At 59.3% G+C, this 230686-nt stretch carries 195 protein-coding genes, 1 tRNA gene and 2 pseudogenes (2 of these 198 cut by a window edge); 90 read left to right on the forward strand and 108 right to left on the reverse strand.

Annotated features, from left to right (window positions below; genetic code table 11):
- Window positions 1-1042 carry the 5' portion of an ABC-F family ATPase gene (locus PDR5_RS14050; RefSeq protein WP_039768209.1) on the reverse strand. The gene continues 545 nt to the left of window position 1, outside the view, so only the first 1042 of its 1587 coding nucleotides appear in the window; its start codon is at window positions 1040-1042; its stop codon lies beyond the left edge, outside the window.
- A gap of 392 nt (window positions 1043-1434) precedes the next feature.
- Here PDR5_RS14050 and lpxO point away from each other — a divergent pair, with 392 nt between their 5' ends.
- Window positions 1435-2334: a lipid A hydroxylase LpxO gene (gene lpxO, locus PDR5_RS14055; RefSeq protein ID WP_039768931.1), complete on the forward strand. Its 900-nt coding sequence runs from the start codon at window positions 1435-1437 to the stop codon at window positions 2332-2334.
- Window positions 2335-2376: 42 nt separating this feature from the next.
- Here the strand turns inward: lpxO and ku are convergent, their stop codons facing one another.
- Window positions 2377-3237 carry a non-homologous end joining protein Ku gene (ku, locus tag PDR5_RS14060; protein WP_064596394.1) on the reverse strand — a complete coding sequence of 287 codons (861 nt, stop codon included), beginning with the start codon at window positions 3235-3237 and terminating at the stop codon, window positions 2377-2379.
- A 191-nt stretch (window positions 3238-3428) separates the two neighbouring features.
- On the opposite strand from ku, the gene PDR5_RS14065 reads away from it, so the two are divergent.
- Together PDR5_RS14065 and PDR5_RS14070 are read left to right on the forward strand one after the other, a co-directional pair.
- On the forward strand, window positions 3429-3770 hold the full coding sequence (locus PDR5_RS14065; protein WP_064596396.1) for a hypothetical protein: 342 nt from the start codon (window positions 3429-3431) through the stop codon (window positions 3768-3770).
- 50 nt (window positions 3771-3820) lie between these two features.
- Window positions 3821-4966, forward strand: coding sequence for a PQQ-dependent sugar dehydrogenase (locus PDR5_RS14070; protein ID WP_064596398.1), 1146 nt, complete (start codon window positions 3821-3823; stop codon window positions 4964-4966).
- Window positions 4967-4971: 5 nt separating this feature from the next.
- Here PDR5_RS14070 and PDR5_RS14075 read toward each other — a convergent pair whose 3' ends face one another.
- Window positions 4972-6075: a GNAT family N-acetyltransferase/peptidase C39 family protein gene (locus PDR5_RS14075; protein WP_064596400.1), complete on the reverse strand. Its 1104-nt coding sequence runs from the start codon at window positions 6073-6075 to the stop codon at window positions 4972-4974.
- A 92-nt stretch (window positions 6076-6167) separates the two neighbouring features.
- Between PDR5_RS14075 and PDR5_RS14080 the strand changes: the two genes are divergently transcribed.
- Both PDR5_RS14080 and PDR5_RS14085 read left to right on the forward strand, forming a co-directional pair.
- The gene (locus tag PDR5_RS14080; RefSeq protein WP_064596402.1) at window positions 6168-7742 is read left to right on the forward strand and encodes a RimK family protein; all 1575 of its coding nucleotides are present in this window, start codon (window positions 6168-6170) and stop codon (window positions 7740-7742) included.
- 7 nt (window positions 7743-7749) lie between these two features.
- Window positions 7750-8673: a magnesium transporter CorA family protein gene (locus tag PDR5_RS14085; RefSeq protein ID WP_064381745.1), complete on the forward strand. Its 924-nt coding sequence runs from the start codon at window positions 7750-7752 to the stop codon at window positions 8671-8673.
- Here the strand turns inward: PDR5_RS14085 and PDR5_RS14090 are convergent.
- Window positions 8654-8992, reverse strand: a complete 339-nt coding sequence (locus PDR5_RS14090) for a DUF2834 domain-containing protein (RefSeq protein WP_064596404.1) — start codon at window positions 8990-8992, stop codon at window positions 8654-8656. The two genes, PDR5_RS14085 and PDR5_RS14090, sit on opposite strands and share 20 nt — an antisense overlap.
- A gap of 251 nt (window positions 8993-9243) precedes the next feature.
- Here PDR5_RS14090 and ilvA point away from each other — a divergent pair.
- Window positions 9244-10233: pseudogene (ilvA, locus tag PDR5_RS14095) on the forward strand (threonine ammonia-lyase, biosynthetic); the annotation flags it as partial.
- Between the two features lie 30 nt (window positions 10234-10263).
- On the opposite strand, the gene PDR5_RS14100 reads toward ilvA, so the two are convergent.
- Both PDR5_RS14100 and eco read right to left on the reverse strand, forming a co-directional pair.
- Window positions 10264-10569: an NIPSNAP family protein gene (locus tag PDR5_RS14100; RefSeq protein ID WP_039768220.1), complete on the reverse strand. Its 306-nt coding sequence runs from the start codon at window positions 10567-10569 to the stop codon at window positions 10264-10266.
- 20 nt (window positions 10570-10589) lie between these two features.
- Entirely contained in the window at window positions 10590-11075 is a 486-nt protein-coding gene (eco, locus tag PDR5_RS14105; protein ID WP_064596407.1) for a serine protease inhibitor ecotin, read from the reverse strand.
- Between the two features lie 371 nt (window positions 11076-11446).
- Between eco and PDR5_RS14110 the strand changes: the two genes are divergently transcribed.
- Complete coding sequence (locus PDR5_RS14110) at window positions 11447-11716, forward strand: DUF1652 domain-containing protein (RefSeq protein ID WP_011334036.1); 270 nt, start codon at window positions 11447-11449, stop codon at window positions 11714-11716.
- Here the strand turns inward: PDR5_RS14110 and PDR5_RS14115 are convergent.
- The gene (locus tag PDR5_RS14115; protein WP_064596409.1) at window positions 11713-12111 is read right to left on the reverse strand and encodes a hypothetical protein; all 399 of its coding nucleotides are present in this window, start codon (window positions 12109-12111) and stop codon (window positions 11713-11715) included. The two genes, PDR5_RS14110 and PDR5_RS14115, sit on opposite strands and share 4 nt — an antisense overlap.
- A gap of 90 nt (window positions 12112-12201) precedes the next feature.
- On the reverse strand, window positions 12202-12462 hold the full coding sequence (locus PDR5_RS14120) for a DUF2790 domain-containing protein (RefSeq protein WP_011334038.1): 261 nt from the start codon (window positions 12460-12462) through the stop codon (window positions 12202-12204).
- On the opposite strand from PDR5_RS14120, the gene PDR5_RS29680 reads away from it, so the two are divergent.
- Window positions 12455-12592 carry a hypothetical protein gene (locus PDR5_RS29680; RefSeq protein ID WP_156669331.1) on the forward strand — a complete coding sequence of 46 codons (138 nt, stop codon included), beginning with the start codon at window positions 12455-12457 and terminating at the stop codon, window positions 12590-12592. The two genes, PDR5_RS14120 and PDR5_RS29680, sit on opposite strands and share 8 nt — an antisense overlap.
- A 355-nt stretch (window positions 12593-12947) precedes the next feature.
- A complete protein-coding gene (locus PDR5_RS14125; protein ID WP_064596411.1) occupies window positions 12948-13244 on the forward strand; it encodes a hypothetical protein in 297 nt (98 codons plus the stop codon).
- A 38-nt stretch (window positions 13245-13282) separates the two neighbouring features.
- Here the strand turns inward: PDR5_RS14125 and PDR5_RS14130 are convergent, their stop codons facing one another.
- The 9 genes from PDR5_RS14130 to tssI form a co-directional block, all read right to left on the reverse strand.
- Window positions 13283-13795 (reverse strand): DUF3304 domain-containing protein, encoded by a 513-nt coding sequence (locus tag PDR5_RS14130; protein WP_082934410.1) that lies wholly within the window; start codon window positions 13793-13795, stop codon window positions 13283-13285.
- A 51-nt stretch (window positions 13796-13846) separates the two neighbouring features.
- Window positions 13847-15673: a phospholipase effector Tle1 domain-containing protein gene (locus tag PDR5_RS14135; protein ID WP_064596413.1), complete on the reverse strand. Its 1827-nt coding sequence runs from the start codon at window positions 15671-15673 to the stop codon at window positions 13847-13849.
- Complete coding sequence (locus tag PDR5_RS14140) at window positions 15670-16161, reverse strand: DUF3304 domain-containing protein (RefSeq protein ID WP_156669332.1); 492 nt, start codon at window positions 16159-16161, stop codon at window positions 15670-15672. Before PDR5_RS14140 ends, PDR5_RS14135 begins: the two co-directional genes overlap by 4 nt.
- Complete coding sequence (locus tag PDR5_RS29965) at window positions 16158-16682, reverse strand: DUF3304 domain-containing protein (protein WP_082934411.1); 525 nt, start codon at window positions 16680-16682, stop codon at window positions 16158-16160. The genes PDR5_RS14140 and PDR5_RS29965 overlap by 4 nt, the downstream gene beginning before the upstream one ends.
- Complete coding sequence (locus PDR5_RS14145; protein ID WP_156669333.1) at window positions 16679-17572, reverse strand: DUF4123 domain-containing protein; 894 nt, start codon at window positions 17570-17572, stop codon at window positions 16679-16681. The genes PDR5_RS29965 and PDR5_RS14145 overlap by 4 nt, the downstream gene beginning before the upstream one ends.
- Window positions 17518-19611: a type VI secretion system Vgr family protein gene (locus PDR5_RS14150; RefSeq protein ID WP_064596417.1), complete on the reverse strand. Its 2094-nt coding sequence runs from the start codon at window positions 19609-19611 to the stop codon at window positions 17518-17520. Before PDR5_RS14150 ends, PDR5_RS14145 begins: the two co-directional genes overlap by 55 nt.
- A 191-nt stretch (window positions 19612-19802) precedes the next feature.
- Window positions 19803-20351 (reverse strand): hypothetical protein, encoded by a 549-nt coding sequence (locus tag PDR5_RS14155; protein WP_064596419.1) that lies wholly within the window; start codon window positions 20349-20351, stop codon window positions 19803-19805.
- Entirely contained in the window at window positions 20348-20923 is a 576-nt protein-coding gene (locus PDR5_RS14160) for a lytic transglycosylase domain-containing protein (RefSeq protein WP_064596421.1), read from the reverse strand. The genes PDR5_RS14155 and PDR5_RS14160 overlap by 4 nt, the downstream gene beginning before the upstream one ends.
- Window position 20924: 1 nt before the next feature.
- Complete coding sequence (gene tssI / locus PDR5_RS14165) at window positions 20925-23120, reverse strand: type VI secretion system Vgr family protein (protein ID WP_064596423.1); 2196 nt, start codon at window positions 23118-23120, stop codon at window positions 20925-20927.
- Window positions 23121-23385: 265 nt separating this feature from the next.
- Between tssI and PDR5_RS14170 the strand changes: the two genes are divergently transcribed.
- Entirely contained in the window at window positions 23386-24687 is a 1302-nt protein-coding gene (locus PDR5_RS14170) for an OprD family porin (RefSeq protein WP_064596424.1), read from the forward strand.
- A 144-nt stretch (window positions 24688-24831) separates the two neighbouring features.
- Here the strand turns inward: PDR5_RS14170 and PDR5_RS14175 are convergent, their stop codons facing one another.
- The 13 genes from PDR5_RS14175 to PDR5_RS14235 all read right to left on the reverse strand — a co-directional run bounded on the left by PDR5_RS14175 (window position 24832) and on the right by PDR5_RS14235 (window position 42294).
- Entirely contained in the window at window positions 24832-25452 is a 621-nt protein-coding gene (locus tag PDR5_RS14175; RefSeq protein ID WP_064596426.1) for a transglycosylase SLT domain-containing protein, read from the reverse strand.
- Window positions 25453-25496: 44 nt separating this feature from the next.
- Window positions 25497-26435: a carbohydrate kinase family protein gene (locus PDR5_RS14180; RefSeq protein WP_064596427.1), complete on the reverse strand. Its 939-nt coding sequence runs from the start codon at window positions 26433-26435 to the stop codon at window positions 25497-25499.
- A 13-nt stretch (window positions 26436-26448) separates the two neighbouring features.
- Window positions 26449-27945, reverse strand: a complete 1497-nt coding sequence (xylB, locus tag PDR5_RS14185; RefSeq protein ID WP_064596429.1) for a xylulokinase — start codon at window positions 27943-27945, stop codon at window positions 26449-26451.
- Between the two features lie 219 nt (window positions 27946-28164).
- The gene (locus PDR5_RS14190) at window positions 28165-29637 is read right to left on the reverse strand and encodes a mannitol dehydrogenase family protein (protein WP_064596431.1); all 1473 of its coding nucleotides are present in this window, start codon (window positions 29635-29637) and stop codon (window positions 28165-28167) included.
- 16 nt (window positions 29638-29653) lie between these two features.
- Window positions 29654-30757, reverse strand: a complete 1104-nt coding sequence (locus PDR5_RS14195) for an ABC transporter ATP-binding protein (protein WP_064596433.1) — start codon at window positions 30755-30757, stop codon at window positions 29654-29656.
- 23 nt (window positions 30758-30780) lie between these two features.
- Complete coding sequence (locus tag PDR5_RS14200; protein WP_007957423.1) at window positions 30781-31611, reverse strand: carbohydrate ABC transporter permease; 831 nt, start codon at window positions 31609-31611, stop codon at window positions 30781-30783.
- Between the two features lie 8 nt (window positions 31612-31619).
- Window positions 31620-32546 carry a carbohydrate ABC transporter permease gene (locus PDR5_RS14205; protein ID WP_039768250.1) on the reverse strand — a complete coding sequence of 309 codons (927 nt, stop codon included), beginning with the start codon at window positions 32544-32546 and terminating at the stop codon, window positions 31620-31622.
- A gap of 169 nt (window positions 32547-32715) precedes the next feature.
- Window positions 32716-34026 carry an ABC transporter substrate-binding protein gene (locus PDR5_RS14210; RefSeq protein WP_064596435.1) on the reverse strand — a complete coding sequence of 437 codons (1311 nt, stop codon included), beginning with the start codon at window positions 34024-34026 and terminating at the stop codon, window positions 32716-32718.
- A 226-nt stretch (window positions 34027-34252) separates the two neighbouring features.
- Window positions 34253-35158: an AraC family transcriptional regulator gene (locus PDR5_RS14215; protein WP_064596437.1), complete on the reverse strand. Its 906-nt coding sequence runs from the start codon at window positions 35156-35158 to the stop codon at window positions 34253-34255.
- Window positions 35159-35274: 116 nt separating this feature from the next.
- Window positions 35275-36126 carry a hypothetical protein gene (locus tag PDR5_RS14220; RefSeq protein ID WP_064596440.1) on the reverse strand — a complete coding sequence of 284 codons (852 nt, stop codon included), beginning with the start codon at window positions 36124-36126 and terminating at the stop codon, window positions 35275-35277.
- A gap of 107 nt (window positions 36127-36233) precedes the next feature.
- Entirely contained in the window at window positions 36234-37526 is a 1293-nt protein-coding gene (locus PDR5_RS14225) for a glycosyltransferase (protein ID WP_064596442.1), read from the reverse strand.
- 77 nt (window positions 37527-37603) lie between these two features.
- Window positions 37604-41497, reverse strand: a complete 3894-nt coding sequence (locus PDR5_RS14230) for a hypothetical protein (RefSeq protein WP_156669334.1) — start codon at window positions 41495-41497, stop codon at window positions 37604-37606.
- Between the two features lie 434 nt (window positions 41498-41931).
- Window positions 41932-42294 carry a response regulator gene (locus PDR5_RS14235; protein WP_064596446.1) on the reverse strand — a complete coding sequence of 121 codons (363 nt, stop codon included), beginning with the start codon at window positions 42292-42294 and terminating at the stop codon, window positions 41932-41934.
- A 264-nt stretch (window positions 42295-42558) separates the two neighbouring features.
- Between PDR5_RS14235 and PDR5_RS14240 the strand changes: the two genes are divergently transcribed.
- From PDR5_RS14240 to PDR5_RS14260, 5 genes are read left to right on the forward strand one after another with little or no spacing between them, the layout of a single operon-like run.
- A complete protein-coding gene (locus tag PDR5_RS14240) occupies window positions 42559-46050 on the forward strand; it encodes a response regulator (protein WP_064596451.1) in 3492 nt (1163 codons plus the stop codon).
- Window positions 46050-46883, forward strand: a complete 834-nt coding sequence (locus tag PDR5_RS14245; protein ID WP_064596454.1) for a CheR family methyltransferase — start codon at window positions 46050-46052, stop codon at window positions 46881-46883. Before PDR5_RS14240 ends, PDR5_RS14245 begins: the two co-directional genes overlap by 1 nt.
- On the forward strand, window positions 46880-47473 hold the full coding sequence (locus PDR5_RS14250) for a chemotaxis protein CheB (protein ID WP_064596456.1): 594 nt from the start codon (window positions 46880-46882) through the stop codon (window positions 47471-47473). Before PDR5_RS14245 ends, PDR5_RS14250 begins: the two co-directional genes overlap by 4 nt.
- Window positions 47467-48681, forward strand: coding sequence for a hybrid sensor histidine kinase/response regulator (locus PDR5_RS14255; protein ID WP_064596458.1), 1215 nt, complete (start codon window positions 47467-47469; stop codon window positions 48679-48681). Before PDR5_RS14250 ends, PDR5_RS14255 begins: the two co-directional genes overlap by 7 nt.
- 44 nt (window positions 48682-48725) lie before the next feature.
- Window positions 48726-49103: a response regulator gene (locus PDR5_RS14260; protein WP_007954537.1), complete on the forward strand. Its 378-nt coding sequence runs from the start codon at window positions 48726-48728 to the stop codon at window positions 49101-49103.
- Between the two features lie 13 nt (window positions 49104-49116).
- On the opposite strand, the gene PDR5_RS14265 is transcribed toward PDR5_RS14260, so the two are convergent.
- The 3 genes from PDR5_RS14265 to PDR5_RS14275 all read right to left on the reverse strand — a co-directional run bounded on the left by PDR5_RS14265 (window position 49117) and on the right by PDR5_RS14275 (window position 53470).
- Window positions 49117-50787, reverse strand: coding sequence for an ATP-binding protein (locus tag PDR5_RS14265; protein WP_064596460.1), 1671 nt, complete (start codon window positions 50785-50787; stop codon window positions 49117-49119).
- Window positions 50784-52286 carry an ATPase domain-containing protein gene (locus PDR5_RS14270; protein ID WP_064596462.1) on the reverse strand — a complete coding sequence of 501 codons (1503 nt, stop codon included), beginning with the start codon at window positions 52284-52286 and terminating at the stop codon, window positions 50784-50786. Before PDR5_RS14270 ends, PDR5_RS14265 begins: the two co-directional genes overlap by 4 nt.
- A gap of 128 nt (window positions 52287-52414) precedes the next feature.
- Window positions 52415-53470 carry a tetratricopeptide repeat protein gene (locus tag PDR5_RS14275; protein WP_064596464.1) on the reverse strand — a complete coding sequence of 352 codons (1056 nt, stop codon included), beginning with the start codon at window positions 53468-53470 and terminating at the stop codon, window positions 52415-52417.
- Between the two features lie 192 nt (window positions 53471-53662).
- On the opposite strand from PDR5_RS14275, the gene PDR5_RS14280 reads away from it, so the two are divergent.
- Genes PDR5_RS14280 through PDR5_RS14290 form a run of 3 tightly spaced genes read left to right on the forward strand, consistent with a single transcriptional unit; the run spans window position 53663 to window position 56973 of the window.
- A complete protein-coding gene (locus PDR5_RS14280) occupies window positions 53663-55798 on the forward strand; it encodes an FUSC family protein (RefSeq protein ID WP_064596466.1) in 2136 nt (711 codons plus the stop codon).
- Entirely contained in the window at window positions 55788-55988 is a 201-nt protein-coding gene (locus PDR5_RS14285) for a DUF1656 domain-containing protein (RefSeq protein ID WP_064596468.1), read from the forward strand. The genes PDR5_RS14280 and PDR5_RS14285 overlap by 11 nt, the downstream gene beginning before the upstream one ends.
- A 4-nt stretch (window positions 55989-55992) precedes the next feature.
- Window positions 55993-56973 carry a biotin/lipoyl-binding protein gene (locus PDR5_RS14290; protein WP_064596470.1) on the forward strand — a complete coding sequence of 327 codons (981 nt, stop codon included), beginning with the start codon at window positions 55993-55995 and terminating at the stop codon, window positions 56971-56973.
- A gap of 59 nt (window positions 56974-57032) precedes the next feature.
- Here the strand turns inward: PDR5_RS14290 and PDR5_RS14295 are convergent, their stop codons facing one another.
- The 3 genes from PDR5_RS14295 to mexE are packed head-to-tail and all read right to left on the reverse strand — an operon-like array spanning window position 57033 to window position 62911.
- Window positions 57033-58454 (reverse strand): efflux transporter outer membrane subunit, encoded by a 1422-nt coding sequence (locus tag PDR5_RS14295; RefSeq protein WP_039768284.1) that lies wholly within the window; start codon window positions 58452-58454, stop codon window positions 57033-57035.
- On the reverse strand, window positions 58451-61642 hold the full coding sequence (locus tag PDR5_RS14300; protein WP_064596472.1) for an efflux RND transporter permease subunit: 3192 nt from the start codon (window positions 61640-61642) through the stop codon (window positions 58451-58453). The genes PDR5_RS14295 and PDR5_RS14300 overlap by 4 nt, the downstream gene beginning before the upstream one ends.
- Before the next feature lie 15 nt (window positions 61643-61657).
- Window positions 61658-62911 (reverse strand): multidrug efflux RND transporter periplasmic adaptor subunit MexE, encoded by a 1254-nt coding sequence (gene mexE / locus PDR5_RS14305; RefSeq protein WP_064596473.1) that lies wholly within the window; start codon window positions 62909-62911, stop codon window positions 61658-61660.
- Between the two features lie 430 nt (window positions 62912-63341).
- Here mexE and gcvA point away from each other — a divergent pair, with 430 nt between their 5' ends.
- The 3 genes from gcvA (at window position 63342) to PDR5_RS14320 (ending at window position 65941) form a co-directional block, all read left to right on the forward strand.
- Window positions 63342-64247 (forward strand): transcriptional regulator GcvA, encoded by a 906-nt coding sequence (gcvA, locus tag PDR5_RS14310; RefSeq protein WP_064596474.1) that lies wholly within the window; start codon window positions 63342-63344, stop codon window positions 64245-64247.
- A 75-nt stretch (window positions 64248-64322) separates the two neighbouring features.
- Complete coding sequence (locus PDR5_RS14315) at window positions 64323-65150, forward strand: EamA family transporter (protein ID WP_064596476.1); 828 nt, start codon at window positions 64323-64325, stop codon at window positions 65148-65150.
- A 29-nt stretch (window positions 65151-65179) separates the two neighbouring features.
- Entirely contained in the window at window positions 65180-65941 is a 762-nt protein-coding gene (locus PDR5_RS14320; protein ID WP_064596477.1) for an SDR family oxidoreductase, read from the forward strand.
- A 37-nt stretch (window positions 65942-65978) separates the two neighbouring features.
- Here PDR5_RS14320 and PDR5_RS14325 read toward each other — a convergent pair whose 3' ends face one another.
- Entirely contained in the window at window positions 65979-66947 is a 969-nt protein-coding gene (locus tag PDR5_RS14325; RefSeq protein ID WP_064596478.1) for an AraC family transcriptional regulator, read from the reverse strand.
- Between the two features lie 101 nt (window positions 66948-67048).
- On the opposite strand from PDR5_RS14325, the gene PDR5_RS14330 reads away from it, so the two are divergent.
- The 6 genes from PDR5_RS14330 to PDR5_RS14360 all read left to right on the forward strand — a co-directional run bounded on the left by PDR5_RS14330 (window position 67049) and on the right by PDR5_RS14360 (window position 74046).
- Window positions 67049-68299 (forward strand): MFS transporter, encoded by a 1251-nt coding sequence (locus PDR5_RS14330; RefSeq protein ID WP_064596480.1) that lies wholly within the window; start codon window positions 67049-67051, stop codon window positions 68297-68299.
- A gap of 606 nt (window positions 68300-68905) precedes the next feature.
- Complete coding sequence (locus tag PDR5_RS14340; protein ID WP_082934412.1) at window positions 68906-70060, forward strand: aldo/keto reductase; 1155 nt, start codon at window positions 68906-68908, stop codon at window positions 70058-70060.
- Between the two features lie 118 nt (window positions 70061-70178).
- Window positions 70179-71312 carry an NADH-dependent flavin oxidoreductase gene (locus PDR5_RS14345; protein WP_064596484.1) on the forward strand — a complete coding sequence of 378 codons (1134 nt, stop codon included), beginning with the start codon at window positions 70179-70181 and terminating at the stop codon, window positions 71310-71312.
- Between the two features lie 277 nt (window positions 71313-71589).
- A complete protein-coding gene (locus PDR5_RS14350) occupies window positions 71590-72336 on the forward strand; it encodes a YkgJ family cysteine cluster protein (RefSeq protein WP_064596486.1) in 747 nt (248 codons plus the stop codon).
- A 398-nt stretch (window positions 72337-72734) separates the two neighbouring features.
- Window positions 72735-73079 (forward strand): hypothetical protein, encoded by a 345-nt coding sequence (locus PDR5_RS14355; protein WP_064596489.1) that lies wholly within the window; start codon window positions 72735-72737, stop codon window positions 73077-73079.
- An 88-nt stretch (window positions 73080-73167) separates the two neighbouring features.
- Window positions 73168-74046: an AraC family transcriptional regulator gene (locus PDR5_RS14360; RefSeq protein ID WP_064600813.1), complete on the forward strand. Its 879-nt coding sequence runs from the start codon at window positions 73168-73170 to the stop codon at window positions 74044-74046.
- Window positions 74047-74150: 104 nt separating this feature from the next.
- On the opposite strand, the gene tatA is transcribed toward PDR5_RS14360, so the two are convergent.
- The 5 genes from tatA to PDR5_RS14385 form a co-directional block, all read right to left on the reverse strand.
- On the reverse strand, window positions 74151-74372 hold the full coding sequence (gene tatA, locus PDR5_RS14365) for a twin-arginine translocase TatA/TatE family subunit (RefSeq protein WP_064596492.1): 222 nt from the start codon (window positions 74370-74372) through the stop codon (window positions 74151-74153).
- Window positions 74373-74471: 99 nt separating this feature from the next.
- Window positions 74472-76712 (reverse strand): xanthine dehydrogenase family protein molybdopterin-binding subunit, encoded by a 2241-nt coding sequence (locus PDR5_RS14370; protein WP_064596495.1) that lies wholly within the window; start codon window positions 76710-76712, stop codon window positions 74472-74474.
- A gap of 12 nt (window positions 76713-76724) precedes the next feature.
- A complete protein-coding gene (locus tag PDR5_RS14375; protein WP_064596497.1) occupies window positions 76725-77198 on the reverse strand; it encodes a (2Fe-2S)-binding protein in 474 nt (157 codons plus the stop codon).
- 105 nt (window positions 77199-77303) lie between these two features.
- The gene (locus PDR5_RS14380; RefSeq protein ID WP_064596500.1) at window positions 77304-77687 is read right to left on the reverse strand and encodes a putative quinol monooxygenase; all 384 of its coding nucleotides are present in this window, start codon (window positions 77685-77687) and stop codon (window positions 77304-77306) included.
- A gap of 154 nt (window positions 77688-77841) precedes the next feature.
- Window positions 77842-78756, reverse strand: coding sequence for a LysR family transcriptional regulator (locus PDR5_RS14385; protein ID WP_039768298.1), 915 nt, complete (start codon window positions 78754-78756; stop codon window positions 77842-77844).
- Between the two features lie 270 nt (window positions 78757-79026).
- Here PDR5_RS14385 and PDR5_RS14390 point away from each other — a divergent pair, with 270 nt between their 5' ends.
- The 4 genes from PDR5_RS14390 to pgm all read left to right on the forward strand — a co-directional run bounded on the left by PDR5_RS14390 (window position 79027) and on the right by pgm (window position 85251).
- Window positions 79027-80049: a zinc-dependent alcohol dehydrogenase family protein gene (locus PDR5_RS14390; RefSeq protein WP_064381679.1), complete on the forward strand. Its 1023-nt coding sequence runs from the start codon at window positions 79027-79029 to the stop codon at window positions 80047-80049.
- A 544-nt stretch (window positions 80050-80593) separates the two neighbouring features.
- A complete protein-coding gene (locus PDR5_RS14395) occupies window positions 80594-82048 on the forward strand; it encodes a hypothetical protein (RefSeq protein WP_064600815.1) in 1455 nt (484 codons plus the stop codon).
- A 49-nt stretch (window positions 82049-82097) separates the two neighbouring features.
- Complete coding sequence (locus PDR5_RS14400; protein ID WP_064596503.1) at window positions 82098-83528, forward strand: aminotransferase-like domain-containing protein; 1431 nt, start codon at window positions 82098-82100, stop codon at window positions 83526-83528.
- A gap of 76 nt (window positions 83529-83604) precedes the next feature.
- On the forward strand, window positions 83605-85251 hold the full coding sequence (gene pgm, locus PDR5_RS14405) for a phosphoglucomutase (alpha-D-glucose-1,6-bisphosphate-dependent) (RefSeq protein ID WP_064596506.1): 1647 nt from the start codon (window positions 83605-83607) through the stop codon (window positions 85249-85251).
- A gap of 61 nt (window positions 85252-85312) precedes the next feature.
- Here the strand turns inward: pgm and PDR5_RS14410 are convergent, their stop codons facing one another.
- Window positions 85313-86008, reverse strand: a complete 696-nt coding sequence (locus PDR5_RS14410; RefSeq protein WP_064596508.1) for a pirin family protein — start codon at window positions 86006-86008, stop codon at window positions 85313-85315.
- 278 nt (window positions 86009-86286) lie between these two features.
- Here PDR5_RS14410 and PDR5_RS14415 point away from each other — a divergent pair, with 278 nt between their 5' ends.
- On the forward strand, window positions 86287-88761 hold the full coding sequence (locus PDR5_RS14415; RefSeq protein WP_064596511.1) for a UvrD-helicase domain-containing protein: 2475 nt from the start codon (window positions 86287-86289) through the stop codon (window positions 88759-88761).
- Between the two features lie 57 nt (window positions 88762-88818).
- Here PDR5_RS14415 and PDR5_RS14420 read toward each other — a convergent pair whose 3' ends face one another.
- Window positions 88819-89091 (reverse strand): DUF1652 domain-containing protein, encoded by a 273-nt coding sequence (locus tag PDR5_RS14420; RefSeq protein ID WP_064600817.1) that lies wholly within the window; start codon window positions 89089-89091, stop codon window positions 88819-88821.
- Between the two features lie 263 nt (window positions 89092-89354).
- On the opposite strand from PDR5_RS14420, the gene PDR5_RS14425 reads away from it, so the two are divergent.
- The 14 genes from PDR5_RS14425 to PDR5_RS14490 all read left to right on the forward strand — a co-directional run bounded on the left by PDR5_RS14425 (window position 89355) and on the right by PDR5_RS14490 (window position 110927).
- Entirely contained in the window at window positions 89355-90170 is an 816-nt protein-coding gene (locus PDR5_RS14425) for a helix-turn-helix domain-containing protein (protein WP_064596514.1), read from the forward strand.
- Between the two features lie 51 nt (window positions 90171-90221).
- Window positions 90222-91628 (forward strand): NAD(P)/FAD-dependent oxidoreductase, encoded by a 1407-nt coding sequence (locus PDR5_RS14430; RefSeq protein ID WP_064596517.1) that lies wholly within the window; start codon window positions 90222-90224, stop codon window positions 91626-91628.
- A gap of 29 nt (window positions 91629-91657) precedes the next feature.
- Complete coding sequence (locus PDR5_RS14435) at window positions 91658-92002, forward strand: cupin domain-containing protein (protein ID WP_064596520.1); 345 nt, start codon at window positions 91658-91660, stop codon at window positions 92000-92002.
- Window positions 92003-92058: 56 nt separating this feature from the next.
- Complete coding sequence (locus tag PDR5_RS14440) at window positions 92059-93144, forward strand: polyamine ABC transporter substrate-binding protein (protein WP_064596523.1); 1086 nt, start codon at window positions 92059-92061, stop codon at window positions 93142-93144.
- A gap of 388 nt (window positions 93145-93532) precedes the next feature.
- Window positions 93533-94999 carry a serralysin family metalloprotease gene (locus PDR5_RS14445; RefSeq protein ID WP_064596527.1) on the forward strand — a complete coding sequence of 489 codons (1467 nt, stop codon included), beginning with the start codon at window positions 93533-93535 and terminating at the stop codon, window positions 94997-94999.
- Between the two features lie 93 nt (window positions 95000-95092).
- A complete protein-coding gene (locus PDR5_RS14450; protein ID WP_156669335.1) occupies window positions 95093-95518 on the forward strand; it encodes an AprI/Inh family metalloprotease inhibitor in 426 nt (141 codons plus the stop codon).
- Window positions 95519-95723: 205 nt separating this feature from the next.
- Window positions 95724-97511, forward strand: a complete 1788-nt coding sequence (locus PDR5_RS14455) for a type I secretion system permease/ATPase (protein WP_064596529.1) — start codon at window positions 95724-95726, stop codon at window positions 97509-97511.
- Complete coding sequence (locus PDR5_RS14460) at window positions 97508-98857, forward strand: HlyD family type I secretion periplasmic adaptor subunit (protein ID WP_039768319.1); 1350 nt, start codon at window positions 97508-97510, stop codon at window positions 98855-98857. The genes PDR5_RS14455 and PDR5_RS14460 overlap by 4 nt, the downstream gene beginning before the upstream one ends.
- A 2-nt stretch (window positions 98858-98859) precedes the next feature.
- The gene (locus PDR5_RS14465) at window positions 98860-100221 is read left to right on the forward strand and encodes a TolC family outer membrane protein (protein ID WP_064596531.1); all 1362 of its coding nucleotides are present in this window, start codon (window positions 98860-98862) and stop codon (window positions 100219-100221) included.
- A gap of 251 nt (window positions 100222-100472) precedes the next feature.
- Window positions 100473-103424, forward strand: coding sequence for an autotransporter serine peptidase EprS (eprS, locus tag PDR5_RS14470; protein ID WP_064596533.1), 2952 nt, complete (start codon window positions 100473-100475; stop codon window positions 103422-103424).
- Window positions 103425-103606: 182 nt separating this feature from the next.
- Entirely contained in the window at window positions 103607-106693 is a 3087-nt protein-coding gene (locus PDR5_RS14475; protein ID WP_064596535.1) for an autotransporter serine protease, read from the forward strand.
- Between the two features lie 57 nt (window positions 106694-106750).
- On the forward strand, window positions 106751-108439 hold the full coding sequence (locus PDR5_RS14480) for a polyurethane esterase (RefSeq protein ID WP_064596537.1): 1689 nt from the start codon (window positions 106751-106753) through the stop codon (window positions 108437-108439).
- Between the two features lie 100 nt (window positions 108440-108539).
- Window positions 108540-110393: a polyurethane esterase gene (locus tag PDR5_RS14485; RefSeq protein ID WP_064596540.1), complete on the forward strand. Its 1854-nt coding sequence runs from the start codon at window positions 108540-108542 to the stop codon at window positions 110391-110393.
- A gap of 159 nt (window positions 110394-110552) precedes the next feature.
- Complete coding sequence (locus PDR5_RS14490; RefSeq protein ID WP_064596542.1) at window positions 110553-110927, forward strand: hypothetical protein; 375 nt, start codon at window positions 110553-110555, stop codon at window positions 110925-110927.
- Window positions 110928-110986: 59 nt separating this feature from the next.
- Here the strand turns inward: PDR5_RS14490 and PDR5_RS14495 are convergent, their stop codons facing one another.
- Window positions 110987-111211, reverse strand: coding sequence for a YgdI/YgdR family lipoprotein (locus tag PDR5_RS14495; RefSeq protein ID WP_039768348.1), 225 nt, complete (start codon window positions 111209-111211; stop codon window positions 110987-110989).
- A gap of 197 nt (window positions 111212-111408) precedes the next feature.
- Between PDR5_RS14495 and PDR5_RS14500 the strand changes: the two genes are divergently transcribed.
- The 4 genes from PDR5_RS14500 to PDR5_RS14515 all read left to right on the forward strand — a co-directional run bounded on the left by PDR5_RS14500 (window position 111409) and on the right by PDR5_RS14515 (window position 117920).
- Window positions 111409-113061 carry a VRR-NUC domain-containing protein gene (locus tag PDR5_RS14500; protein WP_064596544.1) on the forward strand — a complete coding sequence of 551 codons (1653 nt, stop codon included), beginning with the start codon at window positions 111409-111411 and terminating at the stop codon, window positions 113059-113061.
- Window positions 113058-115376, forward strand: coding sequence for an ATP-dependent DNA helicase (locus PDR5_RS14505; RefSeq protein ID WP_064596546.1), 2319 nt, complete (start codon window positions 113058-113060; stop codon window positions 115374-115376). The genes PDR5_RS14500 and PDR5_RS14505 overlap by 4 nt, the downstream gene beginning before the upstream one ends.
- A 10-nt stretch (window positions 115377-115386) precedes the next feature.
- Window positions 115387-117306, forward strand: a complete 1920-nt coding sequence (locus PDR5_RS14510) for a hybrid sensor histidine kinase/response regulator (protein ID WP_064596547.1) — start codon at window positions 115387-115389, stop codon at window positions 117304-117306.
- Window positions 117307-117383: 77 nt separating this feature from the next.
- Window positions 117384-117920: a hypothetical protein gene (locus PDR5_RS14515; RefSeq protein ID WP_064596549.1), complete on the forward strand. Its 537-nt coding sequence runs from the start codon at window positions 117384-117386 to the stop codon at window positions 117918-117920.
- A 14-nt stretch (window positions 117921-117934) separates the two neighbouring features.
- Here the strand turns inward: PDR5_RS14515 and PDR5_RS14520 are convergent, their stop codons facing one another.
- From PDR5_RS14520 to PDR5_RS14535, 4 genes are all read right to left on the reverse strand, one after another.
- Complete coding sequence (locus PDR5_RS14520; protein WP_064596550.1) at window positions 117935-119308, reverse strand: cation:proton antiporter; 1374 nt, start codon at window positions 119306-119308, stop codon at window positions 117935-117937.
- Between the two features lie 48 nt (window positions 119309-119356).
- Window positions 119357-119968, reverse strand: a complete 612-nt coding sequence (locus PDR5_RS14525) for a Yip1 family protein (protein WP_064596552.1) — start codon at window positions 119966-119968, stop codon at window positions 119357-119359.
- Window positions 119969-120058: 90 nt separating this feature from the next.
- On the reverse strand, window positions 120059-120916 hold the full coding sequence (locus PDR5_RS14530) for an SDR family oxidoreductase (RefSeq protein ID WP_039768357.1): 858 nt from the start codon (window positions 120914-120916) through the stop codon (window positions 120059-120061).
- A gap of 95 nt (window positions 120917-121011) precedes the next feature.
- Window positions 121012-122160, reverse strand: coding sequence for a MalY/PatB family protein (locus tag PDR5_RS14535; protein ID WP_064596554.1), 1149 nt, complete (start codon window positions 122158-122160; stop codon window positions 121012-121014).
- Between the two features lie 251 nt (window positions 122161-122411).
- Between PDR5_RS14535 and fdnG the strand changes: the two genes are divergently transcribed.
- From fdnG to PDR5_RS14575, 7 genes are all read left to right on the forward strand, one after another.
- Window positions 122412-125477, forward strand: a complete 3066-nt coding sequence (fdnG, locus tag PDR5_RS14545; protein WP_156669336.1) for a formate dehydrogenase-N subunit alpha — start codon at window positions 122412-122414, stop codon at window positions 125475-125477.
- Between the two features lie 14 nt (window positions 125478-125491).
- Window positions 125492-126427, forward strand: coding sequence for a formate dehydrogenase subunit beta (fdxH, locus tag PDR5_RS14550; protein ID WP_011334112.1), 936 nt, complete (start codon window positions 125492-125494; stop codon window positions 126425-126427).
- Window positions 126424-127077 carry a formate dehydrogenase subunit gamma gene (locus PDR5_RS14555; protein ID WP_011334113.1) on the forward strand — a complete coding sequence of 218 codons (654 nt, stop codon included), beginning with the start codon at window positions 126424-126426 and terminating at the stop codon, window positions 127075-127077. The genes fdxH and PDR5_RS14555 overlap by 4 nt, the downstream gene beginning before the upstream one ends.
- 3 nt (window positions 127078-127080) lie before the next feature.
- Complete coding sequence (gene fdhE, locus PDR5_RS14560; protein ID WP_064596558.1) at window positions 127081-128007, forward strand: formate dehydrogenase accessory protein FdhE; 927 nt, start codon at window positions 127081-127083, stop codon at window positions 128005-128007.
- A 47-nt stretch (window positions 128008-128054) separates the two neighbouring features.
- Window positions 128055-129464, forward strand: a complete 1410-nt coding sequence (selA, locus tag PDR5_RS14565; RefSeq protein WP_064596560.1) for an L-seryl-tRNA(Sec) selenium transferase — start codon at window positions 128055-128057, stop codon at window positions 129462-129464.
- Window positions 129461-131371, forward strand: coding sequence for a selenocysteine-specific translation elongation factor (selB, locus tag PDR5_RS14570; protein WP_064596562.1), 1911 nt, complete (start codon window positions 129461-129463; stop codon window positions 131369-131371). Before selA ends, selB begins: the two co-directional genes overlap by 4 nt.
- A 6-nt stretch (window positions 131372-131377) precedes the next feature.
- Window positions 131378-131473, forward strand: a tRNA-Sec gene (locus PDR5_RS14575).
- Window positions 131474-131479: 6 nt separating this feature from the next.
- On the opposite strand, the gene PDR5_RS14580 is transcribed toward PDR5_RS14575, so the two are convergent.
- A complete protein-coding gene (locus PDR5_RS14580) occupies window positions 131480-132775 on the reverse strand; it encodes an OprD family porin (RefSeq protein ID WP_064596564.1) in 1296 nt (431 codons plus the stop codon).
- A gap of 207 nt (window positions 132776-132982) precedes the next feature.
- Here PDR5_RS14580 and PDR5_RS14585 point away from each other — a divergent pair, with 207 nt between their 5' ends.
- Window positions 132983-135178 carry an OsmC domain/YcaO domain-containing protein gene (locus tag PDR5_RS14585; protein WP_064596566.1) on the forward strand — a complete coding sequence of 732 codons (2196 nt, stop codon included), beginning with the start codon at window positions 132983-132985 and terminating at the stop codon, window positions 135176-135178.
- Window positions 135179-135245: 67 nt separating this feature from the next.
- Here PDR5_RS14585 and PDR5_RS14590 read toward each other — a convergent pair whose 3' ends face one another.
- Entirely contained in the window at window positions 135246-136544 is a 1299-nt protein-coding gene (locus tag PDR5_RS14590) for a carbohydrate porin (RefSeq protein WP_064596568.1), read from the reverse strand.
- A gap of 84 nt (window positions 136545-136628) precedes the next feature.
- A complete protein-coding gene (locus PDR5_RS14595; protein ID WP_064596570.1) occupies window positions 136629-139034 on the reverse strand; it encodes a glucose/quinate/shikimate family membrane-bound PQQ-dependent dehydrogenase in 2406 nt (801 codons plus the stop codon).
- A gap of 284 nt (window positions 139035-139318) precedes the next feature.
- On the opposite strand from PDR5_RS14595, the gene PDR5_RS14600 reads away from it, so the two are divergent.
- Complete coding sequence (locus PDR5_RS14600) at window positions 139319-140290, forward strand: LysR family transcriptional regulator (protein ID WP_172829483.1); 972 nt, start codon at window positions 139319-139321, stop codon at window positions 140288-140290.
- 72 nt (window positions 140291-140362) lie between these two features.
- Here PDR5_RS14600 and PDR5_RS14605 read toward each other — a convergent pair whose 3' ends face one another.
- The 3 genes from PDR5_RS14605 to PDR5_RS14615 form a co-directional block, all read right to left on the reverse strand.
- Entirely contained in the window at window positions 140363-141514 is a 1152-nt protein-coding gene (locus tag PDR5_RS14605) for an L-dopachrome tautomerase-related protein (protein ID WP_156669337.1), read from the reverse strand.
- Window positions 141515-141726: 212 nt separating this feature from the next.
- Complete coding sequence (locus PDR5_RS14610; RefSeq protein ID WP_011334128.1) at window positions 141727-142491, reverse strand: SDR family oxidoreductase; 765 nt, start codon at window positions 142489-142491, stop codon at window positions 141727-141729.
- A 23-nt stretch (window positions 142492-142514) separates the two neighbouring features.
- Window positions 142515-143312: an SDR family NAD(P)-dependent oxidoreductase gene (locus tag PDR5_RS14615; RefSeq protein WP_064381600.1), complete on the reverse strand. Its 798-nt coding sequence runs from the start codon at window positions 143310-143312 to the stop codon at window positions 142515-142517.
- Window positions 143313-143417: 105 nt separating this feature from the next.
- Here PDR5_RS14615 and PDR5_RS14620 point away from each other — a divergent pair, with 105 nt between their 5' ends.
- Entirely contained in the window at window positions 143418-144389 is a 972-nt protein-coding gene (locus PDR5_RS14620) for a GlxA family transcriptional regulator (RefSeq protein ID WP_064596572.1), read from the forward strand.
- A 27-nt stretch (window positions 144390-144416) separates the two neighbouring features.
- Here PDR5_RS14620 and PDR5_RS14625 read toward each other — a convergent pair whose 3' ends face one another.
- From PDR5_RS14625 to PDR5_RS14640, 4 genes are all read right to left on the reverse strand, one after another.
- On the reverse strand, window positions 144417-145439 hold the full coding sequence (locus PDR5_RS14625; protein ID WP_064596574.1) for a transketolase family protein: 1023 nt from the start codon (window positions 145437-145439) through the stop codon (window positions 144417-144419).
- Window positions 145436-146284 carry a transketolase gene (locus PDR5_RS14630; RefSeq protein WP_011334132.1) on the reverse strand — a complete coding sequence of 283 codons (849 nt, stop codon included), beginning with the start codon at window positions 146282-146284 and terminating at the stop codon, window positions 145436-145438. Before PDR5_RS14630 ends, PDR5_RS14625 begins: the two co-directional genes overlap by 4 nt.
- A gap of 18 nt (window positions 146285-146302) precedes the next feature.
- Window positions 146303-147601: an MFS transporter gene (locus tag PDR5_RS14635; RefSeq protein WP_064596576.1), complete on the reverse strand. Its 1299-nt coding sequence runs from the start codon at window positions 147599-147601 to the stop codon at window positions 146303-146305.
- A 97-nt stretch (window positions 147602-147698) separates the two neighbouring features.
- Window positions 147699-148448: an SDR family NAD(P)-dependent oxidoreductase gene (locus tag PDR5_RS14640; RefSeq protein WP_064381592.1), complete on the reverse strand. Its 750-nt coding sequence runs from the start codon at window positions 148446-148448 to the stop codon at window positions 147699-147701.
- A gap of 197 nt (window positions 148449-148645) precedes the next feature.
- Between PDR5_RS14640 and PDR5_RS14645 the strand changes: the two genes are divergently transcribed.
- Complete coding sequence (locus PDR5_RS14645; RefSeq protein ID WP_011334135.1) at window positions 148646-149560, forward strand: LysR substrate-binding domain-containing protein; 915 nt, start codon at window positions 148646-148648, stop codon at window positions 149558-149560.
- Here the strand turns inward: PDR5_RS14645 and PDR5_RS14650 are convergent.
- On the reverse strand, window positions 149554-150354 hold the full coding sequence (locus tag PDR5_RS14650; protein ID WP_064596581.1) for a DUF1206 domain-containing protein: 801 nt from the start codon (window positions 150352-150354) through the stop codon (window positions 149554-149556). The two genes, PDR5_RS14645 and PDR5_RS14650, sit on opposite strands and share 7 nt — an antisense overlap.
- Window positions 150355-150636: 282 nt before the next feature.
- On the opposite strand from PDR5_RS14650, the gene PDR5_RS14655 reads away from it, so the two are divergent.
- Window positions 150637-150867, forward strand: a complete 231-nt coding sequence (locus PDR5_RS14655) for a hypothetical protein (RefSeq protein ID WP_011334137.1) — start codon at window positions 150637-150639, stop codon at window positions 150865-150867.
- 93 nt (window positions 150868-150960) lie between these two features.
- Window positions 150961-151812 carry a LysR family transcriptional regulator gene (locus PDR5_RS14660; protein WP_064600823.1) on the forward strand — a complete coding sequence of 284 codons (852 nt, stop codon included), beginning with the start codon at window positions 150961-150963 and terminating at the stop codon, window positions 151810-151812.
- A 6-nt stretch (window positions 151813-151818) separates the two neighbouring features.
- Here PDR5_RS14660 and PDR5_RS14665 read toward each other — a convergent pair whose 3' ends face one another.
- Entirely contained in the window at window positions 151819-153273 is a 1455-nt protein-coding gene (locus PDR5_RS14665; protein ID WP_064596583.1) for an MFS transporter, read from the reverse strand.
- A 230-nt stretch (window positions 153274-153503) separates the two neighbouring features.
- Between PDR5_RS14665 and PDR5_RS14670 the strand changes: the two genes are divergently transcribed.
- Complete coding sequence (locus tag PDR5_RS14670) at window positions 153504-154262, forward strand: SDR family NAD(P)-dependent oxidoreductase (RefSeq protein ID WP_064596584.1); 759 nt, start codon at window positions 153504-153506, stop codon at window positions 154260-154262.
- A 60-nt stretch (window positions 154263-154322) separates the two neighbouring features.
- Here the strand turns inward: PDR5_RS14670 and PDR5_RS14675 are convergent, their stop codons facing one another.
- Complete coding sequence (locus PDR5_RS14675; protein ID WP_064596585.1) at window positions 154323-155237, reverse strand: LysR family transcriptional regulator; 915 nt, start codon at window positions 155235-155237, stop codon at window positions 154323-154325.
- 213 nt (window positions 155238-155450) lie between these two features.
- Between PDR5_RS14675 and PDR5_RS14680 the strand changes: the two genes are divergently transcribed.
- From PDR5_RS14680 to PDR5_RS14690, 3 genes are all read left to right on the forward strand, one after another.
- A complete protein-coding gene (locus PDR5_RS14680) occupies window positions 155451-156791 on the forward strand; it encodes a nucleobase:cation symporter-2 family protein (protein ID WP_064596586.1) in 1341 nt (446 codons plus the stop codon).
- 30 nt (window positions 156792-156821) lie between these two features.
- Complete coding sequence (locus PDR5_RS14685; RefSeq protein ID WP_064596588.1) at window positions 156822-157331, forward strand: nucleoside deaminase; 510 nt, start codon at window positions 156822-156824, stop codon at window positions 157329-157331.
- A gap of 133 nt (window positions 157332-157464) precedes the next feature.
- Window positions 157465-158124 (forward strand): carbonic anhydrase, encoded by a 660-nt coding sequence (locus tag PDR5_RS14690; protein ID WP_011334144.1) that lies wholly within the window; start codon window positions 157465-157467, stop codon window positions 158122-158124.
- Window positions 158125-158248: 124 nt separating this feature from the next.
- On the opposite strand, the gene PDR5_RS14695 is transcribed toward PDR5_RS14690, so the two are convergent.
- Entirely contained in the window at window positions 158249-159472 is a 1224-nt protein-coding gene (locus PDR5_RS14695) for a zinc-dependent alcohol dehydrogenase (protein ID WP_064596590.1), read from the reverse strand.
- A gap of 264 nt (window positions 159473-159736) precedes the next feature.
- Between PDR5_RS14695 and PDR5_RS14700 the strand changes: the two genes are divergently transcribed.
- Window positions 159737-161527 (forward strand): thiamine pyrophosphate-requiring protein, encoded by a 1791-nt coding sequence (locus PDR5_RS14700; RefSeq protein ID WP_064596592.1) that lies wholly within the window; start codon window positions 159737-159739, stop codon window positions 161525-161527.
- 267 nt (window positions 161528-161794) lie between these two features.
- Here PDR5_RS14700 and PDR5_RS14705 read toward each other — a convergent pair whose 3' ends face one another.
- Together PDR5_RS14705 and PDR5_RS14710 are read right to left on the reverse strand one after the other, a co-directional pair.
- Window positions 161795-162310 carry a cupin domain-containing protein gene (locus PDR5_RS14705; RefSeq protein WP_064600825.1) on the reverse strand — a complete coding sequence of 172 codons (516 nt, stop codon included), beginning with the start codon at window positions 162308-162310 and terminating at the stop codon, window positions 161795-161797.
- A gap of 123 nt (window positions 162311-162433) precedes the next feature.
- Window positions 162434-162904, reverse strand: a complete 471-nt coding sequence (locus tag PDR5_RS14710) for a MarR family winged helix-turn-helix transcriptional regulator (protein WP_064596594.1) — start codon at window positions 162902-162904, stop codon at window positions 162434-162436.
- A 285-nt stretch (window positions 162905-163189) separates the two neighbouring features.
- Between PDR5_RS14710 and PDR5_RS14715 the strand changes: the two genes are divergently transcribed.
- Both PDR5_RS14715 and PDR5_RS14720 read left to right on the forward strand, forming a co-directional pair.
- Window positions 163190-164143, forward strand: coding sequence for a PDR/VanB family oxidoreductase (locus PDR5_RS14715; protein WP_064596596.1), 954 nt, complete (start codon window positions 163190-163192; stop codon window positions 164141-164143).
- 36 nt (window positions 164144-164179) lie between these two features.
- Window positions 164180-165253, forward strand: coding sequence for an aromatic ring-hydroxylating dioxygenase subunit alpha (locus PDR5_RS14720; RefSeq protein WP_064596598.1), 1074 nt, complete (start codon window positions 164180-164182; stop codon window positions 165251-165253).
- Window positions 165254-165348: 95 nt separating this feature from the next.
- Here PDR5_RS14720 and PDR5_RS14725 read toward each other — a convergent pair whose 3' ends face one another.
- From PDR5_RS14725 to PDR5_RS14780, 12 genes are all read right to left on the reverse strand, one after another.
- Window positions 165349-166143 carry a cyclase family protein gene (locus tag PDR5_RS14725; protein ID WP_064596600.1) on the reverse strand — a complete coding sequence of 265 codons (795 nt, stop codon included), beginning with the start codon at window positions 166141-166143 and terminating at the stop codon, window positions 165349-165351.
- Window positions 166121-167122, reverse strand: coding sequence for an NAD-dependent epimerase/dehydratase family protein (locus tag PDR5_RS14730; protein ID WP_064596601.1), 1002 nt, complete (start codon window positions 167120-167122; stop codon window positions 166121-166123). The genes PDR5_RS14725 and PDR5_RS14730 overlap by 23 nt, the downstream gene beginning before the upstream one ends.
- A 9-nt stretch (window positions 167123-167131) precedes the next feature.
- Entirely contained in the window at window positions 167132-168115 is a 984-nt protein-coding gene (locus PDR5_RS14735) for a fumarylacetoacetate hydrolase family protein (protein WP_064596603.1), read from the reverse strand.
- On the reverse strand, window positions 168112-168693 hold the full coding sequence (locus PDR5_RS14740) for a cupin domain-containing protein (RefSeq protein ID WP_064596605.1): 582 nt from the start codon (window positions 168691-168693) through the stop codon (window positions 168112-168114). Before PDR5_RS14740 ends, PDR5_RS14735 begins: the two co-directional genes overlap by 4 nt.
- A 13-nt stretch (window positions 168694-168706) precedes the next feature.
- Window positions 168707-169954: an MFS transporter gene (locus PDR5_RS14745; protein ID WP_064596606.1), complete on the reverse strand. Its 1248-nt coding sequence runs from the start codon at window positions 169952-169954 to the stop codon at window positions 168707-168709.
- Window positions 169944-172418, reverse strand: a complete 2475-nt coding sequence (locus tag PDR5_RS14750) for an efflux RND transporter permease subunit (protein WP_064596608.1) — start codon at window positions 172416-172418, stop codon at window positions 169944-169946. The genes PDR5_RS14745 and PDR5_RS14750 overlap by 11 nt, the downstream gene beginning before the upstream one ends.
- 4 nt (window positions 172419-172422) lie before the next feature.
- Window positions 172423-173526, reverse strand: coding sequence for a WD40/YVTN/BNR-like repeat-containing protein (locus tag PDR5_RS14755; protein WP_064596610.1), 1104 nt, complete (start codon window positions 173524-173526; stop codon window positions 172423-172425).
- Window positions 173527-173586: 60 nt separating this feature from the next.
- Complete coding sequence (locus PDR5_RS14760) at window positions 173587-174975, reverse strand: DUF1329 domain-containing protein (RefSeq protein ID WP_064596613.1); 1389 nt, start codon at window positions 174973-174975, stop codon at window positions 173587-173589.
- A gap of 12 nt (window positions 174976-174987) precedes the next feature.
- Window positions 174988-176685: a DUF1302 domain-containing protein gene (locus PDR5_RS14765; protein WP_064596615.1), complete on the reverse strand. Its 1698-nt coding sequence runs from the start codon at window positions 176683-176685 to the stop codon at window positions 174988-174990.
- A gap of 57 nt (window positions 176686-176742) precedes the next feature.
- Window positions 176743-177879, reverse strand: a complete 1137-nt coding sequence (locus PDR5_RS14770) for an FAD-dependent oxidoreductase (protein WP_064596617.1) — start codon at window positions 177877-177879, stop codon at window positions 176743-176745.
- Between the two features lie 134 nt (window positions 177880-178013).
- Complete coding sequence (locus PDR5_RS14775; RefSeq protein ID WP_064600827.1) at window positions 178014-178376, reverse strand: Rieske (2Fe-2S) protein; 363 nt, start codon at window positions 178374-178376, stop codon at window positions 178014-178016.
- A gap of 14 nt (window positions 178377-178390) precedes the next feature.
- A complete protein-coding gene (locus PDR5_RS14780; RefSeq protein WP_064596619.1) occupies window positions 178391-179332 on the reverse strand; it encodes a VOC family protein in 942 nt (313 codons plus the stop codon).
- A 257-nt stretch (window positions 179333-179589) separates the two neighbouring features.
- Between PDR5_RS14780 and PDR5_RS14785 the strand changes: the two genes are divergently transcribed.
- The 4 genes from PDR5_RS14785 (at window position 179590) to PDR5_RS14800 (ending at window position 183766) form a co-directional block, all read left to right on the forward strand.
- Complete coding sequence (locus PDR5_RS14785; protein WP_064596621.1) at window positions 179590-180552, forward strand: LysR family transcriptional regulator; 963 nt, start codon at window positions 179590-179592, stop codon at window positions 180550-180552.
- A gap of 59 nt (window positions 180553-180611) precedes the next feature.
- The gene (locus PDR5_RS14790) at window positions 180612-181769 is read left to right on the forward strand and encodes an alpha/beta hydrolase family protein (protein ID WP_064596623.1); all 1158 of its coding nucleotides are present in this window, start codon (window positions 180612-180614) and stop codon (window positions 181767-181769) included.
- A 189-nt stretch (window positions 181770-181958) separates the two neighbouring features.
- Window positions 181959-183308 carry a metal-dependent hydrolase family protein gene (locus PDR5_RS14795; RefSeq protein ID WP_064596625.1) on the forward strand — a complete coding sequence of 450 codons (1350 nt, stop codon included), beginning with the start codon at window positions 181959-181961 and terminating at the stop codon, window positions 183306-183308.
- Between the two features lie 11 nt (window positions 183309-183319).
- Window positions 183320-183766: a GlcG/HbpS family heme-binding protein gene (locus PDR5_RS14800; protein WP_064596627.1), complete on the forward strand. Its 447-nt coding sequence runs from the start codon at window positions 183320-183322 to the stop codon at window positions 183764-183766.
- On the opposite strand, the gene PDR5_RS14805 is transcribed toward PDR5_RS14800, so the two are convergent.
- Together PDR5_RS14805 and PDR5_RS14810 are read right to left on the reverse strand one after the other, a co-directional pair.
- On the reverse strand, window positions 183751-184686 hold the full coding sequence (locus tag PDR5_RS14805) for a LysR family transcriptional regulator (RefSeq protein ID WP_064596629.1): 936 nt from the start codon (window positions 184684-184686) through the stop codon (window positions 183751-183753). The genes PDR5_RS14800 and PDR5_RS14805 overlap by 16 nt on opposite strands.
- Before the next feature lie 367 nt (window positions 184687-185053).
- The gene (locus PDR5_RS14810) at window positions 185054-186055 is read right to left on the reverse strand and encodes an AraC family transcriptional regulator (protein WP_082934414.1); all 1002 of its coding nucleotides are present in this window, start codon (window positions 186053-186055) and stop codon (window positions 185054-185056) included.
- A 359-nt stretch (window positions 186056-186414) separates the two neighbouring features.
- Here PDR5_RS14810 and PDR5_RS14815 point away from each other — a divergent pair, with 359 nt between their 5' ends.
- From PDR5_RS14815 to PDR5_RS14825, 3 genes are all read left to right on the forward strand, one after another.
- Entirely contained in the window at window positions 186415-187227 is an 813-nt protein-coding gene (locus PDR5_RS14815) for an SDR family NAD(P)-dependent oxidoreductase (RefSeq protein WP_064596633.1), read from the forward strand.
- A gap of 54 nt (window positions 187228-187281) precedes the next feature.
- On the forward strand, window positions 187282-187578 hold the full coding sequence (locus tag PDR5_RS14820) for a YciI family protein (protein WP_064596635.1): 297 nt from the start codon (window positions 187282-187284) through the stop codon (window positions 187576-187578).
- A gap of 107 nt (window positions 187579-187685) precedes the next feature.
- On the forward strand, window positions 187686-188459 hold the full coding sequence (locus PDR5_RS14825; protein WP_064596637.1) for an SDR family NAD(P)-dependent oxidoreductase: 774 nt from the start codon (window positions 187686-187688) through the stop codon (window positions 188457-188459).
- A gap of 213 nt (window positions 188460-188672) precedes the next feature.
- Here the strand turns inward: PDR5_RS14825 and PDR5_RS14830 are convergent, their stop codons facing one another.
- The 15 genes from PDR5_RS14830 to PDR5_RS14900 all read right to left on the reverse strand — a co-directional run bounded on the left by PDR5_RS14830 (window position 188673) and on the right by PDR5_RS14900 (window position 205450).
- Window positions 188673-189641 carry a DNA-binding protein gene (locus PDR5_RS14830; RefSeq protein WP_442963861.1) on the reverse strand — a complete coding sequence of 323 codons (969 nt, stop codon included), beginning with the start codon at window positions 189639-189641 and terminating at the stop codon, window positions 188673-188675.
- Window positions 189642-189682: 41 nt separating this feature from the next.
- Window positions 189683-190150: a peptide-methionine (S)-S-oxide reductase MsrA gene (gene msrA / locus PDR5_RS14835; protein ID WP_064596639.1), complete on the reverse strand. Its 468-nt coding sequence runs from the start codon at window positions 190148-190150 to the stop codon at window positions 189683-189685.
- On the reverse strand, window positions 190143-191069 hold the full coding sequence (locus PDR5_RS14840) for a homocysteine S-methyltransferase family protein (RefSeq protein WP_064596641.1): 927 nt from the start codon (window positions 191067-191069) through the stop codon (window positions 190143-190145). Before PDR5_RS14840 ends, msrA begins: the two co-directional genes overlap by 8 nt.
- The gene (locus PDR5_RS14845; RefSeq protein WP_237233858.1) at window positions 191066-192043 is read right to left on the reverse strand and encodes an ABC transporter substrate-binding protein; all 978 of its coding nucleotides are present in this window, start codon (window positions 192041-192043) and stop codon (window positions 191066-191068) included. The genes PDR5_RS14840 and PDR5_RS14845 overlap by 4 nt, the downstream gene beginning before the upstream one ends.
- 87 nt (window positions 192044-192130) lie before the next feature.
- Window positions 192131-194185, reverse strand: a complete 2055-nt coding sequence (locus tag PDR5_RS14850) for an ATP-binding cassette domain-containing protein (protein ID WP_064600829.1) — start codon at window positions 194183-194185, stop codon at window positions 192131-192133.
- Between the two features lie 488 nt (window positions 194186-194673).
- Complete coding sequence (metC, locus tag PDR5_RS14855; RefSeq protein WP_064596645.1) at window positions 194674-197442, reverse strand: cystathionine beta-lyase; 2769 nt, start codon at window positions 197440-197442, stop codon at window positions 194674-194676.
- 21 nt (window positions 197443-197463) lie between these two features.
- A complete protein-coding gene (locus PDR5_RS14860; protein ID WP_064596647.1) occupies window positions 197464-198120 on the reverse strand; it encodes a glutathione binding-like protein in 657 nt (218 codons plus the stop codon).
- Window positions 198117-198713 (reverse strand): hypothetical protein, encoded by a 597-nt coding sequence (locus PDR5_RS14865; protein WP_064596649.1) that lies wholly within the window; start codon window positions 198711-198713, stop codon window positions 198117-198119. Before PDR5_RS14865 ends, PDR5_RS14860 begins: the two co-directional genes overlap by 4 nt.
- 16 nt (window positions 198714-198729) lie before the next feature.
- On the reverse strand, window positions 198730-199566 hold the full coding sequence (locus PDR5_RS14870) for an amino acid ABC transporter ATP-binding protein (RefSeq protein ID WP_064596651.1): 837 nt from the start codon (window positions 199564-199566) through the stop codon (window positions 198730-198732).
- A complete protein-coding gene (locus PDR5_RS14875) occupies window positions 199553-200341 on the reverse strand; it encodes an amino acid ABC transporter permease (protein ID WP_064596653.1) in 789 nt (262 codons plus the stop codon). Before PDR5_RS14875 ends, PDR5_RS14870 begins: the two co-directional genes overlap by 14 nt.
- Window positions 200331-201065, reverse strand: a complete 735-nt coding sequence (locus tag PDR5_RS14880) for an amino acid ABC transporter permease (RefSeq protein ID WP_064596656.1) — start codon at window positions 201063-201065, stop codon at window positions 200331-200333. The genes PDR5_RS14875 and PDR5_RS14880 overlap by 11 nt, the downstream gene beginning before the upstream one ends.
- A complete protein-coding gene (locus PDR5_RS14885) occupies window positions 201062-202273 on the reverse strand; it encodes an aminotransferase class I/II-fold pyridoxal phosphate-dependent enzyme (RefSeq protein ID WP_064596658.1) in 1212 nt (403 codons plus the stop codon). Before PDR5_RS14885 ends, PDR5_RS14880 begins: the two co-directional genes overlap by 4 nt.
- Window positions 202270-203694: an FAD-binding oxidoreductase gene (locus tag PDR5_RS14890; RefSeq protein WP_064596660.1), complete on the reverse strand. Its 1425-nt coding sequence runs from the start codon at window positions 203692-203694 to the stop codon at window positions 202270-202272. The genes PDR5_RS14885 and PDR5_RS14890 overlap by 4 nt, the downstream gene beginning before the upstream one ends.
- Window positions 203691-204542 carry a transporter substrate-binding domain-containing protein gene (locus PDR5_RS14895; protein ID WP_064596663.1) on the reverse strand — a complete coding sequence of 284 codons (852 nt, stop codon included), beginning with the start codon at window positions 204540-204542 and terminating at the stop codon, window positions 203691-203693. Before PDR5_RS14895 ends, PDR5_RS14890 begins: the two co-directional genes overlap by 4 nt.
- Before the next feature lie 65 nt (window positions 204543-204607).
- The gene (locus tag PDR5_RS14900) at window positions 204608-205450 is read right to left on the reverse strand and encodes a transporter substrate-binding domain-containing protein (RefSeq protein WP_064596664.1); all 843 of its coding nucleotides are present in this window, start codon (window positions 205448-205450) and stop codon (window positions 204608-204610) included.
- A 241-nt stretch (window positions 205451-205691) separates the two neighbouring features.
- On the opposite strand from PDR5_RS14900, the gene PDR5_RS14905 reads away from it, so the two are divergent.
- Window positions 205692-206543, forward strand: coding sequence for a LysR substrate-binding domain-containing protein (locus PDR5_RS14905; RefSeq protein WP_064596666.1), 852 nt, complete (start codon window positions 205692-205694; stop codon window positions 206541-206543).
- 234 nt (window positions 206544-206777) lie between these two features.
- Here the strand turns inward: PDR5_RS14905 and PDR5_RS14910 are convergent, their stop codons facing one another.
- Entirely contained in the window at window positions 206778-207710 is a 933-nt protein-coding gene (locus PDR5_RS14910; protein ID WP_064596668.1) for a LysR family transcriptional regulator, read from the reverse strand.
- 145 nt (window positions 207711-207855) lie between these two features.
- On the opposite strand from PDR5_RS14910, the gene PDR5_RS14915 reads away from it, so the two are divergent.
- The 3 genes from PDR5_RS14915 to PDR5_RS14925 all read left to right on the forward strand — a co-directional run bounded on the left by PDR5_RS14915 (window position 207856) and on the right by PDR5_RS14925 (window position 211347).
- Window positions 207856-208902 (forward strand): SDR family oxidoreductase, encoded by a 1047-nt coding sequence (locus tag PDR5_RS14915; RefSeq protein WP_064596670.1) that lies wholly within the window; start codon window positions 207856-207858, stop codon window positions 208900-208902.
- A 58-nt stretch (window positions 208903-208960) separates the two neighbouring features.
- Entirely contained in the window at window positions 208961-210271 is a 1311-nt protein-coding gene (locus PDR5_RS14920) for an NTP/NDP exchange transporter (protein ID WP_064596672.1), read from the forward strand.
- Between the two features lie 173 nt (window positions 210272-210444).
- Window positions 210445-211347, forward strand: coding sequence for a bestrophin family protein (locus PDR5_RS14925; protein WP_039768508.1), 903 nt, complete (start codon window positions 210445-210447; stop codon window positions 211345-211347).
- Between the two features lie 107 nt (window positions 211348-211454).
- Here the strand turns inward: PDR5_RS14925 and PDR5_RS30175 are convergent, their stop codons facing one another.
- The 5 genes from PDR5_RS30175 to PDR5_RS14950 all read right to left on the reverse strand — a co-directional run bounded on the left by PDR5_RS30175 (window position 211455) and on the right by PDR5_RS14950 (window position 214801).
- Window positions 211455-211769, reverse strand: coding sequence for an alpha/beta fold hydrolase (locus PDR5_RS30175; protein ID WP_237233711.1), 315 nt, complete (start codon window positions 211767-211769; stop codon window positions 211455-211457).
- A gap of 27 nt (window positions 211770-211796) precedes the next feature.
- The gene (locus PDR5_RS30180; RefSeq protein ID WP_064596674.1) at window positions 211797-212363 is read right to left on the reverse strand and encodes an alpha/beta fold hydrolase; all 567 of its coding nucleotides are present in this window, start codon (window positions 212361-212363) and stop codon (window positions 211797-211799) included.
- Between the two features lie 30 nt (window positions 212364-212393).
- Window positions 212394-213323, reverse strand: coding sequence for a ZIP family metal transporter (locus PDR5_RS14940; RefSeq protein ID WP_064596676.1), 930 nt, complete (start codon window positions 213321-213323; stop codon window positions 212394-212396).
- Between the two features lie 61 nt (window positions 213324-213384).
- Entirely contained in the window at window positions 213385-214269 is an 885-nt protein-coding gene (locus tag PDR5_RS14945) for a manganese catalase family protein (protein WP_064596678.1), read from the reverse strand.
- A gap of 283 nt (window positions 214270-214552) precedes the next feature.
- Window positions 214553-214801, reverse strand: a complete 249-nt coding sequence (locus PDR5_RS14950) for a hypothetical protein (RefSeq protein WP_172829484.1) — start codon at window positions 214799-214801, stop codon at window positions 214553-214555.
- Between the two features lie 150 nt (window positions 214802-214951).
- On the opposite strand from PDR5_RS14950, the gene PDR5_RS29330 reads away from it, so the two are divergent.
- Together PDR5_RS29330 and PDR5_RS14955 are read left to right on the forward strand one after the other, a co-directional pair.
- Entirely contained in the window at window positions 214952-215449 is a 498-nt protein-coding gene (locus PDR5_RS29330) for a short chain dehydrogenase (protein ID WP_082934416.1), read from the forward strand.
- 52 nt (window positions 215450-215501) lie between these two features.
- The gene (locus PDR5_RS14955; protein ID WP_064596680.1) at window positions 215502-215822 is read left to right on the forward strand and encodes a hypothetical protein; all 321 of its coding nucleotides are present in this window, start codon (window positions 215502-215504) and stop codon (window positions 215820-215822) included.
- Window positions 215823-215974: 152 nt separating this feature from the next.
- On the opposite strand, the gene PDR5_RS14960 is transcribed toward PDR5_RS14955, so the two are convergent.
- From PDR5_RS14960 to PDR5_RS14970, 3 genes are all read right to left on the reverse strand, one after another.
- A complete protein-coding gene (locus tag PDR5_RS14960; protein ID WP_064596681.1) occupies window positions 215975-217288 on the reverse strand; it encodes an APC family permease in 1314 nt (437 codons plus the stop codon).
- 236 nt (window positions 217289-217524) lie between these two features.
- Window positions 217525-217890 (reverse strand): histone-like nucleoid-structuring protein, MvaT/MvaU family, encoded by a 366-nt coding sequence (locus tag PDR5_RS14965; RefSeq protein ID WP_064596683.1) that lies wholly within the window; start codon window positions 217888-217890, stop codon window positions 217525-217527.
- Between the two features lie 128 nt (window positions 217891-218018).
- Entirely contained in the window at window positions 218019-218318 is a 300-nt protein-coding gene (locus PDR5_RS14970) for a hypothetical protein (protein ID WP_064596686.1), read from the reverse strand.
- A gap of 348 nt (window positions 218319-218666) precedes the next feature.
- Here PDR5_RS14970 and PDR5_RS30185 point away from each other — a divergent pair.
- The 4 genes and pseudogenes from PDR5_RS30185 to PDR5_RS14985 all read left to right on the forward strand — a co-directional run.
- Window positions 218667-218948 (forward strand): annotated as a pseudogene (locus tag PDR5_RS30185) (TolC family protein); the annotation flags it as partial.
- Between the two features lie 32 nt (window positions 218949-218980).
- Window positions 218981-219523: a redoxin domain-containing protein gene (locus tag PDR5_RS14975; RefSeq protein ID WP_064596688.1), complete on the forward strand. Its 543-nt coding sequence runs from the start codon at window positions 218981-218983 to the stop codon at window positions 219521-219523.
- Between the two features lie 11 nt (window positions 219524-219534).
- A complete protein-coding gene (locus PDR5_RS14980) occupies window positions 219535-220062 on the forward strand; it encodes a DsbA family protein (protein WP_064596690.1) in 528 nt (175 codons plus the stop codon).
- Window positions 220063-220220: 158 nt separating this feature from the next.
- Window positions 220221-221321 (forward strand): low temperature requirement protein A, encoded by a 1101-nt coding sequence (locus tag PDR5_RS14985; protein WP_064596692.1) that lies wholly within the window; start codon window positions 220221-220223, stop codon window positions 221319-221321.
- A gap of 141 nt (window positions 221322-221462) precedes the next feature.
- On the opposite strand, the gene PDR5_RS14990 is transcribed toward PDR5_RS14985, so the two are convergent.
- Window positions 221463-222278, reverse strand: coding sequence for a CmcJ/NvfI family oxidoreductase (locus PDR5_RS14990; protein WP_082934417.1), 816 nt, complete (start codon window positions 222276-222278; stop codon window positions 221463-221465).
- A gap of 264 nt (window positions 222279-222542) precedes the next feature.
- Window positions 222543-223850, reverse strand: a complete 1308-nt coding sequence (locus PDR5_RS15000) for an OprD family porin (RefSeq protein ID WP_064596698.1) — start codon at window positions 223848-223850, stop codon at window positions 222543-222545.
- A 752-nt stretch (window positions 223851-224602) separates the two neighbouring features.
- Between PDR5_RS15000 and PDR5_RS15005 the strand changes: the two genes are divergently transcribed.
- Window positions 224603-225586 (forward strand): LLM class oxidoreductase, encoded by a 984-nt coding sequence (locus PDR5_RS15005; RefSeq protein ID WP_064596700.1) that lies wholly within the window; start codon window positions 224603-224605, stop codon window positions 225584-225586.
- A 162-nt stretch (window positions 225587-225748) separates the two neighbouring features.
- On the opposite strand, the gene PDR5_RS15010 is transcribed toward PDR5_RS15005, so the two are convergent.
- Window positions 225749-226756, reverse strand: coding sequence for a zinc-binding alcohol dehydrogenase family protein (locus tag PDR5_RS15010; protein ID WP_064596702.1), 1008 nt, complete (start codon window positions 226754-226756; stop codon window positions 225749-225751).
- A gap of 109 nt (window positions 226757-226865) precedes the next feature.
- Between PDR5_RS15010 and PDR5_RS15015 the strand changes: the two genes are divergently transcribed.
- Window positions 226866-227774 (forward strand): LysR family transcriptional regulator, encoded by a 909-nt coding sequence (locus tag PDR5_RS15015; RefSeq protein WP_064596704.1) that lies wholly within the window; start codon window positions 226866-226868, stop codon window positions 227772-227774.
- 150 nt (window positions 227775-227924) lie between these two features.
- On the opposite strand, the gene PDR5_RS15020 is transcribed toward PDR5_RS15015, so the two are convergent.
- Together PDR5_RS15020 and PDR5_RS15025 are read right to left on the reverse strand one after the other, a co-directional pair.
- Window positions 227925-228779 carry a helix-turn-helix transcriptional regulator gene (locus PDR5_RS15020; RefSeq protein ID WP_064596706.1) on the reverse strand — a complete coding sequence of 285 codons (855 nt, stop codon included), beginning with the start codon at window positions 228777-228779 and terminating at the stop codon, window positions 227925-227927.
- A 187-nt stretch (window positions 228780-228966) separates the two neighbouring features.
- The gene (locus PDR5_RS15025) at window positions 228967-229938 is read right to left on the reverse strand and encodes an XdhC family protein (protein WP_064596708.1); all 972 of its coding nucleotides are present in this window, start codon (window positions 229936-229938) and stop codon (window positions 228967-228969) included.
- 91 nt (window positions 229939-230029) lie between these two features.
- Between PDR5_RS15025 and PDR5_RS15030 the strand changes: the two genes are divergently transcribed.
- Window positions 230030-230686, forward strand: the 5' portion of a protein-coding gene (locus PDR5_RS15030) for an alpha/beta fold hydrolase (protein WP_064596711.1). The gene runs 129 nt beyond the window's last position; 657 of the gene's 786 nt are visible here — the first part of the coding sequence; the start codon lies at window positions 230030-230032; its stop codon lies off the right edge, out of view.

Here is a 230686-nt window from a genome sequence, read left to right on the forward strand (position 1 = left end):
CGCGCTCGCCGGCTTCAACGGTGAAACTGAAGTTCTTGAACAGGGTCTTGCCGTCGAAGCCCTTGGACATCTGCTCGATGGTCACGGCCTGGCGGTGCAGCTTCTTGGTCTGTTCGAAACGGATGAACGGGCTCACGCGGCTCGATGGCTTGACTTCGGCCAGCTGGATCTTGTCGATCTGCTTGGCGCGGGAAGTGGCCTGCTTGGCTTTCGAGGCGTTGGCCGAGAAGCGGCTGACGAACGTTTGCAGTTCGGCAATCTGGGCTTTCTTCTTGGCGTTGTCCGACAGCAGTTGCTCGCGGGACTGAGTCGCCGCGGTCATGTACTCGTCGTAGTTGCCCGGGAACAGACGCAGCTCGCCGTAGTCCAGGTCGGCCATGTGGGTGCAGACGCTGTTCAGGAAGTGACGGTCGTGGGAAATGATGATCATGGTGCTGTTACGCGCCGTCAAAATCGTTTCCAGCCAGCGGATGGTGTTGATGTCCAGGTGGTTGGTCGGTTCGTCGAGCAGCAGCACTTCCGGATCGGAGAACAGTGCCTGAGCCAACAGAACACGCAGCTTCCAGCCCGGCGCGACTTCGGTCATCGGGCCGAAGTGCTGTTCCAGCGGAATGCCCAGACCCAGCAGCAGTTCACCGGCGCGGGATTCGGCCGTATAGCCGTCCATCTCGGCGAACTCGGTTTCCAGCTCGGCCACGGCCATGCCGTCTTCTTCGCTCATTTCCGGCAGCGAGTAGATGCGATCGCGCTCGGCCTTGACCTTCCACAGCTCTTCGTGACCCATGATCACCGTGTCGATCACGGTGAATTCTTCGTAGGCGAACTGATCCTGGCGCAATTTACCCAGGCGTACATTCGGCTCCAGCATGACCTGGCCGCCGGACGGCTCGAGGTCGCCGCCGAGGATCTTCATGAAGGTCGACTTGCCGCAACCGTTGGCGCCGATCAGGCCGTAGCGGTTGCCGCCGTTGAATTTGACCGAAACGTTTTCAAACAGCGGCTTGGCGCCGAACTGCATGGTGATGTTAGCTGTAGAAATCAAAGGTTTTTCCTGCGAAGCGTGCTGAGTAGCGAGGGTGCAGCCGGAGCGCTTGGCCCGAGTCGAAGTGCGCTGAGGCGGGGCAATCCCGTCATCAACCAAGGGGGGCGCGTAAAGTTTGGCGGCGATTGTACTGGTCTGGCTCTTTAAACGATAGGGCGGTGACATTCCGATTGCCGTTTGGCGCAATCGCGAGACAGTTTTTCACAGATGAAGGTTCACTATTGGTTACAAACTGTGGCTAAAATGCCATCCATTCACCCAATGCCTTGTCCGGCATGGGCTCAAGGATGCGCCACCGGGACGTTTTTTTTGATTTCAGACCACTGCCACAGACCTTGGGCCACAGCCCGAAAGGCGCGCAGTTTGTTCACTTCTGACGTGTGACGATTTCCGTGAAACTCATCATTGCCGCTGTATATGTCATTTCCATTGCGTACGTTCACCTGCGCGGTCGCGTACGCCACAAACTCGGTCGTCAACTGAGCGATCACTCTTCGTTCCTGGCACCGATCAACTGCTTCCTTTATCTGTTCTCGAAAAAGCCCAACACGCCTTACCTTGATCCAAAGGACTTTCCCGATCTGACTCCGTTGCAGACCCACTGGGAAGAAATTCGTGAAGAAGGTCGTAACCTGCTGCGTGCCGGCGAGATCAAGCGCTCGAACCAGTACGACGACGTCGGTTTCAACTCGTTCTTCAAGACTGGCTGGAAGCGTTTCTACCTGAAGTGGTACGGCGACAGCCACCCGTCGGCGCTGCAACTGTGCCCGCGCACCACCGAACTGGTGCAGAGCATCGGCTCGATCAAGGCTGCGATGTTCGCCGAGCTGCCGCCGGGCTCGAAACTGGTGCGTCACCGCGATCCGTACGCCGGTTCGTACCGCTATCACCTTGGCCTGGAAACGCCGAACGACGCCGGTTGCTACATCAACGTCGATGGCGAGAATTATCACTGGCGTGATGGCGAAGCGGTGATGTTCGACGAGACGTTCATTCATTACGCGGAAAACACCACCGACCAGAACCGCATCATCCTGTTCTGTGACATCGAGCGCCCGATGAAGTATCGCTGGGCGGCGGCGTTCAACCGTTGGTTCAGCCGCACCGTGATGTCGGCGGCCGGTGCGCCGAACGATGCGGGTGACCGCACCGGTGGCATCAACCGGTTATTTACCAAAATCTACAAGATTCGCCTGCGCGGAAAAGAGCTGAAAAAGCGCAATCGCAAACTCTACTACATGGAAAAGTGGGCGATCTTCGGCGGTCTGCTGGCGATCTTCATCCTGATCTGACGAATCGGGCGACTGTTGAAAGACAGTCGCCCGATTTCATTTTCATGAGGCCTTTTTGGTTTTCTTCGCCGCTGTTGTCTTGCTGGCGGTCTTCTTCGCCGGTTTGGCCGGAGCTTTTCCGCCCAAGCTGCGCTTGAGCAGTTCGGTCAGGTCGATAACATCTGCGGTTTTGCGCTCTTCTTCTCCAGAGACGGTCTCAACGTCTTCGATCTTGCCTTCATGGGCCTTCTTGTCCACCAGCGCCATGATCTTGTCTTCGAACTCGTCGTTGTAATCCTCGGGCGTCCAGTCCGCTGTCATGTCTTCCACCAGCCGTTTGGCCATGTCCAGCTCGCCCTTGGCCAGTTGCGGCTTGGTCACTTCGCTGCCCAGCTCAAGTTCGTCCAGGCTGCGCACTTCCTGCGGCCAGCGCAACTTCACCAGCACCAGCGCCGACTCCAGAGGCATCAGCGCCGCCAGGTATTGGCGCGTATGTAAAACCACTCGGGCGAGGGCGACCTTCCGGGTTTTGCTCAGGGTTTCACGCAGCAAGGCGTAGACCTTGCCGCCGCGCTTGTCCGGAGCCAGGTAATAGGGCGTGTCGATGTTCTGCAGCGGGATCTGTTCACTGTCGACAAAGGCGAAGATATCGATGGTCTGGGTCGAAACCGGGTGCGCCGAGCGGATCTCTTCTTCGCTGAGCACCACATAGCGGCCTTTTTCGAACTGCACACCTTTGACGATGTGCTCCTTGGTGACTTCCTTGCCGGTGACCTTGTTGACCCGTTTATAGCCGACCGGGTCCATGCTGCGGCTGTCGAGCCAGTCGAAGTCGACGCCTTGGGATGACGTCGCCGAGACCAGCGCCACAGGGATGTGGACCAGACCGAAACTGATTGCGCCTTTCCAGATTGCCCGAGCCATGTGCTGTTCTCCGAGTGATGTTCGGGTGACCCGTGGCCCGGCGTGAAAGTTTCCGTTGTTTACTGGGTGCCGCTAAACGTCAGGTCAAGCCGTGTTACATCTTGTTTAGCGGTGACGGGTTAACAAATGCGAACCCACGGCGTAGCGTGGACTCGAAGGCTCTAGTCCCTGCGCACCGAAAGAGGCCGTTCATGAACCGTTTCCTGCTTGGCATTGCGTTGCTCGCCCTCAGTGGCGGGCTGGTTCACGCCGATGGCGCAATAAGCCATACATCGCTGTTGCTGGCACAAAGTCCGACTGGCAACAGCAACAACCCCTACAACAGCCCGATCCGCCGGGCGAACCCCAACAGCATGCAGGGCACCCAGCCCAGCACTCCGCCCATTCGCGGGCCGAACACCGTTCCCGTGCCGCGTCCGCCGACCCTGGAAAACCGCGGTATCGGCAATGGCCAGCCGCTGCGCTCCGTGCCGAGCACGCCACCCACCTTCATCCCCAACCCTCCAGCCCGTGACAGCGGGAGCAACCGTTGAATGGCAGAACCGCTTCTGTCAGCCCTTCAAACGAACAAAAGGAATCGTGCATGTTGCGTAAAACCCTTCTGGCCGGCCTGTGTGCCAGTGCACTTATCGCCGCTCCGGCGTTCGCCGCCGCTTCCAAAGAGCTGCAAAGCGAGCAGGGCACCCTTGAAGTCACAACGATTACCCAGGGCCTCGAGCACCCATGGGCTCTGGCCTTCCTTCCTGATCGCCAGGGCATGCTGGTGACCGAACGTCCCGGCAACCTGCGCGTGGTGGATGCCGACGGCAAGCTGTCTGCGCCGATCACCGGTGTGCCGGACGTCTGGGCCAAGGGGCAGGGCGGATTGCTCGATGTGGTGCTGTCACCGGATTTCAAACAGGATCGCCTCGTTTACCTGTCGTACGCCGAGGGTGGCGGTGCGGGTGACAAGGCCGGAACGGCGGTGGGGCGCGGGCGCCTGTCGGACGACCTGAAAACCCTGAAGGACTTCAACGTGATTTTCCGTCAGGAACCGAAACTGTCGGTCGGCAATCACTTCGGCTCGCGGCTGGTGTTTGACCGGGACGGTTATCTGTTCATCACTCTGGGCGAAAACAACGACCGCCCGACCGCGCAGGACCTGGACAAGCTGCAAGGCAAGGTCGTGCGGATCTACCCCGACGGCAAGGTGCCCGATGACAATCCCTTTGTCGGCCAGTCCGGCGTGCGTCCGGAGATCTGGTCCTACGGCCACCGCAATCCCCAGGGCGCCGCACTCAATCCATGGACCGGCACCTTATGGGAAAACGAGCACGGCCCGCGCGGCGGCGATGAAGTGAACATCATCGAGCGCGGCAAGAACTACGGCTGGCCGCTGGCAACCCACGGCATCAACTACTCCATGCAACCGATCCCGGAAGCCGAGGGCAAGACAGCCGAAGGCACGGTCGGGCCGCACCATGTCTGGGAAAAATCCCCGGGCGTCACCGGCATGGCTTTTTACGATGCCGATCGCTTCAAGCCGTGGCAGCACAATCTGTTCATCGGTGCGCTGGTGACGCAGGAGCTGATCCGCTTGCAGTTCGACGGCGACAAGGTGGTGCATGAAGAACGCTTGCTGGGCGAACTGAAGCAACGGATTCGTGATGTACGCCAGGGGCCGGATGGTTACCTGTATGTGCTGACCGATGAGTCCGACGGTTCGCTGTACAAGATCGGACTCAAATGAACCCTTCACGCGGGTGAGCGAGCGTAGAGCACCACCGCCGCCCGCAACTTGCCACGACCAAAGCGGCACATTTTCTCGAACTCCCCATGGCTGACCGGCACGTGCTGGCAGTCCATGGGCTGGCGATGCTGGCTGTGGTCGACATCCGGGTCGTGCAGGTAGACGAAGTCTTCGTCGCAGTCGGTGACGATCACCCAGTGCGGCGACTTGGAGCGGGTGAGGCGATAGCTGCTGATCAGCACCAGGGGCTGACCTCCGTTGGCCAGCAGTGCGGGTAAATCCAGCGTTACGCCGATGACCTGATCGACATCGGTGTCGTTCAGTTGCGCCATGAACTCGTCATGGACCAGGCGCATGACGTCTTTTTTATGCGCATCGCGCACGCCGTCGAGAAACAGGGGCCCGGTCATGCTCAGTTGCAATCGCACTCTGAAACCCCGGCGCCAGGCCGCCAGAGCCAGGCCTTGCGGGCTGCAACCGCCATGGCCGGCCGTCATGAACACCGTGGTTGCTTCGCGCCACAACTGCAATTCCTCGCGCCGCTCCAGCAAACGATCGGCCTGCAACGCGCCCATGGCCATCAGCAAGCAGGCCGGGCCGCAGGTGAAATCGGTGGTTTGTCGGTAATAGGGGACTTTGATGTTGCGCGAATCGTGGTGCTGGAGAATGCGTTTCTCCAGACGCAGCGCGTCGGCGTGATCCTCGTAGTAGTCATGGATCAGTGCAAAGCGCCGGTAGCCGTTACGCTCGTACAGGGCGATGGCGGCGGGGTTGTCGGTGCGCACTTCCAGCCGCAGATAGGCGCAGTCGTGCTCGAGCGCGCAGGCCTCGATCCGATGCAGCAATTGCTTGCCCAGACCACCGCCGCGCGCCTCGGGGGTAATCGCAATGGAATACAGACGGGCCAGCGAGGTGCCGCGATGAAACAGCACCAGCGCATAACCGGCCAGTTGACCCTCGCGTTCGGCCACCCACAATTGCCCGTGGGCCCGGGTGATCATCCATTGGAAACTGCGGCGTGTGAGCCGGTCCGTGGTGAAACAGTGCATCTCCAGCGTGAGCAACGCTGGCAAATCATCAACGACCGCCAGGCGAAAAACAGCATTCATATGACCACCGTAAAAGTTGCGTAACGAAACGGGACTTTCGAAAAACTTCGTGCTTAATAGAAAAGGTCTTGTTCTCCAACGGATCAATTTCTATGTCAGCGGTACAGGGTCATTGGCGCGAAGTATCCAGTCAAAGTTTGCCACCGGCAACTTATTTAAAACCGCAGATCAGAACGTCCAGTCAAGTGTTGATCATCGTCGAACGCAAGGAAGACTGGGCCTCGTACTTTCCCAGCGAAGACATCCTGACGGCCCAGGAATATCTCGAACAACCGCCCGACAGCGAGCCGGGAAAACGGGTGCAGGTGATCAATCTGTGCCGCAGCTACAAGTACCTGGGCCACGGCTACTATTGCTCTCTGCTGGCGGAGGCTCGAGGGCACAAGGTGATTCCGTCGGTACGCACCATCAGCGAACTGACGCGAAAATCCCTTTACGGTCTGGCGCTGGATGACCTGGATAAAACCCTGGAAAAAGCCCTCAGCCATCATCTCTACAGCGACACTGAAGGTTTTACGCTGACACTTTATTTCGGCAGAACGCATATAGAGCCGTTGCAGGATCTGGCCCGGCAATTGTTTGAAGTATTCCCGTGTCCGATTCTGTTAGTTGAGTTTCGTCGAACTAACGGCTGGCACATCGAAGGTATAAAGTCTGGCGCCTTGCACAAGTTGCGCGACGATCAGGAAGATCAGTTCGCCAATGCGCTGGACGGCTTCAGTCGCAAGATCTGGCGTGTACCGCGTTCGCCGCAAGTGGCGCGATATGACCTGGCGATCCTGCATGATCCGCAGGAAGCCTTGCCGCCATCCAACGCCCGCGCACTGGAAAACTTCGTGCGGGTCGGCAAAAGCATGGGCATCGATGTCGAGCTGATCGAACGCAAGGACTACGCAAGGCTGGCCGAGTACGACGGCTTGCTGATCCGCGAGACCACCAGCGTCGACAACCACACTTATCGCTTCGCCAAGAAAGCCGAAAGTGAAGGGCTGGTGGTGATGGACGACCCGACGTCGATCCTGCGCTGCACCAACAAGGTCTACCTAACCGACTTGCTCAACAGCCATCAACTGGGCATGCCCGCCACGGAAATTCTCTACAAGGAGCGACCCGAAGACTTCGAACGGGTCGGCGAACGCCTCGGTTTTCCGTTGGTGCTGAAGATCCCGGATGGCTGTTTCTCCCGTGGCGTGATCAAGGTCGAGAGCCAGCAGGCTTTGCTGGAAGCCACCGCCGAGCTATTCGAACACTCGGTGCTGTTGCTGGCCCAGGAATTTTTCTACACCGAGTACGACTGGCGCATCGGCGTGCTCAACCGCAAACCGATCTTTGCCTGCCAGTACTTCATGTCCAAGGGCCATTGGCAGATCTACAACCACAAGGCCAAGGGTCAGGACGTCAACGGTGAATGTCGCACGCTGGCGATCCACGAGGCGCCGCGCGCGGTGGTGGAACTGGCGGTGAAGACCGCCAACCTGATCGGCGACGGCTTGTATGGCGTCGATCTGAAACAGGCCGGCGACAAAGTCGTGGTGATCGAGGTCAACGACAACCCGAACCTCGACGCGGGCATCGAAGACGCCTACCTGCAAGACGATCTGTATTCGCTGGTGCTGGAAGAATTCGTGCGCCGTCTTGAGCTCAAACGCCGCGGCCAGGCTTGGTGACCGGCCGATGATCAACAGCTTTGCACTCAATCACGGCGCCTTGCAGCGGGTCGAGCGGCTGGACGCCGAGGTGATGCTGTTCAGCGACCCGGACGCCGCCGAGCGCGACCTGCTCCACAGTCACTTCAAACTCGATGAACACGCGCTGGCCTCGGCGCTCGACCCGGACGAGGTGTCACGGATCGAGTTTCACCCCGATCACTTGTTCCTGATCTGGAAACGCCCCGAGAACTATTCCGGAGGCGGCAGCCTGGCATTCGAGGTGTCGTCCTGCGGCTTGCTGTTCTCGCCGGGCCAGTTGTTGGTCATCGCAACCGACGACACGCCGCTGCACGGTGTCGGCACCCGCCAGCCATTGAACACGCCGCTGGATGTGTTGCTGGATTTGCTGTTCAACAACATCCATCACTACCTCGGGCATCTGAAGGTGATCAAACTGGTCGCCCGGGAGTTGCAGCAGAAATTCAACGCCTCGATGCAGAACCAGCATCTGGTGCAAATGTTCAACCTCAGCGAAAGCCTGATCTATTACATCAACGCCCTGCACAGCAACGGCGCGGTGCTCACGCGGTTGCGCAATCACGCGGAAAAACAGCACTTCGGCAGCGAAGCCATCGGCCTGATCGACGACCTGATCATCGAAAACAACCAGTGCTACAAGCAGGCGGAAATCTATTCGACGGTGTTCTCCGGGCTGATCGACGCCCGGGGCAACCTGATGAACAACAGCATGAACAACCTGCTGCGCAAACTGACGCTGATCAACGTGGTATTCCTGCCGCTCAACCTGATCGCGAGCATTGGCGGCATGTCGGAATTCAGCATGATGACCGCCGGCACGCCGTGGTGGGTGTCGTACCCGTTGTTTCTGGCAGCGATGCTGTTGGGGGCCGGCGGGATGCTGTTCGGGCTCAGGCGTCTGGCGAAATGACGGCGGCCGGACGTTTGCGATCCTGCAGGCCCCGTACCACCAGGTACAACAACGGCCCGACTGAAATAAACACCGCCGTCAGCAACAGATACGGCACCACCGACCAGCCCGACTGCCCACGCTTGCGCGCGTCCTTGTACATCCAGACGCCCGCCAGGGTTGCCAGCAGATAGAGATCGATCACCACTTGTGCGGTGTCGGGCCGCGACATCAGGCTGATGCCGAAGTCGATCAGCGACTGTTCGGCCTGAAGCATCACGGAAACGGTATAGCCGCCAAAGGCGATTAAAGCGGTGAGGGGCAGGGCGATGGACATCAGGTATTCCTTCCTTGGGCAGATGAGCGAAAGGCCAGCCTACAGACCCGCCACAAAATTCGCCATTGACTTGCCAGCAGCGCCCGGGCTAATTTCGGGGCCATGACTTCCACCGTATTGCGCTGCCAGCCAAGCATTATTACCGCCATTCCTCATTTGGCGGGCTAGCTCACGACTGCAGCACCCAACCCGCCCTAGAGGCGGGTTTTTACTTTCTGTCTCCGGGGTTACGAATCAAACGTCAGGAGACGACCATGCGCTACAGCCCCGCCCAGCAAGCCCTGCTTGAGCAGTACGTGAAAAAGATCCTCGCCGCGCCGGTGTACGAACTGGCGGTGCGCACGCCGCTGCAACCGGCGTCGGCGCTGTCCGAAGCGCTGGGCAGCCGGATCCTGCTCAAGCGCGAAGACCTGCAACCGACGTTCTCCTTCAAGATCCGTGGTGCCTACAACAAACTGGTGCAATTGAGTGATGAGCAGAAGGCGCGCGGGGTGATCACGGCTTCGGCGGGCAATCATGCGCAAGGCGTAGCGCTGGCGGCGCGGGAACTGGGCATTGCCGCGAGCATTGTCATGCCGGCAACCACCCCGGAGCTGAAAGTGCTGGGCGTCAGCAGTCGTGGGGCCGAGGCGCTATTGCATGGCGAAAGCTTTCCGTTTGCCCTGGCTCACGCGCTGCAACTGGCTGAGCAGACTGGGCGAACGTTCGTTTCGCCTTTCGACGATCCAGATGTGATCGCTGGCCAGGGCACGGTTGCGATGGAAATCCTGCGCGAGCATCAGGGCGCACTGGATGCGATCTTCGTCCCGGTGGGCGGTGGCGGGTTGATCGCGGGCATCGCGGCGTATGTGAAATACCTGCGACCTGAAGTACGGATCATCGGCGTCGAGTCGGAGCACTCGGCCTGCCTGAATGCTGCCATGCTAGCGGATGAGCGAGTGGTGCTGCCCAACGTGGGCACATTCGCCGATGGCGTGGCGGTGGCGCAGATCGGCGCCTACGGGTTCGAGGTTTGCCGCTTCTGCGTGGATGAGGTCATCACCGTCAGCAACGACGAACTCTGCGCGGCGATCAAGAATATCTACGACGACACCCGCTCGATCACCGAGCCTTCCGGCGCTTTGGCGGTCGCGGGCATTAAACAGTATGTGGCGCAAACCGGCGCACGGAATCAGACGTTCATCGCCATCGATTCCGGTGCCAATATAAACTTCGACAGCCTGCGTCATGTCGCGGAGCGAGCGGCGGCGTGCGGTGTTTCAGCGTGAAAGGACTCAGGGCAACAACGGGCGCAGAAAGCTGCGCTCGTAGCTGATGATGAACTTCTTTTCGACCAGATCGGCCACCAGCGCCGTGCTTTCGGGGTCGGTCAGTGCGATGTGGCGATAGCTTTCGTAATCCGCCAGCGACGGGAAACTGAACAGGCAATACGCGATATTGCTCGCGCCTTCCGAGGGCAGGAAGTAACCATGATGCGTTCCTCCCAGCCGTTCGACGATGCCGAGCCAGGTCTTGGCGTAGGCTTCGAATGCGTCCAACTGATAGGGATCAATCACGTATCTGACGTGGCAGGTAATCAAGGCTGCGGCTCCTTTGCAGATTATTCGGGTATTGCCACGCCAATCTTGTCCGAAGCCGACCAGATACGGAAACGCACTTCAACGTCCTGCGGTGCGTAAACCACGATCGGCAGCTTGCTGTTGTAGCGCACGGTGAAACCGTCACCGATCACCGGCACGAATACGCGTTTTTTCTGGGTGCCGGGCGGGCAGGCCATCAGCGTGCTCATCGGGCCGCTGACTTTTTCCAGGCGGTAGAACGGATAGCCCCAGCCTTCGAGGTTTTTCTCTTCGAGGGTGCCGCCCAGACGCTGGCGGTTGCAGTCGACTTCGAGGGTCTTGCCGGCGAGGATTTCGACTTTGAAGTTTTCTTCCTGGGCCTGTTGCGGCAGGTGGATCACTTGGCGCGTAAAGCCCGCTTCGGCCTTCGGATAAGGCGCGGTGTCCTCAAGTTTGGCGGCGTGGGTGAGGGTGGACAGGCTGGCGAGCATCAGGCCGGCCGTCGCGCGGACGGTGAAATTTCCCATTGAAGCCTCCTGGCGGGTGTACGTTGGTAGACGGGCATTCTCACTGTCACGGTCGATGAATGCAAACCGCCGACCGCTTGCAAATTGCAGTGCCTGCACGAGCGAATCTTGCATTTTGCAACTGGCCAGTGGCCTGCCTTTTTTCCAAGCCTTTGATTTGCAAGGAGGTGAATGCAACCTGATGAAAGGCACGCTTTATGCGTTGATTTGGTGCAGCGCACCGAGTTCGGGCGCCTACACTCCAATGGGCATTTCGCAGTACAGCCGCTTGTCACAACCCAAGGATTCAGCGGGGACACACCCGTGGGAACCGTGGCAACGGTCGACGTGAATACTTGATTGGCAGTCTCACAGTAAGGAGAGGTTTCGCCATGTTTCTGTCTGCCTTGGAACTCCGCAACATCATTGAAAGCAGCTTTCTACCGAAACGCTGCCAGTGCACGCTGTCCCCGGATCTGTCGATGACCGTCAAAGTGTATGGCGATCACCAGACCGATCAGGTTGAGCTGCAGGTGAGTGGCATCGATGCCAGTCATTTGAACAGCTGTCGCGAAATCAACGGCCTGATCGCCGGGTTGCGCTCGGATCTTGCGCTACAAACGGCAACCCAACATTCAGTGCCGCGATCCCGAGTCGTCTAACCGACTGTTTCACCCAGTTCGACCGTCACGCGCCGGGCCTGCAAGAAGCCAAGGCCCAGCGCGAACTCGACCAGCACCGCGAGCAGAATCCCGGGGCCGGCGTGGCCGTTGAGCCATTCAGCAAACCCCAGCACCGCCAGGCCAAAACAGCCGACGATAAAGCCGTTGCTCAGCGCATTGCGCGCGATCGACACCGGCGCGTTGCGCACCAGATAAAACATCACTCCCAACGCTGCAAACAGCACCGCGCTGCGCCGTGCGACGAATCCGGCTGCCTCCGAATACTCGATGCTCCAGATCGCCAGCAACATCTGTGGAGCCAGACCCCAGGCCAGAGAAAGCAGAAAACACAGACAGAAGGTGAGGGTCGACAACGTGCGAAACGACAACTGCATGGCGAATCCTTGCGGCAGTGAGGAGGGCCCCGAGCATACTCTTCGAGACCTGTGCTCGCCTACCGCAAAGCCGCAAATCAGAGCTTTCTGTCAGTTCTGGAAGCTGCAGGCGTCAGATAATTTCCGGTAACTGATTTCTTCCGGTTTCCCGGTGTTGTCGAGGTACTTCATGTCGGCGGTGATGACCTTGCACTCCTGCGTCTGCGGCTCGGTCAGGGAAACCACTTTGGCGACATGCAGCGGCATGCCGTATTCATAAGGAACAGCCTTGGAGGTGTCATTGGCCTGGGCCAGCCCGGCAAACGCGGTGCAGGCGAGGGCGGTGGTGAGCAGGAACGGACGAATGTTCATGATGGACTCCGGTGCGACGGAAATGGAGTTTGGCGGATTGCCAGCCAAACCTGCCGCACTCGGCGTCAGCCAGGGGCTGAGGGTGTGCGGTTCAGTAGAGTTTTTGACCGCGGCGTTAAGCGATGGTTAACCGGGCTGAACACCGGCTGTCTGGGCGGGGATTGTTTCGCGGGGGAGTCTCGGCGGATTCCTACAAGGGTGGATGCCTTGTCTGCTTTCGGGGGCTGGAGTGGGGCGGTTATGGTTTGGCGTCGCTGCAAAATCAGCGGCTTAGGTTTGGTCACCTGAAAAACTCGACACATCTGTGCCATGATTCGCGCCGCGGACACTCATGTCTTCGGAGTACATTGCTGTGGCGGCTGTGTGCAGGGGCGCCTTCGGGCGAGCTGATCGGGTTTCTCAGTTGACCAAGCCTTGCATACAGTCCGCCTCCCATCGTTTGGTCACGGTGTCGGCGGGTCATTGAAGCCTATCGAGTAATGACAATGCCAATCCTGAAACCAAGCTCCGCTCGCTACCTCCCGCTCAACAGCGGCGTCACCGACAGCGCACCACTGGTCATCGACACCCACGCCAACCCGAAAGACCTCTTCGAAGCCGCCGTGCAACGCATCCGCGCCGCAACCGACCTGCTCGAAACCCTGCACTGTCTGTGCTTCAAACACGCCGACGTCCAAGACATTCCCCACATCACCCATGCGCTGTACCTGCTGACGCAGGATGGCAGTGATTTACTTCAGGTTGCCCAGCAGAAAATGTTGAACTGGCAGGCGCCGGTTTGATGGTTTGAAAAGCGGCCTGGTATTCACGGGCAGAAGCATTATCTGCCCGTAATGCTGTTGGAGGCTTTTGGCTCTTCATCCGGAACTGGATCAAACGGGCTGATCAAGTTGGGGCTCCATTTCAACTCGACAATATTTCCGGGCAAAAATCGAACATGTAGAAAGTCATCACCACGCTCTCGGCGAGGGAGCGGCAAAATCGCCTCATGATTTTCTTTCTGCACTCCATTCCTGAGCTGCTCGCCTGTCCGGCCGAGAATCCACGAGACACGCACCGTCTCTCCCTCAATTCTCTGGCAGCAGATAACACCGCCGCTCCCCATTGCGAACAGATTTCCACCACCCAAATCATTCACCCAAAAAAATGTAATCGGGCGATCGGTGTGATTCTCCGAAGTCAACATCGCGCCGGGCGTGCGGAGCAGACTATAGATTTTCGGGGCAGCGTATGAAAGCACCAAAGCCAACACACCCAGCGCTATTTGTCTCCGCCGCCAGGTCCGTCGGCGGCGCGCATCTGCAGAAACATCTATCAAATCAATGAAATCCATTTCGTATATTGAGATTGTCGGAGTGAGCCCCGCAGTAGATTTATCCTTGCTTCAGGTCGATGCGCCTGACGATTGTGTCGATGGCTTACGCATCGTCTGCTCCAGATAATCCGGTGCCATACCTTTTGTCTTATTCAGACTCGGTATGTCGAAGTCTCGCACGCGAAAATATTTGGGTAGCGGAGGATTCTGGGTCGGTGGCATCTGCTGGATCATGTATCGATCATTAACATAAAACTCAAGCAAGTCCTCGATATCAAAGTTCAAACTTTTTACTTCAGGATTGAACCAATCCTTCAATAAAGTTTTAACGGGCGCTGAAGCAAAAGCGGTGTTCAGTCGCCATGCCTCACGGTCTACATCTTCAAGCCAACCTAGATCATTGCGTAAGGCAGCCTTGTCTTGTTGGTTCTGCTTGATCGCCTGATCTCGCTTGGCGGCCTGGGCGCTTGTTTCATTTCCCATGCCAAAAAATTTAGCCATTGACCCTTGCTTACCAAGGATTGGACGTGCGAGACGGTCTTCCTGTTCGTCATACGCCTTATGCTGTTCGCGATAGATCTCCCACAATCCGCGCAGCCTCTGAATATACAAACGTCGGTGAGCAAGGAATGCTTCGGGGGATACCTTCTGATTGCCTGCAAGACTTAGGTATTTTTTACTAACTTCAATGGCGCTTGCACCGTTGATGTGGTCATTCAATTGGAAGTATTTCGATACCAAGACCGCTTTGTCAGGAAGTGTTTGCATGGGGTAAAGCGGAACGCCTGCACGATAAGCAGCGTTATACATTTCATGCAGACTGACCATGTGGAGTTCACGACTATGAGGAGCATCAGTTTTAGCCAAGCCTCCTCCTACGTCGTAGCTGGTTCCAGGTACGAGGCGCTCTTCCCAGCGAGGTGTCGATGGACCGGTACCAATCAATCGAGATCGGCGAGATTCCTGGCACTCATGTGCTGCAATTAAATGCAATGCGTTTTTTACAGGACCAGGAAGGCATTCACCGTCATCGACTTTGTTCTCGAAAGGCAGCAGATATTCAAAAATAATTGAATCCTCGCCACTACGATCTACCGCATCAAAAAGGCCCATGAACGTAATTTCAAGATTTGTTTTCTTAAATATGGTGGTGGCCGGGTCGCACTCTTCAAAGATTTTATGAGCAAATGCTCTTGCAAGGCTTGCGCCGAAATCGAAGCCAAATATTGACACGGATATTTTTTTAACCGGAGCTTTGCTGTTCTTGTTAGCGTCTTCTAAAGCCTTCTCCAAGGCGCTAACCGCCGCCTCCAATCGCGTATCTACACCTGTTTTGAAAAAGTTCGTTATCAGTTCGTTGTCACGAGTAAAGTCAAACATGTCCAGAGATGCTGGCGCTGCTGCTTTGATTGCTGAGGTAATAATGTTTCCAGGCTTTATATTGTTATAGATGCTTTCCCACCATTTTTTACCGGTAATGACGTCCTTTGCGGAATCAAGTGGGCTATTCGAAATAGTGTCTTCAGGAGACTTTACTATGCTGTCTTTCGCCCTGCTTGCGGCGCCATCAATGCCTGCGCCGCTTACGGTCTCTCCACCTCCGAGTGTTTTATCAAACTCAGTGGCCAAACCCGACAAGTAAAATCGTTTATTTCCCGCAAATGAATCTGATGCATCGGATAGGTCAGCATCCGGGTACGCCATGAAAAGTCTGGCAACATTACTGAGTCGGTCCTCTTGCAAGTCGCTCTTCATGTTTCGGCCAAAACCATCGAAGAAGAATCCAACTCGCAGCGTCGCCTCACAAGGCAGAACAGGATTTTTCTCAGCAGAGGTGCAAGAGTTCGTTTTTGTGCTGATAGCTTCTGCACGATCTAGATGCTGAGGTGTGCTCATGGGATACGTCCTTGTTCAATAGATTTTTGCTTGGCAAAGGGAGATGGGAAAGGTCTTGTGAGGTCGGGACTCCATCCCAGCCTAACCTTGTTGCCCGGTTCGAATTGAACGTGAAGATATTGATCAGTTGGCCCACGCTCGGGCAGTGGAAGTTCAATTTCGTGATGCTCTTCTACCGCTCCACTCAATTGCTGCTGACGGGTCATGTCCAGAATCCATTTTATTTTAATGGTTTTTCCTTCAAATCGGGTGCAGCACATAATCCCGCCGCCTCCCATTGCCATCAAGTTTCCACCCCAAAAGTCATTCGCCCAGAAACTAAATATCGGGCGATCCATATAGTTTGCAGATGTCAACATCGCCCCAGGCGTACGAAACTGGTTGTAAAGGTACGAACCCAGGAAAGGCAGCAGTAAAACAAGCACCCCAATGACCAGGTTGCGGCGACGCCAGATTTTTTGCCGCTTCATGTTCATAGCCACAGTCATACTGCTAGATTCCTTCCTGATGTTGGATATTGCTCAGTCGGAAGTCGCTTTGAGGAACTTCCTTTTTCGTCTTTTACTTGAGAAGAGGCTGCTTCGTTCGGTGCGTGTTTTGTGTCCAGTGTTGTTGAGGACCAAACAAGTTCGATGCTGTTTTCAGGGAGAAAGTAGACGTGCAATGTATCGTCTCCTGCTTTTCGCTCGGGCATGGGCAATAACGCTTCGTGCCGCTCTATCGTCATGCCCTGTTCCTCCTGAGATTTTGACAGGCTCAGGATCCAGACTATTTTTGCCTGGTCACCGGACAGGTCCCAGCAACAAGTCACACCGCCATTTCCGCCCCAGTGATCATTGACCCAGTAGCTGCCGACGGGCCTGTTCATGTAGTTATGGGACGTCAACGCCGCACCTGGCGTTCGGGTGCTGTTGTAAACGAACAAGGCCAGAACAAGGAAGGAAAGAGTCAGGATGCCGATTGCTGAACTTCGATATTTCCCTTTGTGGTTATTAATTTGTCGACTCACTCCGACAACTCCCTCATCACAACCCCAAGCGGCAACTTCTCCCCAACAGCCCGCTCTTTGGCTGTGTTCCACATCGGCCAATTCGCCGGAAACTCGGGATCCATCAATTGCAGGCTGGCAAACAGGCTGACGTCTTCCGGGTCCGACAAGCCTTCTGCGCGACCTGCGTCCAGCGCCTGCTTGACCTGGTTCAACCGGTCGCCATGGCAGCTACTGGTGAATACCTCTGGCGCGTCTTTCTCCAGTTCGGTGGTCAGGTTGTAGGGCAGGGGATCGACCTCCATGTCCTTCCATAACTTTGCGTCCAGGAAAATCGGCTGATACTTGCCCGGCTTTTCCAGGTTAAGCCCTTTGAAGCATTGCCACTCATCATCCGCCGCTGGCACCCACCACTCCTGCAACGGGCCGAAAAGCCAGGCATGCCAGGACAGATCGTCGCGGGCGTGGAGCATCGGCAGTACTTCAGGGGCGTAGCTGCGGATCATCAGGACTTCGCCGGCTTCATTTTTTGCCAGCAAGGCATCGCTCAGGTGCGCCGCGAGTTTGTCGCCGGGGCAGTCGGTGCGGATCCAGCTGGCCATGGCGGTGCAGCCGGTGAAGTATTCGTGGGCGAGAAAGGCCTCGAATTCCATGTCGCTGACGTCCACGAGCCATGGGCCGTAGTTGCGCAATTCGGCGAACTCAGGTTGAAGCATCAAGGGGCGGCGTGACGGATCGGATTTGAGGAATTGCTGTCGAGCCGGCTCGGAGAGCAGGCCCGCTTCAACGATTGCGAATCTCGACTGTGCGTTTTTATGCGCCTCTGCCCAGGCTTTCGCTGCGTCGTCCTTCGTCATCAATTGGCTCCCGATTGCAGGGCCAGTTTTTCCCGCATGGCTTTCTTCAGGCACTCAACGCAGATGCCTTTCGGCGCCTTCAGCTTTGGCACTACGACCAGCGATTCAGCCTCGATCTTTTGATTCAGCCGGGTTTGCATCAAGCGTCCGGCATTGTCGAGGGCTGCCAGGCCAGGAATGAAAGGCACGAGGATCTGAATACCGGAACCCACCCCCGGCGCTCCGCCGGTGTTGGCCTTCACCTCCGCACCGCTGATGGTCACGCCACCCGCATCGACCTTGATGAAACTGCCGCCAGCCTTCGCCGTCAGTTCCATCCCGCCTTCGATCACGACTTTTTCACCAGCGTGGTAGTGAATCTCCGTGCCCGCTTCCACGAACTGCCCGGTGCCGACCTTCACATGCTGTGTCACGCCCACGGTCAGGTGATCGTTGGCGCGCATTTCGCTCTTGCGATCCAGATGGGTGATGCGGTGTTCCTCGACTTTGAATTCACTTAAAACATTGGCCTCGACCGTGTCATGCCGTTCGTTGCCAACCCGAATCTTCTGGTCGTGCTCAATGTTCTCGTCCCAGTCGCGCTGGGCGTGGATGTAGATCTGTTCCGCGCCTTTCTTGTCTTCGATGCGGAATTCGTTGTAGCCCTTGCCGCCCGGTGAACTCAGGGTCTTGAAGGTGCTGCGGGTCTTGTTCGCCGGCAGGTCGTAAGGGACGACGTTTTCCTTGTGGTACAGGCAGCCGGTCACCAGCGGCTGGTCGGGGTCGCCTTCGAGGAAGGTCACCAGCACTTCCATGCCGATGCGTGGGATGGCGATGCCGCCGTACGCTGCGCCGGCCCAGCCGCTGGCGACGCGCAGCCAGCAGGTGGTCTTGTCGTCGGCCTGGCCGTCGCGGTCCCAGTGGAATTGCACTTTCACGCGGCCGTACTGGTCGCAGTGAATTTCTTCGCCAGCGGGGCCGGTGACGATGGCGGTCTGGCTGCCGAGGACTTTCGGTTTCGGGTGTTCGAGGGCAGGGCGGTAGTGGGCGTCCCACGGGGTGGCCACGAAGCTGTTGCGGTAGCCCTGGTGGAAATCGCTCTTGTTGTCGGTGACGTCGCTGGTGACGTTTTCGCCCAGCACTTGCGGCTGTTTGCCTTCGTGAAAGACTTCCAGCAACAGCCACAAATCGTTCCATTCGGCGCGCGGGTGTTCGGCGAGGGTCATGAAGTGGCCGCTGGTCAGGGTCGGTTCGTCACCTTTGCCTTCGGCGAGTTTGTAGTCGCTGCGATGGCGTTCCAGCGCGCGGGTCGAGAGGAACTTGCCGCGCTCGCGCGTGGTGAAGCGGCCGGGGTAGTCGTAGTCTTCCAAGTCCGGCATGAACGCGGACTTGACGGCACTTTCGGGCAGGATCTTCGGTTTCTCGAAATCGTAATCGCGGCGGCTGACGCGGCTGGTACGGGTTTCCAGGCGCAGGTTGAAACGCTTGATCACCGGTTTGTCGGCGGTCATGCCGGAGTCTTGCTGGTAGTTGACCGGTTTCAGTTTGCGGAACACGGTCTGGTCGTCGCCGAACACCAGTTTGTGGCCGCTGCTGCTGTGCTGGAAGTGGAAGTGAATGCCTTCCTCTTCGCACAAGCGCTGGATGAAATGCAGGTCGGATTCGTCGTACTGCACGCAGTAGTCGCGTTCAGGGTATTCCGCGCCAAGCTGGAAGCTGTAGGCGTTGGCCAGGATGCCGCGATCTTCCAGAACGCGGGCGATGATTTTCGGCACCGTCAGTTGCTGGAAGATCTGCTGGTCATGGTTGTGCCGCAGGTAGGCCAGTTGCGGCACCAGGCTCAGGCTGTAACGGGTCAGGGTCTTGCCGGAATCGCCTTGCTCGATGCGATACACCAGACCATGAATCTTGCCCTCGCCAGTGGCGCCGAAGGTCAGGCAGCCAGGCTTGTGCAGGAGTTCTTCAAGGTTGAGGTCGGGACGGGCACTGACCAGTTCGAGGTCGAAACGGAACGGCTCGTTGAGGGCTTCGCGACCGGTGAAGCTGAGGACTTGCAGGTCGGCCGAAGCGCCTTCGAGCGTGAGGGTAATGTGGGTAGCGTTGGCGTCCAGCATGCCTTTATTTCCGTCCATTGAATAAGCAAGGGACGGATGGTGCAGGATTAGCCGGGCTCGTACAACCCGCAAATGCCCTTCAGGGGCGTAGGGTATTCCCTTAGAGCGGGCATTTGACTCAGTGAAATCGGGGCCGTCAGAGTCGACTCACCCATCGGATGAGTCCAGACAGCCCGACTTGTACCGAAGCATCAGGGCTCAAGTTCTGTCAGCGTTTCTCCCTTGGCAGGGTCGGGCACCGGAAGCTCGTCGATTTCCAGAAAAGCGTCATTTCTACCGTAGCTCAAGAACTTGTGAGAGCTTTCGTTCCCCTTGTTCTCGAAAATGACCTGAGGCCCTTGCTGAGTCAGCAGGATCCAGCCGGGCCGATTTCTCTCGGCAAAGTTCAGGCGTTCTACCTGCGCGCTGTCTCCATCGAAGTAAAACAGCGCACCTTGCAGGTAGTTCGAGGTGAACTCTCCCGAAATCAGGAGTGCGTTCACATCTTTTGTCAGATTGACGCATTGCCAATGAACGTTGCTGCCTCTGGAAGCGTCCGAGTCTTCGTACAGATAGTTCGTTTTCTGTGACTGGCGGATCTTGTAAACATGCGAGTCGAGAATGGGATGGCCACTGAGTAGCGAAACCGCACTTTCAGCACTGGAGAGATCGCAGCGGGTTACGGTGGAAAATTTGAGCTCGGCAGCCGACACCTGCAGACTCACCAGTCCGATAATCAAGCCTGTAAGAAGACCCTTCACTTGGCCATATCTCTCAATACCTGCATTGAATTGGGCGCTGCACGCAGCTTGTCTGCACAGGCCTTGATTTTGGTGTAGTACCGGCCGTCAGTCCTGCCGCGATACTTTTTGTACGCTTCAGCAATCGGATCGGCTGCGCCGTTTTTTTTCTGGCGTTGAATCAGCAATTCCAGATATCGGGTGCCAGCACGAATGTTGGTGGCTTCATCCAGAAAACCGGGGCTGTCATGGAATTTGTCGGCCTCAAGATACAGTTTTGTTTCCGGCGAACGCTCTGCTCTGGGCTTGCTCAGATCTTCTATTCTGTACAACTCCCGAACAGCCCCCTTCAATAACTGCATCAGTCCCCGCGCCGTGCTTTCGCTTGATTCGGCTTTGGCATCAAAACGAGACTCCATGTAAATCTGGCAAATGATGGTGTCGTCATCGATCGACGATTGATTGTTCTTGGCGACCAGTGCCCGGATCTCTTTCAGGCGTGCACTGTCGTCCACCGGCAGCGCAGCAGACTTTTGCACGGTCGTGGGCGTCAGCACGGCTTTGCTGGTGGCCAGCGGTTGGTTCTTTGCCACGTCAGGCATCCCAATGTGGATTGAGGGGAGGTACGTCATCGTAGACTTCGATTGTCGCGGTCTCGGCTTCGAGGCTGCTGATCTTGCGCGTCTTGCCATGCTCATCCGTTCGCCCGACGAGGTTCTGACCCGAAGTGGTTTTGATCACATAGGGAAAGTTGCGCAAGGGCAGACCGCTGTTCTGATCCGTGATGATGAAATCCATGTCGTATTCGATGGCTTCCAATACTTCCTTGCGGGCGAGCAGGTTTCCGCTTTTATCGCTGGAGGCCGGTAAAGGAATCAATGGCGCCAGAATCGCAACTCCGGAACCCACACCCGGCGCACCGCCGGTATTGGCCTTCACCTCGGCACCACTGATGGTCACACCACCCGCGTCGACCTTGACGAAACTGCCGCCAGCCTTGGCCGTGAGTTCCATGCCACCCTCGATCACGACTTTTTCACCAGCGTGGTAGTGAATCTCCGTGCCCGCTTCTACGAACTGACCGGTGCCGACCTTCACATGCTGTGTCACGCCCACGGTCAGGTGATCGTTGGCGCGCATTTCGCTCTTGCGGTCCAGGTGGGTGATGCGGTGTTCCTCGACTTTGAATTCACTTAAAACATTGGCTTCAACGGTGTCATGCCGCTCGTTGCCAACCCGAATCTTCTGGTCGTGCTCGATGTTCTCGTCCCAGTCGCGCTGGGCGTGGATATAGATCTGTTCCGCGCCTTTCTTGTCTTCGATGCGAAATTCGTTGTAGCCCTTGCCACCCGGTGAACTCAGGGTCTTGAAGGTGCTGCGGGTCTTGTTCGCCGGCAAGTCGTAAGGGACGACGTTTTCCTTGTGGTACAGGCAACCGGTCACCAGCGGTTGGTCGGGGTCGCCTTCGAGGAAGGTCACCAGTACTTCCATGCCGATGCGCGGGATCGCGATGCCGCCGTAGGCAGCGCCGGCCCAGCCGCTGGCGACGCGCAGCCAGCAGGTGGTCTTGTCGTCGGCCTGGCCGTCGCGGTCCCAGTGGAATTGCACTTTCACGCGGCCGTACTGGTCGCAGTGAATTTCTTCGCCAGCGGGGCCGGTGACAATGGCGGTCTGGCTGCCGAGGACTTTCGGTTTCGGGTGTTCGAGGGCAGGGCGGTAGTGGGCGTCCCATGGGGTGGCCACGAAGCTGTTGCGGTAGCCCTGGTGGAAATCGCTCTTGTTGTCGGTGACGTCGCTGGTGACGTTTTCGCCCAGCACTTGCGGCTGTTTGCCTTCGTGGAAGACTTCCAGCAGCAGCCACAAATCGTTCCACTCGGCGCGCGGGTGTTCGGCCAGGGTCATGAAGTGGCCGCTGGTCAGGGTCGGTTCGTCCCCTTTGCCTTCGGCGAGTTTGTAGTCGCTGCGATGGCGTTCCAGCGCCCGGGTCGAGAGGAACTTGCCGCGCTCACGCGTGGTGAAGCGGCCCGGGTAGTCGTAGTCTTCCAGGTCCGGCATGAACGCGGACTTGACGGCACTTTCGGGCAGGATCTTCGGCTTTTCGAAATCGTAATCGCGGCGGCTGACGCGGCTGGTACGGGTTTCCAGGCGCAGGTTGAAACGCTTGATCACCGGTTTGTCGGCGGTCATGCCGGAGTCTTGCTGGTAGTTGACCGGTTTCAGTTTGCGGAACACGGTCTGGTCGTCGCCGAACACCAGTTTGTGGCCGCTGCTGCTGTGCTGGAAGTGAAAGTGAATGCCTTCCTCTTCGCACAAGCGCTGGATGAAATGCAGGTCGGATTCGTCGTACTGCACGCAGTAGTCGCGTTCCGGGTATTCGGCGCCGAGCTGGAAGCTGTAGGCGTTGGCCAGGATGCCTCGATCTTCCAGAACGCGGGCGATGATCTTCGGCACCGTCAGTTGCTGGAAGATCTGCTGGTCATGGTTGTGCCGCAGGTAGGCCAGTTGCGGCACCAGGCTGAGGCTGTAACGGGTCAGGGTCTTGCCGGAATCGCCTTGCTCGATGCGATACACCAGACCGTGAATCTTGCCCTCGCCAGTAACGCCGAAGGTCAGGCAGCCAGGCTTGTGCAGGAGTTCTTCAAGGTTGAGGTCGGGACGGGCGCTGACCAGTTCGAGGTCGAAACGGAACGGCTCGTTGAGGGCTTCGCGACCGGTGAAGCTGAGGACTTGCAGGTCGGCGGAAGCGCCATCAATGGCAAACCTGATGTGAGTGGCATTGGCGTCCAGCATGCTTTGAATTCCATCCTTGAATAAGCAAGAAACAAATGTAGCGGGATTCACGCATTTCGCACAATCGGAAAATCCTGCGCACGGATGTCAGCGGAACAACCAGTCAGTTTCAGACTAAAGTCGCCTGTAGCACGTCAAAGCCATCTGCCATCATTGCCGTTCACCCCCGCGTGTTCACTGCCTCCCGGTTCTTCACTGGTCCGGGACGGGAGCTATTTCTGGTTGTTTGCGCCTTTGCGCAATCGTTGTTCTGTTGGAGTTTTCAATGCGTCCCCCATTTCCCCTCATCACCCCGCGCCAGTCGCTTGGCTTCGGAGCCTTTGTGCTGTGCGCCGGTTTTACCGCGCAAGTCCAGGCCAGCGGTTTTTTCGAAGACACCACGGCGAAGATCGAATCGCGCACGGTGTACTTCAACCGCGATTTCCGTGACGGGCACACCTCCAGTGATCAGGGCGCGTCCAAGCGCGAAGAGTCGGCGCAGGGCTTTATTCTCAATCTGCAATCGGGCTACACCGAAGGCACCGTCGGTTTTGGTATCGATGCGCTGGGCATGGCGGGTTTCCAGCTCGATTCCAGTCCAGACCGCAGCAACAGCGGCCTGTTGCCGTCCAGCGGCGATAACCCGCGCGGTTCAAAAGGTCAGTACGCAAAAATGGGCCTGACCGCCAAGGTCAAAGTCTCGGATACGGTGCTGAAATACGGCGCACTGCTGCCGGATCTGCCACTGCTCAAATACAACGACGGTCGCCTGCTGCCAACCATGTTCAACGGTGCGATGCTGACCTCCAAAGAGGTGAAGGACCTGACCTTCATGGCCGCGCGGCTGGACAAGTACACCGCCCGGGATTCGACCGATTCGCAAGACATCCGCGTGCATTGCAAGAACAAGCGTTATGCCTGCAACACCACCGCCGATCATTTCGACATGTACGGCTTCGACTACAAGATCAACGATCGCCTGACTGCGCAGTACCACTACGCCGAGCTGGAAGACATCTATCGCCAGCATTTCGTGGGGCTGCTGGCGAATCAGCCGCTGGGTGACGGCGTGCTGAAAGCTGATCTGCGTTTGCTGAAAAGCGCCGACAGCGGCGATGCCAAAGCCGGTTCCATCGATAACCGGGCGCTGAGCGGCATGCTGTCCTACGGCATCAGCGGCCACACCTTCAGCGCCGGTTGGCAACGTATGAACGGTGACAACTCGATGCCGTATCTGGATGGCAGCAACCCGTATCTGGTGAACTACGTGCAGGTCAACGACTTCGCCGCCGCTCAGGAACGCTCCTGGCAGCTGCGTTACGACTATGACTTCAAGGCGATCGGCATCAACGGCTTGAGCTTCCTGACCCGTTACGTGAACGGCGATCACATCAAGGTCCCGGGCAGCGATCAGGAAGGCAAAGAGTGGGAGCGCGACAGCGAGTTGAAATACGTGATTCAGACCGGGACGTTCAAGGATGTCAGCCTGCGTTTGCGTAATGCGACTTATCGCGCCAACTACGAGAAGTTTGCTCGGGATGTGGATGAGACCCGGTTGATTGTGAGTTACAACTTTTCGGTGTTGTAACCCTTGGGCCAGTGGTGTCTGAACTGACGCCTTCGCGGGCAAGCCCGCTCCCACAGGTTTCCCGGGTGCTCACTTAATTGTGGTCACCCTAAATCCCTGTGGGAGCGGGCTTGCCCGCGATGGCGTCCTAAAGGGCACCGAAGGTCAGAGCCAATGCCAGAACCGGCTCCAGAATCCGCGATTCAAATCATCCTTGCACGCCGCGTATTGCTGGCCGTACATGTCCGAGCGGTTCTGCACCTTGCGCGCCACCGGCATCAGCCACGCCTTGCTGGCATAGGTCTTCTGGCGAAAACCGCCCCAGCCTTCGTGGTAGTTGAGGTACTGATTGTAGGCGTCGTACTTGTACACGCCGTTGATCGAGGTGGTTTTGTCCATGTACCAGCCGACGAAGTCGATGGCGTCGTCGAAGTCTTCGCGATCGGCGCCATATCGGCCGGTGCTTTTCTGGTAGTCGGACCAGACTTCATCCTTGGCCTGGGCATAGCCGGAAGCCGTCGAAACCCGGCCCCATGGAATCACCCAAAGCAAGTATTTGCGCGGCGTCTTGGCGTCGTAGCGGTAGCCGGACTCCTGATACATGATCGCGAACGGCACCTGGATCGGTACGCCCCAGCGCTTTTGCGTGACTTGCGCCGCGTCGTACCAATCACTTTTTTCGCGGAAAATCTCGCAGAGGTTTTCCGGCGAACGCGGCGGCGATGTCCCGCAACCGGTCAACATTGCCGCCAATACCAACAGTCCAACCGTGTGCCGCGAATTCAAAAGCCGTCATCCCGTCGTGCAAAAAAGGGCGCCAGTCTACGCGGTCAGGTCAACTGGTGGCGATAAGGCAAATCCGGACCTGTTTTACTGCATGTAAGGGCGGCGGCCTGTACGGCAAACCTGAGCATGCCGTCGATCTGCTCGCGGTTAAGGTGCTGAACACCTTCCACCGAGTCCAGTTCATGTTCGGTCAGCCAGGTGATCAAAGCGGCCTGGAAGGTATCGCCGGCACCGACGGTGTCAGCGATCTTCACCGAAGAGGCCGGCACCGACCATGAGCCGTGAGCGCGGCTGAAGACTGTTGCACCTTCACCGCCACGGGTCAGAAACACCACTTGGCAGCGATGCTGCAGCCAACCTTCGATGACCCGCTGTGGATCCTGCTCGGGGTACAGCAGGTTCAAATCCTCGTCGCTGACTTTGATCAGGTCCACCAACGGCACCAGCGTGGCGATCCGCTCGCGCCACAGGTCGATGTTCGGCTCGGGGTTGAGGCGCACGTTCGGGTCGAGGCTGATCAGGCGTTTACTGCTTTCGCGTTTCACCAGCGCAAGCAAGGTATCGGCAATCGGTTGCACCACCAGCGAGAAGGAACCGAAGTGCAAGCCGCGCACTTCAGGCCCCAACGTTGGCAGGTGCGCCAGGCTCAACTGGCGGTCAGCGCAACCTTCGCCACGGAAGCTGTAGTGCGGCGAGCCATTGGCGCCCACCGCGACCATCGCCAGCGTGGTTGGCGCGGCGAAATCCACCAGATAGTCCGGGCGTACGCCTTCATCCTGCAACACTTGCTGCAAACGCCGGCCGAGGTAATCGGTGGACAGCCCGCCAAACAGCGCCGAATCCACACCCAAACGGCGCAAACCCACCGCCACGTTGAACGGCGAGCCACCGGCAATCGCCTTGAAATTGACTTTCGATGCCTGTCCGCCGGCATCGTCTTCGCTGAAGAAATCGAACAGTGCTTCGCCACACACCAGGTACATAGTTGTTTGCTCTTTATAAGGTTGCGACATGCAGTCGATAGCGTTCATAGGCCTGCTGGAAGGCCGCGACATTCGCGGCAACCGGCAGGGTTTCACTGTTCAGGTCGAGCTTCACGCAGCGCTGGCACAGATCGGCCAGAGTGTCCTCGTGGCCGTTCGACCACGATTTGCACCACGCCGCCTGAATCGCCGCGCCGAGGGCTGCGGCTTCGCTCTGCTCGGTGCAGATCACCGGGGTGTTCATGATGTCGGCGACGATCTGCCGCCACACCGCGCTTTTCGAGCCGCCGCCGATCAGGCAAATGCTGCGGCTTTGTAAACCATTCTGGCGCAACAGATCCAGTCCATAACGCAGGCCGAAGGTGGTGCCTTCGACAGCGGCGCGGCACAGATTGGCCTGGGTCAGGTTATCGATGGTCAGGCCATGCAGGCTGCCGGTGACGTGGGGCAGGGGCGGCACGCGTTCGCCGTTGAGGAAGGGCAACATGCTCACGCCCTCGGCGCCGATCGGAGCCTGGGCCACCAAGGCATTGAACGCGTCGAGATCGAGGTTGAACAGTTCGCGGATCGCACCGGTGGCGTTGGTCAGGTTCATGGTGCAGATCAATGGCAGCCAGCCGCCGCTCGAGGAACAGAAGGTTGCGACCGACGCATCCGGGCTGACCTTCGGTGCCTCGGCGTAGGCGTACACCGTGCCGGAAGAACCGAGGCTCATGGTGATCGCCCCCGGCTGAATATTGCCGGTGCCGATAGCGCCCATCATGTTGTCGCCGCCACCGCTGGACACCACCGCGTTGGGGTTGATGCCCAGCTGTTCGGCAATGGCGGGAAGGATCGTGTCGACCGCTTGATGGGCGTCGATCAGTTCCGGCAGCGCGGCTTGCAGACGACCGCTGGCGTCGATGTCGCGCAGCAGCTGCAAATCCCATTGGCGGGTGCGCACGTTGAAGTAACCGGTGCCGGATGCATCGCCGTATTCGCTGCACGCACGGCCGGTGAGCCAGAAATTCAGGTAGTCATGGGGCAGCAGGATCCGTGCGATGTGGGAGAACACATCCGGATGTTGCTCCTTGGTCCACAACAATTTGGAGACGGTGTAACCCGGCGCGATGACCACGCCGAGGCGTTCCAGCGAACCTTGTTCACCGCCCAGATGATTCAGCAGGCGATCGTTTTCAGGCGTGGTTTCGGTGTCGCACCAGAGCTTGGCCGGGCGCAGGACCTGGCCTTGATCGTCGAGCAACACCAGGCCGTGTTGCTGGCCGGAAACGCCGATGCCCTGGATTGACTGACCGTCGACATTTGCCGCCAACAAAGCGCGACGGGTGGCGAGGGCGAAGGCTTCCAGCCATTGCGCGGTGTCTTGCTCGCGACGGCCGTTGGCGCCGCTGATCATCGTGTGCGCGGCGGCGCCCTGGCCGAGAACCTGACCGCTGACAGCGTCGAGGATGATCGCTTTGGTGCCTTGGGTGCCGCAGTCGATGCCGAGGAATAGTTGTTGTTTGTGCATGGTGTGAACCTGTTGGTTTTTTGGCGACTTCTAAAGCCACCCCTCACCCCAACCCTCCCGAAACGTCGGACCGCCCCAAAGGGGAGAGGGGGAAAGGGAGCAGATTTGTGTAGGTTTCAATTCCTGAGTTCGGCTCCGGACTTTCAGGTCGATGTACCTCGGATAAACACCTCGGTCGGCTCCCTCTCCCTCCGGGAGAGGGCTAGGGTGAGGGGCTTTTCAGGCTAGAACCCGTTCCAAAGTCCGCGTCACGCCTTCTTCTCGCAAGCTGTTCAGGCACCACTCAAACGCTGCCACAAACTCCTTCGAACGCGGTATCGCCGTACCGAAGATTTCTTCAACCCCCAACAACCGCTCAGTGATCAAAGCATCCTCCGCCACCAACCCCTGACAGAACGCCGCCCGAGGATCCGGAATCGAGTAAGTGTCGCCATTCTCGTCCACGCCCTTCAAGTAAAGTGCCCAAGCCGCCACCACCAAAGCCGCGCGTTTGGTCTCGCGTCCATCGGCAATCAACCGATTGATCGTCGGAATGGTGAACTTGGGAAACTTCGACGAACCATCCGAGCAAACCCGCTCCAACTGATCGGCAATCGCCTGATTGGAAAACCGCGCCACCAGCGTGTCCTTGTACTCGGTCAGGTCGATGCCCGGCACCGGCGCCAGTTGCGGGGTTACGTCCAGGTCCATGTAGGCGCGCATGTAGCGCACGAACAACGGGTCGTTCATGGTTTCGTGAACGAAGCGGTAGCCCTTCAAAAAACCCAGGTAAGTCAGCGCCAGATGGCTACCGTTGAGCAGTTTGATCTTCATCTCTTCGTAGGGGGAAACATCGTCGGTGAACTGCACGCCGACCTTTTCCCACGCCGGGCGGCCGTTGACGAACTTGTCCTCCAGCACCCATTGCACGAAGGGTTCGCAGACCACCGGACAGGCGTCGTCGACGGCGTGTTTGTCCGCCAGTTGCAGGCGATGCGCGGTGCTGGTCATCGGCGTGATGCGGTCGACCATGGCATTGGGGAAACTGACGTTGGCGTCGATCCAGCCACGCAGGTCCGGATCGAGCAGCGCGGCGAAGGCCAGCAGCGCCTTGCGGGTCACCGCGCCGTTGTGCGGCAGGTTATCGCAGGACATCACGGTGAATGCCGGAATGCCCGCCGCACGGCGTCTGGCGAGCGCCGCACAGAGGAAACCGAACACGGTTTTCGGCTGTTGCGGGTTCGTCAGATCGTGCTGAATCTGCGGCAGGTGCGCCATGAATTCGCCGTTGCTGTCGTCGATGCAGTAACCGCCCTCGGTGATGGTCAGCGAGACGATGCGGATCTGCGGATCGGCGAGTTTGTCGATCAGCGCCTGGGCGCTGTCCTCGGCCAGCAGCATGTCGCGGATCGCGCCGATGACCCGGACTTCGGTGTCGTCGCTGTCGCCCAGTTCGAACAGGGTGAACAGGTAGTCCTGTTCCTTGAGGTCATCGCGGGCGCGGCGGTCTTCGGCGCGCAGGCCGACGCCGCAGATCGCCCAGTCCAGCGCTTCGCCGGTGTTCATCAGCGCGTCGGTGTAATACGCCTGATGCGCGCGATGGAAACCGCCGACGCCAATGTGGGCGATGCCTTGGCGGGTGTCGCTGAGGCTGTAGGCCGGCAGTTTCACTTCGGCGGCCAGGCGGTTGAGGTTTTGCTTGTTCAGTTTCATCGGGTCAGTCTCGAAATCAGGCGGCCGCGCGCAACGGGCGGGTCAGCGCCACGCCGTCGGCATCGAACAGATGGCAGTGGGAAGCGTCCAGGTGCAGGTTCAGTTGTTCGCCGTAACGGCTCGCCAGATCACCGCGCACACGCATGGTCAGGGCTTCGCCGGCGTTGGTCTTGACGTGGCAGAAGGTGTCGCTGCCCAGCCGCTCGCTGACGTCGGCGATGACTTGCAGGGTGCAGTCGCCCGCTTGTGCCAGCTCCAGATGTTCCGGGCGGATGCCCAGGGTCACGGGGCTGCCGACACTCAGGTTCGCCGCGTTGAACGGCAGGGTGATGCGGGTGCCGGCGTCCAGCGACACTTCGCAGCTCGCGCCGTCGATACGCGCTATCTGGCCTTTGAGAAAGCCCATTTTCGGTGTGCCGAGGAAACCGGCGACGAACAGGTTGGCGGGGTTGTGATACAGCTCCAGCGGCGAGCCGACCTGTTCGATTTTGCCGCCATTGAGCACCACGACCTTGTCGGCCATGGTCATGGCTTCGACCTGATCGTGGGTCACGTAGATCATCGTGGCTTTGAGGTCCTTGTGCAGGCGCAGCAGTTCCAGGCGCATCTGCACCCGCAGGGCGGCGTCGAGGTTGGACAGCGGCTCGTCGAACAGGAAGATTTTCGGGTTGCGCACGATCGCCCGGCCGATGGCCACGCGCTGACGCTGGCCGCCGGACAGTTGTTTCGGCTTGCGTTCCAGCATCGGGCCCAGTTCCAGAATGCGCGCCGCTTCTCCGACTTTCTTCTCGACTTCGGCTTTCGGTACGCCGGCCAGGTCGAGGGCGAACGACATGTTCTTTTTCACGGTCATGTGCGGGTACAGCGCATAGGTCTGAAACACCATCGCCAGATCGCGCTTGGCCGGGCTGACTTCGGTGATGTCGCGCCCATCCAGTTCGATGGTGCCGCCACTGACTTCTTCAAGGCCGGCGATCAGGCGCAGCAGGGTGGATTTGCCGCAGCCCGACGGGCCGACGAACACCACGAATTCCTTGTCGTTCACCTCAAGGTCGATGCCCTTGATGATGGAAAAACCTTCGAAGCCTTTTTGCAGATTCTTGATTTTCAGGTTGGCCATTGTGGCGCTCCTCATGCGAATTCTTATTTCACGGCACCGAACGACAGGCCGCGCACCAGTTGTTTCTGGCTGATCCAGCCGAAGATCAGGATCGGCGCGCAGGCCAGCGTCGAGACGGCCGACAACTTGGCCCAGAACAAGCCTTCGGGGCTTGAGTAGGAAGCGATCAACGCGGTCAGCGGCGCGGCTTTGGACGAGGTCAGGTTCAGCGACCAGAACGCCTCGTTCCAGCACAGGATCAGCGACAGCAGCACGGTCGACGCGAGGCCGCCCTTGGCGATCGGCAGCAGCACGCGGAGCATTTCCTGAGCCAGGGTGGCACCGTCGAGGCGGGCGGCTTCGAGGATGTCTTTGGGGATGTCCTTGAAGTAGGTGTAAACCATCCACACCACGATCGGCAGGTTGATCAGCGTGTAGATCACGATCAGCGCGATGCGCGTGTCGAGCAGGCCGAAACTCTTGGCCAGCAGGTAGATCGGCATCAGCACGCCCACCGGCGGCAGCATCTTGGTGGAGAGCATCCACAGCAGCGTGCCCTTGGTGCGCTGGGTTTCGTAGAACGCCATCGAGTAGGCCGCCGGCACCGCGATCAACAGGCACAGGGCGGTGGCGCTGAAGGAAATCACCACCGAGTTCCAGGCGAAACTGAAGTAGTCGCTGCGCTCGTTGATGTGCAGGTAGTTCTCCAGCGTCGGCGTGAAGATGAACTGCGGCGGCGTGGCGAAAGCGTCGATTTCGGTCTTGAAACTGGTCAGCACCATCCAGAAGATCGGGAAGAAAATGATGATCGCGATGGCCCAGGCCAGCGTGCCGAGCAGCAGGCTTTGCAGCCGGCGGGATTGTTGAAGAGTCATGGCAGGCCTCAGGCTTTGTCAGTCAGGTTTTTGCCGATCATCCGCACCAGAATGATCGCGGCGATGTTGGCGATGACCACGGCGATCAGGCCGCCGGCCGAGGCCATGCCGACGTCGAACTGCACCAGCGCCTGGTTGTAGATCAGGTAGGCGAGGTTGGTCGACGCGTAGCCGGGGCCGCCGTTGGTGGTGGTGAAGATTTCGGCGAACACTGACAGCAGAAAGATGGTTTCAATCATCACGACTACCGCAATCGGCCGTGCCAGGTGCGGCAAAGTCAGGTGCCAGAAAATCGCGATCGGGCCGGCGCCGTCGAGGCGGGCGGCTTCCTTCTGTTCCTGGTCGAGGGACTGCATGGCGGTCATCAGGATCAGGATCGCGAAGGGCAGCCATTGCCACGACACAATGATGATGATCGACAGCAGCGGGTAGTGGGCGAGCCAGTCCACCGGTTGCGCGCCGAACAACTTCCAGATGTAGGCGAGGATCCCGGACACCGGATGGAAAATCAGGTTCTTCCAGATCAGCGCACCGACCGTGGGCATGATGAAGAACGGCGAAATCAACATCACCCGCACGATGCCGCGGCCGAAGAACTCGCTGGCCTCCAGCAGCGCACTGATCAACACGCCGAACACTACGCTGATCAGCAGCACGCTGCCCACCAGCAGCAACGTGTTGGTGGCGCCAGGCATGAAGCCGGAGTCGGTCAGGAAGTAGGTGAAGTTTTCCAGCCCGACGAATTCGTTGGTGCCCGGATCGAGCAGGTTGTAGCGGATCATCGAGAAATAGACGGTCATGCCCAGCGGCACGATCATCCACAGCAGCAACAGGGCCACCGAAGGGCTGACCAGAAACCAGCCGGGATTGGCCACGCGGCTTTTGCGCCGGGGCTGCGACAGGTCGATGTGGGCTTTGGCAGTTGAAGTATTCATGGCGTTTACAACCGAGTCATACAGACCTATGGAGATCCCATGTGGGAGCGACGGTGCGATGATTCGACTTGCTCGCGAAGGCGTGGTGTCAGACAACAAATGTTTCACTGATACACCGCTTTCGCGAGCAAGCCCGCTCCCACAGAAGGCAGGAGAGGCTTTCGCAGGATTACTTCGGATAACCCGCGCGCTTCATCTCGCGTTCGGTGGTTTGCTGCGCGGCGGTCAGTGCCTGGTCGACCGTGGTCTGGCCGATCAGCGCCGCCGAGAACAGCTTGCCGACCTGGGTGCCTACACCCTGGAATTCAGGAATGGTCACCAGCTGGATGCCGATGTACGGCACAGGCTTGAGGGTCGGTTTGCTCGGGTCGGCCGCTTTCAGCGATTCCAGCGTGACCTTGGCAAACGGCGCGGCGCTCATGTAAGCGTCACTGTAGGTCGAGGCGCGAGTGCCCGGCGGGACGTTGGCGATGCCGTCGGTCTTGGCGACCAGTGCGCCGTACTCTTTTGAGGTGGCCCAGGCGCTGAATTCCTTGGCGGCATCCTTGGCCTTGGAGCTGGTAGGGATCGCCAGCGCCCACGAGTACAGCCACGCCGAGCCTTTGTCGGTGGCCTGATGCGGCGCGTAGGTAAAGCCGACGTGATCGGCGACCTTGCTTTGAGTCTTGTCGGTAACGAACGAACCGGCGACGCTGGCATCGACCCACATCGCGCATTTGCCGCTGTTGAACAGGGCGAGGTTCTCGTTGAAGCCGTTGCTGGAGGCGCCCGGCGGGCCGGACTTCTTCATGGTGTCGACGTAGAAGTTCAGCGCGTTTTTCCACTCCGGACCGCTGAATTCGGGTTTCCACTGCTCATCGAACCAGCGTGCGCCGTAGGCGTTGGCGACGGTGGTGATCAACGCGATGTTTTCACCCCAGCCGGCCTTGCCGCGCAGGCAGATGCCGTACTGTTCCTTGTCCTTGTGGGTGAGTTTTTCGGCGAAGCCGGCGATCTGTTCCCAGGTCGGACGCTCGGGCATGGTCAGGCCGGCGTCCTTGAACAGGTCGGTGCGGTAGTAGGTGATCGAGCTTTCGGCGTAGAACGGCAGGGCGTACAGCGAACCTTTGACTGACAGGCCTTCGCGCACCGACGGGAACACATCGTCGAGGGCGTAGCTGGCCGGCAGATCCTTCATCGGTTCAAGCCAACCCTTGGCGCCCCAGAGTGCAGCTTCGTACATACCGATGGTCAATACGTCGAACTGCCCGCCCTGAGTGGCGATGTCGGTGGTCAGGCGCTGACGCAGGACGTTTTCTTCCAGCACCACCCAATTGAGCTTGATGTCCGGATGCTCGGTCTCGAAGGTTTTCGAGAGCTTTTGCATGCGGATCATGTCGCTGTTATTGACGGTGGCGATGGTCAGGGTCTGGGCGCCAAGGCTGACGCTGCTGAGGGTCATGCAGGTGAGGGCCAGCAGAGCTTTTGCAGTGGGTTGCATCGTGCACTCCTTTTCTGCACCCGGCGGGGGCAGAAGGACAGTTATTGTTTTTGTGTTCTTCCAGCGGGGGAAGAATGTGCACTGATTACAGCCTTCTGACGCAGGGCTGACAAATCATCCCTAGCACTTGAATCGATACTTTTTTGCACTCGGGATTGGTGCGGCAAACGCAGGGAAGGGCGTTTCAGAACGGCGGCAGGCATGAAACCGTACAGGTTTTGCGCGCTCAACTGTGATTTTGCTCGGTCAGGCGCTGCACCACCAGCCGCCGATAATGCGAAGGCGTCATGCCTTTGAGCTGCTGAAAGCGCCGATTGAAATTGGAAATGTTGTTGAAACCCGACTCGAAACACACCTCGGTCACCGGTTTGTCGCCGTCTGCCAGCAGTTCGCAGGACTTGCTGATGCGCAGGCGATTGACGAATTCGATGAAGTTGCGCCCGGTGGCCTGCTTGAACACCCGGCTGAAATAGGTGGGTTTCATGCCCAGGTGCTCGGCGACTACCTCCAGCGGCAACTCGCGGGCGTAGTGGGCGAAGATGTAATCCACTGCGCGGTTGGTGCGGTCGATGTTGTGCTCGTCGGCCAGTTGCGGGGTGGTCGCGCCGGACAGCAACTGGTAGTCGTCGCAGGCCGCCAACAACTCCATCAGGATGAAAAAGTGCCCGAGACGGGTGATGCCGTTCGAATCGGCGATACGTTGCATCAGGGTCATGGCCTGACGGATTGTCTGCGGGGAGCGGAATTCGATGCCGTATTGCGCACGCTCGAGCAGCGGCGCCAGGGTCTTGAGTTCGGCGAACACCTGATGACCGCTTTCGAACAACTCATCGGTGAAGTTGACCAGCATGTCACGTTTCTCGACCACTTCGTCTTCGGCCACCTGGCTGATCCAGTTGTGCGGCAGATTGGGGCCGGTGAGAAACAGGGTCTGCGGGTAGAAGTTGCCGATGTAATCGCCGATGAAGACCTTGCCCGAACTGGCGACGATCAGGTGCAGCTCGTATTCCTTGTGGAAATGCCAGCGCACCAGCGGGCAGGGGAAGCCGTGCTGACGATAGATGATGGACAACCCGTTATGGTCATCCATCAGTTCGTAGGAGGGGTCGGTTACGCGGGCGCTTCGGTTCATGGTGGCTGCACTTTTTCATTATTGCCGCTCAATCATGCCTCTTTCCGGGCATACTCGACCAGAGTGCAATGACGGCGGCGTGGCAAGGCCGTGATTCGCCGCGCCGCAGCGCTCCCTTATTGTCGTATTTTTTTCAAGTTGGCCGCCCGACAGTAAGCCACGATTTTTGAATCTTCAATAAAGTCGACATTGATGATATTCGACTTCTCGGCCCAGTCACTTTTCTCTGGGTCAAACCACTCATCAAGTTCCTTGTGCAGGCGAACAGGACCCAATAGCAAAGTCCAGGTGGCAGCGGATAAAGACCAGGGTGCCCAACTGCCCGGAGGCGTTCTCATTACCCGGGTGATATAACCTTTCAAATCATCTGCTCTGGTGGAAGACTTCTCTTCCCACTGGTGTTCGATTTTTCTGTTGAATAGATTTTTATCGAGATCATCGTGCCCGGGCGCACAGACCAAAATACGTTGGATCGGACTGATGCGTTTTAATTGCGCAAGACTGAGGTCAGTGTTGTAGGTCGGAATGATTCGCGGCCCCAGATATTCGATCAAATAGTCGTTGAATCCTTTGAAGTCGAATTTTCCTTCACTGTCCGCCAGTTCGTGGAAGTCCAGAATAATGAACTCGTCTGGATTGAGGTGAAGAAAGTTTTTAACTTCAAACAACAAGTCAAACAAAGTGCGCGATGAGAGAAAATTATTGTGTCGGAATCGGTATTTCAGAATGCCTTTCTCCTTGGCCAGGCTCGCCAGGCGCAGGTCAAGAGCTCGTGACCCATTGCTCAGTTGTGAATAAAAGGAATCATTTTGGCAAGCGAGATGGTGAGGGCCTGGAACCAATGCATAGGAAGCCTTGCGATCACAACCTGCGTTATGAGTGCCGGGCAGACTGAGTTCGGCCAATGACAAAACATCTATGTCGGGCGTCGATGACATCCAGTTGTTTTTAGAGAAGTTGCTGTTCATAAAAATCCTTGTTTGGTCAGGTGTCACTTGAAGTTGTTCGAGTGGCAGCAAGGATATTTATATTGGCTTGTTTTTTATTCAAGTGATTGTTTAATGCCGGATGTATATTAGTGGTTCTGTTTGTTTTTTGCCTCTATCCATTGCGACATATACTGCGTGCTTTTGTGTGCATGATGGCGAAGCATACTTCCGATGAAGTTGGTGTTTCTTGAAAGTTGCAGATTTTTCTGGCAGCTCAGCAGTCTTTCGATCAGCGCTGGACCATGTACCCGTTTTGAATATCGATCACTGAGTAGAGTGCGTCCCTGGACTTGGGCCTGTTTCCACAAAGATTCGTCCTGGTAAAGAGCCACCGCCGCATTGGCGAGACTTTCGGCGGTTGCATCGATGGTCCCAGGCCAGGCCTGTTCGCCGTGCATCCCCTCGGCGCCAATCGGTGTCGTGACGCTGGGCGTGCCACACAGCATGGCGTCAACCAGTTTGCCTTTGATGCCGGCACCAAAGCGTAGCGGCGCCAGACACACGCGGGCCTGAGACATCACCTGTAACGCATCTTCCGCCCAGTTCATGACATGGAAACCTTGGGCCGCGTTGTGCAGCGCCGTGGCTTTGGGCGGTGTGTAAGCACCGTAGACATGCAATTGGGCTTCTGGCAATCGAGCGCGAATCAGCGGCCAGACCGTGGTCTTCATCCACAGCACCGCGTCCCAGTTGGGAGCGTGACGGAAGTTGCCGATGCTGAGGAAATGCGCGCGCTCATCAAACGGACGGAAGACCGCGTCTGGAATCTCGACCATCAACGGGCACCAGTGCAGCAATTGTCGCGGCAGCCCGAACTGAGACACCAGCAACTCGATCTCGACTTCGGAAATCATCAGATTCAAATCACAGCGGTACAGGGATGCGATCTCCCGTTTCGCCAGATCAGAACACGCCATCAATTCAAACTCTTCACGCAACGCCGGAACATACAACTGGCGGAAGTCGTTCTGATCAGCGTCGGCTTTCAGGCGCTCCTTAAGGCGGTGATGCCGCGCATGCCGCAGGCTTTGCAAGTCTGAGGTTTCCAGCACGCGCAGGGCGTTCGGGCAGTGCTTTTCAACGCGCCAACCGAACTGTTCTTCCATCATGAACTGGTCGAACAAGACAATGTCCGGTGCAAGTTCGCTGATAAACACATCGAAACTGCTGTTGTTCAGTTCGATAGGGACTTCGCGGACGCCCATTGAAGTCAGATCGGCGCGGTGTTCACCGGGGCCTGCTGGACTGGCGAAGGTAATCTGCCAGCCCTGTTCAAGAAACGTCTCGAGAATCTGCATCACGTGTCCGCTTGCCGCCGAAGAGCGAGGTTCCGGCCAGACATAGCCTATGACCAGGACGTTGGTTTCGGGCTGGGACATGAGGGCGATTCCTTGAAACATGAAAAAAACAGGGCGCGCATTAAAGCACAAACCGGGCAGTGCCCGGTTTGTCGTTCTTAGGGTTTGGGTCTGGCGAGTTGAATCGGCAGTGTTCCCTGAATGAACTTGTATTTCGTTTTATCGGCTGCCTCCAGTGAGCCCTTTATATAGGCCAGATTGAACATCAGCTCGCGGGGGTTGCTTCGACTCTGATCCAGCAGGGACACCGCCAACGAATAGGAGTCGGCATTGCGAAGCGCCGGATGCTGGCGAACGATATCGGGCTGACTGTTGATACTTGCCTGGAACTCGGTAAATGAAGCTGGCTGAGCTGAGCTGAAGTGCGGATTGACGAGATTATCGGGATGGGCGCTTTTGGCGTCCTTCGCAAAGTCGATCAGGCCCGCCGCATCGATGGGGGCGGCTCCGGAGCCCGAAGTTATTGGATAGCCATAGTAGAAATCCAGGGTCTGCGGCGCACCGTGGGACATTTCATGGATCAGCGCATCGGCAATCCGTGCTTCGTCGTAGCGGGAGATTCTGTAGAGATCGTCCAGGCCATCCTTGTAAATCACCAGAAAGTGCTCGGTGCTGTCCTGGACGGTGCCGCCGGCCAGCACACTGGTTTTCCATCGTTTATAGGCATTGGTACGTAATGCCGCTGCCGCTTCCGAACCGCGCTTGAAGGACATATTGGCCAGGGTGACCGAGTCCAGATCCTTGCGCATGACTTTCAGATTCGCGAGCAAGTAATTCAGGGCCTCATCGGAATCACTGCCGAAGACATACTTCAGAATCGATCGAACGTCATCGTCGGGAGCCTTCGACAGCAGCGCGATAGCGTTGTCGAGCTTGGTTCTGGCAAGTGGAATGGCTTTACTCACATAAGTGCGGGTATAGCTGAACGGATTGATCAGGTTGAATAGCTTGCGCAAAGGGGAGGTTGCCGCCACTTTGAAATTTTTCAGGGCAGGCCCCCATGGGCCACCTGTTCTGAGGTTCAGTGCACGCCAGTCGCTGTTTCTCTCAAGGGCGATCAGGCTCTTCGACTCACCCAGGTCACCGACGGCTTTCCAGGTGCCTTGCAGCAGATCGGATTTTTGCGCGGCCTTGATCAAGTCATAGGATTGCGCGCTACCTGCCAGTCGGCGCAATTGACCGGTGGCCGTTTCCACCGCTTCAATGGCGTGACCGGTCAGCAACAGGACGCCGCGTCTGGTCAGACGGGCACCCTTCAACACCAGCGTGGGCAAACCGTCCAATGGATTGACCAGTGACAAGGCAAAATGGGCGCTGGCCTTGGCAATCTTCAGCACCTTGCTGGTCATCGAGGCCGTTCTGGCAACGATGCCGGCCACCGAGGCGCCGAAGCCGATAATCAATCCCAGTAGCGCCAGGCCATCCAGGACACAGCCACCGACGCCCTCGGTGACGCGCTCGGCATCGCCGGAGTTGATGTCTTCGATGCACTTCTTGAAAGGCACGAGAACATTAACGAGGGATGTATCCAATGCATTGTTGTAGTCACGCAACTGTTGCAGCTCGGTCCGGGTGTTCAGCAGCGTGTACAGTTCCTCGCGGGTGGCCATTGGATGACAGCTCAAAACGCTTTCTGCCAAGGCATCGAGTGCAACGGAGAAGAATAAAGGCACGGGACGCGCATCATTCGATTGGCAAGTGAAGTGCCAGAGCTTTTCCACCACGACTCTGGAACTGACGTCTGACCTGGGCTCGCTGCCGTCAAGATAGGCTGCAAAGTCGAGCGGCCATGGCTGCTCGAACCGTTTGTCCTGAAAGTCCGTCTCAGCACCGACGTAAGATAATTCCGGGGTGTCGTCGATCACCCCGCGCGATTGAATCAAGGTAGCCAGATCCGGTCGTGCGCGGCACAGTCCTTTAAGTGGGAACAACTCATAACAACGGAATTCACCAGCGCTGCGACTGCCCAGAATAATCCCGTAGCGTCCCTTGGCGGCATTGCGCTGGCGCTGAGTCTCCTGAAATGCATTCAGCGGATTCACTTCATTGCGCACGGTATAGAGAGTGGTGGAACCATTGATCAGGAACTTTCTGTCTTCCTCGGGCAACTGGGTGATTGCCACTTTTATGACAGAGGCGAGGCCGTTCTGTAGCGTCGGATAGTACTGTTCAAATGCCGCATCGAACAATTCATCCACGGACTCAAGTTTGCTCAATCTTGAAAAAGCCCCCTTCGGAAGTTTGAGATTGGTAGTGGCCACAAAGCTATTATTGAATTGCCCGCCAACTTCGAGATCGTCAGACATGTATAGATCGAGAATCGAAGCGCGAAGGTTCAATACTCTAGAGAAAACAAGACTGTCCACTCCAGTTTCATGAGCCAGTGACTCCACAATATTGGGAATATTTAACGGGATCTGCGTGAGCACCAGATCCAGAAAGTTTCGCTCTTTTAAAGATGCAACGTATCTGATCTTGTAAACACGCTGTTCGAGATAGTCTCCTCCCGGCATGACGCGCTTCAAGGCCTCCAGCGCCAACTTGCGTCTATTGGGTGGAGTGACCGATAGACCGGATTCCATTTGGTTCAACGCTTCGGCGTATTGGGTGAAGTAAGAGGCAGCGGTATTGAAAGTCGCGACGTCGTAGTCCGTATCGGCAATATAAGGAATCAGTTCATTGAGCATGGCCCAGTGGATGACCGGTCGTATGGCCGTCACCTCATGGAGAAGGCGCTGCGCGTTGTTGACAGGCGCCAGATCGGAGAATGCCATGATGTCGCTGTACTTCATCAACCGGGATGTACCCGGTGCAGCCGCTTCGATCAGCGCTACAGCCTGGGTGAGCACCACCCAGCCCGGTTTGTCGATGGTCAGTTCATCAGGCACGCCTTGCACGAGAAATTCGGGAGCCACCCCCGACAGCAGCAGATGCGCTGCCAACGAAGCATTGTGCGGTTCCAGTAACGTGTTGGCGACGAGGTGGTGTTCCACCTCCAGCACAATGTCGGATGCGGTGCGCGAGGCATTGGCAGGCTGGTACAGCGCGAGACCGGCAACGGCTTTGCTGTGTCTGTCGACATCCGATACCAGATCCAGAATCAAGGCAGTGACCACCAGGTAATCGAGCTGGCGCGTGGCGACGTCAGGATGGTCGGTATCCAAGTGCCATTCCAAACGTTTGTGCAAACTTTCGCCCAGTGTCCTGACTTTCGGCCTTTTCAGAAAATCTTTCAAATAGCCACCAGCACGCTCACGTCTGACGGCGTCGGGGAATGCACTGAAGTTCTTCAGGGCGATGTACTGCAGCAGGCTTGTCTGTCCGTGGGTTGTTTCGCCAATCACGTCACGGATGGTTTGCCGGTCTGCAGTCGACAGATGAAAGGCAGACTCCGGGGGTTCCATCAATAATTCGTGATAGTCCCCGGTCGCAGGGGCGGAAGGCATTTCGAACTCCAGGAAATCGATCAGGCTTTGCGTCTCATCATCGGTGACTGGTATATCGAACTGGTGATAGCGCAGCCATTGTTCAACACCGATGACCGCCCCCGAAAAAACACAGCCGCCTGTCTGTAGCGTGCATTCGGCGAGCATTTGCAGTTCATCTTGCAGAGCAGATGATTCGCCGTCGTGAGTCAGGTCAATCCAGATTCCGTCCTTCAGTACCCAGAGAACAGCGTGTTCATCGACACTGACAAGAGCGTCGGAGGGTAAGTGATACTTGGTTTTCAAACTGGAAAAGGCATCGCTTGCGATCAACTTCGACAATGCAACGCGAACGAATTCCTCGGCGGTGTCAAAAGTGGAGCCTGCCGTTCGTGGAAAAGTGGCAGGGTGAAAAGTACCGGATACCTTGACAGGGCGATTACTTTTCAAGTCTTTAAGAGCCTCAATAACCGTGGTTTTTTCCTTTTTGTCGAGTTCTGGTTGTTGGGTAAACGTAAATAAACTTATCGAATTGATGTCCGGTATCAAGGTCGGAGCAGGTTGCATAAGTAAAAAATCCTTATTGTTTTAAAGATATGACTTCCTCGCTGGTCGTGCGGGGGGCTTTATTGATGGTGCATGCGCCATGAGTCGCCGCAGAGTAATAGTGCTCCGCGCTGACTTGGTAGTTGAATTTGATTTCGGGGTTGTTCGCTAAGTTTTAAATTTTTGCGCTGAAACTTGCGCCGCCGATAACAGTGTGGCTCTGAAGCCAGTGTCCGGAAGTGACGAGGATTTCAATATAACCAGCGCGTCGAGTGGTTTTTTCAGAGCTCTGGCTTGGTCGTATCAAAGGTGAAAATGCAAAAAAAACCACAACTGCCGGCGGCCTGAGAATAACTGAGTTTTTCGACGCAGGTGCAGTTGTGGCTGGTTTCAAAGTGGGTCAGGGCAGATCGAATGTCTGCCCTTGAAAGTTTGCGAAAATGAACGTTCCGACTTCAGGGTTGAGCAATAACGGCTTTGACTTTGTCGCGCAGTTGATCAATCGAGAAGGGTTTGCCGATTACATGCATACCCGCCGGTACATCGATAGTTTCGGCGTAACCGCTGGCAAACAGGATTGGCAGGGTCGGGCGCAGCTTGCGGGCTTCGGTGGCCAACTCACGCCCATCCATACCCGGCAAGCCGACATCGGTCATCATCAGGTCGATGTGCTTGTCATCCTTGAGGATTTCCAGTGCCTGTTCACCGCCATCTGCTTCCAGGACCTTGAAGTCCAGTTCCTCCAGCACATCGATGATCAGCATGCGCACGATGGCGTCGTCTTCGACTACAAGGATGGTGGGCGCGGGGGTGGACATAGTGGCGGCTCTCAAGAATGGGGGACGGGGCGCCGGTCGATCAAAAATGCCGGGCTCTTGCATGAGTAAGTGGCGCATAGCCACAAGTTCCCGAATGGATACAAAAAAAGGATAGGCGCAAACGGGCGGGCAAGGATAACTGTTGGGCCGCGATTCGGCGTAGGCAAATGTAGGAAAACAGTATTAAAGCTGTGAGAAAAATGGATCCATGGTGCCGTTTTGGGGCAAACTCCCTGGTTTTCAACAGTTCGACAAGGCTGCCACATGTCCTCTCCGTCTTCGGTTGATGAGCAACGGTTTCGCAAACTCCTGAGTCGCAACGTCAGTTTGCCGTTGGGCGTCGGCGTCATCAGTGCCGTGTTCTTCATTTCATTGATCACCTATTTGTTGTCTGTGATCCAGTGGGTGGAGCACACCGACCGGGTGATCAATAACGCCAACGAAGCGGTGAAACTCACCGTGGATCTGGAAACCGGCATGCGCGGGTATCTGCTCAGCGGCGACGAGCATTTCCTCGATCCGTACGAAACGGCCAAGCCACGCATCGCCGTGGCACTGAATACCTTGCTTGAGCTGACTGCCGACAATCCGGCGCAGACCGATCGCCTGCGTCGACTTCAGGCGCTGCAGACCGAGTGGGCGACCTATGCGCAGTCGATGATCGATCTGCAACGCGCCAGCGGTGATTACAAGTCGGCGGTCAAAGCGGGGAAGGGCAAGCGCCTGACCGATGAAATACGTAAACAGTTCGAAGATGTGATTGAGACCGAACAGTTGCTGCGCGCCTCCCGCAACGAAGACGTTCGCCGCACCACGGTCTGGAGCATCAGCCTTTATCTGCTGTTCGTGGCGGGCATCAGCGGTCTGTTGGCCTATGTCGGTCGCCGCGATCTGCTCAACCTGTCGCAAAGCTATGGCGCGACCCTGGCGGCGCAAGAGGCCAGTGCAAAGCGTCTGGAACAGCAAGCCTGGTTGCGCAACGGCCAGACTCAGCTCGCCGAGCAAGTGCTGGGGCAACTGACGGTCAATCTGCTGGGGCGCAATATCCTGCAATTCTGCGCTCAGTACCTCGGCACCGCCGTGGCCGCGCTGTATGTGCGCGAGGAGCATGGCGGCCTCAAACGCGTGGCGACTTACGGTTTCTCCCGCGAACAGGAACAACAGGATCAGTTGATTTACAGCGATGAAGGCCTCGTCGGGCAGGTCGCCCAGCAGGCTCGGCTGATCCGTCTCGACTCGGTGCCATCCGATTACTTCAAGGTCAGCTCCGGTCTGGGCGAAGGCCTGCCGCACAGTGTGCTGGTGGTGCCGACCAGTGATGACGACCGGGTCAACGGCGTGATCGAACTCGGGTTCCTGCGTCCGCTCACCGACCGTGATGTGGCGCTGCTGGAACTGATCGCCGGCAATATCGGCACCTCCATCGAAGCCGCGCGCTATCGCCAGCGCTTGCAGGAAGTGCTGGCCGAAACCCAGCAACTCAACGAAGAGTTGCAGGTGCAGCAGGAAGAGCTGAAAACCGCCAACGAAGAGTTGGAGGAGCAATCGCGGATTCTCAAGGAATCCCAGGCGCATCTGGAAACCCAGCAAGTCGAGCTGGAACAGACCAACGAGCAACTGGCCGAACAGGCCCAGACCCTGGCCGAGCAGCGCGACGCCATGGACCAGAAGAACACCGAGCTCAATCTGGCCCAGGTGCAGCTCGAAGAGCGCGCCGAAGAGTTGCAGCGCTCGAGCAAGTACAAGTCTGAATTCCTCGCCAACATGTCCCACGAGCTGCGCACGCCGCTGAACAGTTCGCTGATTCTGGCCAAGCTGCTGGCAGAAAACCCGCAGGACAATCTCAGCGCCGAGCAGGTCAAGTTTGCCGAGTCGATCTACTCTGCCGGCAACGATCTGCTCAACCTGATCAACGACATTCTCGACATCTCCAAGGTGGAAGCCGGCAAACTCGAGGTGATGCCGGAAAACACCAGCGTGGCGCGCCTGGCCGACGGCCTGCGCAGCGTGTTCGAACCGCTGGCCGCGGACAAGAAACTGACGTTCACCGTCGAGTTGCAGCCCGATGCGCCCATCACCTTGTTTACCGACCGCCAGCGTCTGGAGCAGGTGATCAAGAACCTGCTGTCCAACGCCGTGAAATTCACCGAACAGGGCACGGTCAGCCTGACCATCGCCGGCCAGCCGGACGATCACATTGCCTTTATCGTGCGCGATTCGGGGATCGGGATCGCAGCGGATCAACAGGAAAGCATTTTCGAGGCCTTCCGTCAGGCTGACGGCACCACCAACCGCAAATACGGCGGCACCGGATTGGGTCTGTCGATTTCCAGGGATCTGGCGACGCTGCTGGGTGGTTCGATCAGCGTCACCAGTGCGCCGGGGCAGGGCAGTGTCTTCACCCTGGTGTTGCCGCAACAATACCGCGAGCCGGGCGACGCGCCGGTCGCGCCGCTGACGTTCAGCCCGCCCGCTGCCGCTCCGGTCACTGCACCCGCCGTGACGGTTTCGCCGCTGGCCTCTGTCGACATTCCACGTTTCAACGATGACCGCAATAAAGCGCCGTTTGATACCCGCTGCATTCTGGTGGTGGAAGACGAGCCGAATTTCGCCCACATCCTCTATGACCTGGCCCATGAACTGGGCTATCAATGCCTGGTTGCCCACGGTGCCGACGAAGGTTATGACCTGGCCAAAGAGTTCGTGCCGGACGCGATCCTGCTGGACATGCGCCTGCCGGATCACTCGGGCCTGACCGTCCTGCAGCGTCTGAAAGAACACGCCGAGACCCGGCACATCCCGGTGCACGTAATTTCCGTGGAAGACCGCGTCGAAGCGGCCATGCACATGGGCGCCATCGGTTACGCGGTCAAGCCGACCACTCGCGAAGAGCTCAAGGACGTGTTTGCCCGTCTCGAAGCCAAGCTCACGCAGAAGGTCAAACGTGTGCTGCTGGTGGAGGACGACGATCTGCAGCGGGAAAGCATTGCCCGCCTGATCGGCGACGATGACATCGAAATCACCGCCGTCGGCCTGGCGCAGGACGCGCTGGAACTGCTGCGCACGACGATCTTCGATTGCATGGTCATCGATCTGAAGCTGCCGGACATGCTTGGCAACGATCTGCTCAAGCGCATGTCCACCGAGGACATCTGCTCGTTCCCGCCGGTCATTGTCTACACAGGGCGCAATCTGACCCGCGACGAAGAAGCCGAACTACGCAAGTATTCGCGTTCGATCATCATCAAGGGCGCACGCTCGCCGGAACGTCTGCTGGACGAGGTCACACTCTTTCTGCACAAAGTCGAATCACAGTTGTCCCATGAACGGCAGAAGATGCTCAAGACCGCCCGCAGCCGCGACAAGGTCTTCGAAGGACGCAAGGTGCTGCTGGTGGACGACGATGTACGCAACATATTCGCCCTGACCAGCGCGCTGGAAACCAAGGGTGCCGTTGTGGTGATCGGCCGTAACGGCCGCGAAGCGATTGAAAAACTGAATGAAGTCGAGGACATCGACCTGGTGCTGATGGACGTGATGATGCCGGAGATGGATGGTTTTGAAGCCACTATCGAAATCCGCAAGGATCCGCGCTGGCGCAAGCTGCCGATCATCGCGGTGACGGCCAAGGCCATGAAGGACGATCAGGAGCGCTGCCTGCAGGCGGGCGCCAATGATTACCTGGCCAAGCCTATCGACCTGGATCGTCTGTTCTCGCTGATTCGCGTGTGGTTACCCAAGATGGAACGCATTTAGTGGAACGTAGTAATTCCGTTGAGCGGAACAGTGAAATCGAACTGCGGTTGCTGATCGAAGCGATTTATCTCAAGTACAGCTACGATTTTCGCGATTACTCCGGCGCCTCGATCAAGCGCCGTGTGCAACATGCGTTGAGCCAGTTCGAGTGCGCGACCATCTCGGCCTTGCAGGAGAAAGTCCTGCATGACCCGACGGCGTTCATGCAGTTGCTGCAATTGCTGACGATCCCGGTCAGCGAGATGTTCCGCGATCCATCGCACTTCCTGGCAATCCGTCAGGAAGTGGTGCCGCTGCTCAAGACTTATCCGTCGATCAAGATCTGGATCGCCGGTTGCAGTACCGGCGAGGAGGTCTACTCGATGGCGATTCTGCTGCGCGAGGAGGGGCTGCTCGATCGCACGATCATTTACGCCACCGACATCAACCCGCGCTCGCTGGACAAGGCCAAGCAAGGGATCTTTTCGATGGAAAACGTGCGCGCCTACACCGCCAACTATCAGCAGGCAGGCGGCCAGCGTTCGTTCGCCGACTACTACACTGCGGCCTATGGCTACGCGATTTTCGACAAGAGCCTGTGTGAGAACGTAACGTTCGCCGATCACAGCCTGGCGACCGATAGCGTATTCTCCGAAACTCAATTAATTTCATGTCGTAACGTATTGATTTACTTCAATAAAAAGCTTCAGGATCGAGCTTTCGGGTTGTTCCATGAATCGTTGTGTCACCGTGGATTCCTGGTGCTGGGCAGCAAGGAAACCCTCGACTTCTCAGGCTATGCCAACCAGTTCGAACCCCTGGTGAAACAAGAACGGATCTACCGCAAATCATGAACAGTGCCGCGGATTTGCCTCGGGTCGAGGCGATTGTGGTCGGAGCTTCCGCCGGTGGCGTCGAGGCGTTGCTGACCTTGCTTGGTTCGCTGCGGGCCGGGTTCGGGCTGCCGATCATCATTGTGCTGCATCTGCCGGAAGAGCGTCGCAGCCAGCTCGTCGAGGTATTCGCCCGGCGGCTGGCGCTGCCGGTCGCTGAAGCCATCGACAAACAGGACATCATGCCCGGCACCGTGTATTTCGCCACGCCGGGTTATCACCTGTCGGTGGAGCAGGATCGCAGCCTGTCGCTGAGCCTTGAAGACCGTTTGCATCATTCGCGGCCTTCGATCGATTTCCTGTTCGAATCCGCCGCTGATGCCTACGGGCCGGCGCTGGCCGCCGTGCTGCTGACCGGCGCTAACCACGATGGCGCGCGAGGCCTGGCCCAGGTCAAACGCCGGGGCGGCCTGACCGTCGTGCAGGATCCGGATGACGCACAGGTCGATACCATGCCTCGCGCGGCACTGAAAACGCATCAACCGGATTACATACTTCCCATACACGGCATCGGCCGTCTGCTTGTCGAGCTGGAACGAATCGCATGCTGAGTAATATCCAGGCAAAACTGCTGATCGTCGACGATCTGCCCGAGAACCTGCTGGCCCTCGAAGCGCTGATCAAACGTGAGGATCGCACCGTCTACAAAGCTTTGTCGGCGGACGAAGCACTGTCGCTGCTGCTGCAACACGAATTCGCCATGGCCATTCTTGACGTGCAAATGCCCGGCATGAACGGCTTTGAACTGGCCGAATTGATGCGCGGTACCGAGAAAACCAAGAACATTCCAATCATCTTCGTCAGCGCCGCTGGCCGCGAACTCAATTACGCGTTCAAAGGCTACGAAAGCGGGGCAGTGGACTTCCTGCACAAGCCGCTGGACATCCATGCGGTAAAAAGCAAGGTGAACGTGTTTGTCGATCTGTACCGCCAGAGCAAGGCGATGAAGCAACAGGTCGAAGCGCTGGAGCAGAGCCGTCGCGAACAGGAAGCGCTGTTGCAGCAACTGCAAAGCACCCAGGGCGAACTGGAGCAGGCGGTACGCATGCGTGACGATTTCATGTCGATCGTCGCCCACGAAGTGCGCACGCCGCTCAACGGTCTTATCCTCGAAACCCAACTGCGCAAGATGCACTTGGCCCGGGACAACGCTGCCGCGTTCACCCTCGACAAGATGCACGCGATGGTTGACCGCGACGAGCGCCAGATCAAAAGCCTGATCCGCCTGATCGAGGACATGCTCGACGTGTCGCGGATCCGCACCGGCAAGCTGTCGATCCGACCGACTCGTTTCGATCTCGCGCAGCTGGTGAGCAACTTGCTGCAAAACTTTGCGCAACAGATCGAGGCGGCGGAAACCACCGTTTCCTTCGAAGCGGAGAGTCCGGTCGAAGGCTGCTGGGACGAGTTTCGCATCGAACAGGTGATTTCCAACCTGCTGACCAATGCCTTGCGTTATGGCGCTAGAAGCCCGATTCAGGTGCGCGTCTATCGCCAAGGCAACCACGCACGGGTCGAGGTTCAGGATCACGGAATCGGCATCAGCGAGGAAAATCAGAAACGCATTTTTCAACAGTTCGAACGGGTTTCCGCCAAGACAGTGGTGGCCGGCCTCGGACTGGGTCTGTTCATCTCCGAACAGATCGTCGCCGCCCATGGCGGCTTCATCGTCGTCGAAAGCAAGATCAACGAGGGCGCCCTGTTTCGCGTTTGTCTGCCGCTCCAGGAAAACGGCGAAACAAACGCAACCTCTGAGTGACCGCACGGTCGTATCAGCAGCTATTGACCGAACAAAGGCTTCCCATGAGCGTAGATGCACAAGATGTAGTACTCGTCGTCGAGGACGAACCGGTGATCCTGATGGTGCTGACAGACTATCTGTCAGGGCAGGGCTATCGCGTATTGCAGGCCGAGAACGGCGAGCAGGCGTTCGAGATTCTGGCGAGCAAGCCGCATCTGGACATGTTGATTACTGATTTCCGCTTGCCTGGCGGAATCTCCGGCGTGCAGATCGCCGAGCCCGCCGTCAAATTGCGTCCTGATCTGAAGGTGATCTTCATCAGCGGCTATCCGCAGGAAATCCGCGAGACCGGCAGCCCTATCACACGCCGGGCGCCGATCCTGGAAAAACCGTTCGATCTGGATGTGTTGCAAGAGAAGATTCAGGAACTGCTGGCCTGAGTCGTGAACCGCCTCAGCTCTTGATCATTTCCCGCACCTTCGCCGTCAACAGATCGAAGGTGAACGGCTTGGTGATCATCTGCATCCCGGAGTCGAGGAACCCGCCGCGTACAGCGGCGTGTTCGGCGTAACCGGTAATGAATAGAACCTTCAGGTCGGGCCGGTATTGCCGGCCGATTTCCGCCAGTTGCCGGCCGTTCATGCCTGGCAGGCCAACGTCGCTGATCAGCAGATCGATGCGCTGCGGCGAGTCAAGAATGGGAACTGCGACGTCAGCATCGCTGGCTTCGAAAAACCGGTAACCCAGCTCACTCAAGACCGCACTGACCAGCACCCGCACCGCCGGGTCGTCTTCAACGATCAATACGGTTTCGCCTTCCACGGCGTCGGGGGCCTGTTCAATGTCCAGCGGCTCATGCGGCAATGTCTCGCCTTTGAACCGTGGCAGATAAAGTTTGACCGTGGTGCCCTTATCAATCTCGCTCTCGATCGAGACATGACCACCGGATTGTTTGCTGAAGCCATAGATCATCGATAAGCCGAGCCCCGTGCCCTGGCCGATCGGCTTGGTGGTGAAAAACGGATCGAACGCCCGGTTGATGACGTTTTCCGGCATGCCGCAGCCGTTATCGCTCACGCTCAATACGACGTAATCGCCGGGCTCCAGATTAGTGTAAGCGGCAGTAAAGTCGCGCCCCAGCACCTGATTACCGGTCTCGACCACCAGATGGCCGCCGTTGGGCATCGCGTCGCGGGCGTTGATTACCAGATTGAGCAGGGCGCTTTCCAGTTGATTGGGGTCAGCCTCGGCTACCCATAGCTCCTGGTGCAGGCGCATTTCCAGATGAATGCTTTCGTTGAGGCTGCGTTGCAGCAACTCGCCCATCGATTGCACCAGATCGTTCATTTTTACGGCTTTGGAGTCCAGCGACTGGCGTCGGGAGAAAGCCAGCAGGCGATGAGTCAGGCCGGCGGCACGGTTGGCCGAGGTCACGCCGAGATCGATCAGGCTGTCGAGATCCTCCGTCCGGCCACGCGCCAGTCGACGGCGGATCAACTCGAGGCTGCCGATGATGCCGGTCAGCATGTTATTGAAGTCATGGGCGATACCGCCGGTCAATTGCCCGACCGCTTCCATTTTCTGCGACTGGCGCAGCGCTTCCTCGTTGTGCCGCAGCTGGGCGGTGCGTTCTTCGACTTGTTGCTCAAGGGTTTCCAGGGTCGATTGCAGGCGTCGTTCGCTTTCGCTCAGATCGATCAGGCGGTCGCGGGCTTCGTACTGTCGTCGTCGACCGCGAAGGGCGGTGGAGATCAGGCTGACCAGGGTCACCGGATGGAAAGGACGTTCAAGAAACGTCACGTTGCCCAGCAATTTGCTCAACTGCGACGAGGGTCCCTGTTGGGATCCTCCGTGGTGGGTCAACAACACAATCGGCAGATCCGACCAGGCGGGCTGTTGATCCAGATACGCCAGCAGGGTTTCCAGATCCGGGCCCAGCAAGGCTTCGGACGCAATCAACAGCAACCCGGCACCGGGTTCGAGTTCGGTGCAAAGCGTTCTGAGGTCGGGAGTGATCAGGCCACCGTAGCCCGCTTCGTTGAGGATCATCAGCGCAACCTGACTGTCGCGCCCGAGGGGGGCGAGGATCAACGCCCGTTCCGACAGTGGTACGGTGACTGTCACAAGAAATCGTCCTTAAGCAGCGGATTGCTCGCGCCGAGGTAGGTCGGTACGCCGCGCAGCACCCCCTGAAAGGCTTCCAGTGGTTCGCCGATGGTCATGCCTTTCGTGGAAATGCGGTATTCGCGAATGGTCGATTCATGGCTGCCGGTACGTTTCTTGATGATCGAGATGGCTCGGCGCACCTTGCCGATCGCTTCGAAGTAGCGCAGCAGAATTACGGTGTCGGCCAAATAGGTGATGTCCACCGGCGCCTGCATGTCGCCGACCAGACCGTGTTGGGCGACGGTCATGAAGGTCGCGGCGCCCTTGCGGTTCAAGTACAGCAATAGTTCGTGCATGTGCAGCACCAAGGCGTTTTCTTCCGGCATCGCGGCCTGATAACCGTTGATGCTGTCGATCACCACGGTCTTGATGTCTCTTTCATCGACGCAGCGCCGCACACGGTGGGAGAACTCGCCGGGGGACAGTTCGGCGGCGTCGACCTGTTCGATCAGCAGATTACCGGTGGCTCGCAGAGCCTTGAGGTCGATGCCGATGTTTTTCATGCGCTCGAACAACTGCTCCAGCTCTTCATCAAAGATGAACAGCGCGGCTTTTTCCCCGCGTGACACCGCTGCGGCCGCGAAGATCATCGAGATCAACGACTTGCCGGTGCCTGCCGGGCCCAGAATCAATGTGCTGGAGCCGGTTTCGATGCCGCCGCCCAAGAGCGCGTCCATCTCTTTTATGCCGCTGGACAGCTGCAGACGCGGGTAATCGCCCCGGTGCTCGGCCGCCACCAGACGCGGGAAAACATGCACGCCATCGCCCATGATGGTGAAGTCATGGTAGCCACCACGATATTTCTGGCCGCGATACTTGACCACCCTGACGCGTCGGCGTTCGGCGCCGTAGTTGGGTGTTAATTCCTCGAGCCGGATCACGCCGTGGGCAACGCTGTGCACGGTCTTGTCGAGGGATTCGGTGGTCAGGTCATCCAGTAGCAGCACCGTGGCGTCATAGCGCACGAAGTAATGCTTGATTGCCAGAATCTGTCGACGGTAGCGCAGGGAGCTTTGCGCGAGCAGGCGAATCTCTGAAAGGCTGTCGAGTACCACCCTGGTCGGCTTGAAGCGTTCGACCACCTCGAAAATCTGTTTGGTCGCCTCGCCCAGCTCCAGATCCGATGAATACAGGAGACTCTGCTGATGCTCGGCGTTGAGCAGGTTTTCCGGGGGAGTCAGCTCGAAAATTTCGATATTTTCGCCCAGCTCCCATCCGTGGGAGGCCGCGCCCTGACGCAGCTCATGCTCGGTTTCGGAGAGCGTAATGTACAAAGAGCGCTCACCGGCACGGGCGCCGGCCAGTAAAAAATGCAACGCGACCGTGGTTTTACCGGTTCCAGGCTCACCCTCCAGCAAGAAAACGTGACTGCGGGACAGGCCACCGGCGAGGATATCGTCCAGCCCTTCGATGCCGGTGGCGGCTTTTGCACTGATCAACGCGTTCGATGTAGACAAAAAATGCCCTCTCATGACTAGGGGAAACGAGGCAGCGGGCGCCGGACGCCGATTGGTACTGCTTGATTACTTGACCCTTTGCGGAGACTGCGGTTCCGAGTTTCTTGCCGGATGTGTCTGGAAGGCGGCTAGAGGCCTTGCTGCAACGAGGGATCGTCAGGGTTCATCTGCTCAAGCTGAGCCAACAGGATCTGCACATTCTGCAACTGACCGCTTTCTTTCCAGTAGTTGATCAGCAGCACCCGCGCCTTGCGGTCGGCAGGGTGACGCTGGACGATTTCCTGTAACTGCTTTTGCGCCGCTTCGAGTTCTTCGGCGCTATGCAGAGTGGTGGCGAGGTCGTAGCGGTAGTCCTTGTTGTCGGGCTCGAGCTCCACGGCTTTGGACAAACCGAGCAGGGCGTACTCGCGTTGATCGTGATGCAGCAGCCAGAGGCCCAGGGCATGTTGCAGATAAGCCGAATCGGGTTGGGCCTTCAATTGTCGGGCGAGCAACTGACGCGCGGCGTCGCTCTGGCCCTGGCGATCGAGTACTTCGATCTGCATCACCAACGCCGGCAGATTGCCGGGATCCAGGCGCAGGGTCTGCTCCAACGCTTGCTGCGCCTGTTTGAGCTCCGCATTGTGCAGATACAGGCGCGCCAGTTGGGCATAGTTGGCGGCGCTTTCCGGCTGGCTCTTGAGCGCCTCTTCCCACATGTCGATGCCTTGCTGCAACGGCGCGAAATACAGGCCCAGTTGATCCGGAGACAAACCGAGCAGGGCGTTGATTGCAGCAAAGCGTACGGTTTGATCCTCATCATCGAGCAACGGGCCCAACAGCAAACTGCGCTGACCGCCAGGCACCAGGCCCATCACGCTTTTGATTGCGGCCAGTCGAACGTCCGGCGATTCGTTTTGCAGATCGGCGTCCGCCAGTTTCAAGGCTTGCGGGCTCGGGTAGTTGGGCAGCTCGGCGTGCAGCCAGACACGCCGTTTGACCGACAGATCCGGGCGCCCCAGCTGTTGGTATAAAACCCGCGCAGCCCCCGGTTGACCGGCACGCGCGGCGGCCAGCGCTTCGCTGTAACCGTGTTTGATCGCTTCCGGCACAACGGGCGCAGTGCTGCGCAAAGACAGCCAGGCGACGATCAGGACCAGCGCAAGGCCGAGGCTGATGAGCAAATAGCGGCGAGACTGAGGCATGCGAATTTCCGAAACTTTCGTTTTGCAGCGGAGGTCGCAAGCTTCTGTCAGCTCGCGCCGTGAGTCAAACACTGTGCCTGATATGACCTACTACAAGTGCTGAAACGCCCTACGAGCTTTGTGGCTCCCGTAAACCATCAAATCCTTAATACAGTGACTACGCTTGCAGAAGTTGTTTCGACGAGGCTATCCATGCAGTCCCTGCTCATTTATTTCAAGGCGCTGATCCACCCCGGTCAGGCAGTGCTGCTGTTTGGTTTGCGTACCATCGTCGCCGGATTGCTGACCTTGTACCTGGCGTTTCTGTTCGATCTGGATCAACCGAAGTGGTCGATCATGGCCGTCGTTATCATCAGCCAGCCACTGGCCGGGATGGCGCTGGCACGCAGCTTCGGGCAAATCATCGGGACGACCCTTGGCGCGGTGGTGGCGGTGGTGCTGATGGCAATTTTTCCCCAGGCGCCGTTGCCGTTCATCACGACCCTGGCCTTATGGCTGGCGCTGTGCACGGCGGGCGGCACGCTACTGCGCTACACCAGTTCTCAGGCGTTCGTGCTTAGCGGATATACCGCTGTGGTAGTGGCGCTGCTGGCGATTCCGGATCAGGACGGCACCTTTTTGCTGGCGGTGACCCGGGTCACCGAAACCTTGTTGGCGGTAGCGTGCGTGTGCGTTGTCAGTCTGTTGACGGCGCGGCCCGAGGCGGTGTCGCGCAACTATTTTGCAAAGGTCGATCAGGTGATCAGGCTGGTTGCCAGCCATGCCGCCGCTGTACTTCGCACCGAAGAAAGCGAAGCGGACTTTCAGCGCCGGCAAATGCAGTTGTTGGGGGAAATCAGCGCCCTTGAAGGCCTGCGTCGGCATTTGTATTTCGACGCCCCGCGCTTGCGCAGTGCCAACAATCTGGTGCTGTTGCTGGGCAATCAACTGATGCTGCTGACCTCGCGCCTGACCGCGCTGCGTCATCAGCGGGAACTGCTCACCGAGCGTTGGGAGGGCGATCTGCCGCTGGAGATCCAGCAATTGCGTGCAGAAGAACTGGCACTGCTCGACCAGCTCGCACTGCAAGGGCGCTCATTGCCGGCAGAGGCGCGGCACCAGTTCGTCGCGCTGCAACAGCAGTTCGAAGGGCTCGCCTACAGGGCCGAACAACTGACTGAAGACATGAGTGCAACCCTGCGTTCGCTGGCGTGGGCACTGCGCTGGGAGCAGGCGCGGCTGTTGCAGCAGTTGGAGCAGATTCTCGAACTGAGCGACGCGATACAGGAAGGACGCGAAGCCAGTTGCATGTTTCGTGGCCAGTCCAGCCCCTTGCACCTGGATTTCACCCTCGCGACGATGAATGCCATTCGCGCCTTCAGCGCGTTGCTGGTGGCTGGGCTGATCTGGATCGAGACCGCTTGGGACGGCGCGCGGGGCGGGATGATTCTGGTGGGGATTCTGTGTTCGTTGATGGCGACATTTCCGCGTCCCTTGATCGCTGCACAGAGTTACGCCCGAGGATTGGGACTGGCCTTGGTCGTCTCGGCGTTCTATCAATTCATGCTGGTCCCGGCTATCAGTGATTTCGAAATGCTGGCCTTGCTGCTCGCGCCTCTGCTGTATGTGATCGCGGTCGGACTGGCCAACCCGGCCACCACCGGTATCGGCATGGGCCTGGGGCTGTCGAGTTTCCTGATGCTCGGGCCGCAGAACGTCGGCACCGGGCAGAACACCGCCATTCAATGGTTCGAATTTGCCGGAGCCTACGTGAGTGCGGCGATGCTGGCTCTGATTGTTTATGCCTGGATTTTCCCGTTCCGCCCGGCTCTGCGCATCCGGCGCTTTTACAACGAAGCGCGGGAGCAGGTCTACCAACTGACCAAGAGCCCGGCCACCGACGAACAACAATTCGCCTTCGAAAGCCGCATGGTTGATCGCCTGACCTCGATGCTGGGCGTGTTGCCGGCCGTCAACGAACGGGACATGCAGCGCCTGTATGAAATCAGCCTCGCCTGTGTAGCGCTGGGCGTGGCCATGCACCAGCTCAGGCAACAGGCGCAAAACAATGCTCTGCTTACGGACGATTTGCATAGGCAGCTGTCGACGGCATTGCGTCAGACCGGCCGTTTCGTCGCCGGCCGACCGGATGTACGCCTGACACCTTTACTGGCTACGCTGCATGCGCTCGGCGATGAACTGGATGCCTTGCATGTCGCCACCCATGAGCACTTGTGGTCGGTATTTCGCATGCGCGTGGCCCTGTTGATCGTGGTGTCGTTTCTGGAACGACATGGCGAGCATTTGCAGCCCGACCGATCTGAAGGAGAGCCCATCCTTGCCCATTGATTTCGAGATCGGCGGCGTTTACCTGCCGCCAATCGCTCAGGCCTTGTTGCTGGCCATACCGGTTTTTCTGCTGCTCGACTGGGGTTTGCGCCGGCTCGGCGTCCTGCGTTTTATCTGGCATGAGGCGCTGTTCGAAGGCGCCCTTTATGCCTGTGTGTGCGCCGCACTGATTCTGCTGATGGGAGCCTGAAACCTTGAAGACGTTGCTCACTCGATTGACGACATTGGCGGTGGTGCTGCTGGCCATCGTGCTCGGCTGGTTTGCCTGGGAACATTACACCCGGGCCCCGTGGACTCGGGATGCGCGGGTGAGGGCAGATGTGGTGACACTCTCGGCGGATGTCTCGGGCCGCATCGTCACGCTGGCGGTGCAGGACAACCAGTATGTCGTCAAGGGCCAGTTGCTGCTGGAAATCGATCCGGCTCGCTACAGTCTGGCCGTCGAGCATGCGAAACGCTCGGTGGAGGTCTCCAAGGCTACGCTTGGGCAGTCGCAAGCGGCCATTGTCGCCAGCGAGGCATTGCTCAAACAACGCCAGAGTGAAGAGCGCCGGCGACGTACGCTCAAGCAAGGGTTCGCGATTTCCGGGGAAGAGTGGGAGAAGTCCAGCACCGATGTGGCGGTGGCCCAGGCCGATCTGTTGCGCAATCAGGCCAATCTCGGTCTCGCCGAAGCCAACGTGCAACTGGCGATTGCTGCATTGACCCAGGCTGAACTGGATCTGCAACGCACCCGCGTCGAAGCACCGGTCAGTGGTTATGTCACCAATCTGCTGACCCGGCAGGGGGATTACGCGGTAGCCGGCAATGCCTTGCTGGCGCTGGTGGATAGCGACTCCTTTTACGTCAGTGGCTATTTCGAGGAAACCAAGCTGCCACGGATCGAGGAGGGCGACCGGGTGCGGATCGAATTGATGAGCGGGGAAAAATTCGGCGGCACCGTGCAAAGCATCGCCTTCGCCATTGCTGATCGGGAAAACGCGCCGGGCAGCCGATTGCTGGCCAACATCAACCCCAGCTACACCTGGGTGAAACTGGCGCAACGGGTGCCGGTGCGGATTGGCATCGATCCCGATTACGCGGGCAAGGACCGACTCAGAGCCGGTACCACCGCGACGGTCACGGTGCTGGAAAACCATGAAAGACAGAGACAAAAAAGCCCCGCGACCGAATGATACGCGGGGCAAAAAATTTGGTTGGTTGCGGCCAACCAAAGGAGCTCTTTAAAAAACGATTACTTGCTGGCCACCGTTTCTGGCTGCCAACCGCCACCGAGGGCCTTGTAGATCGCGACGATGCCGCGATACAGATCCACTTCGGCCTGAGCCTGGCTGTCCTCGGCGTTCAAGCGTTCACGCTGGGCGTCGAGCAGCACCAGGAAATCGGTGGTGCCTTCGCGGTAGCGGATTTCGGCGAGGTCGGCAGCCTTGCGGCTCGATTCGCTCTGACGGATCAGTGAGATCAGGCGCTGTTGACGCTTGCCGTAATCGCTGAAGGCGTTTTCCGACTCTTCCAGCGCCAGCAATACTTGCTGCTCGTAAGTCGCCAGTGCGCCTTCGGCATCGGCATCGGCGCCGCGCAAACGGGCTCGCACGCTGCCAAGGTCGAACGCTGCCCAGGTGATGCTCGGGCCCAGTGCCCAGGCGTTGGCCGCCGAGGAACCGATCTGCGAACCACGTCCGGCCGTCCAGCCGAGGAAACCGCTGAGACTGACCCGTGGGAACAGGTCGGCCTTGGCTACACCGATACGCGCCGTGGCCGAAGCCAGTCTGCGCTCGGCGCTGAGGATGTCCGGACGACGCTGCAGCAGTTCGCCCGGATCACCGATCGGCAAGGCCTTGGCAATCGCCGGCAGGTCTTTCGGACTCAGGTCGACGGTCAGCTTGTCCGGACGTTCACCCAGCAGGGTGGCGATGCGGTTTTTCTGCCGGGCCTGTTCTGCCTGCAGCTGCGGCACGCTGGCTTCGACCGATGCCAGACGTGCATCGGCACGTTCGACATCGAGCTGATCGCCAACGCCGGCGTCACGCAGGCTGATGGTGATCTTGCGCGATTCCTGCTGGTTGTTCAGGTTGGCCAGCGCGATCTTTTCCCGCAGTTGAGCACCGCGCAGTTGACCGTAAGCGTCCACCAGTTCGGCAATCATGGTGACTTGCAGTTGGTACAGATCGGCTTCGGCCGCTTGCTGGTCGGCGTCGCTGGCTTCCAGATTGCGCTGGATACGTCCGAACAGGTCCAGTTCCCAAGCCATGTCCAGGCCCAGGTCATAGCGTTCACTATTGACCCGATTGGTGGTCTGGCCCGGGATCTGACCTTTGGCCAGATCGCTGCTGGCGCGGCTGGTGATGGTCGGCATTGCATCGTTGCTGGCGTCGTCGCGGATCGCCCGGGCGGCTTTCCAGCGGGCGAATGCCACGCGCAGTTCACGGTTGCCTTGCAGCGATTGAGTCACCAACTGGTTAAGGGTCGGATCGTCGAACTGCTGCCACCAGATGCCTTCGAATTTCGAACGGTCGAAGTTCTTCTGGCCGGCGGCGCCGTCGGTGGCGGACGTAATGTTCGCCGCCTCCGTCGTCGGGGTCTTGTAGTCAGGGCCGACGGCGCAGGCACTCAGGGCCAGCACCAGCAGGCTCGGCAGGAAGACTTTCAGACTCATTGGTGCGCCTCCAGTGGCTTTTGAAGATTTTGCGCCTTGGCCGCTTTGCGAGCTTCGCTTCGCTCCACGAAGTTGCGGATCAGCACATAGAACACGGGGGTCAGCAGCAGACCGAAGAAGGTCACACCGAGCATCCCGGAGAACACCGCCACACCCATGGCATGACGCATCTCGGCACCGGCACCGCTGGAGAAAACCAGTGGCACCACACCCATGATGAACGCGAACGAGGTCATCAGGATCGGCCGCAGACGCAGACGGCAGGCTTCCAGTACGGCGGCCAGCGGATCGAGGCCTTCTTCCTGCTTATCCTTGGCGAACTCGACGATCAGAATCGCGTTCTTGCACGCCAGGCCCACCAATACGATCAGGCCGATCTGGGTGAAGATGTTGTTGTCGCCGCCAGAGATGATCACACCGGTGATGGCCGACAGCAGGGTCATCGGTACGATCAGGATCACCGCCAGTGGCAGGCTCCAGCTTTCGTATTGAGCCGCGAGCACCAGGAACGCCAGCAATACGCAGAGCGGGAACACGAACAGCGCTGTGTTACCGGACAGAATCTGCTGGTAGGTCAGGTCGGTCCACTCGTAGGTCATGCCGTTCGGAAGTTCATCCTTGAGCAGTTTCTCGATGGCTTTTTCGGCCTGGCCGGAGCTGTAGCCCGGGGCTGCTGCACCGTTGATTTCAGCGGTGATGAAGCCGTTGTAGTGCATCACACGATCCGGGCCCGAGGTGTCGCTGACCTTGATGAAGGTCGCCAGCGGGATCATCTCGCCTTTGTTGTTGCGTACTTTCAGCTGTCCGATCTGATCGGACTCAAGGCGGAACTGCTGCTCGGCCTGAACGTTGACCTGATAGGTACGACCGAAGCGGTTGAAGTCGTTGGCATACAGCGAACCCAGGTAGATCTGCAGGGTGTCGAAGATGTCGCTGACGGCCACGCCGTGGGTCTTGGCTTTTTCCCGGTCGATGGCGGCATCGACCTGCGGCACGTTCACGGTGTAGCTGGTGAACAGGTTGGCCAGTTCCGGAACGTTATGGCTCTTGGCAATAATGTTCATGGTTTCCTTGTACAGCTCTTCGTAGCCCAGGTTGCCCCGGTCTTCGATTTGCAGGCGGAAACCACCGATGGTGCCCAGCCCCTGTACCGGCGGCGGCGGGAAGATCGCCATATAGGCTTCCTGAATCCCGGCGTACTGGCCGTTCAATGCACCGGCAATCGCACCGGCGGACATGCTCGGGTCTTTACGCTCGTCGAACGGTTTCAGGGTCACGAACACGATGCCGGCGTTCGGGCTGTTGGTGAAGCCGTTGATCGACAGACCCGGGAACGCTACGGCGCTTTCCACGCCTGGCTGTTTCAGTGCCAGGTCGGACATGCGCTTGATGACGTCTTCGGTGCGGTCCAGGCTCGCGGCGTCCGGCAGTTGCGCGAAGGCCACCAGATATTGCTTGTCCTGGCCGGGTACGAAGCCGGTCGGGGTGCTGGAGAAACCGAAGAAGGTCAGCACCATCAAGCCTGCGTACAGGAAGAGGGCGATGCCGCTGCCACGGATGACCCGGCGCACGGTACCGACGTAACCGTGACTGGCGCGGTCGAAGAAACGGTTGAACGGACGGAACAGCCAGCCACCGAAGATCTTGTCCAGCACTCGCGAGAACCGATCTTTCGGCGCGTCGTGGCCCTTGAGCAAGACGGCGGCCAGTGCTGGCGACAGGGTCAGCGAGTTGAAGGCCGAGATCACCGTAGAGATCGCGATGGTCAAAGCAAACTGCTTGTAGAACTGACCGGTCAGGCCCGAGATGAACGCGGCGGGTACGAACACCGCACACAGCACGAGCGCTGTCGCAATGATCGGGCCGGTCACTTCCCCCATGGCCTTTTTGGTCGCATCGAAGGGGTTGAGCCCCAGTTCAATGTTCCGCTCGACGTTCTCCACCACCACGATGGCGTCGTCCACCACGATACCGATTGCCAATACCAGGCCGAACAGCGACAGGGCGTTGAGCGAGAAGCCGAACAGGTGCATCACCGCGAACGTACCGATCAACGATACCGGCACCGCCACCAGCGGAATGATCGAGGCGCGCCAGGTCTGCAGGAACAGGATCACCACCAGAACCACGAGAATCAGTGCTTCGAAGAGGGTGTGAACCACCGCCTCGATGGAGCCGCGCACAAAGATCGTCGGGTCATAGACGATGCTGTAGTCCATGCCTTGCGGGAAGCTTTTCTTCAGCTCTTCCATCTTGCCGCGAACTTCGTTCGAGATTTCGATGGCGTTGGAGCCCGGACGCTGGAAGATCGGGATCGCTACGGCTGGCTGGTTGTTCAGCAACGAACGCAGGGCGTACTGACTGGAGCCCAGTTCGACGCGGGCGATGTCCTTCAGGCGAGTGATTTCACCGTTGTCGCCGGCGCGAATGACGATGTTCTCGAACTCTTCCTCGGAGACCAGACGGCCTTGAGTGTTGATCGACAGCTGGAAGCTTTGCGCAGTCGGAGCAGGGGGCGCGCCCAACTGGCCGGCGGCCACCTGACGGTTCTGTTCGCGAATGGCGGTCACCACATCAGTCGCGGTCAGATTGCGCGAAGCGGTCTTGTTCGGGTCGAGCCATACCCGCAGCGAGTAGTCGCCCATACCGAACAACTGCACGTCACCGACACCACCGAGGCGAGCGAGCTCATCCTTGATGTTGAGAATCGCGTAGTTGGACAGGTACAGCATGTCGTAGCGTTTGTCCGGCGAGGTCAAGTGCACAACCATGGTCAGGTCGGGCGAAGCCTTGTCGACGGTGATACCGATGCGCGTCACTTCTTCCGGAAGCTTCGGCTCGGTCCGGGTCACGCGGTTCTGCACCTGCACCTGCGCGTTGTCCAGGTCAGTACCCAGGGCGAAGGTGATGGTCAGGGTGATCTTGCCGTCAGCGGTGGATTGCGAGGACATGTACAGCATGTTCTCGACGCCGGTGATGGCCTGCTCCAAAGGAGCGGCCACGGTTTCACCGATGACTTTTGGGTTGGCGCCCGGGAAGTTGGCACGCACCACCACGGTCGGTGGCACGACTTCCGGGTATTCGCTGATCGGCAACTGGAACAGCGAAATCGCACCGGCGATCAGGATCAACAGCGACAGCACCGCTGCGAAGATCGGCCGTGAAATGAAGAATTGGGAAAAATTCATCGGAGTTGTCGTCCCTTAACCGCGTGGGGTCGCAGCAGCCAGTTTTACAACCGAACCCGGCGCGCCTTTGGCAGGTGCGACTTTGGGCAGGTTGCTGGCTTCCAGCGCTTGTCGTTGTTGAGCGAGAGCGGCAATGGTTTGCTCGCTGGCCATCGGGATCACTTCAGGCGTAACCGGGGAGCCAGGGCGAACCCGTTGCAGACCCTTGACGATGATCGTGTCGTCCTTGTTCAGGCCGCTGCGCACGATACGCAGGCCTTCGATCTTCGGACCGAGTTCAACGGCGCGGTAGACGGTCTTGTTGTCGCCATCCATCACCAGCACGAACTTCTTGCCGAGGTCGGTACCGACCGCTTCATCGTTGATCAACATGGCGTTGTAGGTGCCGCTGCCGACCAGTTTCAGACGTGCATACAGGCCCGGGGTGTAAGTGCCGTCGCTGTTGTCGAACACGGCGCGACCACGGATGGTGCCGGTTTTCGGGTTGACCTGGTTGTCGACGAAGTTCATTTGGCCCAGGTGCGGGTTGCCGTCTTCATTGGACAGGCCCATGTACACCGGGGTAGTGGCGCCGCGCTGACCCTGACGGGCGAGCTGGGTGTATTTGAGGAACACACGCTCGTCGGCGTCGAAGTAGGCGTAGACCTTGTCGGTGGACACAACGCTGGTCAGCGGGGTGGTGTCGGCGGTCACCAGGTTACCGGCGGTAATCTCGGCACGGCTGACGCGGCCACTGATTGGCGCAGTGACGCGGGTGAAGCTCAGGTTCAGCTTGGCCAGGTCCAGTTGCGCTTGCAGCGCGCCAACAGCCGCACGGGCTTCTTGTGCAGCGCTGGTACGCGAGTCGGCCAGTTCGGCGGAGATGGCGTTGCTGGCGCGCAGGCGTTCGCCACGGCCGGCTTCGTTTTCACTGCGAGTGGCGTTGGCACGGGCCTGGGCAACCAGCGCTTCGAGGCGGCGGACCTCGGCCTGGAACGGACGCGGGTCGATCTGGAACAGCAGGTCGCCTTTCTTGACCAGAGCACCTTCGGTGAAGGCGACTTCGTCGATCTGGCCGGAGACCCGCGGACGGATTTCAACGGTTTCCGGCGCTTCGAGGCGCCCGGTGAATTCGTCCCACTCGTTGACCGGTTGTTCCAGCACCTTGGCCACGCTGACCTTGGCAGCAGGCATGGTGGCGGCGGTTTCCGGAGTCTTGCCGCAGGCGCTCATCACCAGCACGGCCAACAGAGCCAACGGGAAGCGCAAATGTTTGAGTGATTGTTCCATGGATGCATCCGCCAATGTATTGAAGATGGGCGGATGATGCTCGGCGGGTCGATAGCAAAACGAATCGAATGACACGAAGGTAACTATCATTCGGAATGATATAAGCCCGAGAGAAGCCCTCTAGCATGCGCCTTTCGTTAGGGGGCTATCAATTGGCCTGATGACAATTCTGTGTTGCGCGATCGGCAACTGTCGCAGGCGAAATTGCTGGGTGAGGATTATGCGGCGATTAAATGCTGCGCTGAAGTTACCGAGCCTCGACATCCTTGCGGAGCATATGGTGCTTGTTTACAAAGACCTCGCCTGGCTGCTGGATCAATACGCCAACATCAAGAGTCCTGTTACCCGGAACAGGCAACCCACAACATTTCGCTCTAACATGACCTGATACTCATACCTCGATGTTTTGCCAATCCCGGACCCTTTGTTTATGAGAGATCTGCCCCCGACCGCAACCTTGCGGGCTTTCGAAGTATCCACCCGGCACCCGACTTTCACCGCCGCCGCGCAGGAACTGCATGTAACCCAGAGCGCGGTCAGCCATCAGCTTCGGCATCTGGAAGAGCTTTGGGGCTTGCAGCTGTTTGAACGGGGCAAGTCGTTAAGCCTTACGCCTGCGGGCGCTACCCTGGCGCCGATTGTGCGTGAGTTCTTCATGAGCCTTGAGGCAACGCTGGCTGATCTGCGTGAGCAAAAGGGCAGGGTCCGGCTCAGCGTCAGCACAACCTATTCCTTTGCGTTGAAATGGTTGCTGCCACGCTTGCCGAGCCTGGCCCGCCAGCACCCGGAACTGTTGGTGTCGCTGGACACCACGGACAAGGTCATCCATTTCGCCAGCAGCGAAGCCGATGTCGCGATCCGCTTGGGCAAGGGCAACTATCCCGGTCTGTATTCACAGTTTTTGTTCGGTGAGCAGGTTTTCCCGGTGGCCAGTCCCGAACTGCTGCAACGCGTCGGAATGCCGAGCAGTCCCGCCGATTTGTTGCAGTTGCCGCTGCTGGCACGTGACGGCGCTGAACTGGCACCGAAATGGGAAGCGTGGTTCCAGTCCGTCGGGCTGGCATTTTTGCCGCTGCGGGAAAGCGTCAGGTTTGGCGATACCAATATGACGGTCGAGGCGGCTTTGCTCGGCCATGGCATTGCTCTGGTGCGCAGCGGGCATGTCGAGAAGGAAATCGGCGATGGCCGGCTGGTGCGGCTGTTCGATGTGCCGTTTCAGTCACCGCTCGCTTATTACTTCGTTTGCCCCAAGGGCGTTGAGACGCAGCCGCACATTGAGAGTTTTCGCGAGTGGTTGCTCGGTGAGGCGCTCAAAGTGCGAGGCGGGCAGGTTTGAGGCATGAAGAGTCGCTCATGGTGCAATGAGGAGCCTTCTCTGTAATCCGGCCGTTCGGGCTGCCTAAAATGGCCAATGCCTACTCATCTCGTCCTCCTTGTCCTGTTCGCCGCGCTGCTGCACGCCGGCTGGAATGCATTGCTGCGCGGCGGTGCCGATCGGCTCTGGTCGATGACGGTGATGTGCGTTGCAATCGCCATAGTCTGTGCAGTTGCCGCGATGTTCATGGTGGCGCCTGCGCCTCAGAGCTGGGGGTATGCGCTGCTGTCGGCATTGCTGCACGTTGGCTACAACCTGTTTCTGGTGCGCAGTTACCGGGTCGGCGATCTGGGACAGATTTATCCGATTTCGCGCGGTTCATCACCCGCGTTGATTACGCTCGGCGCCGCGTTGTTTGCCGGCGAAACCATCACCCCGGGCGAAATGCTCGGCATTGCGCTGGTGTCAGGCGGCATCATTTCGCTGGCTTTCCGGGGACGCAGCCTGTCGGTGCCCAGCCTGCCTTACGCATTGGGAACCGGTTGCTTTATCGCGGCTTATAGCGTGGTCGACGGCATTGGCGCGCGGCTTTCCGGTGCGCCGCTGGCCTACACAGTGTGGATGAGTGCCTTGTGGGGCGTGCTGATGCCGGTGGTCTACATCGGTCTGCGCGATGCCCGCAGCCTGTTTTCGATTCGGCCCGGTATGTTCGCTGCGGCAATGGGCGGGCTGGTTTCTCTGCTTGCCTACGCAATCGTTATCTACGCGATGAACGAAGCCCCGCTGGGCGCGGTGTCAGCCTTGCGTGAAACCAGCGTGCTGTTCGCGGCGTTGCTTGGCTACCTGTTCCTCGGTGAAACACTTACCGTCCGCCGGATGCTGGCCTGTGTGGTGATCGCCAGCGGCGCGATCATCATCGGCTGACTCGGCATCATCTGCTAAGGAGTAGTTTCATGGTTAACGTCTCGCAGGCTCCGCTGATTCTGATTACCGGTGGCAGTCGTGGAGTAGGCGCCGCCACCGCCCGACTCGCTGCTGCCCAAGGCTACGATGTTGCGATCAGTTACGTTGCCAATGAGTCCGCCGCGCTGGCGGTGGCGGCGGATATCGAAGCGATGGGGCGCAAGGCGTTGGCGATGCGCGCCGACAGTGCCGATCCCGAGCAGGTCGCGAGTCTTTTTACCGCGATCGACCGCACGTTCGGGCGCATCGATGTCCTGGTCAATAATGCTGGCGTGCTGGCGCAACAGTCACGCCTGGAAGACCTGGGCTTCGCGCGCATGCAACGCATCTTCGCGGTCAATGCTCTCGGGCCGATACTGTGCGCCCAACAGGCCGTGAAGCGCATGTCCCTGCGGCACGGCGGTGCGGGCGGCGTGGTGATCAATGTGTCGTCGGCCTCGGCGCGTCTGGGCAGTCCGAATGAATATGTCGACTACGCAGCATCGAAAGGCGCACTGGAAACGTTCACCATCGGGTTCGCCAAAGAGGTGGCCCGTGAGGGCATTCGCGTCAACTGTATCCGACCGGGGCACATCTATACCGACATGCACGCCAGCGGCGGCGAGCCGGGGCGGGTCGATCGGGTCAAGGACTCGATCCCGATGGGGCGTGGCGGGCAGCCGGAAGAAGTGGCGCGGGCCATTTTGTGGCTGGCTGGTGCAGAGGCATCATTTGTTACCGGTACATTCCTCGACGTAACGGGTGGTAAATGAGTCAGAGGCACGGATCGTCAACTCCTTGCGCTCGACTTCAAGTAACCGCGGGCCGCCTCACCTTGCGACTCAAGCCCGGTGTCCTGCCCGTAATGCGCTTGAATGCACGACTGAAAGCAGCCTGGGATGTATAACCCAAACGCTGCGCCACCTCTTCGATCGGCAGCCTCTCGAGCGTCAGCCACTGGCTTGCAAGCCGCATTCGCAGTTCGGTCACGTAGCGCAGCGGAGTCATGCCAATCGTGACCTGGAAGCGCTCCGCGAATACCGAGCGCGAGGTATTGCTGTGCTCTGCCAACTGCGCAACGGTCCAGTCGCGGCCCGGTTGTTGATGGAGCGCAAGCAGTGCACCGGCCAGGCGTGGATCGCGCAAGGCGGCGATCAGCCCCGAAGCATTGCCGCAGGCGCACTCCACCCAGCCGCGAACAACCATCGCGGCCACCACGTCGGCCAACCGCGCGAGGATGCCGGCAAAGCCCACGCGGGCGGCGCTGACCTCGCGCTCCATGGTGGTCAGGATCGGTACCAGCCCGGGATAACGCTGGCCACCGGCATCAATCAGCATCAGGCCCGGCATCAGCCGGCCAAGGCCATGGATACTGCCCAGTTCAAACTCCATGCAACCGCTGAACAAAATAGTGCTTGGCGTGGGGCTGGCATCGGCTCCGGTATCCACCGCGCTGACGGTGTCACCCAAGGTTTCGCCGTCTAGACCGTCGATGTCTTGAACAGGCGCGTCCGGATGGGAAAACAGTTGATGAGCCGCGCCATGGGAGATGAACACGGCGTTGCCGGCAGACAGCGCGTACCTGTTGCCGTCCTCCATTCGCAATTCCGCATTGCCGACGGCCATGAAGTGGAACCAGGCGTGCCCAGGTTTTTCCGCGAAGCTCAATCCGAACGTTGGACCCGCCTGGATACGCCGGTATTCAACGCCTCGCAGGCGCATGCCACGCAACAGCTCGTTGATGAGGTCCGAGGAAAGAGCAAACTGGTCTGCAGACATCGTTCAGGGGTTTTGATCAAAAAGTAGAGACTTTGGATCATAGATCATCCAGTTTTCAGCGCCTAGACTCGGCTCGCAATGAACATTGGGAGATCCGTGCGATGAATGACTGTGTATGTAACGCCGTATCCGACCGCCATTGCGGCGTCGGCGCGGATGTAGAGCCTGCGACGCCCGCGTGGATGGCCGTCTTCTCTTTGGCAATGGGTGTGTTCGGGTTACTCACCGCTGAGTACCTTCCGGCGAGTTTGTTGACGCTGATGGCTGCCGACCTGGGAGTGTCCGAAGCGCTGGCTGGCCAGGCGGTGACGGTAACAGCCGTGGTGGCGCTGTTCGCTGGCTTGTTGGTGCCAGGTCTGACCCGCAGCATCGACCGACGTTGGGTGTTGCTGGGCTTTTCCACGTTGATGGTCGCCTCGAATCTGTTGGTCGCAGTTTCTTCCAGCTTCGTGGTGCTGTTGTTGATGCGCATCTTGCTGGGTATTGCCCTTGGCGGGTTCTGGAGCATGGCGGCAGCGGTAGCGATGCGCCTGGTGCCGAATGCTCTGTTGCCTCGGGCGTTGTCGATCATTTTCAGCGGCATAGCCATAGGGACGGTCGTGGCAGTGCCGCTGGGCAGTTATCTGGGCGGATTATATGGCTGGCGCAGCGCGTTCTTTGCAGCGGCGGCGGTAGGCACGGTGACTCTGGCTTTCCAGTCTCTCACTCTGCCGCGCCTCGCGCCGCGCCGGCCGGCAAGACTGCGCACCGTTCTGGAGGTATTGCTGCGCCCGGGCATCGCCATGGGCATGTTCGGTTGTGTACTGGTGCACAGCGGGCACTTTGCGATGTTCACTTATGTTCGGCCATTCCTTGAAGGGACTACCGGCATCGGCCCGCAAGGGTTGTCGCTGATGCTGCTGGGGTTCGGTGTGGCGAACTTCGTCGGCACGTTGTTAGCCGGGAGGCTGCTGGAGCGCTACCCGCTGGCCACTCTGGTGTTGATGCCCACGCTGGTCGGCGTCGCAGCACTGTCGTTGGTGCTGTTGCCGGCGTCGGTGCCGGGGCAGGCGGTATTGCTGGCGATCTGGGGTCTGGCCTTTGGTGGTGTGCCGGTGGCGTGGTCGAACTGGGTCGCCAATGCGGTACCTGATCAGGCGGAAAGCGCCGGAGGCATGGTGGTGGCCTCTGTGCAGTCCGCTATCGCAACAGGCGCGGCCGCTGGCGGTGCGGTATTCAGCCTCGGTGGCAGCGCAAGCGTATTCGTCGCAGCGGCCGCGCTGATGCTACTGGCCGCGTTGCTGATTGCGCTGCGGGTCCGCGTCCCTTCTGGCCATGACGTTCGCCAGACCAAACCCGCGTTGCACCTTTGATCCGGTTTGCGCGCTACAGCCTTGGGTACTGGTAGCGGGTGGGCTGTAATCGCGAGGTGCACTGGAAGTGACTGGATTTCCAGGGTCCATGAAAAAGCCAGAAATGATCAGATGAACAGCCCGCCCGGCGAAACCTAGAGACTGTCAGGGGCGCCAAAAAACATTCTGACTGGGCTCTAGGGCGGTGGTTTCAGGTTTTAAAAAACTAGTGATGCCCCCATTTTTGCCCCCAATGAAACGGAAGGCCTGCGCGGCCTCGGGAAGCAGCTCGGCCCTTGGCCTGATTACCCTGGCCTGCTGATCGGTTTCTGGGTCGCGGGCCATGTCTCTGATTACTACGCCACCCCTGCGGGGCACCAGTGGCAGAGCATCTGGTTGTTCCCGGCGTTCTTTTCCCAGGGTACGGACTCCCCTCTGTAAACGACCGCGCGGTCCGCTGACTGTCTGAAATGCTCAGAAGAATCCTTGGAATAGGCAGTGATGCCGACAAAACGGGCAAATGATCCCGGCAGGTGCGCCGCATACTGAAACCAGGATTCACCCGGGGTATCGACGGGTTTAACCAACGTCTATCCCATGGCAGCAATTTACAGACAGGACCCGATCATGCAGCAGGACAATAGAGGCACATCAGAAAACGCATTCCAGGATCATCCAGGCTTCAGTCGCCGTGACGTTTTGATTGGCGGGGCGGTCGTTGGGGCCGGTTTGAGTGTTGCTCCGCTGTCCTGGGCAGCCTCGCCGGATAGCGCAAAAGTGAGCGGGGCGCGCGTCACAAAAACGCGCAAGCTGGGTTTGCTGGAAGTCTCGGAACTCGGTGTCGGGTGCATGAACATCAGCGCCAATTACGGCGCACCTGCAGGCAAGGAGCAGGGCATCAAGGTCATCCGCACGGCTCATGAACAGGGCGTCACTTTTTTTGATACGGCCGAAGTGTATGGACCGTACACCAATGAAGAATTGGTAGGTGAAGCGCTTTCCCCATTTCGCAACGAGGTTGTCGTCGCGTCAAAATTCGGTTTCGACATGGATGCCGGCGGCGCCCTCAATAGCCGCCCGGAACATATCAGGAAGGTGCTTGAGGGCTCGCTGAAGCGGCTGCGTACCGACCGTATCGATCTCTACTATCAACACCGAGTCGATCCAAACGTACCGATAGAGGATGTTGCGGGTACGGTCCAGGACCTTATAAAAGAGGGCAAGGTGTTGCACTTTGGTCTCTCGGAGGCAAGTGCAAGCACCATTCGCCGAGCGCATGCCGTTCAGCGTGTGACTGCGGTCCAAACCGAATACTCCGTCATGGAGAGAAGCGTCGAGCACAACGGAGTCCTTGATACCTGTGAACAACTGGGTATCGGTTTCGTGTGCTGGGGCCCGCTGGGTATGGGCTATTTACCCGGTACGCTGAATGGCAGTACGCGGTTCGACGCCGACACCGATCTGCGTTCAGGGTTTGACCGATTCACGCCCGAGAACCTGGAAGCAAACGAGCCAATCGTTGCTTTGCTCAGGCTGTTCGCAATGGAAAAGCATGCCACTCCCGCTCAGATAGCGTTGGCATGGTTGCTTGCGCAGAAACCCTGGATCGTCCCGATTCCAGGCACACGCAAGCTTAATCACCTCCAGGAGAACCTGGCATCCGTCAACGTGAGGCTGACGGCCGCCGAACTGGTGGAAATGGATGCTGCTCTGGCAAAGCTGACGGTGCACGGTGGTCGAATGAGCCCAATGCATATGCGTGCCGTCGACGTCACCCAGTGACCTTCAGAAGGTGAAAGCCGCTGAAGGCGTCCATTAGCGATTTTCCTCCAGCCGGAGCGTTTTGGTGCGGTGTGGAGAAGGGCGTCATTGATCACCCCGTTTTTTATCAGGTACTCAAATGAATCAGGTTACGCGTAAGGTGTTCGAGCCGTTTGTGTTCGACAACGGAATCAAGTTGCGCAATCGCGTGGCGATGGCCCCCATGACAACGTGGGCCGGCAACACGGACGGTACTGTTTCCGACGAGGAAATTGCTTACTACCAGCGTCGGGTAAACGGTGTCGGTCTGGTGATCACCGGTTGCACGCACGTGCTCGCCAACGGTATTGGATTCACTGACGAATTTGCAGCGTTCGACGATGCATTCGTTCCCAGTCTCAAGCGATTGGCAAAGGCCGCGAAGAGCGGTGGTGCAACGGCAGTGCTGCAGTTGTTCCACGCGGGTAACAAGGCCGTTATGGAGTTGGTGCCGGACGTTGTCAGCGCCAGTGCAGTGAGTATTGACGCAGGACCGTTCAGCGTTCCCGCTACCCCGCGCGCAATGACCCGGGAAGAAATTCACGACGTTATCCTGGCGTTTGGTGAGGCGACGCGTCGTGCCATCGAGGCAGGATTTGATGGTATAGAACTGCATGGCGCCCATGGATTTCTGATCCAGAATTTTTTCTCTCCGAAGTTCAACCAGCGCGATGACGAGTGGGGCGGCTCACTCGAGAACCGTCTGCGTTTTCCATTGGCGGTTGTGCATGAGGTTCATCGAGTCATCAAGGCACACGCTGATCGACCGTTCCTGTTCGGCTATCGCATTTCGCCAGATGAATCTGGCGAAAATGGATTGCGCATCGACGACACCTGCGTGCTTGTCGATGGACTGATCGAAAGCGATATCGACTATCTCCACGTCTCCCTGGGAAGCGTGCTGGAAACGGTACCTGTCGACGGACAGGGTGATCAGACCACGGCGAAGGTGATACTGGATCATGTCGACGGACGCATCCCGGTGATTGCCGCCGGGCAGATCAAGACGCCCCGCCAAGCCGAGGAAGCGCTTGAGCTCGGCCTGTCGCTCGTCGCGGTTGGACAGGGCCTTGTCATAAATCCTGACTGGGTGGAACTGGCAGAAAAAGGCCACGACGATCAGATTCAAACGGCGCTTAACCCGGCACGTGTTTCGCAGATCGCAATTCCGCCAAAACTGTGGAGTGTAATCGAGGCCACCACGGGCTGGTTCAAACTCCAGGGCACACCGTAACGTAGATTTGGCCGTGGTGCGCAACTGCGAACCTCGGTCAGCGTGCCTCAGCCACATCAATATCAGTGGGGAGGCCCAGACCACTCGACGAGTAGCTCCCGCCGCTCCTCAATCTCCCGCATTTGAGATCGCTTGAATCGAGCAAAGATGCCACTCGATCGAGCAAACGCAACCGCGCTGCATTTCACATACTCCCAAGGTGCCTCAAGACCTGCCTGTGCTGTGGGCAGGTGGCGGGTGTTTCTGTGGAAAGTCGAACTTACAGGCGAGTAGGGATATGCAAAACAACAGCATCCGGTTTGCGTGCAATGGCTGCGGGATCTGCTGCAAGGGGCGGTTGGTTCCACTGACTTTGAACGAGACAAGGCAGTGGCTGGAAAGAGGTCATGAGGTCGCGATCATACTGGAGGCATTTGAACAGTCCTTCTGGACTGCTGGGCCGCAACAGTTTGCCCACGCCGCAGGACGCGCAGTCGAGGTGCCTTGCGGTAATTCTCATGTGCGGGCCATTGCAGTGTTTGCGGGTAATGCGCTGGTGCAATGCCCAAGCCTCGGCGATGACGGTCGTTGCGGCATCTATGAAGAGCGGCCGCTGGTGTGTCGTATATATCCGGCGGAGATCAATCCGTTCATTGCGCTTGATCCGGAACACAAGATTTGCCCGCCCGAAGTCTGGGAGGAGGGTGAAGTGTTGTTTACAGATCGGATCGTTGATCCGGTTCTTGCTGATCAGATTGAACGCTCCCGCCAGGCTGACAGAGAGGATGCGCAGGCAAAAATTGCGCTTTGTGAAACCTTGGGGCTGAACGTGGCTGCATGGAAAGGAAATGCGCTGGCGGTGTACTTGCCAGATCGCCCTAAGCTCGCCGAGGCGATTGCCCGCTACGATGCTGGAAAAGTGGGGCATGCTCGTTCCAACTGGAAAGTCCGCGTCGATGCTCCGGCGTTGCGCGAGCAGCTTCACCAGGTGGGCTTGGCGTTTGATGACCAACTGCCCACTGACTACATTTTTCATGCGCTGTAGGTGTCAGGCGTTCTGATTGATTCGGGCAGCTTTCATTTCTGAAATATATTGAAATAACTAGGTCTGCGGGGTTGATGTTGCTTGATAAGCGTTGAATCAGGCAATCAATCGCCTTGATCGGGCAAGAAGCGAGGTTCGTTGGCGCAGCATACTGAGGCCATGCTGATCAACGATGAAGGACCTCAAATGGCCTCTCTTCTGGCTCCCTGCGTATTAAAGGACGCCTGGACCTGGTTGGTTTCGCTCGAACCTTGCCGGCAAATCCTCGCTGGTCATTCCAGGCAGTACTCGATCCGGACATTGCGGGCCCCCGCGCGGCGTATTCAACCGCTTGTTCACATGGGCATGAAAACTGGAAGTGCACGTCGGCCGTACGATAACTTTTTTGGAGAGCCTTCATGAACTGGTCAAGACGAAACTGCGGCTTCAGTCACTTCGTTGAGTTTACCGTCGACCCTATCCACATGCCGGAACTGGTGGCGTCGTTGATGAGCCGTATTGAACGCTTTACCTGCTCATGTCCAGGGTTCATCAGAGCGTGCGTGCAAGTGAGTGACGAAGGCGATCACGCGCTCATGCAGCTTCTCTGGTCCTCCAGGGAACACGCGGAGCAAGCGCTGGAGAGGGCGCAGTGCCTGGAGCTCGATCTGTTTCACATGGCGGGCCAACCTTCGGCTAAAGCACTGCTCTTCAGCTCCTTCAATGTCGTCGCGCAGATGCAAGCGCAGCACTTGTCGACGTGAGGATGAGTAATGGCTTGAATCGTGCCCATCTCTAAGTCTGGTTTTTTTGGAGTTGAATGTGAATAGCGATGTGTCTAACGACCAAATCATGACTGATATCACGCGTCTCGCTAAATCGGTCAGTCAGTTGGTTCCTGGCGATGGTGACCGCATTACCGACATTCCCGGTCTGAGCCTGCATCGGCGTAAAGCCGTTACGGCGCCCATGCACTGTATCTACGGCCTGGGAATTGGCGTGACCTTGCAAGGCGGCAAGCAGGTGATCGTCGGCAGTGAGGTGCTCCCCTATACGCCCGGCGAGTCGATGGTGACCAGTGTCGATCTCCCGGTCACTTCCCATGTCACTCAAGCCAGCGCGCTCAAGCCATTCCTCGGCATGATGCTGGCTCTCGACAGTACCACCGTGACGCAGGTCGCCGAGCGCATGCGGTTATCGCAACGTATGCGAGATGACGCGTTTCGTCCCGTGACCGTACAGCCTTTGGATGTGGGGGTGCTGGATGCGCTGAGGCGCTTGGTGGACCTGCTCAAAGAACCCCACTGGATTGAGACCCTCGCGCCGCTGATCAAGGAAGAGATCATTGCCCGGCTGTTAAACGGAACCCATGGGCCGCAGTTGCTGCATGTCATTGCCGCCGGTTCACCCAGCCAGCAAATTGCCAAGACATTAGCCTGGCTCAAAGTTAATTTTCGTCAGGCGTTGCGCATGGATGATCTAGCGGTACAAGCGCATATGAGCCCTTCCACGTTTCGCCAACACTTTCGGGCCGTGACCGGGATGAGCCCGCTGCAATATCAGAAGCAGTTGCGGCTACAGGCAGCTCGACAGTTGATGCTCAGCCAGAATATCGATGCAAGCAGTGCGGGCGGGCTGGTGGGGTATGAAAGCTCATCGCAGTTCAGCCGCGAATACAGTCGTCTGTTCGGAGAGCCACCTCAGCGCGATATCAAACGGATTCGCATGTGACGTTAATGGTTGGTTGTGGGATGAGCCTGCAACAGAGACCTTTGTGTTGTCCTGTTCCGATCTCCCATAAGAGGCCACCGATAGGTGCGTAACCCCTAGTTTTTCTAGGCCTCTCCAGCCTCGAACCGGTGGATAGAGTTGACGGGGGCCTGCGCGGTAGAAGCCAGCTCCTCAGGTTTGTTTTCCTCCTCGCTCATGGCTCTGCGAAAGCCTTTGATTGTCTCCCCCATATCCGTGCCCAGGGTTTTCAGTTTTTTCGTGCCGAAGACCAAGACCACCACGACCAAAATGACGGCCCAGTGTTTCCAATCAAAAAATAGCCACATTTATTTCCTGGCGAGATTTAACGCTGATTGCGGGTAGTCAGCGCCTGGCGATCATGGTGTAACAGCACACCATCATAGCCAGGCACTTGCTTCGTCGATTTATGCGAGTTTGAAGGGCAACTGACGTATTGGCTTACCCGTCAAACTGGCTATGGCGTTTGCAAAAGCGGGGGCCAGCGCTGGCAGGCCGGGCTCACCCATCCCGGTGGGGGGCTCTGCGCTTGGCACTACATGAACCGCGAACTCGGGCATGTCGGTGATGCGCGGGACGCTGAAGTCAGCAAAGTTGCTTTGTTGCACTACGCCTTCTTTCAGGGTGATGGCACCACCCGGCAGGCACATCGACAACCCCATAAGCGCAGCGCCTTGCACCTGGGCTTCAACGCTGCGTGGGTTGACGACCAAATTGCAGTGGACGCCAGCAGTCACATGGTGCAGCACCGGGCGACCGTCTTGCACTGAGGCTTCGACGACGTAAGCGACTACCGAACTGAACGATTCGTGTACGGCCACCCCCCAGGCACGGCCGGCAGGCAGCTGGCGTTTGCCATATTCGCTTTTGTCCACCGCCAGTTGCAGTGCGGCCCGATGGCGCGGACTTTGGTCGGCAAATAGCTTCATCCTGTAATCAACTGGATCCTGCTTAGTTTTTCGGGCGATCTCGTCGATCAGCGTCTCCATCACAAAGGCCGTATGGGTCGACCCCACGCTGCGCCACCACAACACCGGTACGTTGAGTTCCGGGTGATGAACCGTCAGGCGCATTGGCAGCGGATAAGGGGCACGCATCCCCTCTGTCGCGGTGGGATCGATACCGTTCTTCACTTGCCCGCCGAACACGGTACCAACGAGGATGGATTGCCCGATCAGGGCGTGATCCCAGGCCAACACCTTACCGCTGTCGTCAAAACCGATACGCGCCTGGTGCAGATACATGGGGCGGTAGTAGCCACCTTTGATGTCGTCTTCACGGCTCCAGAGGGTGCGGATAGGAACGGTCAGTCCGGCGACACGCGCAGCTTTGGCCACCTCGCAAGCCAGCACAATGAAATCACTGCTCGGCACGCCGCGGCGGCCAAAGCCACCGCCAGCCGTTTGCACGTTGATCTGTATTTGTTCTGGCTTAAGATTCAGCACCTTTGCGGCAGCTGTACTGTCGCCGCCAGGGAACTGAGTGCCAACCCATAGCTGTGCGCGCCCCTCAGAAATCTGGACGGTGCAATTCAACGGCTCCATGGGGGCGTGGGCGAGGTAGGGGAATACGAACTCTGCATCCAATTGATGCGGCGCCGAAGCAAGTGGCGTCATGTCGGCATCAAATTGGCGTGGACCAGGTTGGTTGACCAACTTCCGGTACTGCGCCAATTGTTTTTCGCTGTCCACTTTTTCAACGCTGGTCGAGTTCCATTCCACCTTCAGCGCATCACGAGCCAGCTTTGCCTGCCAGTAACCGTCCGCAACCACCGCAACACCTTCGGCGCCGCGGTCCAGCGGCACGCGCAATACCGCTTTTACGCCTTTAATGGCACGGGCTGCGCTGTCATCCAGGGACGCGATTTTTGCACCGAACACCGGTGGGCGGGCAACGACGGCAGTGAGCTGTCCGGGCAAGTGCATATCTATGCCGAAATCCTGCTGCCCACTGCTCTTGGCCTTGGCATCGATGCGCGTAGTGGCCTGGCCAATGATGCGGAAATCCCCGGGATCCTTGAGCGTGACCTTGTCGGGCACGGGCAACGCCATCGCAGCCTCTGCAAGTTCCCCATAGCTCGCTTTATGGCCGGCAGGGCCGAACACCATGCCCGCTTTCGTGGTCAGGCTCGCCACGTCCACGTTCCAACGCGCTGCCGCCGCCGAGAGCAGCATGGCCCGAGCGCGGGCACCCAGCTCGCGGTACTGTGTAAAGCTGTTCTTGATCGAATTGGAGCCGCCAGTAAGGTGTATGCCGAAGAGCGGGTCCTGGTAGGCATTGTTGTTACTGCCGTTGCGGCTGCGCACAAGGCTCCAGTCGGCATCGAGCTCCTCAGCGAGAATCATCGGCAGTCCGGTCTGAACACCCTGACCGAACTCCAGCCGGTTGATCGTCACCGTGACTTCTCCGTTGGACGCGATCTGCACGAATGCAGAGGGCTGCTGACTCGGTTTGAGCGGCGCAACGTCACCGCCGTTGGCCTCCTGCGCCAGCGCCAGGTGAGGAAATGCACCCAGAGCCAGCCCGCCAATGCCGACGATCTTGAGGAAGTCGCGGCGTGGGAGTGTGAAGGAGCCGCGGGCTTGATCGCGTTCGAGCAGATGTTGCAGGGCACGGGGGAGCTCTGTAGTAAAGATGTCGTTCAGCATGGTGAGCTCCGGTCAGGCAAGGACTTTGGCGGCGTCCGCCACCGCCGCGCGAATACGGGCGTAGGTACCGCAGCGGCAAATATTGCCCGCCATGGCTGAATCGATCTCGGCAGCGGTGGGTTGCTTGCCTTTGGGTTGGGCCTTTAGAAAAGCCGTCGCGCTCATGATTTGACCGCTCTGGCAGTAGCCACATTGCGCCACGTCATGCTTGACCCAAGCCTCATGCACGGCAGTACCGATCGGGTCGCTGCCATTTGTCGCGGCTTCGATGGTGGTGATCTTGCGACCTTCGGCCGCGGCTATTGGCGTCACACATGATCGAATGGTCTGACCATCCAGGTGAACAGTGCAGGCGCCGCACAGCGCCGCGCCGCAGCCAAACTTAGTGCCGGTCATCCCCAGGGTGTCACGCAGGGTCCAGAGAATGGGGGTGCTGGGATCTACGTCAACCGTGTATTCACGGCCATTGATGGTGAGGACGCTCATGATAGCTCTCCGGAATGTGTGAGCAGCAATTTGCTCTCAATAACGGCTGACTATAGAGCTGTGCCTTCGGGCCTGATTGCACAATCCGAGCAAATAATTGCCCAATCATTGACCTTGCTGAGCGCTGAGTTGCACCGGGTCGGTTTCTATAAGCGTTCTGGAAACGATCATCGACTTTGTCGTATTCACGTATTTCTGAAAATGGGCAGAGGCGATGTGGCTTTTGTAGGCGGCTTCGTTTGCATAGATTTCGAAGAAGTGAAGGCGGTTCGGGTGGTCCTTTTCCGCCACCGAATAAATCGCGAGCACGCCTGGCTCAAGGCGAACAGAGTCAGCCATTTCCTCCTTGACCGCCGTTTGGTAAGCCGCCAATTGAGCAGGGTCTATCACCAGTTGTGCAATCCGCACGACTTTTGCGGTCGGTTCCGCGGCCAACACCGAACCTACCCAAATGCATCCAAATACACCAGCTATACGCAAGACCGACATGTGCAGTTATTCCAGATAGTGGGGCATCCTTTTCGCACCATCCAATGCATGCCCTCAGATGTGTCCCCAATGTAGCAATCCACTGGAAGTGAACGGATCTACATGGCCTAGGAAAAGCGAGAAATGATCAGATGAACAGCCCGCCCGGCGAAACCTAGAGACTGTCAGGGTCGCCAAAAAACATCTGAATCCGCGACCGTAACCAACGCTCACCCGGATCGTTGTCCTGCGACCCACGCCAGGCCATGTGCAGTTCAAACGTGCGCGTCGGCAACGGTGGATCTTCCGCGCGAAGACCACCAGCCGCCGTCAGTGCTTCCGCCGTGTAATCGGGGACGGTCGCGACGATGTCGGTGCCCGCCAGCAGCGTACCCAGTCCATTGAACTGCGGCACCGCCAGGACCACATGCCGTTTACGCCCGAGTTTTTCCAGCTCTTCATCGACGAAACCACTGAGGTCGCCGGCAAACGACACCAGCGCATGCGGGCGGGCGCAGTAATCGTCCAGACTCAGCGGCCCCGGCACGGTATCGGCGCGCAGCAATTTGGGGGCGCTGCGGCGTAGCACCTTGCGTTTGGCGTTGGCTGGCAGGTCGGTGGTGTAGCTGACGCCGATGGAGATTTCGCCGGAGGCGAGCAGACCGGGCATCAGGATGTAGTTGACGCGACGCACCACCAGCACAATGCCGGGCGCCTCGGCGCGCAGGCGCTTGAGCAGCATCGGCAGCAGCGCGAATTCGACATCGTCCGACAGGCCTATGCGAAATACCGAAGTGCTGGTGGCCGGGTCGAATTCCGCTGCACGGCTGACGGCGGTGGAAATCGAGTCCAGGGCCGGGGAGAGCAGGGCGAAGATTTCCACCGCACGGGCGGAAGGTTCCATGCTGCGTCCGGTGCGCACGAACAAAGGATCGTCGAACAGGCCGCGCAGGCGCGACAGCGCCGCGCTGATCGCCGGCTGTCCGAGGAACAGCTTTTCCGCCGCACGGGTCACGCTGCGCTCATGCATCAGCGTTTCGAACACGATCAACAGGTTGAGGTCGACACGACGCAGGTCATTACGATTCATCTGGAGTCCTGGCAGAGTCATCAAGCTTGACGAGAGCGACCATATGAGAACAATGGCCGGCATGAATCTTACGGGGAAAGGCTGGTACTCTGCACCGGGTAATTCAGCTTTACTGAGAAGGCGGCAGCAGATTTTTCATGGATTTTTTCAATGCTGGCCATGCTGCGGAATCAATGACAGGCATGTCGACTATTAATAGCCACTGATAGTCTTGGCTGGAAAGCCCAGATAGAGTTCAGGGCATTAGAGGTTACTTTGACGAGGTTTGCGATGTCCCGCACGATCCGTTTTCACAAGTTTGGTCCGGCCGAGGTGCTCAAATGCGAAGAGCATGCGGCTGCTCAGCCAGGTCCTGGCGAAGTGCAGGTGCGTGTCGAGGCAATCGGCATCAGCTGGTATGACACGCTGTGGCGCCAGAATCTGGCGTCGTCCCAGGCGCGTCTGCCTTCAGGCCTGGGTCATGAAATGGCTGGCGTGGTCACGGCCATCGGCGACGGCGTCGAAGATCTGGCCGTGGGCGACAAGGTGGCCAGCTTCCCGGCCGAGAGCCCCAATGATTATCCGGTCTACGGCGAACTGATCGTTCTGCCGCGCACCGCGCTGACCCGTTATCCGGACGTGCTCAGCCCGATTGAAGCCAGCGTGCATTACACGCCGCTGTTGATCGCCTATTTCGGTTACGTCGATCTGGCACGGGTCAAACCCGGACAGTTCGCCCTGGTGACCGACGCCAGCCACTGTGCCGGGCCGTCCTTCGTCCAGTTGGGCAAGGCGCTGGGTGTGCGGGTGATTGCCGCTACCAAAACGGCGGAAGAGCGCGAGTACCTGCTGTCGCTCGGTGCCGAGAAAGTGATCGTCACCGAAGAAGAAGACCTGTTGATGCGAATCAACAAGATCACCGACAACCGGGGTGTCGACGTGGTGTTCGACGGGCTCGGCGGGCCACAGATGTCGCTGCTCGGTGATGTGCTGGCGCCCCGTGGAAGCCTGGTGCTGTACGGCTTGCAGGGCGGCAACCAGACGCCGTTCCCGGCCTGTGCGGCGTTCCAGAAGAACATTCAGTTCTTCGTGCACTGCATCGGCAACTTCACCGGCAAGCCAGAGCTGGGCATCATCCAGGACCACGTCGCCTTGCAACGTGCCTTGCGTGATATCAACCAGCTCACCGCCGACCGTGTGCTGCTTCCGCTCAAGACCCGGGTGTTTCCGTTCAACGAGTTTGTCGAAGCTCACCGCTACATGGACGAGTGCCCATGCCGCGAGCGGGTTGCCCTGCAAATCGAAACTGCCTGACCTTCCAATTAGAGTCCGTGGCCCCACGGACTCTTGTGCGTTTTTTCCTTCAGACATCGAGAAACCCTGGGCCAGACGCCTGGGGCTGTTCAGCAACTGAACTGGTTTTTGCTCTCGATCTGTATCTTCTAATTGCCCTTAAGACCCTGATAATTGAATGACTACTTTCATCTCAAGGAATGAGCTATGTCTGTGCATTCTATTTGCTCCGTGCAATATCAATCAGCTGTTTATCATCGCGCCTCAAACTTTTGTTTAATGTTTGTAGGGGCGCTATGTAATCCCTTCTTTTTTTCTTGTGCTCATCGTGCGCAGGGGCTTGTAAGAAGTTTCCTAGGAAAACTCACTTTCTCGAAGAGCCCAGCTACGACGGGGCTTTCGGTCATGCTGCTCGCAAATCCGAGACGCCGCGCGCTCAACTGTTTCAAATAACTACGAAAACTTAAGTGTTAGCATTTCAGCGTCTATTAATTAATGAAGAATGATTGTGCGTTCGCCATTCGTGGCCGCGCGATATAAACCTTTGATACCGGGTGAAGTACTGATGAGCACGATCCATGATCAGGCAATGAATTATGTCTACCAGCAAGTATTGCAACGCCTGCTGAGTTTCTTTTCACGTGCCGAACGCACGGCATTGCAGCTGTTGATCCAGCGCCTGGCGGTTGCTGCGGGGGGGATGGAGCGCATCGGTGAATTCAAGGTATTGGTGACTCAATCCGGTACCCGTGATTGCTGTTACAGCCTGGCCCTGTTACGCGCCGCCCAGTTGAGCATCGCCGGCCGTGCGCCCGCCACATTTCAGTTGCGGGTCGCCACCGTGCGTTGCAATGGCGTACCGGATTCCGCACTGCACAACATGCATCGCAGCTTCAGTGCTCTGTTCCTGCATGACGACCCAAGGGTCGAGCTTCTGATGGTGGATCATCGCGAGATCCTGCCTTTCAACCATCTGGCGCCTGTCAGCGATGAGGGGCGAGAGGCCGGCAGACTCAATCTGCTGATGGTGGGTCATCGTCGTGGACGGGATGAGGAGCTGACACTGTGGGACGACCTGTATCTGACCACTGCCGAGTTCTATGGCCAGGTTGCCCGCTGGAACAACGGTGTCGACGCCTTGATCAGCAGCGACAACGCGCGCCGTCAGGAGCAGTTTATCGACGGTCTCGACCGGGCGGTGCGCAAGGCCGGCATTGGCGAGCTGGTGCGAAGGGGAGTGGGGTTCGATGAACTGTTCGGATTGCTCGACAGCATCGGTGGCGATTGTTATCGCGAGCTCTATTCCGAGGAAGACCGGGTGCCATGGCGGCCGCTGGGTGAGTTCGAGGCCTGTCGCCGCACCAGCTATATCGGCATCGACGATATGGTGGTCGGCAAGATGGAGGAGCGCTGGCCTTTGCTCAGCGATTTTCTTGGGTTCCAAGCCGATGAACTGATGTTTGAAGCGCGTGCCGGTGAATGTAACGACCCCTTGCTCGGTGCCTACCTGAAGGGGCTGCAAGCCAGTTACTTGGAAGGCCGCAGTTACGAGGCCGGTGTATCGGACTATCTGCAGCAATGCCTGGCGATGATGCGCCGCCGGAACACGCCTGAACAGGTTTGCGAACGCTTCATATCCCGGTTCGGCAATCTCTCCGATCTGGACGGCCAGCGGTCGCTGGCTGCGGCGGCGCTGCAAAAGAATTTCGGCCTCAACGAGGCGCAGGTGGTTTGTCTGTTGTTCGCGCCCTTTATCGATGCCGGCGCCGGCCTTGAACGATTCTTGCGCACTTGCCATCCGGGCATGCTGGTCGCCATGCCCGATCTGCACCGTGCCATGCAGGGCCTGCACGCGCCAGAGCAGGTTCTGCAATGGATGACCGATGTCAGCGGTTTACCCCTGCGACTGATCTGTCGGTTGTATGCAATGGATGCAATCCGGATGGGTGAGCCTTTCGCCAAAACGCAGGAATTGCCCGAGCACGAGGTCACAGCGAGTGATCGTTCGGCGGAAGGTTGAATGTGATCTTGCTGCCCGGCCACGGGGAAGTATCTACGGGCACCGGCTCATGAATGAGTCGCAAACCTCCGATTTTGCCTATCAGGCGGTCTACCGCTACCTGACCCAACTGATCAGCGAACCGGGCAATCAGGGAGCCATTCGATTGCCATCGTTGAGGCAATTGGCCGAACGGTTGAACGTATCGATCTCGACCGTTCAGTACGCCTACGCGCTGCTGGAGAGAGAAGGCCGGGTCTACTCCGTGGCCAAGTCCGGATACTTTGCACAGGCGACATCGACGGTCATGCCCCCAGGACGCGGCAGTGATTTGCTGGAAACGGTCTACGTCAATGCCAGATGCGCTGGCATGCAGGTACTGAGTGCCGATGAGCCGGCGTTGGTTCAGCCCCTGGATCGTCCCTTGCTGACGCTCGAGCGAGAGCTGCTGCGTCAGTATCCCCAGCACTTGCAGACGCCCGCCCAGCCTTGCGGTGAATTGGAGCTGCGCACGTTGCTGGCGGCCCGCTACACCTCGTCGGCGACACATTGCTGGCACGCCGAAGATGTCTATATCGGTGCCGATCTGAGAGGGGTGCTGGAAATCCTGATCGCAGTTCTCGGGCTGCGCCACTCAACCGTAGTCGTCGAGTCGCCGTGTGACTGGATGATCCTGCGCTTGCTTGAGTCTGCCGAAGTCCGGGTCATTGAACTCCCGATTCAGCCAGACGGGGCGCTCGATCTGCAGACACTGCAGAGGCTGCTCGAAACCGAGCGGGTGCGGCTGATCCTGTTGTCCTCGAAACTGAACATGCCCCACGGCAGTCGTCACCCTCCGGACAGTCGCCAGGCCGTCGCACAACTTCTCGCGAGTCATGGCACCTGGGTTTTGGAGAACGATTGTCATGGCGAGTTGCTGGACGACGATGACGGTGAGCCACTGCGCGAGCTGGTGGATCCCGACCGGCTGTTGATCTTTTCCATGTTCGAAAAAATCATCGGGGTTGAAGCCCCCTATGGGTTTGTCCTGTCGCGACAATGGCGCGCCGATTTGCAGCGTCACTTCCTGTTGCGTTCGTTTCGCCTTTCACCGATCCGGCAAAAGGCCATCGCCCGACTCTATGGAAGCGGGCGGGTCGACCAGCACTTGCCGGTGCTCAAGCGCATACTCAGGGAGCGTCGGACGCGATGGATCGAGCTGATACACGAACGCCTCGGCGACGTTGTGCAGATCATCGAACCCCGGGGCGGTGCAACGATCTGGCTGCATTCTGCGCGCCCGATCACCATGGATGCCGTGTTTCAGCGGTTACTTAAACAACACGTGCTGATTGCACCCGGAGAGCTGTTCAGCCTCCAGGGGCTGCACGCGCAGAACCTGCGTCTGAGTGTGACCGGCAGCGCCGAACTCGAGTTGTTAAGACTTGTCGGATTGCTTGGGGATGCGTTACGACTGGCTCCGCGGGCGGATGTTCGAAAACACCCGGCCTGTGTGCAATAGACCCCATCGCACTCCGGACAAACTGCCAGTAAACTCCCTTGTAATTTCTTGAACCACTCTATTTCAGAGGTTTTGCATGACACTCAGTCCTTTTGCGGGCAAACCGGCACCGGCAGAACTGTTGGTCGACATCCCGCGACTGGTTACGGCGTATTACACCGGTCAACCCGACGCCTCGGTTTCCACCCAGCGCGTGGCGTTCGGCACCTCTGGGCACCGGGGCAGTTCCTTTGATTTGAGTTTCAACGAGTGGCACGTTCTGGCCATCAGCCAGGCGATCTGCCTGTATCGCGAAGCCCAGGGCATCACCGGGCCGCTGTTCGTCGGCATCGACACGCATGCGCTGTCGACTCCGGCAGGGGCCAGCGCCCTGGAAGTACTGGCGGCCAATGGCGTGACCGTGATGATCGCCGAAGGGGATGAGTACACCCCGACGCCGGCTGTCTCTCACGCCATTCTTTGCTACAACCGTGGTCGCACCACCGGCCTGGCCGACGGCATCGTCATCACCCCGTCGCACAATCCGCCTCAAAGCGGTGGCTACAAGTACAACCCAACCAACGGCGGCCCGGCCGATACCCACATTACCAAGTGGATCGAAGCCAAGGCCAACGAACTGCTGGCCAATAAACTGGCAGGCGTCAAACGCATCAGCTACGAGCAGGCGCTCAAAGCCAGCACCACCCATCGCCACGACTACGTGAACACCTACGTGGCCGATCTGATCAACGTCATCGACTTTGATGCCATTCGCGGCGCCAAACTGCGCTTGGGCGTCGATCCGCTGGGCGGAGCAGGGGTGCGCTACTGGTCGGCGATTGCCGAGCACTATCGTCTGGACCTGGATGTGGTGAACAAGGAAGTCGATTCGACGTTCCGTTTCATGACCGTCGACTGGGACGGGCAGATCCGCATGGACCCATCGTCCAGCCATGCCATGCAAGGTCTGATCGGTCTGAAAGAGCGCTTTGACGTGGCCTTCGCCTGCGACCCGGATCACGACCGTCACGGCATCGTCACACCGTCCGGCGGCCTGCTGGCACCGAACAATTATCTGGCGGTTTCGATCGACTACCTGTTCCAGAACCGTCCGCAATGGCGTGCCGACGCGGCCGTGGGTAAAACCGTGGTCAGCAGCGGCCTGATCGATCGCGTGACCAAGCGTCTGGGCCGTCGCCTGTACGAAGTGCCGGTCGGTTTCAAATGGTTCGCTGACGGTCTGTTCGACGGTTCGCTGGGGTTTGGCGGCGAAGAAAGCGCCGGAGCCTCGTTCCTGCGCAAGGACGGCGGTGTCTGGAGCACCGACAAGGACGGCCTGATTCCAGCCCTGCTGGCCGCTGAAATGACTGCCCGCACCGGCCGCGACCCAAGCCAGGCCTACCGTGCGCTGACCGACGAGCTGGGCGAACCGTTCTCGGTACGTGTCGACGCCAAGGCCAATCCGGAACAGAAAGCGCTGCTGAGCAAACTGTCGCCGGAGCAGGTCACCTCGACCGAACTGGCGGGCGAGAAGATCCAGAGCATTCTCAGCAAGGCTCCGGGTAACGATCAGGCCATCGGAGGCCTGAAAGTGATGACCGAAAACGGCTGGTTTGCCGCACGTCCGTCGGGCACTGAAGATATCTACAAGATCTACGCCGAAAGCTTCATCGGCGACGACCACCTCAAGCAGTTGGTGGCTGAAGCGCAAACCCTGGTAGACGGTGCGATCAGCACCCAGTAAATCCAGACAACGGAAAAGGGCGACCCTGAGGTCGCCCTTTTTTGTGCCCGCGATTCGCCGTTCAGGCCAGATCCACCAACACGATCTCGCTGTCTTCCAGCGCCGTGACGGTCAGCACTTGTTCATCAGCCACCGCCACACCGTCTCGAGCTTGTGCGCGCAAGCCGTTGACTTCAATGACGCCCGTCGCCGGAACCAGATACGCGCGACGTCCTGCATCGAGGCGATATTCAGCAGTCTCCCCGGCCTTGATATTGGCCGCCACCAGGCGTGCGTCGGCGCGGATGCGCAGGCTCTGATCGTCGCCAGTCTTGCCGCTGGCGAGGGTTACGAAACCTTCGCGGTCGCCTTTCGGGAACGGTTTGGCGCCCCAGGACGGTGGTGCGCCGGTTTCGATCGGCAGAATCCAGATCTGGAAAATCTTGGTGTCCGTGGCTTCCAGGTTGTATTCGCTGTGGGCGATCCCGGTGCCGGCGCTCATCACTTGGACGTCGCCAGCCTCGGTGCGGCCCTTGTTGCCCAGGTTGTCCTGGTGGCTGATCGCACCTTCACGCACATAAGTGATGATTTCCATGTCACGGTGCGGGTGGGTAGGGAAGCCCGTGCCGGCGGCAATGATGTCGTCGTTCCATACACGCAGGTTGCCCCAGCTCATGCGTTGTGGATCGTAGTACTCGGCGAACGAAAAATGGTGATGGGCATCCAACCAGCCGTGATGGGCGCCGCCCAGCGAGCTGAAAGGTCTGAGTTCAAGCATGATCGTCTCCTCAAAAGGTTCGTCATGGGGCGTGATGCCTGAGCCACGAAGCGAGACCGGTGATTGATGGCAGCCATCATCTATCAGTCAACCATCGAGAAAAAGCGTAAAAACTGCGGCATTCCAATCGAATCGGTTGATATGAAAAAAGCTCGAAACCGTCTCATCCCACCTTCAATTCATCGCCTAAACCAATGACCTGTAAGCATTTCGCTAGAACAAAAAAGCAAATGCAGACACCATAGCCCTCAACAGCCTCACATCCGGAGTCCGTCAGCGTGGCGCAACACACCCCCGATCTTCCCCCCGAACTTCGTCCCTTGGCTGAAATGCCCTGGTTCAAACGCCTGGCGGCGCGTTTCCTTGGCCACGGTCTGACGCAGCTGCGTGCTCAGCACCGTGCCTCGTGGCTGCACGGCCAGGCTGACGGTTTTCGCAGCGGGCATACCGCCGGCGTGGATTACGGGTACAAGGAAGGCAAGGCTGACGGGCTGGAAGAGGGTCGCCAGGTCTTGTTGATTCGCGACAGCCGCAATACCGAGCATCGGCCACCGGGTATCGACAACCACCTGTTCGACGACTGGCGCCTGCCGCTCAGCGCAGAACTGAAGAAGCGCATGAAAGCCGACGTCGCACGCCTGCTGCCTGCGCACGCCCAGCCAAGCGTGGCGCAATGGAAGATGATTTTCAGCGATACCCCGTCAACCTCGGTGATCGCCGGCGCCGGAGCCGGCAAGTCGACCACGCTGGTGCTGCGGATCCTGCTGCTGACTCACTACTTGGGATTTGAGCTGGATTCGATGACCGTGGTGACCTTCACCCGCGAGTCGCGCAAGGATTTCATCAGCAAACTGATCGAACTGTTCGCATTGTGGGGTCGGGCACTCAGTCAGAAAGACGCGCGGGATCTAGTGCGCACCTTCCACTCGCGGATCTTGCCGATGGTTCGTAGCCTGCCGGGGTTCGAGCGCTTGCAGGCATTCGAAAACCTCAGCCACCGCGCGCAGGGTGCAGATGAAGACGTCGACAGCAATCCGTTCGATCTGCGCATCAACGACGCGCAGCGCCAGCAGCTCAACGCCTGTTACCACCGTCTCTACAAAGAAGATCCGCGCTTTGCGCAACTGATCCAGCCGCTGTCCCGGCACGCCTTGCAGCTTAAAGAGCTGGAACGCGATCACCCGGACGTGCAAAAACGCGTCGCTGTGACAGAACTGGCGGCCCGTCGCGATGAAGAGCTGTGCGACATGATCGAAGACATGTGGCTGCGCGCGGGCGCCTGGCCGATCAAGGGCATCGAGCCGAGCCGCCAGACATTCGAAATCAACGGCGCATCGTTCCATTGCCATGGTTACATTCCGAGCCTGGATGCCTGGGTCGTGTTGGGTTTCGATCCTCGGGAAAACTCGCAGGTTTGCCGTCCCAACGCCAAGCTGACGGTTCGTGCAGAGTGGGCAGTCAAACGCACCCTGTTTCAAGCTTTCTGCCGTAAGCCGTTGATATGGCTTGATAGTTACGAATCATCCAGACGTGTATTGGCCACGCTGGCGGGCGATGCCAGCGCCGGCCCGGGCTTCGATTACAAGGTCAAAGGCGAGCTGGCATCCGCGCCGTTGCTCGATTGTTTTGTCGCTGCCGCAGGCTTCATCGAGAACCTGGGCCTGGATGTTCCGGACGCCGTTGGCCGCATGAATTTCGCCAAGGACGATCCGGACCGGTTTTTCTTCGAAGCTTTAAGCCTGTTCTGGCGAGCGCTGGAAGATCACTTGCTGGATCAAAAGCCGCCGGTCATGACCTACAACCGGATGTTTGCCCTGTTCAGCGAGCACTCACCGGAAAACTTCAAATTGCTCAGCGATGAACTGCTGCGGCCAATGTCGCACCTGATGATCGATGAGTTTCAGGACGTTTCACCGCAGATCGTCTCGTGGATCCGCGCCAGCCTCTCGGAAATACGCAGTCGCGGCCCGGCCATGCACGTCGGACGAGGTGCGCAGCGATCGTCGCTGCTTTGCGTGGGCGATGACTGGCAATCGATCTACGGCTGGCGCGGCAGTTCGCCGAGCTACTTCATGGAATTCAACAAGGAGTTCCCGTCGCCGAGCACGACCCGGGTGATGCTCAGCGACAACTATCGCAGCCATCAGCACATCATCGACGCGGCAGAACACATCGTTCGGGCAGCGCCGGCGATCCCGGGCAAGAAGGCCAAGGCCAGCGGCGAGGAGAGGCCGTTGCAGCCAGTCAACGTGCTGGAACGCGACGATCAGGCACTCGGCCAGCGCCTGGCGGAACACTACCAAAAGGGCGATTCAATCCTGATGCTCTATCGAAAAAGTAGCGATAAGTTACTGATAGAGCAGCATATTCAGTCTGTAGTTAATGTGGATTCGAGCTTACCGTACGAGTCCCGGCGTCTGAAGCAACTGACGTATCACAGCGCAAAAGGTCTGCAGGCCGACGCGGTTTTCCTGCTGGGTGACTGCCAGCATCTGACAAGCTCACCGTACAAGAATCAGGTGTACCGCATGGCCGGACTGGGCAAGGCCGGCGACAGCGAACCGTACGACAGCGCGCAGAAAGACGAAATTCTGCGTCTGGCTTACGTTGGCATCACTCGGGCGGTCAGCCATTGCTATTGGTATGTCGAGCCTCAAGACACTCAGGCGGCAAACATGCCTCGAGCTTCGGATCGGGTGGCCAAGGGTAAACCGTTCTTCGTCGATCATCGGCCAGACAAGAAAACAGCCTGACTCCAGCGACTATAAAAAAGCCCGCGTAAAGCGGGCTTTTTGTTTTAAATCATAAACTTATGCATAACTCTTGAGAGATTGCGGAGGAATGAAAGCCTCGAGCTCATCCTCGACCGCTTCGATTATTCGCTCCACATCCGCCGCGTTCATCACCGTGGCACAGGGGATGCCGGCGATGGCAATCAAGGTTTCGCCGCTGGCCCGATCGAACAGGCGAGCGACCAGACTGCCAGGCGCATCCATGGTCGCCTCGAAACCCATGGGATGAAAATGCCAGCGCATCAGCTGGCAGGCATTGGGGAACGTGACTTTGCTTGACCCTTTGATCATGTGTTGCCCGCCTTCTTCATCGAGCGCTTCCGTTTGCTCATGGTAGGTGGGAAGAGCCTTCATTGGCTCAACCGGTGACTGCCTTTAAAAGTAGCATCTGAATGTGAAATTCCTGTGAGAATTTTCAGTTCATTTAGCGATTGCGAGGATTCTTTTGATGTAAGTCACGGTCCACCCCAATCGTCGCCAAAATGCCATCACCACCGGTTGTTGAAGCAGCGCCGGAAGTTGGGCAAGCTCGGTTCTTTTTCCAAGAGTCTCTTATGCACGCCGATGATGACGGCCCGGATCAGAGCCAGGCTACGGCCGAGACGGTCATGCGCTATCACCTGTGCTGGAAACACCGGGACCTGGATGGCGTGATGGCGCTGTACCACCCGGACATCCAGTACAACGATTTCTTCCAGAACCGCGTGCTCGGCCTCGACGAGTTGCGCGAGTACGTTCGGGTCAGCATGCCGCGCGAGTCCGACGAAGCACTGGAGCATTGCGACCGCATCCGTATCGACGGCAACACCGCCTTCATTCAATACGAAGTGACGTTGCGCGGTGGTAACGGGCTGGTGTCGTTTCGCTCCAGTGAAGCGATCGCGGTCAAGGACGGGCGGATCTGGCGGGTCAACGAATATGCCTCGCTGGTGCGCGAACAGGCTGAAAGTCCGACGACAACCCGCCAGCGTCCGGCGGTGAGTCGCCTGGGCCTGTCGCCGCGCCAGTTGAGCTTCATGGCCGATGACTTGCAGCAGTATTTCCAGCGCCAGCAACCGTATCTCGATCCGGAGCTCGACCTGCAACGGGTGGCGAAGGAGTGCGGGTACAGCCGCAACCAGATTTCCTATTTGCTGAATCAGGTGCTGGGGCAAAGCTTCTACCGCTACGTCAATCAGGCGCGTCTGCAACATCTATTGCAGTCGCTGGACAACGCTACGCCGCCGCTGCGCATCGATGAGCTGGCCTTCGCCGCCGGGTTCAATTCACTGTCGGCTTTCTATAGCTGCTTTCGCCAGCACACCGGGCAGTCGCCGAAAGCTTATGCGAAGCAAATTTCTTTGCGGACACGCGCGCAAGACAATCCCTGAGTCCAGCCACTAGGATCGACGCCATCGAAACCTGGATTGGCGGAGTCTTGCATGCCGGCGTGGCGCACTATCAGTTTGTGGATGGACCAACTCGACGAGCCGCTGACCGCGCGCCCGTCGCTTGCGCAGGACCTGGATGTCGACGTGGCGATCATCGGCGCCGGTTACACCGGACTGTGGACGGCGTACTACCTGAAACAACAGGCGCCGAGCCTGAACATTGCCATCATCGAAGCGCAAACCGCCGGGTTCGGCGCGTCCGGTCGCAACGGCGGCTGGTTGATGGGCAATCTGCTGGGCGAGGATCGTTTGCTGGCGGGCCTGTCACCGCAACAACGCCGCGCTTCGTTCGACCTGTTGCACAGCATTCCCGATGAAGTAGAAATCGTCCTGGAACGCGAAGGCATCGACTGCGACTACCGTAAGGGCGGAGTGCTGTATTGCGCCGCGCGCTATCCCGAGCAGGAAGCCAATCTTCGCGACTACCTGAAAAAGCTCCACGCCCAGGGCCTGACCGACGACGATTACCGTTGGCTCAGCCCCGAACAACTGGCGCAGCAGCTGCGCATCGCCAAACCCTACGGCGCCATCTTCGCCCCGCATGTGGCGACCATTCACCCGGCGAAACTGGTGCGCGGTCTGGCGCGAGCCGTCGAAGGCCTGGGGGTGAAGATTTACGAAAACAGCCCGGTGACCCATTGGCAGTCCGGCAGCCTTCGGACCGACAACGCCAGCGTGCGCAGTCGCTGGATCGTTCCGGCCATCGAAGGCTATTCCGTCACGCTGCCACCGCTGGGTCGTTATCAATTACCGGTGCAAAGCCTGATCGTCGCCACCGAGCCGTTGCCCGCTGCGACCTGGGATGCAATCGGCCTCAGTCGGGGCCAGGCTTTCAGCGAGTTCAGCCGTCAGGTCACTTACGGCCAGCGTAGCGCCGACAACCGCCTGATCTTTGGCGCCCGTGGCGGTTATCAATTCGCCGGCCAACTGCGGCATAACTTCGACCTGACCCGCGATGAAGTCGAACTGCGGCGCTACCTGTTCGGCGAACTGTTCCCACAACTGAAAAACGTACAGATCACCCACGCCTGGGGCGGCAACCTCGGCATGTCCCGGCATTTCAAACCGCACATGCTCTGCGAACGGGCCAACGGCATCGCGCTGTCCGGCGGCTATGGCGGGGAGGGTGTCGGCGCTTCCAACCTGGGCGGGCGGACGCTGGCGGATCTGATTCTCGAGCGCGACACCGAGCTGACGCATCAACCGTGGGTGCTGCCCGACGGCGGGATCCACGCACTGCGGGCCTGGGAGCCAGAGCCATGCCGCTGGCTTGGATACAACGCGATCATCAAAAGCTTCGTCCACGAAGACCAGACCCTGGCCAACCCGGCGACTGCGCCCTGGCGGCGCAAGCTTGCCAGCCAGGTGGCCGGGTTCATGGAAGGTTTCATGCACTAAACGTTGTTTACTATCAGACAGGTAACGCCATGAGCATCACCCAATTCAAGAACACCGCCACGTTGCAACTGGATGAGTCCAACCCGGTGGCCGTGCCGCTCGGCACGCCAGTGGCGATTGCCTCGACCACCAGCGTCGAGCGCGACGACGGCGTCGAAACCGGCGTCTGGGAATGCACCCCAGGTCGCTGGCGCCGGCAGATCACTGCTCAAGAGTTCTGCCATTTCATTTCCGGTCGCTGCACGTTCACCCCGGACGACGGCGGCGAAACCCTGCACATACAAGGTGGCGACGCACTGATGTTGCCGGCCAATACGCTCGGGATCTGGGACATCCAGGAAACCGTACGCAAGACCTATGTCCTGATTTTCTGACGTTTTGATCCTTTTGATTGCCTGCCAACAACAATAGCCAATACAGGAATCGATCCATGATCCGAAAGACCCTCGCGCTCGCACCCTTGATGCTCGCCGTTTCCCTCGCTCAGGCGGCGGATACGGTCAAGGTTTACAACTGGTCCGACTACATCGCGCCGGACACCACCAAGAACTTCGAAAAGGCCAGCGGCATCGGCGTCACCTATGACGTCTACGACAGCAACGAAACCCTCGACGGCAAGTTGATGACCGGCAAATCCGGTTACGACGTGGTGTTTCCGTCCAACCACTTCATGGCGCGGCAGATCGAAGGCGGGGCGCTGAAGAAACTCGACAAGAGCCAGTTGCCGAACTGGAAGAACCTCAACCCGGTGTTGCTCAAGGCCTTGCAGACCAACGATCCGGGCAACGAACACGGCTTTCCGTACCTGTGGGGCAGCACCGGCATCGGCTACAACATCGCCAAGGTCAAGGCTGCGCTGGGTGACAACGCGCCGGTGGATTCCTGGGATCTGATCTTCAAACCCGAATACATGGAAAAACTGCAGAAATGCGGTGTGGCAATCCTCGACAACGGCCCGGAACTGTTGCCGGCGGCGCTCAATTACCTGGGGCTGCCGCACCACAGCAAGAATCCCGAGGACTACAAGAAAGCTGAAGCGCTGCTGATGAAAGTGCGGCCGTATGTCAGCTATTTCCATTCCTCGAAATACACCAGCGATCTGGCCAATGGCGAAATCTGCGTAGCTGTCGGTTTCTCCGGCGACATCCTGCAAGCGGAAAACCGCGCCAAAGAGGCGAAGAACGGCATCGACATCGGCTACGAAATTCCCAAGGAAGGCGCTGCCATCTGGTTCGACATGGTCGCCATGCCCGCCGACGCACCGGACGAGAAGGCCGGCTATGCGTTCATGAACTACCTGATGCGCCCGGACGTGATGGCCGGCATCAGCAACTACGTGCACTACGCCAATGGCAACGAACAGGCCGACAGCCTGATCGACCCGGCGATCAAGAACGACACCAAGGTTTATCCGAGCCCGGAAATGATGGGCAAGCTGTTCGCGCTGGAAGCGATGCCGCTGAACATAGACCGGATCCGGACACGGGTGTGGAACAAGATTCGAACCGGCAGCTGAAGGAACAAAGGCGAGGGCGGCACAGCCCTCGCCTGACTATGTTCTGTTGGATCAACTTGATATCAAACCACTGGCATTGCATCGGTAAAGTGCAGCAAAGTGAGACGCTGCTAACAAAAAACAACTTACCGATATTTAATATTTAAATAAGAAATCGTCAGACAATTAGGCAGCCTCACCACACTTTCAAACTTCTTTCGGCGGCACGTGCTTTGTTTACGGGAGTTTCCCGGAACAGTTCAATTTGATCTCGAAAAAATGCTAGACGACAGATTTCAAATTGTGTCAGGTTTCTTACGCCTTCATTGGGCGAGTGATAGGACAATCTCGCCAGAGGTTGTCGCTATCGGACAAAAACTGTTCCATTGCTAAACAAGGAAGTGTGTTTATGTCGAAAGTAAAAGCTAACGCTATTGATACCGCCGAACAGGCTTTTGAGCTGAACGCGGCGCCGCAACCTCTGGCAGCGACCAGCACGGCGTATAACCAGATCAATAGCTTCAGCCATCAGTACGATCGTGGCGGTAACCTCACGGTCAATGGCAAACCCTCCTTTTCCGTCGACCAGGCCGCAACCCAGTTGCTGCGCGACGGCGCTGCCTACCAGGACAAGGATGGCAGCGGCAAGATCGAACTTACCTACACGTTCCTGACTTCGGTATCGTCCAGCACGATGAACAAGCACGGGATCACCGGGTTCAGTCAGTTCAGTGCTCAACAGAAAGCCCAGGCCGTGCTCGCCATGCAATCCTGGGCCGATGTGGCCAACGTGACCTTCACCGAGAAAGCGTCGGGCGGTGATGGCCACATGACCTTCGCCAACTACAGCGGTGGCGTGGACGGCGCAGCAGCGTTCGCCTACCTGCCGGGCACCGGTCCGGGTTACGACGGCACTTCGTGGTACTTGATCAACAGCGGTTACACGCAGAACAAGACCCCGGACCTGAACAACTACGGCCGTCAGACCCTGACCCACGAAATCGGCCACACGCTTGGCCTGGCGCACCCGGGCGACTACAACGCCGGCAACGGCAACCCGACCTACAACGACGCGACCTACGGGCAAGACACCCGCGGCTACAGCGTCATGAGCTACTGGAGCGAAAGCAACACCAGCCAGAACTTCAGCAAGGGCGGCGTGGAAGCCTATTCCTCCGGTCCGCTGATGGATGACATCGCCGCGATCCAGAAGCTCTACGGCGCCAACATGACCACCCGAACCGGTGATACCACCTACGGCTTCAACTCCAACGCCGGTCGCGATTTCCTCAGCGCCTCGTCGTCGGCCGACAAGCTGGTGTTTTCGGTGTGGGATGCGGGCGGCAAGGACACCTTCGACTTCTCGGGCTTCACTCAGAACCAGAAGATCAACCTCAATGAAGCCTCGTTCTCCGACGTTGGCGGCCTGGTGGGCAACGTGTCCATCGCCAAGGGCGTCACCATCGAGAACGCGATCGGCGGTTCGGGCAACGACCTGCTGATCGGCAACAGCGCGGCCAACGAGCTCAAGGGCGGTGCCGGTAACGACATCATCTGGGGTGGCGGTGGCGCCGACAAGCTGTGGGGCGGCGCGGGTTCGGACACCTTTGTGTTCGCAGCCAGCTCCGACTCCAAGCCGGGTGCGATCGATCAGATCCTCGATTTCGTCAGCGGTCTCGACAAAATCGACCTGACCGGTATCACCAAGGGCGCCGGCCTGCACTTCGTCAGCGCCTTCACCGGCGCGGCGGGTGATGCGGTTCTGACGTCCTCGGGCGGCAACAGCCTGCTGTCAGTGGACTTCTCCGGTCACGGCGTGGCTGATTTCCAGGTCAGCACCGTTGGCCAGGCAGCCACCAGCGACATCGTGGCGTGATGTAACACGGGAAAGCGGCGCGTCATGCGCCGCTTTCTTCACTTGCATCGCCGTGACCGGTAAGCAAGGCTACGTGCCGGAGTGAAATTTCCTATGATCCAATTCGCTTTTACCCGCAAAGCGGCGGCGTATCTGTTGCCGATGCTGATGATTTCCGGAGAAACAACCATGGCAAGCAGCCTGAGACTCGAAGACCCATCGGTATTTGCCGGGCAGTGGCAAGCGACCCTGAGCGACCGCAACGACGCTCCAGAGGCACAGGCTTTGCAGGACAAACCGTCGAACACTTGCCTGATCGACCTTGAAGCCAACCAGACGCTGGGCAACGGTGCCGATTGCCTGAGCGCGTGGTTGCAGGACGCGGCCATCGGCTGGTTCCCCGATCCTGACGGTCTGTCGATCACTGGCAAGGAAGGCTCAAGAATCCAGTTTTTCAGCCGACAACGTGATGGGCTTTATCTGAGCACTTTGAAGTCGGGCCTGGTGATTACACTCAAGCGTGCTGTACAGCAACCTTGATGACCAAAACCGACTGACAGTTTAAATATAAAGCACCCCGTTACAGTTATAAGCCGCAGTGCAATAACACGGAGGCCGGTTTTAATCGGGGAAGTTGTTATTGAAGTGTAAGCAAATGCTGGCGGTGTATGTCTCGCTTTCATGGCGAGCAATTAATTTGAAGTCTCGCCAAGCAGGGCGGGAAATACCATTTCAGGAATAATCAATGAAGATGGCGAAGGCCCAAGCCACCGCTCCCTTATTCAAGGCATTGGGTGACTATAAAAGCATTCTGATCAGCGTCGGATGCTTTACCGCACTGATAAACGTGCTGATGCTGGTGCCTTCCATATATATGCTCCAGGTCTACGACCGGGTGCTGTCTTCGCAGAACGAAACTACCCTGGCGATGCTGTCGCTGATGGTCGTCGGTTTCTTCGCGTTTATCGGCCTGCTGGAAGTGGTGCGCAGCTTTATCGTGATCCGCATCGGCAGCCAGCTCGAGCGCCGTTTCAATCTGCGGGTCTATCAGGCAGCTTTCGAACGCAACCTGTTCAAGGGCGAGGGTAACGCCGGGCAGTCCCTGGGCGACTTGACCCACATTCGCCAATTCGTCACCGGGCCTGCGCTGTTCGCGTTCTTCGATGCGCCGTGGTTCCCGGTTTATCTGTTTGTGATTTACCTGTTCAACGTCTGGCTCGGCGTGCTGGCCACAGCGGGAGCGCTGCTGCTGATCGCGCTGGCGTGCCTGAACGAATACATGACCAAGAAGCCGCTGGGCGAAGCCGCCGGTTATTCGCAGAAATCCAGCCAGTTGGCCACCAGCCACTTGCACAACGCCGAAACCATTCAAGCCATGGGCATGCTGGGCGCCTTGCGCAAGCGCTGGTTCCAGGTGCACTCGCGCTTCCTCGGCCTGCAGAATCAGGCCAGCGACACTGGCGCGGTGATCAGCTCGCTGAGCAAAACCTTGCGTCTGTGCCTGCAATCGCTGGTGCTGGGCCTCGGCGCACTGCTGGTGATCAAGGGTGACATGACCGCCGGGATGATGATCGCCGGCTCCATTCTGATGGGCCGGGTACTGAGCCCGATCGACCAGTTGATCGCCGTGTGGAAGCAGTGGAGCGGGGCGAAGCTGGCTTACCGTCGCCTCGATGCGTTGCTGCAAGCTTTCCCGCCGAGCGATGACGCCATGGCGCTGCCGGCGCCGAAAGGCCAGATCACCTTTGAACAAGTCAGCGCCGGCCCTCCGGGTCAACGCTCCGCGACCCTGCACATGGTCAACTTCAACCTGGCGGCCGGTGAAGTGCTGGGCGTGCTCGGTGCCTCCGGTTCCGGCAAATCGACCCTGGCGCGTGTGCTGGTCGGCGTATGGCCGGCCCTTGGTGGCACGGTGCGTCTGGACGGCGCCGACATCCACCGTTGGAACCGCGATCAGCTCGGCCCGTATATCGGCTATCTGCCGCAGGACATCGAGCTGTTCAGCGGCAGCATCGCCGAGAACATTGCCCGCTTCAGTGAAGCTGACCCGCAAAAGGTCGTGGCTGCCGCGCAACAGGCCGGCGTGCACGAACTGATCCTGCGCATGCCACAAGGCTACGACACGCAATTGGGCGAGGACGGCAGCGGTTTGTCCGGCGGCCAGAAACAGCGTGTGGCACTGGCCCGTGCGCTGTACGGCAACCCGAGCCTGGTAGTGCTGGATGAGCCGAATTCCAACCTCGACACCGTCGGCGAAGCCGCGTTGTCCAGCGCGATCGTGCAGCTCAAGGCCCAGGGCACCACCGTGGTACTGGTCACCCACCGTTCTTCGGTACTGGCTCAGGCCGACAAGCTGCTGGTACTCAACGACGGCCGTCTGCAGGCCTTCGGCCCGAGCCATGATGTGCTCAAGGCACTGTCCGGTAACCAGCCCGGCAACCCGCCACAACCAAACGAAAAACCTGCGCAAGCACCGGCCGGGCTCAGCATGAGCCGCCAGTATCAGCCGACTACAAGGAATTCGGGTGTATGAGCAGCGCGAGCATGAACACGCAAAACGAAGCCACGATGGAACACGACTACATCACCGAGCGCCCGGAACGCGACGCCAGATTTTTCGCCCGCATGGGCTGGATTCTGGCGCTGGTCGGCGCCGGCAGCTTCTTCACCTGGGCGGCATTGGCGCCGCTGGACCAGGGCATTCCGGTGCAGGGCACCGTGGTGGTGTCGGGCAAGCGCAAGGCCGTGCAGTCGATGAGCAGCGGCGTGGTCAGCCGGATTCTGGTGCGTGAAGGCGAAATCGTGAAGCAGGGCCAGCCACTGTTCCGCCTCGACCAGACCCAGGTTGCCGCCGACGTGCAGTCACTTCAGGCGCAATACCGCATGGCCTGGGCCAGCCTGGCGCGCTGGCAGGCCGAGCGTGACAACCTCAAACAAGTGACGTTTCCGGCAGAACTGAGCGACAACGCCGATCCGCGCCTGGCGCTGGTGCTGGAAGGTCAGCGGCAATTGTTCAGCAGCCGTCGCGAAGCGTTTGCCCGCGAACAGGCCGCCCTGCGCGCGAGCATCGAGGGCGCCACCGCGCAGCTGGCGGGCATGCGCCGCGCCCGAACTGACCTGAACGCGCAAGCTGATTCGCTGCAACAGCAGTTGAGCAACCTGCAACCGCTGGCCGACAACGGCTACATACCGCGCAACCGCTTGATGGAATACCAGCGTCAGCTGTCCCAGGTTCAGCAGCAATTGGCCGAGAACACCGGTGAAAGCGGCCGGGTGGAGCAGGGCATTCTTGAATCCCGGCTGAAACTGCAACAGCACGGCGAGGAATACCAGAAGGAGGTCCGCACCCAGCTGGCCGACGCACAACTGAAAAGCGTCACCCTGTCCGAGCAACTGACCTCCGCCGGTTTCGACCTGCAACACAGCGAAATCCTCGCCACCGCTGATGGCGTGGCCGTCAACCTCGGTGTGCACACCGAAGGCGCCGTGGTGCGTCAGGGCGAAACCCTGCTGGAAATCGTCCCGCAAGGCACGCGCCTGGAAGTCGAAGGGCACCTGCCGATCAACCTGATCGACAAGGTCGGCACGCACTTGCCGGTCGACATCCTGTTCACCGCGTTCAACCAGAGCAAAACCCCACGGGTGCCCGGCGAAGTCAGCCTGATTTCTGCCGACCAGATGGTCGACGAGAAAACCGGCGTGCCGTACTACGTGTTGCGCAGCAGCGTCAGCGATCAGGCCATGGAAAAACTCAACGGCCTGGTGATCAAACCCGGCATGCCGGCGGAAATGTTCGTGCGCACTGGCGAACGTTCGCTCCTCAACTACCTGTTCAAGCCGCTGCTCGACCGCGCCGGTTCCGCGTTGACCGAAGAATAAGGATGTTCGGCTGTATGAATAAGCTTTCCATGCTGGCGGCAGCGTTCGCGCTGCTCGCGGGCAACAGTGCAGTGGCGGCCATGGGGCCGTTCGAGATCTACGAACAGGCGTTGCGCAATGACCCGGTGTTCCTCGGCGCGATCAAGGAGCGCGATGCAGGCCTCGAAAACCGCGCCATCGGCCGCGCCGGCCTGTTGCCGAAACTGGGTTACAACTACAACAAGGGTCGCAACTCGTCGAAGGCCACGTCCCTCGACGAACGCGCGCGCAATCGCACCGACGAGCGTAATTACAACAGCTACGGCTCGAGCCTGACTTTGCAACAACCGTTGCTCGACTACGAAGCCTACGCGGCGTATCGCAAGGGCGTGGCCCAGTCGCTGTTTGCCGACGAGAACTTCCGCGGCAAGAGCCAGGAACTGCTGGTTCGCGTACTGGATAACTACACCAAGGCTTTGTTTGCCCAGGACCAGATCGACATCGCGCTGGCCAAGAAGAAGGCGTACGAGCAGCAGTTCCAGCAGAACGAGCACATGTTCAAGCAGGGCGAGGGTACCCGTACGGACATCCTCGAAGCCGAGTCGCGTTATGAACTGGCAACCGCCGAGGAAATCGAGGCCCGCAACGAGCAGGACGCCGCGCTACGGGAACTGGGCGCATTGGTAGGGGTGCCGGCGGTGGACATCAGTGATCTGGCGCCACTGGATCAGAACTTCCAGACATTCGCCCTGATGCCGGCCAACTACGACACTTGGCACGAACTGGCGATCAGCAACAACCCGAACCTGGCGTCCCAGCGTCAGGCGGTGGAAGTGGCGCGTTACGAAGTCGAGCGCAACCGCGCCGGGCACCTGCCGAAAGTCAGCGCTTACGCCACGATGCGCCAGAACGAATCGGAAAGCGGCAACACCTACAACCAGCGTTACGAAACCAACACCATCGGTTTCGAAGTCAGCGTGCCGTTGTACGCCGGTGGTGGTGTGTCGGCCTCGACCCGCCAGGCCAGCCGCACCATGGAACAGGCTGAATACGAACTGGACGGCAAGACCCGCGAGACGCTGATCGAATTGCGTCGTCAGTTCAGCGCCTGCCTGTCCGGGGTCAACAAGCTGCGCGCCTATCAAAAGGCCCTGGCCTCGGCCGAAGCGCTGGTGGTATCGACCAAACAAAGCATTCTCGGTGGCGAGCGCACCAATCTCGATGCGCTGAACGCCGAGCAACAACTATTTACCACCCGCCGCGACCTGGCCCAGGCACGCTATGACTACCTCATGGCCTGGACCAAATTGCATTACTACGCGGGCACCTTGAGCGAACAGGATCTGGCGCGGGTGGATGAGGCGTTTGGGGTGGCTCGACGTTGATGTGCATGGCTTCAGACCGGCCCTCACCCTAACCCTCTCCCGGAGGGAGAGGGGACTGATCGGGGGATATTTTGGAGGTACACCGACCTGATCGGGCGTCACCGAATCCAGCATCGACCCGGTTTTTCAGGTCGATGTATGACGCAAGACACCTCGATCAGCTCCCTCTCCTTGGGGAGAGGGCTGGGGTGAGGGGAATGGGCAACACCGCAGAATCAACCTGCATAAAACAATAAAAGTGAGTGGTGAACATGGACGTATGCATCAAGCCGATCACGGTCGGCACCCTGCTGCTTGTGATGTCTGCAACCCAGGCTCAGGCCCAATACCTCGAAGCCGGCAAACCCGGCGATCCCGCCAGTTGGCGCAGCGCCGAATTCCTGCGTGACTGGGGCCTGGGCCGGATGCAGGCCGATCAGGCCTACGCCGCCGGCATCACCGGCAAGGGCGTGAAGGTCGGCGCGCTGGACTCCGGTTTCGACGCCACCCATCCCGAGTTCGCCAGCGACCGTTATCACCCGGTACTGGCCAGCGGCAGTTACATCGACGGCTCGCTGTTCAACGTCAACGGCACCCTCAACCCGAACAACGACTCCCACGGCACCCACGTGGTCGGCACCATGGGCGCGTCCCGCGATGGCACCGGCATGCATGGCGTGGCGTACAACGCGCAGATCTACGTCGGCAACACCAACAAAAACGATAGCTTCCTGTTCGGCCCCAACCCCGATCCGCGCTACTTCAAAGCGGTGTACGACGCCCTGGCCGACGCTGGCGTGCGGGCGATCAACAACAGTTGGGGCAGCCAGCCGCCGGATGTCAGCTATCGAACCCTCGCGGATCTGCACGCCGCTTACGCCCAGCACTGGAACAAAGGCACCTGGCTGGATGCGGCGGCGGATGTTTCCCGTCGCGGCGTGATCAATGTGTTCAGCGCCGGCAACAGCGGCTACTCGAATGCCAGCGTGCGTTCGGCGCTGCCGTATTTTCAACCGGATCTGGAAGGCCACTGGCTGGCGGTTTCCGGGCTCGATCAAAGCAATCAGCAGAAGTACAACCAGTGTGGCATCGCCAAATACTGGTGCATCACCACGCCGGGGGCGAAGATCGACAGCACCATTCCCGACGGCGGTTATGCGATCAAGTCCGGCACCTCGATGGCCGCGCCGCACGCCACCGGCGCACTGGCGCTGGTGATGGAGCGCTATCCGTACATGAACAATCAGCAGGCGCTCGAAGTGTTGCTGACCACCGCCACCCAGCTCGACGGTTCTGTGACCGACGCACCGACCGAGCGAGTCGGCTGGGGCGTGGCCAACCTGTACCGGGCGATGCGCGGGCCGGGGCAGTTGCTCGGGGCGTTCGACGCCCATCTGGCAGTCGGGCAGAGCGATGTCTGGAGCAATGACATCAGCGACAAAGCCCTGATCCAGCGCCAGAGCGAAGACCTCGCCGAACACAGCGCCTGGCAGCAAACCCTGCAAAGCAAGGGCTGGCAGAACGGCGTGCCGGCCGGTGCCAGCCAGCAGGATCAGACCGACTACGCCGTGGGCATGGCCCGTGACGCAGCGGCGGCCGGTCGGGTATATCAGGGCAGCCTGATCAAATCCGGCGACGGGCGACTGATTCTGACCGGTGACAACACGTATCGTGGGCCGACCACGGTCAATGGTGGTCTGCTGACAGTGAACGGCTCGCTGACATCGGCCGTGACCGTCAATGACGGCGGCACCCTCGGCGGCACCGGGCGGATCGGTGCACTGACCGCTAACAGCGGTGGCCGTGTCGCACCGGGCAATTCCATCGGCACCTTGAATGTGGCCGGTGACGTGAACTTCGCGCCAGGCTCGACCTACGCCGTGGAGTTGTCTCCTACCAGCAGCGACCGCATCGTCGCCGGCGGCATCGCCTCCATCAACGGCGCCACCGTGAGCCTGTCGCTGGAAAACAGCCCGACATTGCTCAGCACCAGCGAGGCCAGAAGCCTGCTTGGCCGGCAATACGACATTCTGCAAGCAGCGGGCGGCATTCAGGGTCGGTTCGGTGCAGTGCTGCCGGATTATCTGTTCATCGGTGGCAGCCTGGCCTACAGCGGCAACGGCATCGGCTTGAATGTCGAGCGCAACGCGACGTCGTTTGCCAGCGTCGGCCAGACACCGAATCAGCGCTCCGTGGCCACTGCCGTCGAAGGTCTGGGCGCGGGCAATACCGTGTACGAAAGTCTGCTGTTGTCGGCCACCGCCGGTGATGCGCAACAAGCCTTTCAACAATTGAGCGGTGAAATCTACCCGGCCCTCGGCGCGGTGCTGATCAACGACAGCCGCCAACTGCGCGATGCCATCGGCGAACGCCTGCATGATGCGCAAACTATGCAAAGCAATGGCTGGATCAAGGCCCTCGGCGCCTGGGGCACAACCGACTCTCGCCACGACACCGCCGGTTACAGCACCTCCATCGGCGGCCTGCTGGCCGGTGTCGACGGTGCCGTCGACGAGCAGACCCGCATCGGTCTGGTCACCGGTTACAGCGACAGTTCGCTGAGCATGGGGTCAGGCACGCATTCTTCAGCCAAGGTCGACAGCTATCACCTCGGCGCCTACGCCGGTCACGACATCGGCGCCTGGCGCCTGAGCACCGGCGCCGCTTACAGCTCGCATCGCGCCGATGTGAAGCGCGACTTGCAGTACGGCAACGTCAGCGCCAAGCAGAAAGCCAAGGTCGATGCCGCCACCACTCAGGTATTCGGCGAAGCGGCTTATCGATTGAATCTGCAACCGCTGGCCCTGGAGCCGTTCGCCAACCTGGTCTACGTGCATCTCGACACCGACGGCTTCACCGAGAAGGGCGACGCCGCCGCGCTGAAAAGCGGCGACGACCAGCGCGACGCGGTGTTGAGCACCCTCGGCGTGCGGGCGCTCAAGACCTTTGACCTGCCGTCCGCGCAGAAACTGCAAGTGAGCGGTCATCTGGGCTGGCAGCACAGCCTGACCGACATCAAATCCGAACAGCATTTGCGTTTCGCCAGCGGCAGCGCGCCGTACACGGTCGAAAGCTCGCCACTGGTGCGCGACGCCGCCCTGGTCGGCGTGCAGGCCAGCCTGGCGCTGACCCGCGACGTGCGGGTCAACCTCGATTACACCGGACAACTGGCCAGCCGCGAGAAACAACACGGCGTGGGCCTGAGCCTGAACTGGCAGTTCTAAACACACGGATGATCGTTCCCACGTCGAGGCGTCGAACCGTCTGCGTGGGAATGCCTCTAGGGACGCTCCGCGTCCAGTGACGCGGAGCGTCACGGGCTGCATTCCCACGCGGGAGCGTGGGAACGATCAACGATCACTTCAATAGACGGATTTTTCGCAACATCACTAAGGAAGGTCGCTGGATGAAAAACAACAACACCCCCGCGCAATCGGGTGGCTGCTTTCGCCTGAAAACTCTCAACGTCGCCTTGCTCTGCGCACTGGCCACCTGGGGCAACGCACACGCGGCGCCCTACGTGGAAAGCGGCCGGGCAGGGGATCCGGGCAGTTGGCGCAGCGCCGAATTCCAGGCCGACTGGGGCCTGGGCGCCATCGGTGCGGATCACGCGTACGCCGCCGGTTACACCGGTAAGGGCGTGAAACTGGGGATCTTCGACCAGCCGGTCTACGCCGCGCACCCGGAGTTTTCCGGCAGTAACAAAGTCATCACCCTGGTGACCTCGGGGATCCGCGAATACACCGACCCGTACATTCCGGTCAAAGCCGGGGACGCGTTTCGCTATGACGGTTCGCCCTCGGTCGGCTCCGACGGCAAGCTCGGCGCCCACGGTACTCACGTCGGCGGTATCGCCGCCGGCAGCCGTGACGGCGGGCCGATGCACGGTGTCGCATTCGGTGCACAGATCATCAGCGCCGACAACGGCGACCCGGGCCCGGAAGACGGCATCGTGCGCGGCAACGACGGCGCGGTATACAAGGCCGGCTGGGATGCGCTGATCGCCAGCGGCGCGCGGATCATCAACAACAGCTGGGGGATCGGCATCACCGACCGTTTCGACCTCGGTGGCCGTGATCCGGCGTATCCGCATTTCACCGTCAACGACGCGCAACTGCAGTTCAACGAGATCCGCACACTGCTGGGCACCAAACCCGGCGGCGCCTACGACGGCGCAATCGCCGCCGCACGCAGCGGGATCGTGACGATTTTCGCAGCGGGCAACGACTACAACCTGAACAACCCGGACGCCATCGCCGGGCTCGGTTACTTCGTGCCGGACATCGCGCCGAACTGGATCACCGTCGCCGCCTTGCAGAAGAACCCGGATCTGGCCAGCGCCAACCCGTACATCATGAGTACGTTCTCTTCGCGCTGCGGCTACACCGCGAGTTTCTGCGTGTCGGCACCGGGTACGAAAATCTTCAGTTCGATCATCGAAGGCACCAACGCCGACAACCTGACCACGGGTTACAAGAACTACAACGGCACCTCGATGGCCGCGCCCCACGTGGCCGGTTCCATCGCAGTGCTGATGGAGCGCTTCCCGTACATGACCGGCGATCAGGTCGCCAGCGTGTTGCGCACCACGGCCACCGACCTCGGCGCACCGGGCATCGACGCCCTGTACGGCTGGGGCATGATCAACCTGCGCAAGGGCATCGACGGCCCGGCGATGTTCGTCACCGAGCAGGACATTCCCGAAGAATTCCGCATTCAGGGCGCCTACGGTTCCGGTCAGTTCGTGGCCGATCTGCCGGGCATTGGCGCGATCATCGATGCGGGTAAGCCCACCGAGCGCGTGTGCAACGACATCACCTGCGGGCTCGACACTTGGCGCAACGACATTTCCGGCCATGGCGGTTTGACCAAGCAGGGCATCGGCACCCTGGTGCTGACCGGCAACAACACCTACAGCGGCCCGACCCTGGTCAATCAGGGGCGATTGGCAATCAATGGCTCGCTGCAATCGGCGGTGACGGTCAATGACGGCGGCATCCTCGGCGGTAACGGCCGGATCGCTGCGCTGACCGCCAACAGCGGCGGTACCGTGGCGCCGGGCAATTCCATCGGCACCTTGAATGTGGCCGGTGACGTGACCTTCGCACCGGGTTCGACCTATGCGGTGGAAGTGTCCCCGACCAGCAGCGACCGGATTGTCGCCGGCGGCAAAGCGCTGATCGAAGGCGCAACCGTGACTATGTCGCTGGAAAACAGCCCGACGCTGCTGACCACGGGCGAAGTGAAAAGCCTGCTCGGCACCCAGTTCAACATCTTGCAGGCAGCGGGCGGCATTGAAGGGCAGTTCGGACAAGTGTTGCCTGACTACGCGTTCCTTGGCGGCACCCTGGCTTACTCGGCAAACGGTGTGCAACTGGACGTCGGCCGTAATGGCGCCTCGTTCGCCAGCGTCGGCCTGACCCCGAACCAGCGCGCGGTGGGCGCTGCCGCCGAACGCCTCGGCGCCGGCAATGCGTTGTTCGAAACCCTGTTGCTGTCGCCGTCGGCGGTCGCTGCGCAGGATGCCTTCCAGCAACTGTCCGGCGAGATTCACCCGGCCATCGGCACGCTGCTGATCAACGACAGCCGCTACCTGCGCGATGCGGTGGGAGAACGTCTGCGTGAGCGCGATCTGTTCGATGCCGGCGCGCCGACCGATGACCGCAGCAACGCCTGGCTCAAAGTGCTGGGCGCCTGGGGCAAGAGCGATGGCGGGTCGAAATACGCCGATTCCACCAGCTCCATCGGCGGCCTGCTGGCCGGTGTCGACGGCTTGATCGCTGAAGATACCCGTCTGGGTTTCGTGACCGGTTATAGCGACAGCTCGTTGAGCATGGGCGAGGGTACACATTCGTCCGCCTCGGTCGATAGCTATCACCTGGGCGCGTACCTGGGGCATCAGATCGATGCGCTGCGTCTGACCGCCGGTGCGGCTTACAGCTGGCATCGCATCGACGTCAAACGCGACCTGCAATTCGCTGGCGTCAGCGGCAAACAGAAAACCAAGCGCGATGCGACCACCGCGCAACTGTTCACTGAAGCGGCCTACGACCTGGGCCTGCAACCGATGAACCTGGAGCCGTTCGCCAATCTGGCCTACGTGCACCTCAACAGCGACAGCTTCACCGAGAAGGGTGATGCCGCCGCACTGAAGGGCGGCGAAGACAACCGCGATGTGGTGTTGTCGACCCTCGGTGTGCGGGCCAAGCGCACGTTTGCCCTGTCGGAGAAACATCAGCTGGAACTGGGCGCAAGCCTGGGCTGGCAGCACAACTTGAGCCGCGTGGATGCTGACAGTCACCTGGCGTTCGCCAATGGCAACAGTGCATTCACCGTGCAAAGTGTGTCGATGGATCGAGATGCCGCGGTGGTCGGCGTGCGCGCCGGGCTGGCGCTCAATCGCGATGTCCGGGTCAACCTGGACTACAACGGGCTGATCGGCTCCAACGAAAAGGACCACGGTGTGGGCCTGACGCTGGACTGGCAGTTCTAAGGGGTAGCGGCAGTTCTTTCGAGAACTGCCGTTTTTGAAAGGAAGAGAGAGCACAACATGGGATTGTTCGATTACAAAAACGCCGACGGCAAAGCGCTGTACAGCGACGCCATCGCCCTGACGCTGTATGCCTACACGCCGACCGGGCAGGCCTTGCCCGGCACTGGCTGGAAGCCGATCGGCGCCACGGCGCTGGGCTATCAGGGCAAGGTCGGGGCGCAGGGCACGTTTTTCGGCGAGAAGGACGGCTTCACCAGCGCCGAAGCCGAAGTGCTCGGCAAATACGACGCCGCGGGCAAGCTGATCGGCATCGGCGTGGCCTTCCGGGGCACCGGTGGATTGGGTTACAGCGATACCTTCGGCGACATGAAAAACAACCTGCTGGCTGCCATCGGCCCGTCGGATTACGCCACCCAGTACGCGAAAAACGCGTTCGACAACCTGCTCAAATCGGTGGCCGCGTTCGCCGTCGCCCATGGCATCGCGTCCAAGGACGTATTGATCAGCGGCCACAGCCTCGGCGGCCTCGGGGTCAACAGCGTGGCGGAGTTGAGTGCCAGCAACTGGGGCGGGTTCTTCAAGGACGCCAACTACATTTCGTTCGCCTCGCCGACCCAGAGCAGCACCGGCAACAACGTGCTGAACATCGGCTACGAGAACGACCCGGTGTTCCGCGTGCTCGACGGCACCACGTTCAGTACCGCGTCGATGGGCAAACACGACAAGCCGCACGATTCGACCACCGACAACATCGTCAACTTCAACGACAACTACGCCTCCACTGCGCAGAACCTCGTGCCGTTCAGCATCGCCAATCCGCTGAACTGGTCGGCCCACAGCTCGCTGGGGTATGCAGACGGTCTGAATCGGGTGATCGCGTCGAAGTTCTACGGCCTGACGCATAAGGACTCGACGATCATCGTCTCCAACCTTGAGGAAGTATCGCGGGGCAAGACCTGGGTCGAGGATCTGGGCCGCAGCGGCGAGCCGCACACCGGCAGCACGTTCATCATCGGCACCGACAGCGGTGACTGGCTCAAGGGCGGGGCGGGCAACGACTTCCTCGAAGGTCTGGGCGGCGATGACCGTTTCCGTGACGACGGCGGTTTCAACATCCTGCTCGGTGGCCAGGGCCACAACACCTTCGAACTGCAAAAGCCGCTGCAGAACTTCAGCTTCGCCAACGACGGCGACGGCACGCTGTACGTGCGTGACGCCTACGGCGGCATCAGCATGACCCGCGACATCGGCGCGCTGGTGAGCAAGGAGTCGGGTTCGTGGTGGGGCAGCAAGGAAATTACCTGGACCGTCACCGCCAAAGGCCTGGCCAACGGTGCCGAACTGACCCAGTACAACCACTCGCTCAGCGGCGGCGCCATGGGCGACACCCTCAAAGCCACCGCCGACGGCGACTGGCTGTTTGGTCTCGGCGGTAACGATCACCTGCAAAGCGACAAGGCCCACGTGACCTTCGTCGGCGGCGCCGGCAATGACGTGATGAGCGCGGTGGGTGGCAACAACACCTTCCTGTTCAGCGGCGCCTTCGGCTTTGACGCGATCAATGGCTACCAGGGCAGCGACAAACTGGTGTTCATGGGCGTCGAGGGTGCAGGGCAGGGCTACGACTACAAACAACACGCGTCGCAGTCCGGGAGCGATACCGTGCTGAAGATTGGCGATTTTGCCGTGACGCTGATCGGGGTCGGTGTGGCTAACCTGTCGGATTCGAGTTTCGTCTTCGCCTGACAAACGAAAGTTGTACTGAAATGCTCCGGGGCGCCTCGGGAGGGGCGTTCTGGTTGTGAGCTATCTCTGAACAATTCCAACAAAGAGAGAGGCAACAGCAATGGGTGTGTATGACTACAAGAATTTCGGTACGGCGGAATCCAAGGCGCTGTTCAGCGACGCCATGGCCATTACGCTGTATTCCTACCACAACCTCGATAACGGCTTTGCCGTCGGTTATCAGCACAACGGCTTCGGCCTCGGCTTGCCGGCCACGCTGGTGACCGCGCTGATCGGCGGAACGGACTCCCAGGGAGTGATCCCCGGCATTCCGTGGAACCCCGATTCGGAAAAAGCCGCACTCGACGCGGTGAAAAAAGCCGGCTGGACCCCGATCACCGCCGCGCAACTGGGTTACGAGGGCAAGACCGACGCGCGCGGCACCTTTTTCGGTGAAAAGGCCGGCTACACCAGCGCCCAGGTGGAAATCCTCGGCAAATACGACGCTCAGGGCCATCTGACGGAAATCGGCATCGCTTTTCGCGGCACCAGCGGCCCGCGGGAAATCCTGATCGGTGACTCCATCGGCGACGTGATCAGCGACCTGCTCGCCGCGTTCGGCCCCAAGGATTACGCCAGGAACTACGTCGGCGAAGCCTTCGGCAATCTGATGAACGATGTGGTGGCGTTCGCCAAAGCCAACGGCCTGACCGGCAAGGACGTGCTGGTCAGCGGCCACAGCCTGGGCGGGCTGGCGGTCAACAGCATGGCGGACTTGAGCACCAGCAAATGGGGCGGGTTCTTCCAGGACTCCAACTACATCGCCTACGCCTCGCCGACCCAGAGCAGCACTGACAAGGTGCTCAACGTCGGCTACGAAAACGACCCGGTGTTCCGCGCCCTCGACGGCTCGACCTTCACCGGTGCATCCCTCGGCGTGCACGACGCGCCCAAGGAGTCGGCGACCGACAACATCGTCAGCTTCAACGACCACTACGCCTCGGCGGCGTGGAACGTGCTGCCGTTCTCGATCGTCAACATTCCGACCTGGATCTCGCACCTGCCGACCGCCTATGGCGACGGCATGAACCGGGTGATCGAGTCGAAGTTTTACGACCTGACCAGCAAGGACTCGACGATCATCGTCGCCAACCTGTCGGATCCGGCGCGGGCCAACACCTGGGTGCAGGACCTGAACCGCAACGCCGAAACCCACAAGGGCAGCACCTTCATCATCGGCAGCGACGGCAATGACCTGATCCAGGGCGGCAACGGCAACGATTATCTGGAAGGCCGCGCCGGCAACGATACGTTCCGCGATGGTGGGGGTTACAACATCCTGCTCGGCGGCTCGGGCAACAACACCCTGGAGTTGCAGAAGTCGGTCAATACCTTCGACTTCGCCAACGACGGCGCCGGCAACCTGTACATCCGCGATGCCAACGGCGGGATCAGCATCACCCGCGACATCGGCAGCATCGTCACCAAGGAGCCGGGCTTTCTCTGGGGCCTGTTCAAGGACGACGTGACCCACAGCGTCACGGCGGCCGGTCTTAAGGTCGGCAACAACGTCACCCAGTACGAATCGAGCGTGAAGGGCACCGGCGGTGCCGACACCCTCAAGGCCAAGGCCAGCGGAGACTGGCTGTTCGGCCTGGACGGCAACGACCACCTGATCGGCGGGGCGGGCAATGACGTGTTCGTCGGCGGCGCCGGCAATGATCTGCTGGAGTCGGGCGGCGGGGCGGATACCTTCCTGTTCAGCGGCGCATTCGGCCAGGATCGCGTGGTGGGTTACACCGCCAACGACAAGCTGGTGTTCCTCGGCGTGCAGGGCGTATTGCCGGGCGACGACTTCCGCGCCCATGCCACGGCGGTGGGGCAGGACACGGTGCTGAAATTCGGCGCTGATTCGGTGACGCTGGTCGGGGTTGCGTTGAACAGCCTGAGTGCCGACGGGATTGTGATCGCCTGACGGCAAGGGTGGGGAGGGAGCGCATTCCCTCCCCATATCAAAAGTGACTCACCAACCACTCCCTGACTCCAATCCCTGCACCAACAGGAAATGCGGCCTAAAGCCATGACGTCGACGTTCGTCATTCAAGGGCTGCCAACGAGTACAGGAGATTCACACGTGAAAGGTTTCAAGGGGTATATCGGTGTTGCGGGGCTTGTGCTGCTGTCGGCCAATGCCTGGGCCGATCTGCCTCACAGCTCGATTCTGAGCCGCTATGGCGTGACACCCGATCAACTGCCAGAGCCGGCCAAAAGCGAAGACGCCAAACCCGTCGAAGAAAAAAGCCGCTTTCATATCCAGCCTGAACAACCGTTCGTGACGATTCGCATCGGCGAAGACCATGAGCCGGAAATGACCGGAAATCTGAGCATCGACCGCATGGCGCAACAGGAGCGTCAGCGCTGCCAGCGTTTACAGGAAGAACTGGTTCGCCGTGGCGAGCGTCCCTTCAGTTGCGACGGCTCTCTCCCGGGCATGGCGTTACCACGCTGATGAATACAAAAAAGGCTGCGATTCCATAGGGTTCGCAGCCTTTTTTGATGTTTTATCCGTCAGTCTTCTTTGCGCACCGTGGCCACTTCGTCGGCACGTACGCGGACTTTGGCGCCTGAAATATCCTTGAACTCGTAGAAGCCATCCTCGGTTTTGGTATCGGGCATGTCTTCGGTCAGGTACTGGGTGCCGTTCTGCAGGGTAACCACCGTTGGCGTCGAGCAACCGGCCAGCGTCAACAGCGCAGCGACTGCCAGCGGGATACCCAAGGTTTTGATTTTCATAGGACGGCTTCCTCATTCATTTCGACCATTGTCGGTCCTCTAACGCGGTTGGTGCCGTGACACCCGGAAAAGTTCGATGGCCAAGTGAAAAAAACTGCTTTGCCGATGCCACTGATCCTTTTCCGTTTGCGCCCGCCGGGACAGGCTGGTATCTGTACGCATAACCAGTACTCGCTTGCCATGGCCCCGAATCTACCGTGACTGCCAATCCCCTCGACGACCCGTTCTATTACCTCAACAACTTCCGCCAGGTGCTTGATTGGCTTGAGCTTCGCTACGCCGATGTCATGAGCGAAACGGAACATGCCTTCATTCGCGACTTCAAGGCGCTGCCGCGTCCGTCCCAGGGTTTGCTGGTGCGTATGGTGATGCGCAAGGGTGTACATTTCCGGGCCAGCAAGCTGAATTACACGGAAATCGGCGACATCGCCGAAGCGGCGCAACCACTGCTGGAGCATGGCTGGCTCGATGAACAGGCAGCGTTGACGATGGCGGAGCTGTTCGAGGTGTTGCTGAAGGCGGAGCTTCTGCAAGCCTTCGGCCCGGCCATCGACCAGCCTAAAAGCAAGAAAGTCGACTGGCTGCCGCTGCTGCACGAACAATTCCCCGAGCCCCGCACTTTTCAGCAATGGTGCCCGGCGTTGGCGGATCGGCTGTTCAGCCTGACGCTGATGGACCTGTGTGATCGTTTTCGCCTGATGTTCTTCGGCAACCTCTATCAGGACTGGTCGGAGTTCGTGCTCGCCGACCTTGGCATTTTTACCTACGAAAAAGTCGAATTCAGTGCTGATTCCCTTGGCTTGCGCAGCCGTGCCGACGTCGATGCGTGCCTTTTTCTGCACAACTGCCAGCTGTATTTCGAAGCGGGCGAACCACTGGAACCGATCGTCGAACAGATCGCCGCTTTGCATTTCGACAACCCGTGGCTGCAGCGCCGGCGCGGCAAGCTGTTGTTCCAGATCGGCCAATACTGCGAGCGCCTCGGCGAATTCGCCCTGGCCCTGGAGATCTATCGCGATTGCGCCTACTCCGGCGCCCGATTGCGGATGATCCGTGTGCTGGAACGCAGCGCCGAGTATGCGCTGGCCCTGGAACTGGCGGTCATTGCCGAGCAGGCACCTGAAACCGCCACCGAACAACAGGGCCTGCAACGGCTGGTGCCGCGTTTGCGGCGCAAGCTCGGCGGCCCACCGATCAAGCGCACGGCGCCCGGCCTGGTGGAGCGGCTGGATCTGCACCTGCCGCGTCTCGATCCGGCGTTGTCGGTGGAATATCACGTTCAGGCGCACCTGCACGAAGAAACGGGCCCGGTGCATTACGTGGAAAACAGCCTGATCAATTCATTGTTCGGCCTGTTGTGCTGGCCGGCGATCTTCGCGCCATTGCCGGGCGCATTCTTTCACCCGTTCCAGCGCGGGCCGGTGGATTTGCTCAATGAAGACTTCCAGCTCCGACGCGCCGAGCTGTTCCAGGCCTGTCTGGCCGAACTCGACGATGGCCGTTATGCCGACACCATCCGCGCGCGGTTCACCACCAAATGGGGTGTGCAGTCGCCGTTCGTGTTCTGGGGCGCGCTCAATGAAGAACTGCTGGAGCAAGCTTTGGCCTGTCTGCCGGCCGAACACCTCAAGCACTGGTTCAGCCGTCTGCTGCTGGACATCAAGGCCAATCGCGCCGGCATGCCCGACCTGATCCAGTTCTGGCCGCAGCACAAGACCTACCGGATGATCGAAGTCAAAGGGCCCGGCGATCGTTTGCAGGACAACCAGCTGCGCTGGCTGGAGTTCTGCAACACGCATCGGATGCCGGTCGCCGTGTGTTACGTGCAATGGGCGGAGCAGGGCGCTTGAGCTACAGCATCGCGGTGCGGGCGTTGTGCGAGTTCACCGCGAAAACCGGTGACCTCGACTTGCGCTTCACGCCGTCGCCGACCGCGCTGGAGGGCATCGCCGGACATCGCACCGTGGCGTCCCGGCGCAGCGACGCCTACCAGAGCGAAGTGGCGCTGGAGGGCGCATTCGGGCCGTTGAAGGTCAAGGGCAGGGCGGACGGCTACGACCCGACGCAGAACTGCCTGGAAGAGGTCAAAACCTACCGTGGCGACCTGAGCAAGCAGCCGGCCAATCACCGTTCGTTGCATTGGGCCCAGGCGAAGGTCTACGGCTGGTTGATGTGCTGTCGATTGCAGCTTGAGCAAATCAACCTGGCGCTGGTGTACTTCGACATCGTCACGGAAAAGGAAACCTGCCTAGTCGAGGTTTTCAGTGCCGAAGCGCTGCGGCAGTTCTTCGAACAACAGTGCGGTTTGTTCCTGAAGTGGGCCGAACAGGAAATGGCCCACCGCGAAGCGCGCAACCGCGCGGCGCAGCAGTTGGGTTTTCCTCATGCTGCCTTTCGTCCCGGTCAGCGTCACCTCGCCGAATCGGTGTTCAAGGCCGTCAGCACCGGCCGCTGCCTGATGGCCCAGGCCCCGACCGGGATCGGCAAGACCCTCGGTACTCTGTTTCCGATGCTCAAGGCCCTGACGCCGCAGAAACTGGACAAGGTCTACTTCCTCACCGCCAAGACGCCCGGACGCAAACTGGCGCTGGATGCAGCGCAAGTGCTGTTCGATCACAGCGAAACCTTGCCCCTGCGGGTGCTGGAAATGGTCGCCCGTGACAAGGCCTGCGAACACCCGGACAAGGCCTGTCACGGCGAATCCTGTCCGTTGGCCCAAGGCTTTTACGACCGTTTACCCGCCGCCCGTGAGGCTGCCAGTCAATTGCGCCTGCTGGATCAGACCGCGCTGCGAGACGTCGCGGCGCAACACGCGGTGTGTCCGTATTACCTGAGCCAGGAAATGGCCCGCTGGGCCGACGTGGTGGTGGCGGACTATAACTATTACTTCGATTTCAGCGCGCTGCTGTTCGGTCTGGCCCAGTTCAATCAATGGAACGTTGCGGTGCTGGTGGACGAGTCGCACAACCTGGTCGAGCGCGGGCGGCAGATGTACAGCGCCACCCTCGATCAGGCGACATTGGGCAGCGTGCGCAAAACCGCGCCCGAGGTCCTGAAAAAGTCGTTGCAACGGGTCAATCGTGAATGGAACGCGCTGCACAATGACCAGTTGGCGCCGTATCAGGCCTACGACAAGGCGCCGGAAAAACTGCTGCAGGCGCTCTCATCCTGCACGGCGAGCATCGGCGACTACCTCAACGATCACCCGCAAGGGCTCGACAGCGGATTGCAGAACTTTTACTTCGAGATGCTGCAGTTCGGTCGGGTGGCGGAACTGTTCGACGCGCATTACCTGTTCGACATCAGCAAACGCGATCTCGAACGCAAACGCCCGTTATCGCAACTGTGCCTGCGCAACGTGGTGCCGGCGGCATTTATCGGCCCGCGCCTGAGCGCGGCACGCAGCAGCGTGCTGTTTTCCGCCACCCTCAGCCCGCGCCACTATTACGCGGATTTACTCGGCACGCCGGCTGACACAGTCTGGATCGACGTCGAGTCGCCGTTCAGCGCCGAACAATTGCAGGTGCAGATCGTCAGCCGGATTTCCACGCGCTTCACGCATCGGCAAGCGTCGCTGGAACCGATTGTCGAGCTGATCGCCCGCCAGTTCAGTGAACGTCCGGGCAACTACCTGGCGTTCTTCAGCAGCTTCGATTACCTGCAACAGGTCGCGCAGTTGCTCGCCGAGCGGCACCCACACATCACCCGCTGGCAGCAATCCCGCGGCATGACCGAAGGCGCGCGGCAGGATTTTCTCGACCAATTCACCGCCGACAGCCAAGGCGTGGGCTTCGCTGTGCTCGGCGGCGCCTTCGGTGAAGGCATCGATCTGCCCGGCGCACGGCTGATCGGCGCGTTCATCGCCACCCTCGGACTGGCCCAGCTCAACCCGGTCAATGAACAGATGAAGCGCCGTATGGCGGCGATCTTCGGTGCCGGTTACGACTACACCTATCTTTTCCCAGGCGTGCAGAAAGTGGTGCAGGCTGCCGGGCGGGTAATCCGCACCCAGCAGGATCGCGGCGTGGTGATGCTGATCGATGATCGCTTTGCCGAGAGCCGGATTCGGCAGTTGCTGCCGCGCTGGTGGCACCTCGATCACACAGAAGACGCTGTCCATTCCCCCGGTTTGACGCATACTCCTGTCACTGAGAATTTGCTTTGAGCCAAGCCTGATGAGCGAGAACAAGAAGTCCGCTGCAATCGAAGACATGCGTTTTCGTTTGCTGATCGATGCGGTGGTCGATTACGCGATCTATATGATCGACCCCGAGGGCATCATCACCAGCTGGAACTCCGGCGCCAAACGCTTCAAGGGTTACGAAGAAGCCGAGATCCTTGGCGAGCACTTTTCAAGGTTCTACACCGACGAAGATCGCGCCAACGGTTTGCCGCAGCGGGCGCTGGACACGGCGATCCGCGAAGGTCGGTTCGAGGGTGAGGGCTGGCGGGTACGCAAGGACGGCACGCATTTCTGGTGCCACGTGGTGATCGATCCGATTTTCAGCCCGAGCGGGCAACTGCTCGGGTTTGCCAAGATCACCCGCGACCTGACCGACCGCAAGATGGCCGAAGAAACCCTCAAGCAGAGCGAACAGCAGTTTCGCCTGCTGGTGCAGGGCGTCACCGACTATGCGATCTACATGCTCAGCCCCGAAGGCCGGGTGACCAACTGGAACCCCGGCGCGCAGCGGATCAAGGGTTACAAGCCGGATGAAGTCATCGGCAAGCATTTCTCGATGTTCTACACCCCGGAAGACCGTGAGGCCGGTGAACCCCAGCGCGCCTTGGAAACTGCGGTGCGCGAGGGCCGTTTCGAGAACAAGAGCTGGCGCCTGCGCAAGGACGGCACGCGGTTCCTGGCGCATGTGGTGGTCGATGCGATTCGTGGCGACACCGGCACCTTGCTCGGTTTTGCCAAGATTACCCGCGACGTCACCGAGGCTACCCAGGCGCAACAGGCCCTGGAGAAAACCCGTGAGGCGCTGTTCCAGGCGCAGAAGATGCAGGCTATCGGCCAACTCAGCGGCGGCATTGCCCACGACTTCAACAACCTGCTGACAGTGATTCTGGGCAACCTGGAAATCGTGCGCAAACGCGTAGGCGACGACCCGAAAGTCAGCCGTCTGCTGGAGAACGCCACGCAGGGCGCATTGCGCGGCGTGTCGCTCACCCAACGCATGCTGGCCTTCGCCCGGCGTCAGGAGCTCAAGACCGAACCGATCGAAATCCCGAAACTGGTGCAGGGCATCACCGGGCTGTTGCGCAGCTCACTGGGGCCGGGGATCCGCATCGAAACGCAGTTTCCCGAAGACCTGCAAGCGGTGCTGGCCGACAGCAACCAACTGGAGCTTGCGGTACTCAATCTGGCGACCAACGCCCGCGACGCCATGCCCGAAGGCGGCAGCGTCACCATCAGTGCCGAACCCGAAGTGGTGCTCGAACAGAACGATTCAACCCTGGCGGCAGGGCGCTATGTCTGCCTGAGGGTGACCGATACCGGTGAGGGCATGGACGCTGAAACGCTGGCGTCGGCAACCGATCCGTTTTTCACCACCAAAGGCTTGGGCAAGGGCACGGGTCTGGGGTTGTCGATGGTCCATGGCTTCATCGAACAACTGGGTGGCCGCTTCATTCTGAAAAGTACCCAGGGGCAGGGCACCACCGCTGAACTGTGGTTGCCGGTGGCCATCGACGGTGTTGTCGCCAAACCGCTTGGCCCGATGGTGTCCACCGACACGGTGCCGCGCCTCAGCGTGCTGGTGGTGGATGATGACAGTCTGGTGCTCACCAGCACGGTTCTGCTGCTGGAAGACCTCGGCCATCGCGTGATCAGCGCCACCTCCGGTGCCCAGGCGCTGGAGCTGTTCGATCAGGGTGAGGTCATCGATTTGATGATCACCGACATGGCCATGCCACAGATGAGTGGCGCGCAACTGGCGCATGCCGTGCGCCTGCTCAAGCCGGATCTGCCGATCATCCTCGCCACCGGCTATGCCGAACGCCTCGAAGGCTTTGCCGCAGGGTTGCCGCGACTGTCCAAACCGTTCAATCAATTGAATCTGGTGGAGATCATTGCCCAGTCGATGAAGTGAACCGAGGGCGCGCAGGATCCATCTGAACTTGTCCGAGTCCGTAGGCCTCCAAACGCTTTGTTTCCGGAGCGCTCCCCGTGCCACGCATACTGACCCAACCGACCGCCGAAGAAACCCTGACTGAACACAACGCGAAGATGTTCGGTTCACCCAAGGAGCGACTGGATTTCTACCGCCGGGAAATCCAGTACGAAACCAGCATTCTGGCCAACCGAACCGACGCCTATCTGGCGGCGCAATCGTTTCTGGTGATTGCCTTTGCGTCCTGCATGGCCAACCTCAACCCCGAGTGGGGCAAGTTGTTCACCCTGGTGGTGCCACCGTTCCTGGCCTTGCTCGGCCTGCTCAGTTCGCTCAATGCCTGGCCGGGGATTCGCGCCGCCTACGACATCATCGATCATTGGCACTACAAGCAAAGTGAATTGCTGCGCAGCGAACCCCTGATGGGCCTGGCTTATGACGAATCGCCGTTATTCAGCGAAATGGAGTCGAGCCACAAGGGGTATCGCAAGTCATTGCTGTTTTCAATTCGTACGCCGTGGATTTTCGCCACATTCTGGATGTTGCTCGGCAGCTATGCCTTCTATATTCAGGTGACCAATCCGGGAGGATGAATGACACCCCGCTATCAAGCCCGGTCATCATGGCCGGGCTTTTTTCGCCCGTTTCGGTTCTTGCGCCGCTCATAGCTGGCGAGGATAGGCTGGGTGCTGACGCCGTGCAGCAGAATGCTCAGCGCCACCACCGACAGGGTCAGGTCGGTACACAGCGCGCCCACGCTGTCGCCTAGTCCATGGTTCAGTGCATAGAAGAGGTAGAACAGACTGCCGATACCGCGAATACCGAACCAGCCGATCAATAACCGTTGGCGCCCCGCGAGCAGCGATCCCCACGGCATCAACCCCACGCAGACCGGGCGGATGACACAGAACAGCACGCCGCCGACCAACAGCGCCCGCCAATCCCAGTGACTGACCAGCACCACGCCCAGCAGGGTAACCAGAAACACTTCCATCGCCCGCTCCACCAAACCGCCGAACGCGAGCATGTCGCCCATCATGATGCCGGCTGCCACCTGACTGTCTTCCAGCCGCTCGGTATCGCCGTGCACCGCCTGCTGCGGCTCGACGTTCTGATGACCGACCACCGGTTGCACCATGTGTTCGGCGGGCGGTTGGTGGGCGCCGGTGGATTTGACTTCCTCCTGACGCAAGCCAAGGCCGGCGGCGAATACCGACAGAAAGCCGTAGCCACCAATGGATTCAGCCACGACATACGCCAGCGCAATCAACGCCAGGGCCAGATAGTCGTTCGGGCTCAGGGTGCTGTCATCGTTGCGGATACGCAGCGAGAGGGTCAGTCGACCAATGCCACGGCCCATCCAGTAGCCGCAAAGCAACCCGGCCGGAACCGCCCACAAAAGGCTGCGCAGTACCCAGTCGGGCCACTCGGCGGCAAACCCTTCACCGTGCAGCAGCAACAGCCCGAGGATCACGAAGGGAAATGCAACGCCGTCGTTGAGCCCGGCCTCGCCGGACAGGCCGAAACGCACGCTGTCGACGTCCCGCGCATCGTTGACCTGCACCAGCGCCGCGAGCACCGGGTCGGTCGGAGCCAGAATCGCTCCGATCAACAGCGAAGGGCCCCAATTCAGATCCAGGCCAAAATGCAGCAACAGGCAGACGCCAATGATCGTCAGCACCATCACCGGGCCCGCCAGACCGAATGCAATCCGCCAGCGTTTGTCGCGCAACGGCAACCGCAACTTCAAACCGCAGACGAACAGGGAAAACAGCACCGCGACTTCAGTCAGGTGTTCCATCCACAAAGAGGCTTCGTCCAGCGGCAGTTTCAGCAGATCAAGCCCTGCCGGCCCGATGCCGACGCCCAGCAGCAGGCAAACAGCCGAGGTCGTGACTGGCATCCAGCGCAGGTACGACGATGTCAGCGCCAGGGTCAGCAGCACGGCACCGAGCACCGCCACCCAGATGATGAAGCTCATGACGCGCGGCCCGTAAGGTCAGTTCGATGCCGCCCCGACATGATCGGCCTAACCTGCAGTCGTGCGCAGGTATTCCGGCGTCAGCACGTTGAACCACAGCAGGATCATCGACACCAACAACGTCACCAGCACCAGCAGCGCCACACCCCAGACACTGGCCGAGTACAACAGGCCCTGTTCCTTGCGCTCGTGCATGAAGGTCGGCAGGCCGACGAACAACAGGAATGTCGAATAGATCGATGCAGCGCCGAGCACCAGCACCGCCAGCCAGCGGCTGGGATACAGGCCGGCGAGACCGGCGATGAAAAACGGGGTGACGGTGTACGCCGCGAAACCGATGCACTGGTTGAGTGTCGGCCGGGCATCGAAGGTACGCGACATCCAGCGGATGAAACCGCCAATGATCGCCACGCCGACCACGATGGTGATATAGAGCAGGACACTCAGCTGCAAGGCGCTGGCACTGCTGAGCCTCACGGTTTCACCCACTGCCAGGCTCCAGCCGACATACGTGGTGCCAATGAACAGGCACACCGCCGGGACGAGGGCCAGCAACAGCAGGTGAGCAAGGTAATGACGCGGGTGGGCCTCTTCTTCGCGGCGGATGTCGTTCCAGGCAAAGTTCGGCTGGGTGAAGAGTTTGATAATAGGCGCAGACATGACGACCTCCTGATCTCTTGCAACCCGAACGGGCCATGAAGGTATGGAGAGGTCGCCGTGTCCAGCGGTTCACTTTTTCTGGCAAGCGGTTCAGAGCATCGGTTTGCCGCCGGTCACGCCGTAGCGCTGGCCGGTGATGTAGCTGGCTTCATCCGATGCCAGCAGCACGTAGATCGGCGCAACCTCCACTGGCTGGCCGGGACGCCCGAGTGGTGTTTGCTCGCCAAAATGCTGCACTTCCTCATCGGGCATGGTCGAGACGATCAGCGGCGTCCAGATCGGCCCCGGTGCCACGCAATTCACGCGAATTTCCCGCGGACCGAGCATTTGCGCCAGTCCGCCAGTGAAATTGGCGATCGCGCCTTTGGTGGTGGCGTAGGCGAGCAGGGTGGGCTTGGGCATGTCCGAGTTGATCGAACTGGTGTTGATGATGGAGGAGCCAGGTCCCATGTGTTTGATGGCGGCCTGACACAGGCGGAAGATCGCGGTGATGTTGACGTCGAAGGTCATCACCCATTCGTCGTCGGGAATCTCCTCGAAGGTTTCGTGGGTCATCTGGAAGGCGGCGTTGTTGACCAGCACGTCGATGCGGCCGAAGCGCTCGACGGTTTGGTCCACCAACGCCTGGCACTGGGCTTTCTGCGCAATGTCACCGGGCAGCAACAGGCACTGGCGACCGGCCTGTTCGACCCAGCGCGCGGTTTCCTTGGCGTCTTCGTGTTCATTTAAATAGGCGACCGCTACATCGGCACCTTCGCGAGCAAAGGCGATCGCCACCGCCCGACCGATGCCACTGTCGGCACCGGTGATCAAGGCAATCTTGCCGGCCAGCCGACCGGAGCCGGTGTAGCTCTGTTCGCCGCAATCAGGATACGGCTCCATCTTGCGCTGTGAACCGGGAACCGGCTGCGCCTGTTTCGGGAACGGGGGTTTTGGATAGTCGGTCATCGTCAATCTCCGGGTCTCATGGCAAGTAGGCCGGTTGACCCGACCCGCTTGCGCTGAGTTCGATCGGATTGACGCTTGGATTTACCCTGACTTGATTACCGGGACTTGAGGGCTCGCTCCATCCGGGCAATGCCTTCTTCCAGCATCGAACGCGGGCAACCGAAGTTCAGGCGCACGAATTGCTGGCTGTGGTCGCCAAAGTCCAGCCCCGGGCTGAGGCCGACCCGGGCGTGGTCCAGGAAGAACTTCTGCGGGTCGTCCAGATCCAGCGCCGAGCAGTCGAGCCAGGCCAGGTACGTGCCTTGCGGCACATTGAGGGTCACCCCGGGCAAGCGGTTGCGCACGGCGTCCACCAGCCAGTCACGGTTGGCTTGCAGGTACTGCTTCAGCGCCTCAAGCCACGGACCGGCTTCGCTGTAGGCCACGCGGGTGGCTTCCATGCCCAGCGGGTTGACGCTGTCGACCATGCCGCAGCGGGCATGGTTGACGCGCTCGCGCAGGGCCGCGTCCTGGATGATCATGAACGACGTCTTGAGGCCGGCGATGTTGTAGGCCTTGCTCGCCGACATCAGGGTGATGGTGCGGCGGGATATTTCCGGGCTCAGGGACGCGGTCGGAATGTGCACGCGGCCGTCGTAGCACAGCTCGGCGTGGATCTCGTCGGAGATGATCCAGGCGTCCTGCGCCACGCAGATGTCTGCCACGGCTTGCAGTTCTTCACGGCCAAAGACCTTGCCGATCGGGTTGTGCGGGTTGCTCAGAAGCAGGGCGCCGCCACCGTTCAGGGATTCACGCAGTGCGTCCAGTGGAGTGGCGTAGCTGCCGTCGGCCTGGACGTTGAATTCCAGTTCGACTTTGTTCAGGCCCCAATGGCCCGGTGCATGGCGCAGTGGCGGGTAGTTCGGGGTTTGCACCACGACGTTCTGCTGCGGTTGCACCAGCGCCTTGAGCGCCATGTTGAAACCCGACTCCACGCCCGGCAGGAAGATCAGCTCCTGCGGTTTGACCCGCCAGGCGAACTTGTTCCAGAGGTCGGCGACGATGGCCTCGCGCAGGTTGTCCTGGGCCACGCTGTAGCCCACCAACGGGTGCAGCAGACGTTGTTGCAGCGCCTCGATGACCACCGGCGGGGCGGCGAAATCCATGTCAGCGACCCACATCGGCAACACGTCGGCCGGATAGCGGCTCCACTTGGTGCTGCCGGTGTCGTGGCGGTCGAATACCTGATCAAAATCGAAAGTCATGCGCGGTCTCTGAAGGCGGAGATGGGTCGTGCCGGCGATGATAAACCCCAAGTACTGCGGGAGCCACATTACCTGTGGGAGCTGGCAAGCCAGCTCCCACAAGTATTCATATATTTGCCCGACGGTCGGTTTTCACACAGGCAGCGGGAGCGTTGTCTACAGTGAAAAAGTCGGCACTCGTGTGCCGCAACCGTGATTGTCCAGAACAAACCCGGCACCAGTACCGGGTTCCACCTGATCAGGAGTGCACGATGGATCTCAGCCGTCGTCAGTTCTTCAAGGTCGCCGGTATCGGCCTTGCAGGCTCTAGCCTGGGCGCGTTGGGCATGGCCCCGACGCAGGCCTTCGCCGAGCAGGTGCGCCACTTCAAGCTTGCCCACACCCATGAAACCCGCAACACCTGCCCGTATTGCTCGGTCGGTTGCGGCTTGATCATGTACAGCCAGGGCGATGCGGCGAAGAACGTTGCGCAAAACATCATCCATATCGAGGGCGACGCCGACCACCCGGTCAACCGCGGCACTTTGTGCCCGAAAGGCGCCGGTCTGCTGGATTTCATTCACAGCCCCGGCCGCTTGCAGTACCCGCAGGTGCGCAAGCCCGGCAGCAGCGAATGGACCCGGATCACCTGGGACGAAGCCCTCGACCGCGTCGCCGACCTGATGAAGGCCGACCGCGATGCCAATTTCGTCGAGCAGAACGCCCAGGGCCAAACGGTCAATCGCTGGCTGACCACCGGATTCCTCGCGGCGTCGGCGGCGTCCAACGAAGCGGGTTACATCACCCACAAGGTGGTTCGCAGTCTCGGCATGCTGGGGTTCGATAACCAGGCGCGTGTCTGACACGGCCCGACGGTGGCAAGTCTTGCCCCGACGTACGGCCGTGGAGCCATGACCAACACCTGGACCGATATCGCCAACGCGAATCTGATCCTGGTGATGGGCGGCAACGCAGCAGAAGCCCACCCTTGTGGCTTCAAATGGGTGACCGAAGCCAAGGCGCATAACGCCGCGCGGCTGATTGTGGTCGATCCGAGGTTTACCCGGACCGCATCCGTGGCCGACTACTACGCGCCGATTCGCACCGGCAGCGACATCGCGTTCATGGGCGGGCTGATCAATTACCTGCTGACCGAGGACAAGATCCAGCACGAATACGTGCGCAACTACACCGACGTATCGTTCATCGTCAGAGCCGGATTCGGCTTCGAGGACGGGCTGTTCACCGGTTACGACGCGGCCAAGCGCAGCTACACCGACAAATCCACCTGGGGTTACGAGCTGGGTGACGACGGCTTCGTCAGAGTCGATCCGACCCTGCAGGACCCGCGCTGCGTCTACCAATTGATGAAGCAGCATTACAGCCGCTACAACATCGACCTGGCGAGCCAAATCTGCGGCATGCCGGTCGATGCAATGAAAAAGATCTGGGAGGAAATCGCCACTTGCTCGGCACCGGGCAAGACCATGACGATTCTTTATGCACTGGGCTGGACCCAGCACTCGATCGGCTCGCAGATCATCCGCAGCGCGGCGATGGTACAACTGTTGCTGGGCAACGTCGGCATGCCCGGCGGCGGGGTCAACGCTTTGCGCGGGCACTCGAACATCCAGGGCCTGACCGACCTTGGTCTGCTGTCCAACGCGCTGCCGGGTTACCTGACCTTGCCGACCGACGCCGAGCAGGATTACGCGGCCTTCATCCATAAACGCACGCAAGTCCCGCTGCGGCCGGGGCAATTGTCCTACTGGCAGAACTACAGCAAATTCCACGTCAGCCTGATGAAAGCCTGGTACGGCGCCAATGCCACTGCCGAGAACCAGTGGGCCTACCACTACCTGCCGAAACTCGACATCCCCAACTACGACATCCTCAAGGTGTTCGACCTGATGGGGCAGGGCAAGGTCAACGGCTACATGTGCCAGGGCTTCAACCCGATCGCCGCGTTGCCGGACAAGAACCGAGTGATGGCGGCGCTGGCCAAACTGAAATGGCTGGTGGTGATGGACCCGCTGGCCACCGAAACCTCGCAGTTCTGGGAACACGTCGGGCCATTCAACGATGTGAAGAGCGCCGACATCCAGACCGAAGTGATCCGCCTGCCAACGACGTGCTTTGCCGAAGAGGACGGCTCGCTGGTCAACAGCAGCCGCTGGCTGCAATGGCACTGGAAAGGTGCCGACGGCCCGGGCGAGGCGCGCACCGACGTGCAGATCATGAGCGCGCTGTTCCTGCGCCTGCGTGAGCGTTATCAGGCGGAGGGCGGCAAATTCGCCGATCCACTGCTGAAACTATCGTGGCCGTACAAGATCGCCGAAGAACCCTCGCCGGAAGAGATCGCCAAAGAGGTCAACGGCTACGCCACCACCGATTTCACCGACGCCACGGGTGCGGCAATCAAGGGCAATTCGCAACTGGCCGGGTTCGCCCAGCTCAAGGATGACGGCAGCACCGCGTCCGGCTGCTGGATTTTCTGCGGCAGCTGGACCGAAGCCGGCAACCAGATGGCCCGCCGCGACAACAATGACCCTTACGGCATGCATCAGCATCAAGGCTGGGCGTGGGCCTGGCCGGCCAACCGGCGGATTCTCTATAACCGCGCTTCGGCGGACGTCGCCGGCAAGCCGTGGGATCCGAAAAAGCGCCTGGTCTGGTGGAACGGCAAGGCCTGGGGCGGCACCGATGTGCCGGATTACAAGGCCGACGTGCCGCCGGAAGCCGGGATGAACCCGTTCATCATGAACCCCGAAGGCGTGGCGCGGTTCTTCGCCGTCGACAAGATGAACGAAGGGCCATTTCCCGAGCATTACGAGCCGTTCGAAACGCCGATCGGCATCAACCCGCTGCACCCGGACAACAAGAAAGCCACCAGCAACCCGGCGGCACGGATCTTCGATTCGGTGTGGGACAGCCTCGGCGTGGCCAAGGATTACCCGTATGCAGCGACCAGCTACCGGCTGACCGAGCATTTCCACTTCTGGAGCAAGCACTGCAAGTTGAACGCGATTGCTCAACCCGAGCAATTCGTGGAAATCGGCGAGGTGTTGGCCAAAGAGAAAGGCATCGTCGCCGGGGATCGGGTTCGCGTGAGCAGCAAGCGCGGGTTCATTGAAGCGGTGGCGGTGGTGACCAAAAGGATCCGGCCGTTGCAGGTCAACAACCAGGTGGTGCACCAGATCGGCATTCCGCTGCACTGGGGCTTCACCGGCCTGACACGCCACGGTTACCTGACCAACACCCTCGTGCCGTTTCTCGGCGATGGCAATACACAGACCCCGGAATCCAAGTCATTCCTGGTCAACGTGGAGAAGCTCTGATGGAGAATCTTTAGATGGCCAGCCAAGACATCATTGCCCGCTCGGCCACCACCACGCCGGCGCCTTCGATACGCGGCCAGGAACAGGTGGCCAAGCTGATCGACACCACCAAATGCATCGGCTGCAAGGCCTGTCAGGTCGCGTGCTCGGAATGGAACGAGCTGCGCGACGAGGTCGGCCACAACCACGGCACCTACGACAACCCGCAGGATTTGAGCGCCGATTCATGGACGCTGATGCGCTTCACCGAGCATGAAACCGACGCCGGTAACCTCGAGTGGCTGATCCGCAAGGACGGCTGCATGCACTGCGCCGAACCCGGTTGCCTGGCAGCGTGCCCCAGCCCCGGCGCGATCATCAAGCACGCCAACGGCATCGTCGATTTCGATCAGGATCACTGCATCGGCTGCGGTTATTGCATCACCGGTTGCCCGTTCAACATCCCGCGCATTTCGCAGAAGGATCACAAGGCCTACAAATGCACGCTGTGTTCGGACCGTGTGGCGGTGGGGCTGGAGCCGGCCTGCGTGAAAACCTGCCCGACCGGGGCCATCGTGTTCGGCACCAAGGACGACATGAAAACCCATGCCGCCGAACGCATCGTCGACCTGAAAAGCCGTGGCTTCGACAACGCCGGCCTGTATGACCCGCAAGGCGTCGGCGGCACCCACGTCATGTACGTGCTGCACCACGCCGACACCCCGAAAATCTACGCCGGCCTGCCGGACAACCCCGAGATCAGTCCGCTGGTGGGTTTGTGGAAAGGCATCAGCAAGCCGTTGGGTCTGCTGGCCATGGGCGCGGCGGTGCTGGCCGGGTTCTTCCATTACGTGCGGATCGGCCCGAACCGGGTCGAGGAAGATGAACATCCCGATCCGCCCGACACCTCGGTGCACGTCGTCGATCCGGCGGTGCACACCTTCGACCCACGTGGGGAGGGCCGGCCATGAGCAACAAGACGATCCTGCGCTACACCGCCAACCAGCGCACCAATCACTGGCTGGTGGCGATTCTGTTCTTCATGGCCGGGCTGTCGGGGCTCGCGCTGTTTCATCCGTCGATGTTCTGGCTGACAAACCTGTTCGGCGGCGGGCCGTGGACGCGAATCCTGCACCCCTTCATGGGCGTGCTGATGTTCGTGTTCTTCCTGGGCCTGGTGTTTCGCTTTTGGCGCTCGAACTTCTTCATCGACAACGACTGGAAATGGCTACGGCGCATCGACCGGGTGATGGTCAACGATGAAGAAACCGTGCCGGCGGTGGGCAAGTACAACGCCGGGCAAAAGCTGCTGTTCTGGACTTTACTGCTGTGCATGCTCGGATTGCTGTTCACCGGGCTGGTGATCTGGCGCGCGTATTTCAGTCACTACTTCGGCATCACCACGATTCGCTGGGCCATGCTGCTGCACGCACTGGCGGGGTTTGTGCTGATCCTGAGCATCATCGTTCACATCTATGCCGGGATCTGGATCAAGGGCTCGGTGGACGCAATGATGCACGGCTGGGTCAGCCGCGCCTGGGCCAGGAAACACCATGCACTCTGGTATCGCGAGGTGGAAAGCCAGGATCCGCCGGAGCGACCGGTCACGAAAAAGGGCTGACAGTTGCCAACCATCCTCGAACCCGGAGAAATCGAAGCGGCGGCCAGTTCGCCGCCGTTTCTGCATTTGCCGCCACCCAACCTGTTCATGCTGCGAGCCCAGCGTCTGGAACGTTTGGCCGAAGGACATCCGCTGGCCGATTACCTGCATTTGATCGCCGGTTTGTGCCGTGTCCAACAGCAAATCCTCGATGATCCGCCCTCGACCGCGCCGCTTGATGAACAGCGGCTGGAAGTCTGCCGGCAACACGGCATGCCGCCGTTTGCCGCCGACACCTTGATTCGCGAGGACACTTGGCAGCTGTATCTCGAGGCCTTGCTTCAGCGTTATGTCGCCCCCGAGCAACCGGCCGTGATCGAGGCCGTGACCACGCTGCGCATCGCCAGCCCCGGCCAGTTGCGCGCCTGGGCCGTGGCGCTGGTCAGCGGCCAGTATTCGCTGGTGCCGGCGGCGCTGGTGCCGTTTCTCGGGGCGGCGCTGCAAGCGGCGTGGAGTCACTGGCTGCTCAGCGCACCGAACCTGCAACTGACACCCGGCGACAGCCTCAGCCAGTGCCCGGCCTGTGGCTCGCCGGCCATGGCCGGGGTGATCCGCCATCGCGGCAAGCACAACGGCCTGCGTTATCTGGTGTGTTCGCTGTGCGCCTGCGAATGGCATGTGGTACGGGTCAAGTGCGTGTATTGCGAACAGAGCAAAGGCTTGGAATACCTGAGCCTTGAGGATGACCGTCACGCCGCCAATCAGGCGCCGCTGCGCGCCGAAGTCTGTCCGGGCTGCAACAGCTATCTGAAGTTGCTGTATCTGGAAAACGATGGCGAGGGCGAGGCACTGTCGGCGGATCTGGGCAGTCTGTTGCTCGACATGCGCCTGGCTCAGGATGGCTATCAGCGGCTGGCGCCGAATCTGCTGTTGGCGCCAGGAGACGAATGAGGCAAGGGTCTACACTCAGGCGCATCGGCTTTTTTCCGGAGTGCCTGATGTCCGTCAGTGTCTGTGCCTTGCGTTTGCCTTCCCTCGACAGCCTGTTACGCCACCCCGCGTGCCAGCCCTTGGCCGAGCGTTACGGACGCGAGGCCCTGGTGACGGGGTTTCGCCAGTTACTGGATGACTTGCGCGACGCCGTGGTGGCAGGGCAACTGACCGCCGTAGAAATCAGCCCTGAAGCGCTGGCCGGAAGGGTTTCTGAACGCCTGGCCCTGAAGCAGCGCAGCCAGGTGCGCCGTGTGTTCAACCTGACAGGCACGGTGCTGCACACCAACCTCGGGCGCGCTTTGTTGCCCGAAGAAGCCATTGAAGCGGTGCAACTCGCGGCGCGCTATCCGTTGAATCTGGAATTCGATCTGGCCAGCGGCAAGCGCGGTGACCGCGACGACCTGATCGAAGGCCTGATCCGCGAACTGACTGGCGCCGAAGCCGTGACCGTGGTCAACAACAATGCCGCCGCCGTGCTGCTGACCCTCAACAGCCTCGGCGCGCGCAAGGAAGGCATCATTTCCCGGGGCGAGCTGATCGAGATCGGCGGTGCGTTCCGCATCCCCGACATCATGAGCCGCGCCGGCGTGCGCCTGCACGAGGTCGGCACCACCAATCGCACCCATGCCCGCGATTACGAAGCGGCGATCGGCCCACGCAGCGGCCTGATCATGCGCGTGCACGCGAGCAATTACAGCATCGAAGGCTTCACTGCCCGGGTGCCAACCTCCGAACTGGCCGTGTTGGCCCATCGGCATGACCTGCCGCTGCTGGAAGATCTTGGCAGCGGCAGTCTGCTGGACCTGACCCGCTGGGGGTTGCCGGCGGAACCGACGGTGCGTCAAGCGTTGCTTGATGGCGCCGACATCGTCACCTTTAGCGGCGACAAACTGCTCGGCGGCCCGCAGGCGGGGGTGATCGTCGGGCGCAAGGACCTGATCGCGAAGATCAAGAAGAACCCGCTGAAACGCGCGTTGCGGGTCGACAAACTGACCCTGGCCGCACTCGAAGCAGTACTCGGGCTCTATCGCGACCCGGATCGGCTGGCCGAGCGCTTGCCGAGCCTGCGCCTGCTGACCCGCCCGCAAGCCGAGATTCTGGCCCAGGCCGCACGCTTGCAACCGGCCTTGTCCCAACTGCTGGGCGAGGGCTGGACCGTCACGGCGCAACCCGCTTTGGGCATGATCGGCAGCGGCAGCCAACCGGTGGCGCGCCTGCCAAGCGCGGCGCTGTGCCTGCGACCGCTGGTGTCGAAGCGCCTGCGCGGACGTTACCTGCTGAATCTGGAAGCCGCGTTGCGCGCCTTGCCGATCCCGGTGCTCGGGCGCATCGATGACGACGCGTTGTGGCTGGATCTGCGGCAACTCGACGATGAACCGGCGTGGCAGGCACAACTCGGGCAGTTGCAAACGTGATCGTCGGCACGGCGGGGCACATCGACCACGGCAAGACGTCACTGCTCGAAGCGCTGACCGGGCAAACCGGCGACCGCCGCCCGCAGGAGCGCGAACGCGGGATGACCATCGACCTCGGTTATCTGTACGCAGAACTGGCGCCCGGCGCCGGGCTGACCGGTTTCATCGACGTGCCGGGCCACGAGAAATTCACCCACAACATGCTGGCCGGAGCCCAAGGCATCGATCTGGTGTTGCTGGTGGTGGCGGCGGATGACGGCGTGATGCCGCAGACCCGCGAGCATCTGGCGATTGTCGAGCTGCTGGGCATTCCACGGGCGCTGGTGGCGATCACCAAGTGTGATCGGGTCGAGGCGGGCCGGGTGGAAGAGGTTCGCCGACAGGTTGAAAGCCTGCTGACGCCCGGGCCCTATGCCGAAGCACCGTTGCTGACGGTTTCCAGCGTGACGGGCGAGGGCGTCGACGCGCTGCGCGAGGCGTTGCTGGAGATAGACGCAGAGGAGCGCAGTCGCGAAGGCGGGTTTCGCCTGGCCATCGACCGGGCGTTCAGTGTCGCCGGCGCCGGTATTGTGGTGACGGGGACGGCGCTTTCGGGCTCGGTCGCCGTGGGTGACAAACTCAGCCTCGGCCCGGCAGGCAAAACCGTGCGGGTCAGGGGCCTGCACGCGCAGAATCAGGCCGCCGAACAAGCCTTCGCCGGCCAGCGCGTGGCCCTGAACATCAGCGCGGATCGCTTGGAACTCGGGCAGATCCATCGCGGCCAATGGTTGCTCGCTGAATGGCTGCACGCACCGACCCAGCGGCTGGACATCGAATTCCGGTTATTGCCGGGCGAGCGGGTTTTCGAGCATTTCCAGCCGGTGCACTTGCATCTCGGCACTCAGGACGTGATCGCCCGAGTCGCCTTGCTGGAAGGTTCGAGCCTGGCGCCCGGCGAGCGCATGTTTGCGCAAGTGCTGACGAACGTCCCGGTGCACGGCGTCCACGGTGATCCGCTGATCCTGCGTGATGCCAGCGCCCAGCGAACCCTTGGCGGCGGGCGCGTCCTTGATCCCTTCGCCCCGGCCCGCCAGCGGCGCAGCCCGGAACGGCTGGCACAACTGCGGGCACTGGCGATCAGCTCCGAACTGGAACAGGCCTTGCCGACGTTACTGGAATACAGCGCAAGCGGCCTCGACCCGCAACGCCTGGAGCGACAGTTCAATCGTCCGCGTGACGGCTGGACGCTGCCGGACAACATCCGCCTGATCGAAACCCGTCAGGGCCCGGTGCTGTTCAATGCGCAGCGCTGGGGCATGCTCAAGTTCAGGCTGCTGGAGCAACTGGCGCGTTTTCATGAGCTGGAGCCCGATCAGATGGGTCCGGACCGCGACCGTCTGCGGCGTTTCAGCAGTTTGAGCCTCGAACGCGCGACCTTCATCAGCCTGCTGGAAGAGTTGCTCGGCGCCGGCTCACTGGTCGCCAGCGGCCCGTGGCTGCATTTGCCCGACCATCAGGTGCGCCTGAGCGCCGACGACGAAACCCTGTGGCAGGCGTTGCAGCCGTTGTTTGAACAGGCCGGCTTCGATCCACCGTGGGTACGTGACGTGGCGAAAGTCGTCGGTCAGGACGACGCGATCGTGCGTTTGCTGCTGCGCAAACTGGCGCGCCTTGGCGTGATGCATCAAGTGGTGCGCGACCTGTTTGTCACCGACATCACCCTGCGGCAAATGGTGGCGGTGCTGTTGCGCCTGGCCGAAGAAAATCCGCAGATCGAAGTCACGGCCTTCCGCGATGCGCTAGGCTTGGGACGCAAGCGCAGTATTCAGATCCTCGAATACTTCGATCGGCTGGGCCTGACCCGGCGCGTCGGCGAAGGCCGGCAAATCCGCTGCGACAGTGCGCTGGCCAACCCCGGCGCGGACTGAGTTCAAGGAAGGCAATCGCGCCCGGTGGCGCGGCCGGGCTTCAAACCCGGTTGGGGACGGCATCCGTTCCCGGGCAGGTTCGACTCCGGCTGCCTTCCGCCAATTCCCTCAAAACCCCAACGGGTACTGAATCACCACGTAGATGCGGTCGATGTCATCGCCCGCCTGAGCGCTGTTGGCCCGGTGCGACACGTGGGACAGCTGCACCGACAGATCCTTGGCCGCGCCGGACTGGACGATGTAACGCAGATCGATGTCGCGTTCCCAGTGTTTGCCGCCGTCCCCTTGCTGAGGCTGATATTCACCGGAATCCGCGTCGAACGGGTTATAGGCGCCGCCCTTGGGCGCGTGGGTGCCGTCGATGTGGCTGCCGGAAACGTAGCGGGTCATGAAATTCAGCCCCGGAATGCCGAAGGCGCCGAGATCGAGGTCGTAACGCGCTTGCCAGGAGCGCTCGTGGGCACCGTTGAAGTCGGCGTACTTGATCGAGTTGGCCAGGTAGATCGAGTCGCCACCAACGAAATCGAAGGGCGTGTCGCCATTGATGCGTTGCCAGCCGAGCATGACCGCGTGGGCGCCAACGGTGTATTTGCCCGAAAGGCTGAACGCGGTGTTGTCGATGTCGCCGGCCAGTGCCTGCCCGGTGTCGCGGGTGTGATAGACGTTGGCATCGAGCAGCAGACCGGACTGCTTGAAATGCAGGTTGGCGTAGTACTGGCGCCAGGTGTCGCTCAGGTCGGACGCATACAGCGCGCCGCCCACCGGGCTGTCGCTGAACAGCTCGGTGCCGACAAAACTGATGCTTTCGCCTTGGGTGCTGGCGCCATAGCCCTGAAAGTCGCCTTTGCCGGAAGAACTGTCCTGGTTCTTGAACGCCGTGAAGCGCCCGGCGACAAGGCGCGCGTTATCGATCTCATGGCTGTCGAGCAGAAAACCCGTGGCGTATTCCGGTTGCAAGCGTTTGTCCGAGGTATCGAACACCGGCGTTTCCACGGTCATTTCACCGAAGGCGAGGGTGGTTTTCGAAGTCTTCAACTTCAGCGCACCACCGGCGCTGGAGTATTCGCTTTCGCTACGGCCATCACTGTCCACCGGCAAAAGTCCGGTGCCGGAATGCCCCTTGCCGCCATCGAGTTTCAGCCCATAAAAGGCGTGGGCATCGAGACCAACCCCGACGGTTCCCTCAGTGAAACCGGATGCGAAAGTGCCGATAAACCCTTGAGCCCATTCCTGTTTGTAGTTTTTTCCGGCAGGCGAGGGCGAGCGGTAATCGTTGCTCAAGTAGAAATTGCGACTGAGCACTTCGGTCTTGGCGTCGTCGAGAAATCCGCTGGCGCACGCGGTGTCGGCGAGCCCGCCAATCATTAAGGCGAGCGCGAGGCGCGGCTTGGATAAAACCATCATGTGTCAGCAACCAGGATTGGCGGAAGGTGACGCCATGGTCACGCGGATCGGCTGCCGGCGATTGAGCGCATGTGCTGAGTTGAATGTGTGAACAAGCGTCATGTTCCGCCGGCCGGCTCAGGATTGATTGCTCAAAGCACAAGACTTCACGCTCAAAAGCCGGATAATGGCGGCCAATTTGTTTAGCTCGCTATTCTGGTAATCCGCATGGAAATCAAGGTCAATTTTCTCGACAACCTCCGACTCGAAGCCAAGTTCGATGACTTCACGGTGGTGGCCGACCAACCGATCCGTTATAAGGGCGATGGCTCTGCACCGGGTCCGTTCGACTATTTCCTGGCGTCGTCGGCCTTGTGCGCGGCTTACTTCGTAAAGTTGTACTGCAGCACCCGCAACATCCCGACCGAAAACATTCGTCTGTCGCAGAACAACATCGTCGATCCGGAAAACCGCTACAACCAGATCTTCAAGATCCAGGTCGAGCTGCCGGCAGACATCTCGGAGAAGGATCGCCAGGGCATCCTGCGCTCCATCGACCGCTGCACGGTGAAGAAGGTGGTGCAGGCCGGGCCGGAGTTCGTAATCGAGGAAGTCGAGAACCTCGACGCCGATGCCCAAGCCCTGCTGATGCCGGCGTCCACCTCAGGCGCGGGCACCTGCATTGCCGGCAAGGACCTGCCGCTGGAACAGACCATCGCCAACATGTCGGGGATTCTGGCCGACCTGGGCATGAAGATCGAAATCGCTTCGTGGCGCAACATCGTGCCCAACGTCTGGTCGCTGCACATCCGCGATGCGCAGTCGCCAATGTGCTTCACCAATGGCAAGGGCGCGACCAAAGAAGGCGCGCTGGCCTCGGCGCTGGGCGAGTTCATCGAGCGGCTCAACTGCAACTTCTTCTACAACGATCAGTTCTGGGGCGAAGACATCGCCAATGCCGAGTTCGTGCATTACCCGGACGAGCGCTGGTTCAAGCCCGGCGCCAAGGATGAGTTGCCTGCGGAAATCCTCGATGAATATTGCCTGGGCATCTACAACCGCGACGGCGAACTGCGCGGCTCGCACCTGTACGACACCAACTCCGGCAACACCCAGCGCGGCATCTGCTCGTTGCCGTTCGTGCGTCAGTCTGACGGCGAAGTGGTGTACTTCCCCTCCAACCTGATCGAAAACCTGTTTCTCAGCAACGGCATGAGCGCCGGCAACACCCTGGCTGAAGCGCAGGTGCAGTGCCTGTCGGAAATTTTCGAACGGGCGGTCAAGCGCGAAATCCTTGAGGGCGAAATGGCCCTGCCGGATGTACCGCAAGAGGTGCTGGCGAAATACCCGGGCATCCTCGCCGGCATCCAGGCGCTGGAAGAGCAGGGCTTCCCGGTGCTGGTCAAGGACGCGTCGCTGGGCGGTGAGTTTCCGGTGATGTGCGTGACACTGATGAACCCGCGCACCGGCGGCGTATTCGCCTCGTTCGGCGCGCACCCGAGCTTTGAAGTGGCGCTGGAGCGCAGCCTCACCGAGTTGCTGCAGGGCCGCAGCTTTGAAGGCCTCAACGATCTGCCGCAGCCGACCTTCTCGGGCCAGGCCGTGACTGAGCCGAACAACTTTGTGGAGCACTTCATCGATTCCAGCGGCGTAGTGTCGTGGCGTTTCTTCAGCGCCAAGGCCGACTTCGAATTCGTCGAGTGGGACTTCTCCGGCAACGGCGAAAACTCCAACGCCGAAGAGGCCGCAACGCTGTTCGGCATCCTCGAAGACATGGGCAAGGAAGTCTACATGGCGGTCTACGAGCACATCGGCGCCAAGGCCTGCCGCATTCTGGTGCCGGACTATTCGGAGATCTATCCGGTAGAAGACCTGATCTGGGACAACACCAACAAAGCGCTGCAATTCCGTGCGGACATCCTCAACCTGCACAACCTCAGCAAAGTCGGCCTGCGCAACCTCGCCAAAGGTCTGGAACACAGCGAGCTGGACGATTACACCGACATCACCACGCTGATCGGCATTGAGTTCGACGACAACACGCCATGGGGCAAGTTGACCATTCTCGAACTGCGCCTGCTGATCTACCTCGCCTTGCAGAAGTTCGAGCAGGCTAAGGATCTGGTCGAGGCCTTCCTGCAATACAACGACAACACCGTCGAGCGTGGCTTGTTCTATCAAGCGGTCAACGTCGTGCTGGAAATGGAGCTGGATGAGGATCTGCAGCTGGAAGACTACGAAGCCAACTTCCGCCGCATGTTCGGCGACGAGCGCATGGATGCGGCGATCGGCTCGGTCAACGGCACTGTGCGCTTCTACGGCCTGACGCCGACCAGCATGAAGCTGGAAGGGCTGGATCGGCACCTGCGCCTGATCGAGAGCTACAAGAAACTGCACGCAGCGCGGGCCAACTTCGCGGGTTGATTCGGTTGGCGGCACGCACAAAAAAAGCACCTTCGAGTGCTTTTTTTGTGGTCGGCAAATGATGGTGTCAGAGCGCGGCTTTCACCTGCAATCCAAACACCAACGCATTGTCGATGTCCTGGCCGGAAAACGCGCCCGGCTCGATGATGTATTGCACATTCGGGCGCAGCGTCAGCCATGGAGTGGCTTGGTAGCCGTAGCCGAGTTCGATCAATTGTTCGGCGCTGTCCAGATTGGGGAACGCAGCGCCATTGGCCATGGCGGTGTCCTGCAGCACATCGCGGCTGCGCGGGTTCGGCACTGCGCGGCCGTAGCCCAGCGCCACGGTGTCACGCGGGCGGCCTTCGAAAGGCTTGTACAGAACCAGACCGGTGCCGTACCACTTGCTGAACGGCGAAGCTGCCTCGCTGGCCGCCGAGTATTGGCCGAAAGCGTGCAGGCTGCGACCTTCAGAGACGTCCGAAGCCCAAACGGCCTGGTCGATCAGGACGTAATGGCCGCCGCGCCCGGACACTTCCTTGTCACTGCCGATGCGTTTGACGTCGGAGCTGTCGTAATAATACCCGAGCTTGTACTCGCCGGGCAGTTTGCCGGCCTGCTTGTAGACCAGTTCGATCGGCACCACGGTGCCGGTGGTGTGTTTCGGGCCCAGGTGCCAGGCACGGCTGGAATTGCCGTTGCTTTCCGGATCGACATTGAACGCGGCTACGCGCAGTTGCCAGGCCGGGGAGAGGTCATATTTCACCCGCACACCCAGGTGGGCGTTGGGGTAGTTGGTCCAGCCACTGCCACCGGACATGTTCAGCGGATGGCCGCAGAAACCGGCGTTCATGAAGTTGCAGAGAATGCCGCTGTCCAGCCCACCGAGGTCGTTGCCCATCGCCATGTAGCCGATTTTGACGTTCAGCGCCGGGCTAAACAGGCTGTGCTCGTAGCTCAGCTCGGTCAGGCGGGTGTAGAGGCCGCCGTAGTTTTCCTGAATAGGCAGACGGTTGCCGACCAGGTCTTCGGAGGCACTGTTGCCGCGTCGATCGTTGATGGTCAGCTGAATCTTGCCCGCGTTGTCCACGCCGTACAGTTTGCTCAGGTCGAACTGCGCGCCGAGCTTGATGTTCTGCGAGTAACGCGCCGAGCGATGCAGGCCGCCGTCGGCGTTGTAGGCGGTTTCGCCGGTGTAATCACCGGTGAACTTGATGCCGTCTTCGTCGAACTGGTGGCGCAGGCCGCCCCAGTCGCCGGTCAGGGTGCTGCGGGTAAATACGTTCGAATCGGTATCGGCAAGGGCGGGCAGGGCAGCGCCGCAGGTGAGACCGAACAGCATGCCGGTGAAAACCCCGGCGTGAGAAAAGCGAACAGCCAATGACATTGCGCAAATCCAGAGCGAAGGACATGAAACAACGCGGCACCCGAAGGTGCCGCGCACAAGTGAAACGAAGGCGAACGCGACGGTTTACGGCAGGGCGTAAGCCATTACGTAGTCACCGCGATCAGTCGACTGGCGAGCGCCACCGGCGGTGATGACCACGTATTGCTTGCCGGTTTTCGGCGACACATAGGTCATCGGGCCACCCTGGCTGCCGACCGGCAGACGCGCTTTCCAGATTTCTTCACCATTGGCGCTGTTGAAGGCGCGCAGGTAGAAGTCCTGGGTGCCGGCGATGAAGATCAGGCCGCCCTGGGTCGACAGCGTGCCGCCGAGGGTTGGCAGACCGATCTTGATTGGCAGGTGCATGCGGATGCCCAGCGGGCCCGTGTCTTCAACGGTGCCGACTGGCACTTGCCAGGCGACTTTCTGGGTTTTCATGTCGATGGCGGTCAACGTACCGAACGGCGGGGCCTGGCACGGAATGCCGGCAACCGACAGGAAGCGGTTTTTATTCACGGCGTAAGGCGTGCCCTTGAGCGGCACGGCCCCCATGCCGGTGTTCAGCGCTTCGCCACCGGAAGAGGCCTGAGCCTTGTTCTGCGACGGAATCATCTGAATCCACAGGCCCAGGCGCATGTCGTTGACGAAGATGAAACCGTGCACCGGGTCAGTGGAGATGCTGCCCCAGTTCATGCCGCCCAGCGAACCCGGGAAGCTCAGGGATTTGTCAGTGCCAGGCGCGGTGTACAAGCCGTCGTAACGCATCGACTTGAAATCGATCCGGCACAGCAGTTGGTCGTACGGGGTGGCGCCCCACATGTCCGATTCAGTCAAGTGCTGGGCACCGATCTGCGGCATGCCCACCGATTTCGGCTGGGTCGGCGAGTACGGCTCGTTGGGGATATTGGCGGCCTTGACCGGCACTTCTTTAACGTCGGTCAACGGTTTGCCAGTGGCGCGGTCGAGCACGTAAATCTGCCCGGCCTTGGTGCCGATGACCACCGCCGGTACGGTTTTACCGTCCTTGGTGAAGTCGATCAGGCTTGGCTGCATCGGCAGGTCGAAGTCCCAGAGGTCGTTGTGGACGGTCTGGAATACCCACTTTTCTTCGCCGCTGTTGGCGTCCAGCGCCAGGACGGAGGCACCGTAGGTGTGATCGAGTTTGCTGCGCTCGACACCATAGATGTCGGTGGAAGAACTGCCCATCGGCAGGAATACGGTGTTGGTCGCCGGGTCATAGGACATCGGCGCCCAGCTGTTCGGCGTGCTGCGCACATAGGTTTGGCCATCGGCCGGTGCCTTTTTATCCTGCGGGTTGCCCGGGTCGAACGCCCAGCGCATGGCACCGGTCATGACGTCGAAACCACGGATCACGCCGCCCGGCATGTCGGTCTGCACGTTGTCAGCCACACGACCGCCAACCACCACGGTGGTGCCGGCCATCAGCGGCGCGGAGGACAGTTGATAGTAGCTGTCCGGCACATCACCCAGACCGGCCTTCAGATCCACCTGGCCATTGTTGCCGAAACCCCGGCAGAACTCGCCGGTGTCGGCATCGACCGCGATCAGGCGAGCGTCGATGGTGTTGGTCAGCAAGCGACGCGTGCAGTTGGCGACCGGAGCGGTCGGAGTTTCAGTCACTGGCGAGCTGGCCGGTTTGGCGACGGCGGCGCTGGCGTCGAAATACGCCATGCCACGGCAACGCTGCCAGACTTTGGACTGAGCGTTGATCGCGTTTTTCCAGAGTTCTTTACCGGTGTCGGCATCCAGTGCGATCAGGTTGTTGTGCGGGGTGCAGATGAAGACTTTATTGCCGATCTGCAGCGGAGTCAGCTGGTCTTCGGCACCGTTGCCATCGCTCTCGGCGATGTCGCCGGTGTGGTAGGTCCACGCGACTTTCAGCTTGTCGACGTTGCTGCGATTGATCTGGTCAAGCGCGGCGAAGCGGCTGCCGCCTTCGGTATTACCGTAGTGCGCCCAGTCTTTCTGCGCCTTTTCCGGCTCGACCGGCGTCAGGCCCGGACCGGTGCCGGTAGGGGCGACGGTCGGGTGCGCAACGAACATGTTGCCGGCAGCCACGGCCAGTCCAACCGCCAGAACAGCCGCAACGGCGTAAGCACCGCGACCCGCAACGTCACCATTGGCGCGTTTGAGCAGCGGATAGACCAGTGCGACCACCAGACCCACGGCGCTGAACATGAACAGGCGCGAGAACACTGGCCAGAACACCAGCCCTGCGTCGATCACGGCCCAGATGGCGGTCCCAACCAGAAACGCCGCGAACAGCCAGGCCCCGGCAGGCTTGCGCCGCGCGATCAGCAGACCGGAAACGGCCATTACCAGACCACCCACCAGGAAGTACCAGGAGCCTCCCAGGCTGACCAATTTCACACCGCCAGCAGCCAGTGCCAGGCCGAGCAGGGCGATGATCACGCCCAGCCCGACCAGAATGAATGTTGATATGCCCGAGAGGCGTTGACTCTGCTTCACGTTGAATGTCCCGTTGAAATGAGGCGAGCATTATATAGTTAGGTAACTACCTAGTTAAATCACTAAATCAGCATGAAGTGTAGTTTGCTGCTCAGCGAAGCGTCGGATCGGGGGACGGTTTGCGCCTGTCAGGCTGCAAGCGATATTGAAATGCGGTTGAAAGTCGCTTTTCTGTCAGGGGAAGTGGGATTTGTGACAGGCATGGCTCGCGCAGTGATTACGTCGGTGCCTGGGCTGATTAGACTAATGGCTAACAGCGCCGGCGCCTGAGCCGCGGCTGGGCAATGATCATTTTTCCCATTACGCTGAAAAACTTCGTCCGCACCCTACAGAATTTCGTGATTGTGAAGAAAATAGTCCGCGTAGATGACCTTCAGGTATTCGTCACCACGGCTGCGGCCGGCAGTTTCTCCGCCGCCGCCCGACTGCTGGACATTTCTCCAGCCTTGGCCAGCGGAGCGGTTCAGCGTCTTGAAGGCAGTCTTGGAGCACGGTTGTTCGTTCGCTCGACCCGGCGCTTGAGATTATCGGACGATGGCGAACGCTATCTTTCCCATGCCCGGCAGGCACTCGAAGCGCTCGAAAATGGCGAGATCGCGCTGAGTGAAGGTCGCGATGAAATCGCCGGCACGATTCGATTGTCGATACCGTCGGATATCGGCCGAAACGTGCTGTTGCGATGGCTCGACGAGTTTCAGCAACTGCATCCGAAGGTGCTGCTGCAGTTACGGGTCAGCGATCAGATTGCCGACCTGGTTGGCGAACAACTGGATGCCAGTATCCGCTATGGTTTGCTGGCCGATTCCAGCCTCGTCTCTCTGGCCCTGGCGCCCTCAAACAGAAGAACGGTCTGCGCCTCGCCGGACTATCTGGCTCGCCATGGCAGGCCAGCCACACCTGAAGAATTGGGCAACCATAACTGCCTTCGGTTTGTGATGGGGGAGCAGACCTACGAACGCTGGAGCTTTCATTCGGCGGACGGTGTCAGGACCGTTCAGGTGACGGGCGACCGGGTCAGTGATGATGCCGATATCGTCCGGCGCTGGGCGGTTGCCGGTTTCGGAATCGTCTACAGGTCGAAAATCGATGTGCTGGATGACTTGCGCAGCGGTCGACTGGTGGAGCTTTTCCCGGCAGACGTCGGACAGCCGGCACCGCTCCAGCTCGTGTGCCCCCATCGCACCTCGCTCACACCTGCCGTGCAGGCATTGAGGGCTTTCCTGGCGCAACGCTTCGAACGTTACGTAGCTCATTGAGAACCTGACGAGGCTGCAGGTGCCGCGTCAGGTTCAGGCCTTTGAGCCATACCTCATTGCTCTGACGTTTCTTTAGTACGTCGCTGCAGGCCTGGCGCCGATCTTGACGCGCATCAGGCTGTACGGTTTGACGCGTTTGTCCTGTCCGTCATTAAAACCTGCCGAGCGATGAAGCTGGTTGGCGGTGAAATACAGATAGCCGTCCGGGCCGATCGACAACGTATCGGGCCAAAGCACTCGTGAGTCTTCGACCAGCGTTTGCCAGCGACCGTCCGGCAGGCGTTTGCGAATCGCGTTGTGCTCGTAGTCACCGGCGTACACGGCACCGTCGGCATCGGCTTCAAGACCGTCGGAAGCACCTTTTTCACCGAGGTCGACGACGGCTTTTTCCAGTTCGGCATCGCTCACCCCCGGATCACGCAGCAGGGCAGTCGGCACGGCGTACAGATGCCTGCTCGATAACGGGCAGAAGTAAAGCGTCTTGCCGTCACTGGACAGGGCAATACCGTCAGACGCCACCGTCAACAGGCCGGTTTTGCCTTGAGCGTCGCGCGTCACCAGTGCGGGCTTGCCTTCAACCTTCGGGATAAAGGACGGGTCGGCCGAGGTGGATTGGGCGCCAGTCAGTTTGCGGCTTGCCTGGCCACTCGCCAGATCGACCACGATGATGCCGCCAGGACCACTGACCGAAGAGTCGGTAATGTAGGCGGTCCCTTCCTTGCCTGTACGGAAGTCAAAGCGCACGTCATTGACATAGGTGGTCGGCAGGATGACGTCGTCAGGGAACACAATCGTTTTTGTGATCTTGTTGGAGGTCAGGTCGATCGCCACCAGCTTGGCTCCGCCCGCCTGAGGCGCGGAAAACTTCGGCGCTGCCGTGTCGAGCACCCAGACGCGGCCTTTGCCGTCGGCAACCACACTTTGCACGCTGATGAATCCCTTGGCCGGGTTCTGCGGATCCGCGACATTGGTTTTCAGATCAGGGTAGGGCACAAGCTGACCGTTGGAAATTTCCGCAACGGTGTAAGGCACGTCATCGCCCCAGCGGGGGAAGTTCACGAAGATCCGGCCGGTTTCGGTTACCGTCACGCCTGTCGGCATGGCCCCGTTGAACGCGTAAACACGTTCGATGCCGGCGCCTTTGCCCGTATCACTTTGCGCTACGGCCAGGCCGCTTACGGATACCGCAAAGGCCAGGCCTGCGATTTTAAATAATCTGTTCATGTTCAAGTCCTTGAGCGCCAGTGATATGAGGAGCCTTCCAGCACGAGTCGCGATAAATCAGTGAGCGCGAGAAGGCAGTGACAGGCTATGCGCGACGACCTTCTTCAGACAGAAGCAGATCGCAGGAAGACTTTCCGCATTTTGCGGAAAATACAAAACTGCCAGCCTTCCATCAGGGAGGGCTGGCAGCCTTGACGACAGATGGCTTCAACTCAGGCGACCGGAATCGGGTTCTCCTCCAGTGCCTGGTTGAACTGATTGATCAGAGCGTGCTCATTAATGCCTTGGTTGGCTCGCAACGGGACGACCCGATCCACCAACACTTCCGTGGTCGCCGTTTCGAGTTTTTCCAGGGTTTCCCGAATGAATTCGTCGAGCGGCATGGCGCGTTCATCGCCGCTTTTGTGAATCAGGTCGGTGTCGACCCATGGCGGCGCGATCTCCAGCACTTTTACGCGGGTGTCGCGCAGGGTGAAGCGTTGCGACAGCGAGTAGGAGTGAATGGCCGCCTTCGTCGCCGAGTACAACGCTGTCGCAGCCAGTGGCAGATAGGCCAGCACGGAGCTGTTGTTGATGATGAAGGCTTCGGGTTGACGCTTGAGGTGCTCGACGAATGCGGCGCTGACACGCACCGGGCCGAGCAGGTTGGTTTGCAAAAGACTCACCGCCTGTTCGTCGTCGTAATCACCCGAGGCTGGATTATCGAACGGCATGATCCCGGCGTTATTGATGATCACGTTCAGCGAGGGGTGGCGGCGTATGACTTCCTGGGCGACGTCCTTGATTTGCTGCGGGTCATTGATGTCCAGCTGGACCGTGTCGATACCGGGATTGGCCCGGGCGATCTCATCCAGCAGGGCCTGGCGACGGCCCGCGATGATGACCTGATTGCCGCGCTGGTGAAATGCCTCGGCCAAAGCGCGGCCAATGCCGGAGGTGCCACCGGTGATGAAGATCGTGTTAGCGCTGAGTTTCATGATTCATATCCTTTTGATAGCGATCAGTTGGCGTTGTAGCGCGGCGCGAGCCGGTTGCTCGAAAGCTCGGAGAACAAGGCCTGGCGGCTGGCTTCGTAACGCTCGTAACCTTGCAGGTCGTGCATCGAGGGGATGGAGATCAGTACGCCGTTGTCGAAATCCTGCAGAGCTCCGGCGACCAGGTCCTGGGCCGACATCACGATGCCCGGATCCAGATGCTCGACAGGCAATCCACCGATTTGCCAGAAGTCCGTCGCGGTTGCGCCGGGCAGGACAGCCTGAATCCGGATGCCTTTATCCGAGAGTTCCTTATGCAGGGACTGGGTGAACGCGGTGACGTAGGCCTTACTGCCGCCGTACACGCCGTTGAGCAGCTCCGGCGCCAAGCTGACGATCGAGGAGATATTGATCACGGCGCCTTGTTCACGGGCGACAAAACCTGGAATCGCGGCGTAGGTCAGGCGGGTGAGGGCGGTGACGTTCAGCGTGATCATCTCGGCCATCCGCTCGACATCACTCTCCAGCAGGCCGGTATGGGTGCCGATGCCGGCGTTGTTGACCAGCAAAGTGATGCTGGCGTCCTCACGCAACTTGCGTTCTACCTTGGCGAGGTCCTCGGGGCGGCCAAGATCGGCCTGCAACACTTCGATGTTCTGCCGGGTTTCGCTGGTCAGGCGGCTGGCCAGTGCGTTCAGACGTTCGCGGTTGCGCGCCACCAGCACCAGGTCGTAACCCCGGCGGGCAAGGTGTTCGGCGTAAATCGAGCCGATGCCGGTGGACGCGCCGGTGATGAGCGCAGTGCCTTTGTATTGTTGCGTCATGATCAAGCTCCGTGGGTTGTGTGTGGAGCCATGATGAAGGAGGGGACTGATGTCTTAAACGACGTATATGGTAGTGTTTAAGGACATTCAAAAAGGAGTTCAGTCATGCATCGCGTCGGCTATCTGATTACCGAGGGTTTTCAGGTGATGTCCCTGGCAACCCAAGCTGTATTCGAGTTCGCCAACATCGTTGCGGGGGAAGAGATCTACAAGGTCCAGAACTTCTCGATCGGCGGCGGAACCGTGCGTTCTTCATTGGGCATGTACATCGACACGCTCCCTCTGGGCGCCCCGGGATTGGCCGACACCTGGATGATTACCGGTACGCTGACCCCCTTGAACCCGCCAGGCGAAGAGGTGCTGGCCAGCGTGCGCGCCTTCGTCGATGGAGCCCGACGCACAGCAGGTCTGTGCACCGGCTCGTTCGTTCTGGCGCAGGCAGGGGTTCTGGACGATCGGAGGGCGACCACCCACTGGGCCTATGCGAACAAGCTCCGTGAGCTGCATCCAAGAATCGAGGTCGAGGAAGACCGGATCTTCATCGTCGACGGTCCCGTCTGGACGTCGGCAGGAATGACAGCCGCGCTGGACATGGCGCTGGGCATGGTGGAAAAGGATCTGGGCACGGACATGGCCCGGTCGGTGGCGCACAAACTGGTCATGCATCAACGGCGTTCGGGTGGGCAATCCCAGCATTCGGAACTGCTTACGCTTGCTCCAAAGTCGGACCGTATTCAAAGTGCGCTGGAGTATGCGCGCACGCACCTGGACCGCCCGCTAAGCGTGGAGGAACTTGCCGACGTCGTGCACTTGAGCCCAAGACAATTCACCCGGGTATTTACTGCCGAGACAGGCCAGTCACCGGCCAAGGCTGTTGAAAGCCTGCGTCTGGAGGCCGCTCGCGTGATGATCGAGCAAAGTCGTCACAGCCTGGATCGCGTGGCGAAGGAAACGGGGTTTCGAGACCGTCGCCACATGCGCGAAGTGTTCATGCGAGGGTTTGGCGTTCCGCCGCAGGCGGTTCGACGAGATGCCAGGCGGATCGGCCAGGGGGAATACACCTCATCGGGGCGCTAATCCGTAAGCGCCCCGATCAGTCAACGGTCAAAGCCAGGACTTGATTTGCGCACGGACGGCTTCGGTGGAGATGCCGTAGCGATCATGCAGTGTCGGCAGTGCACCGGCGTCGAGGAAGGCGTCGGGCAATGCGATCTGCCTGAATGTCGGCGTCACTCCGTTGCGCAGCAGTACCCCGGCAACCGCTTCACCGAGCCCGCCAATAATCGAGCTGTTTTCTGCGGTAACCACCAGCCGGCCAGACTTGCGAGCCTCGGCGAGAATGGTCTGTTCATCCAGCGGTTTGATCGTCGGCACATGCAGCACCGCAACATCGACGCCATCGGTCTGCAGCGCCTTGGCGGCCTCCAATGCGCGCATGGTCATCAAACCGGTCGAGATGATCAGGACATCGTTACCGGTGCGCAGGGTCTTGGCCTTGCCGATCTCGAATTGATACCCGTATTCATCCAGCACCAGCGGCACGTTGCCGCGCAGCAGCCGCATGTAGACCGGCCCCTGATGCGCGGCAATGGCGGGCACGGCCTGTTCAATTTCCAGTGCATCACAAGGGTCGACGATCATCAGGTTGGGCATCGCCCGGAAGATCGCCAGGTCATCGGTGGCCTGGTGGCTGGGGCCGTAGCCGGTGGTGAGGCCGGGCAATCCGCAAACGATTTTGACGTTGAGGTTTTCCTCGGCAATGGCCATGCAGATGAAGTCATAGGCGCGACGCGAGGCGAACACCGCATACGTGGTCGCGAACGGCACGAAGCCTTCGCGGGCCATGCCTGCGGCAGCGCTCATCAACAGTTGTTCGGCCATGCCCATCTGATAGAAGCGATCCGGGTGGGCCTTGGCGAAAATGTGCAGGTCGGTGTACTTGGACAGGTCAGCGGAGAGGCCGACGATGTCCGGACGCTGATCCGCCAGTGCAGCCAATGCATGTCCGAAAGGTGCTGAGCGGGTGGCTTGGCCTTCAGAGGCAATCGAGGCAATCATCGCCGAGGTGGTCAGACGCTTCTTGATAGGTACGCCAGTCGAGGTCGGTGTGTTGGCGGCGTTGCTCATTGGTTTTTTCCTTCTTCAAGCGTGGTCAGTGCCAGATCCCATTCGTGTTCGTCCACGCGGATGAAATGGGTCTTTTCGCGGTTTTCGAGGAAGGGCACACCTTTGCCCATGGTGGTGTCGCAGATGATCACCCGTGGCTGAGTGCCGGGGTGGTGGCGGGCGGCATCGAAGGCTTCGACCAGTGCGTCCAGGTCGTTGCCGTCGACGCGCTGGGTGAACCAGCCAAACGCTTTCCAGCGATCCACGATGGGTTCGAACGACAGGATCTCGCTGGAATGGCCGTCTGCTTGCTGGTTGTTGACGTCGACGATGGCGATCAGGTTGTCGAGCTTCCAGTGCGAGGCCGACATTACGGCTTCCCAGGTCGAGCCTTCGTTCAACTCGCCGTCCGACAGCAGGTTGTAGACGAACGATGTCGAGCCCTTGCGCTTGAGGCCCAGGCAAGCGCCGACCGCGATGCCCAGCCCCTGACCCAGCGAGCCACCGGTGATTTCCATGCCCGGCGTGTAGGCGGCCATGCCCGACATCGGCAATCGGCTGTCATCCGAGCCGTAGGTTTCAAGCTCATCGAGCGGGATGATCTCGGCTTCGATCAGCGCCGCGTACAGCGCAATCGCATAGTGACCGATCGACAGATAGAAACGATCACGCGGCTCCCACGCCGGGTCTTCGGGGCGATAGCTCAGCGCATGGAAGTAGGCGACCGCGAGCAGGTCCGCCGCACCGAGGGCCTGGCCGACGTAGCCCTGGCCTTGCACCTGGCCCATGCGCAAGGCATGGCGGCGAATGTTATGGGCGCGCTCGGCCAGCGTCTGGGGTGTTGTGAATGAAAGGTTGGCAGTCATGGTGAATTCTCCTGTGAATCAACGATTGACCAAGGCAGCGGGAATGCGCAGGACCAGCGAGGCGCCGATCAGCAGCACGCCGGTGATCAGATACATGCCGATAGCGCTGGAGCCTGTGAGTGTGGTTATCCAGCCAATCAGGTAGGGCGAGCAGAAGCCGGCAAGGTTGGCGAAGCTGTTGACGGCGGCGATGCCTGCCGCAGCAGAGACACCACCGAGCAGCGTGGTGGGGAGCATCCAGAACAGCGAGGTCGCGGACAGGATGCCGGAAGCCGCCAGGCACAGACTGAGAATGGACAGCATCACATTGCCTCCCATCAGCGCCGCGAGGGTCAGGCCGATGGCCCCGGCGATCATCGGCACGATCAGGTGCCAGCGGCGTTCGCGATGTTTGTCGCCACTGCGTCCGACCAGCAACATGGCGGCGATGGCACAGAGGTAAGGCAGGCTGGTCAGCAAGCCGATCTTCATCGGATCGGAGACCCCGGCATTACGCACAAGGGTCGGCAGCCAGAAGGTAATTGCGTACTGCCCCATCACCACACAGAAATAGATCCCCGCGAGCAGCCAGAGGCGACGGTCACGAATGAATTCGCCCACGGACGCATGCGTCACTTTCTGCTGGTCGTCCTCCGCCAGCTCACGAGCGATCAGGGCTTTTTCGTCGTCGTTGAGCCAACTGGCCTGATGCACGCCATCCTTGAGATAGCTGAGCACCAACAGTCCGACAACCACCGTAGGCACAGCCTCCAGCACAAACATCCATTGCCAGCCGGCCCAGCCGTGCATACCGGCGAAGTGGTTCATGATCCAGCCGGAGAGCGGACCGCCGACCATGCCCGACAACGGGATAGCGATGAACCACAACACCGTCATGCGTGCACGCCGGTAGGACGGAAACCAGTAGGTGAGGTACAGCAGCAGACCCGGCGCCAGGCCGGCTTCGGCAATGCCCAGCAGAAAGCGCAGGGCGTAGAACTGCCAGGCGGTTTCGACGAAGGCGAAGAGGGCGGAAACAATGCCCCAGGTGATCATGATGCGCGCGATCCAGACTCGCGCGCCGACCTTGTGCAGGATGATGTTGCTGGGCACTTCGCAGAGAAAGTAGCCGATGAAGAACATGCCCGCGCCCAGCCCGTAGACTGTTTCGCTGAGCGCCAGATCGTTCATCATTTGCAGTTTGGCAAAGCCGACGTTGACGCGATCGAGGTAGGCGCACAGGTAGCACAGCATCAGGAACGGCATCAGGCGCCAGGCGGTTTTACGGTAGGCGTTGGAACGCACCGCCGAAACGGCTTCGAGCGACAGGGTAGTCATGATGGTCTGATCTCTTGTTTTTATTGACCGCCGGGCAAGTCTGCCCGGCCGTATCATCGATCCAGAACCGCACGGGCCGCGAGGCCCGCCACGTGTGTCAGTGAATCAGCATGCCGCCGTTCACATCCAGGGTGATGCCGGTCAGATAGGAGGACAGGTCGCTGGCCAGGAAAAGCGCCGCATTGGCCACGTCCTGGGCCTCGCCCAGGCGACCCAACGGAATGCCGTCGATGATCGCGTGGCGGCGCTCGTCCTGCATCAGGCCGCCAGTAATGTCGGTGTGAATCAGGCCGGGAGCGATGGAGTTGACGCGCACGTTGTCCGGCCCCAGTTCACGCGCCATGGCCTTGGCCAGGCCCAGCACACCGGCCTTGGCGGCGCTGTAATGAGGCCCGCCAAAAATGCCGCCGCCGCGCTGCGCGGAAACCGAAGACATGCACACAATGCTGCCGCTGGCTTGCTGGCGCATGAGCGGAATCACCGCCTGGGACATCAGCAACGTACCGCGCAGGCTCACGTCCAGCACCTTGTCGTAATCACCGGGGCGGATATCGAGGGTCTTGAGGGGTTGGGTGATGCCGGCATTGTTGACCAGTATGTCGATCCGCCCAAAGTGTTCGATGACGGTCGCGACAGCCTGCTGCACCTGGGACTCGTCGGCGACGTTGGCAGCCAGGCCGAGATGACCCTCGCCCAAAGAGGCAGCGGCATCGCGGGCAGCGGATGCGTCCAGATCCAGAATCACCACCCGGGCGCCATGTTGAGCGAAGGTCGTAGCTGTCGCGCGGCCGATACCACGTGCGGAGGCAGCACCTGTGATGATCGCGACTTTGCCTTGAAGAAGCATGGGAGAAACCTCTGATTGTTGTTATTGAGTCGGTCCGTGCAGAACCGATGACTCAGCTTGTCTCCCGCAACGACCCTGAGCAATAACGCAAACTTCACTGGATGCTGAAAAAAATTCAGCACTCGCCAACATGCGGTTGTGGTGTTTGAATAGCCGAACGCCCGGCCTCAGCCACTTGCAGCGGAATAACCCTCATCATGAGTTCATCTGGCGAAGCACCGCCGATCCTGCCACCCCTGAAAGCCATTCAGGCCTTTGAGCAAACTGCGCGCTTTGGCAACGTCGCGCGTGCGGCCGAAGTGCTGGACCTGACACCCTCGGCAGTCAGTCACCAACTGGCCAAACTCGAGGCGATGATCGGGCGGCAGTTGTTCCTCAGAACGGCCAGGGGAGTGACGTTGACGCCCGTGGGCGAGCAATACCTGTCCGAGATATCCGGCATCCTGCACAGCCTGGCGGTGGCAACAGAGCGCGCGACCAGTGATGTCAGCCTCGACTGCCTGCGATTGCATTCATCACCCAGCTTCGGCCTGTTGTGGCTGATGCCGCGCCTGGAACAGTTTCGCGAGAGCCATCCCGACATTCAGCTCAACCTCTCATGCTCTTATGAATCGCTGCACTTCAGTCGGGACAAGATCGACGTGGACATCCGCCACGGCATGCCGAACTGGCCAAGTTTCGAAGTGCGTACGCTGCGCAACGAAAAAATCGCAGTCCTCGCATCACCCAAGCTTCTGGAAAAACGCCCCATCCGCGCCGTCGCCGACTTGCTGGACTGCAACCTGATACTGTCGGAAGCGACGCTGATCAAGTGGCCGCAACTGTTTGCTCAACACGGGCTGTCGCGCCCTGAAAGCCCCTATACCTTGAGCTTTGACCGCTCCTACATGACCCTCGAAGCCGCCAGCCACGGGCTTGGATTTGCATTGGAAAGCACGCTGCTGGCGCAGGACTACCTGGCGCGCGGCGAGTTGGTCGAAGTCATTCCTGGGTTGAGCGCCCCGATCACCGCACACCACCTGGTTTTCCCGAAGGCGCATGCGGGTTTTCCACGGGTGAGGCGTTTTCTGGAATGGATGCAGCGTGAGTTGGGGCATGACTTCAGTTACTGAAGCACATCCATATTGATCTTGCGCCAACACGCTTCCGAGAAACTGTAAACCGAGAACGCAATCAGCCCCAGGGCCATCACCATCAGGACAAGCCATCCAGCGGGTAGATTCTGCAGCGCGTCCAGCGCTTCCTTCATGCCAGGCGGGTCCATGGCTTGATAAGCGGAACCGCTGACGGCCAGCAGCAAAGCAATCTCCATAAACACGACGCCGCGTGCGATCAGACCGAAGCGAGACACCGGACGGACATAGCGCATGACCTCTTCGTCGGCCTCAAAATACTTCTCGAACGAGGCCTTCCAGCCCTTGATGATGTGCGCAACGCCAACCCCCAGCGGAATGAGCGCAATCAGGTACAACAATAGATTCGAGTGTTCCCACGACAAAAGATGCGCCAGCCAGTCTTTGGTCTGCTCTGCGGAATGGTTCGAACTGCGGCTACCACTCACAAGCAGGCCCAACGCAAAAAACGCCAGAGCACCGTTGACCAGACCTCCTGCAAACAGGCCTGCACGAATCACCAGCCCTTTGAGCTGCGTGCCGTGATGATCGACATCGCGTATCGCTTGCAGGACGCGCCAGGCGGCAAACGCAAGCAGACCCGCCACCACAAGGCCCACCAGAAAATAGCCGAACGGCTGGCTCAGCAAGGCTTCCAGACTCTTGTGACTGTCCTTGGGTTTTGTCGAATCATGGGCCGCCAATAACGCGAATATGCCGATGATCAAATAAAGCACTCCGCGAGCGGCGTATCCGCCCCGAGCGAGTATGACGAGACTGCGTTGCGCGGACATTGGATAGATTTCCGAGGTGTATTAAGAGAGCAGACCCTTGTCGCTGAAAGGGGTTCTGTTACAAATCGGAGTCCGGACATTTACCCGAAGTGCGATGGATGAAGGGGACGAGCTGACGTTGCGAGCCGGACGATCCTGACCCATCATTCAGATTCATATTGATGCCGTGGTGAAAATGGACAAACAACTGGCTGGTTACTCGATTGTATTGACCATCATCTGGGTTTCAGCGGTTATCGCGGTCATGTACTGGATGTCTAATTGAACGTATTGGGTGGCGATGTGGAAGGCGTGGTGTTGGGCGACAAGATTCAGCGAGAAGCGGATCGACTGCTGGCGCAGATTGTCCGGGCAGACTCGATGATCATTGCTGTCAAGGCAGGGGCGCGGGCGGATGGTTTCGTGCTGGGACTGGAAACCGGCGGGGCCTTGCGTGCTGGTGATGCCGAGAGGCTGTACATCATTTTCGAAGCCGCGCTGGTGGAGCGTTTGAAGTCATTGTCGCGAGGCTGATCAGATCGGCTGATTGAATCGATATTCATGAACAGCCATCTACTTGAACTATAAGCTGACCACTCAATGTTCATTTTTGTACGGGGCGAGGGCATGGACTGGAGTGACATGCGGATCTTCCTGGCGATTGCCCGCAACGGCTCGCTGGGCGGAGCCGCCAGGGAGTTGGGGGTCAGTCATCCGACGGTCGGACGGCGCTTGCAGGTGCTTGAACAAACCAGTGGGCAAGCCTTTTTCCTGCGGACCGCCCAGGGGCTGGTGCTCACGGACAGTGGCGAGAGGATTCTCGGTCTGGCGCAGGACATGGAGCACAGCGCGTTGGCCATCGAGCGGCGTCTGGCGGGGCATGGTGATCAGCCTGAAGGCCTGTTGCGGATATCCTCAGCCGACTGGTTCGCCTGTCATGTTTTGTCGCCGGTTCTCAGCGAACTGGTGCACCGCTACCCGTTGATCGTTCCCGAAGTCATCGCCGGGCATCGACTGTTCGACCTTGCCCGCCGGGATGCCGACATCGCTTTCCGGATCGTGCCTTTCACCGAACCCGACATAGTGCACCGCAAGCTGACAACTCTGTCGTACGGCCTATACGCGGCTTTGCATGTCCCGGCGCCGCAGCCGGACGGCAAGGGGCTTGGCCTGATCCTGATGAACATCGCCCAGGCCCATTACCCGGACGTGCAATGGCTGCAGCAACGCTATCCGCTGGCCCGCACCGTGTTCACCAGCAGCAGCCGTACGGTTCAGGCACAGATGTGCGCGAAGGGGCTGGGTGTTGCGGTGTTGCCCCGCGTCCTCGGCGATTCCGTGCCGGGACTGCGACTGCTGGATGAGGACGAGCCACCGCCAGGGCGGGATATCTGGATGGGGTATCACCAGGACATGCGCCAGATGGACCGGCTGCGCGCACTGGCTGACCTTGCCTCCAACATGATCGGTGCGGGGTAGCGCGCCTCAGGTCGGGCGAACAGCCGAGGCTTGCGCTACCGTCGCTGGCTCGCGCGCTAACGTCAGGCTTATCGTTGCCCCTACGGCCAGGCAAACGGCGATGCACAGAACAGCGATCGTGAACGCATGAGTGATGCTGACCGCCGTCGCCGGTTCTCCGAGGAAGGTATAAAACACACCGCCAATCAGTGCGACGCTCAGCGATGTGCTGATCTGCAGCGTTGCGCTGGTAATGCCTGCGATCATCCCGGCATACGCCGGCGCTACCCGGCCCGTGACCATGCGCATCAACGTCGGCAGGCCAAGCCCTTGTCCCAGACCGATGAGGAACAGGATGACCGTCATGGAAGTGAAGGGCGGGGCGAGGGTAGTCGGTGTCACTGACACGAGCCAGCCCAGCCATAGTAATCCGACTACTTCCAGCCCCATTCCTACCGGATTCACGTAGCCCCCGAGGACGCGCCTGAGGAGCGGAACCGACAGGGGACCGAGCAGAAATCCCGCGCCAAACGGCAGAAAGATCAGGCCGGCATGCAGTGCGCTCATATGCAATGCGCTTTGCATGTACATCGAAAACATCAGAAAAAACACACCGATTGAATAGAAGCAAAGCGCGACCAGAAGCGCTCGCCCCAGGCCCGGTGCATTCAGTACGGCCGGGGCGAGGATGGGAGTTCCTCCGGCCCGGTGCAAACAGCTCTCGTAGCGCCAGAACACTACCGCCAGCACAGGACTGGCGGCCAGCGACAGCCAGGCCCACCACGGCCATCCCGCCTCGCGGCCTTCAATCAACGGCACCACAAGGGTGGTCAGGGTCAGCATCGACAACGCGGTGCCCACCAGATCCAGCTTGCTCGCGTGTTGCGCACGGGTTTCTTTGAGCACACGGATGCCGAACGCAATCACCAGCAACGCGATCGGCAGGTTGACCAGGAAGATCGCGCGCCATCCCATGCCCAACACGTCGACCTCAATCAAAAAGCCGCCCAGTGCCTGACCGATCACAGACGCCAGTCCAAATACGGCCCCGTAAATGCTCAATGCCAATGGTCTTTCCGACACTGGGAAAATCGCCTGCACCGATGCAAGTGCCTGAGGGGCCATTACCGCGGCGGTCACACCCTGCAAGGCGCGTCCGAGGATGAGCATCCACGGCGAAACCGCCACGCCGCACATCAGCGACGCGGCGGCGAAGCCCAGCAGGCCAAGGAAGAACATCCGCCCGCGGCCGTACAGATCGCCGAGTCGTCCGCCGGTAATCAGCGTCACTGCATAGAGCGTTGCATAGGAAGAAATCACCAGCTGCTCGGCAGAGGAGCCTGTCCCCAGATCCTCCTGTATCGAGGGCAGGGCGACGTTGACGATAAAAAAATCCAGGGGCGGCAGAAACGCACCGACGAGCAAGATGGCAAACATCAACCAGCGCCGGAGTTCGGGCACTTCGATTTCGATTCGAGACATGACAGGCATCCTGTAGGGAAACTCAGGTTTGACGACGACTGAAGGGCAAGGCTTCGCGCCTGCCCGGGTCAGGTCGCCGCGTCCCAATTTAGGCAATCGCTACTGCGTTTTCGCCTCACAAAACTGCACGGCCAACGTTCATTCCTGTCAGTGCCGTTCTGCGCCGTTGACGCTCACCATGGGCCAGGTCGTTTCAGACATTCCCTTCATCAGCGACCGAGGAGTCAGACATGTCAGGTAAATTCAGCGATCAGGTTGCCGTCGTGACCGGCGGTTCCACAGGGATCGGGTTTTCCATCGCGCAAGCCTTGATCGCCGAGGGCGCCAAACGCGTTTACATCACTGGACGGGCAGCAGACAGGCTGGAGGCGGCAGTTGCCAGACTCGGCGACAAAGCTGTCGCGGTGGTTTCCGATGTCTCGCTTCAGGCCGATCTCGACACGCTCAAAGCGACAATCCAAACGCGCGACGATCGGCTGGACGCAGTGTTCGCAAATGCCGGGATCTGTGAGAAAAATCCGCTCGGAGAGACCAGCGAGGCTGCTTACTACGCCATGTTCGACGTGAACGTGAAAGGCGTTTTCTTCAGCGTTCAAACGCTTCTTCCGTTGATGAAAGACGCTTCGTCCATCGTTTTGACCGCCTCGATCTGTTCGAGCAACGGCATGGAAGGATTGAGTCTGTACAACGCGTCGAAGGCGGCGGTGCGATCGTTTGCACGCACGTGGGCCAATGAGCTCAAGGACCGCAAAATCCGCGCAAACGTGTTGAGCCCTGGCTTCACCCGCACACCGCTGATGGACAACGGGCTGAAAATGAGCGAGAGCGACATTGCCGCGCTGCGCCAGCACGTCGAGCAAATCACGCCATTGGGCTACATGGCGCAACCCGAAGAAATTGCCAGCGCGGCACTGTTTCTCGCCTCGGACGACGCCAGATACGTGAACGGCGTGGAGCTGATGGTCGATGGTGGTTTATCGCAAATCTGAAGCAGGGGATTGGTAAAGCATCGGGCAGGCGTAAGGCGACTTGTTCCATCTGCATTGATCTCAAAGCGTGGTGGTCTGCCCGTTGCGATCCAGTTCATACACCTTGTTGCCCTGCAACTTCTCCTTCAGCCATCGCTCTGCCTTACCTAACGGACGCTGCCGCGCCCAGAGCAAATCCACACCAATCTGCCAGTCGGTATGCGGATACGCCGAGAGCTGCAGTTCCACCAGCTCACCCTTGGCCAGTTCACGCTGAATGAGTTGGCGGGGCAGGGTGGCCCAGCCGAGTCCGGCGCGGACCATTTCCAATAACGCCAGATAACTTTCCGCCTGCCACAACTGGGTCGAACGTAGATATTCGCTGCTCGGCAGTTTGCTCGCGTGGGCGCTGAAGGCCAGGCGGCGATGGACGTGCAGGTCCTCGAACGTGACGTTTTCGAGTTGCGCCAATGGGTGCCGGGGATGGCAGACGTGCAGCATGATCAGTTTGCCCAGTTGCTGGAACGCCAGCTCCTTGGGGTAACCAGGCTGTGAGAACGCCACACCGAGCACCGCTTCGCCGCTGCTGACCAGTTCACTGACGTCTCCATGGACCGGATGACGAATGATCAGGTCGACAAAGGGGAAGGCTGCTTCGAAGGCTTTGAGCACCGGCATGATCGGGCCGTACGGCGTTTCAATGGCCAGTGTCAGGCTGGGCTCTACGTTTTCCGACAGACAATCGGCGTGGGCTTCGAAGGTCATGCAGCGTTCAAGCACGGCTTCGGCCTGCACCAGCAATTTGTGGCCGCTGGCGGTGAGGGCAGGGCTGCGGTTGCTGCGGTCGAACAGGTCGACGCCAAGGTCGGTTTCGAGGTTGGCAATCGCTGCGCTGATGGTCGATTGGGTCTTGCCCAGTTTGCGCCCGGCGGCGGAAAACGATCCGCTTTTGACTACTTGGACGAACATCAACAGTTGATCGAGTGAGAAGCGCAAGCATTGAACTCCCGGTTCGAAAATGAAGGTTTGGAGCGGCTAGCGGATGCCAGATTCGTGCCATCGGAAAAAGCGATGGTTGCTAATTTGTTTCATCGCAATAAACGTTCAACTATGGCCCCGCGTCAAACGATCTCCGGGGCGGATCCACCTTCAAACGCCCTGGGCATGCCCGCAATCTCAACAGATGCCGCACCTTCAGGAGCGTGTGAAATGACCACACAACGCATTCATCCGGTGGACGAGGTTTTGCCACTGCGACAGTTGTTCACGTTTGGCTTGCAGCATGTTCTGGTGATGTACGCGGGAGCGGTGGCGGTGCCGCTGATTCTTGGCAGCGCGATGGGGCTGACCTCGGCGCAAGTCGTGTTGCTGATCAACGCCAACCTGTTGACCTCTGGTGTGGCGACGCTGATTCAAACCCTCGGTTTCTGGAAGTTCGGCGCCCGCCTGCCGCTGATTCAGGGCTGCTCGTTCATTGCCCTGGCGCCGATGATCATGATCGGCAAAGAGTTCGGCCTCAGTCAGATTTTCGGCGCGGTGATCGCGGCGGGATTTATCACCGTCGCGCTGGCACCGGTGTTCAGCCGCTTGTTGCGGTTTTTTCCGCCGGTGGTGATTGGCAGCCTGATCACCATTATCGGCATCTCGCTGATGCCGGCGGCGGCGATATGGCTGGGGGGTGGCAATCCCGATGCGGCAGATTTTGGCAATCCCGCCAACCTGTTGCTCGGTTTGGCCACGGTCAGTGTGACGCTGGTGATCTACGCCAGATTCAGGGGGTTCATCGGCAACCTCAGCGTGCTGATTGGCCTCTTTGTCGGCAGCCTGATCGCAGCGGCTTGCGGCATGACTCACTTCAATCGGGTCAGCGAAGCGGCGTGGTTTGAGCTGAGTGCGCCGATGGCATTCGGCGCGCCGGAATTCGCGCCGGTGCCGATTCTGATCATGACCCTGGCGATGCTGGTCATCATGGCCGAGACCACCGGCAACTGTCTGGCGATCGGCAAATTGACCGGCAAACCGACCACGCAACAGACCCTCGGCAATGCATTCCGCGCCGATGGCTTGTCGACCATGCTCGGTGGCTTGTTCAACAGCTTTCCTTACAACGCCTTTACTCAGAACACCGGCTTGATTGCGCTCTCCAACGTTAAAAGCCGCTTCGTTGTGGCCGCTGCCGGGGCAATCATGGTGCTGATGGGCCTGTTCCCGAAACTCGGCGCGTTGATCGCCGCGGTGCCGACGCCGGTGCTCGGTGGCTGCGCGATTGTGATGTTCGGCATGACCACGGTGGCGGGGATTCAGGAACTGTCACGGGTGCAATTCGAGGGCACGCGCAACGGCATTATCGTCGCCGTGTCAGTGAGTGTCGGGGTGCTGCCGATGTCCTTTCCGGCGCTGTTCGAACACGTCGGCCCGACCCTGAAACTGGTGCTCGACAGCGGGATTTTTCTCGGAGCGATCACCGCCATCGTCCTCAACATCCTGCTCAACGATGAAAAAAAAACGACCGAAACCATCGGCGCTACATCGGCTGAACTGGCCGACTGACTTTTGTTTTCCACTGCCCTGGAGTTACCCATGAATCAATTGACTGAACTCATCCCGGCTGGCATCAGCGCGCTTGATCTGACGTTACTGCGCCAGACCATTGCCTTGTCCGAGGCATCGAAGCAACGCGGTCGCCATCCGTTCGCGGCATTGGTGGCCGACCGCAACGGCAAGGTGATTGTCGAAGCGGGGAACAACTCGATGCCCCCGGAAGGTGATCCAACCCAGCATGCCGAGTTGGTGGCAGCGGCGGCAGCGGCAAAACTGCTGTCGCCGCAGGAGTTGGAACTGTGCACGCTGTACACCAGCGCCGAGCCATGCTGCATGTGCGCCGGCGCGGTGTATTGGACGGGGATCGGACGTGTGGTCTATGCCTTGTCGGAGCATGCCTTGCTGGGACTGACGGGGGACCATCCGGAGAATCCGACGTTCTCGCTGCCGTGCCGCGAGGTGTTCGCCAAGGGGCAACGCAAGGTCAGTGTGTTGGGGCCGATGCTGGAGGTGGAGGCGGCTGAACCGCACAGGGGGTTTTGGTCCTAACAGGTTTGAAACGAAGCTTGAGCGGTGTGAGGCCGCGCACTCGCATGCGACGTCTGCAATAATGACGCCCCACTGAGGCGCGAAGGCATCGAGTGCTCGTCTCGGCATCCGGAATCAGGCTTTGGAGGACTTTATGCGTGACATTATTGATGGCTTTCTGCGGTTTCAGCGCGAGGTGTATCCACAACGCGTCGAGCTTTTCAGGCAGCTCGCGACAGAGCAAAACCCAAAGGCGTTGTTTGTCACGTGCTCGGATAGTCGTGTAGTGCCTGAACTGCTCACACAGCGTGAGCCGGGTGAGCTGTTCGTGATCCGCAACGCCGGCAACATTGTGCCGTCATATGGTCCTGAACCGGGTGGTGTTTCGGCCACCGTCGAATATGCAGTTGCAGTGCTCGGCGTACGGGACATCGTGATCTGCGGCCACTCGGATTGCGGAGCGATGGGCGCGATTTCACGCTGCACGTGTCTGGATCATCTTCCGGCAGTCGCCAACTGGCTTCGTCACTCGGACGCCGCGAAAGCGATCAACGCGGCGCATGAGTTCGATACGCCACGCGACAAGCTCGATGGCCTCGTTCGTGAAAACGTGATCGCACAACTGGCGAACCTGCGGACTCATCCATCGGTGGCGCTTGCGCTTGAGCAAGGACGCTTGAATTTGCATGGCTGGGTCTATGACATCGAGGCAGGTTGCATCGATGCGCTGGATGGAGCCACTCGACGCTTCGTTCCACTGTCCGATTCACCGACCACCGTTGCCGTCGCTGCGCGCAACGGTGGTCAGATATAACGCCGACAGACAGGTCGGGACGGGGAAAATTTCGTCCCGGCCGGTCGGTCCCTGGCCCGAATCAAAGACCCACCGATGACTCACAATCTTTTGATATTTCACGTCCTTTCTTTTATTCACACATTTACGTGGCCAACGCCGTGGTGTTGACATCGTGTTCCGGTAGAGCCACATCGCTATCGCCCGGCGTCAGAATGACCTTGCGGCAATCCTCTTCCTTTTTATCAAAAATTTTATAGCCCTCTGGAGCCTGTTCCAGCGACATACGATGGCTGATGATGACCTCCGGTGAGAGGCGGCCTGCCTCGATGTGATGGAGCAGTTCCGGCAGGAAGCGATGCACGTGGGTTTGACCCATTTTGAAAGTCAGACCCTTGTCAAACGCGTCCCCGAAAAGGAATCCATGTATGAATCCAGAATAGACTCCAGGGACACTCACAATGCCACCACGTCTGACAGCTGCAATACACTGGCGCAGAGCTTTGCCGCTACTTCCCTCGAGCTTGAGTGTCGCGAGAACCGTTTCCGTCGTACTACCTTTTGCTTCAAACCCGACCGCGTCCACGACGCCGTCGACGCCCCGCATTCCTTTGGTTTGCCGAATGATCGTATCTGCAGGGTCGTCGTCTTCATCGAAGTTGATGGGAATTACGCCGTATGTTTTCTGCGCGTAAGCCAAGCGGTAAGGATGGTGATCGACCATGAAAATCTGGTCGGCCCCGAGCATTCTTGCGCAGGCTGCACTTAATAAACCGACAGGGCCCGCACCATAAATGGCGATGCTGGAGCCGTTGCCAATCCCCGCGTTCGTTACAGCCTGATACGCAGTCGGGAGGATGTCGGAGAGGAAAAGAACTTTCTCATCCGGCAGTGTCCCTGGCACTTTGAACGGCCCGGTGTTGGCTTTCGGTACACGCACGTATTCGGCCTGTCCGCCAGGCACTCCGCCGTACATATGGCTGAATCCGAACAGCGCGGCTCCCGGGGGGATCGCCTTTTTATTCAAGATCGCTCCACGCCCCGTATTTGTAGTTTCGCAGGCCGCGAACAGATCCATTGCGCAGAAGAAACAGCTGCCGCAGGCAATAACGAAGGGAATGACAACCCGATCGCCCGGCTGCACGGCGGTCACCGCTGAACCTGCCTCCTCGACGATCCCCATGAACTCATGACCGAAAATATCGCCATGCTCGACGGTTGGAATCTTTCCTCGATAAAGGTGAAGGTCAGATCCGCAAATCGCGGTTGCCGTCACTCGAAGAATGATGTCATCGCTGTCCTGGATGACTGGATCCGCAACGTTGTCGACTTTGACGCTGTGCGCGCCGTGATACGTAAGTGCTCTCATGGCGTCCTACCTCTGACTTTCACTGGATGTAAGTGGGAGAGGGCACACGGAGAGCGTAAGTTCATAATGAAAGGCGGGGGAAGTGACTGGCGGTGGTCCTCACAATGAAGAGCGCCTTATCACCCTGTCTTGCATCTCCGTCGTGATCCGCAATTAATCGAAACTTCGCCGTCCGCCGGGCGGTCCAGACCTTTACATCTCCCGAGCGTGTCGTGGATGTCGGCGCACCGGGATGTCATACGCAATGAAAAGATGAGGTCGGACATGACGGTGACAGTGGGTGATTTTCTGGTCGAACGCCTGAGCCAATGGGGTGTGACGCGAATTTTTGGTTATCCCGGCGACGGTATCAACGGCGTCTTCGGTGCGTTGAGCCGGGCGGGCGGCAAGATCGAATTCGTCCAGGCGCGTCACGAGGAAATGGCGGCGTTCATGGCGTCCGCCCATGCCAAATTCACCGGTGAACTGGGTGTGTGCATCGCGACATCCGGCCCCGGCGCCTCGCACCTGATCACCGGACTGTACGACGCTCGGCTGGACCACATGCCGGTACTGGCGATTGTCGGGCAGCAGGCGCGCACGGCACTGGGCAGCCATTATCAGCAGGAGCTGGATCTGGTCTCGATGTTCAAGGATGTGGCCGGAGCATTTGTGCAACAGGCCTCGGCGCCGTCCCAGGTCCGGCACTTGCTGGATCGTGCGGTGCGCACGGCGATTGGCGAACGCCGGGTGACTGCGTTGATCCTGCCGAACGACCTGCAGGACTTAGAGTACAAGGCGCCGGCGAGGGCCCACGGCACTGCGCATTCGGGGGTTGGTTACAGCAAGCCGAAAGTGCTGCCTTATGACGCGGATCTGCAACGTGCGGCCGATGTGCTGAATGCGGGAGAGAAGGTTGCGATTCTGGTGGGTGCCGGAGCGCTGCACGCCAGCGAGCAAGTGTTTGCGATTGCCGAGAAACTGGGCGCCGGAGTGGCAAAGGCACTGCTCGGCAAAGCTGTATTACCGGACGAATTACCTTGGGTCACAGGTTGTATCGGTCTGCTCGGCACCGAACCGAGCTACAAATTGATGACGGAGTGCGACACCCTGCTGATGATCGGATCGGGGTTTCCTTATGCCGAGTTCTTGCCGAAAGAAGGGCAGGCGCGCGGGGTTCAGATCGACCTGCAACCGGACATGCTCAGTCTGCGCTACCCGATGGAGGTGAACCTTGCCGGCGATGCGGCTGAGACCCTGGCGGCACTGGCACCGTTGCTCGAACACAAGCCACTGCGCAAGTGGCGTAAAAAGATCGAAGGCTGGCGGGCGAGCTGGGATAAAACCCTCGAGAAGCGCGCGATGGCCAAGGCCGACCCGGTTAACCCGCAACGGGTGGTGTATGAGTTGTCCCCGCGTCTGCCCGAGCAGGCCATCATCACCAGCGACTCCGGTTCTTGCGCCAACTGGTTCGCCCGTGACTTGAAAATCCGCAAGGGCATGAAGTGCTCGCTCTCCGGTGGCCTGGCCTCGATGGGCGCCGCTGTGCCATACGCGATAGCGGCGAAGTTCGCTTTCCCGCAACGGCCGGTGATCGCCCTGGTGGGCGATGGCGCCATGCAGATGAACAACATGGCCGAACTGATAACGGTCGCCAAATACTGGCGACAGTGGGACAGCCCGAAGTGGATCTGCGCCGTGTTCAACAATGAGGATCTGAATCAGGTCACCTGGGAACAGCGCGTGATGGAGGGCGATCCGAAATTCGTTGCCTCGCAGAGTATTCCGGATGTGCCTTACCATTTGTTCGCCATCTCCATCGGCCTCAAAGGCATTTTTGTCGATCGGGAGGAAGACGTGGCCGCAGCCTGGGAGCAGGCGTTAGCTTCCGAAGTACCGGTCGTCATTGAATTCAAGACCGACCCGAATGTGCCGCCGTTGCCGCCGCATATCAAGCTGGAACAGGCAAAGAAATTCGCCAGAACGTTGCTCAAGGGTGATCCGGACGAAGCGGGCGTCATCGTGCAAACGGCTAAACAGGTATTGGGGACGGTATTGCCCGGGAAGCGCAAGTAGTGACGGTAAGACCCGCGAAGAGTTTCGTGACGATGGCTTGGTTTTCAACCTGCATATCACCAGGACGCCGGGGAGTCAGGGCGTCCTGGCGTCAAAGGTGAACCGAGGAAGTTCCGATCAGAAACACTATTTAACATAATATACATTACACGTAACAAAGTATTACGGAGTCAGCCCGGTTGCGCACGCCATTTCGATCTCCAGCATCGCTTTCAAACGACCTGATCTTTGTTGGCTGTAGGTCCCTCTATTTAAAACGTGCCGCTCTCAATCCTCGGCACGCGTCAGCTTTTCAATCAGCGCTCGATGCTGCGGATACCGCGCTGTGAGTTTCTGCCGACTTCCTATTTCCATATCGGCGAAATCAAAGCCTGGTGAAACTGCTTCGCTGATCAAACCAAATCCGTTCGAACCATTCAGCAATCTGGAGGCTTTCCAGATTCCGCCCGGTACGTGCAATTGTAAATGTTGTCCGGCTAGAACATCGCTGCCCATCACCAACGTCTGCAGTGAACCGTCTTCAAGGATCAAGCTGTACTCAATGGCATCGCCCAGATGGAAATAATGCAGGATGTCCGAATGGTTGAAATGAAACTGGCCGACCGGCGAATCTTCGGTAAGCAGGTAGTAAATCGACGTCATCAGAAAGCGTGAGCCGCTCGTGGTTTCAAGCATGTCCCGGTGATCAGCCTGGTATGTCCTGCGGAAATAGCCGCCCTCAACATGAGGTTCAAGGTCTAGTGATGCAATCAAGTTCGACGCACTGATCTGACTCGGATTCATGGCCTGCTCCATTGATTTTCAATACATTATGTAATAACTCGACTAAACGACCATTTAGTGTAGTTAAGCGAAAACTCAAGACGAACGACGAATTTAACAGCTAAATCTCGGTCTTCCGCTGATTCATTCCTCACTCGGGTCGTAGCTGTTCACATTGGGCACTTGCAGATGCAGGCGCCCAAGCAAGTCAACCAATGTATCAACCTCAGCCGGAGTCAAGCCGCTGAGCAGACGCGACTCTCGCTCAAGTGCAACTTTGAGCACGCGGTCATGCAGTTCTTTACCGCTGGCCGTCAATCGCACGGTGTAACGCCGTGCATCCTTGGGATCCAGTTGACTGGTGATCCGCCCCGCCGCTTCCAATGTCTGCAATGAACGACTGACAGCGCTCTTGTCGAGGCCGATGGCTTGGCAGATTCGATTGGCGGTGATGTCGGATTCAACGGCCAGCATTGAAAGCATCCGCCATTCAACCACGCCGATTCCGAAGTGTTTGCGATAGCACTGGGAGGCCCCGGTGGCGAGTTTGTTCGCCAGGAACGTCACCAGGCCAGGTACATAACGCGACAGGTTCAGTTGTGTATCAGTAGCCATCGAGGAAACACCATAGATCAAAGACCTTGCATATTGGTTGACACCGCAACCAATTTATCTGAGGATTCACTCAGCCAAGCATTGCGGACAATGCGCCGCATGATACGCCGTAGCACAACCTCAAAAAAATAATTAACAGGTCTTGCTTATGAACGCTCCCCACCCGTGCCCTTTATTGGCGCCCATGATTAGCCACCCTTTCTACTTCTTCTTGCCCGGCTGATTCGTCACCCGCTCGCACCCCTTTCTTTTTTCAGCAGCCACTTCAATGTGGAGGGAGAAGTCATGCTTCAAGTCAACGTCACCCGCAAAGTCGACGAGGCCGAGGATATCTGCAGTTTCGAGCTGTGCTCAGCAGACGGTCGCCCCCTACCGCCGTTCAACGCCGGGGCACACATCGACATCCACATTGCCGAAGGTCTGACCCGGCAGTACTCGCTGTGCAATGACTCCAAAGAGCGTCATCGCTACGTCATCAGTGTGCTGAAAGATCCCGCCTCGCGCGGCGGTTCCGCTGCGATGCACGACACCATCAGTCAGGGACAGACGCTCAGCATCAGCGAACCACGCAACCTCTTTCCACTCGCAGGCTCAGCCAGGCGCCACCTGCTGTTTGGCGCAGGCATTGGCATCACGCCGATGGTGGCAATGGCCCATGAACTTTACCACCAAGGAGCAGATTTCGAGCTGCATTACAGCTTTCGATCCCGTGAGCGTGCCGCGTTTATCCAATGGCTCGCCCAAGCGCCCTTCGCCAGCCGCGTGCATTTGCATGACGACAGCGGATCGCCTGCACAGAAACTCGATGCGACCGCCCTCCTCGCCACCCCAGATACCACAAACCACCTCTACGTATGCGGCCCGGTCGGCTTCATGAATTTCATCTTCGACACCGCGCACGCCGCTGGCTGGCCCGAAGATCGCGTGCACAGAGAGTTCTTCGCCGCTGCACCGGTCGATGCTAGCGCTGATTCGCCCTTCGAAGTTCAGTTGGCGAGCACAGGGCGGATTTTTTACATCCCCGCCGATCGCACTGTATTCGAAGTGCTCGATGAGGCCGGGATTGCCATCGAGTCATCGTGCGAGCAAGGCGTCTGCGGCACCTGCGTCACGGGCTTGCTCGAAGGTATTGCCGATCACCGTGACCAGTTCATGACCGCCGCCGAACACGCTGCCAATGACCGTTTCACCCCATGCTGCTCACGTGCCAAATCGCCCCGCCTGGTATTGGACCTTTGACCTGAACCGAGCCTTGACCGCTCGCCGGAGAACATCATGACCACCGCTGCCCTGCCCCTTGCACACGAAATTCTCCCGGCCACTGCGTCGAGCTTCCCGCTCGATCAATGGTACGTCGCGGCTTTGAGCCGGGAACTGAAAAACCAGCCGCTTGGCCGCACGTTACTGAACAAACCGGTAGTGCTTTTTCGCACGGCGGATAACCAGGTCGCCGCACTGGAAGACCGCTGCTGCCATCGTGCACTGCCCCTGTCCGGTGGCACGGTAGAGGAGCGCGGTTTGCGCTGCGGTTACCATGGACTGCTATTCAATGAAGGCGGTAAATGCATCGAAATTCCGGGCCAGGACAAGATTCCGAGCAAAGCCAAAGTGCCTGCCTACCCTGTTCGGGAGCAGGATCAGATCATCTGGATCTGGTTCGGCAGCGCTGAGCATCCGCAGCCGACATTCTCGCCACCGGTCTACGACGTGCACAGCAGCGGCAAATACCTGTTCGACGGTGATGTCTACCACTACGACGCGCCTTATCAACTCATCCACGACAACCTCATGGATCTGAGTCACCTGGGCTATGTCCATCTGCACACCATTGGTGGCAACGCCAGCATTCACATGAACGCGCAGATGAGTGTGGACAGCGACGACTCGATGGTTCGCGTGGTTCGCCACATGCCCGATTCCGTTCCGCCGCCGACCTACACCGCCGCCTATCCGTTCAAAGGCAACATCGACCGCTGGCAGGAGATCGAGTTTCACGTCAATCACCTGCGCATCTGGACCGGCGCGATCGACGCAGGCACTGACGATTTGAATAACCCGGATCGAGGCGGTTTCCACATGCGTGGTTTTCACGGCGTAACGCCAGAAACAGACACTTCAAGCCACTACTTCTGGACCATGGCCACCAACCCTGAACATGATCCCGAGGCCGTCACAGCCAAAGTCCTGCATCAGACGCGATTGACGTTCGACGAAGACAAAGTGGTGATCGAGGCGCAGTACCAGAACATGTGCCGGTTCGGTACGCGCCCGATGATTGATATTCATGTCGACGTCGGTGCCAATCGTGCCCGTAGAATCATTGAGCGACTGCGCAATCCGACGGGTTGATGGCCGCAAAACAGTGGCGGCGGCAAACGCCGTCCACTGTGTTCAAAGCCTGCCGTTCTCTTGCTGTCGTTAAAGGAATGTCTCAAACAGCCCGATCACTCTTCGAAAATAGCCACCGCACGCACAAAACCTGCAGACGCATGCCGGATTTTGTAGGGAAAGCACGACACCGTGAAGCCGCTCGCTGGCAGGGATGCGAGGTTGGCCAGTTTTTCCATTTGCCCGTAGCCAATATCGCGCCCGGCCTTATGCCCTTCCCAGATGATCGAGGCATCGCCGCTGGCGGCAAAACGTTCACGGGTGTACTTGAACGGCGCGTCCCAGCTCCACGCATCAGTGCCGACCACGCGCACGCCGCGTTCCAGCAGATACATCGTCGCTTCGCGTCCCATGCCAATGCCGGCATCGAGATAACCCGGCTGGCCAAACAACGCCCCGGCGCGTGTATTAACCAGGACGATATCCAGCGGTTGCAACGTGCGCTCGATACGTGCCAGCTCCGCTTCGACCTCTTCTGCCGTCACCACGTGACCGTCAGGCAAATGGCGAAAATCCAGTTTGACCCCCGGCTGCAAACACCAGTCCAGCGGCAACTCGTCAATGCCAAACGCCGGCTCGCCGCCATCGGTGGTCGAGGCGTAATGCCAGGGCGCGTCCATGTGGGTGCCGCTGTGGGTGGTGATCTGCAAGCGCTCGGCGGCCCACGATTCATTGCCGGGCATCTGCTCTAGCTGCAAACCCGGAAACATCGCCGCCATCTCCGGCCAGCCTTGCTGGTGATCCATGTAATCGATTTTCGGCAACAGCGGCGGCGGGTCTGTATACGGGTTGTTATCGAGGGTCACCGAAAGGTCGACCAGACGACGTTTACGCTGGATGGGCTGTGACATGAGGCGTATCTCCGTTCAACGGCAGAGGCCGATAAAGGGCTGGATTGAGGGCGTTGCGAATAAGCGTGGCGACGTTGCCGTCATGGCAGAAACCGGCAGCGCGGGCCTGCGGGGTTTTCAAGGGAGGCATGCGCCCGAACAGGGTTTCGAGGTCAAGGTCAGCGGCGAAACTGATCAGCGCACGGCGTTGCTCGCCGTAAGTTGCCGCCAGTGCATCGATGACCTGGGCGATGGACAACTGCAGCACCGGCAGTTGCCAGACCCGCTGTTGCGCGGCGACGTCATCCAGTTCAGCGGCGTGGATCAAGTTGTTCACGCAACAGCGCGCCGACATCCACCACGCCGTCGCTTGCGGCGACACCGGGCAGCAATAGTCAGCGCCCTCGGCAAAGGCACGCATCAAGTCGCTCATGAAGGCCGAGCGCAACCCGTTGGGTTCGCGTGGGCGCGCGACAATGCCCGGCAGGCGCACCGCGCGACTGTCGACTTCACCGCGCCGACCCAGATCGATCAGCGCGCGCTCGACCATCACCTTGTGTGTGCCGTACGACAGTTGCGGGTGCAGTTCAGCCTGCTCGTTCATCTTCGCCGGCAGATCAGCGCCGTACACCGCGACGCTGCTGGCATACACCAACACCGGAGGTCGCGCCTTGTTGCGCAGTTGATCAAGCAGTTCGAGGCTGGCCAGCAGGTTGACCTGATAACCTAATTCGTAATGCGCCTCCGCTGCTCCGCCGGGAATGCTGACCAGGTGAAACACCACATCAATGCCATCGGCCAAGACACGGCGCATCAACGCCGCATCCGTCACGCTGCCGCTGTGCCGACGCAGGCGCGGATCGACTGGCAGGCCTTGGACATCGGTGTCCAGCACCAGCAACGAACGAATGACTTGCCCGCGCAAACTGCCGCGCGCGAGCAGACAACGCAGCAGTTCGCGACCGACAAAGCCATTGGCTCCGGTAATCAGTACACGCATGGGCGTTCCTTAGCCGTGGGCCTTGACGACGCGTTGATCGATCGCACCGAACAGTGACCGGCCATCGCTGCCGGTGACGTCCATGCGCACGCGATCACCGAAACGCATAAAGCCTGTCACCGGCGCGCCGTGCTCGATCATCTCAATGGCCCGACGTTCGGCGATGCACGCCGAGCCGACGTTGCGCTCGGCATTCGACACCGTGCCGGAACCGATCAGGGTGCCGGCGCGCAAGCGCCGGGTTAACGCGGCGTGGGCGATCAGTTGGCCAAAATGAAAGTTCATCTGCGCGCCGTGCGGCTGGCCAAACCACTCGCCGTTCCATTGCACTTGCAGGGGCAAATTGACGCGCCCATCACGCCAGGCTTCGCCGAGTTCATCCGGGGTAATCGCCAGCGGGGCAAAACTGGAGGACGGTTTTGCTTGCAGAAATCCAAAACCGGTGCGCATTTCACGCGGTGCCAGCGCACGCAGGCTGACATCATTGATCTGCAGAATCAGCTTGATGTGCTGCAACGCGTTTTCCGCCGAACAGCCCATCGGCACATCATCGACCAGCACGACAAATTCGCCTTCGAAATCGATGCCCTGGCTTTCGCTCGGCAGTTCGATGTCATCGTGTGCGCCGATGAAGTCATCACCGGCGCCCTGATACATCAACGGCGTACGGTCAGCGCCTTCGATCGGGTCGAGGTTGAACGCCTTCTGCATCAGTGCACCGTGACTGAGAAACGCCGAACCATCGCACCATTGATAAGCACGCGGCAACGGGGCCATCGCCTGCGCGGGGTCGAAGGCAAAGGCCTCGCGGCAATCGTGGTTTTCAAGCTCACGCGCCAGGGCTTGCAAACGCGGCTCGGCTTCAGCCCAGTTTTCGATGGCTTGCTGCAAGGTCAGCGCTACCGAACGGGCGTCCAGCGCCCGGGCCATGTCACGCGAAACCACCACCAATTGGCCGTCACGGCTACCGTTTTTCAAGGTTGCGAGCTTCATGATTTTTCTCCCGGGCAGTCTTGCAATTCAGCGGCGAAACGCCCGTCCAGCAGAATAAACACCATGCGCGCCATGGCCTCGGTACGGTTGCTCCACGCGTGATGGGTGCCGCGCTGAACCACCACGTCGCCGCGTTTGAGGTGGACTTCTGTCTCGTCGAGCACCAGCCACACTTCGCCTTCGGTGACGATGCCGTAATCGAGGGTTTCGGTGCGGTGCATCAGTTTGTGTCGCGCGTTGGCGTGACCGGTGCCGGCGTGCGCCTGGCCAATCTCGGCAAATGCAGCCGCAGCAGAGGCATCGCTGACCTGGTTCTGCACGCTGTCCGGCGGAATGTCGACGACACGAATCACACTGCCTAGCGGGCCGGGGCTCAGCTGTAAGGGTTTGCTAGTTGGATCATCGGCATTGTCGAGCAGTGCCGGACTGCCGCTGCTGTTCCATATTTCATGAAACACCGTGCCTGGCACCGCTTGCAGTGCGAAGACGTTGGCGGTTGCTCCGAGACTGGAGACGACCGCGCGGCCATGGGCATCATGCCCGGTGACCACGCGTTTGAATTGGGGAAGCGCTTGCATGGAAAATCCTCGTTCAATGGCCGTTGCTGATGGAGTCGTGCCCGCCAACATTCGTGCGGATCAATAGACCACCGAGCCTCGGCACGGACAGACAAAACAGCGCCACGACCAGTTGCAGCCAACCGATCATGGCCAACGCTTGCGGCAACGCCGTGGAAGCCCCGGAAGTGATGGCGAGTACCACCAGCGGGCTGATGAACTCGCCGGCAAAAATCGCGGCGGTGAAGCACCCCGCCGCTCGTCCACGCTGATCAAAGCCGACTTGCGCCATGATCCAGGTGATCAACGTCGGCAACATCAGGCCGATGCCCAGACCGTTGACCAGAACCGCGACCACCACCTGCGCGTGGCTGCCGGCGGCGGCCATCAACAGGCCGCCGATGCCGGCCAGGCCATAGGCAATCAGCAACAGATGCTGGCTGCGCAGGCCGCTCAACAGGCGAAAACTCAAGGCCCCGACGAGCACGCCGAGTTGATTGGCGCCCATGGTCATACCGATCTGCTGCGGCGCATCCACGTGCAGCAGGTTGAGCAAGTAGCCGGCCTGCACCGGCACGATGAACAGGCTCAGGCCCGCGAGCAGCGACAACGCATACAGGGGCGTCAGTGCGCGCCACGGAAACAGGCGTGGGACTGGCACCGGCAATGTTGCTGCCGGTTGCACACGGGGTTGTGGTTCCCAGAGTTTCCACGCCATCAGCGGCAGGAAGATCAGCCCGACCGCGTACAGCGCAAACGGCGTGCGCCAGTCGTCCTGACCGAGAAAACCACCCAAGGCGATAAAAACCGCAGCAGACAGCGACGTCGCGACCATTTGCAGTGCAAACAGGCGTTCACGGCGTGCGCCGCTGTAGTAGTCGCCCATCAGCGTCGTGCAGCAGGTCATGATCCCCGCCTCCGCCAGACCGATCCCGGCGCGGCTGGCGACAATCGCCGGCAGCGAATCCAGCCACAGCGGCAACACACCGCAGAGCGTGTACAGGGCCATGCTCGCCAACAACAGCGGTTTGCGCCCGAGCCGATCGGCGATGACCCCGGCAAACGGTGCCAGTAATGCAATCATCAATGCCGGTAAGGTCAGCACGATCGGCACCAGCACCGTGCTGCCCGCGACCTCGGCAAAATGTGCCTGCATGCGCGGTAATACCGGTGCGAGCAATACCGCGCCGAGCACGGGCAGGCAGCTGCCGAGCAGCAACAGCAACGATTGCGACAAACCGGCACGGCGGCCGCTGCTTTCCAATGAGGATTCAACGGCCATGACAGGTCTCCCGATGACGCGATTGAACAATATCTACCGCCACAGCTCGTGACGGCACGGCCACATCGACTGCCTCCGCTGGCGTTTCTGCGTCGGTGTTCGTGCGCCGTGCAGGCAGCAGGAAGTACGCCAGCGCTGGCAACAACACCAGTGCGCCGACCATGTTCCAGACGAACATGAACGCCAGCAGCACGCCCATGTCAGCCTGGAATTTGATCGGCGAGAAGATCCACGTGGCCACGCCAATGGCGAGCGTGATCCCGGTGAGCATCACCACTTTGCCGGTGGACACCAGTGCGCGGTAATAGGCTTCTGACAGGCTCGCGCCCTGGCGCAGATGACCTAGCAGGATGCTCATCACATACAGCGCATAGTCGACGCCAATGCCGACACCCAACGCGATGACGGGCAACGTCGCGACTTTCACGCCGATGTTCAGCCAGACCATCAACGCTTCGCAGAGGATCGAGGTGACCATCAGTGGAATCACCGCGCACAGCGTGGCGCGCCACGAACGGAAGGTGATCAGGCACAGCACGATCACCGCCCCGTAGACCCAAAAGAGCATCTCGCGATTGGCTTGCTTGACCACGATATTGGTCGCCGCTTCGATGCCGGCATTGCCCGCTGCCAGCAGGAACTGCACATCATCGTTGTTATTGGCGGCGGCGAATTGCTCGACATGATCGACCAGCCGCGTCAGCGTTTCAGCCTTGTGGTCGGTGAGATAGGCGTACAGCGTCAGCAGGCTACAGTCCTCGTTGTACAAGCCGCGTGGCGCACTGGCGGTGATCATGTTGAGCATCGCCTGATTGTTCTGCAGCTCGTACCACTTGGCGCTGCCTTCGCTGAGGCCAACCAGCATGCGCCGGTTGAGCAAGGCCAGCGAGTTGGTCGAATCCACCCCCGGCAGCGCGCGCAGTTGCCAGTCCAGCGCATCGACCTTGGCAAGGATGTCGTAACGCGCACATTGCCCGGCCGGGGTCTTGACCATCACCGCGAACAAATCACTGCTGGCACCGTAATGCCGGGTCAGAAACGCATCGTCCTGGTTGTAGCGCGAGTCAGCACGCAGCTCCGGTGCACCGGCATCCAGATCACCGATCTTCAATTGCAGGCTGACCACAAAACCCAATGCAGCCAACGCCAGGCTGATGGCAATGCACAGGCTGGCCCAGCGACGTCGGGTAAACAGATCGAGAAAGCGCCAGAAGCCATGACGCCGCGCGCCGGCCTGATCGTTCTGCTCGCTTTTGAGGCTCAGTTGCGCCGCGCGCGGCGTTACGCCGACATAGGACAGCAACACCGGCAGCAGAATCAGGTTGGTGAAAATCAACACCGCTACACCGATGCTGGCGATCACAGCCAGATCCTGAATCACCTGGATCTTGATCAGCATCAGCACGGCAAAACCCACTGCGTCGCACAACAATGCCGTCAGCCCGGCCAGGAACAGCCGGCGAAAGGTGAAACGTGCGGCAACGACCCGGTGCATGCCGCGACCGATGTCCTGCATGATGCCGTTCATTTTCTGCGCGCCGTGGCTCATGCCGATGGCGAACACCAGAAACGGCACCAGTACCGAATACGGATCCAGCTGATAGTCGAGCAACGGCAACAGACCCAGTTGCCAGACCACCGCCACCAGCGAGCAGAACACCACCAGCACGGTGCTGCGCAGGCAGCGTGTGTACCAGAACAGCACGGCGGTGGTGATCAGGATCGCGACGGCGAAGAACAACAGGATCTGCTTGAGCCCGGCAATCAGGTCGCCGACCTTTTTCGCGAAGCCGGTGATGTGGATGTCGATCCTGTCGTTCTGGTACTCGCTGCGCAACGCCTCCAGTTGCTCGGACAGCACCGAATAACTCAGCGCCTGGCCGTCAGCAGTGGTCGCCAGCAACGGTACGTAAATGATGCTCGAGGTTTGATCGAACGCGACCAGTTGACCGAGCTCGTTGGAGCGCTGCACGTTGCGACGCAAGGCCTCAAGACTGGCCGGTGTGCCAGCGTAATCATCCGGAATCACCGGGCCGCCATCCAGGCCGTCTTCAGTCACTGCGACCCAACGTGTTGCGGGCGTCCACAGCGACTTCATGTAGGCACGGTCGACGCCGGGCAGCAGGTAAAGCTTGTCGCTCAACGCCTGCAAGGTTTTCAGATAATCAGCGTCATAGATATCGCCCTGGCGATTGGCGACGACAATGCGCAAGGAGTTGCCCAGACCGCTGAGCTGCTTTTGATGTTGCAGATAATTGGCGATGTAGGGTTGTTGCGTGGGAATCATCTTTTCGAAACTGGCGTTCAGCTCGACGCGCGTGGCCTGATAGCCCAAGAAGAGCGTGGTCACCAGGCACACCAGCAGCACCCACAACCGGTGATTGAACAAAGTGCGTTCCACGACCGAGCCGGAGCGCGGGTCGAAACTCGCCAGGCTGGCCGTGGCGTTGTCGAATGGTTTCATGACCTCACTCCGAAGCTGTAGCAGTGGGCGATGCAAGCCGCGTCAACCCGGTGAAACCGGCCAGCACCAGGCTGCCATCAGCGGCCTGCACGACACTGGAAATCGATTTGCCCAGCGGTTTGCCGAAAGGCTGAAGGGTGGGTGCATCACCCGAGGTGCGAAACATTGCGCCCGCCTGATTGATCAACAACAGCTGGCCGTCGGCGGTGCGAATCGCTTCACTGAAGGACACCGGCATCGGTACGGGCGCGGGCAGAAAGCTGTTGCCGTCGTCGGTGGAAATGAACGCGTTGCCTTTCAGTCCTGCCGCCAGCAGCGTGCCGTCATCGCGCACTTGCAGGGCGAAGAGGCTGCCGCTGTACGGGCTGTCGAGCGCGACGAAAGATTGTCCACCGTCCTCGGAACGCGCCACATAACCTTGCTCGCCGGAGATGAACCAACGCTCGCCGTGTTGCGCGATGGCATACAGATGCGCGCCCATCGGATTGTCGATCTGGCCCATCAGCGAGTGCCAGCTCACGCCGCCGTCTTCGGTGGTAAACGCGAGGCCGTAGGCGCCGACGATCACGCCGTGACGCGCATCGGTGAACTTGAGGCTGAGAAACGGTTTGTCCGCGCCTTCGCTGACCATCCGTTCGGCGGTTTGCACGCGCGCCGCCGCTGCGTCGGGGTCAGTCGCTGTCGGCAGTTGCTCGCGTGCGGCGTGCAACTCCAGTTGCGCAGCGCGGTTGCCGTCCAGCTGCAACGCCCAGTTTTCGCCGCCGTCGTGGGAGACCAGCACCGCACCGGCATGACCGACCGCCCAGCCCGTGTTGGCATCGACAAACTGCACCGCCGTAAGGCTGACGGAGACCGGCACCTGCGCCTGCCGCCAATTTATACCGTTGTCATCGGAGAGCAAGACGATGCCGCGTTCGCCGACCGCCACCAACCGCGCACCTGCCCGCGCCAGATCAAGCAACACGGCTTGCCGGGCCTGCGGCGCGCGCATCGCCGGGGTGTGCAATACATCCCCAACGACAGCAGCCTGAGCCTGGCTCACGGGTAATACGCAAGGCAGCGCCAGTAACGCTAACAACCGCCCGAGCACCTGACAGATTCTGTTCATACCGACCTCGAAACCACCTGTGAAACCGGATCGCCACACCGTGTGGCGATCCGGCCCGATTCAACGAACCCCGGCACCCGCCATCGCCGCCGGCGAGAATTCAGACGCCTTGTAGCGATCGACCACGCCGTATTGCTCAGGCAGACCGGTGTAGACGTTCTGGATAAACCAGGCGCCGGAGGTCAGGTCGTAGAACCCCGAAGACAGCTGCGCTTGCGCTGGCAGATCCGGCAGCACGGCGGGCAGCGACCACAAGGTTTTGGCGAGTTGGCCGTTGGCGTCCCAGCGATCGCCGAGCATGGCTTGCCAGGTATCTTCGTCGAGGTAGTAGCGGCCTTTCGGCAATTGGTGACGCTTGCCCGGCGCGAGTTCGGCGTCCACCACCCACACGCGGTGCAGCTCCCAACGCACGTAATCGGGGTTCATGTGATGGGCCAGAAACAGGTCTTCCGGTTTGCCGGCGGTCAGGACTTTGTTGGTGTTGTAAGGGATGTACATTTCCTGCTTGCCGACCAGTTTCCAGTCGAAGCGATCGATGCGCCCCTGAAACACGCTCAACTCATCGAACGACATCACCCCGGCGGTGGCCGGCGTCGGTGTGTCGCAGCAGGCATTCGGCAATTTGCGCACGCGGCGCTGGCCGGTCAGATAAACGTGGGCCTGGGACTTGTCGCCGTTGATATTGGTGCGCCCCATGATTTGCTCACCGGCACGCAATGGCGGGCCGACGTTAAGCAGGCGGAACAACCAGTAATCACCGGCGAAACTTTCCGGCGTGCCGTCTTGGTAGTAATAGGGCATATCCTGGATCGCCTGGCCGTCGGTGGTCATCACCTGTTTGCCGTCTGCGGTCATCAGGTAATGACGAAAGTGCATGGCCAGGGACGTGCCGCGCCAATTGAGGATGTGGTTCCACATGGCTTCGGCGCCGTTATGCGGAATCGGGAATGGAATACCGCCAAACGCACCTTCGGGCACCGGTCCGGCGCTGCTGTCGACCAGTTTGGCGCGGGTCGCGTTTTTCAGGGTGTTGTCATACACCCATTGCGGCGCGGCGGCCGTGCGACGGGTCGGATAGACATCGATGCGATAGGTCTCGGGAAAACGCTTGAACATTTCCTTGGTGCCATCGCTGAGCTTGGCGGCGTATTGCGCCAGGTTTTTCGAGGTGATGCTGAACAGCGGCTTGTCGGCCGCAAACGGATCGCTGCGTCTGCCGCCCGGTTTATACGCCGGGTCGACCTTGGTGTAACCGCCCTGCCAGGCCGGAATGCTGCCGTCGGCATTGCCTGCGCGTTCGGCACCCATTGGCGTGAGACTGCTCGACAGTTTGGCCGCCTCTTCTGCGGTGGCTGCAGTTGCAACCTGACTCAGGACGGTCAGCGTTCCGAGCAAGGCAAAGCACAGGGCCTTCAGCCGTGGGAAGCGATTGTGGTGGTGAGAAGTCATGCGCAAGTCCTCTTAAAACGTGGTCTTGACGGAGAAGGCGAGGTAATCCCGATCCTTCAGCGATTGCTTGTAATTGAACTGGCTGAGGCCGTTGAGGTTGGTGTCCTCGGCGCCGTAGTAATGCGTGTAGGTCAGGCCGGCCGTGACGCGATCGAGGTATGTGGCGGTGATGCCGATGTTGATGTCGCCACCGTTGTCCGGGCCGAACGAACTGACCACCGCTGATTTGCCCAGCGGGAAGTAACTGACGCCAACGGGAATGCTGATATCGATGCCGGAGAAGAACTGGCGGTACGTCGGCGTGTAGACGACTTTAAAACCGAGGCCATCATCAGTGGCGTTCGGGTCCAGCGCGGCGCGATTTTTAGTGACGCTGAGCAGGCGGTTCCACGCCACTTCGCCAACCAGTCCGGACTCTCGGGCGAGGAAGTTCGGGCCAAACGAAGCCAACACGTTCAGGTTGACGTGAGCAGTGCGACCGACCGCGTAGAGCGCGTCATCATCGTTGTCTGCGATGACGCCGGGCAGCACGGTCTGACCGTTCGAAACCAGCGGCATGTTCCAGCGCATCGACGCTTCACCGGCGAAGCTGTACTCGTCCACGGTGGTGGAAAAACTCGCACCCAGCGCGCGAATATCTTCGGGGTAAACCCAGTAGTACTCGCCGATCTGTCCGGTGCTGAAGTTCGGCGCCGCCGTTGACGGTTTCAGATACAGCTTGGGTGTCTTGTCGTGGTACTGAATGGCGTAGAGGCCGTATTCGACGGTCTCAGCGCTGTATTTCAGTTGCAGACCGCCCTGCCCCGAACTGCGCGCTTCCTTGTCATTACCGTGGAAAAACGCGGCGGGACTGGCCGGGTTGCCGCCGAGGAATGCCGGAAACGGTGCACCGACGATCAGACGCTCATTGCCTTCGCCAATGGTGTCGCTGGTGGAGAAATAGCTGCCGGCGGCGGGCAGTCGGGTTTCTTCCCATTCAAGTTGGTAATACGCCCCGAGCGAGACGTCGTCAGTCAGTTGGAAGGTGCCAGACAGTTGATTGACCGGACGGGTGATTTCCTTGAACTGCGTATTGGGCACCGACTGCGCCTTGACCACATCAACCGGGGCCATGCCACCGGCAATGCCGTTGGCGCCGAAGAACAGGCTTTCCCCCCAGATCAGGCCATGACGGCCGGCACGCACTGACGTTGCACGGTCGGCCAGTTCACCGTTCCAGTAGACAAAGGCGTCGAGGATTTCGCCGTCACCACCGTGCAAATGACGGGTGTCATCGGTGAACTCGTCGTAGCCCACCGAACGCGCGTTGGCGCGGCTCGGATCGTTATTGTCGTTGTTGCCCTGGTACTCGCTGTCGTACCACGCTGCGCCGCTCAAACGTGCGCCGAAGTCCTGAAACGACAAATCCAGCTCCGAGAGGATGTCGGTGCGATTGGAGATCAGGCCTTTTTTGAACGCACGATCGCCATCGTCCTGATTGAGTGCCACCTGCCCCTTGGTCAACTTGCTGCTCGGATTCTGCGTGCGCCAGGCAGCGCTGTACTTGACCGTGTTGTCCCAACGCAGCTTGAAATCCGGGTTGCCGGTATCGATGTCGAAAGCGTGAGCGGCCTGGCTGCACAGCACCAGCAGCGCAGCGACGCTCAAACCAAAGGGTGCAGACGAGCAGACCGGGCGACGCGCGAGCGCCGCAGTCGTAGAACTAACCATCGCGTTAACCTCTTGTTTTTATAGTGGTAACTGCTGTGGATGCGTCGCAGGTGGGACTTAGATCGGCTCGGCGGTGCGCGCGAGCATTTGCTTGACCAGACCGATGCGATCGAAGTCGCGGTCGTGTTGCATTTCCTTGTCGCCGGCCAGCACCGAGCTTTCGCTGATGTATTTGCAACGCTCGAAACGCCGCGCCATGAAGCGCTGCAGCTGCTGTTCGACGCTGCTGGAGGCGGACTGCTCGCGAGTGAGTTCTTCGCTGAGCACAATCGCGTCTTCGATGGCCATGCCGGCGCCTTGGCCGAGGTGCGGCGTGGTGGCGTGGGCCGCATCGCCGATCAGCAGGACGCGTCCGCGATGCCACGGCTCATCGACGAACACCACTTCCATCGGCTTGTAGACGACCAGGCTGTTGTCGGTGATTTGCTCGCGCAGCTCGCCGATCAGCCCGGTAAAACCCTGCAGGCGCTGGCGCATTTGCGCAGCCAGATCAGCAGGATCCATCCACGGATTGGACGGTTCGTGGGACGTCAGAAACAGGTACATCAAATCGCCGGCCAGCGGCACCAGCCCGGCGTTGCCGTCAGCGCTTTGATAGTTGGCCAGATGATCGATCTGCTGCGCGCGGGGAAAGTTGTAGCGCCACACCGACTGACCAGTGAAACGCGGGGTGTAGGCATCGCCAAAGACCAGGCTACGCACTTTCGAGAACAGACCGTCGGCACCGACCACCAGGTCGTAGCGGCCGCGACTGCCGTCGGTGAACAACACGTCGACCTCTGTGCCATCGTCGTTCAGCGTTTCCACGCTCAAGCCCAAACGCACGTTGGCGCCGAGTTGCAGGGCGGTTTCGCTGAGGACTTTGTGCAGCGCCAGGCGGGAAATGCCGACGTTGGCAGGGTATTGCGGGCCGGCCAGTCGCTGACCCGGAATGCGCGCCAGTTGTTGCCCGCCCGGGCCATAGATAGCGACGTCTTCGAAGGCATAAGCGGCATCGAGATAACCGTCGAGAACGCCCAGCTTGGCCATCTCACGGACGACGTTGCTCTGTTGAATAATCCCGACGCCATAGACTGTCCATTCGGACTTGAGCTCGATCAGGTCGACCTCGATACCTTTACGCCGCAAGGCGATGGCCGCACACAAGCCGCCGATACCACCGCCCACGATCAGAACATTGTTCACTGTACTCATGGTGTTCTCTCTTTTTATTCTTGTGATCGATGCTGCGTCGGGCACGGCATCGTTGGATGAAGCTTCCCGGCAAAGCAGGGATTTGACTAATCGCGAGTAAGGATGCGATGTATCGCCATACGCGATACCTCGACTTATCCCGGCTGCGGCAACTCTTCAGGCATTCGTAACAGCAGCCAGCCATCCTTCTCGCAGAACGGCAGCGCCTCCAGCCTCTGGCCCAGGCACGGGCCGTAGATGCACTTGCCCGTCGCCGGCAGAAATCGCGCGCCGTGGGCGTAACAGACGATCAACTGGCCATCGGCGGACAGGAAGCTGTCCTTGCGATACTCCAGACGCACGTCCAGATGCGGACAACGGTTGCGATAGACCCGCACCTGATTGTCGTGACGCAGAACGAACACGCTGTCGCGGCCCTGCGCCAACGGATCGAATCCGCGCGCCCGGCCCTCCTCCAGTTCGTCCAGCCGACACAATGGCTGCGCAATACCGCTCATGATCAGCGCGGCCCTCAGCCGAGTTTTGGCGGCGGGCCACCGGGGGCCCATTTTTCTTTGGCGCTGAACAGGAACAGCTGCGAGTTATCCGCCGACAGCGGCGCGCGACGGGCCTCCCAGGCGTCATCGTGCTTGTCCATGTCGGCGTCGTATTCGATGTGGCAACCCAGCGGACTGTTGAAGTACCAGAACCAGTTGGAGCCAAACAGGTGACGGCCCGGGCCCCAGAAACTGGTCCAACCCTTTTGCTCGAATCGCGTCCCGGCCAGCAGCACTTCGGTGCCACTGCCCATATGGAAGGTGAAGTGTTCGCAGCCCTTCATGTGCGGTGGGGTCTGGATCATGAACAGGCAATGGTGATCGTCAGAACCGGCCGGGCGCATGAACGGCCCGGCGCCAATGAAGGTGTCGGTGGTGCGAAAACCCAGACGCTCGGCGTAGAACGCTTCTGCTTTCGCTGCATCGGGTACGAAATACACCACGTGCGACAAAGTGCGCGGAACAGCGCCCATATCGAGGGTAATGCCAGGCTGGTTAAGCGGCCGCTGTGGCGCATGGCCGGCGGCGTTGGTCAGGTCATTCGGAGCGCTGTAAGGCTTGCGTACGCTGACTTGAAAAGCGATGGCGAAACCCATGTCGTCAACGCTGTGCAGCACGCCGTGCTGATCACGACGGACGATGCGATCACGGGCCAGCTCATCTTCGATGGCATCCAGATCGCTGATCGCAGCGACCCCGTAGACCGTCTCGCGAATGGACGGCGCCGGACCGATCGCCGCCGGCAGATCAGGATCGTCGGCTCGGCGGATAATCACGGCGGTGCCGTCCAGCGCTTCGAAACGCCCGCCCTCGCCGTCAACGCCAACCGGCGCGAGGCCGTAATCGCGCAGGCAATCGGTGCAGGCTTGAATGTCATCGACGCCAAAAATCAGGGCATCAAGGCCAATGATGTTCATGGCTTACCACTCCATTGAAATTATGATCCGGAGACTGTCGCCATGGACGCCTTGCAGCGCGCCAGGCCTGACTGGAAACCGGTGGTGGTGTCGGCAGCAGGGCCGACTGCGGCGAAGATTGGCGCAAGGGCTGACAGCTGACTAATCGCAAGTCGGGATGCGACCTATCGGCAAACGCGATACCTGCGACGAAGGTTGACGTGTCGATGGATTCGTTCGAATGTATTGCGAAAATAAATACAAGAACGGACCTGCCCATGCGTTTCAACCATCTGGATCTGAACCTGCTGGTCGCGCTCGATGTGTTGCTCGAAGAGCAGAACATCACCCGCGCTGCCGAACGCCTGCACATGACCCAATCCGCCACCAGCGGCGTGCTCGCGCGTTTGCGCACCTACTTCGAGGATGAGCTGCTGGTCCAGGTGGGACGCCGGATGCAGCCCACACCCTATGCCACGGAACTGGCGAAACCGGTGCGTGAAGTACTGCTAACGATTCAGTCCTCGATTACCGCCAAACCGGTGTTCGATCCGGCGACCAGCAAGCGACATTTTCGTTTGGTGACCTCGGATTATCTGATCAGCGTGCTGTTCGCCCAGGTGATCCAGAACATTCATCAGGAAGCGCCCAATATCACGTTCGAAATGCTTGGCCCCAGCGACAACTCCGGCGAGTTGCTGGTACGTGGCGAGGTCGACCTGATGATTGTCCCCGAGCGCTACATCATTGATGGCCACCCTTCGCACCTGCTGTTCGAAGAAGAGCACGTGTGCGTGGTGTGGCAAGGCAATACGCAGGTTGGCGACAGCCTGACCCTTGAGCAGTACATGGAGATGGGCCATGTCTCGGTAGGCTTCGGCCGTACTCGGCACATGAGCATTGAAGAATGGTTCATGAATCAATACGGCTTCAATCGGCGCATTGAAGTGATCACCAGCGACTTCAATACCTTGCCGCAATTGATCGTCGGCACGCAGCGCATCGCCACGATGCACCAACGTCTGGCGAACCTCTACGCGCACTATCTGCCACTGCGCATCCTGCCGCCGCCGGTGAAAATCCCGGTCATGCGCGAGTACATGTTGTGGCACCGCAGCGTCGACGGCGACCCGATGCACCGCTGGCTGCGCGAACGCATCAGCGAATCCATCCAGCAGCTGCAACACGTGCCTATCGTATCGCGCGATACCTCGTATCCGCCGTCACGATTGGCCAATTAACCGGGTGATCCTTAACGTGCCTTGGGAATGCCACGGCAACCATAAGGACAACAATAATCATGTTTCGCTATTTCCCGACCAACTACGTTTGGAATCTCTCTGTCGACCTGGCCATTGAAATGGGCGCCCGCATGGGTGAAATCGAAGCGATGTGCGCCCCGCTGCAAGAGGCTGCGAAACAGCCAGACGCGGCCGGCACCCGCGCCTTTCGCGAAACCTGGGCGAAAATGGCCGACAAGCTCTGCGGTCTGGCCGAGGAAGACGAAGGCAATGGCCGGATGCTCTCGGCTGGCGAAAAATACAACCGCGCCGCCACCTATTATTTGACCTGCGAGCGCCTGCAAGCCCACGGCGCGCCGGGCCGTACCGAGCTCTATCAACGCTTCCTGCAAACCTTCAAGCGCGGCATCGAACTGTCGCGTGAAAACTGTGAACGGGTGGAAATCCCGTATGAGGGCAAACACCTTTCCGGCTTGCTGGTGCGCGCCGAAGGCATCGATGGGCCGGCGCCGATTCTGGTGCAGGTCAACGGTCTGGACTCGACCAAAGAAATGAAATACCGCGTGGGCCTGCCAGCCTGGCTGGCGAAACGCGGCATCTCTTCGCTGATCATCGACCAGCCCGGCACCGGCGAAGCGCTGCGCCTGCACGGCCTGACCGCACGATTTGACAGTGAGCACTGGGCCAGTCGCGTGGTGGATTGGCTGGAAACCCGAAGCGACATCGATGCCAAACGTATCGGGCTCGAAGGTGTATCCCTTGGAGGGTATTACTGCCCGCGCGCGGTCGCATTCGAACCGCGCTTCGCCTGTGGCGTCGTATGGGGCGCCAACCACGACTGGCGTGATGTGCAAAAGCGTCGACTGGAAAAGGAAGGCAGCTTCCCGGTGCCGCACTACTGGGCGCATGTCTGCTGGGTGTGGGGGGCCAAGAACGTCGAAGAGTTCATGACCATCGCCGAAAACGTCCACCTTGACGGCGTGCTCGACCGGATCAAGGTGCCGTTCCTCGTGACCCACGGCGAGCAGGATTCGCAGATTCCGTTGAAGTGGGCGCATCGCACCTACGAACAACTGGTCAACAGTCCAAAATGTGAACTGAAAATCTTCACCGAACGTGAAGGTGGCGTGCAGCATTCGAGCTTCGACAACAGCATCAATGCCGGGCATTACATTGCCGACTGGATCGCCGAAACCCTGGGCGGTCGCACCGCTTGATCCACTGAAAAAAAACGCAAAAAAAAACGCCGGATAATCTTTCGATTTTCCGGCGTTTTGCATTAACGGATTCAAGCGCTGGCGCACCTATTGACGCCGTCAATACGCAGCCATCGATGCAATCTGCTGGTCGTCCCCTCGCCTGCTCTCTAGCCTCTCTTTGCAGAACAATCACAAAGCGAAGACGCCATGACTGCCCTGCACCTGAAATGCCAGACCCTGTTCGACGGCACTGGACTGGAGACCCGCCAACAACAGACATTGATCGTCGAAAACGGCCTGCTCAGTTACGTCGGCGCTACCGCGTTGGCACCCGCTCCCCAGCCAGGCGATACACAGGTGGATGCGGGGGATGATTTCGTGATGCCGGGGCTGGTGGATGTGCACACGCATCTGGCCTTCGGCAACGCGCAAAGCGAAGAAGACATTGATCTATGGACCAGCGACGAATTTCGCGCGTTGCGCGGGATGTTCTTCGCGCAACACGTGCTGGCCGCCGGCGTCACCAGCATGGTCTGCCCCGGCGACAGCGGCCAGCTCAGCATCGCCGTGCGCAATGCGGTGACCGCTGGTTTGTTCGAAGGCCCGAGGATCGCGGCCAGCAGCCGCGTCATCACCAATCGGCAGAGTCTGAATGACTGGTTCCCGAGTCGGGTCGGCGCTCCGGAGTACTTCACCGCGCAGTTGGTCACCAGCCGAAGCGACGCCCTCGCGGAGATCCGCAAGCAGGCCAAGGATGGCGTTGACCTGATCAAGATCGCCATGGACGGCACGCACCGCCGCCCCAACGGCGAAATCATTGCGGCCTTCACTGCCGACGAAACCTTCGAAATGGTCGAGGAAGCACATCGTCTCGGCTGCAAGGTCGCCACGCATGCCTACGGTCGCGAAGCCGTGATGTACGCGGCGCGCGCGGGCGTTGATCTGGTCTTTCATGCCTTTTACATGGACGACGCGTGCATCGAAGCGCTGCTTGAGGCCGGCAGCATCCTTGCCCCGACCATGACGTTCCCGCAAAACACCGTGGATTTCTGCCAGCCCCATGATCCGGCCATCAGCACCGGTTATGCCGGTTATTGTGCTCGCACACTGGAGGTCGGTTCTGCGGTACTCAAACGCGCCAAAGCGGCTGGCGTACCGTTTGCCTGCGGCAGTGATAGCGGTTTTGCGGTGACGCCCTATGGCGAATGGCATGCCCGTGAGCTGGAACTGCTGGTGACACGCCTCGGCTTCACAACAGCAGAAGCTCTATACGCCGCGACGGCTGTCGGTGCGCGCTGCATGCCGCGCGATGAAACCCTCGGCACCCTGCAAGTGGGCAAGCAGGCAGACTTCCTCGTGCTCGACGGTTCACCGCTGGATGACATCCGCATCCTTCAAGATCGTTCGCGCCTGAAGGCCGTTTACAAGGCCGGCCAACCGGTACGTATGGATCGCAGCCCCTACAACCCCAAGCAGGTGTCCGATTTCAACTCACTGAAATGGACGGATCTTTACACCCGCGACCGCGTTGCTCAATTGGGTAAATGGGCCGTATGAGGACACAAACCATGCAACGACTGGATCTGCTTACCGCCACGAACATAGCGAGCGCCGCCATCCACTTTGCTCGGGAAACCGGGATCAAACCTCTGGGCGTCGCGGTACTGGATGCCGCCGGCCATCCATTGGCGGTTCTGCGCGACGAACACGCCACTTTCCTGCGCACGAAAATCGCAAACGGCAAGGCGCGTGGCTGCTTGGGTATGGGTTTTGGAGGCCGTGAACTGGCGCGACGCGCGCAGGCAATGCCGGCGTTTTTCGACGCGATCAACAGTTTGACCGGCGGCGAGGTGATTCCCGTGGCGGGCGGGGTGTTGATCCGGAATGCCGAGGGCGTGGTGCTCGGGGCCATCGGCATCAGTGGCGATACCTCGGACAACGACGAGCGCTGCGCATTGCTGGCCATCGCCAAGGCCGGATTGGTCGCCGACAACGGCGATCAGGCAGAGGGTTGATCGAGTAACGCGGCCTGTTCCAGAAGCAGGCCGCGAAACCATTGCATGGCCGGGTCATGCTCTTGATAGGGATGCCATTGCAAGACTTGAACAGCCTCGGGGAACGCCAGCGGTGCTGGATGGACGCGCAATGGATATCGCTGGGCGAAGCGCTGAGCCTGTCGCTGAAACACCGTGGCAATACGCGCAGTGCCAACGATGTACTCCGGCATCAGCACAAAGCTTTCAACGGTCACCGCCACTTGCCGTTCAATGCCGAGTTCATGCAGGTGCATGGCATCCATCGCCAAGTTGTGCCCGTCGGCAAACTCGCGCACCACATGCGCTGCCGCGCGATAGTCAGCCATGCTCAGTTGCTCGGCAAACTGTGGCTGTTGGGCGCAGACAATACAACAGAGCTGGTCAGTCATGAGCGGCATATGGGGATAGGCCGGATTCAGCGTTCGTTGCGGCACGACCACACAATCGCTGCGCCGATAATCCAGCGCTTCGCTGACGACATCACCGTCGCGTGGCACCGGCATGTCGCGCAGGCTCAAGCGAATATTCGGAGCGACACGCGCCAAAACACGGCTGACCGCCGGAAGCAGCACGTCGGCGACGTAATCGGATGCTACGAGGGTGATGTGCCGGTCACAGTTCGCCGGATCAAAACTTAGTGGCGCGTCGACGACTTCCCGTGTCAGCGCCAACGCTGCACGCACTTTTGGCAGCAACTCCAGGCCCAGCGCCGTAGGTTCCAGGCGGCGCCCCACTTGCACCAGCAACGGGTCATTGAAATGTTCACGTAAGCGGCCCAATGCCGAGCTGGCAGCTGACTGCCCCAGGCACAAACGCTCGGCCGCTCTGCTGACGCTGCATTCGCTCAGTAAGGCGTCCAGCGCAACCAAGAGATTAAGGTCGAGGCGTCGATATCGCATGTGGGTTCCGTTGGCGCTGGTAGCGGCTTGTCTGCTCCGAGTTACGGGCATGATCAAAAACGAACCATGACCTTATCGAGCTGTGTACCCATGCGCCAATCGCATGCGTCGTTGGGAGGTATCGCTAACGAAGATACCAAGCGCCAATGCGCGCTATATCAGGTAAGCAAAAGCCCTGCGACCACTTTTGATCGAGAGCAACTTATAAGTTGCTCGAAAATCGATGCTCGTGGATGACGGCAATCGGCCAAAAGCCGCCAGTGGCGAACAGCAGCAATCGACCCAAAGCGGACGGCGGTCACAGTTAAACATCGGCCCGAAGCGGACTCCCCCGAGTGTCTATTTAATCTGCGGCGATCTACCCCTCCTATTCGCCTGAACTGTCAGCTAAGGGATGGCTGGAATTGTCCATTTGAGCCCTGATCCTGCTTGGCGTACTTCCTGTCCACGATTGAAATGCGCGAGCGAAAGAGTTGGAGTCTTCGAACCCCAAAAGAAACGATATCTCCGAGCTCGACATAGCGGTATTGCGTAGGTAATGGCGTGCCAAAGAGTCGCGCAAAGTATCTAGCGTCTGCTGGAACGTAGTCCCTTCGTCTTGCAGTCTGCGCTGAAGTGTGCGGGTGCTGACCCCTAGCTTTCGACTGATTTCCTGCATCGATACCGCGCCCGCCGGTAAAGACTCAAGCAGCGTACTGCGTACCCGTTCGACCATTCCTGATGTCCTGTCCAGGTCGGACAAACGCTGTCGCAGACTGGGCTCAAAGAACAACCACATCTTATGGTTTTCTGTCAGAAAAGGGCGCTCGACGTCCGCTGCTGCAAATACCACGCTGGCCTGTGGCGCATCAGTCACGGGAACGCCGAAGTAGGCTTGGTACGCATTCAAGTCCGGGCCAAGGGTTGACGGCGATGGCCAGTTCACCTGCAACGGCTGCACAGCGCTACGTGTCGCCAACCTTGCCAGTTGAACAAAGAAGACGAGCTTGAATGCTAAAAAAACAGTAGGTGGCTCGGAGGCGTCTAAAAAATCCATAGTGACGGTGGTATGCGAATTAGTACGCACAACCCGAATCATCATGGGCGCGATTAGCCTCACATACTTGGCGATCCGGTCGAGGGCACTGCCCATATTGGCACTGCACAGCGCGGCAAAAAGCTCCGGGTCAAACCAGTCTGACGACATGACCTGAGCAATTTGCAAGGGAGCGGGCAATTCGGCGTTTACAGATTTGGCTTCAGCTTCAATAGCCTCCCAAAGCTTGAAGAAGTTTGCCGAGTCCAGGCGAACGTTCTGTCGCGTAAACAAATCGCCTGGTAATTGTGCGCGACGCAAAACGGGAGCAGTTGCCAGTCCCGCATCTTGCATCAATACCCGCCATCCTGGCCAAACTGAATAGTCCAAAGCTGAGCTGCGCTTACCGATCATGGGAAATGTACTGCATTCATGGGGAGATTTATTTTCAACTTTAGGGTTCAGTTTAGGTCGCCAATCACGCCACGACAACGGCGGATTGCGCCAGAAATACCAGAAAAAAACTGGCGCCTTTCGAGGTCAAGTTGGCGCGTTAGGCGAGTGCCAACCGCTCATTAGGCGAGCAATGTATGCCTATCTGAGATGTTGAACTGCCCGATCTCGATGATCGCATCGTTATCGAGAAAATACAGAACAAAGCATCTTCTAGATCAAGACGTGTTTTGGGCTTTTCCTCCACTAATGGTAGTCATATGAAAAAGACAGTTTTAATTACCGGTGCCTCATCGGGATTCGGCTTGATGCTTGCCACCAGTCTTCACCAGCAAGGCTTTAACGTCGTTGGCACGAGTCGCAATCCGGAAAAATATGCCAGCACAGTTCCATTCAAATTACTGCGTCTGGATATTGACGACGATATTTCCATTCAGTCATTTATCGATGAGCTTTTTAAAAATATCAAAGCTTTGGATGTGTTGGTAAACAACGCCGGATATATGGTGACCGGCATTGCAGAAGAAACACCTGTAGAAGTAGGTCGTCAGCAATTTGAGACAAATTTCTGGGGCACTGTCAAGATTACAAACGCGGTGTTGCCGCAATTGCGTAAACAGAAAAGTGGCCAGATCATCACTATCAGTTCAATGGTGGGGTTAATAGGCCCACCTAATCTTTCTTACTATTCGGCATCAAAGCACGCCGTGGAAGGTTACTTCAAGTCTCTGCGCTTTGAGTTGAATCAATTCAATATCAACGTCAGCGTGGTTGAACCTGGTTGGTTTAAAACAAATCTGGGGCTGAATGCTCTCTCGATAACGGATAACAAGATCTCTGACTACGACCTTTACCGTAAAAAAGTGAACCTGGTTACCCAAAAGGGGATAGATGAAGCAGAATCTCCGCACGCCGTTGTGAACACTATCACCAAGCTTATTGATACGAAAGAGCCGAAGTTCAGTAATCCTGTGGCGAAGATGGCTGGCATGATTTTGTTCCTTCAGAGCTACCTGCCAAAAATATTTGAAAATGCAATATTCAAAAGCATTGCATCAGGTAAGAAGTTATAGAAGGCATATGCAGCTCTGATTTTGTCGATGCGCTCAGCTAGAGAGAACTAACTTATGAAATATTATCTTTGTAAGTACATCCCGCCACGTGCGGACTTCCTGGCAACAATGACTGTCGAGGAGCGTCAGTGGATGACTCAACATGGCAGCTATCTGAACGAGCTTCTTGAGCAGGGGGTGGTCGTAGCCCACGGCCCGGTAATTGATCCTGATGGCAGCTACGGTGTTTCGCTGTATCAAATTGAGGATGATCGGGATATTGCAGCAATCACATCGCAAGATCCTTTCGTAAAGAACGGATGTGGGCACTACGAACATTACGCAATGCTTCATTTGAAAGCGCGCGGGTGATTTGTGAATTACCACATCACTGAACTGTTTTATCGAAGTCATTAACTTTGCACTCAGCTGTGCTATCACCAGTTGATTTACAAATGCCGACAACAGGAAATACAGACATGACAACTGCACTTATCACTGGCGCATCGAGTGGCATTGGTTCTGTTTATGCCCGCAGGTTTGCCGCTCGTGGTCATGACCTTGTTCTCGTCGCTCGCGCGACCGACAAGCTCAACATTCTTGCCACTGAGTTACGTGACCAACATGGTGTTTCCATCGAAGTCATTACTGCTGATTTGACTGACAGCGTTCAGATCGAGCCCGTACTTCAACGGCTGCGCTCAGAACCGCCGATTGATATTCTCGTCAATAATGCAGGGGCCGCATTAATGGGGGATTTCGCCACGGCCGACTCCGTCGACATGTACAAGTTACTGCGACTGAACGTCCTTGCCCCAACCTTACTAACGTCAGCCGTCATTGGAGGGATGGTGCAACGTGGCAGCGGTTCGATCATCAATATCGCGTCAGTGTTGGCGCTTCTGCCTGAATACTCCCACGGCATCTACGCGGCCACAAAGTCCTATGTACTGACGCTCTCGCAGAGCCTCGCGGCAGAAGTCACGTCGAAGGGAGTGTACGTTCAAGCCGTACTGCCTGCAGCTACGCGTACAGAAATTTACGAACGTGCGGGTGGCGACATCAGCAAGGTGCCCGACGTCATGGAAGTTGATGAGCTTGTGGATGCGGCACTGGTAGGCTTTGATCGTAAGGAGTTGGTTACCATTCCACCTGTGCCTGACGTTGCGGCATGGGAAGCTTTCGAACGCGAACGCGTGCTCTTGGCACAGGGTTTTAGCAACGCCCAACCCGCGGCACGCTACCGCTCTTAAAAAGTGTGGTGACGCCGGGCGCAGGCGTTGCCATTACCCCGGCCTCGAAGGTCACTCCATAGCCTTCGAGGTGGCTGAAAGTAAAGTTATAGCTCTCCCGATCAGCGTCCAGAGCTGATCGGCTATCGTCGAAAAGTTCGCCCTTAGACGCGCAGACATCGTAGCCCGCCAGGACACGGTCGGCCCCTAGCCAATAGATACCTCACACCAGTCCTAGTGGATCGCCAAGAGCTGTTCCGTTGATTGGACGAATGTCCGCTTTTGGCCGATAGCGGTCGCTTTTGAGGGTTCTCTAATGGCCGCTAGCCGACACCTGCGGTTAGTCTTTAGGGTTGCTTGATGTCGGTTTTTTCTGACTCGCGGCTTGCGCTTGATCTCTGACAGCTGGCGTATCTGAATCAACTGTTGTTCTAAAGTTTCTGCGCGGGCCAACTGCGCCGCAGTACGTTGCTCCGCTTGGCTGAGCTCGCTCTGGGCCGACTCCAACCTACGTCGCAAGTCGTCGCACCTGCGGCTGGCTACTTTTGATTGGCTTACTGCGGCTTTCCCCTCCTCCCGGGCCCGATCAACCTCGCGGTGAGCCCGATCCTCAACGCCACGCAAATAGTTCTCCTGTGTGATTCGCTCCTGTTCGGCCTTGAGTCGTAGCAAGTGGAGTTCCTGTTGGAGAATTTGATTTTGCCCCTGGGCATCGTGCCGTTCACGCTTAAAGACATCACGCTGTTGCCGGAGCTCCTCAATCTGGGCCTGCCGCTGCACCAACAGAAGGTCCAGGTCAGCCAAGCGAGATTCGGCCGCCTGACGCCCGGCCATTGCTTCTGAAACCTGTTGGCGCCCTTTTGCCAGATCCTGATGCGCTCTATCTTCAATTTCTGCGAGTCGCTCACGTTCGGCGTCCAGCACTTGGCGCTGCTCCGCTAAACCCTGTTCGGCGACGTCCTGCGCCAAGTGGATCGCCTGCTGCCACACAGCGATAAACGCCTGCGACACCTCACTAGGTAACGCCGGCAAACGGGTCTCCCCGCTCAGGCGTTCGGCCAAACGTGCCCACCAAATATCGAGGAGCCCACCGACTCTAACCGGACTTCCCCTACCCAGTTCCAGGCGCACGCGCTCGACCCCATCTCGTCGAACTGAAATTTTAGTATCCGCGTCCCCGCGACCAGTACCTCGCCGAGCAATTGCAACGCCCCGGCCCAGACGGCAAAAGCGTTGCCTATGCATCAAATGGAACAGGCGCTGCCACCGTGTTTTTCAAGGTAGCGCTGATGTTCTTCATCTGCCTTTTGAAACTCACCCAGTGGCAGGATCACCGTAGCCACTGGCTTGCCCAACTGGCCACTGGCGTCCAGCTGCTGCCTGGCGACAAGCGCCAGTCGGGCCTGCTCGGCACTGTTGAAAAACAGCGCGGAACGGTATTTCGTCCCGATGTCCGTACCCTGCCGGTCGACTGACGTGGGATCGTGCAGTGTCCAGAAGTGCTCGACGAGACGGCTATAGGAAATGAGTCGGGGGGCGAAGTCGACTTGCACGACTTCGATCAGGGTGGCGTCGCCCAAGTCTGACCGCGCGAATCCGACGCGGGTGTCGAGCACACCCAGCAATGCCCGGAATGAGGCTTCCGCCCCCCAGAAGCAGCCGGCACCGAATGTCGCCTGCTCTGACAGAACGTCGCCTGAAAAATCACTCATGCGCGACCTCCTCACCCTTTAGATAGTGCAGGTGCAAATGCAACTGGGCGATATGCTCCGGGCCGATTCCACAGCATCCGCCGACAATGCTGGCCCCTGCGGCAACCCATGATTTCGACCAGTCCAGGTAGGACTCGGGGCCCAGATCGCGCCGAATGTCCAACAAATCGCTATTGGCCTCGGCTTTGGCACTGACAGGGGGGAAAGCATTGGCATAAACCCCCAGTTCGACAGGATGATCCAGGTTTTCAATCACAGCGCGTGCCTCAATCAAGGCCGCGGCCATCACTTCCGGCTGGCTGCAATTGAAGAGCACCGCCTTGGCCCCCAGCTCAGCCGCCACGCGAACCGCATCGGCAACAGCCTCGTTTGAGCGTAATCGCGGTTCCCGGCCCTCTTCGTCCAACAGCGTGAATGACACCCAGAGTGGCGCGGGATCCGTTCCAAGGGCTTCGACCACAGCCCGCACTTCAGCAATGGAGCTTTGCGTTTCGGCCAGCCACACATCGACGTGCGCCTGCAATCCGGCAATGAGTTCGCGGTGGATCGCTACTGAACGCTGATGATCGAACAGATCCGGCCGGTACGACCCCAACGCCGGCGGCAACGACCCGGCCACGGTGACCGCATCGGTACTTTCGCCGGCGGCCTGCCGCGCCAGGCGTCCGGCGCGCTCAGCCAGCGCTCTTCCCTGCTCGGCAAATCGCTCGTCGCCAATATGAAAAGGCACCACCGCATAGCTGTTGGTGGTGATGATCCGGGCGCCCGCTGTCACGAACGCCTGATGCGCCTGCAGTACATACTCGGGCGCTTCGATCAGCGCGAGGGCCGACCATTCCGGTTGACGGAACGGCGCGCCGATTCGCTTCAACTCCCGCCCCATGCCGCCATCGAGTACACGTACGTTCGCTCTGGTCATTGGGCTGAACTCACTTGCTGCGCCTGCCCTGCAAACCACTGGTCAACAGTAGAAGGATTGGCTTGAACCCAGGCCTTGGCGGCGACGTCTGCTGGCTGTTTCTCCTTTTCGATTTTCTGGATCAGTCCGTTCAACTGTGCCGGGTCGATGGAGAAGTTGTGCAGGAACTCGGCAATTTTCGGCGCGCGCTTTTGCAGTGCTGTGGAAGCCAGGACGTACACCTTGGCATCCGGGAAGGCGCAGGTGATGTGGCTCTTGTTCAGCCAGTCGGGATCGACGGTCGGGCTGACGAATTTCCAGCAGCCATCCGCCTTGTAGAGAGGATCTTCTTTTTTGTTGTCCTGGGCGTAGCCATCGAACGCGGGCTCTTCCAGGCGACGCAGATCATAGGCCGAGAAAATCCAGTCAGGGGTGTAGGCGTAGAACACCACGCCGCGTTGCGCTTTGTAAGCCGAGGCCAGTTTGGCGTAAGTCACCGAGGCTTCCGTCGACACGGACTCGAATTTATCGGCGAAGCCGTAATCCTTGGCCTTGATCTGGCCGATATAGGTCGACTCCCAGCCCGCCGGCCCCACCAGCAGTTCGGCCTTGCCGCCGCCCACTGGCTCGAAGAGCTTGGCCACTTCCGGTTTTTTCAGGTCGTAGATCGATTTGACGCCGTACTTGTCTTGCAGATAACCGGGAATGTAGAAGCCTTGTTCGCCGGCATAAGGGTGAGCATTGGGCACCAGTGAGCGGGTGCCGCCGGTGACGTACTTGGCCCACGCCGCCGACTGATTGGGCAGCCAGATGTCCGTCAGCACATCCACAGACCCGTCGCCCTTGGCCGCCGCACTGAACAGCACCGGCACGTCCCCGGCGAGATACGACACATCACCGTCCAGACGACTTTTGATCACCTCACCCAAAATGTGTTGAATGGCGATGGCCCCCGTCCAGTTCTGCTCGCCAATGACAATTTTGTCCTTGGCCATCACGCTGGCCGGTACGATCAGGGAAGCCAGCAATGCGGCCGCACTCAGGTTACGCAATAGATGTTTTGCCACGATAAATCTCACTGTTCAGATATGCAGATGGTCTTGCTTGCGCAAGCTCGATTGAATGATTCGATCGGGGATCAATGCACACAGCACGATCGCCACGCCGGCCAGCACGCCCTCGCCGCCCTTGATATTGCGCAACGCCGTCATGACGTCGTAACCCAACCCTCCAGCGCCGATCAGGGCAGCAACCACCACCATCGACAGGCTCATGACAATGGTCTGATTGATCCCCAGCAACAGGGATCGTCGCGCCAGCGGCAGTTGCACCTTCACCAGGGTTTGCCAAGGGGTTGCTCCATGGGCGATTGCCGCTTCCACGGCATCCTTCGGGACTTCCTGAATGCCCAGGGACGTCAGACGAATCATCGGTGCCAGGGCAAAAATCACCGTCGCAATGACCGCCGGGGTCTTGCCCACCGAAAAGAACGCCACAGCGGGAATCAGATAGACAAAGGTCGGCAGGGTCTGCATGACATCCAGCAAAGGCGTGAGCAGCCTGCGGGCAAATGGCCGCTTCGCCAGCAGAATGCCGGTGGGTACGCCGATCACCAGTGCGATCAGCACCGACGAACCAACCAGCGCCAGCGTGGCAATTGTCCGCTCCCAAAACCCGAACAGGCCGATATACAACAACGCTGCGCTGCTGGTGAGCGCCAGGGCCAAGCCAGCCGAGCGCCAGGCCAGCAATACCAGCGCCAGCGCGCAAACCGGCCAGGGCAGCCAACCGAGCAGGGTTTCGATCCCTTCAATGACCGTGCGAACCGCAACGATCACGCCGACAAAAGCGCTCTCGAATGTCACCTGTGACCAACCGATAAAATCATCCAGGCTCTGTGCAGTCAGTAACAGCGCCTGGCGGCTGGCCGGGAACTGCAAGAACGCCTGGGTGGTATCGGGCGTCAACACGCGCCAGATCACCAATGCCTGACTGACCAGCAGCACCGCCAGCGGCAACGCCCAACTCGAAACGGCGCGCCGCACCGGTTGACGGCCCAGCGAATACGCGATGAAACGACTGGCCGCCAGCACGGCCAATCCCACCACGACCGATATCCAGGATGTGCTCGCAATGCCTTGCACCGCAGTGGCCAGGGCTGCGAGTTCTGCGGCGAACCCGAGCCAGAACAACCCGCCTCGGCCCCGCGCCGCCAGCGCTGCCGGCCCGAGCAACAGGGCTTGCCAGCCGCGCAAGCCCGGCTGAACCGGTTGCTCCTTCGGGGCCGTTTCGGGAGCCTGACGTACCGCGCCACCGGCATCGTGCAATACCGGTGCGGCTGGAAGGCAATCGCGGAAAAAATCCGCGACCTCAGCATCGGCCGGCGTCTCGAGCAGCTGTTTCGGGGTGCCCGACTGCACCAGACGTCCCTGGCGCAATACCGCTATCCGGTCAGCGAGACGGACCGCTTCGGCAGGATCGTGGGTGACCAGCAACGTGGTGATCCCGCGCTCGCGTACCAAGGCCAGAAAGTGGCTTTGCAGGTCTCGCCGGATGGTCGGATCCAGTGCGCTGAAAGGCTCGTCCATCAGGAGAATATCCGGATCAGTCACCAATGCCCGCGCAAGACCGACCCGTTGCTGCATACCGCCGGACAACTCGTGGGGATAATGCTCGCCCCATCCCTCCAGGCCCATCGCCTGTAACTGTCGGGTGGCCGCTGCGTGCCGGACGGCCTCGGATTCGCCGCGCAACTCCAGAGGCAGCGCAACGTTGTCCAGCACCGTGCGATGGGGCAAAAGACCAAAATGCTGGAAGACCATGCCGATTCGCCGCGAGCGCAAATCCCGCAACGCTTTGTGGCTCAGGCCGCTGATAGCCTGACCTTCAATCAAGACCTCACCGCTGGTGGGTTCGATCAAACGATTGATATGGCGAAGCAAGGTCGATTTGCCGCTGCCGGAGGTGCCCATCAGGCACAGCACTTCGCCGCGCCGGACCTTCAAGCTGACATGGTTGACAGCCGGCAACGGCGACCCGCCTTTGCGCAGATAAGCTTTAGTGACGCCTCGCAGTTCGAGGACAACATCGCCCTCCTCGGCGCTATCGTCGAGGGGTGGGGCCAATCGTTCAGGCAAGTCGACCTGTACCGTTGCCAAAGAGGTTTGAATAAGTGTCACGAGGGCTCCGGGCAACAAACCGCTGACGGCCTGATGTGTGGCCGTACCAGGGTAGAAAAAATGGACAGGAGCCTCAGACAAAGACCGCGAACGGGGTCGGCCTGAGGCAAAACAAACACCGCAAGCGAGGCGCTGCACGTTTCCTTTGCTAAAAGCTAAACGATCTTAAAAAGATTAAATAAATATCTTTTTGGAATGAGCTTAGGCCTTCCCGCCCGGTTTTCCGGAGGTGCTTTTCAAAGCGATGTGGGTTTGCTGCGTGCCGACGGCTGGACGTGCTGCACACCGACAACGATCCTGTATCGCGGGCCCAAAGCCGTGCCGGTAAACGCTTGATCGACTCATCGACGGGCTGACGTCCAGCAGTAGACTCGGCCCGGTTTTGATGGAGTGTTCCGCGCCTGTGCAGACGCTACCTCAGAGCCCCCTCACTGAGTGAGCGAACATCAAACGGCACGACCTTGTTCCCTCTCCAAAGCCGCAAACCCGCGCTGCAGATCTTCAATCAAGTCGGCGACATCCTCCAGGCCGACGTGCAAGCGCAACACCGGATTCAATAAGCGATCCGCCGCACTGTCGCGATCGCCGGTATCGGCCACGGTGATCAGACTTTCAAAACCGCCCCAGGAAGCCCCCAATCCGAACAGTTGCAGCGCATCGATGAAGCGTTCCACGTACGCGGCGTCCGTTTCACGCAATTCAAAGGACAGCAGGCCATTACTGCCAGTGAAGTCCCGGCGCCACAAGCCATGGCCGGGATGATCGTGCAAGGCCGGATGGAACACCTGCTTCACCTGCGGGTGCGCCTGTAACCAGTGGGCGACTTCCAGAGCCTGACGCTCGTGCACTTGCAGTCGTGACGCGAGCGTTCGAGCGCCACGCAGCACCAGATACGCATCGTCAGGGCTGACGGTCGCTCCAAAGCTGTCGCTCATGGCCGCCAGTGCGGGCCATGCGACTTCGGTCGTGCAGACGCTGCCCATGACCACGTCACTGTGGCCGCTCAGGTATTTGGTCAGTGCCATGATCGAGATATCTGCACCGAGCGCCAAGGGACGGTACAGGTAACCGGAGCCCCAGGTATTGTCGACAGCCAGCAGGATACTTCGCGGTTTGCACAGGGCAGCCATGGCCGGCAAGTCGCACAGTTCATACAACAACGAGCCAGGCACTTCGGTGTAGACCATTCGGGTGTTGGCTTGCAGCCGGGCCTCCAGGTCACGGCCGTCGGCCGCGAAATAGCTGACTTCAATGCCGAAGGGCTGAAGAAACTCCCGTGCCAGGCGCCGCACCGGCGCGTATACCGCGTCGGTGATCAGCACATGGTCACCGGGTCGCAGATAAGCAAGAAACGTCTGTGCGATCGCTGCCAGCCCGGTACCGTACAAGCGCGTGCGATACCCACCTTCCAGCTCGGTGACCAGGTCTTCGAGGGCGAACGCCGTCGGATTGCCGCGCGCGCCATAACTCAGCACCCGCTCGCTATCACGACGAGCACGGGCGTCACGCATTTGCGCCAGGTTGTCGAACAACACCGTGCTCAAGCGAGTCACCGGCACATTGACTGCGCGGCCACCGGCCCCCTGGGCCAGTGCCGAATGCACCAGCCGCGTATGCACGTGCGACCCCGGACGTGCCTGCACCTGCAACGGTTTGAGACTGGCGATTTCGTCGGCGTTCATCTGCGCCAGCAAACCGATTTCCCACGTCAGGTATTGACGCGCTGCGTCCTTGTTGCCGGAGTGGCGGTCATGGGTAAAGAACAGAAAATCGATGCATTGCTCATCAGAGAGCGCGTCCGGACTTTCCTGCACGGCAAAACCGGCCGCACGCCAGGCATCAAGGCCGCCGTCCAGAAGCCGTACCTGCGCGCGCTGAGCTTGTGGCAGTTCCTGTGAGGCGAGCGCAGCCAGTTGGGCAACCTCGGCCAACAGCACCAGCGGCCGCTGCTCGCCCGCCACGTGTTGTGCGAGCAAGGAGCGAATCGACCAGCGCGCCCCGGCAATGTGGCCCTTGCGATAAGTCATGCTCGGCCGCAGATCAATCAGCGCGACGGCGTCATCCTTCAGTGCATCGGAAAGCGCCTGCGCCGTGATCAGGGGCAATGCCTCGTGGGCGACCCCATCGCTTTCCGGCAGCGACAGCGTGCTGCTCACACCCCCCGCCAGCACATAGGCTTCATGCCCCGCCTGACGCAGCCAGCTCGCGACAATCCGGGCGCGGACACCATCGCTGTCGATCAGCACCAGTCGCGCCTGGCGCACGCCGATATACAGATCGGTCGATTGAACCAACTGACCGCCTGGCGTGTGTTGCGCGCCCGGCAGACTGCCGGAGGCAAACTCTTCGGCGGTGCGCACATCACACAAAAACAGACTGCGATCAGCATCGCCGGCCCATTGCTCGACCTGTGCAGCCGTCACTGTCTCTGCGCCGGCTCTTTCGGCCAGTCGGGCAGCCGCCAGGCGCTGTGTGGTCAATGGCGCTGCGGTCACCGACTCGGCATAACGCCGGGTGCTGCCGTGCTCAAGCTCGAAGTCCTCCAGATACCAGCCTTGTGTGCCGTTTTCCAAGGCATACACCGGGTTCTTCAATCCGAGGTTGATCAGGGTCTGCGCACCGATAATGCTGCGGGTACGACCGGCGCAATTGATCACGATCGGCGTGTCTTCGTCAGGCACCAAATCATGGATGCGATACCCCAGTTCGCCATTGGGGCAGCACACGGAACCAGGAATGGTCATTTTGGAGTATTCATCGAACGGCCTGCCGTCGAGCAGCACCAGAGGCTCGCCTCGGGTTTGCCATTCGGCCAGTTGTCGCGCGGTGACATGGGGCGTTTGATTGACCTCCTCGACCAATTCGCCAAATGCCTTGGATGGCACATGCACGCCGGCAAACAACTGATGACCGGCTGCCTGCCAGCCATCGGCACCGCCCTCAAGAATATGCACGCGGTCATACCCCAACGCCTGAAGGCGCCGCGCGGCACGCGTGGCAACATCGCCGCCGTTCTGGTCATGAATCACCAGTCGCACTTGAGAGTTGGGCGCCAGTCGCCGAACCTCCAGTTCCAGCCGGCTATAGGGCAGATTGACGGCAAAGAACGGATGGGCTTCGCCATACTGGCCATGTTCACGCACATCGAACAGGGCAATTTCCTGCCCGTCGAACAGCCACTGCTGCAATTGCGCTGGGGTTACGATCTGACTCATGGGGTTGCGCTCGAAAGAAAATTATTGAAGCGCCAGAGCGCGTTCACTGGCCGCCACGTCGCGGCCCTTGGCATACGCACGTTGAATGGCCGGGCGCGCCTTGAGGCGTTCGCGCCAGGCCCGAATGTGCGGAAAATCCTGCAGTTCCTGCCCCTGTCGCTGCGGCTGAATCCACGGGAATATCGCCATGTCGGCGATGGAATAATCACCGGCCACGCAGGGCACTTCGGACAACCGTCGCTCCAGCACGCCGTACAAGCGCGCCGCCTCGCCCGCCAGCAGTTCCAGGGCAAACGCCTGCGGTTGCGGCGCCTTCTCCTTGAACAGCTGCAACTGACTCAGGTATGGCGTGACGTGCCCCACTTGCCAGAACAGCCATTCCTGCACCTTCTGACGTTCGGCAGTGCCCGCCGCGGGCAGGAATCGCCCGGCCTTGTCGGCCAGATAATTGAGGATGGCACCGGATTCGAACAGGCTCAGCGGTTCAATCAAGCCGTGAGGCGCATGATCGACAATCGCCGGAATCCGCCCGTTGGCGCTGATGCGCTGGAATGCCGCCTGCTTCTGTTCACCCTCACGGATGTTGACTGGCAGCACGCGGTACTCCAGCCCCAGTTCTTCCAGGAGAATGCCGATTTTCAAACCGTTGCCGGTCGGCCAGTAATACAGATCGATCATGCGTAGGCCTTGATCGACGGCGCCATTTGCGAGGCGTTGTAGTTGAGAATGCGCCCGTCGGCCTCAACGCCGTAACGCCCGTTGAGGGATTCCAGCGGCAAGCCGTACAGATGGAAATGCAGGGTCGGCTGTTCGCCATCGACACGAATCCCGTGCAAGTCTTCACCCAAAAACGAGATCGAGGTGCCGGGCTGCACGATGACTTCCTTTTGCAGGTGCAATGTGGTGAAACCAGGCTCGCGACCCTCATCGCTGCGGGTATAGACGTAGTTGATTTCCTGGCCTTCGATGGCACTGATGATTGCCCAGGTCTCGTGGTTGTGGGGGATGGTGCTTTTGCCCGGCAGCAGCGAGTTCAGGTACAGCGTCGGGGTGTCGCCGTCATCGTTGAGACGGTAGCGGAACGCGGTGCTGCCCTGCCCCGGCACCGGCGCCGGGAATTCATCAAAGTTGAACAGGTCGCGGCGTTCGGCGAGCGTTTCCAGCAGGCTGACGATTTCGTCCAGCGCAGCGCGGTCGACGCCCCGTTGATGGATGACGCGGACTTTCTTCAGGAAGTCCTCGATGACATCGGCACGGTTCACGGTACTCATTAATATCTCCTCGGGGTCAGACGGACAGGCTGTAACGGCTGAGGTTGGTCAACAGATAAGGATCATTGGCAAGCGCCGCGCGCCGCCCCGGATCGCCCAGGGCATGACGCAAAAAGGTCTGGGTCCGCTCACTTGCGGGGTGCTGGAAAATCTGCGCGGCGCTGCCGTGCTCGACGATGACCCCGTTTTCGGTGAAATAGACGACATCGCTGATTTCCTCGGCAAACCGCATCTCGTGGGTCACCAGCACACAGGTCATGCCTTCCTCGGTCAGTTCGCGAATCACCGTCAGCACTTCGCCGACCGTTTCCGGATCGAGGGCCGAGGTCACTTCATCGAACAGGATCAATTCCGGGCGCATCGCCAGGGCACGGGCAATCGCCACGCGCTGTTGCTGACCGCCGGACAGTTGGCCGGGATAGGCATCGGCCTTGTGTTCCAGACGCACTTTGGCCAACAAGGCGCGCGCGTCTTTCTCGGCGTCGACCCGATTGCGCCCCAATACCTTGCGTGGCGCCACCACCAGGTTTTCCAGCACCGAGAGGTGGGGGAACAGGTTGTACTGCTGGAACACGAACCCCACGCGCTTGCGCAATTCGATGCGCTGCGCTTCCTGCGTCAGGGTGTGGACGTCGGTGGCGCCGACCCGGATGCTGCCTCGCTGGTGCTGCAACAACCCGGTGATGCAGCGCAGAATCGTCGACTTGCCGGAACCCGACGGGCCGATAATCGACACCGCCTGGCCGCGATGCACCTCCAGATCGATGCCCTTGAGTACCGGGTTGCCACTGAACGACAGGTGCAAATCCCGCAGGCGGACCAGCGGTTCGCCGCCGGTTTCAATAGAAGGCATAACGTCGCTCCAGGCGTCGGGTGAGTCGGGATATCGGGTAGCAGTAGGCGAAGAACAGCGCGAGCAGGCTGAAGTAGATCACCACGGTAAAACCGGTCATGTTCACGGTATTGCTGGCGATCTGTGCGGTATCGATCACGTCATGCACGCCCACCAGCGAAGCCAGCGCCGTGCCCATGGTGATCACCGCGTACAGGTTCATCCACGGCGGCAGCATGCGTTTGAAACACTGCGGCAGGATGATCGAGCGGAAGATCTGCCCCCGCGTGAAAGCCAGCGAACGGGCGGCTTCCCATTGCGTGGCCGGGATCGACGCCACGGCACCACGAAAGATCTCCGCGACGTTGGCGCTGGCCGGCAGCGCGAGGCCGAGGGTGACCTTGACCCAGTCCGGAAACGCCACGTAAGTGCCGGCAATACGGATCTCGAACGGAAACACGTAGGTGGTGAAATAGATCAGTACCAGCCAAGGAGCATTGCGAAACACCTGCACCCAGATTTGCGCCGGCAGACGCATCAGGCGCAACGGCGACAAGGCCAGAGCCCCTACCAGCAACCCCAGCAGCGAACCCAGCCCGATGGCCACCAGGCTGATCAGAATGTTCTGCGCGAAGCCCGCCGCCAGTGCCGGCGACCATTGCAGCAAGGCCTTGAGCACCGGGCTCTGCGCGCTGAAATACAGCAGCGCCAGTGCGATGCCCGCCACTATCAACAGCTTGCCGAGGTGTCGGCGCGGCAGGGCCGTCATTGCAGTGACGGTCGATTCAGTGGCCATAACCGGGCATCCTCAGGCGCGCTTCGAGGTAGCGCCCCACGCAATTGACGATAAAGCTCAGCAGACCGAAAAAACTCAGGATCAGGATCATCAGTTCCAGCACGTTGTCACTCTGGGTCCAGATCATGATCGCCGCGTACGTGATGTCGCCCACGGCAATGGCCGACGCCACAGCGGTCATCTTCACCAGGTCGATCAGGTTGTTGATCAGCGAGGGCAGCGCAAAACGCAGGGCCAGCGGGAGCTGCACATTCCACAACAACTGCCGGCTGCTGAAAGCCAGCGAACTGGCCGCTTCCAGTGTCACCGCAGGCACCGCCTCGATGCCGGCGCGCAAGGCTTCGGCATGGAACGCGCCTTTGTGCAAAGAGATCACGATCACCACCCAGGCAAACGGTGTCAGCGGATTGGCCGCACCCACCGCCTGGGTCAGCAGCATGTTCAACACCAGGAAGGCGCAGTACAGCTGCACCAGCGTCGGCGTGTTGCGCGTGACTTCGACAAAGATTCGGGCCGGTGTCGCCAGCCACGACTTGCCCGATGTCAGCATCGCCGCCAGTGCGACACCGGCCAACAAACTGCCGACGATGGTGAACGCACACAGCAATGCGGTGGTGAGTGCGCCTTGCCCGAGTGTGCCGCGCTGGTACGCGTCCAGGAGAAAGCTGTAGTTCAGACCCAGCCCCGCCGTCCAGTGAACGAAAAGCTCCAGCCAGTGAGTCATGGCTCGCTCCGTAGCTGCGCGCAGGCTCGTGCGATTCGGCGTCCCGCTTCAACGACATTGTCAGTGGCCGTGGCGATGGACAGGCGGAACCACGGCGACAGACCATAAGCACTGCCCGCTACACCGGCAACGCCCTCCTCCAGCAGATAGTCGACGACATCGGCGTCGCTGCTCAGCCGTTGCCCGTCAGGGCGATATCGGCCGATCAAGCCGGCGCAGCGGACAAACACAAAGAAGCCGCCCTGTGGCTCAAGCACCTGCAGACCCTCCACCGGGCGCAGCGCATCGAGCAGCAAATCCCGTCGCAACTGATAGGCCTCGACCTGCGGCGGCAGAAACCCCAGGCCACCCTCCAGCGCCGCCAGCGCAGCAGCCTGGCCAACGGACGATGCGCCGGATGTGGATTGCGATTGCACCACGGTCATGGCCGTTGTCAGCGCCTGCTGCCCGGCGCCGAAGCCGACGCGCCAGCCGGTCATGGCATAGGTTTTCGAAACACCGCCGACCAGCAGGCAACGCTCTTGCAGATCTGGCGCAACGTTCAGCAGATTCAGCGCCGGACGGTCGTCGAAACGAATGTGTTCGTAGAGTTCATCCAGCAGGATCAGCAATTGCGGATGCCGCCTCAGTACGGTGGCAATCGCTCGCAATTCTGCCTCGGTATAAACCGCGCCGCTGGGATTGCCCGGCCCGTTGAGAATCAGCCAGCGGGTACGCTCGCCAATGCGCTGCTCCAGCTGCGCAGCCGTGAGTTTGCAGCCTTGCTCCAGCGGGCATTCGATGAACACCGGCTCGCCACCGTTGAACCGCACGCTGTCCGGAAACGACGGCCAGCACGGAACCGGCACCAGCACTTGATCGCCGTCGTCGAGGGTGGCAGCAAAGGCATTGAAGATGATCTGCTTGGCACCGTTGGCAATCACAATCGAGGGCAGCGGATAGCTCAGGTGGTTTTCCCGCTCGAGCTTGCGTTGCACCGCCAGGCGCAAGCCTTTGACGCCGGGCGTCGGGGTGTATTTGGTGGCGCCGGCGGCAATCGCTGCGCAAGCGGCCTGCTTGATGTGTTCGGGCGTGTCGAAATCCGGCTCGCCGGTGGTCAGGTCGAGAATGTCGCGACCGCCGTCACGCAGTTCGGTCGCGCGGGATTTGGCTGCCGCGTTGGCGGACAGCGAGACGCGTTGCACGCGTCTGGAGAGACGGAGCGTCATGAGCGGGACACCTCAATGACCTTGCCGGGATTGAGCAGGTTGTTCGGATCCAACGCCTGTTTGATACGGCGCATCAGATCCAGCTCCACCGGACTTTTGTAACGCGTCAGCATGTCGCGCTTGCGCTGGCCGATTCCGTGTTCCGCGCTGATGGAGCCGCCATGGGCGTGGGCGCTGTCGTGCACCAGCAGACTCAGCGCGGCGTAATGGGCCATGTGTTCATCGACAGTCGAATGCAGCGGATGGGCGACGTTGTAATGCAGGTTGCCATCGCCCAGATGGCCGAAGGTGAAGTGCCGCACGCCCGGAAAGTGCACCTGCAACAGGGCATCGGTGTGGGCGACGAAATCCACGACCCTGGAAATGGGTACCGAGATGTCGTGCTTCATATTGCGCCCGGCGCGCTTCTGCGCCTCGCTCATGTTCTCCCGCAGCAACCACAGGGCCTGACTTTGGGCCAGGCTTTCGGCAATCAGTGCATTGGCCAGCAAGCCTTGCTCGAAGGCTTCGCCCAGCACGCTTTCAAAGGCCTCGCGGGCTTGTGCTTCACCGCGATTGTCGGAGAGTTCGAGCAGCGCAAACCACGGCTGTACAGCGCCGAGAAAAGGTTGCGGGGCTTCAGGAAACTGCTCGCGCAGCAACGCCAGGCAATCGGCGTTGAGCAACTCGAATGCGGTAAGCCCGGCGCCGAAACCGGAGCGGGCATGGGAAAGAAATCCTACCGCTTGCGCCAGCGAATCGAACGCGAGGAAGGCCGTGGATTGCGCCATGGGCAGCGGGAACAGTTTCAGGGTTGCGGCAGTGATGATGCCCAGGGTGCCTTCGCTGCCGATGTACAAGTCGCGCAAGTCGTAGCCGGTATTGTCCTTGCGCAACCCACGCAGGCCATGCCAGATCTCGCCCTCGGCCGTCACCACTTCCAGCCCGAGGGTCAGCTCACGGCTGTTGCCATAACGCAGGACAGCCGTGCCGCCGGCGTTGGTGCCCAGATTGCCGCCGATCGTGCAACTGCCTTCGGCCCCCAGACTCAGGGGAAACAGCCGCCCTGCTTCCTCGGCGACCTGTTGCACGTGTTGAAGAATGCAGCCGGCCTCGACGGTCAGCGTGTCGTTGTCGGTGTCCACTGCGCGCACTCGATTCAAGCGATCGAGCAACAGCAACACCGAACGCCCGCTGGCATCCGGCGTCGCCGCGCCCATCAGGCCTGTGTTGCCGCCCTGAACCACGATTGGAGCGCGGGCAGCGACGCAAACCCGCACCACTGCCGCGACTTCTTCGGTATTACCGGGGTGCACGGCTGCGATCACCGCGCCCACGTAGCGCCCCTGCTTGTCGGTCAGAAAAGCGCTCGCCTCTTCGCTGCGCTGCACATGACGCTCGCCCAGCAGTTGTTGCAACTGCGCAAACAAAACCTCACTCATGGCTGCGACGCCAGCGGTTGAGCGTTGCGATACTGCTCGTGCAGATCACGCAGGGCCTGGGACGGCGCCATGCCGGTGCGCTCGCCCAATGCAATCAGCCAGCCGCTGCGGTGCCAATCGCGCACGATGGCGTCGAGTTTCGCCTGAGTGTCGTGCTCGCCCTTGCGCAGCCAGATCACCGAGTTGGAGGGAATCAGATCATTGGGCAGCGGAATTTCATAACCGGCCCATTCGGCATCGCCGAGCAAGGCGTGCATGGTCGGGCTGACGTGCACCGCCGCCACGCAGCCGTTGCCGCGCAGCGACAGCAACGATTCGGACTGGCTGCGGAACGCCTTGATCTGCGCACCGTAGGTTTCCTGCAACGGTTTGATGAAGTTGCTGCCCTGGGACACGCACACCGGCTTGTCCTTCAGATCTGCCCACCGAGTGATGCCCGCGCCCTTGCGGATCAGCGCCGCCCCGCCCACTTCCTCGTAGGGCGTCGGCACATAGTCGAGAATCTGCGCACGCTCATCGGTGAACTGCATGTTGGCGATCAGGATGTCGACCTTGCCTTGCTGCAGAAACTGCACCCGGTTAGGCGCCAGCACCGACACCGTTTTCGCCTCCACACCCAGAGCCTTGGCTACGCCCTTGGCGAGTTCGACGTTGTAACCCAGATGCTCGCCGGTCTTGGGATCTATGGTGCCGAACGGCGGGCCGCTGAGGATCACCCCGACGCTGATTTCGTGGCGTTGGCGAATCTTGTCCAGCGTGGCATCGGCCCGGACGGCACTGGTGCCGATGGCAACCAGGGCGCCGAGGCAAAACGTGGTCAGGGCTTTAGCGGAAAAATGACGTTTCATGCAGGGCTACCTTGAACGACCGTCGAGTGACACGACGGTCGGATGAAAACTCTGAGGGAGGGATTTCAGGCCCCGTTGGCTTGAAACTGTTTTTGCAGTTCGACCAGCGCCGGTGACGCGGGGGTGATGTGGTTGCGAGTCTGGGCTTCGATCAACCAGCCGCTGCGGTGCAGTTCCTTCACAATCGGGTCGAGCCTGGCCTGAGTGTCGTTTTCACCACGGCGTGTCCAGATCACCGATGGCGCCGGATTGAGCTCCGGGGTGATGGCGCGGTAGCCTCGCCACTCGGCGCTGTCGGCGATTAACGGATTGATCAGGGTGGCGTCATGAACCGCCGCAACGCAGTTGTTGCCACGCAGTGCCAGCAAGGACTCCGATGAACTTTTGAAAGCTTTCAACTCGACGCCCAGTTCAGTGAGCGGCTTGATGTAGCTGCTGCCCTGGGAAGTGCAGACCGGTTGCCCTTTCAAATCCTCCCAACGAGCGATCTTGCTGTCCTTCAGCACGGCGGCAGTACCGCCAACCCGATAAAACGGTGTGGGTACAAAACCGAGGATCTCACCGCGCTCCGCCGTCCATTCCATGTTGGCGATCAGCAAATCCACTTTGCCCTGTTGCAGGAATTGCACGCGGTTGGCTGGCAATACCGGCACCAGTTGCACCTCGGCGCTTAGGCGCCGCCCCAGTTCTTCGGCCAGTTCGACGTTCAAACCACGCGGTTTCTGTGTGGCAGGATCAATCCCGCCAAAGGGGCCGCCTGACAACAGCACGCCGACCACCAGCACATGACGTTGCTCGATCTTGTCCAGCGTCGCATCAGCCAGGGCAGCGGTGCTGGCGGCCAGCGATATGAAGGCGCCCAGCATCAGGGGCAAAAAACGTTTTGAAGGCGCGCGATCGGACAACATGGTTTTCCCCTCATGATTGATCGGCAAACCCCGATCCAGTGAGTGGGCATCCTGCTGACAGCACCGGCATAACGGAAATACAAATATCTAATATCGTTATAACTCAGGCGCCGTCACTTTTTTACCAAACGCATATAAGCGTGAGTTTATTGACTCAAGAGAACTTCAAGAGAAAAAACTTCCTTCCAATGCATAAAGATATGTAATGTTTAAGTTCGTCCCTTTGATATAAAACCTGTCTATGACGATCCTCGATCTCGAATTGCTGCGCACGTTCATTGCCGTGGTCGATCACCACAGCTTTGCCGAGGCCGGCGTGCAACTGGCCCGCACCCAGTCGTCGGTCACTCAGCACATGCAGCGCCTGGAGCAACAGGTCGGGGTCAACCTGTTCGAAAAGCGCGGGCGGCAAAAGCAGCTGACGGAAGCCGGACAGCAGTTGCTGCGCCATGCCCGGCAGATGCTTTCACTCAACGATGATGCGCTGAACTCCCTGCGCGAAAGCAGCTTGAGCGGCGTGCTGCGTATCGGCTCGCCCCATGACATCGCCGACACCATCCTGCCCCCGATCCTCAGCCACATCGCGCGTTCGGCTCCGCGCTTGCGCCTGGAGATCGATGTCGGCCGCAGCCCGTTTCTCATGGACGATCTGCAACGGGGCAAAATCGACATGGTGATCTCCACCCGCGAAGCGCCCAATCTGGAAGGTTTTGCGTTGCGCACCTCGCCGGTATGGTGGATTTGCTCTGCGCAGTTCATTCATAACCCCGGCGAAACGTTGCCGCTGATTCTGGTCGACGAACCGAGTATCTATCGACGGTATGCCCTGGAGGCCCTGGAGCGCGCCAACATTCCCTGGCGTCAGGCTTATCTCGCATCGAACCTGATTGGCATCAAAGCGGCGACGCGCGCAGGTCTTGGCGTCACCGCCAGAAGCATGGAAATGTTGGGCCCGGATATGCGGGTACTGGGGGAAAGCGATGGCTTGCCCCGCTTGCCGGACGTCACCTACTACCTGTGGATCCGTTCGAATACGATCAATCCGCTGGTGCGCCGGGCCTATGAGTTGATTCGCAGCAGCCGCGGGCATTGAATACCGACGATGCACGGGGTGCTCGCGGCGATTCTTCCCGTCCCCGTCAAACAACGTTGCCGAAACGGAACGAGGCGCCATGGGCCGATGCCGGCATCCAGACAGCAAAACGCTTGGTGACCCGATTTCCGGACGCCCATGGCTCACTCCGAGGTACGGCCTTGGGTTGCTGCAGTGTTCGTTGGAGGGCGGATTGACCCTGAGCGGACACGCAGGTTGCGGTTGATGCAGGCCTTACGACACGGCGCTGAAGACGCTTGAGCTCTCTGCAAGCTGCCGCTCGGCCCGCAGAAAATCTACGAACGCCCTGAGCGGCGAAGGCATGTGACGGCGCCCGTGGTAGTAAAGAAACGGACCGTCGAAGGCCTGCCACCAGTCCTCGAGAATCGGCACCAGTCGACCATCGGACAGCGGCTCGCGCAGAAAATCCTCGAAGGTATACACGATGCCCAGCCCGTTGATGGCCGATTGGATTTTCAAATCGTGCGATGACGTCAGCAATTGTCCTTGAGGCGGGATACGCACCACACGGCCGTCTCGGTGGAACTCAAACACGCCCACTTTTCCACTCTCGAATCGATGCCCGAGCAGGTCATGGCCCGGCAGTTCTTCGGGCTGAGTAGGCGTCCCACGTTCAGCCAGATAGCGCGGGGCGGCCGCTGCAACGAAGCGCTGGCGACGTGGGCCGATGGGAACGGCGATCATGTCCCTGGCCAGGCTCTCTTCATAGCGCACGCCGGCGTCATACCCGCCAGCGTTGACGTCGACAAATGCATTGTCCATGACGACTTCGACGTTGATCCCTGGATAAAGACGCAGAAAACGCGCCAGCAGGTCGGGCAACAAAAAGCGGGCCACCGGCACTGGCACATTGAGCTTCAGCGTGCCGACCGGACGCTGAGCGTCGTCGTCCAGATCGTTGAAAGCAGCGTCGATTTCTTGCAAGGCCGGGCGCAGGCGCTCGAGCAATCGCTCGCCGGCCGCCGTTGGCGTGACGCTGCGCGTGGTTCGATTGAGCAGGCGCAAGCCCAGGTCGCCCTCCAACCGACGTATGCAGTCGCTCAGCGACGAGGCGGACAAACCCCGCTTCTGCGCCGCAGCTCGAAATCCCCTTGCCTCGACCACCGCAGCAAATATCGACACATCGGTAAGGTTTGGTTTACGCATGGATTATTCCTCCGCAGGCGGTTGACTGTACGCCATGCCGTACGGGCCATCCACCAATGCCCGACTTATCCTCGCGCACTCGTACACCGATACTGCTCACTCGCCCCGCAAACCGGGAACCTACAACGCGAATGAGAATTCCCAAATGGTTCATTCACCCGTTACGCCGAGCATTACCGCAACCCAACGCATCCTCAAGGCCGTCCGGACGCTGTTCGCCATTTCCGCGCTGGCCAGCACACTGGCTGCGCAAGCCACTTCCCGAACAGAGCCGAAGCCGGACTGGTCAACCCAGGACATGCCCAGCCAGAATGGCCGCATCGTGCTGGTGACCGGAGGGACCAGTGGCATGGGCTATGAAGACGCGCTGGCCCTGACGCGAGCCGGTGCCGAGGTGATCATCGCCGCACGGAACGCCGAGCGCGGTCGCGAAGTGATCGCAAACATCAAGCAAGCCGTGCCCGAGGCGCGCGTGCAATTCGAAACGCTGGATCTTGCCAATCTGCAATCCGTGCGCGACCTCGCCAACCGTCTGCAAGGGCGTCTGCCAAGGCTCGACGTGCTCATCAACAACGCCGCCATCATGTCGCCGCCTGTTCGAAGCGTTTCGGCCGACGGCTACGAGATGCAGCTGGCGACCAATTACCTGGGGCATTTCGCCTTGACCGGCCTGCTGATGCCTCTGCTACGCAAAAGCGACGATGGTCGGGTAGTCAGTCTGTCGAGCATCGCCGCAGGGCGCGCCGTCCTGAACTTCGATGACCCGCAGGCTGAGCGCGCTTACGACCCGTTCACCACCTACAGCCAATCGAAACTGGCGGTACTCAAGTGGAGTATTGAGCTGCAGCAGCGCAGCGATGCCGCCGGTTGGGGGATACGCAGCATCGCCGCTCACCCCGGCGTTGCCGTGACCGAGCTGATCGCCCGAGGGCCTGGCCTGGACAGTGAATTCGGCAAACAATGGGCTGTAGAGCGGGACATGTACCATTCCGCAGCGCAGGGCGCACTGCCCACACTGTATGCGGCGACGGCGCCGGAGGCCGTCGGCGGAGCCTACTACGGGCCCACCGGTGATAACGAGAAGCGCGGGCCGCTGGGCTTCGCCAAGATGCCTCCGGCCGCTGCCGATCGCTCGAATTCCGACGCGCTGTGGCAACTTTCCGAGCGTCTGACCGGCGTGACTTACCGCTGACCAACCCGGCACGGGCAAGCCGCGTGCCATTGCCTCGACACTCCTACAGGAGCGCAACATGGATATGTCCCTTCTCGCCCAACGCACGAGCGCCATCATCAATGCCGAGGCTCACGAGCTGCGCCCCGCGCTCAATGGCTTTGTGCTATTCGTTTGCCTGTTCGCCGGCTATTTCATGCTTCGTCCGATCCGTGAATCGATGGGCATCACTGCCGGCGTCGAGAACCTGCAGTGGCTGTTCACCGCAACCTTCTTCGTCATGCTGGCGGCCGTTCCGCTGTTCGCCTGGCTCAGCACACGCGTGCCGCGCCTGCATTTCGTAGACTGGGTGTACGGATTTTTCTGCGCCAACCTGCTGTTGTTCGCCGCCTTGTTCCTGGGCGAGGAAAGCCCGTGGCTGGCGCGAGTGTTTTACGTCTGGATATCGGTCTACAACCTGTTTGTCGTATCGGTCGCCTGGAGCCTGATGGCCGATGTATTCGACAGTGCCCAGGCCAAACGCCTGTTCGCTTTCATCGCGGCGGGCGCCAGCGTGGGTGGCCTGAGTGGCCCTGCTCTGAGCGCCTTGCTGATCGGTCCGCTGGGCGAGTCCGGCCTGATGCTGCTGGCCGCTGTTCTGCTGGGCGCTGCGATGTTGTTCAAGCGCCAGTTGATGCGCTGGCGTAATCGGGGTGGCGCAGGACGCCCAGGTGCAGCGCCGAGCGAAAGCCCCCGCAGGCCGTTGCCGGGCAATCCCTTCAGCGGGATGACGGCCATTTTGAAATCACCTTATCTGTTCGGCATCTGTGGCTTTGTGGTGCTGCTGGCCACGGTCACCACTTTCCTCTACTTCGAGCAGGCACGTGTCGTCGCCGACCACTTCCCGGACCGCGAGTCGCAGGTGCGCGTGTTCGGCATCATCGACTTTGTCGTGCAGGCGGGCGCCTTGCTCTGTCAGTTGTTCATCACTGGACGCGTCGCCCAAAAGCTAGGTGTCGGCGTGTTGCTGGCAATGGTGCCGCTGGTCATGTGCGCGGGGTTTGTCGGGCTGATCTTCGCGCCCGGCTTTGGCCTGATCGCCGCGCTGATGATCGTGCGCCGCATCGGTGAGTACGCCCTCGTTCGCCCAGGCCGGGAGATGCTGTTTGCCCCGCTCGATGCCGAAAGCAAGTACAAGGCAAAGAACGTCATCGACACCGTGGTCTACCGCGCCGGCGATGCCATCAGTGCCTGGGCGAAAAGCGCGCTGGACGCGCTCGGCCAAGGTGCAGGCATGGCCGCGCTGGTCGGCGCGTTGTGTGCATTGCTATGGGGGCTGCTGGGATGGCGGCTCGGCGAGCGGGCGGACCGACGATCCAGTGTGTCGGCAGCGCGGCAAACCCCCGCCTAGCGTTCAAGAGTCTTTGAGAGAGCGGACGAACACCTTTTTGCTCGGTCGCTCTGTCTGTTCCCTCCTGCGTTCGCAGATTGACTGACGGTTGGCTGCTTCACCAGGGAACTGCCGGTGCCAGGCATCGTCCGAGCTTAAGCGTTTAAGCAAACTGCTCGCCACGAGGTTTCCGTTTGAAAGCTGCCATCGTCAAAAAATACCGCCTGATCATCAAGACCCTGGGCTACGTGGGTTGGTCTCTGTTCTGGTTGCTGCTGTGGGACATCGCCGTCACCGTCGACTTCATGCTGTTTCTCAACGCCAAGCTGAACCTGCCGCTGATGCCGCTGACCTTGCTGGGTTCGGCGTTGATCGTATTGATCAGTTTTCGCAACAGCAGCGCCTACAACCGCTGGTGGGAAGCGCGGACGTTGTGGGGGGCGATGATCAACAACTCCCGCAGCTTCGCCCGGCAGGTGCTGACGCTGCTGGACGATGCCGGCGGCGAGGTGAATCCGGTCAAATCCACTCTGCTGCGCCGCCACGTCGCGTATGTGAACTGCCTCGCCGCGCATCTGCAAGGCCAGCCTTGTCCCGACGAGGTGCGGGCGTTTATTCCCGCCGAAGAGTTCGCCCGCAGTGGCACGACCAATAACTTTGCCAACGATATCCTCACTGGCTCCGCGACTTTGCTCGCCAAGGAATACAAGGCCGGGCATCTGGACAGTATTCGCCTGGCGCGGCTTGAGTCGACGCTGGTCGACCTGTCCAACAGTCAGGGCGGCATGGAGCGGATCGCCAATACCCCGCTGCCCTACCCTTACGTCTATTTTCCGCGGCTGTTTATTTCGCTGTTCTGTTTGATCGTACCGGTGGGACTGGTCGAATCCCTGGGCTGGTTCACGCCGCTGGCGTCGACCGTGGTGGGATTCATGCTGCTGGCCATCGAACGCATCGGCACCGATCTGCAAAGCCCGTTTCGCCACAGCGAACACCAGATTCAAATGGAAGCACTGTGCGAAACCATTGAAAAGAACTTGCAGTCGATGCAACGTGATTCGTTGGGTGATGTGCGCAGGCTTGAAGAGCACGCGTGAGGCGCTGCCTTGGCAGCAGTGTGATAGCGGGTCTCCCCTTTTCTTTATCAGGTGCAGAGCGACTATTGATGAGACGAGCGTGTGCGCTCTAGGCCAGCCTTGGTGTTTCAGTTTGTGATCTTCGGCGCCTTCTCTTCATCGTCGTAATGGCGACAAAGAAATTCGCGGACCAGGACGGCAGTTCGTCTAGCGCTGGTCACCACAAAAAAATGCCCCTCGCCCTCCAGAAGGCGAAGTTCTGAACGTCCAATTGTGCGGCGCAGGATATGGCCGTTGTACGCCTGTATTAACGGATCGCGGTCGCCGGCAAGAATCAGCGTGCGTTGAAGCAGTCGGGACAAGCGAAGCAGGCTTGTCCATCCGATCAAGGCTGCGAGCTGGAAATAGTAGGTTCGCGGATTAACAGAGAGCATGCCCTTCATCACACCGAACCGCAGCAGCGTCTGAACTTAATGGCCGGATCGTTCTTGCTTGTGCATGTTGGTGTTTTTGCTCTTGCGGAAAAAATCCATAACGTCTGCAGGCTTCATCAACAGCAATGGGCCGGGAGAGGTCGCCGCGAGGATCAGCCTGCGTACCCTGCTCGGGTAACGAAGAGCGAATTCCTGAGCCAATGCACCTCCCCAACTCACGCCGAACACATCGACCTGGTCGATCCCCAATTGCTCAAGCATCCCGGCAATCACGTCGGCATGGCGTGGCAGGCGAAAGGGCCAACGGGGCATTTGCGACTTGCCGACTCCGGGCACGTCCAGCGTGATGGTCATGAAGTCGTCAAGTTCATTGCGCAGCGGATCGAAGGTACGAATCAAACCATCCAAACCATTGAGCAAAAGCAGCGGAGAGCCTTGACCGCAGATCGAAACGTTCAACTGCAAGCCCTTCGTTGTCAGCCTGTGCGTTGTCATGATTTCTCCTTGCTGCACGTGTTGGTCAGGAGTCATGGCCTTGGACTTCTCATCAAGCACGGCGCCTTTGTCAATTTCCTCCAGCGGCTTCTTTGACTCTTCAACCAAGCCTTTCAATGATGAATGGGAGGTAAAGGGTCAACCCAAAGCCGTATCGAGGAACATCATGACCCCGAAACCGAGCATCAACCCCAAGGTTGCAGGTGTCTCATGACCATTGCGATGGGTCTCGGGAATGACCTCATGGGACACCACAAAAATCATCGCGCCCGCCGCCAAACCGAGCGCTATGGGATATCCCAATGCGAAGCTGCTCGATATCCCCAAGCCGACGATCGCGCCAATGGGTTCCATCAACCCTGAGCCCACCGCAATAAGCGCAGCGCGAAGCGCTGAAATCCCGGTCACGCGTAACGCAAGCGCCACAGCCAGGCCTTCGGGAATGTCTTGAATGGCGATGGCAGTGGTTAGCGGCAATCCCACCTTCATATCGCCATTGGCAAAGCTCACTCCAATGGCCATCCCCTCCGGCAAGTTATGCAGCGTGATTGCCAGGACAAACAGCCATACACGATTGATGCGCTGCGCCTCGGGCCCACGGCGACCGCTTTTCTCATGTTCGTGAGGCACGAAGCGATCCAGACCGATCATCAGCGCTACCCCCAATCCCAATCCTGCAACGACGACACAGGCTGCGAGCAGCTGGTTACCGCAGAGCTCCTGGGCGGCTTCGATACCCGGAAGAATGAGCGAAAACGAACTGGCGGCCAGCATCATCCCGGCAGCGAAGCCGAGCATGATGTCCTGCGTTCTGGCGGCGATATCGCGTAACGCAATCGCTGCCAACGCACCTATGGCCGTCGCAGCGAAGCCTGACATGCCGCCGAGAAATGCAAAGTGCAGATTTTGTTTGTTGGCGCCGACGAAGGCGCCGTACCCGCTGATCAGCAAGCAAAGCGTCACGCCAATCAGAATTGACCAGAAGGCTAGCCCGCCCCATCCGGATTTTGAGAGCCGAACAAACCGTGAGCGAAGTGTTGCGCCAGATGAGGTCAACGGCTCGGACATCGCACCCTCCTGTTTTCTTGAGTTGGAAAAACCGCACGCCTTTTGGCGTGCGGTCGCGTCGTTAAGGTTGTGGTTCGCCTTGCACGCCCGCCCCCAGGTCCGCACCCGTGATCGGATTGCTGTCTGGGTCGGACATCGTCCTGGCTTTCATGTCCATGAGCAGCGCTTCATCCTCGGCGCTCAATTGCACAGTCGCGGTGCCCTCGCCTCCATCCACCGCCGGCGCTGGATTCTCTACGAACTCCCAGTCCTCCCCTTCGTTCCACGGCCCGCGGGTGCTGCCTTCGCCCTGAGACATGTTGAAGTAAACGTTGGTGAATTCAGGCATACCCGGCAGTTTGCCCTGAGGGAAATTAGGCTGGATGGCGTGCAGTGCTTTTTCGAAAGACAGTTGATGGGCGATTTCACGGGTCATCAGAAATCCGAGGGCTTCCTTTACACCCGGATCATCTGTGACATTCATCAAACGCTCGTAGACGATCTTCGCCCTGGCCTCAGCGGCGATATTGGAACGCATGTCTGCAGTAGGTTCGCCGATGGTATCGACGTAAGCCGCTGACCAGGGAACGCCTGCCGAGTTGGTCAAAGGAGCACCCGCTCCGTACAACAGACTTGTGATGTGGGAATCGTTGCCGGCCCCGTTGATGGCGCGATACAACTCGCCCTCTTCCTCGACACCTTCGGCCATTTGCCCTTTGGCGCCCTTGTTCAACATCACGATAATCGACCCGACGATCTCAAGGTGGCTGAGCTCCTCGGTGGCAATATCCATAAGGAGATCCTTTCGGCCTGGATCATCTTCGGCCAACGCCTGTGTGAAGTAGCGTGAAGCTGCAGCGAGTTCCCCTTGGGCGCCCCCGAATTGTTCCAGTAGTAGATTGGCCAACCCCGGATTGGGCTGAGCAACGCGCACGGTGTATTGAAGTCGTTTGTTATGTAGGAACATGACATTCTCCTCAGGTGCATCAGGGCTGCCGTTCACTCGGCGATAGACCGAATGCCAACCCACATTCATCTGAAGCAAATGCGCCGGGGTTAATTTCAAAAACCTTCTGCCCTGTCGACCAACGGGTGCTGATTTCCCTTTGCTGTTGGAAACCTGCGAGTCAGTCTTCCTGGACAATAACGGAGATCCAGACTTTCAACTGATAGGCCATGTCCTCGCGTATTGGATAATTCCGGCTACGCAATTGCGAGTGTCGTCGGCAATAGACATGAGCTGAATGACCTCAGTGATAATCCTCACCAGCGACCGCACGCAGATAGGCCGCATCTGCCTCCCTTCTCAGGTCACGCCATTCGGAATCGGTCAACCTACCCAACCGATGCATCTCATCAGACTGGCGTAATAGCTCCTCGTGATAGGCATCGGGACACTCCATGCGTAACGCTCGATTCTCCAACGCACGATGCCAGGCATCCAGGGCTTTCAATTTGGATTCCTGCTCAAGCGTCAGTTGATTCTTGAAAGCATTCATTTCACCCACCCCGAACATTTCCCGGTTGAGCAACAGTTTTCGAATTAGGTTCAAAAGGTCTGACGAAGAACAGCCTTTCGGTAATCTCGATGGAACGTTGCGCCAGGCCCCGTCCTCTATCGCAACACCAGCGAATCTGAGGATTTCATCATGATCGACCCAGCAACCGGTATGAAGGCAGGCGAGCGCTACACCATAGACAGTCTCGAACGCACGCGACATTTCCCGGGTTTCTTCCTCGACGGAAAATATTACCTTGGCCCGGAATTGATGACGGCCATCGGTTGGCTGGAAGGAAAGCAGTTTTATTACGATGAGCTTGATCCCACGGGTGAGCCGGTGTTTCCCGATCGACTCGCCGGGACTGTCGAAGACCTCACCCTGACTCTCGCGGACGGTGCGCGATTGCCCTTGAACGAAATGCCGTACAGGGCAGATGCCGACCCCGCTGCCAGTCCAAGCCGTCTTACTCCATCGTCATCACGACATCGACCTGCTCCGGCAAGCGATAAACACGGAGTCGAGGGTGTGCGGATGTCAGGTAAACATCCATATCCAATACTCCTGGCGGCAGGCGCCGCGCTAGTACTGGGAATACTGCTTGGAGTCAAACAAGCCAATCGCCTTCCTGCCCGAAAACCGAGATAGCCGTCCTTGCTGATTTTTTGGATAAGTGCTCTTTGAACGATCGGAGACAGGAATGTATCCAGTGACACCAGACGGTCGCTACTTTGTTGTCAAAGGCCAGCTATGGCGATGTTCCAACCCATCATTGGATGAAGATGTGCGCCAGCGTCTTGTCGATACGCTTATGGCCGCTCGACGAGAGGTCAAGAACGCAAAGGGTTCGCAAAACGCGTCGCAACTGAAGCGCGCTCGGGAAAAGGTACAAATGGCCAAAGTGGCCCTCGGGGAACGGGGGCCTGTCTGGTGGGCTGATGGAAGCCCGGACTTCAACCGGCGGCTGGTCATCAATTCCCCTTATGCCGAATGGTTCAGCTCGCTCCAAGAGTCTGATTAACTCTCGGCGTAAGGCGGGATTCGGATGATGTTCCAGTGTTGCTCACAACCGCCGATCCAAGGCATTGAATGCACCCATACAACCGCTCGCCCTGGCACTTGTATGACGTAGCCAAGTTAACGCTGCGGTAGACAGGGAAAGCTCTCACAAGCCTAGCCAGGCTCCACTGGCGCCGGCAGTGCCACTCTTGCACAGGCGAAAAGCAGCATGCCTGTCAGGATCAATACGCCTCCACGCATCCAGGTCTCCAGACTTTGCTGACCAAGCAGTATCAGGCACGAGACGATAGCCAGTACCGGAACCCACGTAGGTACTCGAAAGTGATCTTCCGCAACCTCGTCACGGCGCAGGATCAACACGGACAAATTGGTGCTGAGAAATACGAACAGCAGGAGCAGGACGACCGTTTCAGCGAGCGTGGCTAGCGTCCCCGTCAGCGTGAGCCCGATTGCCACGAGGGTGGTAGCGATCACTGCTATCCACGGGGTGCGTCGTTGAGGCAGCACCTTGCTCAAGGCACTCGGCAAAAGTCCAAGGCAAGCCATGCCATAAGTAAGGCGGCTGGCCATTATCATGGTTAGAAGTGCGCCGTTGGCGACTGCGACCAATGCAATAAAGGCAAAGACGCGAGGCGGGATGTTCAAACCTGACGCCCGAACCACCTCAAGAAGAGGAGCAGAGGTTGCAACCAGTTTTTCCATGGGCAGTACGGAAGATGCAGCTACACCGACCGCCATGTAGAGGACTCCGGCGGTCAGCAATGCGCCAAACAATGCGCGGGGGTAAACCTTTCGAACGTCTCGAATTTCTTCTGCAAGATTGGCGGATGTTTCGAATCCTACAAAAGAATAGAAGGCGATCAGTGCCGCACCCAAAACGGCTAACACCGGGCTGACTCCCGGCTTGAACTCCAGGCTGCGCCCCAGATCTGCATCGCCTGTACGCAAATACCAAGCGGCGGCAACAACGACCAAAAGAAGGCCTGACAGCTCAATGACTGTCATCACCAGGTTGACTCCCAAGGATTCTTTAATTCCCCTCGCATTTAGTAGCGCGATCAAGAGAAGGAACAGTAAGGCTGAAATGTGGGGTGGTACATGGATGAACGCCGCCAGGTAATCACCCGCAAACGCCAGCGATAAACCCGCAGCGCTCGTGACAGCTGCAGATAGCATGCAAAAGCCCACAAGAAAAGAAATGAGCGGTGACCCGAACGCTTTCTCGGCGAAAACCGAAGCGGCGCCCGCGTGGGGATATTTTGTCACCAACTCGGCATAGGAACCTGCAGTAAGCATCGCGAAAAAAAGAGCAATCAGCAGCGGCATCCATATTGCGCCACCCACCTCCCCTGCAATTGTCCCGGCAAGAGCATAAACGCCCGCCCCGAGCACATCGCCGAGAATAAATAGAAAAAGCATCGGGCCGGTAACGGCCCGGCGCAGGGAGGTCTTGGAGGGCAAGGTCATCACGATCTACTTCCTGACTTGAGGTTCGGAGGGCCGATTACCGGGCTGGAAGCCAGGCGGCTTCACTCTCAATGAATGGAAATTCGCGTATCACTAAAGTTCACATATCTTGCCAAGGTGACAAGTAAAAGGTGCCTCACGTACACCCTGATTAGAGCTGTGGAAATCCTCTCAAGTAGCTAAAAATCGAAAACAAAAAAGGGCCGTAATCAGGCCCTTTTGTGTTCAAACCAAAATCATTTGGTCAGCCAGGACTCCACAGTGTCGGAGCCGTGCTCTGCTTTCCAATCCTTCAGCGTTTTATGATTGCCGCCTTTGGTTTCAACAACTTCCCCAGTGTGCGGATTTTTATAGACCTTCAACTGGCGAGGCTTGCGACTGCCGGCTTTGGACACGGCGGCTGGAGCGCGACGACCTGCTTGCGGATCAAGCAGGTTGATCACGTCCTTAAGGCTGTAGCCGTATTTTGCGAGCAAGTCGCGCAGCTTCGTTTCGAACTCGATTTCTTTCTTGAGGCCAGCATCACCCTTGAGGGTTTCGAGGGCCTGGAGCTGTTCGGCGAGGTGTTTTTCGAGCTGGCGGAATTCGGCAAGTTTAGACATGAAAAAATCTCGATGTGAGTAATACCTGAAGGTTACACCATAAATCACGGACCGCACTTACAAGGACTGGCGCTGGGTCTTTAACTGGACAGCCTCAACAGGCCTTGAATTGATTCCCTGTGAATGTCTTATCGATGAGTATCCGCCTCCTCAGCCGGATAAAACTCACCTTCCTTCCCTATCCTTTTGAGCTGTTCGCGCACCATCAACTCAACGCTGGCAACTGCGGCTTGATCGTCAGGGTCGACCAGCTGTAGGCACAGGCGCTGGATATTCTGATCGTAGGTGCCCTCACTCATCATCTCGTGCGTAAAGACTTGTTCACCTCGCCATAGGCAAAGTTGAGTATGAGTTTCGCCGAGCCATATTTCGTTGATTGATCTGAGGTCGGTGGAAGCCAGTTGATCGACAGTGATTGTCTTATCCATTGCGCTGTACCTTACCAATGAGTAGATACAGATAGACTTACGGGCCCAGGGGTCGTTCCAAGTGAAGGCAGTTCACTGCGATTTCCGATGATGACGACACCATCCCGTTCGTCCGCTTCCAGCCCTTCCTGCACCTCAGCCAAACCCGCAAAGAACATCGACTTCATGATCAGAAATACCGCCGGTGGTAAATCACCCACTCATCAGCAATTGAGGCTATGGAATCACCAGAGTGATCGAGCAACGCTTTGATCTGCGAATTCGCAGAGGCGAATCGATCAGTAATGAGATGACCGGGCGTTTACGGCGAAGGTGTATGGCAACAGAGCGAGAGCGCGAAGCCCTGCCAAGGAAACCGAAAACGCGTTTAGCGACTACGACAAGCGACAACAGCGACTATAGTCATTGCTGAGCCAGAGCGAATCCTGTCGCTGCTCTCCCCACCTGGCCCTCAATTCAATACCGCGAAAGCACGGCGGGCATCGTCGTGCTTCTGGACGCGGAATGTGAACGTCTTACTGCCGAAAACACTCAGGCTCAGGCTGAGATCGTGGCAGCGTAGCCTGTTATAAATCCCTTGATGGTGGATGGAGTTATCCCCGCCGGACAAGTCGCATCCCCCCTGAGTAGACCCCAAACTCCTATCTATCAGGGCTCAAGCAATGAACACTTCAGAATTTGGTGATGCAGAGGAAACGAAAGACGACCTGATTCAGGAGCCGCTGCCAGCCGGCACCGCAGCGCCCGACTTCCTACTGTATGCGACTCCCGATCAGCAATTGTCGCTACGCGAGCTGAAGGGAAATCCCGTGATACTGACGTTTTATCCCGCCGATTGGAGTTCGGTTTGTGGCGATCAACTGACCTTGTACAACCAGTTGCTACCCACATTCAGAGAATACGGTGCGACGCTCCTGGGTATCTCAGTCGACAGCGCCTGGTGTCATCAGGCCTTTGCCAAAGATCGGAATTTCCACTTCAGCCTGCTGGCCGATTTTGAGCCCAAAGGAGCTGTGGCGCGACGATATGGAGCGTACGACTCTCACCTGGGAGTTTGTAAGCGGGCACTGTTCGTGATTGACAAGGAGGGAGTGATCACCTGGAGCTACATCTCACCAATGGCAATCAACCCAGGGGCGGACGGCATTCTGGATGCGCTGGATGCGCTGGCGAATGCACCACAAAGCACGCCAACCAAAAATTAACAGGTGATCACATGGCCACTCTCAAAGTGCCGGTAAGTGCCAACGACCATCGCCAGGGAAGCGCGCATGCCAAAGTCACCTTGGTGGAATTTGGCGATTATGAATGTCCCTATTGCGGTTTAGCGTATTGGGTCGTCAAAAATCTCCAACAGCGTTTTCGCAACGATTTGCTCTTCGTGTTCCGTAACTTTCCCCTGACCACCGCCCATCCGCACGCAATGGGTGCAGCCGTCACCGCTGAATATGCAGGGAGTCGAGGACTCTTCTGGGAGGCTCACGACGAACTCTATGAAAATCAGGATCGATTGGGCATGCCGCTGTTTCGGGCCATCGCTCTAAAACACGGTCTCTCCAGTGAAGAACTTTATGTTGCGCTGCAGGAAGGCACTTACCTGGCCAAAATAAAATCCGACTTTAATGGCGGCGTACGGAGCGGCGTTAATGGCACCCCCGCGTTTTACATTGACGGGCTTCGCTATGACGGGGTTCCAGAGTTCGCCGAAATGAGTCAGATGATTGAGCTTTCGTTGGTGAGTTGACGAAATTGCCGGATAGTCAATTCACTCGATAGTTCCCCACCGTAATCGAGGCGGCATGTACGGCTGTTGAACGGCAACGTCTGCCCGATCCAATTGGCTCGCTGCTGCGCACTCGCCATTTGGCCATATACAGATCGCCGACACGGAGCCAGCAGCGAATGAAATCCTTGAAGTATTATGAAAAAAACCGACACGCCACATGGTTAGAGTTGTTTTTTGACCTGATTTTCGTTGTTGCAATTGGCAAGGTTACGCATACTCTCGGACATCTTCATCACGGCCATTTTGAACAGGAGCAATTATGGACATTTTTACTGCTTTTTGTTCCATTATGGTGGATCTGGTCCAGTCACACGATTTACTCAAATAGGTTTGATACAGACAGTAACCTTCACCGCTTGGCAACATTATTTATAATGTTGCTGCTCATTGTGCTGTCTGCACGGATTGGGGAAGAATTGGAAGTCAACTATGCGCTTGTTATTGCCTGCTATTTTGGCATACGTGCCATTATCAGTATCATGTACATTTCGTCCATAAATAAATTCGATCATCATAGCGAATTCTCCTCCAGGCTTGGCGTTGCCCTGTTAGTTAGTGCAGCTGTTAGTCTTTCATCCATTCTTTTTGAACCACCCATGCGTTACCTTGTCGCTTACATTGGGATTTTTCTTGATATTCTGCTCCCTTTATTTTCTTGGGGTAAGCTAAAGCCATTGCCCGCACATACAGAACACTTGGTTGAACGAATAGGTTTACTCACCCTCATCTTATTGGGCGAGTCAGTAATTAGCCTTTCTGGAGGGTTATCTGACATTCAATGGGATCGTTATAATGTGATGGCGGCAGTCACCGGATTCATCATGATCTGCAGTATATGGTGGATATATTTCGATAGCTTTTACTTGTTGAGCAAAAATGAAAGCAGCATGAGTGGACACTCCTTAATCTACTCGCACCTTTTTCTATTTGTGGGGCTGGCACTTCTCGCAAATTTGATCAGGCATGCGATCTTGAATGACATTGCGATGCGCGATTTCCAGATTGCGTCAATCATCGGCATGGCCTTGTTTTTCTTAGGCAAGCAATATGGCTACTTCATAGCGGTACCTAAAATAAGGAAATACATACTACAAAATACCTTGATCGTGTTTTCTCTAGGTGGGTTGGTTATATTCCTACCGCGTATTGAGTACATATTGGTCGGCCTGACAGCAACCATGATCTGTTATGTTTTACTAAACTTCAGGTATCGTTGAATCTTTAAAGTTTGGCCATATCACGGGTGGATCAGCTATCCGCGCACATCAACACATCCCTACCAACCAAAGCGGGTGCTCGCCTGGAAAGCATGGGGGCAAACACCGCGCGGCGTGAGGCCCGCGGCAAGCGGCAAAACCCTAATCAAAGAAGGCCAGGGTGCGAACTTCGATACTCTCGCGCGGCGGGGCTCCCGGCGGCGTGTTGGGATCTTTGAAGGCGGTATGGGGCGTGAATCGGGCACGGCCGTCGTGACGTGAGTCATACCCCTTGATCAGCAAGACTTCGTCACGGCGCATGTCCGGAAAATAGTACCAGCGCTGTTGCGGATTGTAGGCCAGGTGGTAGATCTCACCGATACGATCCGGATAGACCAGGTCGGTGGCCAGCAGGTCATTGGGGTCGAGCGTCGAGGCGTCCAGCACGGCCAGCGGTGAGCGCTTGACGGGCCCGCTCATCGGGCGCCAGAGGTTAATCTGGGCCACCGACACCTGTGCGCCGGCCTGATCCTGGCCCAGCATGTCGCGAATACGCTCAGGCCCCGAGCGGTCGGTGTAGTCATTATGCACACGGCTGGCTGGCCCGCGAATATCCCGCCGCTCGGCGTCGCTGCGCCTGGTGTGGTCGAAGATGACGACCCGGCTCGCGCCCGTCAACTCCTTGATCAAGGCCTTGACCTCGTCAAAGTAGACGCTTTCCACTGAGGTATCGTCGTAGAGATCGTCGACCACCGTAGCCCGCCGATGGAGTTCAAACCCCTGCTTGTCCAGGGAAAGGCTGTCTGCCAACGGACGACCGTTGTGTATCGTGACCTCGCGCTCCTCCTGCTCAGCAAAGTAGTGCGGTTCACTGTCACCGGTCAGAGCCTCGGTATGCACATAGGGCTTCGCATCGTGCTTGACCAGGTAGGTGAGTTTTGTGATGACGCTGGCGGGCATATCAGTTGTGCACTTCAAGTAACACCTCCCGGTCTGCTGAGCGCATCCGGCTTAGTGTCACCGTGGTGGCGCTGTAACTTGCATGTAGACACCTTCAATCTCGATCGTATGCCTTCGAACGGACACTATCAAATGCAGCCCGAGGTGCATGGCACCCGACCGGTAGAAAAGGACCTCTCTAACCTCGGCATCGACGACCAGCTTGACCATGACTGACTTGTCGCACTGCAGGTCTGCGCCGATCATGAGCATCCGATATCCCTAAACTTCCCGCACCGCTATCTAGAGAAGCGGAATGCTATAGGTCACAAAAATACGATTCTGATCTACGTTACGAGATGCTTCGCTGTTGGACTTGCCGTTACGCCAGCCGAACCCGACGCCTTTTAGCGCTCCCGACTGCAGGACGTAGTCCAGGCTAATGTCTCTTTCCCATTCCTTTTGGTTGGCGCCTGACGTCGTTTTAATGTTATCGCCAGAGAGGTACATGACCGAGCCTTTTAGGCCAGGGACGCCCAGAGCGGCGAAGTCGTAAACATACTGACCGAAAGCTGTGCGCTCGCCTGCGCGGGTGAAAGTTTGGATAAAGCGGTCTGTATACAGATACAGACTTGCTCCACCGGCGCCCTTGTTTGGCAGGCTACCTTGACTGAGTTGAGTGAAGTTGCTGCCATCCGACACACTTTGGTACCCCGCAGTAATTGCGTGGCCACCCAGTGTGTAAATCAACGCCGCACTCCAGGTACGGTTATCGATTTCTCCATCACCGTTTTTGGTGTAGCCACTCATTCTGTAGCCTGACGTACCGGAGCTATTTGCACCTGACGAGTCAGTTTTGAAGTAGCGCAGGTCGGTTTTGAGGGACTGATTGTCCGAGATGGCAAGGGTGTGAATCAATCCCAAAAAATGCTGCGTATAGTAGTTATCGAGGCCGGCGTAGTAGTACTGAGCTGTCAGATCCTTGGTGACTTTCCAATCGCCCCCGGCGAAGTCAAACTGATTGCTTTCACGCGTACCACCAGTAACGGCCAGCCCCGTCTGATCGCTCGAACCACGTCCTGTTGCATGTTCAATCCGACCTCCAGTCAAGGTCAGGCGATTGAGCTCGCTCGAGGTGATTTGAACGCCCTCGAAGGTTTGCGGAAGCACGCGCCCATCGTTGGCGACCAGAATGGGGAGTTTCGGAATCAAGGTGCCGTAGCGAAGTTCAGTTTTCGACATTTTGACTTTTCCGGTCAGCCCCAGCCTGCTCCACTCGTCGACGGCACGGTTGTCACTGTCAGAAGGCATCATGCTGCTGCCGACATGCCGTCCTTTGCCGCTGTCCAGGTTAACCCCCAGCAACCCCAGGCCATCGACACCAAAGCCATCCATGCCGTCGGTATAGCCCGATTTGAAGTCCAGCATGAAACCCTGCGCCCATTCTTCGGTTTTAGAAGGGGCGGCAACGCCATCGCGGTTGTCGTTATTGAAGTAGAAATTTCTCATTCCCAAGGTGGCTTTGCTATCACTCAGGAAGTCAGCATGCGCCTGGATACTCAGGGTGATACTAAGAAACACCGAACTTGCAGTTATTGTTTTTCCACTCATTTATATAGCGCTCCATTTGTTATTTTGAAGTAATAGAAGCAACGCAAAATTTTCCAGGTGCGCGTTTTTATTATTCTTAATATCCTGCTAAAGACGAGAAATCGACGATGCCTAGCCCCTCCTGCATCAAGCTAATATCGTTAATGCAAGTTCCAAAGTCGCTCATCGCACCTGTTTCTGTTATGCAGCGCGATAGCGTTAGAGCCGATTGTGTGAGAAAGGCGCAGGGAGTGCCTTGCCTGGGGAAATGGAGTTCTGCGTTGGGGTCTGAAAATTTATCTTATCGTCTGAATTTCAGGACTGGGGCCGGACACAATTGTCGGTCGAGTATCTAAAGGCTCAGCGGGCTGACCTGACGACTGTCCTCAATAGCAACCCGCGGCGCGCCGATCACGACGCCCAAGGCCCAGACTGCGGTGTAATCATCTGCGACAGGTACCGAGACGGACGACGAACATGGCGGTTCCCCGCAATGCCGCCTACGCTTGTTGGATGGTCCCCATGCTTTTGCTCAGGCGATGTATCGGGTTGGAACGATCTGATTTATTTTGACCGTCCGCTCAATGCCAATCCGGACCTGCCCGCGCGTATTGCCAGCAACTGGCCCCTCACTCCGGTCGACCCGACCAGCATGTACGGCGCAACGGGCGAAGACTACACCATTACCCCACCTGTCGTTCCCAAGCGACCGATGCCTCAGCACCTCTTAAACAGGGGCGCTGTTCACGTTTCTCCCATTGAGGAAGATGAGTATGTATCGGCCGAGTACGATTCCTTATCAGCAGCACCGAGGGTTCAGCCGAACCTTCACTCAGGGGCATTTGAGCCTTGGATTGTTCTTTCCTTTGGAGGCCTTCGATGGGGACACTCCGAGCATGCTCAACCAGGTCGAATTGGCCAAACGAGCGGAGGCCCTGGGCTTCTGCGCACTCTGGTTTCGCGACGTGCCTCTTCGGGACCCTGGCTTCGGCGATGTTGGCCAACTGTTCGACCCTTGGGTTTACCTGGGCTACATGGCTGCTCATACGTCGGAGATAGCGCTTGGCACCGCATCCATTGCCATCCCTGTACACCATCCTCTGCACACGGCCAAGGCATCAGCTAGCGTTGATCAGTTGAGCGCAGGTCGCTTGATACTGGGGGTAGCTTCCGGCGATCGCCCAGTGGAGTTTTCTGCTTTTGGCGTCGATCCCGAAAGGCGCGGAGAAATCTTTCGGGAGCACTACGAGGTGATTCGCAGAGCCCACAGCACCAGCTTTGAGCCCATTCGCTGGAGCGGTGGAGAGATGCGGGGCGCAGACCTCATTCCGAAACCCACAACCCAAGTCATTCCAATGTTCGTGACCGGCAATAGCCGCCAGTCACTGGATTGGATCGCGCGCGAAAGCGTCGGATGGATCAACTATCCACGCATTCCGAACATGCAGCGAATGATCGTGGAAGATTGGCGGCAGGAGGTCATGAAGCAATGTGGCCCCGTCTATAAGCCCTTCACTCAGTCGCTTTACATCGACCTCGATGAGAACCCGTCCACGCCGCCCACTCGTATTCATTTGGGGTTCAAACTTGGACGCTACCATCTCCGGTTTTTGCTTGAGTCGCTTGAGGAAATCGGAGTGGACCACGTTATCCTCAATCTCAAATACGGAAAGCGCCCTGCTGCGGACGTCATTGAGGAACTGGGCACTCACATCGTTCCGCAATTCGGAGTCAAGCCGCCTCCTGAAGCGAATTGATACGCCGGCCGAGGTGATGCGGTTCAACAGGTTGGGTCATCAGGCCGATACCTGCTCAAGGAATATCAGTTGCAACGGCTCTTCGAGCAGGTCATCTGTCGTGGCGGTGAAACGCTGAAACCAACGCATCGAAATACGCGCAACCTCACCCGATGAGTGAAATCAGAACCCTTCGAGAACGATCTTGCCCCGGGCTTTGCCGCTTTCGACCAGCGCATGGGCACGACGCATGTTTGCCGCATTGATCGCACCAAAGTGCTCGCCCACGGTGGTTTGCAGAACGCCTTGGTCAATAAGAGCGCTGACCCGATTGAGCAGATGATGCTGATTGATCATGTCCGGGGTTTCGTACAGCGAGCGGGTGAACATCAGCTCCCAATGCAACGACAGCGACTTGCGCTTGAGCGGCATCACGTCGAGGCTGTCTGGATCGTCTATCACACCCAGACGCCCTTGCGGCTTGAGCACGTCGATCAGTTGTGCAAAGTGCTGTTCGGTGTGAGTCAGGCTGGCGACATAGTCGATCTCCGGCACGTCGAGCGCTTGCAACTGTGCGAGCAGTGGTTGGCTGTGATCGATCACGTGATGCGCGCCCAACTGCCGCACCCAATCAGCGGTTTCCTGGCGTGAGGCAGTTCCGATGACGGTAAGACGGGTCAACTGTCGGGCCAGCTGCACCAGCATCGATCCGACGCCCCCAGCCGCTCCAGTGATCAACAGGTACTTGCCCTCCCCTGCACCCTCGGCGACACCGAGCCGGTCAAACAACAATTCCCAGGCAGTGATCGAGGTCAACGGCAACGCGGCCGCATCGGCTGCACTCAATGTACGAGGCTTGTGCCCGACGATCCGTTCATCGACCAAATGGAATTCGCTGTAGCTGCCGGTGCGGGCAATCGAGCCGGCATAGAACACTTCATCGCCCGGCTGAAACAACGTCACTTCAGAGCCGACCTCACGGACAATGCCTGTGGCATCCCAGCCAAGGATTTTCGGCTCTTTTGTGAAAGTTCCGGCGCGCACCTTCGTATCGACGGGATTCACTGACACCGCGCGAACTTCGACCAGAAGGTCCCGTGGGCCAGGTTTGGGCACCGAGAGACTGATGTCGATCAACGCTTGTGGATGGTCGATGGGCAAGGCGTGCTGGGTAAAGGTGATGGCTTTCATGGACACTCGCTGTCTGAAGGGTGATGCACTCGTTTGCAGCCATCTTCGACTTCCCAAGAACAAAGAAAAACAAGCAAAATGCGCCAACACTTTCACTGCAGGAGTGAAAATGATCCGCATCGATGATCTTGGTTTATACATCCGCAGCGCCGCGCTGGGCAGTTTCACCGCAGCGGCGCTGGAGGCTGATCTACTGCCTGGTCAGGTCGCCGCCGCCATCAAACGTCTGGAACGCGAGCTGGATGTGCGCCTGTTCGCCCGCACCACTCGCAGCCTGCGATTGACTGCCGAGGGCGAGCAATATCTGCCCACTGCCCACGCAGTGCTTGAGACCCTGAGGCAAGGCAAGGAAAACCTGCGTGGTGAGAACGCCACGCTGCGGGGCGTACTGCAAGTGACAGCGCCGTCCGATCTGGGGCGCAACATACTGCTGCCGTGGTTGACGCTGTTCCGCCGTCAGCATCCAGAACTGACGTTGCGTTTTTTCCTGTCGGACCAGATGGCCAATCTGTTTCGCGACCCGGTGGACGTGGCGATTCGATACGGCCCGAACGAAGACGCCAACTACGTGGCACTGCCGCTTGCACCGTGGAACCAGCGGGTGCTGGTTGCCTCGCCGGAGTATGTGCAACGCTACGGTTCTCCCCAAACGCCGGATGACTTGAGCAAGCATCACTGCCTGCTCTATCTGCAAAATGGCCGGGTCTACGACAAGTGGAACCTGGGCGGGCAAACCGTGCAGGTTTCGGGGCCACTGTTCAGCGATGACGCCGATGTCGTGCGGCGCTGGTCATTGGAGGGTGAAGGTATCGCCAACAAATCGTGGCTGGATGTCAGTGCCGATATCGCCGCTGGGCGCCTGCTTGTGCTGCTGCCGGATTACCCCGGGGAAGCTTCTCCATTGAGCCTGGTGTGCCCACATCGCAAGCAGATCAGCCCTGCGGTTTCTCAGCTTTATACGTGGTTGAGTGGTCAGTTTTCTGCGCTGGAGTCGAAACCAAGGAAGAACTTGAGTTGATGCGAGAAGAACGCATGAAAGAGATTTATGACTTTCTGGATAATTAATAGACCTTACAATTTTCGCAGCCTATAAAAGTCGCCAGCTTCAAAATAAAAGACTAACTTCATTGACGGGAGTATTGCCCAATCCCCCCGCCCTCCTCTCGGTTCAAATCGCCGCGTAACTATCCACTACACGCCGATACTGGCTGGGCGAAGCTCCGATGTGCTGACGGAAAAACCGTGTGAAATGACCTTGCTCGGAGAACCCGAGGTTCTCCGACAAAAGACCCAGCGTTCCACTGCGCTCACGCTCAAGCCAGGCAAAAGCGCGGCGCATGCGCGCGTCGTTAAGCAACAGGGTCGGCGTCATGCCGGTGTCTTTCTTGAACAGCGCAAAGAAGTGTGCCCGAGACAGACCACAGGCCCGCGCGGCGTTGTCGATCGGGTTCGGATCATCGAGGTGTTCAAGCAACCAGGCCGTGCCACGGCGCACGCGCGCGTCCCGGAACTCACCTGTGTTGGGCGCACCCAGTAGAGACAAATGCCGCCAGCTGGAAAAGGCCTCGATCAGTTCGATCAGGAAGTCGAACAGCATGAACTCCAAGCGCTCTTTCGGTACGATCCCACAACCATGCGCTTCGGCGACCAGGATGTCGGCCAGGGTGCGATTTCGACTCGACAGCTCGATGCATGATTGGGCGAAAAAGTCCGGCCGACCGCTGAGCGCCAGCGACTGCTGGGCAGTGGCCAGCCAGGCGGGCTCGATGTAAAGCGCCAGGATAAGGGTGGCACCGGCGCCCGGTTGCGGATCATAGAAATGCGGCTCCCAGGCGTTGACCAGCACCGCAGTGCGATCACTGAGCGGAACCCGCCGACCGTTAACGTTGAAGTAAGTGTCCTCGCCGGACACTTTGACCAGCACATGGCATTCGGAATGGGTATGGGTGACCAGCGAATGATCCATATTCAGCAAGGCGACCCGGCCAAACCTGCCGTGGAAAACCCGTTGGGCAATCGACATCAGATTCCTCCGCTCGCTTGAAGCGATATTGTTATCGGCCTCAATGCCTATCATCGGGGCGTTTATCTATTACTCAAGCCCGTCGATCGGTCCATGGTTCAGCAACACTTGGCTGACCACTATCGCGCGCGACTGACCGAGCGTCTACCTCGACTTTCGCAGCCCCCACGTTCGTCGGAAAAACCGCCTACAAGGCATGGCGTTCTTTGCCGTGATAAACACGCAGGATATCGGCCACCACCGCTAGAGCGATTTCCGCCGGGGCCTTGCTGCCCAGATCGAGGCCGATGGGCATGTGTAAACGGGCGATCTGTTCATCCGTCAGACCACCGATGCGCTTCAGCCGCTCGGCGCGTTTGGCCGAGGTTGCCTGAGAGCCCATGGCGCCGATGTAAAACGCCGGGGTGTGGACCGCTTCCATAAGCGCCAGATCATCGATTCGCGGATCGTGGGTCAGCGCCACCACCGCGGTCGCCGCGTGGCAGCCTCCGGCGGCAATGAACATCGAAGGCAGCACACGTTGCATCTCCACGCCTTCGAGATGTACATGCAGCATCTCTTCCCGGGGGTCGCAGGCGATGACTTCGCATCCGATGGCTCGGGCGAAACTGGCGCAAACTTCAGCGACCGGCGAGAGCCCGGCCAGAATCAGTCGTAACGCCGGGCCGACGCTGATGCGCACCCTTTCGTCGTCGACTTGCACCCGTTCGCTGCCGTGTCCGGCGTCCGGGTCCAGGCGCAAGGCACCGCTGCTCAGCTCGATATGACGCTGCAGACGTCGCTGACCGAGTAACGCCGCTTGCAGACTCTCCAGGTGTGCGATCCATTCAAGGCTGGCATCGCGGTGTTCGACCAGCACGATCAGCACACCACCACAGGGCAAACGCAGACGGTGGCGTTGCTCGACGCTGTCGCCATAACTGACGATCTGCGCCGGTTCGCGTAATTCACCGCACGTCAGGCTTTCGAGAAACTCCTCTTCGACGCAGCCACCCGACAGCGAGCCGACGTGTTCGCCCGCGCCATTGGTCACCAGCATCGCACCCGGCGCACGCGGCGCCGAGCCATAGGTGGAGAGCACTGTGCACAGCCATTGGGCCTGCCCGGCGCGAGCCCATTGCAGTGCCTGGTCGATCACCTGAACATCGAGATGACGCATGTTTTCAATACCTCAAGCAAAAGCGTGGTGCTGCATGCGGGGTTACGTTTACGGTAACCTGCGAGCAATCTTGTTCAATTGTTGATTCAACATGTCGCCACAACAGTTTTTGCAACTTGGGTCGCTGCGCCTGGAATATCGCCAAATCCCTGCGGCTGAGCCTTCGCGACCGACGCTTGTGCTGCTGCACGAAGGCCTCGGCAGCAGCGACCAATGGAAAGACTTCCCCCAGCGCCTGGCCCAGGCCAGCGGTTGCGGTGTGGTCACTTTCAGCCGTCAGGGTTATGGGCAATCGAGCCCGGTAACCCTGCCGCGTCCGCTGGACTACCTGAGCACCGACGGCCCTCGTGAACTGCGGCGATTGCTCGATGCCTTGCAACTGCCGCAAGTGGTATTGCTCGGTCACAGTGACGGCGCATCCATCGTCCTTGCCTATGCCGCCGCCAACGATCCACGCGTGTTGGGCAGCATTGCACTGGCGCCTCATGTGATTGTCGAGGCCGAGAGCCTCGATGGCATTCGCCATACCACCGAGGTGTGGCATCAGGGCGAATTGCGCGAGCGCCTGGCACGCCACCACGGGACCAATGTCGACGGCGCTTTTCACGGCTGGAGCGACAGTTGGTTGCACCCGGACTTTTCCCTGGACAATCTCGAAGCGCAGTTGGCGAATATAGAAAAGCCGCTGCTGGTCATTCAGGGTCGCGAAGACCACTACGCCACGCCCGAGCAACTGGCAGTCATCCAG

Source organism: Pseudomonas sp. DR 5-09 (assembly GCF_001655595.1).
Classification (GTDB): Bacteria; Pseudomonadota; Gammaproteobacteria; order Pseudomonadales; family Pseudomonadaceae; genus Aquipseudomonas; species Aquipseudomonas pharyngis.

Coding starts and splice junctions, on each gene's coding strand:
- PDR5_RS14905 (WP_064596666.1), top strand. CDS start 205,692: ATGACGATCCTCGATCTCGAATTGCTGCGCACGTTCATTGCCGTGGTC.
- tatA (WP_064596492.1), bottom strand. CDS start 74,372: ATGTGGCTATTTTTTGATTGGAAACACTGGGCCGTCATTTTGGTCGTG.
- PDR5_RS14845 (WP_237233858.1), bottom strand. CDS start 192,043: ATGGCCAAGGACAAAATTGTCATTGGCGAGCAGAACTGGACGGGGGCC.
- PDR5_RS14220 (WP_064596440.1), bottom strand. CDS start 36,126: ATGAACAGCAACTTCTCTAAAAACAACTGGATGTCATCGACGCCCGAC.
- PDR5_RS14130 (WP_082934410.1), bottom strand. CDS start 13,795: ATGGATTTCATTGATTTGATAGATGTTTCTGCAGATGCGCGCCGCCGA.
- PDR5_RS14880 (WP_064596656.1), bottom strand. CDS start 201,065: ATGACTCACTGGCTGGAGCTTTTCGTTCACTGGACGGCGGGGCTGGGT.
- PDR5_RS15000 (WP_064596698.1), bottom strand. CDS start 223,850: ATGAGTGGAAAAACAATAACTGCAAGTTCGGTGTTTCTTAGTATCACC.
- PDR5_RS14080 (WP_064596402.1), top strand. CDS start 6,168: ATGTCAGCGGTACAGGGTCATTGGCGCGAAGTATCCAGTCAAAGTTTG.
- PDR5_RS14580 (WP_064596564.1), bottom strand. CDS start 132,775: ATGATGGTTTTATCCAAGCCGCGCCTCGCGCTCGCCTTAATGATTGGC.
- PDR5_RS14435 (WP_064596520.1), top strand. CDS start 91,658: ATGAGCATCACCCAATTCAAGAACACCGCCACGTTGCAACTGGATGAG.
- PDR5_RS14300 (WP_064596472.1), bottom strand. CDS start 61,642: ATGAATTTTTCCCAATTCTTCATTTCACGGCCGATCTTCGCAGCGGTG.
- metC (WP_064596645.1), bottom strand. CDS start 197,442: ATGAGTCAGATCGTAACCCCAGCGCAATTGCAGCAGTGGCTGTTCGAC.
- PDR5_RS14760 (WP_064596613.1), bottom strand. CDS start 174,975: ATGACTTCTCACCACCACAATCGCTTCCCACGGCTGAAGGCCCTGTGC.
- PDR5_RS14650 (WP_064596581.1), bottom strand. CDS start 150,354: ATGTCCGCGCAACGCAGTCTCGTCATACTCGCTCGGGGCGGATACGCC.
- PDR5_RS14985 (WP_064596692.1), top strand. CDS start 220,221: ATGAAATCCTTGAAGTATTATGAAAAAAACCGACACGCCACATGGTTA.
- PDR5_RS30175 (WP_237233711.1), bottom strand. CDS start 211,769: ATGAAGGGCATGCTCTCTGTTAATCCGCGAACCTACTATTTCCAGCTC.
- PDR5_RS14780 (WP_064596619.1), bottom strand. CDS start 179,332: ATGAACATCATTGGCCTTGATGCCCTGATTTTTGGCGTCGATGACATT.
- PDR5_RS14320 (WP_064596477.1), top strand. CDS start 65,180: ATGGTTAACGTCTCGCAGGCTCCGCTGATTCTGATTACCGGTGGCAGT.
- PDR5_RS14785 (WP_064596621.1), top strand. CDS start 179,590: ATGCGTTTCAACCATCTGGATCTGAACCTGCTGGTCGCGCTCGATGTG.
- PDR5_RS14195 (WP_064596433.1), bottom strand. CDS start 30,757: ATGGCCAACCTGAAAATCAAGAATCTGCAAAAAGGCTTCGAAGGTTTT.
- PDR5_RS14315 (WP_064596476.1), top strand. CDS start 64,323: ATGCCTACTCATCTCGTCCTCCTTGTCCTGTTCGCCGCGCTGCTGCAC.
- ku (WP_064596394.1), bottom strand. CDS start 3,237: ATGGCTCGGGCAATCTGGAAAGGCGCAATCAGTTTCGGTCTGGTCCAC.
- PDR5_RS14635 (WP_064596576.1), bottom strand. CDS start 147,601: ATGACTACCCTGTCGCTCGAAGCCGTTTCGGCGGTGCGTTCCAACGCC.
- PDR5_RS14815 (WP_064596633.1), top strand. CDS start 186,415: ATGAAAAAGACAGTTTTAATTACCGGTGCCTCATCGGGATTCGGCTTG.
- PDR5_RS14875 (WP_064596653.1), bottom strand. CDS start 200,341: ATGGCCACTGAATCGACCGTCACTGCAATGACGGCCCTGCCGCGCCGA.
- PDR5_RS14390 (WP_064381679.1), top strand. CDS start 79,027: ATGTCCCGCACGATCCGTTTTCACAAGTTTGGTCCGGCCGAGGTGCTC.
- PDR5_RS14325 (WP_064596478.1), bottom strand. CDS start 66,947: ATGTCTGCAGACCAGTTTGCTCTTTCCTCGGACCTCATCAACGAGCTG.
- PDR5_RS14755 (WP_064596610.1), bottom strand. CDS start 173,526: ATGAACAGAATCTGTCAGGTGCTCGGGCGGTTGTTAGCGTTACTGGCG.
- PDR5_RS14215 (WP_064596437.1), bottom strand. CDS start 35,158: ATGAACCGAAGCGCCCGCGTAACCGACCCCTCCTACGAACTGATGGAT.
- PDR5_RS14370 (WP_064596495.1), bottom strand. CDS start 76,712: ATGCTGAACGACATCTTTACTACAGAGCTCCCCCGTGCCCTGCAACAT.
- PDR5_RS14865 (WP_064596649.1), bottom strand. CDS start 198,713: ATGAGTACCGTGAACCGTGCCGATGTCATCGAGGACTTCCTGAAGAAA.
- PDR5_RS14210 (WP_064596435.1), bottom strand. CDS start 34,026: ATGCAACCCACTGCAAAAGCTCTGCTGGCCCTCACCTGCATGACCCTC.
- PDR5_RS14125 (WP_064596411.1), top strand. CDS start 12,948: ATGCCAATCCTGAAACCAAGCTCCGCTCGCTACCTCCCGCTCAACAGC.
- PDR5_RS14950 (WP_172829484.1), bottom strand. CDS start 214,801: ATGAATGCTTTCAAGAATCAACTGACGCTTGAGCAGGAATCCAAATTG.
- PDR5_RS14940 (WP_064596676.1), bottom strand. CDS start 213,323: ATGTCCGAGCCGTTGACCTCATCTGGCGCAACACTTCGCTCACGGTTT.
- PDR5_RS14420 (WP_064600817.1), bottom strand. CDS start 89,091: ATGATCAAAGGGTCAAGCAAAGTCACGTTCCCCAATGCCTGCCAGCTG.
- PDR5_RS14860 (WP_064596647.1), bottom strand. CDS start 198,120: ATGATCGATCTGTATTACTGGCCGACCGGCAACGGTTTGAAAATCGGC.
- PDR5_RS14400 (WP_064596503.1), top strand. CDS start 82,098: ATGAATGAGTCGCAAACCTCCGATTTTGCCTATCAGGCGGTCTACCGC.
- PDR5_RS14640 (WP_064381592.1), bottom strand. CDS start 148,448: ATGCTTCTTCAAGGCAAAGTCGCGATCATCACAGGTGCTGCCTCCGCA.
- PDR5_RS15015 (WP_064596704.1), top strand. CDS start 226,866: ATGATCCGCATCGATGATCTTGGTTTATACATCCGCAGCGCCGCGCTG.
- PDR5_RS14735 (WP_064596603.1), bottom strand. CDS start 168,115: ATGAAGCTCGCAACCTTGAAAAACGGTAGCCGTGACGGCCAATTGGTG.
- PDR5_RS14410 (WP_064596508.1), bottom strand. CDS start 86,008: ATGCTTGAACTCAGACCTTTCAGCTCGCTGGGCGGCGCCCATCACGGC.
- PDR5_RS14810 (WP_082934414.1), bottom strand. CDS start 186,055: ATGCAAGATGCGGGACTGGCAACTGCTCCCGTTTTGCGTCGCGCACAA.
- PDR5_RS14110 (WP_011334036.1), top strand. CDS start 11,447: ATGTTTCTGTCTGCCTTGGAACTCCGCAACATCATTGAAAGCAGCTTT.
- PDR5_RS14920 (WP_064596672.1), top strand. CDS start 208,961: ATGGATATGTCCCTTCTCGCCCAACGCACGAGCGCCATCATCAATGCC.
- PDR5_RS14695 (WP_064596590.1), bottom strand. CDS start 159,472: ATGAGAGCACTTACGTATCACGGCGCGCACAGCGTCAAAGTCGACAAC.
- PDR5_RS14350 (WP_064596486.1), top strand. CDS start 71,590: ATGCAAAACAACAGCATCCGGTTTGCGTGCAATGGCTGCGGGATCTGC.
- PDR5_RS14380 (WP_064596500.1), bottom strand. CDS start 77,687: ATGTCGGTCTTGCGTATAGCTGGTGTATTTGGATGCATTTGGGTAGGT.
- PDR5_RS14805 (WP_064596629.1), bottom strand. CDS start 184,686: ATGCGATATCGACGCCTCGACCTTAATCTCTTGGTTGCGCTGGACGCC.
- PDR5_RS14910 (WP_064596668.1), bottom strand. CDS start 207,710: ATGCGTAAACCAAACCTTACCGATGTGTCGATATTTGCTGCGGTGGTC.
- PDR5_RS14945 (WP_064596678.1), bottom strand. CDS start 214,269: ATGTTCCTACATAACAAACGACTTCAATACACCGTGCGCGTTGCTCAG.
- PDR5_RS14240 (WP_064596451.1), top strand. CDS start 42,559: ATGTCCTCTCCGTCTTCGGTTGATGAGCAACGGTTTCGCAAACTCCTG.
- PDR5_RS14235 (WP_064596446.1), bottom strand. CDS start 42,294: ATGTCCACCCCCGCGCCCACCATCCTTGTAGTCGAAGACGACGCCATC.
- PDR5_RS14620 (WP_064596572.1), top strand. CDS start 143,418: ATGCATCGCGTCGGCTATCTGATTACCGAGGGTTTTCAGGTGATGTCC.
- PDR5_RS14775 (WP_064600827.1), bottom strand. CDS start 178,376: ATGAGCGGTATTGCGCAGCCATTGTGTCGGCTGGACGAACTGGAGGAG.
- PDR5_RS14720 (WP_064596598.1), top strand. CDS start 164,180: ATGACCACCGCTGCCCTGCCCCTTGCACACGAAATTCTCCCGGCCACT.
- PDR5_RS14205 (WP_039768250.1), bottom strand. CDS start 32,546: ATGAATACTTCAACTGCCAAAGCCCACATCGACCTGTCGCAGCCCCGG.
- PDR5_RS14660 (WP_064600823.1), top strand. CDS start 150,961: ATGGACTGGAGTGACATGCGGATCTTCCTGGCGATTGCCCGCAACGGC.
- PDR5_RS14450 (WP_156669335.1), top strand. CDS start 95,093: ATGATCCAATTCGCTTTTACCCGCAAAGCGGCGGCGTATCTGTTGCCG.
- PDR5_RS14445 (WP_064596527.1), top strand. CDS start 93,533: ATGTCGAAAGTAAAAGCTAACGCTATTGATACCGCCGAACAGGCTTTT.
- PDR5_RS14085 (WP_064381745.1), top strand. CDS start 7,750: ATGATCAACAGCTTTGCACTCAATCACGGCGCCTTGCAGCGGGTCGAG.
- PDR5_RS14680 (WP_064596586.1), top strand. CDS start 155,451: ATGACCACACAACGCATTCATCCGGTGGACGAGGTTTTGCCACTGCGA.
- PDR5_RS14460 (WP_039768319.1), top strand. CDS start 97,508: ATGAGCAGCGCGAGCATGAACACGCAAAACGAAGCCACGATGGAACAC.
- PDR5_RS14745 (WP_064596606.1), bottom strand. CDS start 169,954: ATGGCCGTTGAATCCTCATTGGAAAGCAGCGGCCGCCGTGCCGGTTTG.
- PDR5_RS14520 (WP_064596550.1), bottom strand. CDS start 119,308: ATGAGCTTCATCATCTGGGTGGCGGTGCTCGGTGCCGTGCTGCTGACC.
- pgm (WP_064596506.1), top strand. CDS start 83,605: ATGACACTCAGTCCTTTTGCGGGCAAACCGGCACCGGCAGAACTGTTG.
- PDR5_RS14385 (WP_039768298.1), bottom strand. CDS start 78,756: ATGAATCGTAATGACCTGCGTCGTGTCGACCTCAACCTGTTGATCGTG.
- PDR5_RS14200 (WP_007957423.1), bottom strand. CDS start 31,611: ATGACTCTTCAACAATCCCGCCGGCTGCAAAGCCTGCTGCTCGGCACG.
- fdxH (WP_011334112.1), top strand. CDS start 125,492: ATGGCCAGCCAAGACATCATTGCCCGCTCGGCCACCACCACGCCGGCG.
- PDR5_RS14140 (WP_156669332.1), bottom strand. CDS start 16,161: ATGACTGTGGCTATGAACATGAAGCGGCAAAAAATCTGGCGTCGCCGC.
- PDR5_RS14610 (WP_011334128.1), bottom strand. CDS start 142,491: ATGAAACTCAGCGCTAACACGATCTTCATCACCGGTGGCACCTCCGGC.
- PDR5_RS14180 (WP_064596427.1), bottom strand. CDS start 26,435: ATGTACCTGGTGTGTGGCGAAGCACTGTTCGATTTCTTCAGCGAAGAC.
- PDR5_RS14765 (WP_064596615.1), bottom strand. CDS start 176,685: ATGGTTAGTTCTACGACTGCGGCGCTCGCGCGTCGCCCGGTCTGCTCG.
- PDR5_RS15020 (WP_064596706.1), bottom strand. CDS start 228,779: ATGTCGATTGCCCAACGGGTTTTCCACGGCAGGTTTGGCCGGGTCGCC.
- PDR5_RS14250 (WP_064596456.1), top strand. CDS start 46,880: ATGAACAGTGCCGCGGATTTGCCTCGGGTCGAGGCGATTGTGGTCGGA.
- xylB (WP_064596429.1), bottom strand. CDS start 27,945: ATGCACAAACAACAACTATTCCTCGGCATCGACTGCGGCACCCAAGGC.
- PDR5_RS14340 (WP_082934412.1), top strand. CDS start 68,906: ATGCAGCAGGACAATAGAGGCACATCAGAAAACGCATTCCAGGATCAT.
- PDR5_RS14430 (WP_064596517.1), top strand. CDS start 90,222: ATGCCGGCGTGGCGCACTATCAGTTTGTGGATGGACCAACTCGACGAG.
- PDR5_RS14475 (WP_064596535.1), top strand. CDS start 103,607: ATGAAAAACAACAACACCCCCGCGCAATCGGGTGGCTGCTTTCGCCTG.
- PDR5_RS14840 (WP_064596641.1), bottom strand. CDS start 191,069: ATGACCAGAGCGAACGTACGTGTACTCGATGGCGGCATGGGGCGGGAG.
- gcvA (WP_064596474.1), top strand. CDS start 63,342: ATGAGAGATCTGCCCCCGACCGCAACCTTGCGGGCTTTCGAAGTATCC.
- PDR5_RS14625 (WP_064596574.1), bottom strand. CDS start 145,439: ATGAGCAACGCCGCCAACACACCGACCTCGACTGGCGTACCTATCAAG.
- PDR5_RS14705 (WP_064600825.1), bottom strand. CDS start 162,310: ATGAATCCGAGTCAGATCAGTGCGTCGAACTTGATTGCATCACTAGAC.
- PDR5_RS14895 (WP_064596663.1), bottom strand. CDS start 204,542: ATGAAACGTCATTTTTCCGCTAAAGCCCTGACCACGTTTTGCCTCGGC.
- PDR5_RS14825 (WP_064596637.1), top strand. CDS start 187,686: ATGACAACTGCACTTATCACTGGCGCATCGAGTGGCATTGGTTCTGTT.
- PDR5_RS14710 (WP_064596594.1), bottom strand. CDS start 162,904: ATGGCTACTGATACACAACTGAACCTGTCGCGTTATGTACCTGGCCTG.
- PDR5_RS14070 (WP_064596398.1), top strand. CDS start 3,821: ATGTTGCGTAAAACCCTTCTGGCCGGCCTGTGTGCCAGTGCACTTATC.
- PDR5_RS14700 (WP_064596592.1), top strand. CDS start 159,737: ATGACGGTGACAGTGGGTGATTTTCTGGTCGAACGCCTGAGCCAATGG.
- PDR5_RS14900 (WP_064596664.1), bottom strand. CDS start 205,450: ATGTTGTCCGATCGCGCGCCTTCAAAACGTTTTTTGCCCCTGATGCTG.
- PDR5_RS14670 (WP_064596584.1), top strand. CDS start 153,504: ATGTCAGGTAAATTCAGCGATCAGGTTGCCGTCGTGACCGGCGGTTCC.
- PDR5_RS14280 (WP_064596466.1), top strand. CDS start 53,663: ATGCAGTCCCTGCTCATTTATTTCAAGGCGCTGATCCACCCCGGTCAG.
- PDR5_RS14255 (WP_064596458.1), top strand. CDS start 47,467: ATGCTGAGTAATATCCAGGCAAAACTGCTGATCGTCGACGATCTGCCC.
- PDR5_RS14965 (WP_064596683.1), bottom strand. CDS start 217,890: ATGTCTAAACTTGCCGAATTCCGCCAGCTCGAAAAACACCTCGCCGAA.
- PDR5_RS14230 (WP_156669334.1), bottom strand. CDS start 41,497: ATGCAACCTGCTCCGACCTTGATACCGGACATCAATTCGATAAGTTTA.
- PDR5_RS14730 (WP_064596601.1), bottom strand. CDS start 167,122: ATGCGTGTACTGATTACCGGAGCCAATGGCTTTGTCGGTCGCGAACTG.
- PDR5_RS15025 (WP_064596708.1), bottom strand. CDS start 229,938: ATGCGTCATCTCGATGTTCAGGTGATCGACCAGGCACTGCAATGGGCT.
- mexE (WP_064596473.1), bottom strand. CDS start 62,911: ATGGAACAATCACTCAAACATTTGCGCTTCCCGTTGGCTCTGTTGGCC.
- PDR5_RS14960 (WP_064596681.1), bottom strand. CDS start 217,288: ATGACCTTGCCCTCCAAGACCTCCCTGCGCCGGGCCGTTACCGGCCCG.
- PDR5_RS14630 (WP_011334132.1), bottom strand. CDS start 146,284: ATGACTGCCAACCTTTCATTCACAACACCCCAGACGCTGGCCGAGCGC.
- PDR5_RS14725 (WP_064596600.1), bottom strand. CDS start 166,143: ATGTCACAGCCCATCCAGCGTAAACGTCGTCTGGTCGACCTTTCGGTG.
- PDR5_RS14065 (WP_064596396.1), top strand. CDS start 3,429: ATGAACCGTTTCCTGCTTGGCATTGCGTTGCTCGCCCTCAGTGGCGGG.
- PDR5_RS14615 (WP_064381600.1), bottom strand. CDS start 143,312: ATGACGCAACAATACAAAGGCACTGCGCTCATCACCGGCGCGTCCACC.
- PDR5_RS14345 (WP_064596484.1), top strand. CDS start 70,179: ATGAATCAGGTTACGCGTAAGGTGTTCGAGCCGTTTGTGTTCGACAAC.
- PDR5_RS14150 (WP_064596417.1), bottom strand. CDS start 19,611: ATGCTGGACGCCAACGCTACCCACATTACCCTCACGCTCGAAGGCGCT.
- PDR5_RS14685 (WP_064596588.1), top strand. CDS start 156,822: ATGAATCAATTGACTGAACTCATCCCGGCTGGCATCAGCGCGCTTGAT.
- PDR5_RS14295 (WP_039768284.1), bottom strand. CDS start 58,454: ATGAGTCTGAAAGTCTTCCTGCCGAGCCTGCTGGTGCTGGCCCTGAGT.
- selA (WP_064596560.1), top strand. CDS start 128,055: ATGTCCGTCAGTGTCTGTGCCTTGCGTTTGCCTTCCCTCGACAGCCTG.
- PDR5_RS14455 (WP_064596529.1), top strand. CDS start 95,724: ATGAAGATGGCGAAGGCCCAAGCCACCGCTCCCTTATTCAAGGCATTG.
- PDR5_RS14425 (WP_064596514.1), top strand. CDS start 89,355: ATGCACGCCGATGATGACGGCCCGGATCAGAGCCAGGCTACGGCCGAG.
- PDR5_RS14375 (WP_064596497.1), bottom strand. CDS start 77,198: ATGAGCGTCCTCACCATCAATGGCCGTGAATACACGGTTGACGTAGAT.
- PDR5_RS14260 (WP_007954537.1), top strand. CDS start 48,726: ATGAGCGTAGATGCACAAGATGTAGTACTCGTCGTCGAGGACGAACCG.
- PDR5_RS14605 (WP_156669337.1), bottom strand. CDS start 141,514: ATGAACAGATTATTTAAAATCGCAGGCCTGGCCTTTGCGGTATCCGTA.
- PDR5_RS14360 (WP_064600813.1), top strand. CDS start 73,168: ATGACTGATATCACGCGTCTCGCTAAATCGGTCAGTCAGTTGGTTCCT.
- tssI (WP_064596423.1), bottom strand. CDS start 23,120: ATGCTGGACGCCAATGCCACTCACATCAGGTTTGCCATTGATGGCGCT.
- PDR5_RS14395 (WP_064600815.1), top strand. CDS start 80,594: ATGAGCACGATCCATGATCAGGCAATGAATTATGTCTACCAGCAAGTA.
- PDR5_RS14915 (WP_064596670.1), top strand. CDS start 207,856: ATGGTTCATTCACCCGTTACGCCGAGCATTACCGCAACCCAACGCATC.
- PDR5_RS14870 (WP_064596651.1), bottom strand. CDS start 199,566: ATGCCTTCTATTGAAACCGGCGGCGAACCGCTGGTCCGCCTGCGGGAT.
- PDR5_RS14600 (WP_172829483.1), top strand. CDS start 139,319: ATGATCATTTTTCCCATTACGCTGAAAAACTTCGTCCGCACCCTACAG.
- PDR5_RS14075 (WP_064596400.1), bottom strand. CDS start 6,075: ATGAATGCTGTTTTTCGCCTGGCGGTCGTTGATGATTTGCCAGCGTTG.
- PDR5_RS14465 (WP_064596531.1), top strand. CDS start 98,860: ATGTTCGGCTGTATGAATAAGCTTTCCATGCTGGCGGCAGCGTTCGCG.
- PDR5_RS14890 (WP_064596660.1), bottom strand. CDS start 203,694: ATGAGTGAGGTTTTGTTTGCGCAGTTGCAACAACTGCTGGGCGAGCGT.
- PDR5_RS14135 (WP_064596413.1), bottom strand. CDS start 15,673: ATGAGCACACCTCAGCATCTAGATCGTGCAGAAGCTATCAGCACAAAA.
- PDR5_RS14115 (WP_064596409.1), bottom strand. CDS start 12,111: ATGCAGTTGTCGTTTCGCACGTTGTCGACCCTCACCTTCTGTCTGTGT.
- eprS (WP_064596533.1), top strand. CDS start 100,473: ATGGACGTATGCATCAAGCCGATCACGGTCGGCACCCTGCTGCTTGTG.
- PDR5_RS14555 (WP_011334113.1), top strand. CDS start 126,424: ATGAGCAACAAGACGATCCTGCGCTACACCGCCAACCAGCGCACCAAT.
- PDR5_RS14970 (WP_064596686.1), bottom strand. CDS start 218,318: ATGGATAAGACAATCACTGTCGATCAACTGGCTTCCACCGACCTCAGA.
- PDR5_RS14355 (WP_064596489.1), top strand. CDS start 72,735: ATGAACTGGTCAAGACGAAACTGCGGCTTCAGTCACTTCGTTGAGTTT.
- msrA (WP_064596639.1), bottom strand. CDS start 190,150: ATGAGTGATTTTTCAGGCGACGTTCTGTCAGAGCAGGCGACATTCGGT.
- PDR5_RS14120 (WP_011334038.1), bottom strand. CDS start 12,462: ATGAACATTCGTCCGTTCCTGCTCACCACCGCCCTCGCCTGCACCGCG.
- PDR5_RS29330 (WP_082934416.1), top strand. CDS start 214,952: ATGATCGACCCAGCAACCGGTATGAAGGCAGGCGAGCGCTACACCATA.
- PDR5_RS14750 (WP_064596608.1), bottom strand. CDS start 172,418: ATGAAACCATTCGACAACGCCACGGCCAGCCTGGCGAGTTTCGACCCG.
- PDR5_RS14885 (WP_064596658.1), bottom strand. CDS start 202,273: ATGACGCTCCGTCTCTCCAGACGCGTGCAACGCGTCTCGCTGTCCGCC.
- PDR5_RS14485 (WP_064596540.1), top strand. CDS start 108,540: ATGGGTGTGTATGACTACAAGAATTTCGGTACGGCGGAATCCAAGGCG.
- PDR5_RS14495 (WP_039768348.1), bottom strand. CDS start 111,211: ATGAAAATCAAAACCTTGGGTATCCCGCTGGCAGTCGCTGCGCTGTTG.
- PDR5_RS14590 (WP_064596568.1), bottom strand. CDS start 136,544: ATGTCATTGGCTGTTCGCTTTTCTCACGCCGGGGTTTTCACCGGCATG.
- PDR5_RS14510 (WP_064596547.1), top strand. CDS start 115,387: ATGAGCGAGAACAAGAAGTCCGCTGCAATCGAAGACATGCGTTTTCGT.
- PDR5_RS15005 (WP_064596700.1), top strand. CDS start 224,603: ATGTATCGGCCGAGTACGATTCCTTATCAGCAGCACCGAGGGTTCAGC.
- PDR5_RS14980 (WP_064596690.1), top strand. CDS start 219,535: ATGGCCACTCTCAAAGTGCCGGTAAGTGCCAACGACCATCGCCAGGGA.
- PDR5_RS14190 (WP_064596431.1), bottom strand. CDS start 29,637: ATGAAACTGAACAAGCAAAACCTCAACCGCCTGGCCGCCGAAGTGAAA.
- PDR5_RS14645 (WP_011334135.1), top strand. CDS start 148,646: ATGAGTTCATCTGGCGAAGCACCGCCGATCCTGCCACCCCTGAAAGCC.
- PDR5_RS14480 (WP_064596537.1), top strand. CDS start 106,751: ATGGGATTGTTCGATTACAAAAACGCCGACGGCAAAGCGCTGTACAGC.
- PDR5_RS14800 (WP_064596627.1), top strand. CDS start 183,320: ATGCAACGACTGGATCTGCTTACCGCCACGAACATAGCGAGCGCCGCC.
- eco (WP_064596407.1), bottom strand. CDS start 11,075: ATGGGAAATTTCACCGTCCGCGCGACGGCCGGCCTGATGCTCGCCAGC.
- PDR5_RS14585 (WP_064596566.1), top strand. CDS start 132,983: ATGGAAATCAAGGTCAATTTTCTCGACAACCTCCGACTCGAAGCCAAG.
- PDR5_RS14440 (WP_064596523.1), top strand. CDS start 92,059: ATGATCCGAAAGACCCTCGCGCTCGCACCCTTGATGCTCGCCGTTTCC.
- PDR5_RS14330 (WP_064596480.1), top strand. CDS start 67,049: ATGAATGACTGTGTATGTAACGCCGTATCCGACCGCCATTGCGGCGTC.
- PDR5_RS14740 (WP_064596605.1), bottom strand. CDS start 168,693: ATGCAAGCGCTTCCCCAATTCAAACGCGTGGTCACCGGGCATGATGCC.
- PDR5_RS14225 (WP_064596442.1), bottom strand. CDS start 37,526: ATGTCCCAGCCCGAAACCAACGTCCTGGTCATAGGCTATGTCTGGCCG.
- PDR5_RS14170 (WP_064596424.1), top strand. CDS start 23,386: ATGCGTCCCCCATTTCCCCTCATCACCCCGCGCCAGTCGCTTGGCTTC.
- PDR5_RS14665 (WP_064596583.1), bottom strand. CDS start 153,273: ATGTCTCGAATCGAAATCGAAGTGCCCGAACTCCGGCGCTGGTTGATG.
- PDR5_RS14955 (WP_064596680.1), top strand. CDS start 215,502: ATGTATCCAGTGACACCAGACGGTCGCTACTTTGTTGTCAAAGGCCAG.
- PDR5_RS14275 (WP_064596464.1), bottom strand. CDS start 53,470: ATGCCTCAGTCTCGCCGCTATTTGCTCATCAGCCTCGGCCTTGCGCTG.
- PDR5_RS14795 (WP_064596625.1), top strand. CDS start 181,959: ATGACTGCCCTGCACCTGAAATGCCAGACCCTGTTCGACGGCACTGGA.
- PDR5_RS14690 (WP_011334144.1), top strand. CDS start 157,465: ATGCGTGACATTATTGATGGCTTTCTGCGGTTTCAGCGCGAGGTGTAT.
- PDR5_RS14820 (WP_064596635.1), top strand. CDS start 187,282: ATGAAATATTATCTTTGTAAGTACATCCCGCCACGTGCGGACTTCCTG.
- PDR5_RS14770 (WP_064596617.1), bottom strand. CDS start 177,879: ATGAGTACAGTGAACAATGTTCTGATCGTGGGCGGTGGTATCGGCGGC.
- PDR5_RS14715 (WP_064596596.1), top strand. CDS start 163,190: ATGCTTCAAGTCAACGTCACCCGCAAAGTCGACGAGGCCGAGGATATC.
- PDR5_RS15010 (WP_064596702.1), bottom strand. CDS start 226,756: ATGAAAGCCATCACCTTTACCCAGCACGCCTTGCCCATCGACCATCCA.
- PDR5_RS14975 (WP_064596688.1), top strand. CDS start 218,981: ATGAACACTTCAGAATTTGGTGATGCAGAGGAAACGAAAGACGACCTG.
- PDR5_RS14530 (WP_039768357.1), bottom strand. CDS start 120,916: ATGACCGACTATCCAAAACCCCCGTTCCCGAAACAGGCGCAGCCGGTT.
- PDR5_RS14790 (WP_064596623.1), top strand. CDS start 180,612: ATGTTTCGCTATTTCCCGACCAACTACGTTTGGAATCTCTCTGTCGAC.
- PDR5_RS14535 (WP_064596554.1), bottom strand. CDS start 122,160: ATGACTTTCGATTTTGATCAGGTATTCGACCGCCACGACACCGGCAGC.
- PDR5_RS29680 (WP_156669331.1), top strand. CDS start 12,455: ATGTTCATGATGGACTCCGGTGCGACGGAAATGGAGTTTGGCGGATTG.
- PDR5_RS14525 (WP_064596552.1), bottom strand. CDS start 119,968: ATGTCTGCGCCTATTATCAAACTCTTCACCCAGCCGAACTTTGCCTGG.